The organism is Cedecea neteri, from assembly GCF_000758305.1.
GTDB lineage: Bacteria > Pseudomonadota > Gammaproteobacteria > Enterobacterales > Enterobacteriaceae > Cedecea > Cedecea neteri_C.
The window spans coordinates 1320629-1549350 of record NZ_CP009458.1; the positions used below are offsets into that span (position 1 = coordinate 1320629).

Sequence of the window (228722 nt, forward strand, 5' to 3'; positions counted from 1 at the left end):
TTATCCTGATTGCCGGCGGGACTGGGTTCTCTTACGTTCGTTCTATTCTGCTGACGGCGCTGGCGCGTAACCCAGAGCGTGAAATTGCAATCTATTGGGGCGGCCGTGAAGAGAAGCATCTTTACGACCTGTCCGAGCTGGAAGGGCTGACTCTGCAGCATCCTAATCTTCGTGTTGAAGCCGTGGTGGAGCAGCCGGAAGAAGGCTGGCGTGGCCGAAGCGGGACTGTGCTTACCGCCGTTATGCAGGATCACGCTTCCCTGAGCGGGCACGATATCTATATCGCAGGCCGGTTCGAAATGGCAAAAATTGCCCGTGACCTGTTCTGTAACGAGCGCGGGGCGCTGGTTGAGCACATGTTCGGCGACGCTTTCTCCTTTATTTAAGGCCGTTCGCCGTCAGAATAAGCCACCGCATCGTCGGTGGTTTTTTTTTATCTTTCAGAAATAAAAAACCCGCCCCTGACAGGCGGGAAACACGGCAACTAAACTCAGTTTCGTTTTTTATTAAACGCGTTCAAATACGGTCGCGATGCCCTGACCCAGGCCAATACACATGGTTGCCAGGCCAAACTGCGCGTCGCGACGCTCCATCAGGTTGATAAGCGTGGTGCTGATACGCGAGCCGGAGCAGCCCAGCGGGTGGCCCAGCGCAATAGCTCCGCCGTTCAGGTTGATCTTCTCGTCGATCTTATCCATCAGCCCCAGATCTTTAATACACGGCAGGATCTGGGCGGCAAACGCTTCGTTCATCTCAAACAGGTCAATATCCTGCGCGGTCAGACCTGCTTTTTTCAGCGCCAGTTGGGATGCAGGCACTGGGCCGTAGCCCATAATGGACGGGTCGCAGCCGACGACGGCCATAGAGCGAACGCGAGCGCGGATTTTCAGGCCCAGCTCTTTGGCGCGAGTTTCGCTCATCAGCAGCATCGCAGATGCGCCATCGGACAGTGCCGAAGATGTGCCTGCAGTGACGGTGCCGTTGACCGGATCAAAAGCGGGCTTCAGCGCCGCCAGACCTTCAACCGTGGTTTCCGGGCGGATCACTTCATCGTAGTCGTAACGCTTCAGAACGCCGTCGGCATCGTGACCGCTGGTCGGCATAATTTCAGCTTTGAAGTGCCCGGCTTCTGTAGCGGCCCAGGCACGCTGATGGGAACGCGCGGCAAACTGATCCTGCATTTCACGGCTGATACCGTGCAGGCGGGAGAGCATTTCAGCCGTCAGGCCCATCATACCCGCGGCTTTTGCCACGTTGCGGCTAAGGCCTGGGTGGAAATCAATCCCGTGAGTCATTGGTACGTGGCCCATGTGTTCCACGCCGCCGATCAGGCAAGCATGCGCGTCACCAGTTTGAATCATGCGTGCTGCATCGTGCAGCGCCTGCATGGAGGAACCGCACAGGCGGTTCACCGTGGTAGCAGGCACCGAATGAGGGATTTCCGCCAGAAGCGATGCGTTACGGGCAATATTGAAACCCTGCTCAAGCGTCTGCTGGACGCAGCCCCAGTAAATGTCGTCCAATGCTGCGGCTTCGAGCGCCGGGTTACGGGACAGAATGCTGCGCATCAGGTGCGCCGACAGATCCTCAGCGCGAACGTTGCGGAACGCACCGCCTTTAGAGCGGCCCATCGGCGTACGGATGGCATCAACAATAACAACCTTTTCCATATTCACTCCTCAGGCGCTTTTCAAATCACTGGCCGGGCGGGCTGGCTCGACCGGGGGATAGTACGGCTCGTTGCGTGATGCTTTGGCCTTGAGGCCTTCAGGCACGACGTACAGCGGGCCGAGGTTTTGGTACTGCTGCGCCATATCGAAATACTTCGCGCTGCCCAACGTGTCCAGCCAGCGGAACGCGCCGCCATGGAATGGAGGGAAACCGAGGCCGTAAACCAGTGCCATATCGGCTTCTGCCGGGCTGGCGATCACGCCTTCTTCAAGGCAGCGAACCACTTCGTTGACCATTGGGATCATCATGCGAGCGATAATTTCTTCGTCGCTGAAGCTGCGCTTAGGCTGGCTCACGTCTGCCAGCAGGCTATCAACAGCTTCGTCCTGCTCTTTGCGCGGTTTGCCTTTGCTGTCTTCTTTAAAGCGGTAGAAACCCTGCTGGGTTTTCTGGCCGTAACGTCCGGCATCAAACAGAACGTCGATCGCGTCGCGGTAATCTTTACTCATACGCTGCGGGAAACCTGCGGCCATGACCGCCTGTGCGTGATGGGCGGTATCAATCCCGACCACGTCCAGCAGGTAAGCCGGGCCCATTGGCCAGCCGAACTGTTTTTCCATCACTTTATCGATCTGACGGAAATCCGCGCCGTCGCGCAGCAGCTGGCTAAAGCCTGCAAAGTAAGGGAACAGCACGCGGTTGACGAAGAAGCCCGGGCAGTCATTGACCACGATAGGGGTTTTACCCATTTTGCTTGCCCATGCCACCACTTTGGCGAGGGTCGCGTCTGAGGTTTTTTCTCCGCGGATGACTTCAACCAGCGGCATGCGGTGCACCGGGTTGAAGAAATGCATCCCACAGAAGTTTTCCGGGCGTTTCAGCACGCTAGCCAGTTCGCTAATCGGGATAGTTGAAGTGTTGGAAGCCAGCACGGCATCAGGGCGAACTTTATCTTCGGTTTCCGCCAGTACCGCTTTTTTCACTTTCGGGTTTTCAACGACGGCTTCAACGACAACGTCTACACGATCGAACCCGGCGTATTCCAGCGTTGGCTGAATGGTCGAAATCACCTGAGCCAGCTTCATGCCGTCAATTTTGCCGCGCTCGAGCTGTTTGTTCAGCAGCTTGCTGGCTTCATTAATGCCCAGCGCCAGTGACTTCTCGTTAATGTCTTTCATTAAGACCGGCACGCCTTTCCAGGCTGACTGATAAGCAATGCCGCCACCCATAATTCCCGCGCCTAGTACGGCCGCATGTTTAGGCGTTTCGATATCTTTGGTGAGTTTTTTCGCTTTAGCTTTAACGAACTGATCGTTCAGGAAGATGCCAACCAGCGCGCGGGCTTCGTTGGAGCGGGCCAGCGGCACAAAGCTTTGGGTTTCGAGCTTCAGGGCTTCATCGCGGCCAAGGCCGGCGGCGGCTTCAATGGTTTTTACCGCGGTCATTGGCGCGGGGTAATGCTTCCCGGCGATCTGCGCCACCATGCCTTTAGCAATGGTGAAGCTCATACCGGCTTCGATTTTGCTTAAGCGTAGCGGCTGCAGTTTCGGGGCGCGCTTAGCCTGCCAGTCCAGATCGCCTTTGATCGCCTGACGCAGAATTGCCAACGCACCGTCGCGCAGTTTTTCGGTTTTTACCACGCCATCAACCAGGCCAAGTTTTTGCGCTTCTGCAGCGCTAACATCTTTGCCCGCAGTGATAATTTCCAGCGCGCTATCGGCACCTAATAAACGCGGCAGGCGAACGGAGCCGCCAAAGCCCGGCATGATGCCTAACTTAGTTTCCGGCAGGCCAATGCGGGCATCCGGCGTTGCCAGGCGATAATCGGTTGCCAGCACGCATTCGCATCCGCCGCCCAGCGCATAGCCATTCACTGCGGCGATGGTTGGGACGGGCAGATCTTCCAGGCGGTTAAACACGCTGTTGGCAAATTGCAGCCAGTGGGTCAGCTGTTCGGCAGGGACCAGGAACAGCGACAGGAATTCGGTAATGTCGGCGCCAACGATGAAGGCGGACTTGCTGGAGCTCAGCAGCAGGCCTTTGAGGTTCGGCTGTTTTTCAAGCACGGCCAGCGCTTCGCCGAGGCTGGCGACGGTCGCTGTATCCAGCTTGTTGACGGAGCCGGGGGCATCAAAAACCAGTTCGGCGATGCCGTCTTCCAGCCAGTCGAGATGTAGGGTTTCACCTTGGTAGAGCATGTCAGTCTCCTGAATCCAGCAATGGGATCTGGTCGTACCAGATGAAGCGGAGTGTGGAATTGATGTTAATGAAATGCAAATTTCTCTTTAAATATTTGCAAACTCGATCACAGGCGGCGGAAATAACTCGGTGGTTTGTCCGGTATGCTAAGATGCGATGCGAACAGAGACAAAAACAGAAGGATAAATTATGGAATCACTGGCCGCGCTGTATAAAGATCATGTGGCAACGCTACAGGAGCGTACCCGCAACGTTCTGGCGCGTTTTAACCTTGATGCATTACTTATTCACTCCGGGGAGCTGTTCAATGTCTTCCTCGATGACCATGCCTATCCATTTAAAGTAAACCCGCAGTTCAAGGCTTGGGTGCCGGTGACCCAGGTGCCTAACTGCTGGCTGCTGGTGGACGGTGTGAATAAGCCGAAGCTGTGGTTCTATCTGCCGGTGGATTACTGGCACAACGTGGAGCCGCTGCCGGAATCCTTCTGGACTGATGATATTGACGTGATTGCGCTGCCAAAAGCCGACGGTATCGGCAGCCAACTACCTGCCGCACGCGGCAATATTGGCTACATTGGCCCGGTGCCAGAGCGTGCATTGCAACTGGATATCACGCCAGCCAATATCAACCCGAAAGGGGTTATCGATTATCTGCATTATTATCGCGCTTATAAAACGGACTACGAACTGTCCTGCATGCGCGAAGCACAGAAAACGGCAGTCGTCGGCCACCGCGCTGCGCACGAAGCCTTCTTGTCCGGTATGAGCGAGTTCGATATTAACATCGCTTACCTGACGGCGACCGGCCACCGCGATACCGATGTACCGTATGGCAATATCGTGGCGCTTAATGAGCATGCTTCGGTGCTGCACTACACTAAGCTGGATCACCGCGTACCTGCCGAAATTCGCAGCTTCCTGCTGGACGCTGGCGCAGAATATAACGGTTATGCCGCCGACCTGACGCGAACCTGGACGACCCAAAGCGACAGCGATTTTGCTCATCTGATTAAAGACGTGAACGAAGAGCAGCTGGCGCTTATCGACACCATGAAGTCCGGCGTGCGCTATACCGACTACCACATCCAGTTCCATCAGCGCCTGGCTAAGCTGCTGCGTCGCCACAAGCTGGTAAACGACATCAGTGAAGAGGCAATGCTGGAAGCCGGGATCACTACCCCGTTCATGCCACACGGCATCGGGCATCCGTTAGGCCTGCAGGTTCACGACGTAGCCGGGTTTATGCAGGACGATACAGGGACGCACCTGGCGGCACCTTCGCAGCATCCTTACCTGCGCTGCACCCGCGTACTGGAACCTCGCATGGTGCTGACCATCGAACCAGGTCTGTACTTCATCGAATCGCTGCTGGCACCGTGGCGTGAAGGGCAGTACAGCAAACACTTCGACTGGAAGCGCATTGAAGCCCTGAAGCCGTTTGGTGGCATCCGTATTGAAGATAACGTCGTTATCTATGAAAACAGCATCGAAAACATGACGCGTAACCTGAAGCTCGCGTAATGGAAAGCTGGCCAATCCCCGCTGAGCCTGTCACGGTCAGCGAGGAGATCAAAAAAAGCCGCTTTATTACCCTTGTCGCCCATACGGACGGGGTAATAGCGGCGAAAGCGTTTGTTGAGAAAGTCCGGGCTGAACACCCGGACGCCCGTCACCACTGCTGGGCGTGGGTTGCTGGCGCGCCGGATGACTCGCAGCAGCTCGGTTTCTCGGATGACGGCGAGCCTGCCGGCACTGCAGGAAAACCGATGTTAGCCCAACTGATGGGGAAAGGGATTGGTGAAATCACTGCGGTAGTGGTGCGTTACTACGGTGGGGTGAAGCTGGGTACTGGTGGTCTGGTGAAAGCCTATGGCGGCGGTGTCCAACTGGCGTTAAACCAGCTTTCTACAGTGCTCAAAGTGCCGTTAACCGAATATACTTTGCAGTGCGACTATTCGCAGCTGGCGGGTTTGGAAGCGCTGCTCAAGCAAAGCGATGGTTTTATTGTGGAAAGCGACTTCCAGGCCATCGTTGCTCTGCGAGTCGCATTGCCGCAAACCCAGTTGGTTGCCTTCAGCGCCAGGCTGAGTGACTTTAGCCGTGGTGCGTTGCATTTATTGCCGTTTGAACAATAATCCCACCTCGTTATTTATAGATATTTAAGGAAGCGGCTGAAATGCATTTTCGCGCCATTACCCGAATCGTTGGCCTGTTGGTTATCCTCTTTTCCGGAACCATGATCCTCCCCGGCTTAGTGGCTCTAATCTATCGCGATGGTGCCGGCCGCGCCTTTACCCAAACCTTTTTCGTTGCGCTGGCGATAGGCTCTTTACTGTGGTGGCCGAATCGCCGCGAGAAAAGGGATCTCAAACCGAAGGAAGGCTTCCTGATCGTTGTCCTGTTCTGGACCGTGCTGGGCAGCGTGGGTGCGCTGCCGTTTGTTTTTGCCGAGCGGCCGAATCTGACGGTAACCGATGCTTTTTTTGAATCTTTTTCCGGCCTGACAACAACCGGTGCGACAACGCTGGTGGGGCTGGACTCTTTACCTCATGCGATTCTTTTCTATCGGCAAATGCTGCAATGGTTTGGCGGGATGGGGATCATCGTCCTGGCGGTGGCCATCTTGCCTATTCTTGGCGTTGGGGGGTTGCAGTTATACCGGGCAGAGATGCCGGGGCCGCTAAAAGATAACAAAATGCGCCCGCGTATTGCTGAAACAGCAAAGACGCTGTGGCTGATTTATGTCCTGCTGACGATTGCCTGTGCGCTGGCGCTTTGGTTCGCGGGGATGCCTGCGTTTGACGCTATCGGGCATAGCTTCTCTACTATTGCGATTGGCGGATTCTCGACGCACGATGCGAGCGTGGGCTACTTCAATAGCCCAACCATCAATACCATTATTGCTATCTTCCTGCTGATCTCTGGCTGCAACTACAGCCTGCACTTCTCGCTGCTGAGCGGGCGTAGCCTCAAGGTGTACTGGCGCGACCCGGAATTTCGGATGTTTATCGGCGTGCAGCTCTCGCTGGTTTTGGTCTGTACGCTGGTGCTTTGGTTCCATAATACCTACCAGTCAGCCTGGCAGACGCTGAACCAGGCTTTCTTCCAGGTTGTGTCGATGGCGACCACTGCAGGCTTTACCACGGACAGCATTGCTCGCTGGCCACTATTCTTGCCGGTTTTACTGCTCTGCTCTGCCTTTATCGGCGGCTGCGCCGGATCTACCGGTGGTGGCCTGAAAGTGATTCGTATCCTGCTGCTGTTTAAACAAGGCAACCGCGAGCTGAAACGCCTGGTGCACCCGAATGCCGTGTACAGCATCAAGCTTGGGAACCGGGCCTTGCCGGAACGAATCCTTGAAGCCGTGTGGGGATTCTTCTCTGCTTATGCTCTGGTGTTTATCGTCAGTATGCTGGCTATCATCGCGACCGGTGTCGATGACTTCTCGGCATTTGCCTCCGTGGCGGCAACGCTGAATAACCTCGGCCCTGGCCTTGGCGTGGTGGCGGATAACTTTGCCAGCATGAATCCTGTGGCCAAATGGATCCTGATCGTGAATATGCTGTTTGGTCGCCTTGAAGTGTTTACCCTGTTAGTCCTGTTCACGCCTACTTTCTGGCGTGAGTAATCGGAGCCTGTGTGAAAACCTTAATTCTGTTTTCGACCCGAGATGGTCAAACTCGTGAGATTGCTTCTTATATCTCTTCTGAACTGAAAGAGCTGGGCGTGGAGAGCGATGTGGTCAATCTTCATCGCTGCGAGGAAATCTCCTGGGCTAATTACGACCGGGTGATCATTGGTGCTTCTATTCGCTACGGACATTTCCATGCCTCTGTTGAGGCGTTCGTGAAAAAGTATCAGCTGCAGCTGAAGGAGCGCGCGAGTGCATTTTTCGCGGTCAACCTCGTTGCCCGTAAACCAGAGAAGCGCTCGCCGCAGACAAACCCTTATACCCGCAAGTTTTTGCTGAACTCGGTTTGGCAGCCTGATCATTGTGCCGTGTTTGCCGGTGCATTACGTTACCCGCGTTATGGCTGGCTGGACCGCTTCATGATCCGCTTAATTATGAAAATGACCGACGGTGAAACGGATACAAGTAAAGAAGTGGTTTATACCGATTGGCCGCAGGTAGCCCGATTCGCCCGTGAAATTGCACAGTTAAGCACCAAATAGCGTTGTAAATAAGCGGGTTGGCGAAAAAGAATGCGGTCAGAAAGTTTTTTTAAATAAACGCTTGTCACCGCCGAAGAACTCCCTATAATGCGCCTCCACTGACACGGAACAACGGCTTGCAAAGCGGCGTGTCAGGCGGAGTGAAGCGAAAAATAAATGCTTGACTACGCAGCGGGAAAGCGTAATATGCACAGCCCGCGCTACTGAGAAAGTAGCACTGCTCTTTAACAATTTATCAGACAATCTGTGTGGGCACTCGCAGGATTGATATCTCAGCATCTTCGGATGCAAACAAATATCAAGTCTTGAAGAGTGACTACTGATTTTATAAACAGTTTTAATTCTTTGAGCATCAAACACTTTTAAATTGAAGAGTTTGATCATGGCTCAGATTGAACGCTGGCGGCAGGCCTAACACATGCAAGTCGAGCGGTAGCACGGGGAGCTTGCTCCTGGGTGACGAGCGGCGGACGGGTGAGTAATGTCTGGGGATCTGCCTGATGGAGGGGGATAACTACTGGAAACGGTAGCTAATACCGCATAACGTCGCAAGACCAAAGAGGGGGACCTTCGGGCCTCTTGCCATCAGATGAACCCAGATGGGATTAGCTAGTAGGTGGGGTAATGGCTCACCTAGGCGACGATCCCTAGCTGGTCTGAGAGGATGACCAGCCACACTGGAACTGAGACACGGTCCAGACTCCTACGGGAGGCAGCAGTGGGGAATATTGCACAATGGGCGCAAGCCTGATGCAGCCATGCCGCGTGTATGAAGAAGGCCTTCGGGTTGTAAAGTACTTTCAGCGAGGAGGAAGGCGTTAAGGTTAATAACCTTGGTGATTGACGTTACTCGCAGAAGAAGCACCGGCTAACTCCGTGCCAGCAGCCGCGGTAATACGGAGGGTGCAAGCGTTAATCGGAATTACTGGGCGTAAAGCGCACGCAGGCGGTTTGTTAAGTCGGATGTGAAATCCCCGGGCTCAACCTGGGAACTGCATTCGAAACTGGCAAGCTTGAGTCTTGTAGAGGGGGGTAGAATTCCAGGTGTAGCGGTGAAATGCGTAGAGATCTGGAGGAATACCGGTGGCGAAGGCGGCCCCCTGGACAAAGACTGACGCTCAGGTGCGAAAGCGTGGGGAGCAAACAGGATTAGATACCCTGGTAGTCCACGCCGTAAACGATGTCGACTTGGAGGTTGTGCCCTTGAGGCGTGGCTTCCGGAGCTAACGCGTTAAGTCGACCGCCTGGGGAGTACGGCCGCAAGGTTAAAACTCAAATGAATTGACGGGGGCCCGCACAAGCGGTGGAGCATGTGGTTTAATTCGATGCAACGCGAAGAACCTTACCTACTCTTGACATCCAGAGAACTTTCCAGAGATGGATTGGTGCCTTCGGGAACTCTGAGACAGGTGCTGCATGGCTGTCGTCAGCTCGTGTTGTGAAATGTTGGGTTAAGTCCCGCAACGAGCGCAACCCTTATCCTTTGTTGCCAGCGGTTCGGCCGGGAACTCAAAGGAGACTGCCAGTGATAAACTGGAGGAAGGTGGGGATGACGTCAAGTCATCATGGCCCTTACGAGTAGGGCTACACACGTGCTACAATGGCGCATACAAAGAGAAGCGACCTCGCGAGAGCAAGCGGACCTCATAAAGTGCGTCGTAGTCCGGATTGGAGTCTGCAACTCGACTCCATGAAGTCGGAATCGCTAGTAATCGTAGATCAGAATGCTACGGTGAATACGTTCCCGGGCCTTGTACACACCGCCCGTCACACCATGGGAGTGGGTTGCAAAAGAAGTAGGTAGCTTAACCTTCGGGAGGGCGCTTACCACTTTGTGATTCATGACTGGGGTGAAGTCGTAACAAGGTAACCGTAGGGGAACCTGCGGTTGGATCACCTCCTTACCTAATAGATACAACCCGCGTAGTGCTCACACAGATTGTCTGATAGAAAACGAGCAGTAAAACCTTATAGGCTTGTAGCTCAGGTGGTTAGAGCGCACCCCTGATAAGGGTGAGGTCGGTGGTTCAAGTCCACTCAGGCCTACCAAATTCTCCGCTATCCTGCGTTACAGCACCACTCACATACAAAAGTATGCTTCGTGGCGCTGCGCCTTGATTAGCAAAGAATTCATGGTAATTCAAAGGTTTTACGAAATCGATGGGGCTATAGCTCAGCTGGGAGAGCGCCTGCCTTGCACGCAGGAGGTCAGCGGTTCGATCCCGCTTAGCTCCACCATCATTTCATGCACCAACAATACTTCAGAGTGTACCGGTGACGGTGTGCTGCGAAGTATTTGCTCTTTAACAATCCGGAACAAGCTGAAAATTGAAACGACATGTCGTCTCGTTCTTCCGTAATAAAGAATGAGGTTAAGACATGTTCGAGTCTCTCAAATTTTCATAATCTGAAGTGAAACATCTTCGGGTTGTGAGGTTAAGCGACTAAGCGTACACGGTGGATGCCCTGGCAGTCAGAGGCGATGAAGGACGTGCTAATCTGCGATAAGCGTCGGTAAGGTGATATGAACCGTTATAGCCGGCGATTTCCGAATGGGGAAACCCAGTGTGATCCGTCACACTATCATTACGTGAATACATAGCGTAATGAAGCGAACCGGGGGAACTGAAACATCTAAGTACCCCGAGGAAAAGAAATCAACCGAGATTCCCCCAGTAGCGGCGAGCGAACGGGGAGCAGCCCAGAACCTGAATCAGTTTGTGTGTTAGTGGAAGCGTCTGGAAAGTCGCAGGGTACAGGGTGATACTCCCGTACACTAAAATGCACAGGCTGTGAGTTCGAAGAGTAGGGCGGGACACGTGGTATCCTGTCTGAATATGGGGGGACCATCCTCCAAGGCTAAATACTCCTGACTGACCGATAGTGAACCAGTACCGTGAGGGAAAGGCGAAAAGAACCCCGGCGAGGGGAGTGAAAAAGAACCTGAAACCGTGTACGTACAAGCAGTGGGAGCCTCTTTATGGGGTGACTGCGTACCTTTTGTATAATGGGTCAGCGACTTATATTCTGTAGCAAGGTTAACCGTATAGGGGAGCCGCAGGGAAACCGAGTCTTAACTGGGCGTTAAGTTGCAGGGTATAGACCCGAAACCCGGTGATCTAGCCATGGGCAGGTTGAAGGTTGGGTAACACTAACTGGAGGACCGAACCGACTAATGTTGAAAAATTAGCGGATGACTTGTGGCTGGGGGTGAAAGGCCAATCAAACCGGGAGATAGCTGGTTCTCCCCGAAAGCTATTTAGGTAGCGCCTCGTGAACTCATCTTCGGGGGTAGAGCACTGTTTCGGCTAGGGGGCCATCCCGGCTTACCAACCCGATGCAAACTACGAATACCGAAGAATGTTATCACGGGAGACACACGGCGGGTGCTAACGTCCGTCGTGAAGAGGGAAACAACCCAGACCGCCAGCTAAGGTCCCAAAGTCATGGTTAAGTGGGAAACGATGTGGGAAGGCACAGACAGCCAGGATGTTGGCTTAGAAGCAGCCATCATTTAAAGAAAGCGTAATAGCTCACTGGTCGAGTCGGCCTGCGCGGAAGATGTAACGGGGCTAAACCATGCACCGAAGCTGCGGCAGCGACACTATGTGTTGTTGGGTAGGGGAGCGTTCTGTAAGCCGTTGAAGGTGAACTGTGAGGTTTGCTGGAGGTATCAGAAGTGCGAATGCTGACATAAGTAACGATAAAGCGGGTGAAAAGCCCGCTCGCCGGAAGACCAAGGGTTCCTGTCCAACGTTAATCGGGGCAGGGTGAGTCGACCCCTAAGGCGAGGCCGAAAGGCGTAGTCGATGGGAAACAGGTTAATATTCCTGTACTCGGTGTTACTGCGAAGGGGGGACGGAGAAGGCTATGTTAGCCGGGCGACGGTTGTCCCGGTTTAAGCATGTAGGCGGAGAGTTTAGGTAAATCCGGACTCTTATTAACGCTGAGGTGTGATGACGAGGCACTACGGTGCTGAAGTAACAAATGCCCTGCTTCCAGGAAAAGCCTCTAAGCATCAGGTAACATTGAATCGTACCCCAAACCGACACAGGTGGTCAGGTAGAGAATACCAAGGCGCTTGAGAGAACTCGGGTGAAGGAACTAGGCAAAATGGTGCCGTAACTTCGGGAGAAGGCACGCTGTCGTTAGGTGAAACCCCTCGCGGGTGGAGCTGAAGGCAGTCGAAGATACCAGCTGGCTGCAACTGTTTATTAAAAACACAGCACTGTGCAAACACGAAAGTGGACGTATACGGTGTGACGCCTGCCCGGTGCCGGAAGGTTAATTGATGGGGTTATCCGCAAGGAGAAGCTCTTGATCGAAGCCCCGGTAAACGGCGGCCGTAACTATAACGGTCCTAAGGTAGCGAAATTCCTTGTCGGGTAAGTTCCGACCTGCACGAATGGCGTAATGATGGCCAGGCTGTCTCCACCCGAGACTCAGTGAAATTGAAATCGCTGTGAAGATGCAGTGTACCCGCGGCAAGACGGAAAGACCCCGTGAACCTTTACTATAGCTTGACACTGAACATTGAGCCTTGATGTGTAGGATAGGTGGGAGGCTTTGAAGCGTGGACGCCAGTCTGCGTGGAGCCAACCTTGAAATACCACCCTTTAATGTTTGATGTTCTAACGTAGACCCGTGATCCGGGTTGCGGACAGTGTCTGGTGGGTAGTTTGACTGGGGCGGTCTCCTCCTAAAGCGTAACGGAGGAGCACGAAGGTTAGCTAATCACGGTCGGACATCGTGAGGTTAGTGCAAAGGCATAAGCTAGCTTGACTGCGAGAGTGACGGCTCGAGCAGGTGCGAAAGCAGGTCTTAGTGATCCGGTGGTTCTGAATGGAAGGGCCATCGCTCAACGGATAAAAGGTACTCCGGGGATAACAGGCTGATACCGCCCAAGAGTTCATATCGACGGCGGTGTTTGGCACCTCGATGTCGGCTCATCACATCCTGGGGCTGAAGTAGGTCCCAAGGGTATGGCTGTTCGCCATTTAAAGTGGTACGCGAGCTGGGTTTAGAACGTCGTGAGACAGTTCGGTCCCTATCTGCCGTGGGCGCTGGAGAATTGAGGGGGGCTGCTCCTAGTACGAGAGGACCGGAGTGGACGCATCACTGGTGTTCGGGTTGTCATGCCAATGGCATTGCCCGGTAGCTAAATGCGGAAGAGATAAGCGCTGAAAGCATCTAAGCGCGAAACTTGCCCCGAGATGAGTTCTCCCTGACTCCTTGAGAGTCCTGAAGGAACGTTGAAGACTACGACGTTGATAGGCTGGGTGTGTAAGCGTAGCGATACGTTGAGCTAACCAGTACTAATGATCCGTGAGGCTTAACCTTACAACACCGAAGGTGTTTTTAGAGAGACAAAATCGTCTGGAACGATTTTGAACAGCCGGAGGCTGGCCCCGAAGGGGTGAGTATCAGGATGATACGAATAATTTTCAGCTTAGTTCAGGATTATATTGATGGTCGCAAAAGCGACGGTCAATAAACAGAATTTGCCTGGCGGCCGTAGCGCGGTGGTCCCACCTGACCCCATGCCGAACTCAGAAGTGAAACGCCGTAGCGCCGATGGTAGTGTGGGGTCTCCCCATGCGAGAGTAGGGAACTGCCAGGCATCAAATAAAACAGAAAACCTCAGCCTGATGGCTGGGGTTTTTTGTTTTCTGGTTTCTGCCACTTTCAACTCTCAGAGAGCAGGATAAAATCGTCAGGAACGATTTTGCACAGCCGGAGACTGCCCGCAGGGTGACGGGCAGGACAGCCCGGCATACAACTGCCAGGCATCAAATAAAAGCAAAAGGCTCAGTCGAAAGACTGGGCCTTTTGCTATGTGCGTACTACTGAGACAGGCAAGCCATTCCCAACAGGATCGGGTAAACTACTCGGGTTATTACTCCGGAAAATGGCTGACATGAACTCCTCTCTTAAACCCTTCAATACCTTCGGTATTCAAGCAACAGCGGCACATATTGTCATCGCTGAATCTGTACAACAGCTTACTGAAGCATGGGCGGAATCGTCGCAGGCTAATCAGCCAGTACTTATCCTGGGGGAAGGCAGTAACATCCTTTTCCTGCAGGACTTTGAAGGGACGGTGATTGTTAATCGCATTAAAGGAATTCAGGTGATTGAAACCGATGATGCGTGGTTACTGCATGTTGGTGCCGGTGAAAATTGGCATTCTCTCGTGGAATACACTCTCCAGAAAGGTATGCCGGGTCTGGAAAACCTTGCTCTGATCCCCGGCTGTGCTGGCTCATCGCCTATTCAAAATATCGGTGCATATGGTGTTGAAATTAAACAGGTATGTGATTATGTCGATTGCGTTGAGCTAAGCAGTGGTCAGGCAATACGCCTAACAAATGAAGAATGCCGTTTTGGCTACCGGGACAGCATCTTTAAACATGACTACCAGGATCGTTTTGCCATTGTCGCAGTAGGTTATCGCTTGCCTAAAATGTGGAGGCCAATTCTCAGCTATGGTGACCTGGCTAAACTGGATCCTGCAACCGTTACACCCCAGCAGGTTTTTGAAAGTGTCTGCAATATGAGGACATCGAAACTACCCGACCCAAAAGTGAATGGTAATGCTGGTAGTTTCTTCAAAAATCCCGTTATTAGCGCGAAACAGGCGGAAAAACTCATTGCCTGCGGCACTAACGTCCCACATTACCCTCAGCCAGATGGCAGCGTTAAACTTGCTGCAGGTTGGTTGATCGATCAATGCCAGCTCAAGGGCTATCGCATCGGTGGAGCTGCGGTTCATCGGCAACAGGCTTTGGTCATCATTAATGAAGAAAATGCCAGCAGCGCAGATATTGTTGCCCTTGCACACTACGTACGCCAGCAGGTAGGTGAAAAGTTTGATGTCTGGCTTGAGCCAGAGGTTCGTTTTATGGGCGGCAAAGGTGAAGTCAGCGCCGTGGAGACTATCGCGTGAAAGACAATCGGGTACCGTTAACGTTAATAAATATTCTGGCAGACGGTGAGTTTCATTCAGGTGAGCAACTGGGTGAGCAGTTAGGCATGAGCCGCGCGGCTATTAATAAGCACGTACAGACTCTGCGAGACTGGGGTATTGATGTATTCACTGTGCCGGGTAAAGGATATAGTTTGCCGGAGCCTATCCAATTACTGGATGAAGGCTTTATTAAGTCACAAATAGAGAACGGGAGCGTGGCTGTACTCCCGGTGATTGATTCTACCAACCAGTACTTGCTTGACCGTCTCAATACCCTTCAGTCTGGCGATGCATGTATAGCCGAATACCAACAGGCTGGGCGCGGCAGACGGGGCCGCCAGTGGTTCTCTCCCTTTGGGGCAAATCTCTATTTGTCGATGTACTGGCGTCTGGAGCAGGGGCCAGCTGCGGCAATTGGACTCAGCCTGGTTATTGGCATTGTTATGGCGGAAGTATTACAGCGTCTTGGTGCTGAAGACGTCAGGGTAAAATGGCCAAACGACCTCTATCTGAACGACCGTAAGCTCGCTGGTATTCTGGTTGAACTCACCGGAAAAACAGGGGATGCCGCGCAAATTGTTATCGGTGCTGGGATCAATCTTGCGATGCGTAATGTTGCTACGGATGTGATTAATCAGGGATGGATCAATCTCCAGGAAGCTGGTATTCGCATTGATCGAAATACACTGGCGGTCACTCTGATTCAAGAGCTACGGACGGCATTGCAACTCTTTGAGCAGGAAAGTTTATTACCGTTCCTTCCTCGTTGGGAAAAACTGGATAACTTTATCAATCGGCCGGTAAAACTCATTATTGGTGAACGAGAGGTTCATGGAATATCTCGCGGTATTAATGAACAAGGTGGATTGTTGCTAGAGCAGAATGGGGTAATAAAAGCTTGGGTTGGTGGCGAGATATCGCTGCGCGGAGCAAATTAAAGTGAGGGGGGATCCCCCTCACTTTATTATTTTCTCAGTTTGACACAATCAACGGCATGATTAGCACTCTTTGTCATAATCAAGCTCGCACGATCGCGAGTTGGTAATATATTTTGTTTTAAATTCAATAAATTAATTTCACTCCATAGCTGCGTTGCAATATTTATAGCTTCATCTTTAGAAAGCTTTGCATAGCTATGGAAATAAGAGTTTGGATCGGTAAATGCACCTTCACGGAATTTTAAGAAACGGTTTATATACCAATTCTGTAATAGCTCTTCCGGCGCATCGACATATATAGAAAAATCGACGAAGTCAGAAACAAATACATGGTGCGGATCGTGAGGATAATCCATCCCGCTTTGCAGGACGTTTAACCCTTCCAGAATCAAGATATCCGGCTGGGCAACTGTCTTATCGCCGTCAGGGATCACGTCATACACCAAATGCGAGTATACCGGTGCTGTCACATTGGTTGCGCCAGATTTGATATCAGAGACAAACTTCACCAGACGATGCATATCATAGGATTGCGGGAACCCTTTCTTCTTCATCAAATTGCGCTCTTTGAGCACTTTGTTTGGATGAAGGAAGCCGTCGGTGGTAATCAGTTCAACCTGACGATGCTCTGGCCAACGACTGAGTAGCGCCTGCAACACGCGTGCTGTAGTGCTTTTCCCTACCGCAACGCTACCCGCAATGCTGATAATATAGGGAATACGTTGGCCATTGGTGCCAAGAAACTGCTCAAGTACAGCCTGGCGGCGCAGGTTTGAACTGATATAGAAGTTGAGCAGTCGAGACAGAGGCAGGTAAATCTCTGCCACCTCTTCCAGGGAGAGGTCTTCGTTAATGCCTTTTAACCGGGCGATTTCCCCTTCGGTTAACGTCATGGGAACAGAGTCACGCAATGCTGCCCATTGGCTCCGGTCAAATTGTAGATAAGGGGTTGTTGCCAACATTTGCTCTTTATTACTCATAAGCATGCTTCTGCCTGTAATTCAGGACAAAATTTACGCGCTACATTTCAGAACGTAAGAGACTCAGCGTTCTGTATCAAAAGTATGCAGCGTATTTAACTTTTCAACAGTGGGCAGGAGGGTAACACCTGAATGAAGAGAACGATAAGAAAAAATCACTAACAGTGATGTATTACGGCGGGTACATCACGTTGCGCTTTAGTGAAAGAAGAGGGCCAGGAGCCATTTTAGACGTGTAGTCTTATTTCCTGGGATTATTATTTGCCATTCAGGCATTGCCAGACACCTGACTCGAGAAAAAACGAATGTCGGAAACGATGGAAATTTGCTCTTAATTGGTGCTTTAGCCACCATATTTTCGAGATCTAGCGCAAAATGTGAGCGGTAGTGCATTTTATGCGATTTTTTTGTTGCATGAGCGGCGCTCTCTTCCTAGAATGCGCGCTACTTGATGCCGGCTTAGCTCAGTAGGTAGAGCAACTGACTTGTAATCAGTAGGTCACCAGTTCGATTCCGGTAGCCGGCACCATCAAGTACCCCAGGTGGGGTTCCCGAGCGGCCAAAGGGAGCAGACTGTAAATCTGCCGTCATCGACTTCGAAGGTTCGAATCCTTCCCCCACCACCATATTCGGCAACGCACTGCGAAGCCCGAGACGATAGACAAGCAGTTTGTCGGCTCGAATACTGAGAGGCCTTCTCTCATATTCAGTACAGAAAGATTCAGGTAGCCGAGTTCCAGGATGCGGGCATCGTATAATGGCTATTACCTCAGCCTTCCAAGCTGATGATGTGGGTTCGATTCCCACTGCCCGCTCCAACAAGATGTGCTGATATAGCTCAGTTGGTAGAGCGCACCCTTGGTAAGGGTGAGGTCGGCAGTTCGAATCTGCCTATCAGCACCACTTCTTTATCTCCTCCCTGTTTCTCTTCTGTTAATGCATTCAGCTAATTCAGGCATATGCCTGGTTGATGTGGTGATATCACCGATTTATCCGTGTCTTAGAGGGACAATCGATGTCTAAAGAAAAGTTTGAACGTACAAAACCGCACGTTAACGTCGGTACTATCGGCCACGTTGACCATGGTAAAACAACGCTGACCGCTGCAATCACTACCGTTCTGGCTAAAACCTACGGTGGTTCTGCTCGTGCATTCGACCAGATCGATAACGCACCAGAAGAAAAAGCTCGTGGTATCACCATCAACACTTCCCACGTTGAGTACGACACCCCGACTCGTCACTACGCGCACGTTGACTGCCCAGGGCACGCCGACTACGTGAAAAACATGATCACCGGTGCTGCTCAGATGGACGGCGCTATCCTGGTTGTTGCTGCGACTGACGGCCCTATGCCTCAGACCCGTGAGCACATCCTGCTGGGTCGTCAGGTTGGCGTTCCTTACATCATCGTGTTCCTGAACAAATGCGACATGGTTGATGATGAAGAGCTGCTGGAGCTGGTTGAAATGGAAGTTCGTGAACTTCTGTCTCAGTACGACTTCCCAGGCGATGACACTCCAATCATCCGTGGTTCTGCTCTGAAAGCGCTGGAAGGCGAAGCTGAGTGGGAAGCTAAAATCGTTGAACTGGCTGGCTTCCTGGATTCTTACATCCCAGAACCAGTACGTGCAATCGACCTGCCGTTCCTGCTGCCAATCGAAGACGTATTCTCCATCTCCGGTCGTGGTACCGTTGTTACCGGTCGTGTAGAGCGCGGTATCGTTAAAGTTGGTGAAGAAGTTGAAATCGTTGGTATCAAAGATACTGCGAAATCTACCTGTACCGGCGTTGAAATGTTCCGCAAACTGCTGGACGAAGGCCGTGCTGGTGAGAACGTAGGTGTTCTGCTGCGTGGTATCAAACGTGAAGAAATCGAACGTGGTCAGGTACTGGCTAAGCCAGGCTCTATCAAGCCACACACCAAGTTCGAATCTGAAGTGTACATCCTGTCCAAAGACGAAGGCGGCCGTCATACTCCGTTCTTCAAAGGCTACCGTCCACAGTTCTACTTCCGTACAACTGACGTGACCGGTACCATCGAACTGCCAGAAGGCGTAGAGATGGTAATGCCAGGCGACAACATCAAAATGGTTGTTACCCTGATCCACCCAATCGCGATGGACGACGGTCTGCGTTTCGCAATCCGTGAAGGTGGCCGTACCGTTGGTGCTGGTGTTGTTGCTAAAGTTATCGCTTAATCGCTGATAACATTTGACGCAATGCACAAGAAGAGGGCATCATTTGATGCCCTTTTTGTACGCTTTCGAACCAGAACCTGGCTCATCAGTGATTTTTTACCGATAATCATTGCTGAGACAGGCTCTGAAGATGGCGTTTATGCCGGGTAGTGTCTGAAAAGAGCGATTCGGTTTGGTTGCCTCGCCTGCGCGGGGCAAAAATGTTTGTCTGATTTATTGTGACAGGTTGGTTTATGAGTGCGAATACCGAAGCTCAAGGGAGCGGGCGTGGCCTCGAAGCGATGAAGTGGCTGGCAGTAGTCGTTTTGCTGCTCGTGGCAATCGTGGGCAACTACATTTATCGTGATATCACTCTGCCGCTCCGTGCACTGGCTGTGGTCATTCTGATTGCAGCGGCAGGTGGTGTTGCACTGCTGACGGTTAAAGGCAAAGCGACCGTAGCCTTTGCTCGCGAAGCGAGAACTGAAGTACGCAAGGTGATTTGGCCTACTCGCCAGGAAACTCTGCACACCACTTTAATCGTGGCCGCGGTTACCGCTGTGATGTCACTGATTCTGTGGGGGCTGGATGGTATTCTGGTCCGCCTGGTATCTTTTATTACTGGCCTGAGGTTCTGAGATGTCTGAAGCCCCTAAAAAGCGTTGGTACGTCGTTCAGGCGTTTTCCGGTTTTGAAGGTCGTGTAGCTACGTCGCTGCGCGAACACATCAAACTCCACAATATGGAAGAGCTGTTCGGCGAAGTTATGGTTCCAACCGAAGAGGTTGTTGAAATCCGTGGCGGCCAACGTCGTAAAAGCGAACGTAAATTCTTCCCTGGCTATGTTCTGGTCCAGATGGTGATGAACGACGCAAGCTGGCACCTGGTACGTAGCGTTCCGCGTGTAATGGGTTTCATCGGCGGGACTTCCGATCGTCCAGCGCCAATCAGCGATAAAGAAGTTGATGCGATCATGAACCGCCTGCAGCAGGTTGGTGATAAGCCGCGTCCGAAAACGTTGTTTGAACCAGGTGAAATGGTCCGTGTTAGCGATGGTCCGTTTGCTGATTTCAATGGTGTCGTGGAAGAAGTGGATTACGAGAAGAGCCGTCTGAAGGTTTCCGTTTCTATCTTTGGCCGTGCAACACCGGTTGAACTGGATTTTGCTCAGGTGGAAAAAGCCTGATAATTTGATCGTTTAAGCAGCGATTATTCATTGCACAGGGCGCGAAATTGGCATACAATTTCGCGCCTTTTGTTTTTATGTGTCCAATACACATAAGACGTTTATTCACGGGGAGCCTTCTTGAGGCGCTATTACCCAATCAGAGGATTTTAGAATGGCTAAGAAAGTACAAGCCTACGTCAAGCTGCAGGTTGCAGCTGGTATGGCGAACCCAAGTCCACCAGTTGGTCCAGCTCTGGGTCAGCAGGGTGTGAACATCATGGAATTCTGTAAAGCGTTCAACGCAAAAACTGAATCCCTGGAAAAAGGTCTGCCAATTCCGGTTGTTATTACCGTTTACGCTGACCGTTCTTTCACTTTCGTTACCAAAACCCCTCCAGCAGCAGTTCTGCTGAAGAAAGCGGCTGGTATCAAGTCTGGTTCCGGTAAGCCGAACAAAGACAAAGTGGGTAAAGTTTCCCGCGCTCAGCTGCAGGAAATCGCGCAGACCAAAGCTGCCGACATGACTGGTTCCGACATTGAAGCGATGACTCGCTCCATTGAAGGTACTGCACGTTCCATGGGCCTGGTAGTGGAGGACTAAGAAATGGCTAAACTGACCAAGCGCATGTCCGTGATCCGTGACAAAGTTGATGCTACCAAACAGTACGACATCAACGAAGCTATCGCTCTGCTGAAAGAACTGGCTACCGCTAAGTTCGTTGAAAGCGTTGACGTTGCAGTTAACCTGGGCATCGATGCTCGTAAATCTGACCAGAACGTTCGTGGTGCAACTGTACTGCCACACGGTACTGGCCGTTCCGTTCGCGTAGCCGTATTTGCTCAGGGTCCTAACGCTGAAGCAGCTAAAGCTGCTGGCGCAGAGCTGGTAGGTATGGAAGATCTGGCTGACCAGATCAAGAAAGGCGAAATGAACTTCGACGTTGTTATCGCATCTCCAGATGCAATGCGCGTTGTTGGCCAGCTGGGCCAGGTTCTGGGCCCACGCGGCCTGATGCCAAACCCGAAAGTTGGTACCGTAACGCCTAACGTTGCTGAAGCAGTTAAAAATGCTAAAGCAGGTCAGGTTCGTTACCGTAACGACAAAAACGGCATCATCCACACGACCATCGGTAAAGTGGACTTTGACGCTGACAAACTGAAAGAAAACCTGGAATCTCTGCTGGTTGCGCTGAAAAAAGCAAAACCATCTCAGGCTAAAGGCGTGTACATCAAGAAAGTTAGCATCTCCACCACTATGGGTGCAGGTGTTGCGGTAGACCAGGCTGGTCTGAACGCAGCGGCGAACTAATAATCGCCTTTACGCGGGCGAAAGATTAGTCTAATATCTTACGCCCGTTGTTCTGTTTATGCAGAACACAAAGAATTTTCGGTTGGAGCCTGGCCTTATCCAGGCCTCCGTCCAAGACCGCAGGTGTTTCGCAAGAAACTTAATTCCCTGCGTAGACGGTGACAGAACCTGAAGAATATTTTAGATAGTCTTTAGCTTGTTTCTGCTCACCGTATGTAGACGCGTTTTTCCATTGTGGTTAAGCGCGAAGTGAGTTCCGGGACTTCTGTCCCGGCTAAAACCCAGGAGCAAAAGCTAATGGCTTTAAATCTTCAAGACAAACAAGCGATTGTTGCTGAAGTCAGCGAAGTAGCCAAAGGCGCGCTGTCTGCAGTAGTTGCGGATTCCCGTGGCGTTACTGTTGACAAAATGACCGAACTGCGTAAAGCAGGTCGCGAAGCCGGCGTTTACATGCGTGTTGTTCGTAACACCTTGCTGCGCCGTGTTGTTGAAGGTACTCAGTTCGAGTGCCTGAAAGACGCGTTCGTTGGTCCGACCCTGATTGCATACTCTATGGAACACCCGGGCGCTGCTGCTCGTCTGTTCAAAGAGTTCGCTAAAGCGAATGCAAAATTTGAGGTCAAAGCCGCTGCCTTTGAAGGTGAGCTGATCCCGGCGTCCCAAATCGACCGCCTGGCAACTCTGCCGACCTACGAAGAAGCAATTGCACGCCTGATGGCAACCATGAAAGAAGCTTCGGCTGGCAAACTGGTTCGTACTCTGGCTGCTGTACGCGATGCAAAAGAAGCTGCTTAATCGCAGTTTTCTTTATCAAGTATTCGCTTACGTATAAACTTATTCTGATATTCAGGAACAATTTAAATGTCTATCACTAAAGATCAAATCATTGAAGCAGTATCCGCTATGTCCGTAATGGACGTTGTAGAACTGATCTCTGCAATGGAAGAAAAATTCGGTGTTTCTGCTGCTGCTGCTGTAGCTGTTGCTGCTGGCCCAGCTGAAGCTGCTGAAGAGAAAACTGAGTTCGACGTTATTCTGAAAGCTGCTGGCGCTAACAAAGTTGCCGTAATCAAAGCAGTTCGTGGCGCAACTGGCCTGGGTCTGAAAGAAGCTAAAGACCTGGTTGAGTCTGCACCAGCTGCGCTGAAAGAAGGCGTGAGCAAAGACGACGCTGAAGCTCTGAAAAAATCTCTGGAAGAAGCTGGCGCTGAAGTTGAAGTTAAATAAGCCAACCCTTCCGGTTGCAGCCTAAGTAATTAGGCTGATGGCTGGTGACTTTTTAGTCACCAGCCTTTTTGCGCTGTAGGGTACCAGTAGCGTTTCACACTGTTTGACTGCTGGTTTCCATTCAATGCATGTCTCTATCGACGCCTTAATATACTGCGACTTTCTACGCCGGGAGTTCCGGGGTAAAGCGCAATGAAATGGTTTAAGAGTGATAGAAACAGGTATTGCGGGAAGTGTTCCACTTTCCGGTCCACAAAATAGTGTTGCATAAACTGCCCCTTTCGACGGGCAGATGGGTCGACTTGTCAGCGAGCTGAGGAACCCTAATGGTTTACTCCTATACCGAGAAAAAACGTATTCGTAAGGATTTTGGAAAGCGTCCACAAGTACTGGACATTCCTTATCTCCTTTCTATCCAGCTTGACTCGTTCCAGAAGTTTATCGAGCAAGATCCCGAAGGACAGTACGGCCTGGAAGCAGCTTTCCGCTCCGTATTCCCGATTGCAAGCTACAGCGGCAACTCCGAGCTGCAGTATGTGAGCTATCGCCTGGGCGAACCTGTATTTGACGTTAAAGAATGTCAAATCCGTGGCGTGACGTATTCTGCTCCGCTGCGTGTGAAACTGCGTCTGGTGATCTACGAGCGCGAAGCGCCGGAAGGCACCGTTAAAGACATCAAAGAACAAGAAGTGTACATGGGCGAGATTCCGCTCATGACCGACAACGGGACCTTCGTTATCAACGGTACTGAGCGCGTTATCGTTTCTCAGCTTCACCGTAGCCCGGGTGTGTTCTTCGACAGTGACAAAGGTAAGACCCACTCTTCAGGGAAGGTGCTGTATAACGCACGTATCATCCCTTACCGTGGTTCCTGGCTGGACTTCGAATTCGACCCGAAAGACAACCTGTTCGTGCGTATTGACCGTCGCCGCAAACTGCCTGCGACTATCATCCTGCGCGCACTGAACTACACCACTGAGCAGATCCTTGACCTGTTCTTTGAGAAAGTTAATTTCGAAATCCGTGACAACAAGCTGCAGATGGAGCTGGTACCGGAGCGCCTGCGTGGCGAAACCGCATCCTTCGACATCGAAGCTGACGGCAAAGTGTACGTTGAAAAAGGCCGCCGTATCACCGCGCGCCACATTCGCCAACTGGAAAAAGACGATATCAAACATATCGAAGTTCCTGTTGAGTACATTGCTGGTAAAGTTGCGGCTAAAGACTACGTTGATGCTTCTACCGGCGAACTGATTTGCCCGGCGAACATGGAACTGTCTTTGGACCTGCTGGCCAAACTGAGCCAGTCAGGCCACAAGCGTATCGAAACGCTGTTCACCAACGACCTGGATCACGGCCCGTACATTTCTGAAACTGTACGCGTCGACCCAACCAACGACCGCCTGAGCGCGCTGGTTGAGATCTACCGCATGATGCGCCCTGGTGAGCCACCAACACGCGAAGCAGCTGAAAGCCTGTTTGAGAATCTGTTCTTCTCCGAAGACCGCTATGATCTGTCCGCGGTCGGTCGTATGAAGTTCAACCGTTCTCTGCTGCGTGAAGAGATTGAAGGTTCCGGTATCCTGAGCAATGACGACATCATCGAAGTGATGAAGAAGCTCATCGATATCCGTAACGGCAAAGGTGAAGTGGATGACATCGACCACCTCGGCAACCGTCGTATCCGTTCCGTAGGCGAAATGGCGGAAAACCAATTCCGCGTTGGCCTGGTACGTGTTGAGCGTGCGGTGAAAGAGCGTCTGTCTCTGGGCGATCTGGATACCCTGATGCCTCAGGATATGATCAACGCCAAGCCAATCTCTGCGGCAGTGAAAGAGTTCTTCGGTTCCAGCCAGCTGTCTCAGTTCATGGACCAGAACAACCCGCTGTCTGAGATTACGCACAAACGTCGTATCTCCGCGTTGGGCCCAGGCGGTCTGACCCGTGAGCGTGCGGGCTTCGAAGTACGTGACGTACACCCAACCCACTACGGTCGTGTGTGTCCAATCGAAACCCCTGAAGGTCCAAACATCGGTCTGATCAACTCCCTGTCCGTGTACGCGCAGACTAACGAATACGGCTTCCTTGAGACTCCGTATCGTCGCGTTGTTGACGGCGTTGTGACTGACGAAATTCATTACCTGTCTGCTATCGAAGAAGGTAACTACGTTATCGCTCAGGCGAACACCAACCTGAACGAAGAAGGCCGTTTCGTAGACGACCTCGTTACCTGCCGTAGCAAAGGCGAATCCAGCTTGTTCAGCAACGACCAGGTTGACTACATGGACGTTTCCACCCAGCAGGTGGTTTCCGTCGGTGCGTCCCTGATCCCGTTCCTGGAACACGATGACGCCAACCGTGCCTTGATGGGTGCGAACATGCAACGTCAGGCGGTTCCAACTCTGCGCGCTGATAAGCCGCTGGTTGGTACCGGTATGGAGCGTGCTGTAGCCGTTGACTCCGGTGTTACTGCCGTAGCAAAACGTGGCGGTACCGTTCAGTACGTTGATGCATCCCGTATCGTTATCAAAGTTAACGAAGACGAGATGTACCCGGGCGAAGCGGGTATCGACATCTACAACCTGACTAAGTACACCCGTTCTAACCAGAACACCTGCATCAACCAGATGCCGTGTGTGTCCCTGGGTGAGCCAATTGAACGTGGCGACGTGCTGGCTGATGGCCCGTCTACCGACCTCGGTGAACTGGCGCTTGGTCAGAACATGCGCGTAGCGTTCATGCCTTGGAACGGTTACAACTTCGAAGACTCCATCCTCGTTTCCGAGCGTGTTGTTCAGGAAGATCGTTTCACCACCATCCACATTCAGGAACTGGCTTGTGTGTCTCGTGACACCAAACTGGGGCCAGAAGAGATCACCGCTGACATCCCTAACGTGGGTGAAGCTGCGCTCTCCAAACTGGATGAATCCGGTATCGTGTACATCGGTGCTGAAGTGACCGGCGGTGATATTCTGGTTGGTAAGGTAACGCCGAAAGGTGAAACCCAGCTGACCCCAGAAGAAAAACTGCTGCGCGCAATCTTCGGTGAGAAAGCGTCTGACGTTAAAGACTCTTCCCTGCGCGTACCAAACGGCGTTTCCGGTACCGTCATCGACGTTCAGGTCTTCACCCGCGATGGTGTGGAAAAAGACAAACGTGCGCTGGAAATCGAAGAGATGCAGCTGAAGCAGGCTAAGAAAGACCTGTCTGAAGAACTGCAGATCCTCGAAGCGGGTCTGTTCAGCCGTATCTATGCCGTGCTGGTTTCCGGTGGCGTTGAAGCTGACAAGCTCGACAAACTGCCACGTGACCGCTGGCTGGAACTGGGCCTGACCGACGAAGAGAAGCAAAACCAGCTGGAACAGCTGGCAGAGCAGTACGACGAGCTGAAGCACGAGTTTGAGAAGAAACTCGAAGCTAAGCGCCGCAAAATCACTCAGGGCGATGACCTGGCACCTGGCGTGCTGAAAATCGTGAAAGTGTATCTGGCCGTTAAACGTCAGATTCAGCCTGGTGACAAGATGGCAGGTCGTCACGGGAACAAAGGTGTTATCTCCAAGATCAACCCGATCGAAGATATGCCATACGATGAAAACGGCACGCCGGTAGACATCGTACTGAACCCGCTGGGCGTACCATCTCGTATGAACATCGGTCAGATCCTGGAAACCCACCTGGGTATGGCTGCGAAAGGCATCGGCGAGAAGATCAACGCCATGCTGAAACAGCAGCAAGAAGTCGCGAAACTGCGCGAATTCATCCAGCGTGCCTACGATCTGGGTACTGACGTACGTCAGAAAGTCGACCTGAACACCTTCAGCGATGATGAAGTTCTGCGTCTGGCTGAAAACCTACGTAAAGGTATGCCTATCGCAACGCCGGTCTTCGACGGTGCGAAAGAAGCCGAAATTAAAGAGCTGCTGCAACTCGGCGGTCTGCCATCTTCTGGCCAGATCACCCTGTTCGACGGCCGTACCGGTGAGCAGTTTGAGCGTCAGGTAACTGTAGGTTACATGTACATGCTGAAACTGAACCACCTGGTCGACGATAAGATGCACGCGCGTTCTACCGGTTCTTACAGCCTGGTTACTCAGCAGCCGCTGGGTGGTAAGGCTCAGTTCGGTGGTCAGCGCTTCGGTGAGATGGAAGTGTGGGCGCTTGAAGCATATGGCGCTGCATATACCCTGCAGGAAATGCTAACCGTTAAGTCTGATGACGTGAACGGCCGTACCAAGATGTATAAGAACATCGTGGATGGCAACCATCAGATGGAACCGGGCATGCCGGAATCCTTCAACGTTCTGTTGAAAGAGATCCGTTCGCTGGGTATCAACATCGAGCTGGAAGACGAGTAATCGTTGCTCAAAAGGTCCAGGGTGCCCGGCTAACGCCGGGCATCACAGAGTGCTAACTCCGACGGGAGCAAATCCGTGAAAGACTTATTAAAGTTTCTGAAAGCGCAAACTAAAACCGAAGAGTTTGATGCGATCAAAATTGCTCTGGCATCGCCAGACATGATCCGTTCATGGTCTTTCGGTGAAGTTAAAAAGCCGGAAACCATCAACTACCGTACGTTCAAACCTGAGCGTGACGGTCTGTTCTGCGCCCGTATTTTTGGGCCAGTGAAAGACTATGAGTGCCTGTGCGGTAAGTACAAGCGCCTGAAGCACCGTGGTGTCATTTGTGAGAAGTGTGGCGTAGAAGTTACCCAGACTAAAGTTCGTCGTGAGCGTATGGGCCACATCGAACTGGCTTCTCCAACTGCCCACATTTGGTTCCTGAAGTCTCTGCCATCTCGTATCGGCCTGCTGCTGGATATGCCGCTGCGTGATATCGAGCGCGTGCTGTACTTTGAATCTTATGTTGTTATCGAAGGCGGGATGACCAACCTCGAGCGCCGTCAGATCCTGACTGAAGAGCAGTATCTGGATGCGCTGGAAGAGTTCGGTGACGAATTCGATGCGAAGATGGGTGCGGAAGCTATTCAGGCCCTGCTGAAGAGCATGGATCTGGAGCAAGAGTGTGAAACTCTGCGCGAAGAGCTGAACGAAACCAACTCCGAAACCAAACGTAAAAAGCTGACCAAGCGTATCAAGCTGCTGGAAGCGTTCGTTCAGTCTGGTAACAAACCAGAGTGGATGATCCTGACCGTTCTGCCGGTTCTGCCGCCAGATCTGCGTCCGCTGGTACCGCTGGATGGTGGTCGTTTCGCAACCTCAGATCTGAACGATCTGTACCGTCGCGTTATCAACCGTAACAACCGTCTGAAACGTCTGCTTGATCTGGCGGCTCCTGACATCATCGTACGTAACGAAAAACGTATGCTGCAGGAAGCGGTAGATGCCCTGCTGGATAACGGCCGTCGCGGCCGCGCCATCACCGGCTCTAACAAACGTCCTCTGAAATCTTTGGCCGACATGATCAAAGGTAAGCAGGGTCGTTTCCGTCAGAACCTGTTGGGTAAACGTGTTGACTACTCCGGTCGTTCTGTAATCACCGTAGGTCCATACCTGCGTCTGCATCAGTGCGGTCTGCCGAAGAAAATGGCACTGGAGCTGTTCAAACCGTTCATCTACGGCAAGCTGGAACTGCGTGGCCTCGCGACCACCATCAAAGCTGCTAAGAAAATGGTTGAGCGTGAAGAAGCTGTCGTTTGGGATATCCTGGACGAAGTTATCCGCGAACACCCGGTACTGCTGAACCGTGCACCAACCCTGCACCGTTTGGGTATCCAGGCATTTGAACCTGTTCTGATCGAAGGTAAAGCTATCCAGCTGCACCCGCTGGTTTGTGCGGCATATAACGCCGACTTCGATGGTGACCAGATGGCAGTACACGTTCCACTGACGCTTGAAGCTCAGCTGGAAGCGCGTGCGCTGATGATGTCTACCAACAACATCCTGTCCCCAGCGAACGGCGAGCCAATCATCGTTCCTTCTCAGGACGTTGTATTGGGTCTGTACTACATGACCCGTGACTGTGTTAACGCCAAAGGCGAAGGCATGGTGCTGACTGGCCCTAAAGAAGCTGAGCGTATTTATCGCGCTGGCCTGGCCTCTCTGCATGCGCGCGTTAAAGTGCGTATCACCGAATACGAAAAAGATGCTCAGGGCACATTCGTTGCGAAAACCAGCCTGATCGACACCACCATTGGTCGTGCGATTCTGTGGATGATCGTACCGAAAGGTCTGCCTTTCTCCATCGTCAACCAGGCGCTGGGTAAAAAGGCTATCTCTAAGATGCTGAACACCTGTTACCGTATTCTGGGCCTGAAACCGACCGTTATTTTTGCGGACCAGACGATGTACACCGGCTTTGCTTACGCAGCGCGTTCAGGTGCATCCGTTGGTATTGATGACATGGTCATCCCGGAGAAAAAATACGAGATCATCAGCGAAGCGGAAGCTGAAGTTGCTGAGATCCAGGAACAGTTCCAGTCCGGTCTGGTTACCGCTGGCGAACGCTATAACAAAGTTATCGATATCTGGGCTGCGGCGAACGATCGTGTATCCAAAGCGATGATGGATAACCTGCAAACCGAAACCGTGATTAACCGTGACGGCGTCGAAGAACAGCAGGTTTCCTTCAACAGCATCTACATGATGGCCGACTCCGGTGCGCGTGGTTCTGCGGCACAGATTCGTCAGCTGGCTGGTATGCGTGGTCTGATGGCTAAGCCGGATGGCTCCATCATCGAAACGCCAATCACCGCGAACTTCCGTGAAGGTCTGAACGTACTCCAGTACTTCATCTCCACTCACGGTGCTCGTAAAGGTCTGGCGGATACCGCATTGAAAACAGCGAACTCCGGTTACCTGACTCGTCGTCTGGTAGACGTTGCCCAGGATCTGGTCGTTACTGAAGACGACTGTGGCACCCTGGAAGGCATCACCATGACGCCAGTTATCGAAGGTGGCGACGTTAAAGAGCCGCTGCGCGATCGCGTACTGGGTCGTGTGACTGCTGAAGATATTCTGAAGCCTGGTACTGCGGATATCCTGGTTCCACGCAACACGCTGCTGCACGAACAGTGGTGTGACCTGCTGGAAGCTAACTCTGTTGACAGCGTAAAAGTCCGTTCCGTAGTAGGTTGCGAAACTGACTTTGGCGTGTGTGCTCACTGCTACGGTCGCGACCTGGCACGTGGTCACATCATCAACAAAGGTGAAGCTATCGGGGTTATCGCGGCACAGTCCATCGGTGAACCTGGTACACAGCTGACGATGCGTACGTTCCACATCGGTGGTGCGGCATCTCGTTCTGCTGCTGAATCCAGCATTCAGGTTAAGAACAAAGGTAGCATCAAACTCAGCAACGCTAAGTCGGTTGTGAATTCCAGCGGTAAACTGGTTATCACTTCTCGTAACACCGAGTTGAAGCTGATCGACGAATTCGGTCGTACCAAAGAGAGCTATAAAGTGCCTTACGGTGCTGTGATGGCGAAAGGTGATGGCGAGCAGGTTGCCGGCGGTGAAACCGTAGCAAACTGGGATCCACACACCATGCCGGTTATCTCGGAAGTGAGTGGTTTCATTCGCTTTACCGATATGATCGACGGCCAGACCATTACTCGTCAGACCGACGAGTTGACCGGTCTGTCCTCTCTGGTCGTTCTGGACTCTGCTGAGCGTACTGCGGGTGGTAAAGACCTGCGTCCTGCTCTGAAAATCGTTGATGCTAAAGGCAACGACGTTCTGATCCCAGGCACTGATATGCCGGCTCAGTACTTCCTGCCTGGTAAAGCGATTGTTCAGCTGGAAGATGGTATTCAGATCAGCTCCGGTGACGCTCTGGCGCGTATTCCACAGGAATCCAGCGGTACCAAGGATATTACCGGTGGTCTGCCACGCGTTGCTGACCTGTTCGAAGCCCGTCGTCCGAAAGAGCCGGCAATCCTGGCTGAAATCAGCGGTGTCATTTCCTTCGGTAAAGAAACCAAAGGGAAACGTCGTCTGGTTATCACCCCGGTAGACGGTAGCGAGCCGTACGAAGAGATGATTCCGAAATGGCGTCAGCTTAACGTGTTCGAAGGCGAGCGTGTTGAACGTGGTGACGTTGTTTCCGATGGTCCAGAGTCTCCGCATGACATCCTGCGTCTGCGTGGCGTGTACGCTGTAACTCGTTACATCACTAACGAAGTACAGGACGTTTACCGTCTGCAAGGCGTTAAGATTAACGATAAACACATCGAAGTTATCGTTCGTCAGATGCTGCGTAAAGCCACCATCGTTAACGCAGGCAGCTCCGACTTCCTGGAAGGCGAGCAGGCTGAATACTCCCGCATTAAGATCGCTAACCGCGAACTGGATGCGAACGGCAAGATCAACGTGACCTTTGCACGCGATCTGCTGGGTATCACCAAAGCCTCTCTGGCAACCGAGTCCTTCATCTCCGCGGCATCGTTCCAGGAGACCACTCGAGTGCTGACCGAAGCAGCCGTTGCGGGTAAACGCGACGAACTGCGCGGCCTGAAAGAGAACGTTATCGTGGGTCGTCTGATCCCGGCCGGTACCGGTTATGCGTACCACCAGGATCGTATGCGTCGCCGTGCAGCGGGTGAAATCCCTGCGGCACCTCAGGTGACTGCTGAAGACGCTTCTGCCAGCCTGGCAGAGCTGCTGAACGCAGGCCTGGGCGGTAACGACGAGTAATCGTGCGATACGCCTGAAATAAAAAACCCGCTTCGGCGGGTTTTTTTATGCCTGCAACCGGTGAAAAACAGGTCCTCGATCGTGTTTCAGGACGATTCGCCCCGTGGAGACAAGCAGAATGCCGCTCTGTTTACTTCACCGGAGAATCACAATGTCACGGATCTTTTTCCTTTTTAGTTTGTTCTGCATGTTTAGCCAAACGGCTTATGGTGAAACCGCTTTTCGCCAGCGCCTACTGGATGAACAGGGTGCCCGGCCTCTTGAAATGGCCGTTTGGTATCCGACCCGGCAGACGGGTAATCCAGAGCTTGTTGGCGATAACGTTGTATCTATGGGGACTCACGCGTTACTGAACGCCACCCCGGACAATGAAGTGCACCCGTTGTTGCTGCTCTCCCATGGGTATGGCGGTAGCTGGCGCAATCTGAACTGGCTGGCAAGTCTGATGGCCGCTCAGGGCTATATTGTTGCGGCGGTGAATCACCCCGGGACAACATTTGGCAATAAAAATGAGGCCGAAGCGCAACGGCTTTGGCAGCGTCCCCAGGATCTCCGGCGAGTATTGGATGCATTGATGACCTCGCCAGACATTGCCGGGAAGATCGATCCGCAGCGCATCGCGGCCGTAGGGCATTCATTAGGCGGTTGGACAGTGATAGAACTGGCTGGTGGGCGGTTTGACGCTGATCGGTTCTTGCAGGATTGTAAACTGCATTCAGTATTGTCTGGCTGTAAACTGCTGCACACCTTAGGGATAGACCGGCAGGAATCAGCGATGCCATTGTCGAAAGACGCTCGCGATCCGCGTATAAAAGCCATTGTCTCGCTCGATCTTGGCCTGGCCCGAGGTTTTTCACCCGCCAGCCTGGCGCAAATAGCAATCCCCGTTTTGGTCATGTCTGCCCAGTCAGACAGCGAAGAGTTACCTGCCAGTCTCGAGTCGGCTTATCTGGCACGTTATATTCCTCAAAAACAGCGCCGCGATGTTAGCGTCCCGGGGGCGACGCACTTCAGCTTTATGCAATTATGTAAGCCAGGAGCTACCGAACTTATTGAGCAAGCAAACCCGGGCGAAGGCATTGTCTGCCAGGATGGTGGCTCCGTCAGTAGAGCTGCCATCCATGCTTCTCTTGGTCGTGAGATCGGCGAATTTGTTAATCAGGCACTGGATTTTCACCCGCTAAACGCCGGAAGTCCGTCGGGGTTGACCCACTAAGGCGGGCAAATTCTTTATTGAAGTGAGATTTTGTTGAGAAACCTGAGTCCAGCATGATTTGGGTCACGGGGATACGGGTATTTCGCAACAGCGCCTGAGCGTGCCTGACGCGAAACCCGTTGACCCACTGAGAGACATTACAGCCGCAGATCTGATTTACGGCCCGTGAAAGCTGCCGTGGCGCTACCCCGGATGCTTTTCCGATGAGGCTGAGCGTAATGTCGGGATCAAGAAACAGATTATCTTCTAAAAGGGTTTTCTCAATATGATGATATAGCGCCGCCAGCGCCTCGTCATTGTGCTCCGGTACGGCGTCTTTCTGAGCGCTAAGCACCTTTGGTGGTGGGGCAATTTGGCTCTTAAATACAACAGCCATGCCGATAAACGGCAGTAGCAGCGTCTGGGATAGCGCCACCAATATCGGAGCCTGCACGCCTTCAAAAAAATGAAAATCTACCGCTATTGCGAAATCAATTCCGCCGGAAAAACAAAGAAAACAACCTGCGAAAAAAGCCATTGATGCTGTGATGTTAGCGTCGCTTAATCGGCTAAAAATAAAGGTATCAACGCCCTGGTGGGATATTTTGATCAAGGCAGAGCCATATCCGATGAACAAGAACATCAACGCGATATCCGTCATCGCTGGCGCCGCGAGATTCACGATCAGCGCTGAAACAGGAGCAAGCCAGTAGGCTGCGTGTTTTGGCCCACCGCGCTGCCTGGGCAGGCTGGCGAAGCAGTACCAGGCCAGTGGCGGAAGTGCAATTGCGGCCAGAGACTGGAGCTGGCGCAGAATGACGGCATCAAACGTCCACCGTAGCGCCGACATCAGGAGCAGGATTGCACATCCCGAAAGGAATATCGCTGCATTACGGTATTCCGCATGCCTGGAAAACAGGATCTTCAACAGTAGAAGAAGGAGAACAGTTAACGTGTAAAAAGGCAGTGGGATGGCGGGCATAGTAATCTCTGTCGATGCAGCTCAAGGCTTTATGCAGTGTTATGCCACAAAACAAGGCGAAAGGCAGATCTCGACTTTTAGCAGTAGACGTAGATGAAAAACAAAATGCCCGCAATGCGGACATTTTGTCTGGTGGGGCTGAGCGAACTTATTTCACCAGCGGCAGGCGGCGGTAAAGCTCAATCATATCGGTGGCCAGATCCTGAATGACCATCGCGTTCATCAGGTGATCCTGAGAGTGAACGGTAATCAGGTTTACCGGCAGTTTGCCGGAGCCTTCATCCAGGCCAATCAGCTGGGTCTGGATTTTATGAGCGTGTTTAACGAATTCGTGTGACTCTTCCATTGCCTTCTCGGCACCTTCAAAATCACCTTTACGTGCCAGCTGCAGAGCAGTCAGGGCCTGGCTACGTGCGCTGCCGGCGTTGACCAGCAGTTCCATAATAATTGATTCTAAATCTTCCACATCTTACTCCATCATTTTCAGGGCTTTATCAAGCACCACGTCGCCCTTCATCAAACCGTAATCCATCATGTCGATAACGGCGACTTTTTTACCCAGAGGATCGGCAAGGGCCTGAAGTTTGGCCTGCTCATATTTCACCTGCGGACCAAGCAGAACGATGTCGGCGCGTTCGATGTTCTCTTTAAACTCTGCTACGGGCACAGCCTTGATTGAGACTTCGATGCCTTTCTTTTGTGCGGCATCAACCATACGTTGAACCAGAATGCTGGTCGACATACCGGCAGCACAACACAACACGATATTTTTCATAGTTCGCTCTCAATGTCCGAAGGATACAGAGATATTTATCCGGCAGAGGGGGCGGCAACAACTGCTTTAACCCGATTGTGTGTCAGGTATCACAAAAGAAACCACAGAAAACTGAAACCGGTTACATTTTTGCTTTTTCTCGAAGAATCAAGACGGCAGTTGTGAAGGCGGAGCGGCATGAGGAAGCGTTTGCTGCCGCTCCGGTCAGTCATCTGCGCTGACCGGAGGACAGTATTTGAACGGCTGGGAGGTGACAATGACCGATCGATGTTCTTACGGGAAACGTCGAGACTTATCCTTCCGCTTGCCGTGTGTTACATCAGGGTTGCGCGTTCCTTCCCAAAAAGTGATCCCAGTCCTTCCAGACAGGCTGCAAACCTGACTGACGGAGCACGGCAGCCACTTCCTGCGGCGTTCGCCCATCGTGAGGCGCAAACTGCTCAAGTTCCGGGTGATTATCGGCATAGCCGCCGGGCTGCGTTTTCGAAAAGGCGCTGACGTTATTAATCGCCAGTGGGATCACGTGGTCGCGGAACCACGGTGATTCTCTGGTTGAAAGCGACAGTTCCACGTCCGGCGCAAGCAGGCGGAATGCACAGATCACCTGTACCAGCTGCTGTTCAGTCATGATTGAGGCTGGTTCTACGCCGCCGGTACACGGGCGCAGGCGTGGGAAGGAGATAGAATAGCGGCTTTGCCAGTAACGCTGCTGTAGCCAGAGCAGATGTTCAGCCACCATAAAACAGTCGGTGCGCCAGCTGTCCGACAGCCCAATCAGCGCGCCAAGGCCGATTTTATCGATGCCTGCGCGGCCCAGCCTGTCGGGTGTTTCCAGCCGCCAGAAGAAATCCTGCTTGTTGCCTTTCAGATGGTGCTGGGCGTAGGTCGTCGGGTGATAGGTTTCCTGGTACACCATCACGCCATCAAGCCCGAGGGTTTTGAGTTCGGCATACTCATGCTCGTCCAGCGGCTGGACTTCCATGTGCAGCGAACTAAAGCGGCTGCGGATCGCCGGCAGATGCTGGCGGAAATAATCCATGCCGACTTTGGTCTGGTGTTCTCCGGTCACCAGCAAAAGATGTTCGAACCCCAGCTTCCGGATTGCCTCGCATTCGCGCTCAATTTCCGCTTCATCCAGCGTTTTGCGTTTCAGCTTATTACTCATGGAAAAACCGCAATAGGTGCAGTCGTTGGCGCACAGGTTAGAGAGATAGAGCGGCACGTAAAAACTGACGGTGTTGCCGAAGCGCTGGCGCGTAAGCTGCTGCGCCCGCTGGGCAAGAGGCTCGAGGTAGCGGCTGGCGGCGGGGGAGAGCAAAGCCATCAAGTCCTCGCGCGTCAGACGGGGCGAGTGAATTGCCCGTTCGACGTCCGCCGCCGTCTTACCGTTAATGCTCAGCGTAATATCGTCCCAGTCCAGCTGCCGCCAGCGGTCGGTAAAGGTTTCCGCCATCAGGCATTCTCCTCGCTAAACTGCAGGAAACTGGTCAGCGGGCTGGAGGCCTGCGCCTGCTGGTGGCGATAGCCTAACCCGGCCTGTGCCGCAAGGGTTCCAGCTTCCACGGCCAGACGGAACGCCTGAGCCATTTGCACCGGATCACGGGCGACCGCTATGGCGGTATTGACCAGCACGGCAGAAGCCCCCATTTCTAACGCTTCAGCTGCATGGCTTGGTGCGCCGATCCCGGCATCTACCACAACCGGCACACGGGATTGCTCAATGATGATTTCCAGCAGAGCGCGGGTTTGCAAACCCTGATTTGAACCGATGGGCGCGCCGAGCGGCATCACGGCCGCACAGCCAGCTTCCTCGAGGCGTTTGCAGAGCACGGGGTCGGCGCCGCAGTAAGGCAGCACCACAAATCCTTGTTTGACCAGCGTTTCGGCGGCCTTCAGCGTTTCAATCGGGTCAGGAAGTAAATAGCGGGCATCAGGATGAATTTCCAGCTTAACCCAGTTTGTTCCCAGCGCTTCGCGGGCAAGCTGGGCCGCAAAAATCGCTTCTTCTGCCGTTTTTGCCCCGGAAGTATTGGGCAACAGATGCACGCCCGCCTGCTGCAGCGGCAGAAGAATGTCATCACTATGACCACGTAAATCCACGCGTTTCATTGCCATGGTGACAAGCTGTGAGCCAGAAGTACGAATCGCGTCGATCATCATCTGGCTGGAGGAGAATTTTCCGGTGCCGGTGAACAGGCGAGAGGAAAAGGTTTTATCGGCAATCTGTAACATGTCAGCCCCCGGCAATTGCCTGAAACAGCAGAATGGTATCGCCCTCGCACAGCAGATGATTGCTCCACTGGTCGCGCGGGATAATGGTTTGATTAACGGCGAGCGCCGCGCCAGTTTTGCCCTGATCAAGCTGGGCCAGAAGGGCTGCGAGCGTCAGGCCAGCCGTACATTCCAGAGGTTCATCGTTAAACTGAATGCGCATCGTGGCCTCCGCAGACCGGGCAGGTGGCTGATTTTTGCATCGCCAGCGTGCGCCAGCTGTGCTGCCGGGCGTCAAACAGACGCAGCTCGCCAGTAGCCGGTGCCATACCGGTCAGCAATTTAATGGCTTCCAGCGCCTGAAGGGTACCCATCACGCCCACGACCGGGCCGATGACGCCGGAGGTGCGGCAGTTGCGTTCGGGTTCACTCTCGTCAGGCCAGACGCAGCGGTAGCAGCCATGCTCCCAGGGCGGCGTCAGGACCATCATCTGGCCGCCAAAACCGACGGCGCTGGCGGTGATAAGAGGTGTATTCGAGGCTACGCAGGCGGTGTTGACCGCCTGGCGGGTTGCCATATTATCGCTGCAGTCCAGCACCACGTCGGCCTCGCGCACGGCTTCTGTCAGAGAAGTACCCGTCAGCCTCTCTGCCAGAGGAACAATTTTTACGCCTGGGTTCAGGCGTTGCAGATGCTGGTGGGCTGCGGAGGATTTCGGGTGCTCAATATCTTCTGAAGTGAACAGGATCTGGCGCTGGAGATTGCTGATATGCACCCTGTCATCGTCCGCGACGATAAGCTTGCCTACACCAGCGGCGGCGAGATACAGCGCGGCGGGTGAACCTAAGCCGCCCAGACCGACGACCAACGCCGTGCTGGACAGCAGTTTTTCCTGCCCTTCAATCGCCACGTCTTCCAGCAGCAGCTGGCGGCTATAGCGCATAAAATCCGCATCATTCATCGCCGGTTCCTGCCAGTTCGAGTAGCTTCGCCGTGGCGATACGCCAGTCGGGAGCCTGCGTAATGGCGCTGACGACGGCGACGCTGCCCACGCCGGTAGCTAACACGGCAGGCACACGATCGATGCTTATCCCGCCGATGGCGACGGTGGAATAATCACCCAGCGTCTGGATATGTTCTGCCAGCTTATTCAGCCCCTGCGGGGAGGAGGGCATTTGCTTGGTTTGGGTAGGGAAGACATGGCCCAGCGCAATGTAGGACGGGTTCGCGCTTAAGGCGCGATCCATTTCCATGTTGTCGTGGGTTGAAAGCCCCAGCCGAAGCCCGGCTTCGCTTATCGCCGCCAGATTGGCGACATCCATATCTTCCTGGCCGAGATGTACGCCATAAGCACCGTGTTTGATGGCCAGTCGCCAGTAGTCGTTGATGAACAGGCGAGCGTTGTAGCGTTCGCCCAGCGCAATGGCGGCGATAACGTCAGCTTCAACGTCTGCATCGCGTTTATCTTTAATGCGGAGCTGGATGGTTTTGACGCCCGCCCCGAGGAGGCGTTCGATCCACTCCACGCTGTCGACGACTGGATAAAGGCCCAGCCTGCGTGACGTGGCTGGGAAAATGAGTCTGGACATTATGCTTCCTCTTGTCTGAGATAAATTTCACCGCCCCGGGCGCGGAAGTGCTGAGACATATCTTCCATGCCAGCATCTCTCGCCTGTTTTGAGGCGTAGTCGCGCACTTCCTGGGTGATCTTCATAGAGCAAAACTTCGGGCCGCACATGGAACAGAAATGCGCGACTTTGCCGGATTCCTGCGGCAGGGTTTCATCGTGGTAAGCGCGGGCGGTGAAGGGGTCGAGCGCCAGGTTGAACTGATCTTCCCAGCGGAATTCAAAGCGTGCTTTGGACATCGCGTTGTCGCGTATTTGCGCGCCCGGATGCCCTTTGGCCAGGTCCGCGGCGTGAGCGGCAATCTTGTAAGTGATCAGCCCCTGCTTAACGTCCTCTTTGTTCGGCAGGCCGAGGTGCTCTTTCGGCGTGACGTAGCAAAGCATCGCACAACCAAACCAGCCAATCATGGCGGCGCCAATGCCGGAGGTGAAGTGGTCATAGCCCGGCGCGATATCGGTCGTGAGCGGACCAAGGGTGTAGAAAGGTGCTTCGTGACAATGCTCCAGTTCTTCGGTCATGTTGCGGCGAATCATCTGCATCGGCACATGCCCCGGGCCTTCAATCATCACCTGGACATCGTACTCCCAGGCAATTTTGGTCAACTCGCCCAGCGTATGCAGTTCGGCAAACTGAGCTTCGTCGTTGGCATCCTGGATGGAGCCCGGACGTAAGCCATCGCCCAGAGAAAGGGAAACGTCATAGGCGGCGCAGATTTCGCAGATTTCACGGAAGTGCTGATACAGGAAGTTTTCCTGATGATGGGACAGGCACCACTTTGCCATAATTGATCCACCGCGCGACACAATTCCGGTCAGGCGCTTCGCGGTCATCGGAACATAGCGAAGCAGCACTCCAGCGTGAATGGTGAAGTAATCCACGCCTTGCTCTGCCTGCTCCAGCAGCGTGTCGCGGAACATCTCCCAGCTCAGGTCTTCGGCGATACCGTTCGCCTTCTCCAGTGCCTGGTAGATTGGCACCGTGCCGATGGGCACCGGGCTATTACGCAGGATCCATTCCCGCGTTTCGTGAATATAGCGGCCGGTTGAAAGGTCCATCACCGTGTCTGCCCCCCAGCGTGTTGCCCAGACTAGCTTCTCCACCTCCTCTTCAATAGAAGACGTGACCGCCGAGTTGCCGATATTGGCATTGACCTTCACCAGGAAATTGCGACCGATAATCATCGGCTCTGATTCCGGGTGGTTGATATTGGCGGGAATAATCGCTCGCCCGGCGGCGACTTCATCGCGGACAAACTCCGGCGTGATGTTTTCCGGCAGGCGGGCCCCAAACCCTTCGCCGGGATGCTGGTGGCGCAGGACGGCATCACGAATACGCTCGCGCCCCATATTTTCGCGAATGGCGATGAATTCCATCTCCGGGGTGACAAGGCCTTTGCGGGCGTAATGCAACTGGGTGACGCATTGTCCGGCTATTGCCCGGCGAGGTTTGGACTGAGTTTCAAAGCGCAATTCGTCCAGGCCGTCGTCGGCAAGACGCGCTTTTGTGTAAGCGGAGCTGCGTTCATCCAGTGCTTCGCTGTCACGCCGGTCGGCAATCCATGCGCTGCGTAGGGGAGATATCCCGTGTAACACGTTTATTGAGATGTCCGGATCGCCATAAGGACCGGAGGTATCGTAGACGGGAACTGCATCGTTCGGCTGATATTGCGGGGCATCTTTGCTCCCGCCAGTGAGCGTTGGGCTGAGCTGGATTTCGCGCATCGGGATGCGGATATCTTCGCGTGACCCGGTCAGATAGATGCGTCTGGAGTTAGGGAAGGCGGTACCTTCAAGCGTATTGATAAAGTGTTGGGCGGCGGCGCGTTGTTCACGGCGGCCAGGTTTGTTTTCAGATGCAGACATAGCTCATTCCAGGTTTAGTCAGGATATGGCTTGTCAGGACAACGGAAGGAGTAATGGATATGGGCCGCCCGAAAACGGGTGTACCCAAAGACAGAATTACTCTTGTTCCCTTCGCAGGTTCTAACCTGATCAGGTTCCGCGGATCCCGAATTAACGGTCTCAGCCGGTGCTTAACGCACTCGGCACTCCGACAAGAATGATCCCACCTTGCGGTGGGAAAGTTGTAAATTACTCGTTAATAGCTAACAACTCAAGCCGGACTTGCCAGCCCGGCAGGATCGCTGGCGCTGCCGTCGAGGTTGTTATCAATAGCCAGGAGGACTAGTTTATCTTCAAGGGTGAAGCGGGACCCCAGGCACTCGCCAATCTCCGACAGCGCCTGCTGAAACTCGACCCAGCTGTCGCGGTCGATGGCGTTTTCCAGGTGGGAGTCGTAGAGGTCCATGATTTGCTGGGTGTTGGCTTCCAGTTGAGGGTAGAGCTGAGCTGCGCTTAGCAGCGGGCTACTGCCTTCCAGGTTGCTGATGATTCGCTCGTAGATACTGAAATGACCGGAAGAGAGGTAATCCACCAGGCCGTGGCAAAAATTGTCTAACGCTTTTTCGTCGAGCGCGGTGTGCGATTCCTTGTTAGGCTTGATCCCGACCATGTTGTAATAGGCGACCAACAGGTGCTTACGGGCCTGCAGCCAATGGTCAACTAACTCATTACTACCACCAACGCGCTCAGTCAGATTGGCTAACTGGTTCAGCATGATTGAGACTCCGTGAGTTAAAAGATTGAACGCAAACTAACCCAAAAAAGTAAAAACTAATTGTTTATATCAGTGAACACGGGGATGTGCACCAGGTTATGGAACGTGTTATTCAAAACTTAGATCATGGTTGGTGGATAGTCAGCCATGAGCAAAAAATATGGTTGCCGCAGGGTGACTTACCTCACGGCAGCGCGGAAGAATTTCAGCTCGTAGGCACCCGTGCTCTGGATATTGGTGAGTGGGAAGGTGAGCCCGTCTGGCTGATTCGTGAAAACCGCCGCTCGGACATGGGCTCGCTGCGCCAGCTTCTGGATCGCGATGTGGGCCTGTTCCAACTGGCCGGGCGAGGCGTTCAGCTGGCCGAGTTTTATCGCTCGCATAAGTATTGCGGTTACTGCGGCCATGAAATGCACTTCAGCAAAAGCGAATGGGCAATGCTCTGTGGGCACTGCCGGGAACGGTATTACCCGCAAATTGCCCCCTGCATTATTGTCGCTATCCGTAAGGACGATCATATCCTGCTGGCTCAGCACACGCGGCATCGCAACGGCGTTTACACCGTCCTGGCCGGATTTGTCGAGGTCGGCGAAACGCTGGAGCAGGCGGTAGCGCGCGAAGTCATGGAAGAGAGCAGTATTCAGGTGAAAAACCTGCGCTACGTGACTTCCCAGCCTTGGCCGTTCCCGCAGTCGCTAATGACCGCCTTTATGGCGGATTACCACAGCGGCGAAATCAAAATTGACCCGAAAGAACTGCTGGATGCGGGCTGGTATCGCTATGACCAACTGCCGCTATTGCCGCCGCCGGGCACCGTGGCACGCCGCTTAATTGAAGATACCGTCGCCCTGTGTCGCGCGGACTATGAATGATAGACTGCGGCGATACAGCTAAAGGAAAGGTAAAAATGACTGAACTGAAGAACGATCGTTACCTGCGCGCCCTGCAGCGCTTGCCGGTAGATGTCACCCCGGTGTGGATGATGCGCCAGGCAGGGCGTTATTTGCCGGAATATAAGGCGACGCGCGCTCAGGCAGGTGACTTTATGTCGCTGTGCAAAAATGCTGAGCTGGCCTGCGAAGTCACCCTGCAACCGCTGCGCCGTTATGCGCTTGATGCGGCGATCCTCTTCTCGGACATTCTGACCATCCCGGACGCGATGGGGCTTGGGTTGTATTTTGAAGCCGGTGAAGGCCCACGCTTTAGCTCCCCGATTCAAAGCCTGGCCGATGTTCAAAAGCTGCCGATTCCCGATCCGGAAGGCGAGCTGGCATACGTGATGAACGCGGTGCGCACGATTCGTCGTGAACTGAAGGGCGAAGTGCCGCTGATTGGCTTCTCCGGCAGCCCGTGGACGCTGGCCACTTATATGGTGGAAGGCGGTAGCAGCAAAGCCTTCACCGTGATTAAGAAAATGATGTTTGCCGACCCGAAAGCGCTGCACCTGTTGCTGGACAAGTTGGCGCAGAGCGTGACGCTGTACCTGAATGCGCAAATCCGCGCGGGCGCGCAGTCGGTGATGATCTTTGACACCTGGGGCGGCGTGCTGAGCGGACGTGATTACAAAGAATTCTCGCTCTATTACATGCACAAAATCGTCGATGGCCTGCTGCGTGAAAACGATGGCCGCCGTGTGCCGGTGACGTTGTTCACCAAAGGCGGCGGGCAGTGGCTTGAAGCGATGGCGGAAACCGGGTGTGATGCACTGGGCCTCGACTGGACAACGGATATTGCAGATGCACGTCGCCGCGTAGGTCATAAAGTCGCGCTGCAGGGGAATATGGACCCTTCCATGCTCTACGCTCAGCCGGCACGCATCGAAGAAGAAGTTGCCACCATTCTGGCAGGTTTCGGGCAGGGGGAAGGGCACGTCTTTAACCTTGGGCATGGTATTCACCAGGATGTTCCGCCAGAGCATGCAGGCGTCTTTGTGGAAGCCGTGCATCGCCTGTCTGCGCAATATCACCGCGCTTAAGGTAGCAAGAGATGGATCTCACCGTACTGCGAGAGCAACAGCTGGATCTGGCCTCAAAAGTGATCCGCGAAGATCGCCTTGAGCAGGATCCACCGCGGTTGATCGCCGGGGCCGATGTGGGGTTTGAACAAGGCGGAGACGTCACCCGCGCGGCCATCGTTTTGTTGAGCTATCCGTCTCTTGAGTTGGTTGAATATCAGGTGGCAAGAATTGCCACCACCATGCCTTATATCCCCGGTTTTTTATCCTTCCGCGAATATCCCGCGTTGCTTGAGGCGTGGGGGATGCTTTCACAGAAGCCCGATCTGGTGTTTGTGGACGGACACGGCATCTCGCATCCCCGTCGTTTAGGGGTTGCCAGCCATTTTGGGCTGCTGGTGGATGTGCCGACGATTGGCGTGGCGAAAAAGCGGTTGTGCGGGAAGTTTGAACCGTTGGGGGAAGAACCCGCCGCTCGTGCGCCGTTGATGGACAAAGGCGAGCAACTGGCGTGGGTCTGGCGCAGTAAAAAACGCTGTAATCCTTTGTTTATTTCTACCGGGCACCGCGTAAGCCTCGACGGCGCATTAACATGGGTCGAGCGCTGCATGGCCGGTTACCGTCTTCCGGAGCCAACCCGTTGGGCCGATGCCGTTGCCTCCGGGCGCCCGGCTTTTAAGCGCCTGCAAGCAATCGGCAGGTGATTCAGGTAAACTGCCGCTAATTTTCCGTCTTTGAGACACCGTCATGTTACAGAACCCTATTCATTTACGCCTGGAGAAGCTGGAAAGCTGGCAGCACGTCACTTTTATGGCTTCTTTGTGCGAGCGTATGTACCCGAACTACGCCATGTTTTGCCAGCAAACCGGCTTTGGCGATCCCCAGCTTTATCGCAAGATCCTTGACCTGGTTTGGGAAACCCAAACGGTGAAAGACGCCAAAGTGAACTTTGATAGTCAGTTAGAGAAACTTGAAGAGGCAATTCCTGCGGCTGACGACTATGATATTTACGGTGTCTATCCGGCGATTGACGCGTGCGTGGCGTTGAGTGAGCTTATTCACTCCCGTCTCTCGGGTGAAACGCTGGAGCACGCAATCGAAGTCAGTAAATGTTCAATCACTTCGGTGGCGATGCTGGAAATGACTCAGGCCGGTCGCGAAATGACCGACGAGGAGTTGAGAGCAAACCCGGCGGTAGAAGAAGAATGGGACATTCAGTGGGAGATTTTCCGGCTGCTGGCGGACTGCGAAGAACGCGATATTGAGCTCATTAAAGGGCTTCGTGCTGACCTCCGTGAGGCCGGCATCAGTAATATCGGTATAAATTTGCAGCAGTAAGACAGTAAAACGTGACATACAGTCTGATTTGTCCTCCCTGGAGGCTTCCAATTAACCCCCCGTCTGGTCTACATTTGTGGGGCGAATAAAAGTGGCTATCGGTGCGTGTATGCAGGAGAGTGCTTTTTAGGCATTTCCGTCGCACTCGATGCTTAGCAAGCGATAAACACATTGTAAGGATAACTTATGAACAAGACTCAACTGATTGATGTAATTGCTGACAAGGCTGACCTGTCTAAAGCACAGGCTAAAGCTGCTCTGGAATCCACTCTGGCTGCAATTACTGAGTCTCTGAAAGAAGGTGATGCTGTACAACTGGTTGGTTTCGGTACCTTCAAAGTGAACCACCGTGCTGAGCGCACTGGCCGCAACCCGCAGACCGGTAAAGAAATCAAAATTGCTGCTGCTAACGTGCCGGCATTTGTTTCTGGTAAAGCACTGAAAGACGCGGTTAAGTAAGTTAACGCGTGTCAGTGAACAGTTTTAACAGAGGGGCGTTTACGCCCCTTTTGTCCGTCTGGCGTCCACTACTGGCGCTGGCGGGTGTACTGGCGCTCACGGCATGCAGCAGTAACAAACTCCCTCCTTTTACCGCTACCGGCTATGTTGCCGATCAGGGCGTGGTGCGCATCTGGCGAAAAGACAACGCCGATGAATCCACCCATATCCTTACCGCGTTTAGCCCGTGGCAGCACGGCGCCACTACCACCGGTGAATACCGCTGGCAGGGTGACAAACTGACCTTTATCGAACTCAATATTCAGGGCAAGCAGCCGGAGCATGTCAAAGTCCGCTTTGACGACCACGGCGACCTGAGCTTTATGCAGCGGGAAGTGAATAGCCAGAAGCAGCAGCTTTCTAACGATCAGGTGGCTTTGTACCAGTTCAACGCCAATCGTATTCGTGAGACCAGCGAAGCGCTGCGCATCGGCCACGTTGTGCTGCGCCAGGGGCGCTGGCACCAGAACGGCACGGTAACGACCTGCGAAGGCGAAACATTATCGCCAAAGCTTGATAGCGCCTCCCTGAGCCATATAGCACGCCGTCAGAGCCACTCCTCCCTTGACGTCAGCATTGCCTGGCTGGAAGCCCCGGAAGGTTCACAGCTGCTGCTGGTGGCGAACCAGAACTTCTGCAGCTGGCAGCCTAAGCCTGGCGATTTCTAGGCGTAAAAAAACCGCCACGCGGGCGGTTTAGTGTGTACTTTCTGGATTACTTCGTGTTTTCACGCGCAATGGCGCGATAGCCGATATCCGAGCGGCTGAAACTGCCATCCCAGTGAATATCTTTTTTCAGCTCCAGCGCGCGCTGTTGCGCTTTTGCTACCGTTTCGCCCAACGCAGTCACGCATAATACGCGCCCGCCGTTGGTGAGCACGCGGTCATCTTCGCTGAGCTTAGTCCCGGCGTGGAACACCTTGCCGTCGGCCACTTCTTCCAGCGGCAGACCGTGGATAACGTCGCCGTTGCGATAATCGGCCGGATAACCGCCTGCTGCCAGTACGATGCCCAGAGCTGGACGCTCATCCCATTTAGAATCTTTCTCATCCAGCTTGCCGTCGCAGGCGGCGAGGCAAAGCTCAACCAGATCTGACTGCAAGCGCAGCATGATGGGCTGAGTTTCCGGGTCACCAAAGCGGCAGTTGAACTCAATCACCTTCGGATTGCCCTGCTTGTCGATCATCAACCCGGCATACAGGAAGCCTGTGTAGGTATTCCCTTCGGCAGCCATACCGCGCACGGTCGGCCAAATCACGCGTTCCATGGTGCGTTGATGGACTTCATCAGTCACAACCGGCGCGGGAGAGTATGCGCCCATGCCGCCGGTGTTCGGGCCAGTATCGCCGTCGCCAACGCGTTTATGATCCTGGCTGGTGGCCATCGGCAGAACGTGCTCGCCATCTACCATCACAATAAAGCTGGCTTCTTCGCCATCGAGGAACTCTTCAATAACAATGCGGTGGCCCGCATCGCCAAACGCGTTCCCGGCCAGCATGTCATTGACGGCAGCTTCCGCTTCTTCCAGCGTCATCGCCACAATAACGCCTTTACCCGCAGCCAGGCCGTCGGCCTTAATCACAATAGGTGCGCCTTTCTCGCGCAGGTAAGCCAGCGCAGGCTCAACTTCGGTAAAGTTCTGGTATTCCGCCGTCGGGATGTTGTGGCGAGCCAGGAAGTCTTTGGTAAAAGCCTTCGAGCCTTCCAGCTGTGCCGCCCCTTCGGTAGGCCCGAAGATTTTCAGGCCAGCGGCGCGGAATGCATCCACCACGCCAATCACCAGCGGCGCTTCCGGGCCGACGATGGTTAAGTCGATGTTTTCGTTCTGCGCAAAGCTAAGCAAAGCTGGAATATCTGTCGCGCTAATAGCAACGTTCTGCAGCGCAGGTTCCAGTGCGGTGCCCGCGTTACCTGGCGCAACAAATACAGTACGTACTAAAGGAGACTGAGCCGCTTTCCAGGCCAGCGCATGCTCGCGCCCGCCGTTGCCAATAACTAAAACTTTCATCTATAAACGCTCCGGTAATTAATGGCGGAAGTGGCGCATGCCGGTGAAGATCATTGCGATCCCATGCTCGTCGGCGGCGGCAATGACTTCATCATCACGAATTGACCCGCCCGGCTGGATAACGCAGCTCACGCCAGCTTCGGCTGCGGCATCAATGCCATCGCGGAACGGGAAGAAAGCATCAGAAGCCATAGCCGAACCTTTCACTTCCAGGCCTTCATCGCTGGCTTTGATACCGGCAATTTTGGCTGAGTAGACGCGGCTCATCTGGCCTGCGCCTATGCCGATGGTCATATTGTCACGGGCATAAACGATGGCATTGGATTTAACGAACTTCGCCACTTTCCAGCAGAACAGTGCATCATGCAGTTCTTGCTCGGTCGGCTGACGTTTAGTGACTACGCGCAGATCGCCTGCGGTCACCATACCTAAATCACGATCCTGAACCAGCAGGCCGCCATTGACGCGTTTGAAATCGAGGCCAGCTGTGCGTTTCTGCCACTGGCCGCAAACCAGGACGCGAACGTTCTGTTTAGCCGCGGTGATCTTCAGCGCTTCTTCGCTAGCTGAAGGGGCGATAATGACCTCGACGAACTGGCGAGAAATAATGGCCTGTGCGGTTTCTGCGTCCAGCTCACGGTTGAAAGCGATGATGCCGCCGAAGGCCGAGGTTGGATCAGTTTTATAAGCCTGGTTGTAGGCTTCGAGTACGGAACCACTGACGGCCACGCCGCAAGGGTTAGCGTGTTTAACGATAACGCAGGCCGGTTCGTCGAACTCTTTCACACATTCCAGTGCCGCATCGGTATCCGCGATGTTGTTATAGGAGAGCGCTTTGCCCTGAACCTGGGTCGCGGTTGCCACGGATGCTTCTTTAATTTCTTCTTCTATATAGAAGGCGGCCTGCTGATGGCTGTTTTCGCCATAGCGCATATCCTGCTTCTTAATGAAGTTCAGGTTCAGCGTGCGTGGGAAGCGCCCGGCAGGATCTTTACTTTCGCCGTGATAGGCCGGGACCAGGCTACCGAAGTAGTTAGCGATCATGCCGTCGTAGGCCGCAGTGTGCTCGAAAGCTTTGATCGCCAGATCGAAGCGAGTTTCCAGCGTCAGGGATCCTTCGTTCGCGTCCAGCTCGGCAACGATCGCCTGGTAGTCGCTGCTCTTTACTACGATCGCCACATCTTTATGGTTCTTGGCCGCGGAGCGAACCATGGTTGGGCCGCCGATGTCGATATTCTCAACCGCATCTTCTAAAGAGCAGCCTTCGCGGGCAACGGTCTGGGCAAACGGATAAAGGTTAACGACGACCATATCAATAGGAGAGATGGCGTGCTCCGCCATGATGGCATCGTCCTGACCGCGACGGCCAAGAATGCCGCCGTGAACTTTCGGGTGCAGCGTTTTGACGCGTCCGTCCATCATCTCCGGGAAACCGGTGTAGTCGGAGACTTCGGTTACCGGCAGGTTTGCTTCTGCCAGCAGGCGGGCGGTTCCGCCGGTGGACAGCAGCTCCACTCCACGTTGGGAGAGGGCCTGAGCGAATTCGACGATACCGGCTTTGTCAGAAACACTGAGCAGTGCGCGGCGTACAGGACGACGTTGTGACATGGTTTTATCCCTTGGCTTTGGTTCGCATATAGAAGAGCGTTAGCTGAATTTTAGTCTTCACCTTAGTTCTGGCGGTGCAGAAAAGGGAAATTAAGGAAAAGAAGAGACGAAAACTCAGCTAACGCCCCCATCGGGGGTGTCCATTTTATCGCGGTGCATTGTAGCGAAAACGTTTGCGTCACGCTCGCGAATTTTAAGTTCAAATCCGGATTGTGGATAAGTCTGTGTGCAAAAGGGTATAAGGCGGGGTTTTGCTGTGGAATGCAGCAGTCAGTCATTTTTCTGTCATTTTAGTATTGCAGCGCCGGGAGAACTCCCTATAATGCGCCTCCATCGACACGGAACATGTGAACAACATCACAGAGTAACGGCGGCGATGAGAGTGAAAAATCCTGAAATTAAGGGTTGACTCTGAAAGAGGAAAGCGTATTATACGCCACCTCGAGTTAGCAAGCGAAAGCGACTGACTCACTGCTCTTTAACAATTTATCAGACAATCTGTGTGGGCACTCGCAGGATTGATATCTCAGCATCTTCGGATGCAAACAAATATCAAGTCTTGAAGAGTGACTACTGATTTTATAAACAGTTTTAATTCTTTGAGCATCAAACACTTTTAAATTGAAGAGTTTGATCATGGCTCAGATTGAACGCTGGCGGCAGGCCTAACACATGCAAGTCGAGCGGTAGCACGGGGAGCTTGCTCCTGGGTGACGAGCGGCGGACGGGTGAGTAATGTCTGGGGATCTGCCTGATGGAGGGGGATAACTACTGGAAACGGTAGCTAATACCGCATAACGTCGCAAGACCAAAGAGGGGGACCTTCGGGCCTCTTGCCATCAGATGAACCCAGATGGGATTAGCTAGTAGGTGAGGTAATGGCTCACCTAGGCGACGATCCCTAGCTGGTCTGAGAGGATGACCAGCCACACTGGAACTGAGACACGGTCCAGACTCCTACGGGAGGCAGCAGTGGGGAATATTGCACAATGGGCGCAAGCCTGATGCAGCCATGCCGCGTGTATGAAGAAGGCCTTCGGGTTGTAAAGTACTTTCAGCGAGGAGGAAGGCGTTAAGGTTAATAACCTTAGCGATTGACGTTACTCGCAGAAGAAGCACCGGCTAACTCCGTGCCAGCAGCCGCGGTAATACGGAGGGTGCAAGCGTTAATCGGAATTACTGGGCGTAAAGCGCACGCAGGCGGTTTGTTAAGTCGGATGTGAAATCCCCGGGCTCAACCTGGGAACTGCATTCGAAACTGGCAAGCTTGAGTCTTGTAGAGGGGGGTAGAATTCCAGGTGTAGCGGTGAAATGCGTAGAGATCTGGAGGAATACCGGTGGCGAAGGCGGCCCCCTGGACAAAGACTGACGCTCAGGTGCGAAAGCGTGGGGAGCAAACAGGATTAGATACCCTGGTAGTCCACGCCGTAAACGATGTCGACTTGGAGGTTGTGCCCTTGAGGCGTGGCTTCCGGAGCTAACGCGTTAAGTCGACCGCCTGGGGAGTACGGCCGCAAGGTTAAAACTCAAATGAATTGACGGGGGCCCGCACAAGCGGTGGAGCATGTGGTTTAATTCGATGCAACGCGAAGAACCTTACCTACTCTTGACATCCAGAGAACTTTCCAGAGATGGATTGGTGCCTTCGGGAACTCTGAGACAGGTGCTGCATGGCTGTCGTCAGCTCGTGTTGTGAAATGTTGGGTTAAGTCCCGCAACGAGCGCAACCCTTATCCTTTGTTGCCAGCGGTTCGGCCGGGAACTCAAAGGAGACTGCCAGTGATAAACTGGAGGAAGGTGGGGATGACGTCAAGTCATCATGGCCCTTACGAGTAGGGCTACACACGTGCTACAATGGCGCATACAAAGAGAAGCGACCTCGCGAGAGCAAGCGGACCTCATAAAGTGCGTCGTAGTCCGGATTGGAGTCTGCAACTCGACTCCATGAAGTCGGAATCGCTAGTAATCGTAGATCAGAATGCTACGGTGAATACGTTCCCGGGCCTTGTACACACCGCCCGTCACACCATGGGAGTGGGTTGCAAAAGAAGTAGGTAGCTTAACCTTCGGGAGGGCGCTTACCACTTTGTGATTCATGACTGGGGTGAAGTCGTAACAAGGTAACCGTAGGGGAACCTGCGGTTGGATCACCTCCTTACCTAATAGATACAACCCGCGTAGTGCTCACACAGATTGTCTGATAGATGTAGAGAAGCAAGGCGTCTTGCGATTGAGACTTCAGTGTCCCCTTCGTCTAGAGGCCCAGGACACCGCCCTTTCACGGCGGTAACAGGGGTTCGAATCCCCTAGGGGACGCCACTTGCTGGTATGTAAGTGAAAGTTGCGTGCCGATATATCTCAAAGCTGACTTGAAAGAGTCATGTTTGAGATATTTGCTCTTTAACAATCCGGAACAAGCTGAAAATTGAAACGACATGTCGTCTTATTCTTCCGTAATAAAGAATGAGGTTAAGACATGTTCGAGTCTCTCAAATTTTCATAATCTGAAGCGAAACATCTTCGGGTTGTGAGGTTAAGCGACTAAGCGTACACGGTGGATGCCCTGGCAGTCAGAGGCGATGAAGGACGTGCTAATCTGCGATAAGCGTCGGTAAGGTGATATGAACCGTTATAGCCGGCGATTTCCGAATGGGGAAACCCAGTGTGTTTCGACACACTATCATTACGTGAATACATAGCGTAATGAAGCGAACCGGGGGAACTGAAACATCTAAGTACCCCGAGGAAAAGAAATCAACCGAGATTCCCCCAGTAGCGGCGAGCGAACGGGGAGCAGCCCAGAACCTGAATCAGTTTGTGTGTTAGTGGAAGCGTCTGGAAAGTCGCAGGGTACAGGGTGATACTCCCGTACACTAAAATGCACAGGCTGTGAGTTCGAAGAGTAGGGCGGGACACGTGGTATCCTGTCTGAATATGGGGGGACCATCCTCCAAGGCTAAATACTCCTGACTGACCGATAGTGAACCAGTACCGTGAGGGAAAGGCGAAAAGAACCCCGGCGAGGGGAGTGAAAAAGAACCTGAAACCGTGTACGTACAAGCAGTGGGAGCCTCTTTATGGGGTGACTGCGTACCTTTTGTATAATGGGTCAGCGACTTATATTCTGTAGCAAGGTTAACCGTATAGGGGAGCCGCAGGGAAACCGAGTCTTAACTGGGCGTTAAGTTGCAGGGTATAGACCCGAAACCCGGTGATCTAGCCATGGGCAGGTTGAAGGTTGGGTAACACTAACTGGAGGACCGAACCGACTAATGTTGAAAAATTAGCGGATGACTTGTGGCTGGGGGTGAAAGGCCAATCAAACCGGGAGATAGCTGGTTCTCCCCGAAAGCTATTTAGGTAGCGCCTCGTGAACTCATCTTCGGGGGTAGAGCACTGTTTCGGCTAGGGGGCCATCCCGGCTTACCAACCCGATGCAAACTACGAATACCGAAGAATGTTATCACGGGAGACACACGGCGGGTGCTAACGTCCGTCGTGAAGAGGGAAACAACCCAGACCGCCAGCTAAGGTCCCAAAGTCATGGTTAAGTGGGAAACGATGTGGGAAGGCACAGACAGCCAGGATGTTGGCTTAGAAGCAGCCATCATTTAAAGAAAGCGTAATAGCTCACTGGTCGAGTCGGCCTGCGCGGAAGATGTAACGGGGCTAAACCATGCACCGAAGCTGCGGCAGCGACACTATGTGTTGTTGGGTAGGGGAGCGTTCTGTAAGCCGTTGAAGGTGAACTGTGAGGTTTGCTGGAGGTATCAGAAGTGCGAATGCTGACATAAGTAACGATAAAGCGGGTGAAAAGCCCGCTCGCCGGAAGACCAAGGGTTCCTGTCCAACGTTAATCGGGGCAGGGTGAGTCGACCCCTAAGGCGAGGCCGAAAGGCGTAGTCGATGGGAAACAGGTTAATATTCCTGTACTCGGTGTTACTGCGAAGGGGGGACGGAGAAGGCTATGTTAGCCGGGCGACGGTTGTCCCGGTTTAAGCATGTAGGCGGAGAGTTTAGGTAAATCCGGACTCTTATTAACGCTGAGGTGTGATGACGAGGCACTACGGTGCTGAAGTAACAAATGCCCTGCTTCCAGGAAAAGCCTCTAAGCATCAGGTAACATTGAATCGTACCCCAAACCGACACAGGTGGTCAGGTAGAGAATACCAAGGCGCTTGAGAGAACTCGGGTGAAGGAACTAGGCAAAATGGTGCCGTAACTTCGGGAGAAGGCACGCTGTCGTTAGGTGAAACCCCTCGCGGGTGGAGCTGAAGGCAGTCGAAGATACCAGCTGGCTGCAACTGTTTATTAAAAACACAGCACTGTGCAAACACGAAAGTGGACGTATACGGTGTGACGCCTGCCCGGTGCCGGAAGGTTAATTGATGGGGTTATCCGCAAGGAGAAGCTCTTGATCGAAGCCCCGGTAAACGGCGGCCGTAACTATAACGGTCCTAAGGTAGCGAAATTCCTTGTCGGGTAAGTTCCGACCTGCACGAATGGCGTAATGATGGCCAGGCTGTCTCCACCCGAGACTCAGTGAAATTGAAATCGCTGTGAAGATGCAGTGTACCCGCGGCAAGACGGAAAGACCCCGTGAACCTTTACTATAGCTTGACACTGAACATTGAGCCTTGATGTGTAGGATAGGTGGGAGGCTTTGAAGCGTGGACGCCAGTCTGCGTGGAGCCAACCTTGAAATACCACCCTTTAATGTTTGATGTTCTAACGTAGACCCGTGATCCGGGTTGCGGACAGTGTCTGGTGGGTAGTTTGACTGGGGCGGTCTCCTCCTAAAGCGTAACGGAGGAGCACGAAGGTTAGCTAATCACGGTCGGACATCGTGAGGTTAGTGCAAAGGCATAAGCTAGCTTGACTGCGAGAGTGACGGCTCGAGCAGGTGCGAAAGCAGGTCTTAGTGATCCGGTGGTTCTGAATGGAAGGGCCATCGCTCAACGGATAAAAGGTACTCCGGGGATAACAGGCTGATACCGCCCAAGAGTTCATATCGACGGCGGTGTTTGGCACCTCGATGTCGGCTCATCACATCCTGGGGCTGAAGTAGGTCCCAAGGGTATGGCTGTTCGCCATTTAAAGTGGTACGCGAGCTGGGTTTAGAACGTCGTGAGACAGTTCGGTCCCTATCTGCCGTGGGCGCTGGAGAATTGAGGGGGGCTGCTCCTAGTACGAGAGGACCGGAGTGGACGCATCACTGGTGTTCGGGTTGTCATGCCAATGGCATTGCCCGGTAGCTAAATGCGGAAGAGATAAGCGCTGAAAGCATCTAAGCGCGAAACTTGCCCCGAGATGAGTTCTCCCTGACTCCTTGAGAGTCCTGAAGGAACGTTGAAGACTACGACGTTGATAGGCTGGGTGTGTAAGCGTAGCGATACGTTGAGCTAACCAGTACTAATGATCCGTGAGGCTTAACCTTACAACACCGAAGGTGTTTTAGAGAGAAGTAAATTTTCAGCTTAGTTCAGGATTTAGTTGATGGTTATATAAAAATATAACGGTCAATAAACAGAATTTGCCTGGCGGCCGTAGCGCGGTGGTCCCACCTGACCCCATGCCGAACTCAGAAGTGAAACGCCGTAGCGCCGATGGTAGTGTGGGGTCTCCCCATGCGAGAGTAGGGAACTGCCAGGCATCAAATAAAACAGAAAACCTCAGCCTGATGGCTGGGGTTTTTTGTTTTCTGGTTTCTGCCACTTTCAACTCTCAGAGAGCAGGACAAAATCGTCAGGAACGATTTTGCACAGCCGGAGGCTGCCCGCAGGGTGACGGGCAGGACGGCCCGGCATACAACTGCCAGGCATCAAATAAAAGCAAAAGGCTCAGTCGAAAGACTGGGCCTTTTGCTTTTGTACGCTTCATATTTTACCTTCCTTAAACAGACATATTCACTACGCCCTTGCCTTCAATCCAGCGTAAATATCTACTCTGCATCATCACTCTTAAATGAAACATTTTCACCTTTTCGCTTCTGACTCGACATTGATCCATAAACTCGGTATCGTCAGGTGTCTGGATGTCTAAACGTTTAAACGTATGCTTTGAGGATATAAGGTTATGCCGATTCGGGTGCAGGACGAGCTACCAGCCGTCAATTTCCTGCGTGAAGAAAACGTCTTTGTGATGACGACATCGCGCGCCAGCAATCAGGAAATACGTCCGTTAAAGGTACTGATCCTGAATCTGATGCCAAAGAAAATTGAGACGGAAAACCAGTTCCTGCGGTTGCTTTCCAACTCTCCACTGCAGGTGGATATCCAGCTGCTGCGCATCGACAGTCGCGAATCTCGCCATACACCTGGCGAGCACCTCAATAACTTTTATTGTAATTTTGACGACATTAAACACGACAACTATGACGGATTGATCGTCACCGGTGCGCCTCTCGGACTGGTTGAATTTAATGATGTTGCTTACTGGCCGCAAATCCAGCAGGTACTGGAATGGGCCAAAGATCATGTTACCTCGACGCTGTTTGTCTGTTGGGCAGTCCAGGCCGCGCTGAATATTTTGTACGGTATTCCTAAGCAAACACGGGATGAAAAACTTTCTGGTGTCTACGAGCACCATGTTACTCAGCCCCATGCCTTGCTAACTCGCGGGTTTGATGATTCATTCCTGGCGCCTCACTCTCGCTATGCTGATTTTCCTGCGCAGCTGATCCGGGATTACACCGATCTGGAGATCTTTGCCGAAACTGAACAGGGCGATGCCTATCTGTTTGGCAGCAGGGATAAGCGTATCGCGTTCGTGACCGGCCACCCGGAATATGATGCGCTGACGCTGTCCGGCGAGTACTTCCGCGATGTCGATGCGGGGCTTCAGCCCGAGGTACCTTATAACTACTTCCCGGGCGACGATCCGGCGAAAAAACCTCACGCGACCTGGCGTAGCCATGGCAATTTGCTGTTCACCAACTGGCTGAACTACTACGTCTACCAGATTACGCCATTCGACCTTCGCCACATGAACCCGACGCTCGATTAAGCGTTTCAGCTTCCCATTCCAGGCGCCTTCGGCGCCTTTTTTCTTTTCTGAAAACCACTTCCCTCCTTGATTAAACTTTAATCCCATAAATATCAATACGATAAATCAATTTAAAATTAAAAATGGAAATTGTTTTTGATTTTAAAAATTCATGAAGTAGTCTTAATTCTGTTGCATGAAAACTGCACAGCCGTGCGCGATTCACTTTTGGCCGTCTCGACGGGATAAGACGAAGGAGTAACCGAATGACACAACAGACAGTTAGCGAAGAGCTGGCCTTTAGCCAGCCGTTTGGCGAGCAAGAAAAGCAGATCCTCACCCCGGAAGCCGTAGAATTCCTCGGCGAGCTGGCGAGTCGCTTTACCCCACAGCGCAACAAGCTGCTGGCATCCCGCATTGCTGAACAGCAGGCCATCGACGGCGGAAAGCTTCCTGATTTCAATTCGGAAACCGATTCCATTCGTAAAAGTGACTGGCAGATTCGTGGTATTCCGCAGGATCTGCTCGACCGCAGGGTAGAAATTACCGGGCCGGTTGAACGCAAAATGGTGATCAACGCCCTGAATGCTAACGTAAAAGTCTTTATGGCCGACTTCGAAGATTCTCTGGCACCAAGCTGGAGCAAAGTCATCGACGGGCAAATCAACCTGCGCGACGCGATTAACGGCACCATTAGCTGGACAAACGAAGCGGGAAAAATCTATCAGCTGAAGCCAGACCCGGCGGTACTGGTTTGCCGCGTGCGCGGCCTGCATCTGCCTGAAAAACACGTGACCTGGCGTGGGGAAGCGATCCCTGGCAGCCTGTTCGACTTCGGGCTCTATTTCTTCCACAACGTGGATACCCTGCTGGCTAAAGGCAGTGGCCCTTATTTCTATCTGCCCAAAACTCAGTCATGGCAGGAAGCGGCCTGGTGGAGCGAAGTCTTCAGCTTTACGGAAGATCGCTTCGATCTGCCACGCGGCACCATTAAAGCAACTTTACTGATCGAAACACTGCCTGCTGTCTTCCAGATGGACGAGATCCTGCATGCTTTGAAAGATCACATAGTGGGCCTGAACTGTGGCCGTTGGGACTACATCTTCAGCTACATCAAAACCCTGAAAAACCACCCGGATCGCGTCCTGCCGGACAGGCAATCCGTGACGATGGATAAGCCTTTCCTGAACGCCTACTCGCGCCTGCTGATCAAGACCTGCCATCGTCGCGGTGCCTTTGCGATGGGCGGCATGGCGGCCTTTATCCCGAGCAAAGACAGCGCGCGTAATGAATGGGTACTCAACAAAGTCAAAGCGGACAAAGAGATGGAGGCCAACAACGGCCATGATGGTACCTGGATTGCGCATCCGGGCCTGGCGGACACGGTTGTTGAGGTCTTTGGCAAAGCGCTGGGTGAGCGCCAGAACCAGCTGGACATCAGCCGCAGCGAAGATGCACCCATTACTGCGGCACAGTTGCTTGAACCTTGCCCTGGTGAACGCACTGAAGAAGGTATGCGCGCTAACATCCGCGTTGCGGTGCAGTACATCGAGGCGTGGATCTCCGGCAACGGCTGCGTGCCTATCTACGGGCTGATGGAAGATGCCGCGACCGCTGAAATTTCCCGTACTTCTATCTGGCAATGGATCCACCACCAAAAGACGCTAAGCAACGGCCAGACCGTGACGAAAGCGCTGTTCCGCCAGATGCTTGCCGAAGAGATGTTGGTGATTCAGGACGAGCTGGGCGACCAGCGTTTTAGCCAGGGACGCTTCGATGAAGCTGCACGGCTGATGGAACAAATTACCACCTCAGAAGAGTTAATCGACTTCCTGACGCTGCCGGGCTATCGCCTGCTTGCCTGAACCTAACCCTATAAAAATGGAGCATCTGAAATGAAAACCTCTCGTAGCCAACAGATTCAACAAGTACAACAAGAATGGACACAGCCGCGTTGGGAAGGCATCAAGCGTACCTATAGCGCAGAAGACGTCGTGAAACTGCGCGGTTCACTGACCCCGGAATGTACTTTGGCACAGCACGGGGCGGCTAAACTCTGGCGCCTGCTGCACGGTGAGTCGAAAAAAGGCTACGTAAACAGTCTGGGGGCGTTAACCGGAGGCCAGGCTCTACAGCAGGCTAAAGCCGGCATCGAAGCCATTTACCTCTCCGGCTGGCAGGTTGCGGCGGACGCGAACCTGGCGTCCAGCATGTACCCGGATCAGTCACTTTACCCGGCGAACTCTGTCCCTGCTGTTGTCGATCGGATCAACAACAGTTTCCAGCGTGCGGATCAGATCCAGTGGGCATCCAATATTGAACCAGGCGATCCGCGCCACATTGACTACTTCCTGCCTATCGTTGCCGATGCAGAAGCTGGTTTTGGCGGCGTGCTGAACGCCTTCGAACTGATGAAGTCGATGATTCAGGCCGGTGCCGCTGCGGTGCACTTTGAAGACCAGCTTGCCTCGGTGAAGAAATGCGGCCATATGGGCGGTAAAGTTCTGGTCCCCACTCAGGAAGCTATCCAGAAGCTGACCGCTGCTCGCCTGGCGGCTGATGTGATGGGGGTTCCAACGCTGCTGATCGCCCGTACCGATGCTGATGCCGCAGATCTGATCACCTCCGACTGCGACGAATACGACCGTGAATTCATCACCGGTGAGCGCACGCAGGAAGGTTTCTATCGTACCCGCGCTGGCATTGAGCAGGCTATCAGCCGTGGCCTGGCCTACGCGCCTTATGCCGACCTGGTCTGGTGTGAAACCTCTAAACCTGATCTGGACCAGGCCCGTCGCTTCGCGGAAGCCATCCACGCACGCTTCCCTGGCAAACTGCTGGCCTACAACTGCTCGCCGTCCTTTAACTGGAAGAAAAACCTCGATGACAAAACTATCGCGTCCTTCCAGCAAGAACTGTCGGACATGGGCTACAAATACCAGTTCATCACCCTGGCGGGGATCCACAGCATGTGGTTCAACATGTTCGACCTGGCGCACTCTTATGCGCAGGGCGAGGGGATGCGCCACTACGTTGAGAAGGTACAGCAGCCTGAGTTTGCCGCCGCTTCGGAAGGCTACACCTTCGTTTCTCACCAACAGGAAGTGGGGACCGGCTACTTTGACCGTGTAACCACCGTCATTCAGGGCGGGGCTTCTTCCGTCACGGCGCTGACAGGTTCGACTGAAGAAGAGCAGTTCTGAAGAAACTTTATTTTCCCCCTCTCCTTTGGGAGAGGGCCGGGGTGAGGGGAGAAATAAATGTCACACAGGCTGGAGCTGTTAATTGCCCACACCATCCTGCAGGGGTTCGACGCGCAATACGGTCGATTTCTGGAGGTCACCGCGGGTGCCCAGCAGCGCTTTGAACAGGCTGACTGGCACGCCGTTCAGCAGGCGATGAAAAGCCGTATCAACCTGTACGATCACCACGTAGGTCTCGTCGTAGAACAGCTTCGCTGCATCACTGGCGGGCAAAATACCGACGCGGCCTTTCTCCTGCGCGTGAAAGAGCAATACACCCGCTTGCTGCCGGATTATCCACGTTTTGAAATTGCCGAAAGCTTTTTTAATTCTGTCTATTGTCGACTCTTCGACCACCGCTCGCTTACTCCCGAGCGGCTTTTTATCTTCAGCTCACAGGCTGGTAAGCAGCTTCGGCCGCTGCCTCGCCCACTGGCAAAAACATTTCTCCCGGAGCAGGGTTGGACGACGTTGCTCACGACCTTGCTCTCCGATCTCCCGCTTCGCCTGCCGTGGCAGGATATTGCGCGAGATGTGGGTTTTATCCTCGCCCATCTGCACGAAACCTTCGGCGCAGAAACATTGCGGACGGCCACGCTGGAAGTGGCTAATGAACTGTTTTACCGCAATAAAGCCGCCTGGCTGGTTGGCAAACTGGTTCTGCCGGGAGGAAAAATTCCCTTTTTATTGCCGATCCATCGCACCGATGATGGCCGGTTAATGGTAGACACCTGCCTGACCAGTTCCCCCGAAGCCAGCATCGTTTTTGGCTTTGCGCGTTCTTATTTCATGGTGTATGCCCCTTTCCCCGCAGCGCTTGTTGAGTGGCTGCGCGAGATTTTACCAGGAAAAACCACCGCCGAGCTGTACATGGCGATTGGCTGCCAGAAGCACGGCAAAACCGAAAGCTATCGCGAATATCTGACCTACATTCACGGCACGCATGAGCAGTTTATTGAGGCACCCGGCATACGCGGCATGGTGATGCTTGTGTTCACGCTGCCGGGCTTTGATCGCGTGTTTAAAGTGATAAAAGACAAGTTCGCGCCGCAGAAAGAAGTCACCGCCGAAAGAGTCCGTGCCTGCTACCAACTGGTAAAAGAGCATGACCGCGTGGGGCGCATGGCGGATACGCAGGAGTTTGAAAACTTCGTGCTGGATAAGCGGCAGATAAGTTCCGATCTCATGGCGCTGCTGCAGGAAGAAGTTCCTGAAAAACTGACCGATCTTGGCGACCGCATTGCTATCAGCCATCTCTACATTGAGCGGCGAATGGTGCCGCTTAACCTGTGGCTGGAGCAGGTAGAAGGCCAGCAGCTACGGGATGCGGTGGAAGAGTACGGCAACGCCATTCGTCAGTTGGCGGCAGCCAACATCTTCCCTGGCGACATGCTGTTTAAAAACTTTGGCGTGACGCGCCACGGGCGGGTGGTGTTCTACGATTACGATGAAATTTGCTACATGACCGAGGTAAATTTCCGGGATATTCCGCCGCCGCGTTACCCGGAAGATGAACTCTCTTCGGAGCCGTGGTACAGCATCTCGCCGGGAGATGTCTTCCCGGAAGAGTTCCGGCACTATCTTTGCGCGGACAAACGCATTCGCCCGCTATTCGATGAAATGCACGCCGACCTGTTCCGCGCCGACTTTTGGCGTGCTTTGCAAACCCGCATCCGCGATGGCTATGTCGAAGATGTTTATGCTTATCGCCGCCGCCAGCGCTTTAGCCAGCGGTTTGGGGAAGTGAAGCGAGCGGGCTAGCGCCCGCCGCCGTAAGCCAGAGTAATTTCCTTCGCCGCTTTGATCACCAGCGCACCCAGCTCCGTTACTCGGTCATCGGTGATGCGTGAAATCGGGCCAGAAATGGAGATCGCCGCAAACGCTTCATGATGTTCATCGTAGATGCACGAGGCTACGCAACGCAGCCCCAGCGCATGTTCTTCATCGTCAAACGAATAACCACGCTTGCGGGTTTGCGCTAAATCTTCTTTCAAATGCAGCGGCGAAGTCAGCGTTGCCGGCGTGTAACTGTGCAGGCCTTTGCGGTGCAGCAGGCCGGCCAGTTCGTCGTCGTTAAGCTGGGCCAGAAACGCCTTGCCCGCACCGGACGCGTGCATCGGCAGCTTGCCGCCAATGGGCGCCGACATACGCATCAGCTGCGTGCACTGAACCTGGTCGATAATAATCGCTTGGTGATCGCTCTTGTCGAGCACCGCGAGGTTGACGGTTTCACCGGAGGCTTCCATCAGTTTGCGCAGAATCGGGTGCACAATGGCCAGCAGATTGCGGCTTTGCAGGAAGCTGCTGCCGACGACAAATGCGTGCGCGCCAATCGTCCAGTGGCCAAGATCGCCCACCTGATGCACAAAGCCTAACTGCTGCATCGTGGTGAGCAGGCGGTGGGTGGTGGAATTGGGCAAACCAGCCTGCTGGGCAAGCTCGGTGAGCGCCACACTACCGTGAGATTCGGCGATCCACTCCAGCAGCTTAAGGCCGCGGGTCAGGGACTGCACTTGCCCGGTAGCAGCCGGAGCCGCAGCGGCTGCGGCGCGGGGTTTCTTACCTCGTTTAGCGGGGACTGTAGCAACCATACCGGACTCCTTTTTCGTATCGTGGAAATCATTTTCGTTTTATTTGGCGAATTTGCAACCGCTACTCAGACTGATCGGAGGAGTGATGCTGAACATCTCTCATGTTCCCGACATGCGGCTTTTACGACCCTATAGATTGTGCAAGTATGGGATGGCATATCCGTCAGGCAGGGAAAACAGGTGGGAGTGAGCGTGAGCAACAATGTAGAGAAGCTGAAGCAACAACTGAGTGAACGCATTTTGGTGCTGGACGGCGGTATGGGGACCATGATCCAAAGCTACCGTCTTGATGAGAGTGATTTCCGCGGCGAGCGTTTTGCCGACTGGCCGTGTGACCTCAAAGGCAACAATGACCTGCTGGTGCTCAGCAAACCGGAAATTATCGCCGCGATTCACTATGCCTACTTTGAAGCTGGCGCCGACATCGTCGAAACTAACACCTTTAACTCCACCACCATTGCGATGGCGGATTACCAAATGGAGTCGCTATCGGCGGAAATTAACTACGAAGCCGCTAAGCTGGCGCGTGTCTGTGCTGACGAATGGACGGCCCGCACGCCGGAAAAACCGCGTTACGTCGCCGGTGTGCTTGGCCCAACCAACCGCACGGCGTCGATTTCCCCGGATGTGAACGACCCGGCCTTCCGCAACATCACCTTTGATCAGCTGGTTGCCGCTTACCGCGAATCGACCAGGGCGCTGGTGGAAGGCGGGGCCGACTTGATCATGATCGAAACAGTGTTCGACACCCTGAACGCCAAAGCCGCCATCTTCGCCGTAAAAGCGGAATTTGAAGCGCTCGGCGTTGACCTGCCGATCATGATTTCCGGCACTATTACCGATGCGTCAGGCCGTACGCTTTCCGGTCAGACGACGGAAGCTTTCTATAACTCCCTACGCCACGCCGATGCGCTCTCTTTCGGCCTGAACTGTGCGCTGGGGCCGGACGAACTCCGCCAGTACGTGGCTGAACTGTCGCGCATTGCTGAGTGCTACGTGACGGCTCACCCTAATGCTGGTCTGCCAAACGCTTTTGGCGAATACGACCTTGATGCGGAAGTGATGGCGCAGCAGATTGGGGAATGGGCGCAGGCCGGGTTCCTGAACATTGTCGGCGGCTGTTGCGGGACAACGCCTGCGCATATCGCCGCAATGAGCAAAGTGGTAGCCGGCGTCGCGCCGCGTAAACTTCCCGATCTGCCGGTTGCCTGTCGGCTTGCCGGGCTTGAGCCATTGAACATCGGCGCGGACAGCCTGTTTGTTAACGTCGGCGAACGCACCAACGTCACCGGCTCGGCAAAATTCAAACGTCTGATCAAAGAAGAAAAATATAACGAAGCGCTGGAAGTGGCGCTGCAGCAGGTCGCCAGCGGCGCGCAAATCATCGACATCAACATGGATGAAGGGATGCTGGATGCCGAGGCGGCGATGGTACGTTTCCTGAACCTGATTGCCGGTGAACCGGATATCGCCCGGGTGCCGATCATGATCGACTCCTCGAAATGGGACGTGATCGAAAAAGGGCTGAAGTGCATTCAGGGCAAAGGCATCGTTAACTCGATTTCCATGAAAGAAGGCATTGAGCCGTTTATCCACCATGCGAAGCTGGTACGCCGCTACGGCGCGGCGATGGTGGTGATGGCGTTTGATGAGGTCGGCCAGGCCGATACGCGCGAGCGTAAAATCGAGATTTGCCGCCGGGCCTATAAAATTCTTACCGAAGAGGTGGGTTTCCCGCCGGAAGATATCATTTTTGACCCGAATATCTTCGCGGTGGCGACCGGCATCGAAGAACACAACAATTACGCCCAGGATTTCATCGGCGCCTGCGAAGACATTAAGCGCGAGCTGCCCCATGCGATGATCTCTGGTGGCGTGTCTAACGTCTCCTTCTCCTTCCGCGGCAACGATCCGGTGCGCGAAGCCATTCACGCGGTGTTCCTTTACTACGCGATTCGCAACGGCATGGACATGGGGATCGTCAACGCCGGGCAACTGGCGATATACGACGATCTTCCCGCTGAACTGCGGGATGCCGTCGAAGACGTCATTCTCAACCGCCGCGACGACAGTACCGAGCGTCTGCTGGAGCTGGCTGAAAAATATCGCGGCAGTAAAAGCGATGACGGCGCCAATGCTCAACTGGCGGAATGGCGTAGCTGGGACGTGGCGAAGCGTCTGGAATATTCGCTGGTGAAAGGCATCACCGAGTTTATTGAAGCGGATACCGAAGAAGCCCGTCAGCAGTCGGCTCGCCCCATTGAAGTGATTGAAGGCCCGCTGATGGCCGGAATGAACGTGGTGGGTGATTTGTTCGGCGAAGGGAAAATGTTCCTGCCGCAGGTGGTGAAGTCTGCCCGCGTGATGAAGCAGGCGGTGGCATACCTTGAGCCGTACATCGAAGCCAGCAAGGAACAGGGCAGCAGCAACGGTAAAATCGTGCTGGCCACCGTCAAGGGCGACGTGCATGACATCGGCAAGAACATCGTCGGCGTGGTGCTGCAATGTAACAACTACGAGATTATCGATCTTGGCGTGATGGTGCCCGGTGAGAAAATTTTGAAAACCGCCCGTGAAGTCGGGGCCGATATCATCGGCCTGTCAGGGCTTATCACCCCATCGCTGGACGAAATGGTCAATGTGGCCAAAGAGATGGAGCGGCAGGGTTTTACGCTGCCGCTGCTGATCGGTGGGGCGACCACGTCAAAAGCCCACACGGCGGTGAAAATAGAGCAGAACTACAGCGGGCCAACCGTCTACGTGCAGAATGCGTCACGTACCGTTGGCGTGGTTTCTGCTCTACTTTCAGAAACCCAGCGCGATGAGTTTGTCGCCCGCACTCGCAAAGAGTACGAAGTTGTTCGTACGCAGCACGCGCGTAAAAAACCGCGCACGCCGCCGGTTACGCTGGAAGTCGCGCGGGATAACGATCTGCCTTTCGACTGGGAAAGCTATACGCCTCCGGTTCCGCATCGGCTGGGCGTGCAGGAAGTGACCGCCAGTATTGAAACGCTGCGAAACTATATCGACTGGACACCGTTCTTCATGACCTGGTCGCTGGCCGGTAAATACCCCCGCATTCTGGAAGATGAGGTTGTTGGCGATGAGGCAAAACGCCTGTTTAAAGACGCTAACGAGATGCTGGATATGCTCCATCGGACGAAAACAATGACGCCGCGCGGCGTGGTCGGCCTGTTCCCGGCGAATCGCGTGGGGGACGACGTGGAAATTTATGCCGATGAAACACGATCTCAGGTTAAAGGCTTCAGTCGCCATCTGCGCCAGCAAACGGAAAAGAACGGCTTCCCGAACTACTGCATTGCCGATTTTGTTGCGCCTAAACACAGCGGTAAAGCCGACTACATCGGCGCTTTTGCGGTCACCGGCGGTATTGAAGAAGATGCACTGGCTGATGCCTACGATGCGCAGCACGATGATTACAATAAAATTATGGTGAAAGCGGTTGCCGACCGCCTGGCCGAAGCTTTTGCAGAATATCTGCACGAGCGCGTGCGTAAAGTCTACTGGGGCTATGCGGCCACGGAAAACCTCAGCAACGAGGAACTGATTCGTGAGAATTATCAGGGAATTCGCCCGGCACCGGGCTACCCGGCCTGCCCGGAGCACACGGAAAAAGCGGCCATCTGGGCGCTGCTGGACGTCGAAAACGTGATTGGCATGAAGCTCACAGAGTCTTACGCCATGTGGCCCGGCGCATCTGTTTCCGGCTGGTACTTCAGCCACCCGGACAGCAAGTACTTCGCCGTCGCGCAAATTCAGCGTGATCAGGTCGAAGACTATGCTCGCCGTAAAGGTATGCCGGTCAGCGAGGTTGAACGCTGGCTTGCGCCGAACCTCGGGTACGACGCCGACTAACTCACAAACCTGTTATCTTTCCTTACAACTTACAAGGCGCTCTGGGGGCGCCTTGTCTCTTTATTGAAGTTAAACCCTTATACTGAAGGATGGTGGCTATTTTTGCTTCGGGAACCCTAAAAACGATAAGGAGAACAAGAATCCGTGCTGACGTTGTTACACCTGCTGTCTGCCGTTTCGCTGCTGGTCTGGGGCACGCATATTGTGCGCACTGGTATCATGCGCGTTTACGGTGCCAACCTGCGCAGTGTGCTTAGCCACAGCGTAGAAAAGAAACCGCTCGCCTTCTGCGCCGGGATAGGCGTGACCGCGCTGGTGCAGAGCAGTAATGCCACCACCATGTTGGTGACCTCGTTTGTTGCCCAGGATTTGGTGGCGCTCGCTCCTGCGCTGGTGATTGTGCTGGGGGCTGATGTCGGTACAGCGCTAATGGCGCGTATCCTGACTTTCGATCTCTCATGGCTTTCGCCACTGCTGATTTTCATCGGTGTTATCTTCTTTCTCAGCCGCAAGCAGACCCGCGCCGGGCAGCTTGGCCGCGTGGGGATTGGCCTGGGCCTTATTCTGCTGGCGCTTGAGCTGATTGTAGGGGCCGTTACGCCGATTACCCAGGCGAACGGCGTCCAGGTGATCTTTGCTTCCCTGACCGGCGACATCATGCTCGACGCGCTGATTGGCGCGATGTTTGCCATTATCAGCTACTCGAGTCTGGCCGCCGTCCTGCTGACGGCCACGCTGACCTCCACCGGCGTGATCTCGTTTGATGTGGCGCTGTGCCTGGTCATCGGGGCTAACCTCGGCTCCGGCCTGCTGGCAATGATCAACAACAGCGCTGCCAATGCTGCCGCGCGTCGCGTGGCGTTGGGCAGTCTGCTGTTCAAGCTGGTGGGCAGTCTGCTGGTGTTGCCGTTTGTGCATGTCCTGGCCCGGTTGATGCACCACCTGCCGCTGCCGGAATCTGAACTGGTTATCTACTTCCACGTGTTCTACAACCTGATTCGTTGCCTGGTGATGGTGCCGTTTGCCGAACCCATGGCGCGCTTCTGCCGCCGGGTGATCAGCGAAGCGCCGGAAGTCGATGCCCGGATGAAGCCGAAGCACCTCGATCCTACGGCGCTGGATACTCCCGCATTGGGGTTATCTAACGCTGCGCGTGAAACCCTGAGAATGGGCGACGTGCTTGAGCAGATGCTGGAAACCTGGAGCAAGGTGATGCACGGCGAGCCGCGCCAGGAAAAAGAGCTGCGTAAGCTGGCTGATGACGTGGACGTGCTGTATACCGCCATCAAACTCTATCTCGCGCAGATGCCGAAGGAAGATTTGGCGGAAATGGAATCGCGCCGCTGGGCTGAAATCATTGAAATGTCGCTTAACCTGGAGCAGGCGGCGGACATCATCGAACGTATGGGCAGCGAAGTGGCGGATAAATCCCTCGCCGCGCGCCGGGCCTTCTCGCCGGATGGCCTGACCGAGCTGGATAACCTGCTCCAGCAGCTGATCAGCAACCTGCAGCTGAGCCTGTCGGTGTTCTTTTCGAGTGACCTGGGCAGCGCCCGCCGGCTGCGCCGGAACAAACACCGCTTCCGTATCATGAACCGCCGTTACTCTCATGCCCACGTTGATCGCCTGCACCAGCAGAACGTGCAGAGTATCGAGACCAGTTCGTTGCACCTTGGGCTGCTGGGAGACATGAAGCGCCTGAACTCGTTGTTCTGCTCCGTCGCCTACAGCGTGCTGGACCAGCCGGACGATGACGACGAACGGGATGAATATTGAAAGCGACTCGCAACTCGATTTCAAGATTCACGATGAAGCTTCCAGAGATGCTGGTTAATGTGAGAAAGGCTGTTCGCAACGCCCTGCGGGTAAGGTATAGTCCTGGGTTTTCGGAGGAGCCATGCTGACTAATTCATCTATTCGTCTTAACAAATACATCAGCGAGAGCGGGATCTGCTCACGCCGTGATGCCGATCGCTACATCGAACAGGGCAACGTTTTTATTAACGGCAAACGCGCCAAAATTGGCGATCAGGTTTTTGCCGGCGACAGCGTGAAGGTGAATGGTCAGCTCATCGAACCCCGCAACGAAGAAGATCTGGTGCTCATTGCACTGAATAAGCCGGTGGGGATTGTAAGCACCACGGAAGACGGTGAGAAAGACAACATCGTTGACTATGTGAACCACAGCAAGCGCGTGTTCCCTATTGGTCGCCTGGATAAAGATTCTCAGGGGCTGATTTTCCTCACCAACCACGGCGACCTGGTGAACAAAATCCTGCGTGCCGGGAACGACCATGAAAAAGAGTACGTGGTCACGGTGAACAAGCCGGTTACCGACGAGTTTATTCGCGGTATGGGGGCGGGCGTGCCGATTCTGGGCACCGTCACCAAGAAATGCAAAGTTAAAAAAGAAGCGCCGTTTGCGTTTCGCATCACCCTGGTGCAGGGGCTGAACCGCCAGATCCGCCGCATGTGTGAACACTTTGGCTATGAAGTGACGAAGCTGGAGCGCACGCGCATCATGAACGTTAATCTCACCGGGATCCCGCTGGGGGAATGGCGCGACCTGACGGATGATGAACTGATTGAACTGTTTAAGCTGATTGAGGATTCCTCCTCAGAGGCGAAACCGGCTAAAAAAGCGAAGCCAAAAGCGGCCGGCCCGGCGGCGAAAAAACCGTTGGTAAGCGGCCCGAAAAGCTCAGCAAAAACGCCCGCTGAGCTTGCCTCGCGTAAACGCTTTGCTTCCCCAGGCCGGAAGAAGAAGGGCCGTTAAACTAGCGCTTACCTCGCGTGTGATTATTGGCCGACCATGAATAAGTCGTCGTCGTATCCGGCTTTAAGGCATTTTGTTTCTTCAGCTGGCGAGCTTTCTTGGCCGCCAGCGCACGTTCCGCCATCAGCTTGTCGATGTACTCTTTTTTTACCTGATTAGTCTCTGAGTTGGTCAACGTACGACCGTGGGCAATGCGGGCGCGATCCAGCAGCGTTTTTAGCTCACGCTGTTCGCTTTCCGTCATGTCTTGCTGTGTCAGTCTGGCTGTAGCCATCGTTGCAATCTCCCAGGAAAGGACCTTCAGTGTAAAGCAAACCCACCGCGCCGACGAGACAAAAAAGCCTGCATCAGCAGGCTTTTAGCGATTATTTTTTGTCGTCTGGCTTCGGCGTTATCGCCTTGCCAGACCAATACCCGGCCAGCAGAGAGCCGGAGAGATTGTGCCAGACGGAGAACAATGCGCCAGGCAGTGCCGCGAGCGGGGAGAAGTAGATTTTGCCCAGCGTGGCCGCAAGACCAGAGTTCTGCATTCCCACTTCGATGGCCAGCGTCCGGCAGGTCGACTCGTCAAACCCAAACAGCCGCCCTCCCCAGTAACCGCCGAGCAGGCCAATAGTGTTATGCAGAATCACCGCGACAATCACCATCAGACCCACGGAAGCTATGTGTGACGCCGAACCTGCCACAACTGCGCTAATGATGGCGAGAATACAAAGCATAGAAAACGCAGGCAGCCACGGCTCCACGCGCTTCACCAGGCGCGGGAACAGGTGATGCACAATCAGGCCAAGGCCAATCGGGATGATGACGATTTGCAGAATGCTCACCAGCATGCCCATCACATCGACTTTAATGTCGGCGTCGACGTAGAGACGGGTCAGCAGCGGCGTGGCAAATACGCCGACCAGCGTGGAAACCGATGAGATAGTCACGGAGAGCGCAACATCGCCTTTGGCCAAGTAAATCATGACGTTGGACGCCGTGCCGCTGGCTACGCTGCCGACCAGCACCATCCCGGCTGACAGATCGGGTGGCATATGGAACAACATCGCCAGTAGCCACGCCGCCAGCGGCATCACCAGGTAATGCAGAAAAATGCCTGCAGCTACCGGGGCCGGGCGCGACAGCACGCGTTTAAAGTCTTCAAGTCGCAGATGCACGCCCATGCCAAACATAATGAGCATCAGCAGCGTGCTGACCCACGGGCCAATTGGGGTAAAGGTTGAGGGGGTATAATACGCAGCGACGGAGAGCAGCAGCGCCCAGAGCGGGAACAGCCGGGTTAGGGTAGCAACCATATGATTTTCCTTGCGAATGCTTCGTCGCCAGTCAAGCCACTCTGCGGCGGTGGCCTCTGAACGAATCGGCGTTTGTGTTGTGTTGGCTTATTATTGCGGGCCAGGATCGAGCCTGGCCCTGATTATTGTTTATCGCGGCAAGGAAGATTATTCAAACAAATTATGAGCTTTAGCCTCCGTGGGCGCTGTCCCAGCTCAGGTTAAAACGTGCCAGATATTTACGCAGGCGGTCAGCATCATTCGGGTTAGCCTTTTTCAGCCGCGAGACGGCAAAAAGTTCGCGCCCGGCCTCGGAAAGTGACTGGGTGCGGCGGCAAACCTCCAGCACGGTTTCCAGCTGACGTTGATCGAATAAATCTATGTCTGGATTAGGCGCCATATCAGGAGAGGTGATTTGCCAGCTTTCCTTAAGCTGCACGATCTCCTCCTTAACGGCCTCCAGCGTTATCCGTCCTTGTTCCGCCAGGGTTGCCATGCGTGATACGGAGGAGCTCAGCTCACGGAAGTTTCCGCGCCATTGTGCCTGTGCAGAACAGGCAAAATTCAGATAATGGTCCCTGGCCTCTTTATCAAAACGAACTTGCGCTTGGGCTTCGGAAGAGAAGCGCTGTAGTTCGTACTCTACGTTGGGTGGAATGTCTTCCCGCCGCTGCGCCAGGCCCGGCAGAGCAAAGCTCCACATGTTAATCCTGGCATAGAGATCTTCGCGAAAGCGTCCCTCTGTGACCCACTGGCGCATATCCCGGTGGGTGCCGGCGATTAGCTGAAAATCGCTCTGTACCTCTTTATCGGAACCAAACGGGAAAAACGTTTTTTCTTCAATCGCTTTCAGTAGCATGGCCTGTTCGTCCAACCCTAGCTCAGCGATTTCATCCAAAAATAGCACGCCGCCATCGGCCTCACGTAAGAGGCCCGTTCGTGCCGTAAGCGCGCCCGTAAACGCCCCTTTTACATGCCCGAATAACGTGGACATTGCGTTATCGCCTCGCAGCGTGGCGCAGTTTACCGCGACCAACTTGCCGGCAACCTGATGGCGAGCTTGCTTGAGTTGGTAAATGCGTTTTGCCAGGAAAGATTTACCCGCCCCGGTTGGGCCAGTCAGCAGCACGGGGGCCGTGGAACGGAGCGCAACTCGCTCAATGCGATCGATCAACTGGTTAAACGTGGTATTCCGCGTGTCGATGCCCGCTTTCAGGAAAGAAATCGACTGTTGCTGCTCCCGCTGAAAGCGGCTGGTTAAGGTGGTATAGCGGCTTAAATCGAGATCGATAACCGAGTAGGTACCTGCGGGGGAGCCTTCTTCTGGGGTGCCTTTCCGGGCCGGGCCGGTTTGCAGCAGGCTGGCGGGGAGGTAGCGCGCCTCCGTCAGGAGAAACCAGCAAATTTGTGCGACATGTGTCCCGGTGGTGATGTGCACCAAATACTCTTCGTTAGCGGTATCGAAATCGTAACGGGTGGCAAAATCAAGGAAGGCGGCATACACCTCTTCAAAGTCCCAGGGATCTTTGATAATGACCTGATGCCGGCGGACGTCTGTATCAGGCGAAACGCGAGCGATATCGTCCGATAACTGCTCCGCCATGCCAGAGTCTTTCGGCTGATACAGCAGCTCGAGCCGATCAACGGGGAAGTCCGGCTGCTGGCACAGGCCAACCGTTGGCCGCCATTTATGGAAGCGATTTGCCCGCTTGCCGCGTTTATCCAGCACCGTGCCCAGTACGCCAATCACCACACGCCGTTTTTTCATTTTTATCCTAAAAGATAAACATCGATATTAAAGGATAAAAAAGATGGCTGATCCCAGCAAGGAATGAATGAAGGTTTATTTTTAAAAAGCTTATAAATTAATAAGTTAACTAATTTATTTGTCTTTTTTATTTTCTGGCACGCTTCTGGCAATAACGTAAGTGTGTTGAGCGCAAAAGGGGATTAACCCCCAGCGGCACACCAGGAACGGTACAGACTGTTTTTCGGGTGTGTTCCGTAAGCGTGCAAGCACAGACAAGGGTTCAATTCCCAATTCATTCTCCCAATGAAACTGGTTGTTAACGAAGAAAGTGACAAAGGAGCCTTGAGCGGTCAGCAAGCTCCGAAGAGGGCTGCCGGTAATGGCGCTGGGCCACAGGCAAAAAGGAATTCCCCTGCGGTCTCGCTCCCTTACCCGCGCCTGATTTTTAAGGAACAGGAAAACAATGAAAAAAATAACGATACGAAAAGGTCAACTGGGGTTGTTGATGAGACAGGGCGATTACTATCAGGTCCTGGAAGCAGGCGAACACCGTCTGCCGTGGTTTAACCAACCTGAAGTGTTGGTGGTGAATCTGGACGGGAGCGAAGTCCCCGAGGCGCTAGCGCTGTATTTGCGTCGTTTTCAGCCCGACTGGGTTGAGCGCTACTGCCTGACTGCGGATTTAGCCGAGGGTGAAATTGGCGCTCTGTCAGTAAATGGCATTTTGCAGGAAATTTTGCCGCCTTCAACGCAGCGTTTGTTCTGGCAGGCGGGGGATGCATTGACGCTGGCACGTATCGATACCCAAAACGTGCAGGTACCAGACGAAGTCATGAATGCAGTCCTGCAGCCACGTCGAAACGGCGCGGTGAAAGGGCGAGACGCCATCCTGGTGGTTTCTGTGCCTGCCTGGCACGTTGGCGTATTGAAAATTGATGGTGAAACTCAGACGCTGTTGCCGCCGGGCATGACCGCATGGTGGAAAATAAATCATTTAGTGGAAGCTGAAGTGGTGGATACCCGCCTGCAGGCTCTGGAGGTCGGCGGGCAGGAGATCCTCACCAAAGATAAGGTAAACCTGCGTTTAAACATGGCCGCAAACTGGCGCTATAGCGATGTGTTGCAGGCCTTCGGCCAGTTAACGAAACCGGTGGAGCATTTGTACCGTGAGCTGCAATTTGCGCTGCGAGAAGCGGTAGGAACACGAACGCTGGATGAGCTGCTGGAGGATAAGCAGATTATTGATGAAGTTGTCAGCGCTCAAGTGAAAAACCGCATAGCTCCGTTCGGTATTGAAATCGCTTCATTGGGCGTAAAAGACATTGTGCTACCGGGTGAAATGAAAACCATTTTGTCCCGGCTGGTTGAAGCCGAAAAATCGGCGCAGGCCAATGTGATCCGTCGGCGTGAAGAGACGGCGGCCACACGTTCGCTGCTGAATACCGCAAAGGTGATGGAAAACAACCCTGTAGCGTTACGCCTTAAGGAACTGGAAACGCTCGAAAGAGTCGCGGAGCGCATTGATAAAATTTCCGTTTTTGGCGGTCTGGATCAGGTTCTACATGGGTTGGTTAATCTCAAAGGATAAGAAAATGCAGCATAACGAATTTCAACTGTTGGCGGCGGAAAACAGCGCGCCGATAAAAATGTGGACTCATGGCGTATCGGTTGAACCGGAAGCCCGCGAGCAATTGCTGAACACAGCGAAGATGCCGTTTATTTTTAAACATCTGGCGGTTATGCCGGATGTGCATCTCGGCAAAGGATCAACTATCGGCAGCGTAATTCCCACCAAAGGCGCGATTATACCGGCGGCGGTTGGGGTCGATATTGGTTGTGGAATGATTGCCGTGCGTACCTCGCTGGCGGCGGGCGATCTGCCGGATAACCTCCGCGGATTGCGCAGTGCAATAGAACAGGCGGTGCCTCATGGCCGAACCAACACGCGCTCTCGCCGTGATAAAGGCGCGTGGAGCACACCGCCTGAAGAGGTAAATGGACATTGGTCGCAGCTGGCACCGCGATTCAAGCGTCTGACGGACAAATACCCAAAGCTGCTGAAAACCAATAACCATCAGCATCTGGGAACGCTGGGCACCGGTAACCACTTTATTGAAATTTGTCTGGATGAGCAGCAGCGAGTGTGGGTGATGCTGCACAGCGGATCGCGCGGTGTGGGAAATGCCATTGGCAATCTTTTTATCGCCCTGGCGCAGAAGGATATGCAGCAGCACATGGCCAATCTGCCGGACAAAAACCTGGCTTACTTTCGGGCGGGAAGCCAGCACTACGATGATTACATCGAAGCGGTGGAGTGGGCGCAGGATTTTGCCCGCCATAATCGTGAAGTCATGATGTCTCGCGTGCTGACCGCGCTGTCGCGTATTGTGAGCAAACCCTTTATGACGCAGCAGGAAGCGGTGAATTGCCACCATAATTATGTGCAGCAGGAAACACATTTCGGTGAGGAAGTGCTGGTCACCCGTAAGGGGGCGGTTTCGGCGCAGAAAGGCCAGATGGGCATTATTCCCGGTTCTATGGGGGCAAAAAGCTTTATTGTGCGCGGGCTGGGTAATGCGCAGAGTTTTTGCTCTTGTAGCCACGGTGCCGGGCGCGCCATGAGCCGAACGGCGGCTAAAAATCGCTTTACCGTTGAGGATCAGATACGCGCCACCGCCCATGTTGAGTGCCGTAAAGACAGCGAAGTGATTGATGAAATCCCGATGGCTTATAAAGACATTGATGCCGTCATGGCGGCGCAGTCTTCGCTGGTGGAAATTGTTCATACGCTCCGGCAGGTTGTCTGTGTAAAAGGATAAAAAAATGACTTACAACGGAGTCGATGCCGCAATGCGCGAGCGGGTGCGGCATCAGTTAGAAGAAGTAGAACGGCGCTTTGGCGTACGGGTGCTCTATGCCTGCGAATCCGGCAGCCGGGCCTGGGGTTTTGCTTCCCCAGACAGCGATTATGACGTGCGGTTTTTATACGTTCATGCCCCTGAATGGTATCTGCGGGTTGAGGCGGGCAGGGATGTGATTGAATTACCAATAGATGACGAACTGGATGTTTGTGGTTGGGAATGGCGCAAAACGCTAGGTCTGCTGAAAGGCGCGAACCCTACGCTGATTGAGTGGCTGGACTCGCCGATAGTCTATCAGCAGGATGAGGCTGTTATCGCCGGACTAAAAGCGCAGGTTCCAGGCTGGTTTTCACCCCTGCGGGCTCGCTGGCACTATTACTCCATGGCGCGTAAAAACTTTCGCGGCTACCTACAGGGCGATGAAGTGCGGCTGAAAAAGTACTTCTACGTGCTACGCCCGCTGCTTGCAGTGCGTTGGGTAGAAGAAGGAAAAGGCGTCCCGCCGATGCGTTTTGCTGAACTGTTGGCCGGAAGCAACCTTGATGCTTCTCTACGCCAGGAAGTGGACGAACTGCTGGAGATCAAACAGCGTGTCGGTGAGGCGAAGTTCGGATCACGTCGGCCGCTATTGCATGAGTTTATTGTGTCTGAGCTGGCTCGAGGTGAAACCCCGCCCACGCTACCGGACAGCCGGGAGGGCGATAGCAAAGAACTTGACAGGCTGTTGATGAAAACCGTTTTGAGTGCATAAAAAAGGCCCGGTACATGCGATGTTACCGGGCCTTTTCTTCTCTGTTAGTTATTCAAACAGGTTGCGGTGCAGCTTCTGTACCACCTGCTCTGCATCGTCGCCAGGCACCAGGAAGCACAGGTTGTAGCTGGATGCGCCGTAGCAAATCATGCGGATGTTGAACGGATCTAGCACGCCGAACACTTCTTTGCCTACGCCACAGGCCTGGGACAGCTTATTGCCGATGATAGCCACCAGCGCCAGGTTCTCTTCGACTTCCACACGACACAGAGATGAAAGCTCGGTGAGCAGTGCTGTGGTCAGCAGGCTGTCGCCGGTGGAGGTAGAGCCGGTGGTGTCCATGGTCAGCGCCACGCTCACTTCGGAGGTGGTTATCAAGTCCACGGAAATATTATGGCGAGCCAGAATGCTGAACACTTCCGCCAGGAAACCGCGGGAATGAAGCATGTGCAGGCTGTGCAGCGTCAGCAGCGTTTGCTTGCGACGGACCGCAAGGGCGCGGAAGAGCGGTGGGTTTTCCGTTTTTTTGCAGACCAAAGTTCCGCCAGCCGCAGGATCTTTGCTGGAGCCAACGAACACCGGAATGTCGCAGCGCACGGCAGGCAACAGCGTCGCCGGGTGCAGGACTTTCGCGCCAAAGGTCGCCATTTCAGCGGCTTCTTCAAAGGCGATGCGGTCAATGCGTTTTGCCGCAGGCACCATGCGCGGATCGGTGGTGTAGATGCCCGGCACGTCGGTCCAGATATCCACGCGCGCGGCATTCAGCGCTTCGCCGAGCAGTGCAGCGGTATAGTCGCTGCCGCCGCGGCCAAGCGTAGTCGTCCTGCCTTTTTCTTCGCTACCGATAAAGCCCTGAGTGATCACCAGAGATTCCGCGAGGCGCGGCAGCATCTGCTGGCTTGCCAGTTCCGCCAGCGCGGCGATATCCGGTTCGGCACGGCCAAAGCGGTCGTTGGTGCGCATGACTTTACGAATATCGAACCACTGCGCTTCCACCTGGCGTTCACGCAGGATTTCCACGAACAGTAGGGTGGACATTAGTTCGCCGTGGCTGACCAGCTCATCGGTCAGCGCGGTGGAGGTCGCCAGAGAGGCTGCTTCTGCAAGGGTCGTGATATTTTCAAGCAGGCGATCGATCTCTTCGCGGATAACGTCCGGGTTCGCCAGACGCTCAACGATGTTGTACTGAATTTTGCGGATGGCATCGAGCTTGACGAAGCGCTCGGTTGCTTCGAGGCCTTCAGCCAGAGCAACCAGCAGATTAGTCACGCCAGCGGAGGCGGAAAGCACAACCACGCGGACGTGGCTATCGGCCAGCACCACATCGGCGCTGCGGTTCATCGCGTCGAAATCGGCGACGCTGGTCCCACCAAATTTGGCGACTACGGTTTGAGACATAACTACCTCGTGTCAGGGGCCATTCAACTGGCAAAAAAGTATTCAGCCTTGGCACAAGGGAAGAGCGGTAAACGGGTGGGCGCAGAGCAGGAGAACTACGATATCACCCAGAAGTGCTCCACCTTGGCTATCCGGCCTTTTGGACCGGATATGAAACGCTCGACTGCGAACGTTTCTGGTGACAACCCAGAGGATTCAGCCCCTGCAGCCGACAATAAGCGTGACCAGCCGCTTCATCATCTCGGCGTTGCTCCCCCTCACGTATCGTCCTTGTTACTGGTTCCTCGGATACGATTTTCTGGGCAACGCGCCTCTTCTGGCCTGCGCACGCGCAGGTAGCGCCTAATAAATAAAGCTTCGGCGAAGGCATGTCAACTGCGGGGTTATGCGGATTTTTCATGTTAAATCGGTAATCAGGAATTTAACTTATAAGAGGGTATTTTTGCCGCTTTTTAGGGGGTTACGGGAAACCCTCTCTTAATGGCATAAAATCAATCACAATTTTTGCCTGCAGGCGCTACAATCGACCGAAGTCACAATTCTCAAATCAGAAGAGTATTGCTATGAAAAACATCAACCCGAAGCAGACCTCTGCCTGGCAGGCACTCCAAAAACACTACGATGAGATGAAAGACGTTACGCTTTCCGACCTGTTCGCGAAAGATAACGACCGCTTCAGCAAGTTCTCCGCGACCTTCGATGACCTGATGCTGGTGGACTTCTCCAAAAACCGCATCACTACCGAAACCCTCGAAAAACTGCAGGCTCTGGCGAAAGAGACCGATCTGCAGAGCGCGATCAAATCCATGTTCGCCGGCGAGAAAATCAACCGCACCGAAGACCGCGCCGTGCTGCACGTTGCGCTGCGTAACCGCAGCAACACGCCTATCGTGGTCGATGGCAAAGACGTGATGCCGGAAGTGAACGCGGTGCTTGAGAAGATGAAAGCCTTCTCTGAAAGCATCATCAGCGGCAGCTGGAAAGGCTACACCGGCAAAGCCATCACCGACGTGGTTAACATCGGTATCGGCGGCTCTGACCTCGGCCCATTCATGGTTACCGAAGCGCTGCGTCCATACAAAAACCACCTCAACATGCACTTTGTGTCTAACGTTGACGGTACCCACATTGCCGAAGTGCTGAAGAACGTTAACCCGGAAACCACGCTGTTCCTGGTGGCGTCTAAAACCTTCACCACTCAGGAAACGATGACCAACGCCCACAGCGCGCGTGACTGGTTCCTGCGCGCCGCTGGCGATGAAAAACACGTCGCGAAACACTTCGCTGCGCTGTCCACTAACGGTAAAGCCGTTGGTGAGTTTGGTATCGACACTGCAAACATGTTCGAATTCTGGGACTGGGTTGGCGGCCGCTACTCTCTGTGGTCAGCCATTGGCCTGTCCATCATTCTGTCCGTGGGCTTCGACAACTTTGTTGAGTTGCTGTCCGGCGCGCATGCGATGGACAAACACTTCTCCACCACCCCTGCCGAGCAAAACCTGCCGGTACTGCTGGCGCTGATCGGCATCTGGTACAACAATTTCTTCGGCGCTGAAACTGAAGCGATTCTGCCATACGACCAGTACATGCATCGCTTTGCGGCCTACTTCCAGCAGGGCAACATGGAGTCCAACGGTAAGTATGTTGACCGCAACGGCAATGCCGTGGACTACCAGACTGGCCCAATTATCTGGGGCGAGCCGGGCACCAACGGGCAGCACGCGTTCTACCAGCTGATTCACCAGGGGACCAAAATGGTGCCGTGCGATTTCATCGCGCCGGCCATCAGCCATAACCCACTGTCCGATCACCATCCAAAACTGCTGTCTAACTTCTTCGCACAGACCGAAGCGCTGGCGTTCGGGAAATCCCGTGAAGTGGTTGAGCAGGAATACCGTGACCAGGGTAAAGATCCGGCCACGCTGGACCACGTTGTGCCGTTCAAAGTGTTCGAAGGCAACCGCCCAACCAACTCCATCCTGCTGCGCGAAATCACTCCGTTCAGCCTGGGTGCGCTGATTGCACTCTACGAGCACAAAATCTTCACCCAGGGCGCGATCCTGAACATCTTCACCTTCGACCAGTGGGGCGTGGAGTTGGGCAAACAGCTGGCTAACCGCATCCTGCCAGAGCTGGGCGACGACAAACAAATCGCCAGCCACGACAGCTCTACCAACGGCCTGATTAACCGCTATAAAGCATGGCGTGATTAATTAAACCGCATGATTTAAATATGCCAGCCTTGTGCTGGCATATTTTTTATAAGAGTTATCCCCTTGCCGTCATAATTCTCGATATTGTCACCCTGAGGTTAATCCGAAAAGTGGTTTTTCCGCCGCTTTGTCAGATCTTTAATTTAAGATTATATTGAATCAAGTTCTCTCAATATTCTTTATAATTGATTGTTTTTATTTGGTTTAAGTTTATTTAAATATAACTTCAGCTTTGATTTTTACTCTTTTTCTTAAAATTCACTCCTTATTTCCTGCGGGCTAATTCATCACATTGTGTTGTGTATACTCGATCGCGCCTGAAACCTTTTCAGGTAAATCTCCATTCATTCAATGAAGGGAAATTGTAATGAGAAAAACCCTTTATGGCGCTTTAGCCATATTTACGCTGGCAGCCGCCGGCGCGGCGAATGCTGACCCTGTAGCTGTGGGTGATGCGGCCGGCGCGCAGGCGACGTCTGTGTCTGCAGGCAGTTCTGCTGCAACCAGCGCCAGCACTGTTGGGTCAGCGGTCGGTGTGGCATTAGCCGCCACCGGTGGCGGCGACGGTTCTAACACCGGGACCACCACAACCACGACGACCAGCACCACCACCCGTTAACGTTTGGGTGTTTTTAACCATAACCACACTTCGGTGTGGTTATTTTAAACCGGGGAATCACCGTGCAGCGACTCGCAATACTCTTTGTCTGTCTGTTACTCCAGGCGTGCTCAGCGACCACCAGAGGGCTTGGCACCTCGCTTTGGAACAGTATTGCCGGAGGCGGAGGCGTACAGCTTACCGACGATGAAATTGCCGAGATGCGCTACGCGAGCCAATACATGAGCATCAACAACGGCCCGCAGCTGTTTGTGGTACTCGCTTATAACGAAGACGGCCAGCAGAAGTGGGTGACGCAGGACCGGTCGGTCATCGTCACGCAAAACGGCCGCATTGTGAAAACCTCCGGGCTACGGGACAACCTCACGGAAGTCACCAATCTGGCCAGCGACCCGCTGGCGAACGTGAAACAGATTCAGGATGGCGCGAGCTGGACCCGGCAGATGGCCTGGACTGAACACCAGCAGGTTCGCTACGCCACCGCAACGTCCACCTTTGAATTTGACGGTACCGACACGGTGAAACTCGGCAGTAGCGTGACCAAAGTGCGCGTGCTGGAAGAAGAGGTGACTGCGCTCGGGAAAAGCTGGACGAACCGCTATTGGATCGACGATGAAGGCCAAATCCGCAAATCAAAACAGTATCTTGGCCCTGGCTACTGGCCTATTACCACGCTTCTAGTGAAGGCGGCAAAACAATGAAAAAACTCCCCTTTACGTTGATGACTCTGCTTTTCGCCAGTGCCTTTTCCCATGCAGAAAGTACCGTGACGGTTTATGCCCAACCGCAAACGCAGCCGCGGGTGATTACCGATGCCGCACGGCTGGCGGACTTAGTGACTAACCCTGCATTAAGCCGCACCTGGTGGCCGGCGGCGGTGATTAGCACCCGGCAGGCAAGCGCTGCAGAAGAGCAAAAACACCAGCAGCTTCTGGCGCGCCTGGCTGAAGTGGCCGCAGACGAAGGTGGAGACGATGGGGCTGCCATCAACGGGCTGCGTCAGCAGCTCAGCGCCATGCACGTAACCGGGCGGCAGTTTGTCAATCTGGACCCCGATTGGGTTCGCCTTCGCCCACAGGCAAACGTACCGCTTCAGGGGGAGTACAGCCTGTGGACCGGGCCGCAGCCCACAACCATCACCCTGGTGGGATTAGTCAGCTCGCCTGGCGTGAAGCCTTTTACCCCCGGGCGCAGCGTGGATGACTATCTGGACGACGTCAGCCTGTTGAGCGGGGCTGAAAGGAGCTATGCCTGGGTGATTTACCCGGACGGCAAAATCGAAAAAGCGCCGGTCGCGTACTGGAATAAGCGCCATAGAGAACCGTCGCCAGGCAGCGTCATCTTTGTGGGTTTCTCCGACCACCTTTTCAGCTCCACCTTTGATGAGCTGAACCAGCAGATTCTTAATACCCTGACCCATCGGATACCGGATTAATGAAAAAACGTTACCTGTATAGTCTGATTGCGCTGGCGGTGACATCCGCCTGCCGCGCCGAAACGTATCCGGCACCCGTTGGCCCTTCTCAGGCGGATTTTGGCGGCGCGGGTTTGCTGCAAACGCCGACGGCACGTATGGCGCCTGAGGGCGAATTTAATCTCAACTACCGCGACAACGATCAGTACCGCTTTTACTCCGCCTCCATGCAGCTTTTCCCCTGGATGGAGGCCACGCTGCGCTATACCGACGTGCGCACACGTCACTACAGTAGCGTGAAGGCTTTCTCGGGTGACCAGACCTATAAAGACAAAGCGTTTGACGTGAAATTCCGTCTGTGGGAAGAGGGTTACTGGCTGCCTCAGGTCTCCGCCGGTATTCGTGATCTGGGCGGCACCGGGCTGTTTGACGGTGAATATGTGGTGGCGAGCAAAGCCTGGGGGCCGTTCGATTTCAGTCTCGGCATGGGCTGGGGATATTTAGGTACCAGCGGCAACATCAAAAACCCGCTCTGCGAATACAGCGACAAGTACTGCCACCGGGATAACAGTTACCAAATGGCGGGCTCCTTCAACTTTAGCGGCATGTTCCACGGCCCGACATCGCTGTTTGGCGGCGTGGAATACCAGACGCCGTGGCAGCCACTCAGGCTAAAAGTTGAGTATGAAGGCAACAACTACAGCCATGAGTTTGCAGGGAAAATAGACCAGCGCAGCAGCGTTAACGTCGGCGCTATCTACCGGGTGACCGACTGGGCCGACGTGAACATGAGCTACGAGCGCGGCAACACCTTTATGTTTGGCGTGACGCTCCGCACCAACTTCAACGACCTCAAGCCGGGGTACAACGATTCCCGTCGCCCAGAGTATCAGCCACATCCTCAGGACGAAATTCTGCAGCACAACGTGGTGGCTAACCAGCTGACCGACCTGAAATACAATGCTGGACTGATCAACCCGAATATTCAGGTCAAAGGTGACACGCTTTACGTCACGGGCGAGCAGGTGAAATACCGAAATTCCCGCGAAGGTATTGAACGTGCCAACCGCATCGTGATGAATGATCTGCCGGATAATATTCGCACCATCCGCATTACCGAAAGCCGGATTAATATGCCGCAGGTCACCACGGAAACGGACGTCGCCAGCTTGCGTCGACATCTCGAGGGTGAACCGCTGGGGCAAGAAACGACGCTGGTACAAAAACGCGTTGAGCCCGTGGTGCCAGAAAGCACCGAGCAGGGATATTACATCGAGAAGTCGCGCTTCAACTACTCGCTCGATCCGATTCTTAACCAGTCCATCGGTGGCCCGGAAAGCTTCTACATGTACCAGGTCGGGGTGATGGGGAACGTGGATTACTGGCTGACGGACCACCTGTTAACCAGCGGCAGCCTGTTTGCTAACGTCGCCAATAACTACGACAAATTTAACTACACCAACCCGCCAACGGATTCCACGCTGCCGCGCGTGCGTACCCACGTTCGCGAATATGTAGAAAACGATATTTACATCAACAACCTGCAGGCTAACTACTTCCAGTACTTCGGGCATGGGATCTACGGCCAGGTTTACGCGGGCTACCTGGAAACCATGTATGGCGGCGCGGGGGCGGAGCTGCTTTACCGCCCGGTGGACAGCAACTGGGCGATCGGCGTCAACGGCAACTACGTCAAACAGCGTGACTGGCGCAGTTCGCAGGACATGATGAAATTTACCGACTACAGCGCGAAGACCGGGCATATCACCGGCTACTGGACGCCACCGTTTGCTCAGGATGTGCTGGTTAAGCTCAGCATCGGCCAGTATCTGGCGCAGGATAAAGGCGGCACGCTGGAGATCTCCAAACACTTTGACAGCGGGATCGTGGTAGGCACCTACGCCACCATCACCAATGTGTCGAAGAAAGAGTACGGCGAAGGGGACTTCACCAAAGGTTTCTACATCAATGTGCCGCTGGATATCTTCTCGGCTTACCCGACCCGCAGCCGGGCACAGGTAACCTGGACACCGCTGACGCGTGACGGCGGGCAGATGCTGGGCCGTAAGTTTGACCTGTACGGGGTGACCAGCGACCGCAGCGAAAATTTCCGTTAGTGAAAGTAAGTAAATAAACTAGATCAAGATCACATTCTGGACGTATAACAGCCTCTCAAGACCACAATAATAATGAGGGGCCGTTATGCCTGCGACACCGCGTTTTGCCTGGATTTCTACCGTCATGCAGACGGTGCTCAATCTGGGTTTATTAGCCCTGGGGGTGATCCTGATTATCTTCCTGGGCAAAGAGACCGTTCATCTCGCCACCGTGCTGTTCACGCCGGGGGATGACGCCAGCTCGTACCTGTTTATCGAAGGGCTGGTGGTCTATTTCCTCTATTTCGAATTTATCGCGCTGATTGTGAAGTACTTTCAGTCGGGCTATCACTTCCCGCTGCGCTACTTCGTGTACATCGGTATCACCGCGATTGTGCGCCTGATTATCATCGATCATAAATCGCCGCTGGACGTGCTGATCTACTCGGCAGCGATTCTGGTGCTGGTGATTACGCTTTGGCTGTGTAATAGCCAACGCCTGAAGCGGGAATAAAAAAGGGCGGCCCTGGGGCCGCCTGAATAAAGTGCTAAGGTCAAAGTGAGGGTTGCAGTGGTATGGCATAAAGATGAAGCAAATGACTTTCAGGGATAAACGTTAACCTTTCACCCCGCCAGCGGTCAGGCCGCTCACCAGCCAGCGCTGGGCCAGCAGGAACACAACGGTAATCGGTATCGCGGAGAGCACCGCCGCCGCGGCAAAATCACCCCACAGGTAGTTCTGCGGGTTAAGGTATTGCTGCATCCCCACGGCCAGCGTGTAGCTGTCCACGTCGCGCAGCAACAGCGAAGCCACAGGCACCTCGGTAATCGCGGCAATAAACGACAGAATAAAGACCACCGCCAGAATGGGCACCGACAGCGGCAGCAGCACCAGACGGAATGCCTGCCACGGCGTCGCGCCATCCAGCGCAGCGGCCTCTTCCAGCGAGCCATCAATCGTTTCGAAGTAGCCCTTAATCGTCCAGACGTGCAGCGCAATCCCGCCTAAATAAGCAAAGATCACCCCGCCGTGGGTGTTCAGGCCGATAAACGGAATGTACTGGCCCAGGCGATCAAACAAGGCATATAGCGCCACCAGGGAAAGCACCGCCGGGAACATCTGGAAAATCAGCATCCCTTTCAGCAGAGTGGCTTTGCCGGGGAAACGCATACGGGCAAAAGCGTAGGCGCAGGTGGTGGAAAGGGCGACGATACCTATCGCCGTGATCCCGGCAATTTTTATCGAGTTCCACAGCCAGAGCAGCACCGGGAACGGCGGTGGCGTGACGCGACCATCCGCGTGCTCAACGCTAAAGCCCAGCGCCAGCTTCCAGTGTTCCCAGGAAACCTGGTCCGGGATCAGGCTCCCGGTGGCAAAGTTACCCGGACGCAGCGAGATGGCGATGACCATCAGCAGCGGGAACATGATTGCCGCGATAAACAGCAGCAGCAGAAAGTGCGTGAGGAACAGACGCAGCTTTTGAGATTTGGGTTGTACCATGGCCATCGTCGTCTCCTTAATCGAACTTCATGCGGGTGGCTTTCAGGTTCACAATCGCAAGGGCGCCCACCAGCAGGAAGATAAGCGTTGCGATAGCCGCCGCCAGACCGAAGTCCTGGCCGCCGCCGCCTTCAAAGGCGATGCGATAGGTGTAGCTCACCAGCAGGTCGGTATAACCCGCTGGCGTGGTCGTCCCGAGCCTGTCCGGGCCGCCGTTGGTCAGCAACTGAATCAGAACGAAGTTGTTAAAGTTAAAGGCGAAGCTGGCAATCATTAGCGGCGTGAGCGGCTTAATCAGCAGCGGCAGCGTGATTTTAAAGAAGTTCTGGAACGGACCCGCTCCGTCCATCGCTGATGCTTCGTAAAGGTCGTCAGGAATGGCTTTCAGCAGCCCCATGCACAGGATCATCATGTAGGGATAGCCCAGCCAGGTATTGACGATGATGATCATCGAGCGAGCGGTGGTTGGGTCGCTGAACCAGGCGGGCTTAATGCCGAACAGTGCGCTCAGCATCATATTGATTTCGCCGAAGCTTTGGTTGAATAAGCCTTTGAAAATCAAAATGGAAATAAACGAAGGCACGGCATAGGGCAGGATCAGCAGCAGGCGATACACCGCTTTACCCTTCAACGATTCCCACTGCACCACGCAGGCCAGCACCATCCCCACCGCGACGGTAAGAATCACCGTCAGCACGGAGAAAATCACCGTCCAGACGAAAATAGCCAGGAAGGGCTTTTGGATCCCGTCATCGTGGAAAACGCGCAGGAAATTTTTCCAGCCGATGGTGACGGTATAGCCCGGGCTTAGCTGTTCTCCAGCCCAGCTGCCGTCGGCGTTTACCGACTCGTAATAACCGATATGGTCGTTCGGGGCGTATTTTACATTGGTCTGGTTATTGGTCAGCTCGCCGTTTTCCGCCAGCGTGTAGAGCGGGCGAGTGCCAGAGAACTGGCGCAGGGAGCTCATCACCACCTTGCTTTCATCCGGCAGCACGGCGGTTATCTGGCTCAGAGCCTGGCGGTTTTGGGTGATGACGCGCAGGTTGCCGCGCTCGCCTTCCGGCAGCGTATCAGCCTCTTTCAGCTGAATTTTTTGCGCGCCGCCAAAGGTAAATTTGTCCGAGATATAATTTTTCCCGCTTTCCCCGTCGGTGAGCGCTAACGTCCATTCATTGCCGTTTGGATAAAGGCTAAAGTTGAAGGTTTTGCCCGCCTGGTACTGGCGGTCCATCAGCACCTGCTGCGCGCGTTCAAATGTCAGTTGGTTGGTGCTGCTGTAGTTGGTAAAGGCGATAGCGATGGTACAGATCAGCGGGAAGAGGACAAACAGCCCCATACCTGCCATGCCGGGATAGACGTAGCGCCAGGCGTAGGCCTTGCGGTTAGCAAAAATATAGAGGCCAAGTGAGCTTAAAATCAGCGTCATGATGGCGAACAGGTACTCCCCCTGGGCGTACATTAAAACCACAAGATAGCCAACCAGCAGGCCCAATGCCCCGATGACTGACCATTTCAGTCCCTCGCTTTGCCACCAGCGGCTCTTTTTAACTGCATCCATGGGGTGTTCCTCTACAGCGTGTTATTTCCCCTCACCCTAACCCTCTCCCCAAGGGGGAGAGGGGACAGAAAGGGCCAGTTTTCTCACTCCGGCAGGAGAGCAGGACTCAATCCGAACTCCCTCTCCCTTGTGGGAGGGGGCCGGGTTCTATCCGAATTCCCTCTCCCTTGTGGGAGGGGGCCGGGTTCAATCCGAATTCCCTCTCCCTTGTGGGAGGGGGCCGGGTTCAATCCGAATTCCCTCTCCCTTGTGGGAGGGGGCCGGGTTCAATCCGAATTCGCCCTATCCCTTGTGGGCAGAGGGCCGGACTCAATCTGAATTCCCCCTCTCCCCTATGGGGAGAGGGCCGGGGTGAGGGGCAAGGTTTACTTAGTGATACGTCCCTGAGCATCCTTCAGCGCAGCATCAACGGTCTGACGGCCGCTAACGGCGTTGATGACCGCCGTGCGCACGGCATACCAGAAAGCAGACATCTGAGGAATATTCGGCATAATCTCGCCCTTCTGGGCGTTATTCATGGTGGCGGCAATACGCGGATCCTTCGCCAGTTGTTCCTGGAACGATTTCAGCGCCACGGCACCGAGCGGTTTGTCCTTGTTCACATCCGCCAGACCCTGATCGGTCAACAGGTAGTTCTCAAGGAACTCTTTCGCCAGTTCTTTATTTGGGCTGGCGGCGTTAATACCGGCACTCAGCACACCTACGAATGGTTTAGACGGCTTGCCTTTAAAGGTCGGCAGCAGCGTCACGCCGTAGTTGATTTTGCTCTTGTCGATATTTGACCAGGCCCACGGCCCGTTAATCGTCATCGCCGTTTCGCCCTTGTTGAATGCGGCTTCAGCGATGGAATAGTCGGTGTCGGCATTCATCTGCTTGTTCTTGATCATATCAACCAGGAAGCCGAGACCCGCTTTTGCCCCTGCGCTGTCCACGCCCACGTCTTTCACATCATATTTGCCGTTTTCGAACTTGAAGGCATACCCGCCATCTGCCGCAATCAGCGGCCAGGTGAAGTACGGTTCCTGCAGGTTGAACATCAGCGCGCTCTTGCCTTTCGCTTTCAGTTCTTTATCCAGGGCGGGGATCTCCTCCCAGGTTTTCGGCGGGTTTGGGACCAGGTCTTTGTTATAAATCAGCGACAGCGCTTCTACCGCAATTGGGTAAGCGATGAACTTGCCGTTGTAGCGAACGGCATCCCAGGTGAACGGATAGAGCTTGTCCTGGAAAGCTTTATCTGGGGTGATTTCGGCTAACAGGCCGGATTGCGCATAGCCGCCAAAGCGGTCATGAGCCCAGAAGATAATGTCCGGGCCATCGCCGGTTGCCGCCACCTGTGGGAATTTTTCTTCAAGTTTATCAGGATGTTCAATGGTGACTTTAATACCGGTATCTTTCTCAAACTTCTTACCGACTTCGGCCAGGCCGTTGTAGCCCTTATCGCCGTTAATCCAGATGACCAGTTTGCCTTCTTCGATTTTTGCCAGTGCAGAGGCGGAAAGCATCATCGTCGTCAGGGCTGACAGAGCGAGGATACGGGCGCCGGTTTTAATTTTCATGTTCCCATCCTTTGAGTGGTGGTGTGCGCTTTATAGGGTAGTGCAGATTAACGTTGTTAAGTCTGCGGAGATGACAAGCGCTTCTCATCCTCCTTTGCTCTACGCCCCTGAGTGGTTATCTGTGATCTGCTTTGCATAACTGGCCGTTATGTGTCCTGGCGCACATAAAAACGCACTGAAAATTGAAGCCGCGATCACGAAAATCCCTTGTGCCACCTGCAACCGGTTGCAGATGCCCCTGCCTCATCCTCCCGCCTCCTCCCCCATAAAAAAGCGTTAGGGTGGAGGATTTACCAAATGTCGCTTTCCCTCATAGTCGGACACATCTTGAAGCACCTGTCCGACGGCAGGCGGCAGTAATGAGGGAGTGGTAATGGCGAGCGTGCAGCTACGGAACGTAACAAAAGCCTGGGGTGACGTGGTGGTGTCGAAAGACATCAATCTCGACATCAATGAAGGAGAATTCGTGGTTTTTGTCGGGCCATCAGGCTGCGGTAAATCAACGCTGCTGAGAATGATCGCGGGGCTTGAAACTATCACCAGCGGTGAACTGCTGATTGGTGAAAAGCGCATGAACGATATCCCTCCCGCTGAGCGTGGCGTGGGGATGGTGTTTCAGTCTTACGCCCTCTATCCCCACCTGTCTGTCGCGGAAAACATGTCCTTCGGCCTGAAGCTTGCCGGGGCAAAAAAAGACGATATCAACCAGCGCGTGAATCAGGTTTCTGAAACCCTGCAGCTCGCGCATCTGCTGGACCGCCGCCCGAAGGCGCTGTCCGGTGGGCAACGCCAGCGTGTGGCGATTGGTCGAACGCTGGTCGCGGAGCCTCGAGTCTTCCTGCTGGATGAGCCGCTTTCAAATCTTGATGCGGCGCTGCGCGTGCAGATGCGTATCGAGATATCCCGTCTGCACAAGCGTCTGGGCCGCACGATGATTTACGTCACCCATGACCAGATTGAGGCGATGACCCTGGCCGACAAAATCGTCGTGCTGGATGCTGGCCGCGTCGCGCAGGTTGGGAAGCCGCTCGAGCTGTATCACTACCCGGCTGACCGCTTTGTCGCGGGCTTCATCGGGTCGCCAAAAATGAACTTCCTGCCGGTAAAAGTGACCGCGACGGCCATTGACCAGGTGCAGGTGGAATTGCCTAACCGTCAGCATGTCTGGCTGCCGGTGGAAAGCCGCAATGTTCAGGTGGGGGCCAATATGTCACTTGGCATTCGCCCGGAACACCTGCTGCCGAGCGACATTGCTGACGTCACCCTTGAAGGGGAAGTGCAGGTCGTTGAGCAGTTGGGACATGAGACTCAGATTCACATCCAAATCCCCGCCATTCGTCAAAACCTGGTTTACCGCCAGAACGACGTGGTGTTGGTAAAAGAGGGTGCCACATTCGCTATTGGCCTGCCGCCAGAGCGCTGCCATCTGTTCCGAGAAGATGGCACCGCATGTCGTCGGTTGCATCAAGAGCCCGGCGTTTAAGCATTCCCATAAAAAATAAAAGCAATGATCTCAGGAGATAGAATGATGATTACTCTGCGCAAACTCCCACTGGCGGTCGCCGTCATTGCAGGCATCGTGTCTGCACAGGCTGGCGCCGTTGATTTCAAGGGCTACGCACGTTCTGGTATTGGCTGGACAGGCAGCGGCGGTCAGCAGCAGTGTTTTAAAGCGACAGGTGCTGGCTCTAAATACCGTCTGGGTAACGAATGTGAAACTTATGCTGAAATTGAGTTAGGTCAGCAAGTTTGGCAGGAAGGTGAGAAGAGCTTCTACGTTGACACCATGATTGGTTACGCCACTAACCAACTGAACGATGACGAGGACACCAACGGTGGCCCACGTGTGCGTCAGATGAACGTGGTAGGTAAAAACCTGATTGATGCGCTGCCAGGCGCGAATATTTGGGCAGGTAAGCGTTATTACAAACGCCATGACGTGCACATGATCGACTTCTACTACTGGGACGTTTCTGGCCCAGGTGCTGGCCTGGAAGACATTAACCTGGGCTTCGGTAAACTCTCCCTGGCCGCAACCCGTAACGGTGAAGCCGGTGGTTCAGAGGCCTTCATCAACGGTACGACCAAAAAACAAGATCTGGCGAACGATATCTTTGATATTCGTTTAGGGCAGATGGAAGTGAACCCTGGCGGTTCTCTGGAAGTGGGCTTTGATTACGGCCGCGCCAATACCAGCAAGCACTATGATTTTGGCGTGCAGGATGCGACCAAAAATGGTTGGTTGGGTACCGTGGAACATACTCAGACCTTCCTCGGCACCAGCCTGAACAAATTTGTGGTGCAGTACGGCACCAACGCGATGGCACAAACCAACGGTACCGGGCGCCCGAATACCTTCCAAAACAACGACGGCAAAATGCTGCGCGTGATTGACCACGGTGCTATCGACTTCAACGATACCTGGGGCCTGATGTACGTGGGTATGTACCAGGATATCAACCGCGATGATAAAAACGGTACCCAGTGGTGGACCGTGGGCGTTCGTCCTATGTACAAATGGACGCCAATCATGAGCACCCTGCTGGAAGTCGGCTATGACAACGTGAAGTCTCAGCTGACCGACAAGAGCAACAACCAGTATAAAATTACCCTGGCACAGCAGTGGCAGGCGGGTAACAGCATCTGGTCTCGCCCGGCTATCCGCGTCTTCGCAACCTACGCTAAGTGGGATGAGAAGTGGGGTTATTCTTCCAGCGATGCCTCCGATTCTAACTACGTAGCGGGCACACCATCCGGCATTGCTTTCGCCGATACCAGCGCTCGTACTTTCAGCCGCGGCAACGACAGCGAAGTCACCTTCGGTGCTCAGATGGAAGTCTGGTGGTAAGTTAATCCCCCGCGCGGGTGCTTAGCGCCCGCCGGTTTCACATGCCTGACCCGTCTCTTTTTTGCCTGAAGGAGACGGGTTCGCTTCGAGGATAAAACAATGAAAAAACATCTTCTCGCGCTTTGCCTGCTTCCCGTACTGGGCTTATCGTCTGTGCCGGCTTCCTTTGCCGCCAACACGGCAATTAACCCACAAAATGTCTCAACCGCACCGTCTATTCCAGCGGACAAACTACAAAGCTTACCGTGGATTCCGTTGATGCCGCCTGTTAGCCAGGACGTTGTGCTGACCGCTTCTTCGGCCAGCCTTAACGTCGGGGAACTCACCGGGAGTGTTGCGGCGTTCGTGCTGCCAGCCGATCAGGGCTCACTGGAAATCACGCTGACCAGCCTGGTAAAAGACCTGAGCGTTTATGCGCCAAATGTCCTTATTCTCGACGGGCAGATGCAGCCATCTGCTTTCTTCCCGAGCAGTTACTTCCAGTACCAGAAACCGGGCATGACCTCCGGTAACCGTCTGGAAAACGTCATGAAGCTGACCCCGATGATGGGGCAGAAACAGATCTACATGCTGGTGTACACCACGAAACACGATCTGACGGAAACGACCCGCATGATCAACCCGGCGAAGCTTTATGCTGAAGGGGCAAGCAACGCTATTCCTGATGTGGCCGATCCGATCGCTAGCCACAGTGGGCAAGGTAACCTGACGGTTAAGCTGAAAACCGAACAAAACAGCGGCAACATCATGATCGGTAAGATCTTTGGTGGGTCCGATGCCAAACCTGTTGTGGTCGGTAATGTAGCGCCGCCGACGGCCTACTCTGCACCAGCTGCCGCACCGGCACCAGCACCAGTGGCTGCGCCAGCTCCGGCACCTGCCGCGAAGAGCGAACCTATGCTCAATGATACGGAAAGCTATTTTAACCGCGCCATTAAACAGGCGGTGGATAAAGGCGACATCGATAAAGCCCTGAAACTGCTGAATGAAGCCGAGCGTCTGGGTTCCACCTCCGCCCGTAAAACTTTTATCAGCAGTGTAAAAGGCAAGGGGTAACCATTTCCCCACGTTGCTGATGCTTGAAGTATTGGTGCGCTCAGGCGCACCTTTTTTTTCCGTAGCCCAAAAGCTTTAAGTTGCTGTTGCTCAATTGTTGCGGTATTTGCCGAGTGTGTTGCCATTGTCTGCCCGCACAGAGATGTTCTGCGTTACAATGCCATCAGGTTATGTATCGGAGAGCATCCCCATGTCCGACGCGCTGTCGCCGTTGCGCGCCCTGAATTTCTACACGGAGGTCCCGCAAGGACTTAGCTCCGCTTATCTCGACTGGCTGTTGCTGGAAGATTCGATGACGAAACGCTTCGAACAGCACTGCCAAAAAGTCACCGTCCGCATCGTGCGCGAAGGTTTTGTCCCTGCTGGCAATGATTTACCCGAAGCCGATTTATTACCTGCCTCTGAGCGTTACTGGCTGCGGGAAATCATCCTCTGCGGAGATGACGAACCCTGGCTGCTGGGCCGCACAGTGGTGCCTGAAAGCACGCTTGATGGCCCTGAACTGGCGCTGCAAAAGCTTGGCGATACGCCGCTCGGGCGCTACCTTTTCAGTTCATCAACCCTGACGCGTGACTACATTGAGGTTGGCCGCAGCGCCGAACTGTGGGGACGCCGTTCCCGACTGAGACTTTCCGGTAAGCCTTTGTTGCTGACCGAACTGTTCCTGCCGGCGTCTCCGCTGTATGAAGAGGAAAAATAATGGAGTGGAGTCTTAAGCAGGGAAAACTGCTGGCTTATCACCGGTTGATGCGTACCGATAAGCCCATTGGCGCTTTGTTGCTGCTGTGGCCCACGCTGTGGGCGTTGTGGGTGGCAACGCCGGGCTTACCTTCACTGCTGAATCTGGTTGTTTTTATCGCCGGCGTCTGGCTGATGCGCGCCGCGGGCTGCGTGGTGAACGATTATGCCGACCGCAAATTTGACGGACACGTAAAGCGTACCGCGCAGCGCCCTTTGCCTAGCGGTGCAGTTACTGAGAAAGAAGCGAAGATCCTGTTTGCGGTGCTGGTGGGCCTGGCTTTCCTGCTGGTGCTGACGCTCAATACCATGACGATATTGCTGTCCGTGGCCGGGCTGGCGCTGGCGTGGGTGTATCCGTTTATGAAGCGCTACACCCATCTGCCTCAGGTGGTACTGGGTGCGGCTTTTGGCTGGTCCATTCCGATGGCATTTGCCGCCGCCAGCGAATCGGTGCCGTTAAGCTGCTGGCTGATGTTCCTCGCCAATATTTGCTGGACCGTGGCGTACGACACGCAGTATGCGATGGTCGACCGCGACGACGACCTGAAGATCGGCATTAAGTCGACTGCGATTCTCTTTGGCCGCAACGATAAGCTGATTATCGGCCTGCTGCAAATCGCCACTATGCTGTTGATGGGCGTTGTGGGCTGGCTAAACGGGCTGGGTGGTACGTTCTACTGGTCAATTTTGCTGGCGGGCGGGCTGTTTGTGCATCAGCAGAAGTTGATCACTAAACGCGAGCGTGAAGGCTGCTTTAAAGCGTTTATGAACAATAACTATGTCGGACTGGTGCTGTTCCTGGGCCTGGCACTGAGTTACCTGCATTTCTGAGTCAGTCTTCAGGCAATAAAAAAGGCGGGTTAATCACCCGCCTTTTTCGTTTCCGCAGAATTAAGAAACCGCGTCCTGGGACGCTGAGCTCTCAATCGTCAGGCGTACATCCGAGGTCACAAGATCGGCCAGCATCTGGTAAACCTTGATGGTTTCGCTTGCGTCCGCATCACCGGTATCGCTGATATAGCCTTCATCGCGCAGGGTAAGCACCAGCGAGGTAAAGACTGCTTTATCAAAGAACTCCGGCGCATTAATGCCGTGCAGAACGGACAGGCGCTGTGCCACCGTGCGGCTTTCGCGCTCCAGCGTCCCGCGGTTGATCGACGGGTTGGCGCTCAACTGCCAGAAAGTGATGGCATAACGCTGGACTGTCTCGCGCACGCCCGCCGCCAGAAGCTGCAGAATGCGTGAACGGTTAGGGTTGATCTGCACTTCGTCACCGACCACCATCACCAGGCCCTGACGTTCCATCTCGGCGATCAGCGCATCAATTTCTCTGCCCAGTTCGCTCTTTTCCCAACGCAGGAATAGCTCGGCTTTCAGCATCGGGTAAACGACTTCTATCTGACGCAGCAGCTCTGCGCGTGAGATGTGGCGATGCTGAGTGATGATAGACGCCATTAGCGACGGCAACACCAGCATGTGCATGATGTTGTTACGGTAATAGGTCATCAACACGGCCTGCTCGCGCGGCAGAATGATGATGTCACCGATGGTGTCTTTCTCCACCTCGAACTTGTTCATCTGCAGTGCGTGGTCGATCAGCGCATTGGCGGAAACCGTTGGTGCGGTGGCATCCGGGGAATATGGCACGTTACGCAGCAGGTTGAGGTAGCAGTCGAGCTGTTCGGTGAGCTGTTCACGGGTCAGCGAGCGCTGGCGTGAAGCAAGCAACGCGGTACAGCACAGGTTCATGGCGTTAGCGGCCCCTGCGTTGTTGATGCGCACCATCAGATCGGCGGCGATATCGTTCACCGTTGGCGTCAGCCAGGCCGGGCGAATTGCTTCTATCGGATCGATAGAGTCCTTCCATTCCGGCACATGCTGGTTCAGGTAGGTCATCAGCGGCAGCGGTTCACCGAAGTTAACGTAACCCTGGCCGAGGTTGCGCAGCTTACTCAGGCCGCGCACCATCTGCATGAAGCTCTCTTTTTCTTTGGTCGCACCGCGCAGCTCTTTCGCGTAGGTTCCCACTTCCATGACATGCTCGTAGCCGATGTAGATCGGCACCAGAGTAATCGGGCGGGTGCCGCCGCGCAGCATTGCCTGAATGGTCATCGACAGCGTGCCGGTCTTAGGATCCAGCAAGCGGCCGGTACGGGAGCGACCACCCTCGACAAAGTACTCAACGGAATAGCCGCGGCTGAACAGCTCGCCCAGGTATTCGCGGAATACCGTGGAGTAGAGCTTGTTGCCCTTGAAGGTACGACGAATAAAGAACGCGCCCAGGCGGCGGAAAATCGGGCCGGCTGGCCAGAAGTTCAGGTTGATCCCGGCGGCAATGTGCGGCGGAACCAGCCCCTGGTGATAAAGCACGTAGGAAAGCAGCAGATAATCCATGTGGCTGCGGTGGCAGGGCACATAGACGATTTCGTGGCCGTCGTGGGCAAGCTGGCGCACGCGCTCGGCGTTATGCACGTTAATGCCCTGATAGAGGCGGTTCCAGGTTAAGCCTAAAACGCGGTCAGTCAGACGCACGGCTTCGTAGGAGAAGTTCGCGGCAATCTCTTCCATCAATGCGACGGCGTTTTGCTGTGCTTTTTCGTGGGAGATCTTCTTGCTGCGGGCTTCATCTTCTACCGCGCGGGCAATCGCTTTTGACGCCAGCAGCTTGTTGAAGAGATCCTGGCGAACCGGCAGGCGCGGGCCAACGGCGGCCAGACGCTGGCGGGCAAAGTGAGTGCGCGCCACGCGAGCCAGTTTTTGGGCGATAATCTTGTCCGTGCCGTGTTCGGTTGCCATACGGCGAAGCGAAACGGGCGGTGAGAAACGCACGAAGCTATCGCGACCCAGCCAGGAAACCGCAAAGAATTTCTGGACGCCGTTCAGCGTACGTAAAGGAGGATTGATTTCCCCTTTTTCACGCCCTGGCGAGCGGCCGAACATCACGGAAACCGGCACCATCTGCACATCGAGATCGGGATTGCTGCGGTGCAGATCCAGATAATCGTGGAACAGTTTTACCGACTCTTCTTTTGGCGTGTAATAGGTGAAGACGCGCGGCCCGCCGTGGATAAACACGTAGCGCGGCAGCAGTACGCCGTCAATTTCCAGAGGTTCCAGCGGGTCGGGCAGATCGTGATCCAGACATTGGGCACGCAGCGTCAGTAAGTCTGCCTTAGAATTGTAGGGCAGGACGTACATGATGGGGCGTGAAGGGTCCAGACCGAGTTCGGTTTGTGGATCCGCCGGAATAGACTTGCTCTTTACCAGAACGCTTAATGGTAAATTCAGTAATTTGTAGTAAATTCTTGGCCAGCCTGACATAAATGATGTAAAGCCTCAGGTTAATAATGCAAATGCGCCGCAAGGATATCAGAAACTCTGGGGAATTTCTGTGGCGCTGCGATTTAGACTCAATGAGCATTGACGCTCAATCTTTAAAAAGGTTTCCTTGAATGGCGAATAATACCACCGGCATCACCCGCATTATTAAGGCTGCAGGCTACTCGTGGAAGGGGCTCCGTGCGGCCTGGATCAACGAAGCTGCCTTTCGTCAGGAGGGCGTGGCTGCGGTTATCGCTATCGCCATCGCTTGCTGGCTGGATGTGGACCCCATCACGCGTATTTTACTGATTGGCTCGGTGGTTTTGGTGATGATTGTCGAAATCCTCAACAGCGCCATTGAAGCACTGGTTGACCGTGTTGGCACCGAGTACCACGAGCTTTCAGGGCGAGCCAAAGATATGGGTTCAGCCGCCGTATTGATAGCGATTATCCTTGCGGTTGCGACCTGGGCCACCTTGCTTTGGTCACATTTGCGATAGCCCTTCCAGAATAGTTTAAGTCGCTGGTTTTTTGCTTAATTTGTGGTTTCAAAATCGCCCGGGGCTGTATATACTCACAGCATGACTGTATAAACACCCAGGGGGCGGAATGAAAGCACTAACTACCAGGCAGCAAGAGGTGTTTGATCTCATTCGGGATCATATCAACCAGACCGGCATGCCACCTACGCGCGCCGAAATTGCACAACGTCTGGGGTTCCGTTCTCCAAACGCCGCGGAAGAGCATCTAAAAGCGCTGGCACGTAAAGGTGCCATTGAGATTGTTTCTGGCGCATCACGCGGCATTCGTCTGCTGGTTGAAGAAGAAAATGGCCTGCCGCTGGTGGGCCGCGTTGCAGCCGGTGAGCCGCTGTTGGCGCAGCAGCACATCGAAGGCCACTACCAGGTTGACCCTTCTCTGTTCAAACCGAATGCCGATTTCCTGCTGCGCGTCAGCGGCATGTCGATGAAAGATATCGGCATCATGGACGGTGATTTATTAGCGGTACACAAAACTCAGGACGTACGTAATGGCCAGGTCGTTGTCGCGCGTATCGACGATGAAGTGACCGTAAAACGCCTGAAAAAGCAGGGCAACACCGTGCACCTGCTGCCGGAAAACAGCGAATTCCAGCCTATTGTGGTCGATCTTCGCGAGCAGAGTTTTAGCATTGAAGGCCTGGCCGTCGGGGTTATCCGCAACGGTGAATGGCTGTAACACCTCTTCCGGTGGTGCGGTAACGCTACCGTGCCACCTGCTTTAAACACCTCTCTATTTTCCCCTGGATCATTTCCATGCGATTCTTTTCGTCAACGGATGGTGCGCTGTGGCGGCTTGCGCTGCCGATGATTTTTTCCAACATTACCGTGCCGTTACTGGGCCTGGTCGATACCGCGGTCATTGGCCATCTTGATAGCCCAACCTATCTCGGCGGGGTCGCTATCGGTGCCACGGCGACCAGTTTCCTCTTTATGCTGCTGCTTTTTCTGCGCATGAGCACCACCGGGTTAACGGCACAGGCGTTTGGCGCGAACGATCCGCAGCGGCTGGCGCGCGCGCTGGTTCAGCCCCTGATGCTGGCGCTGATAGCCGGGCTGGCTATCGTGGTCCTGCGTTATCCACTGATCAACCTTGCGCTGCACGTTGTTGGCGGCAATGACGAGGTGCTGTATCAGGCAAGGCGCTTCCTCGAAATCCGCTGGCTGAGCGCTCCCGCATCTCTGGCTAACCTCGTGCTGTTAGGCTGGCTGCTGGGCGTTCAGTATGCGCGAGCGCCGGTCATTCTGTTGGTCGTCGGCAACCTGATTAATATCGTGCTCGATCTCTGGCTGGTGATGGGGCTGCACATGAACGTGCAGGGGGCGGCGCTGGCCACGGCGGTGTCTGAATATGCCACGTTTATCATCGGCCTGGTGATGGTGAGCAAAGTGATGAAGCTGCGGGGCATCAGTTGGGCTCGTCTTAAAACGGCCTGGCAGGGTGATTTGCGTAAGCTGCTGGCGCTTAATCGCGACATCATGCTGCGTTCGCTGCTGCTGCAAATCTGCTTTGCTTCCATCACCATTTTTGGTGCGCGTCTCGGTAGCGAAATTGTCGCCGTTAACGCCGTACTGATGACGCTGCTGACCTTCACCGCCTATGCGCTCGATGGCTTTGCTTACGCCGTGGAGGCCCATTCAGGGCAGGCTTACGGGGCGCGTAACCGTGGGCAGTTGCTCGAGGTTTGGGGGGCTGCGTGCAGGCAGGCGGGGCTGGTTGCGATAGCGTTTGCCGCTATTTATGCCTTTGCCGGGGAGCAAATTGTCGCCCTGCTTACCTCCCTGCCGGAGCTTCGTGTTCTGGCAAATCATTACCTTGCCTGGCAGGTGATTTTGCCGGTAGTGGGCGTTTGGTGCTACCTGCTGGACGGTATGTTCATTGGTGCGACACGGGGTGCCGAAATGCGAAATAGTATGGCGGTTGCGGCATTGGGTTTTGGCGTGACGATGCTTACGCTGCCTTTGTGGGGCAACCACGCCCTGTGGCTGTCGCTGGCAGTGTTTTTAGCCTTGCGCGGCCTGTCGCTTGGCGTCATCTGGCGACGCCACTGGCGCAATAACACCTGGTTCGCTGCATCGGGCAGCCATTGATCGCGCTGCCTGACGCTCGTTAACTCATCTTCTATCGTGCTGATTTCTCGTTTTTAAGGCGAGGAATCAGCATGTCATCGCTTTTAATAATGGTTAAAGATTCTGAGTTTTAAATTTAACTCAGAATCCTTGTCTACAATTACCTTTACATCCAGCAGACAGTGGGTGTGTTCCAGAAAGTCAGCATCCTGCAGCCCGGATGCACAAACCTAAACCGAACGATGAGGAGATGACGATGAATAAGGACGAAATCGGCGGTAACTGGAAGCAGTTCAAAGGTACGATCAAAGAGAAATGGGGTAAGCTGACCGATGACGATATGACCGTCATCGAAGGGAAGCGTGACCAGCTGGTGGGTAAAATCCAGGAACGCTACGGCTACGCCAAAGACCAGGCAGAGAAAGAAGTGAAGGACTGGGAGTCCGGGAGCAAATACCGCTGGTAACCTGGCGGCCCCTCAAATGTGCTACTCAGTAAGACCAATCCTGCCCGGGTACAAGGACGTACCACTCCCTCTTAACGCTTTTTCTTTGGCTGCACTGAATGATCGTGATTGCAGGCGTCGTGGTGGCTACAGGCTTCCACTTCCGAGCAATCCGCACACAATCCGTGAGCTTCAATCACATTATGGCGCAGGGTAAATCCCATTTTGGATGCCAGTTTCTGCATAATATCTTCCACACCCTGAGCCGCTTGCTCTTTTACCGCTCCGCATCTGTCGCAGATAAACATGGCGGAAGAGTGGGTTGGGTGATCGATAAAATTACACAGTACGTAACTGTTGTTGGATTCCACACGGTGAACAAAACCTTGCTCTAGCAGAAAATCCAGCGCGCGATAAACCGTTGGAGGCTTAGCCTGTGGCTCGCTAACGCGCAGGAGATCCAGCAGGTCGTAGGCGCTGATGGCGCCGGTTTGCTCGGCCATAAGGCGCAAAACCTCGAGACGCTGCGGCGTCAGGCGTACATTGCGTTGCAGGCAGAGCTTTTCAGCCTGAGCTAACACGTTTTGCGAAGTTGTGGTATCCATCAGCCTCTCCCGGTCATTGACGCAATACTTTACCATAATGCGGATAAAACGCCGAATCCTGGTACATACTGACCCTATCTACCCAGGAGGAAGTGATGCAAAAACCTGATTGTATTCGTCACTGGCGCGAGCTTGAAGGCGAGGATGACGCAACGTATCCTGACAGCACGGAGCTGTTCTCCATTGGTGCTCCTTTGGCCCGTAATTTCGGTTTAACCCGCCTTGGTATTCACCATGAGCGTATCCCCCCTGGCCGCAGAACCTCTTATCCCCACGCGGAAAGCAGCGAAGAAGAGTTTGCTTATGTGCTCGAGGGGCACCCGGAAGTGTGGATCAATGGTCATCTTTGGGCGCTTGAACCGGGCGACAGCGTGGGATTTCCGGCCGGAACCGGCATTTGCCATACCTTTATTAATAATACCGAACAGGATGTGCGGTTATTAGTCGTAGGCGAAGCCAATAAAGCCGAAAATAAAATTTATTACCCGCTAAATCAGTCTTACGCCATGCAGCGCAAGGATCGCTGGATAGATCATCCGCCTCAATTCTTTGGCCCGCATAACGGTCTGCCTTCACGAAAGCCGAAGGGTAAACTATAAATTAATTAGCAAGGAAACAATAAGACGTTAACCCTAAGGATATATCTGGGATCCTGATGGTTCAAATATCCATCGTTTTATCGCGCTATTCACAGCAATAGTCTGCCTCTGTTCAGTCATAACTGTCAGGGGCGAATTACTTCATCTGACAATCAGACAGGCGTGCTGTGAATGAATAAAATAAAATCTTCGGTGGCGACACTCGCCGCAACCTTCTTTATTGCCCATCAGGCAGGGGCGGCAGGGACCTGGTCCGAAGCGCGAAACGATGCGATGGGGGGCACCGGCGTGGCTTCGGCTAATTATGGCAGTGGCGTGTTAATCAACCCGGCGCTATTAGCCCGGTCCAAACCAGACGACAATATTACCGTTATTTTACCGTCTATTGGGGCGCAAATAACGGATAAAGACAACCTCCAGGATCGCATCGACGATATCAGCGATAAAGTTGATAACTATAAACAGGCCATTGGGTCGTTAACGCCACGAGATATTCTTTTAAATCCGAACGGGACGTTAAATCAGTTTCGGAGCGCCGCCGGGGATTTAGCCGGTGAGCTTGAAGATTTACGAGGCGAAACGGCGAATGCCAAAGCCGCCGCAGGAATTGCGGTCAGTATTCCCAATGACACTCTCTCCGTAGCATTCGTTACCAAAGCTTACGCACGAGCGAAAGTCAGTTCCGATATAGACCAGAATGATATCAATTACCTACGCAGTATCCAGAATTCCAGCGCTGTGGCGGGAAGCGTGGCGATTGATGCTGCGTTGAACGGCTCCGACCAAATCACTCGTAACCTGAATTCTACCGCTTCCGGCCGCGCGGCCATTGTGTCTGATTATGGTATTGCTCTGGCCCACAAGTTTGACGTAGGTGGTGTCCCGGTTTCCGTTGGCGTTACGCCAAAGCTGCAGAAAACCTGGCTGTATAATTACACGACATCCATTTATGACTACCGTAGCGGCGACTGGAAGAACAGCCAGTACCGCAACGATGACACTGGATTCAACCTTGACGCCGGCGTGGCGGCCGATTTTGGCGAGAACTGGACCGTTGGTCTGAGCGGCCAAAACCTGGTGTCCCGTGATATCGACACGAAAGACATTCGCATCACTAATGGGCGTACCGGCGAAGTACGAAACTACAAAGATACTTATCAAATCAGCCCGCTGGTGACCGCCGGCGTGGCCTGGCATAACGAGCTGGTGACCCTGAGCGCGGACGGCGATCTGACCGAAACCAAAGGCTTTAAAAGCGAAGCCAATTCCCAGTACGTGGGTGTCGGTGCTGAGGTGAGGCCGCTTTCCTGGCTGGCGCTGCGTGCTGGCTACCGTGCTGATGTGAAAAGCAATGACAGCAACGTCTTTACCGGTGGGGTAGGGTTCGCGGCGGGCAAACACGTCAATATCGATTTGATGGGCCTGTACGGTGAAGACCAAACCTGGGGTGCAGGGGCGCAGCTGAGCGTGGCCTTCTGATACTGAATGCCGGGGCAGCCTGATGCCCCGGCGCTGCTTTATGCTATAGTAGCGACCCTTTTTTAATCGTAGCCTGCGTAAACGTATGTCCTCACAAAGCAACCAGACTCCTTTCCAGCCGCACCGTTTCTCCATTGCGCCGATGCTCGACTGGACCGATCGCCACTGCCGCTATTTCCTGCGCCAGCTGTCCCGCCACACGCTGCTGTACACCGAAATGGTGACCACCGGGGCGATCATCCACGGTAAAGGGGACTATCTGGCCTATAGCGAAGAAGAACATCCGATTGCGCTGCAACTTGGCGGCAGCGACCCACAGGCGCTGGCACACTGCGCGAAACTCGCCGAAGCGCGCGGCTACGATGAAATTAACCTGAACGTAGGCTGCCCTTCTGACCGGGTTCAGAACGGGCGCTTCGGTGCTTGCCTGATGGGTGAAGCGCAGCTGGTCGCCGACTGTATTAAAGCGATGCGTGATGTGGTTTCTATCCCGGTGACGGTAAAAACCCGTATCGGTATCGACGACCAGGACAGCTACGAATTCCTCTGCGATTTTATTGGCACGGTGGCAGGCAAGGGCGAATGCGAGATGTTTATCATCCACGCGCGTAAAGCCTGGCTCTCTGGCCTGAGCCCAAAAGAAAACCGTGAAATTCCACCGCTGGATTACCCGCGCGTTTACCAGCTCAAGCGTGATTTCCCGCAACTGACCATGGCGATTAATGGCGGGGTTAAGACGCTGGAAGAAGCGAAAACGCACCTCCAGCACCTGGATGGCGTGATGGTCGGGCGTGAGGCTTACCAAAACCCTGGCTTGCTGACAACGGTTGACCGCGAAATTTTCGGGGCAGATGTTGCGGACAGCGATCCCGTTGCCGTGGTGCGAGCGATGTATCCGTACATTGAGCGCGAACTGGCAAACGGCACCTACCTGGGCCATGTGACTCGCCATATGCTCGGCCTGTTCCAGGGAATACCGGGCGCGCGTCAGTGGCGCCGTTACTTAAGCGAGAACGCGCATAAAGCCGGGGCTGGCATTGAAGTGGTTGAACACGCGCTGTCTTTGGTTGCCGATAAACGCCAGCTTTAGCCTTTAAACTATCGGGAGAATTCAGGTATTGCGGGGCCGATCACAAGCCTGAACTTAATCCCGGCGGCGTCATTTCTTTTACTTATTAAATCTGCGACTATCCTTTCGCAGTAACAAGAATTCATCGCGCTGTACCCTACATACGGCTCGAACAAAAAAGAAAGGGCTTCCTCCGGGAAGCCCTAATTCTTTCTGGATTTTGAAAGGGTTATGGAATCAACAGGCTTGACCCCTGCGTGGCACGGCTTTCCAGCGTCTGGTGTGCAAGCACCGCATCCTTCAGCGCAAACTTCTGGTTTTCCGCGACATCCACCTTAATCGCGCCGCTGGCGATCAGCGAAAACAGCTCGTGGCAGGCTTCATCGAACTCTGCGCGGGTGGTGAGATAGCCGTTCAGAGAAGGGCGGGTCACGTACAGCGATCCCTTCTGGTTCAGAATGCCCAGGTTCACGCCGGTCACCGGCCCGGAAGAGTTACCAAAGCTCACCAGCAGCCCACGGCGCTGCAGACAATCCAGCGACGCTTCCCAGGTCTCTTTCCCGACGGAATCATAAACCACCGCCACTTTCTTGCCGCCGGTCAGCTCTTTGACGCGCTCGGAGATATTTTCGTGCTGATAGTTGATGGTTTGCCACGCCCCGGCCTGCAAAGCACGATCGGCCTTTTGTGCCGAACCGACAGTACCAATCAATTTTGCGCCCAGCGCCTTTGCCCACTGGCAGGCGATCAGGCCCACGCCACCTGCCGCCGCGTGGAACAGAAAGGTTTCATTGGCTTTAATTTCGTAGGTTTTCCGCAGGAGATAAAACACGGTCAGGCCTTTCAGGAAAGACGCTGCAGCCTGTTCGAAAGAGATAACATCCGGGATTTTAGCGACCTTGTCGGCTGGCGCATTATGGACGCTGCTGTAGGCCCCCAGGCCAGACTGCGCGTAAACCACTCGATCGCCAACCTTCAGATGAGTGACTTTGCTGCCGACCTTGCTGACAACGCCCGCGGCTTCGGTCCCCAGCCCGCTCGGGAGCGCCGGAGGCGGATAAAGCCCGCTGCGGATATAGGTATCAATGTAATTAATACCTATCGCTTTATTCTCAACCTGAACTTCGTTCTCCGCCGGATCTTTCGGCGTAAACTCAACGGCTTTCAGTACTTCTGGCCCGCCGTGTTGGCTAAATTCGATGCGCGTTGCCATGGAAACTCCTTGTGTCGAAGAGTGACAAGAATGGTTATACTTCCCGGTCTCTCACTATGAATTTGGTAGCTCCCTCACTATGGCAGGAAATAAACCCTTCAACAAACCGAACGAACCCCGCGACCGTCAGGTAGAAGGGCTGAAAATGCCGCCGCACTCGCTTGAGGCGGAGCAGTCGGTGTTGGGCGGTTTAATGCTGGATAACGAACGCTGGGACAACGTCGCCGAGCGCGTGGTCGCCAACGACTTCTTCAGCCGTCCGCACCGCATGATCTTCACCGAAATGCAGCGCCTGCTCGAAATGAGCAAACCCATCGACCTGATTACGCTTTCCGAATCCCTGGAGCTCCAGGGCCAGCTCGAGAGCGTCGGCGGTTTTGCTTATCTCGCTGAACTTTCTAAAAACACGCCAAGTGCGGCAAACATCAGCGCCTATGCCGATATCGTGCGCGAACGTGCTGTTGTGCGCGAAATGATTGCGGTCGCCAATGAAATTGCCGATGCCGGCTATGATCCGCAGGGGCGTACCAGTGAAGACCTGCTGGATCTGGCAGAATCACGCGTTTTCCAGATTGCCGAAAACCGCGCCAATAAAGACGAAGGCCCGAAAAGCATCGACCAGATTCTGGAAGCCACCGTGTCGCGTATCGAGTCCTTGTATCAGACGCCGCACGACGGCGTCACGGGTGTGGATACCGGCTACCAGGATCTGAACAAGAAAACCGCGGGTCTCCAGCGCTCTGACCTGATTATCGTGGCAGCCCGTCCGTCGATGGGGAAAACCACCTTTGCGATGAACCTCTGCGAAAACGCCGCCATGCTGCAGGACAAACCGGTGCTGATCTTCAGCCTCGAGATGCCCGGCGAGCAGATCATGATGCGTATGCTGGCGTCGCTGTCGCGCGTGGACCAGACCCGAATCCGTACCGGCCAGCTGGATGACGAGGACTGGGCGCGAATCTCGAGCACCATGGGCATTCTGCTCGAGAAGCGCAACATGTACATCGATGACTCTTCCGGCCTGACGCCAACCGAAGTGCGCTCCCGTGCTCGCCGTATCTACCGTGAGCATGAAGGCCTGAGCATGATCATGATCGACTACCTGCAGCTGATGCGCGTGCCGTCGCTGTCCGACAACCGTACGCTGGAAATCGCCGAGATTTCCCGCTCGCTCAAGGCGCTGGCAAAAGAACTTCAGGTGCCGGTGGTGGCGCTGTCGCAGCTTAACCGCTCCCTGGAACAGCGTGCCGACAAGCGCCCGGTCAACTCCGACCTGCGTGAGTCCGGCTCCATCGAGCAGGATGCCGACTTGATCATGTTTATCTACCGCGACGAGGTTTACCACGAAAACAGCGACCTGAAAGGTATCGCGGAAATCATCATCGGTAAGCAGCGTAACGGCCCCATCGGTACTGTGCGCCTGACCTTTAACGGCCAGTGGTCGCGCTTCGATAACTACGCCGGGCCGCAGTACGACGAAGAATAAAAATCCTCGTCATCCTTCAAGCCACTTTGCCGGGGCTCGAAAGATTCAGGGGATAGGTTTTTATTACTTTTTAAGCAAGGAACGAACATGCAAGCGGCAACCGTCGTCATTAACCGCCGCGCTCTGCGACACAACCTGCAACGCCTGCGCGAACTGGCTCCGAACAGTCGTCTGGTGGCAGTCGTGAAAGCAAACGCCTATGGGCATGGTCTGCTGGAGACCGCCCGCACCTTAGAAAACGCCGATGCTTTCGGCGTGGCCCGGCTCGAAGAAGCCCTGCGCCTGCGAGAGGGCGGCATCACTAAACCCGTTCTGCTGCTGGAAGGGTTTTTCAATGCTGAAGACTTGCCGGTGATTGCCGCCCAGAACTTCCAGACGGCAATCCACAGCATTCAACAGCTGGAAGCGCTGGAGCAGGCCGATCTCAGCCAGCCCATTACCGTCTGGATGAAGCTCGACACCGGGATGCATCGTCTCGGCGTACGCCCGGAAGAAGCAGAAGCCTTCTATCAGCGTCTGGCCGCCTGCAAAAACGTTAGCCAGCCGGTGAACGTGGTGAGCCACTTTGCCCGTGCTGATGAGCCGGAGTCCGATGCCACTCCGCGTCAGCTCGACATATTCAATTCTTTCACTGCAGGCAAGCCGGGGCAGCGTTCTATCGCTGCCTCGGGCGGCATTCTGTTGTGGCCCGACTCGCATATGGACTGGGTTCGCCCCGGTATTATCCTGTACGGCGTTTCGCCGCTGGAACAAAAGCCGTGGGGCGAAGACTTTGGCTTCCAGCCGGTGATGTCTTTAACCTCAAGCCTGATCGCGGTTCGTGACCATAAAGCCGGGGAACCGGTCGGCTACGGCGGAACCTGGACTGCCGAGCGTGACACCTGCCTTGGCGTGGTGGCCATGGGCTACGGCGATGGTTACCCGCGCAGCGCGCCGTCCGGCACGCCGGTATTGGTTAATGGCCGCGAAGTGCCTATCGTGGGACGCGTTGCCATGGACATGATCTGTGTCGATTTAGGGCCGAACGCCGCCGATAAACCGGGCGATGGCGCGGTGCTGTGGGGCGAAGGTTTGCCAGTCGAACGCATCGCCGAATATTCGAATGTAAGTGCTTACGAACTTATCACTCGCCTGACTTCAAGGGTCACAATGAAGTATCTGGACTGAGTGTCCTCGCCTGGTTTACAGTGGAAATCCGCGAACTGTAAACCAGGAGAACCTCACCGTGTTTCAAAAAGTTGACGCCTATGCTGGCGACCCGATCCTTTCCCTCATGGAACGCTTTAAAGTCGATCCGCGCAGCGACAAGGTTAACCTCAGCATTGGCCTCTATTACAATGAAGACGGGGTGATCCCGCAGTTACAGGCCGTGGCAGAAGCAGAAGCTCGCCTGAACGCACAGCCTCACGGCGCCTCTCTCTACTTACCAATGGAAGGCCTGAACGGCTACCGCAGCGCTATTGCGCCGCTGCTGTTTGGCGCCAATCATCCAGCGTTGCTGGAAGGCCGCATTGCTACCGTGCAAACGCTCGGGGGTTCCGGTGCCTTAAAAATCGGCGCTGATTTCCTGAAAACCTATTTCCCTGATTCACAGGTGTGGGTCAGCGATCCTACCTGGGAAAACCATGTCGCCATCTTTGAAGGCGCGGGTTTCACCGTGAATACTTACCCGTGGTTCGACAGCGAAACCAACGGCGTGCGCTTTGAGGCGCTGCTGGAAAAACTGAATACGCTGCCTGAACTTAGCGTCGTGCTGCTGCACCCTTGCTGTCACAACCCAACCGGCTCCGACCTCACTGACGGCCAGTGGGATGCCGTCACGGAAATTCTTAAAGCACGCAATCTGATCCCGTTCCTCGACATCGCCTATCAGGGCTTTGGTGCAGGGATGGAACAGGATGCCTATGCCATCCGCGCCATAGCCTCCTCCGGGCAGCCGATGCTGGTCAGCAACTCTTTCTCTAAAATCTTCTCCCTGTACGGTGAGCGCGTAGGTGGGCTTTCCGTGGTTTGCGAAGACAGCGATGCTGCAGGGCGCGTACTGGGCCAGCTCAAAGCTACCGTGCGCCGCAACTACTCCAGCCCGCCGAACTTTGGGGCACAGGTTGTGGCGACCGTCCTGAATGACGAGAAGCTGAAAGCGAGCTGGATTGCCGAAGTGGAAACCATGCGCGTGCGTATTCTGGAAATGCGCCAGGTGTTGGTGGAAGTGCTGACCAAAGCCGTGTCGGGGCGTAACTTTGACTACCTGGTGAAGCAGCGCGGCATGTTTAGTTACACCGGGTTAAGTGCGGCTCAGGCCGACCGCCTGCGTGATGAGTTTGGTATTTACCTGCTTGCCAGCGGTCGTATCTGTGTTGCCGGGCTTAACCACAGCAACGTCCAGCGCGTGGCGCAGGCGTTCGCCGCAGTAATGTAAGTGCTTGCTAACTTAATTTAGTTGCCGCATGTTTCCTTTTTCCTCTCCCGTTTGGGAGAGGAAATTCCGCCTCTGTTCTGTGACCCTGCCTGTTTTCTCTGACATAAAACTGAAAAAAATCTTTGTCGATCGGTCCCCGGCAGGTATGGTCGGAAGGCTGTATGGCAAGGCTGCTCATTTTAACAACGATTAAAAACAGAAAATTAAAGGGAAAACAATGCGTAAGATCGCTCTGGCACTCAGTGCCGTCTGCCTGCTGGCAGGCTTCAATCATGCCGCTTTGGCAACCGAATCCGCACCCGCTCCGCTGAATCCTGGCGTCACCGTGGCACAGCTGGCGCAGCAGGTGCCAATCCACTGGGTTTCCGTGGCACAAATTGAAAACAGTCTGCTTGGCCGGGCGCCTATCGCCGTTGGGTTTGATATCGACGATACCGTGCTGTTTTCCAGCCCGGGCTTTTATCGCGGGCAAAAAGAGTTTTCTCCAGGCAAGCAGGACTACCTGAAAAACCCGGCATTCTGGGAAAAGATGAACAACGGCTGGGATGACTTCAGCATGCCGAAAGAGGTGGCAAAAAGCCTGATCACCATGCACCTCAAGCGCGGCGACAGCGTGTACTTTGTCACCGGGCGCAGCCAGACCAAAACTGAAACCGTCACCAAAACCCTGCAAAGTGATTTCCTGATCCCGGAGCCGAGCGTCAATCCGGTGATCTTTGCCGGCGATAAAGAAGGCCAGAACACCAAAACGCAGTGGTTGAAAGAGAAGAAAATCAAAATCTTCTACGGCGACTCAGACAACGACATCACCGCAGCCCAGGACGTCGGCGCGCGCGGGATCCGTATTCTGCGAGCTTCAAACTCGAGCTACCAGCCGCTGCCGAAAGCAGGCTCGTTTGGCGAAGAAGTTATCGTCAACTCCGAGTACTGATCCCGGTCAGAAAAGCGGCAGCTAACGTAAGTTGGTTGCCGTTTTTTTAATCAATTCCCTCGTCTGTTATGCGCTTTTGGCGCACACTTAATGCTGCCGCGAATGCTTCCGGTAAACGTTCAGGACGAGGAAATGAAGATGACCCATTCGGATCTTTTAGAATACTGCATGAAAAAACCCGGCGCAGAGCAGAGCGTGCACAGCGACTGGAAGGCCACGCAAATCAAAGTCGGCGATGTGCTATTTGCCATGGTGCATGCGGAGAACCAGCGTCCGGCTGTCTCCCTCAAAGCCACGCCCGATCTGGCAGAGCTTCTGCGCCAGCAGCATCAGGACGTCTTCCCCAGCGCCCATTTGAATAAGGCGCACTGGAGCACGCTTTACCTGGACGGATCGCTGCCCGGTTCGCAAATTTACTATCTGGTGGATGCTTCGTATCAGCAGGCGGTGACATTGCTGCCTGAGCAGGTCAGGCAGCAATTGTCGGTTTGACTATTTCAGCAGTGGCTTGAGGAAACGCGCGGTATGAGAGGCTTCGCAGGTGGCGACGGTTTCCGGCGTGCCGGAGACCAGAATCTCGCCGCCGCCGCTGCCGCCTTCCGGCCCTAAGTCCACAATCCAGTCTGCGGTTTTAATCACGTCGAGGTTGTGTTCAATCACCACAATGGTATTGCCCTGATCCCTGAGCTGATGCAGCACTTCCAGCAGCTGCTGGATATCTGCAAAGTGCAGGCCGGTGGTCGGCTCATCGAGGATATACAGCGTCTGGCCGGTACCGCGTTTGGACAGCTCACGCGCCAGCTTAACGCGCTGTGCTTCACCGCCTGACAGCGTGGTTGCCGACTGGCCTAGCCGAATATAGGACAGACCTACGTCGATCAGTGTTTGCAGCTTACGCGCCAGCGCCGGAACGGCATCGAAGAATTCGCGGGCATCTTCAATGGTCATATCCAGCACTTCGTGAATGCTTTTACCTTTGTACTTAATCTCCAGCGTTTCACGGTTATAGCGTTTGCCTTTGCACTGGTCGCACGGCACGTAGATATCCGGCAGGAAGTGCATTTCGACTTTGATTACACCGTCGCCCTGGCAGGCTTCGCAGCGCCCGCCGCGAACGTTGAAGCTAAAGCGCCCCGGCGTATAACCGCGCGAACGTGCTTCCGGTACGCCAGCAAACAGCTCGCGCACGGGGGTGAACACCCCGGTGTAGGTTGCCGGGTTAGAGCGTGGCGTACGGCCAATCGGGCTTTGGTCGATGTCGATGACCTTATCGAAATGCTCCAGGCCCTGAACTTCGCGGTACGGTGCCGGTTCGACTATCGTCGCCCCGTTCAGCTGGCGCTGGGCAATCGGGAACAGCGTGTCGTTAATCAGCGTCGACTTGCCGGAGCCGGACACCCCGGTAATACAGGTAAACAGCCCCACCGGCAGCGTCAGCGTGACGTCCTTCAGGTTGTTCCCCTTCGCGCCGGAGAGCTTGAGCACTTTTGACGGATCGGCGGCTACGCGCTGTTTCGGCACCGCAATTTCGCGTTTGCCGCTCAGGAACTGCCCAGTCAGGGACTCCGGCACCGCGATAATGTCTTTCATGGTGCCTTCTGCAACCACCTGGCCGCCGTGCACGCCCGCGCCTGGACCAATGTCGATAATATGGTCGGCGGCGCGAATAGCGTCTTCGTCGTGCTCAACCACAATCACCGTGTTGCCGAGGTTGCGCAGGTGAATCAGTGTTTCCAGCAGGCGCTCGTTATCGCGCTGATGCAGGCCGATGGACGGCTCATCCAGCACGTACATTACGCCAACCAGCCCGGCGCCAATCTGGCTTGCCAGACGAATACGCTGGGCTTCACCGCCGGACAGCGTTTCTGCCGAGCGGGAGAGGGAAAGGTAATTCAGGCCGACGTTCACCAGGAACTTCAGGCGATCGCCGATCTCTTTCAGTACTTTTTCCGCAATTTGCGCACGCTGGCCGCTGAGCTTCATGTTCTGGAAGAATTCCATCGCATGGCCGATGCTCATGTCAGAAATTGTTGGCAGCGCGGTGTTTTCTACAAACACATGGCGCGCTTCACGGCGCAGACGCGTACCTTCACAGCTGGTGCAAGGCCGGTTGCTGATGAATTTCGCCAGCTCTTCGCGCACGGCGGAAGATTCGGTTTCTTTGTAGCGGCGCTCCATGTTGTGCAGCACGCCTTCGAACGGATGGCGGCGTACGGAGGTGTCCCCGCGGTCGTTCATGTACTTGAATTCGATAGTTTCTTTGCCCGAGCCGTGCAGGACGACTTTCTTCACCGCGTCGGTCAGCTCATTCCAAGGGGCTTCCACGTCGAACTTATAGTGATCGGCCAACGAGCGCAGCATGGTGAAGTAGTAGAAATTACGGCGATCCCAGCCGCGGATGGCGCCGCCGGCCAGCGACAGCTCGCCGTTTTGTACCACGCGATCGGGATCGAAATATTGCTGTACGCCCAGGCCGTCGCAGGTCGGGCAGGCACCGGCCGGGTTGTTAAAGGAGAACAGGCGCGGTTCCAGTTCGCGCATGCTGTAGCCGCAAACCGGGCAGGCGAAGTTGGCGGAAAACAGCAGCTCTTCCGCTTTTTCATCGTCCATGTCGGCGACAACCGCAGACCCGCCGGACAGCTCCAGCGCGGTTTCAAACGACTCGGCCAGGCGCTGGGCGATGTCTTCACGCACTTTAAAGCGGTCGACGACCACTTCAATAGTGTGCTTCTTCTGTAGCTCTAATTTTGGCGGATCGGACAGGTCACAGACTTCGCCGTCGATACGTGCGCGGATATAGCCCTGGCTGGCCAGGTTTTCCAGCGTTTTGGCGTGCTCGCCTTTACGGTCTTTAATGATCGGCGCGAGCAGCATCAGGCGCTTGCCCTCCGGCTGCGCGAGCACGTTATCCACCATCTGGCTGACGGTTTGTGCCGCGAGCGGGATGTCGTGATCCGGGCAGCGCGGTTCGCCTACGCGGGCGTAAAGCAGACGCAGGTAGTCATGGATTTCCGTAATGGTTCCGACGGTGGAACGCGGGTTATGGGATGTGGATTTCTGTTCAATAGAAATCGCAGGGGACAACCCTTCGATATGGTCGACATCCGGCTTCTCCATCAGCGACAGGAACTGACGCGCGTAGGCCGAAAGGGACTCAACGTAGCGGCGCTGCCCTTCTGCGTACAGGGTGTCGAATGCCAGCGAGGATTTGCCTGAACCCGAAAGCCCGGTGACAACAATCAGTTTGTCGCGCGGGATGACGAGGTTGATATTTTTGAGATTGTGGGTGCGGGCGCCCCGAACTTCGATCTTATCCATTCACCTTTCCCGGAATAATGACTGCATGCGCCTGGTATGTATAGAGGTACAACCGACGGCCAGAAACGGCTAATTATGACACAATAAAACCTGAATGAATATCCAGTGTTTTAATGAAACGAGCTATACTTAGCCGACATTCTGGAATGTCCCTCGCAGCTATAAACATTGTGGGTGGCATAGTGTAGAATCCCCGGTTTAGACTATTTAAAAACGTTTCAGGAGACACGAACATGGCCAGCAGAGGCGTAAACAAGGTGATTCTCGTTGGGAATCTGGGTCAGGACCCGGAAGTACGCTATATGCCAAATGGGGGCGCTGTCGCCAACATTACACTGGCCACGTCAGAGTCCTGGCGTGATAAGCAAACCGGCGAAACCAAAGAAAAAACCGAGTGGCACCGCGTTGTGCTGTTCGGAAAACTGGCCGAAGTTGCCGGTGAATACCTGCGTAAAGGCTCTCAGGTTTACATCGAAGGCGCACTGCAAACCCGTAAATGGACTGACCAGGCTGGCGTAGAAAAATACACTACCGAAGTCGTGGTTAACGTGGGCGGCACCATGCAGATGCTCGGCGGCCGTCAGGGCGGCGGCGCACCGGCTGGCGGCAACGGCGGCCAGCAGCAGGGCGGTTGGGGTCAGCCTCAGCAGCCTCAGGGTGGCAACCAGTTCAGCGGCGGCGCGCAGTCTCGCCCGCAGCAGCAGAGCGCACCAGCGCCATCTAACGAACCGCCAATGGATTTCGACGACGATATCCCGTTCTGATCCCATCAGGGTATAAACCTGTACGTGACGAACAAACAAAACCCTGCCCCGCAGGGTTTTTTTCTATGAAGGCGGGATGACATCTGCCGGGCGGGCGGCCCTCGGATAAGGAAGATACCGTGGCATTTTTAGGTTTTGTGAGTGAGCGAGAGTCTCAGAGTTGGGCCGATGCCACGTCCTGGCTGCCTTCGTTTAGCTTTTATGAAAAGCATCTCTCCCCGCCCATTGAGGGTACGCCTGAAGCCATTATTCAGGCCGTCCTGGCGCTGAATATGGAAGACGATCCGGTGATCCGCCGGCTACTCCGTTTACGGCAACTTCCTCGCCGCCTGCGCCGGGCCTTGTTTAAGTCAGAAAGCGCTGAACCGGCCGACTCATTCGGGTTTGGCTCTTTCACTCTGCTTCATCAAAGCAGCCACGAAGTCTCTTTCGGTTTGGCCGGGCGTTTCTGGCGGCCGTTGCTTGACGTCGAGTCTCTGAAAGATGCCGGAGCTTTCCAGCGTTTTGCTGATTTACGCGCGGCTAAACTGGTTCTGCGCTTTGATGTCCGGCCAGAGAATGATGGCACGGCGGTATTACGCACCGAAACCTTCGTCTATTGCCCAACGCAGCGCGTGAAAGCCCTGTTCGCGCTCTATTGGATGCTCATTCGCCCGGCCAGCGGCTGGATCAGGCGGCGCGCGCTACTCGGCATCCAGCGAAAGCTGGCGACAGACTCTCAACACAGGTCAGGCAATGACAGACAAAATTGATGGCGTTCTGCGCCCCGGGCACATTATCCCGTTCCCTGATTCCATCAGCGATGAGGCGCAGGCCGCTCTGCGTCGCCAGGTTGATGAGCATGGCGTGCCTCACAATGCGCGCTTTGCGATGCCATCCCACACCGATGGCGAAGCCTGGAAGCAGATTCAAGCCACTTCGGCGGCCTGGTATGCGGCAGCGATGAAGCCCCGGCCAGCGAGCGGCGAGTCGGAACCACAAACGCTGCACATTGAGCAGGCTACGGTGCATATTGCCACTCCAGACGCGCTGGCTTCGGAACATCACGTTCTGGTGGATCTCCACGGCGGGGCGTTTACCTTTGGCGGTGGCGAAGCCTGCAAGGCCAGTGCCAGCACCCAGGCTGGGCAGTATGGACTCCGTTGCTACAGCATCGATTACCGAATGCCGCCTGAGCATCCTTATCCGGCCGCGCTGGATGATTGCCTGGCCACATACCGTTACCTGCTGGAGCGCTATGCCCCGGAAAATATCGTGATTGCCGGGCGTTCGGCGGGCGGTAATCTGGCCGCTGCGATGGTGCTGCGGGCGCGCGATGAAGGGTTGCCGTTGCCGGGCGCGTTAGTGCTGTTGTCCCCGGAGGCAGACCTGACCGAGTCCGGCGACAGTTTCCAGGTGAACCAGCTTGTGGACGTGGTGCTACCGGGGTCGTTGAGGGAAAACAACCTGCTTTATGCCGCAGGCGCTGAGTTAACGCATCCTTACCTTTCGCCGCTGTTTGGCGATTTTACCCGTGGTTTCCCGGCAACATTGATTCAAAGCGGTACGCGGGATTTATTCCTGTCGAATGCGGTGAGGCTGCATCGGGCGTTGAGAAAGGCGAACGTCGAAGCCGAGCTGCACGTCTTTGAGGCGATGCCGCACGGTGGATTTATGGGGGCGCCTGAAGACAAAGAGCTGGTTGAAGAAGTGGCGAAATTTATTCGTCGACAGCTCAGGCTGGAGAACTCAAAGCAATAAAAAAGCCGGTGGCGAAGGATCGCAACCGGCTTTTATTCATTACGCTAACATTACGCGTTCAGCAGCGGCTCTGCAGTTTTCTCCACCAGCGCCAGCAGGACTTTGACATCCTCCAGGGTGACGGTTGGGTTCAGCAGGGTCAGCTTCAGGCAGGTCACGCCGTTATGCTCTGTCACGCCAACGTTCGCGCGGCCAGATTCCAGCAGCGCATCGCCGATTTTCTGGTTCAGCAGCGCGATTTCCGCATCGCTGCGGCCAGCCAGGCTTGCAGGACGGAAGCGGAACAGCACGCTTGCCAGCTGAGGCTGCATCACCAGCTCCAGAGCAGCGTGGTCAGCCACATAGGCCGCCACATTCTTCGCCATGGTCACGCCGTGATCGATGATTTCAGCGTACTGCTTCTGGCCCAGCGCTTCCAGGCCCATCCACAGCTTCAGAGCGTCAAAGCGGCGGGTGGTCTGCAGCGACTTGGACACCAGGTTCGGTACGCCTTGCTCTTCGTCGAACTCGGAGTTCAGGTAGGCCGCCTGGTAGCGCATCAGCTCGTAGTGGCGAGCATCTTTCAGCAGGAACGCGCCGCAGCTGATGGTCTGGAAGAACTGCTTGTGGAAGTCCAGGGTAACGGAATCCACCAGCTCCAGGCCGTTCAGGTAGTCGCGATACTTCTCGGAGAGCAGCAGCGCGCCGCCCCAGGCTGCATCAACGTGGACCCAAATCTGGTGCTCTGCGGCCAGCTTCGCGATGTCGCTCAGCGGGTCGATAGCGCCTGCATCGGTCGTACCGGCAGTGGCGACGATAGCCATGATCTGCTCGCCGTTCGCTTTCGCCTGGGCGATTTTAGCCGCCAGGTCGGTAACGTCCATGCGGGCAAACTCATCGGTTTTCACCAGCGTGACTGACTGATAGCCCATGCCCATCAGCGCCATGTTTTTCTGCACGGAGAAGTGGGCATTTTCAGAGCACAGCACTCTGATTTTGCGGATATCACCGGTCAGGCCGTCCTGCTGGACAGAGTGGCCCTGACGCGCAAAGTAAGCGTCACGCGCCAGCATCAGGCCCATCAGGTTGCTCTGAGTCCCGCCGCTGGTGAACACGCCCGCATCGCCAGGCTGGTAACCGACCTGAGCGCGCAGCCATTCGATCAGCTTCATCTCAATGATGGTCGCCGACGGGCTTTGGTCCCAGGAGTCCATGCTCTGGTTGGTGGCGTTGATCAGCACTTCTGCGGCCTGGCTAACCACCAGGCTTGGGCAGTGCAGGTGCGCCACGCACTGCGGGTGATGCACCAGCAGGCTGTCTTTTAAGAAATACTCAATCGCGCGTTCAATCGCGACCTGGTTGCCCAGGCCCTGTGGATTGAAGTCGAGCTGAATACGTTCTTTCAGCTCGGCGACGGTTTTGCCCTGGTACATCTGGGGCTGCTGCAGCCATTCCACTACGGCCTGGCTGGTCTGGGCGATCGCCTGCTGGTATTCCTCAATGCTCTGGGCAGAGGAGGCCAGAATCGGGTTAGATCGGGACATATTTATTACTCCAGTCAGACAGCTTTTGCGCCAGCGGCTAACAAGGCTTTTTCAAATTTACTCAGGAAGATTTCCAGCTCGTCGTCGCTGATCAGCAGGGACGGCAGCAGGCGCAGCACACAGCCGTTACGGCCACCGCGCTCCAGAATCAGGCCCGCTTCGAAGCATTTTTTCTGGATCAGGGCAGACAGCGCGCCGTCGGCCGGGTAGCAACCCATGTGATCCTGTGCTTCTTCTGGCTTCACGATCTCAATGCCGAGCATCAGGCCCAGGCCGCGAACGTGGCCGATAGCCGGGTAGCGTTTCTGCAGATCGTACAGTTTGCCTTTCAGCCATTCGCCCTGAGCGGCAACTTTGTCAGCGACTTTGTTGTCTTTCAGGTACTTCAGGGTGGTCAGGCCGGTCGCCATCGCCAGCTGGTTGCCGCGGAAGGTGCCGGTGTGGTGACCTGGTTCCCAGGCATCGATCTCTTTTCTCAGGCCCAGTACGGCCAGCGGCAGACCGCCGCCAACGGCTTTGGACATCACGATGATGTCTGGCTCAATGCCAGCGTGTTCGTAGGCGAACAGTTTGCCGGTACGGGCAAAGCCAGCCTGAACTTCATCGATGATCAGCACGATGCCATGCTCTTTGGTCACTTTGCGGATGCGCTGCAGCCACTCGGCAGGAGCCGGGTTCACGCCGCCTTCGCCCTGAACGGCTTCGAGGATCACGGCCGCAGGTTTGCGCACGCCGCTTTCAACGTCGTTGATCAGGTTGTCGAAGTAATAGGTCAGCGCTTTCACGCCCGCGTCGCCGCCAATGCCCAGCGGGCAGCGGTATTCGTGCGGGTATGGCAGGAACTGTACTTCCGGCATCAGGCCGTTGATGGCCGCTTTCGGAGACAGGTTGCCGGTCACGGACAGCGCGCCGTGGGTCATCCCGTGGTAGCCGCCGGAGAAGCTGATTACGCCGCTGCGGCCGGTGTGTTTCTTAGCCAGCTTGATAGCGGCTTCTACTGCGTCCGCGCCGGATGGGCCGCAGAACTGCAGGCAGTACTCTTTACCCTGGCTCGGCAGTAAAGAGAGCAGGTATTCTGAGAACTCGTCTTTTAACGGCGTAGTCAGATCCAAAGTATGTAACGGCAAGCCGCTGGTAATGACGTTTTGGATGCTTTGCAGGATGTCAGGGTGGTTGTGGCCAAGCGCCAACGTGCCCGCACCGGCCAGACAGTCAAGGTAACGGTTACCTTCAACGTCGATGATCCAGGCGCCCTGGGCTTTGGCTATAGCGAACGGTAATTTGCGCGGGTAACTTCTGACATTCGATTCGAATTCAGCCTGTCGTGCCAAATAGGTTTCGTTGGTAGCGTTTGCAGATTTTGCATCTAAAGTATCAATACGGACTTTATCCGTCATCATATCTCTCCTACAACCGTCGGCATGAGCGCAGCGGCTGAATTAAGTAAACAATACTCGTCATGCTTCAAGTTGAAACTCGAATTATCCAGAGTATAGGTATGGGTTAGGGTGCATAAAACGCCGCCAATATATGGCTTTTTACCCCCCCACTCAATCATTTATTTTTTCCGATTTTTTTAATTTAAAATCAATGGATTGAAGACTCTTTTGCCGGGTATCCAGACATCCGATCTCTCAACTATTGGCAATGGCAGGAAAAAAAGCCCCCTGAAAGGCCTAAATTTGCGTATTAAAACGGTCTGGACAGACCAGATTCTGGGGGTTAGAAATAATTAACAACAAAAAATTACCCTGGGACATTGATTGGCAACAGGGGTTGCATTTTTTACCCGCAAACCTGGCGCTGGTTCAGCTTCCGCGGCAAAAAACGCCCACCTGTTTTTCAATAATGTCTGCCAGGTAATCCCGAATCGGGTTAGGTTCAGATGACGCTCGTGGCAGACAAATGCCTAATGAAGGGAGAGCGGGAAGCGTCTGGATCACCGGGAGATCGGCAGGTTTTCCTACCTGCGTTCTTGGCGTCACGCCTAATCCGGCTCGTGCCGCTGCCCACAGGCCGTTCAGACTGCTGCTGGTAAAGGCTATCCGCCAGGGGATCCCTGCACAATCCAGGGCCTCAATGGCGTGACGGCGTAAAATGCAGGGGGCATCAAAAACCACTAAAGGCAGCGGCTGCCCATTGGCGAGGCATGTCTCTACCTGCTCGGGGATGCCCATCCAGTGCAGCGGGATTTTGCCTATCTCATTCTCCACGAAATCCGATGGCGTTTGCCAGAGTAAGGCCAAATCCAGCTGGGAATGATTGAGGGCGGATTCCAGCTCTGCGTTTCGTGCTATACGTGCTTCAAGAATGACGGCGGGGTGGGCGCGACAAAATGACCCAAGAACGTCGGTTAACAGGCCTTCACCAAAATCCTCCTGAAACCCTACCCGTAAGAGCCCACTCAGCGGCGTGTCGGCCACCGCAGCCATTGCGGCATCATTCAGCTCCAGCAGGCGTTTCGCATAACTCAACACAATTTCGCCCGTCGGCGTCAGCGCCAGGCCCCGGCCTGATTTTTTGACGACCGGCGTTCCGACCTGCTCTTCCAGTTTCTTCAACTGGGCGCTGACCGCTGAGGTTGATCGCCCCAGCCGGTCAGCTGCCCGGGCAAAGCTGCCGAGTGCCATGCCGGTAACAAAAGTGCGGAGAACGTCGAGATCTAAATTCGTCATGATTATTGTCCTGAAAATCAGGATTGTTGGTTAAAAAATATCTGATTTTTAGAATGATACTCAATGAGTATGCTCAGGTTGTCAACAACAGCCAGGAGGCTTCATGGGCGAAACATCACACGACATTCAGCGGGTTTTGAGCCGGGCGCCAAAGCTCGCCAGTATGAGCAACGACTTGTTATTCCTGGATATCTGGGAAAGACCGGAACTGAATAAACGCGATCGCAGCCTGATCACCGTGGCGGCGCTGCTGGCGCTGTACAGACTTGAACAGCTACCGATTCATCTCGATTTAGCGCGCCAAAATGGCGTCAGCGATGAGGAGTTAAGCGAGCTGATTACCCATCTGGCTTTTTATGCGGGCTGGCCTGCCGCCCACAGTGCGCTAAAGGTGCTGGATAAGCTGATCGTCGAATGTAATCAGGAGGAGCAATAAATGCCGGTACTTCATGTCACCTTATTAAAAGGAAAAACGGAGGCCTGGCTGGCGGCGGTTTCATCCAGCATACAGCGGGCGCTGGTGGAGGCATTTGAGGTGCCGGAGACGGATTTGTTTCAGGTTTTTAGCGAGCAAGATAAATCGGCGCTGCGGTTTGATCGTCACTATATGGCGGGACCCCGCAGCGATGACTGGCTTCTGATTGAAATAACGGCCGGTAAGCCGCGGAGTATTGAGACGAAGCAACGTTTTTACCGGGTCATTACCGAGCAACTTGCCGAGTCACCGGGCATTCATCCCAACGACGTTATGGTCGTCATTCGACATAATAATGCTGAGGACTGGTCGTTTGGTGGGGGCAAGGCGAGTTTGCTCCCGGAGTAAGATCTACCCCTTAAAATCGCTGGGCGCGGGGGAGTCATCGCTGTATATTTTTATACACAACGATCATAAGGACTCCCGCCGTGAACCTATTTACCCGCCGCCTGACGCTGGGCGCACTATTAGTACTTTCCCCGCTCGCCGCGCTGGCGAACCGCACGCTCACCGACCAGCTTGGCCGCCAGGTCACGATCCCCGACGAGGTTGATCGTGTCGTGGTACTTCAGCATCAAACGCTCAACCTGCTGGTGCAAATGAACGCCACCGACAAAGTGGTCGGCATTCTGGCGAACTGGAAGCAGCAGCTTGGCAGCGGCTACGCGCGCCTGGCGCCGGAGCTTGAGCACAAAGCTCAACTGGGCGATTTAACCAGCGTGGACACCGAAAAGCTGGTGGCGCTGCACCCTCAGGTGGTGTTCGTCACCAACTATGCGCCGCAGGAGATGATCGACAGCATTAGCAGACTTGGCATCCCGGTTATCGCGATCTCGCTGCGCCACGACGCATCGGGCGAGCAGGGCAAGCTGAACCCGTCGATGCAGGACGAAGAGCAAGCCTACAATCTCGGCCTGAAAGAAGGCATCGAACTGATTGGCGAAGTCGTCAATAAAGAGAAGCAGGCCAAAGCGCTGATCGACGCCACTTTTGCCGAGCGCAAGCTGGTCAGCGATCGCCTGAAAGACATTCCGGCAAGCCAGCGGGTGCGGGCTTATATGGCCAACCCTGACCTGACCACCTACGGTTCCGGAAAATATACCGGCCTGATGATGGCCCATGCGGGCGCGCTGAACGTGGCGGCGTCGACCGTGAAAGGCTTCAAGCAGGTATCGATGGAGCAGGTGATCGCCTGGGATCCGCAGGTGATCTTCGTGCAGGATCGTTACCCCAAAGTGGTGGATGAGATCGTCAGCAAACCTGAATGGCAGCCGATCGGCGCGGTGAAAAACCATCAGGTCTGGCTGATGCCGGAATACGCCAAAGCCTGGGGCTACCCGATGCCGGAAGCGATGGCGATTGGCGAGCTGTGGATGGCGAAAAAATTGTATCCCGCCAGATTCAAAGACATCGACATGAAGAAAGTGGCCGACAGCTGGTATCAGCGTTTTTATCGCACCCACTATGAAGGCGTAGAGTAATGACCTTACAGATCCTGGCGGCCGGAAGCCTGAGGCGGGTCTGGCAACCGCTTATGGCCCAGTTTGAGCAGGAAACTGGCCTGCTGACAGAAACGCAGTTTGGGCCTGCGGGTCTGCTAAGGGCGCGTATAGAAGCCGGTGAAAACTGTTCGCTGTTTGCGTCGGCAAACATGGCGCATCCGCACATGCTGCTGGAGCAGGGCAAAGTGCGGGCGGTTCAGCGGTTTGCCGGGAATGCCCTTTGCCTGACGGCGGCGGCGTACTGCGTTGAGGAGCAAAGTACCTGGCTAACGCTATTGAGCAATCCAGCCTTACGCATTGGCACCTCCACGCCGGGCAGCGATCCGTCCGGGGATTATACCTGGCAGTTCTTTGCCAGATTTGAAGCTGAATTTGGCATCGCCCTGCAGCCGCGAGCCTTAGCTCTGGTTGGCGGGCCAGACACGCAGGCCGTGCCCGACGGCAGGCTTGCGGCGCAGTGGCTTATTGCCAGCGGCCAGGCCGATCTGATGATTGGCTACCGAAGCTATTCCGCAGCACTGAAAGCTCACCGTGAACTGCGGGTGTTCGAGATCCCGGCGCCCTACAATATTCAGGCCGATTATGGGCTGGCGGTGTGCGACGAACGGGCAGAGCCGCTGCGGGCTTTCCTGGTCTCGGATGCTGCGCGGCAAATACTGCGCGATTACGGTTTTGTCGTCTGAAAGTAAAAACCGCCGATGAAGGCGGTTTTTTTGAATGCTTCTCAGCCTGTTAAGGCATCATCGTCGGCCATTCGGGCGGCATTCTGGCGATGATCTCGACCAGCCCCGTTTTAAACGACGCCCAGATAATCGGGAAGTCGCCGAGCGTCAGACCCAATAAACCCATGGCAAACCAGCAGGATGCCGCAATTCCCAGCCCGCTGCTGATTATGGCTAAAGCCCGGTAATCCGAGCGGCGAAACTGAATATTCAGGCTGCTTGCCAAAAACATCAAAACCGCGCTAAGCAGCGGCCAGCGTATGAGCATCACGCCGGTGGTGATTGTTGCCATGAACCTTGTTCCTCAAAATCTGCAATTTATTTTTCTGTTGCACTGATAATGTGAAGTCTATCACTTTTGTGCGTTTAATCACCAGTATTGTGATGGTTTTTTGCACGGATTTGAGGCCGGGTTGGCGGGGTTTTTTAGGGAAACCGGGACGTGGATGGCGTGAACATTTTGTTTATCTGACGTTTACCACAATTTCGTTTAAATAATCATTCCCTGCTGCCTTAACCCCAGAAAAACTCATATTAACGCGGTGGGTTAAATCTTAAGCTAAACGGCATTCCGGTTTCTCTTATCTCATTGTTGCGCAAATTAATTTCCGCAGAGTTAACGGCTGAAGGCTATTGCTAAAGCGGGCTTTATGATGCAACGTAATCGGCGGTCATCAGGTTGTTCTAATAAAGTATAAAAACAGGCGCATAAAAGCAGAGACGTGTGAGCATCATGGTGAAACGGATTTATCTTAAGGCGTTGCGTACCTCAGGTTTTGTCCTGATCGTTTGCCTGCCGATAATGTTGGCAATTTATTTTGCCCATGTTCGCGCCATGAGTGATACCCAGCAGCACCTGCACTCTTTTGGCAAACTGGTGATGGAAAAAACGGAAATCGTCATCAGCCACGTCAATGAAGCGCGCAGCGAGGCGGAACGTTTTTCTGGAGAAATATGCAGTCCCCGACACATGGCAAATATGCTGGATATTGTGCGCGGTAAACTTTTTGTCGCCGATTTAATTTACGTCAGCGGCGATAAGCTGCTGTGTTCGACCAGCTACAAGCCGTTAAAACCTCTGCCAGCGCCGCTCCCTTCTTATACCCGTAAACCGGACGTCGCCATTTATTATTATCTGGATACGCCGTTTTATGCCGGGCATAAAATGACCTACATGCAGCGTGGGCATTATATGGCGGTGATTAATCCGCTCACCTGGTCAGAAGTTTTATCCGAAGATGACTCGCTGATTTATGGCGTCTACGACACCGTTACCCGCAGCTTTTTCTCTTTAAGTCCGGGGGCCGACAGCGACCTGCTACACCATTTCATTCTGCGTAAAGAGAAAGCGTTTACCGAAGACAATCGTTTTTATGCTGTTGACCAGTCGGCTAAAAGACCGATTGCGGTGATTGTTTCCACGTCAGAAACCCTGTTTAACCGCCAATGGTATCACCAGCTGACGTTGACGCTTCCGTTAGGCGTTATTTGCAGCCTGCTGATATTAATTATGTGGTCCAGAACCCGCCAGCAGTTAAATTCCCCGCGGCGGATGCTTTTGAGAGCGTTGACCAGAAAACAACTCAAACTTCACTACCAGCCGATTATTGATATTCAGAACGGTTATTGCGTAGGTGCGGAAGCACTGCTGCGGTGGGTGAATTTTAACGGGCAAACCATCAGCCCAGGAACGTTTATTCCGCTGGCAGAATCTGAAGGCCTGATTCACAAAATATCGGACTATGTAGTTGATGCCGTATTTAAAGATTTTGGTGAGTTTCTTGCCGACCATCCTGGGCTTTATATTTCGATTAATCTTTCGGCATCTGACTTTCACTCTTCACGCTTAATCACCGTACTTTCAGAACGGATTAAAACCTACAACATTCGTCCGGGGCAGATAAAAATCGAAGTGACCGAGCGAGGGTTTATTGACGTTGAAAAAACCAGGCCGTTTATCCAGGAGTTCCGCAACGCAGGCTTTAAAGTTGCCATCGATGACTTTGGCACCGGGTATTCGAATCTGCACAACCTGCAGTATCTGAACGTCGATATTTTAAAAATCGACAAAAGCTTTATTGATTCCCTCGCCAGCGAGCGGGCCAGCCATTTGCTGGTGGAACACATCATTGAAATTGCCCACAGCCTGAATTTAACGACGATTGCCGAAGGAGTTGAAACCGAAGCACAGGTGGCGTGGCTGGTGGATCACGGCGTGGAGTATTGCCAGGGCTGGTATTTTGCGAAGGCGCTGCCTCCGCAAGAGTTTATCGCCTGGCTCTATACGCCAGGCGGGATCCCCGTTCGCAAGGCTTCAGTGGCTCGCGATCCACTGCTTTAAAGGAACGACCCATTCCGGGTTAGGGCGGAAAAATGCCCCGTGCTGCTGGCCGGTAGCAATTTTTATCTCTTTATAATGAGTAATCCCCGGACTGTGGTTCACAATCGTCTGGCAGGAACCCACTTCATCCGAGGCTTCATAAATGGAGAGCACGTTCCCGTACAGGCGATTGCGGGCGTCATCCTGAATGGAATGTGTACATCCCGCCAGAATGGCAACGTTGAGTGCCTTATTCTGCAGTTTGCTTGCCGCCAGAATGGTAATTTCGCCGCCGCGTGAGAAACCGACAAGCGTAATATTCTTAGCCGGGACGCCTTTTGCAATCAGCGTGTTCACGTCTTGCTTTAGCTTTTCGGCATATTGATCTGGCTGAGTATCTTTGGCTCTGTGATAAGCAATCAGGTTGTAGCCATCATCGCTGAGTTTCTCTTTCACCGCCGGGAAATCGTAAACGCCCCAGTGCGGCTTATTTGGATTACTCGGCCGATCAACATTTCCCTCTAACACTTTCCCGTGCGTATAAAAAACGTATTTCTGCTTCGGGTTAACGCTGTCCGGGAACGCGGTATAAATGGTTGCCGCCTGAGCGGCCATTGAGGCAAGTCCGATGGCCAAAATGGCGAAACTTAACTTTCTCACTCCAACTCCTGTTGGTTTTCTTAGGCCTGATGGCGGTAATCCGTTGGCGTACGGTCAAACTCACGGCGGAACACGCGGGAGAAGGTTTGCTGCGAAACATACCCGTAGTCCATCGCGATATCAAAAATAGGGCGCTGGGTGGTGCGCAGCGCCGTGGCAGCCATCAGCAGGCGGCGCTGGCGGATATAGTCACCCAGCGTTTGGTGCATGACGGTGCGGAACATACGCTGCAAATACCACTTTGAATAACCTGATTTTTTCGCCACCACGTCGATGTTCAGCGGCTGGTCAATATGTTCATCAATCCATTCAGTCAACGTATAAATGATGTCCTGGTGAGCCATGAGTCGTCCTCATTTCCGGGTTAGCTAGTTTCATTGCCAGGGAGTATAATTCCTCAAGTTAACTTGAGGTAAAGAGCATTATGGAAAAGAAATTACCCCGAATAAAAACGCTGTTAACGCCCGGTGAAGTGGCGAAGCGCAGCGGCGTGGCCGTCTCCGCGCTTCACTTTTACGAAAGCAAAGGTCTGATCAAAAGTACGAGAAATGCAGGTAATCAGCGGCGTTATCAGCGCGATGTGCTGCGAACGGTGGCGATAATAAAAATTGCGCAGCGCATTGGCATTCCGCTGAGCACCGTCGGAGATGCGTTTGGCGTGTTGCCCGACGGCCATTCGATCAACAAAAACGACTGGAAGAAACTGTCGTCGCAATGGCGCGAAGAGCTGAACCACCGCATTGCCACGTTGACCGCATTGCGTGACGAACTGAATGGCTGCATTGGCTGTGGCTGTTTATCGGGGGCGGAATGCCCGCTGCGTAACCCAGGAGACAAGCTGGGCGAGCAGGGTACCGGTGCACGATTGTTGGAGGACTAGCGTTAGCTTCCACACATAAAACTAAAGCGCCACAAGGGCGCTCAAGACTGCTAACAAAGAGGGAAAAAGCGTGGTTTTTCCCTCTTTGTTGTTATTAGCCGAAAATCAACGAATTGATTTTCCAGGTTTATTAATGACGTTCTCTGTAACCTCATTGCTCAACAGGAATCATCCGTTGCCACATAAAACTAAAGCGCCACAAGGGCGCTTTAGTTTTTTTCCGGTCTTTGTCTTTCGCTCTATCCCGTTCTGACAGGAGGGTTTCCCCCGACGTCGGCACCCCTCGATAACGCTTACACATACCTACGTACACACTTCACTGACTTTGGAGGTTCCGGTCTGCACCGACAATTTAAGTGTAGGTCTGCCCCTTCACTTTGCAAGGTCAATTGTTCTTTTTTTGTTCATTTTTTTGACATGTGATACGTGTACGGCTTTCCTATAGTTATTCCATTTGGCTAAACAGAGGGTTACCTCATGCTCACGGTGCATCACCTCAATAACTCCCGTTCCCAGCGTGTACTTTGGATGCTGGAAGAACTGGCTCAGCCGTATCAGATTGTGCGTTATCAGCGGGAACCCACCATGCTTGCCCCGGAAGCACTAAAAAAAATCCATCCGCTGGGTAAATCCCCGGTGGTGGAAGATAACGGCCATATTCTGGCGGAATCAGGTGCCATTCTTGAGTACCTGCAGGAAACCTACGACAGTGAAAACCGCCTGAAGCCGCAGGAGATTAACGACAAAATCCAGTATCGCTTTTGGCTGCATTACGCCGAAGGGTCGCTGATGCCGCTGCTGTTAATGAAGCTGGTGTTTGGCAGCCTCGGTAAAGCACCTGTGCCCTGGCCGCTGCGCCCGGTGGGCAAGGCGCTGGGGCAGGGCGTGCAGAAAGCCTGGTTGAATAAGCAACTCAGCACCCATGCCCGTTTTATCGAGGATCACCTGAGCCAGCACCCGTGGTTCGCCGGGCAGCAGTTTAGCGCGGCAGATATTCAGATGAGTTTCCCGGTGGCCGCGCTGCTGGCGAGAGGGGAAGTCAACGACATGCCGCACACCCAGGCGTGGATGAAAAACGTGCAAACGCGCCCCGCCTGGCTGCGAGCGTTAAATCAAGGCGGCCCTTTTGAGATCCCAGGGGCGTGATCGCCGCAGAAGCAAAGCGAGAGAAAATTAGCCCAACTTTTTGCGTTTTTGTTGCGAAATTGCGCATTGACGATAACGTTTGCGCACCGTAAGGCGATTAATTCATCAGCTGAGCATATTTTCCTCGAAAATCGCAAAAGTTAAGTTGAAAATCCCGCCATGAAGGCTGGATAATCGTTTGCCTTAATTCTGTAACACCGATTTGTCCGTGTGGAGTTAAACGATTGCTTTTTTGTGACACCCCTTTGTCACAATCGTAGCGCAGGGAGACAACGTTTAACTGGCAGCGGGTTGTCCACCACCCGGGCAAACGTCATTCTAAAAATCTCAGGGGATTTTTCACTATGTCTACACCTTCTCCGCGCGCCGGCGGTTCGCTCGACGCCTGGTTCAAAATCTCTGCACGCGGCAGCACCGTGCGTCAGGAAGTTGTCGCCGGTCTGACAACCTTCCTTGCTATGGTTTACTCCGTGATCGTTGTGCCAGGAATGCTCGGCAAAGCCGGGTTCCCACCGGCAGCGGTCTTTGTGGCTACCTGCCTGGTGGCGGGCGTGGGCTCCATCGTGATGGGCCTGTGGGCGAACCTGCCGCTGGCCATCGGCTGCGCTATCTCGCTGACCGCTTTCACCGCCTTTAGCCTGGTGCTCGGCCAGCACATCAGCGTGCCGGTCGCCCTTGGCGCGGTATTCCTGATGGGCGTTCTGTTCACCATTATCTCTGCCACCGGCATTCGTAGCTGGATTTTGCGCAATCTGCCGATGGGCGTGGCGCACGGCACCGGGATTGGTATCGGCCTGTTCCTGCTGCTGATTGCCGCGAACGGCGTCGGCCTGGTGATTAAAAACCCGCTGGACGGGCTGCCGGTTGCGCTGGGGCATTTCGCCAGCTTCCCGGTGATCATGTCGCTGATTGGCCTGGCGGTGATCATTGGTCTGGAAAAACTGAAGGTGCCGGGCGGCATTCTGCTGACCATTATCGGCGTGTCCATCGTCGGCCTGATCTTCGACCCGAACGTGCATTTCTCCGGCGTTTTCGCCATGCCGTCGCTGAGCGATGACAAAGGCAACTCGCTGATTGGCAGCCTGGATATCATGGGCGCACTGAACCCGATCATTCTGCCAAGCGTGCTGGCGCTGGTGATGACTGCTGTGTTTGACGCCACTGGCACTATCCGCGCGGTAGCCGGTCAGGCGAACCTGCTGGACAAAGACGGCCAGATTATCGACGGCGGCAAAGCGCTGACCACCGATTCCCTGAGCAGCGTGTTCTCCGGTCTGGTGGGCGCAGCCCCGGCAGCGGTTTACATCGAATCTGCAGCGGGCACCGCAGCAGGCGGCAAAACCGGCCTGACAGCCATCACCGTTGGCGTGCTGTTCCTGCTGATCCTGTTCCTGTCGCCGCTCTCTTACCTGGTACCGGCATATGCCACGGCACCTGCACTGATGTATGTTGGCCTGCTGATGCTGAGCAACGTCGCCAAAATCGACTTTGCGGACTTCGTGGATGCGATGGCCGGGCTGATTACCGCGGTATTCATCGTGCTGACCTGCAACATCGTGACCGGCATCATGATCGGCTTTGCTTCTCTGGTGATTGGCCGCGTAGTGTCCGGCGAATGGCGTAAGCTGAACATCGGCACCGTGGTGATTGCCGTTGCGCTGGTGGCGTTCTACGCTGGCGGCTGGGCTATCTGATTTTCAATTCGTGCGGGTTGCGCTCTGTAACCCGCCGCTTTCACCCACTTCGGGCATTTCCGGTTCCAATGTGATGCAAAAAGTTGTTTTATTATAAAAACAACCGCTAAGAGTGACGCTTCAAATCACACATCACGTTCAGGGAAAACATGGAAATTTTCTTCACAATCTTGATTATGACCCTCGTGGTCTCCCTCTCTGGGGTGGTAACACGTATGTTGCCGTTTCAGATCCCACTGCCGTTAATGCAAATTGCCATCGGGGCGCTGCTTGCCTGGCCGCACTTTGGCTTACACGTTGAATTCGACCCTGAGCTGTTCCTGGTGCTGTTCATTCCGCCGCTGCTGTTTGCCGACGGTTGGAAAACGCCCACCCACGAATTTCTCCATCATGGCCGGGAAATTATTGGCCTGGCGCTGGTGCTGGTGCTGGTCACCGTGGTCGGCATCGGCTTCCTGATTTACTTCCTGGTGCCTGGTATTCCGCTGGTGCCTGCTTTTGCGCTCGCCGCCGTGCTGTCACCGACGGATGCCGTGGCGCTGTCCGGGATAGTTGGCGAAGGGCGGATCCCGAAGAAGATCATGGGGATATTGCAGGGTGAAGCGTTGATGAACGATGCCTCCGGCCTGGTGTCCCTGAAGCTTGCGGTGGCGGTCGCCGTTGGGGCGATGGCCTTTAGCGTCGGCGGCGCTTCGCTTGAGTTCTTCAAAGTGGCCGTGGGCGGCCTGCTGGCGGGGATTGCGGTCAGCTGGCTGTACGGCAAATCGCTGCGCCTGATGAGCCGCTGGAGCGGGGACGAACCCGCCACACAAATCCTGCTGCTTCTTCTGTTGCCGTTCGCCTCTTACCTGATTGCTGAACACATCGGGGTTTCCGGCATTCTGGCGGCGGTAGCCGCAGGGATGACCATTACCCGTTCCGGCGTGTTGCGTAGCGCCCCGCTGACCATGCGCCTGCGCGCGAACAGCGTCTGGGCGATGCTGGAGTTTGTGTTCAACGGCATGGTCTTCCTGCTGTTGGGCCTGCAGTTGCCGGGTATTCTCGAAACCTCTGTTGCGGCGGCCAATGCCGATCCTAACGTGGAACTGTGGATGCTGTTCCTCGACGTGGCGATGATTTATTTCGCCCTGATTGCGGTGCGCTTCCTGTGGCTGTGGTCGATGAAACGCCTCAGCCTGCGCTTTTTGAAAAAGCGCCCTCTGGAATTTGGCTCCTTCACCACCCGCGAACTGGGCATTGCTTCTTTCGCTGGCGTGCGCGGGGCCATCACCCTGGCCGGTGTGCTTTCCATTCCGCTGTTGCTGAACGACGGCACGCCTTTCCCGGCGCGCTATGAGCTGATTTTCCTCTCCGCAGGCGTGATCCTGTTCTCGCTGTTTGCCGGGGTCATCATGCTGCCGATTCTGCTGCGAAACGTTGAGGTTGGGGATAAGTCTCTGTCGCGCAAAGAGGAGCGGCTGGCCCGGTCCGCCACGGCTGAAGTGGCGATTGTCGCTATCCAGAAAATGGAAGAGCGCCTGGCCGCGGACAGCGAAGAGAATATCGACGACCAGCTGTTGAAAGAGGTGAGTTCGCGGGTTATCGGAAATTTACGTCGCCGTGCAGACGGGCGAAATGACGTTGAAAGCAGCGAGCTGGAAGAGAATCTTGAGCGCCGCTTCCGCCTGACGGCACTGCGTTCCGAGCGCGCTGAGCTATACCATCTGCGCGCCACCCAGCAAATCAGCAACGAGACCCTGCAAAAACTCCTGCACGATCTCGACCTGCTGGAAGCGCTGCTGATCGAGAAAGAGTAATCCCGCTAGTTCTGGCCGGTTTCCACTGCCGGCCAGAACTCTCTGCAGCAATCAATCCACGCCTGTGCGCTCTGCGAAATATAAACCCCTTCACGCCAAATCATCCCTAACTGCCAGCTCAGATTGCTGTTCAGCGGCAGCCACATCAGCGTGGTGTGGTCAAGCTTGCGGCAAATTGGCTCCGGCAGCACGGCAATTCCCACACCGCCCTGAACCATCGCCGCAAGGAAATCCCACTGCCCGCTGCGCACCGCAATGCGCGGGGTAAAACCGTTGTCGGCAAACAGCTGCATAAGCTGACGGCTAAGAGAGAAATCTTCGTTGTAGATAAGCAGCGGGTGCTCGGCCAGCTCGGCCGGGTCAACGCTGGTGCGGCCAATCCACGGGCCTGAACGAGGCACCAATACACACAGTGGATGGCGGAACAGCGGCATTACCGTCAGCGCGCCTTCATCTTCTACGGGGATAGCCGTCACCGCCAAATCGAGATCGCCATTAAGCACCGCCTGCTGCACCGTCAGGCCGCCGAACTCGGAAATCTTAAACTCCACGCCGGGGTAGCGGTGCTGATACACACCGATTGGGCCGGTCATCAGCGTGCCGACCATGGGCGGAATGCCGAGGCGCAGCACGCCGTTGGTGAGCTGCTTGATGTCGCTCAGTTCGGCCTCAAGCTGGCGAAACTCGGCGAGGATGGCCAGCCCGCGCTGAAACACCACCTGGCCGGTGTCGGTCAGCAGCAGACGGCGGCCGTCGCGGATCAGCAGCGTGCAGTTCAGCTCATCCTCGAGGTTGCGCAGCATTTTGCTGATGGTGGGCTGCGTGACGAACATCTTCTCCGCCGCCCGGGTGAAGCTCTGCTGGCGGACGACTTCAACGAAATAACGCAGCGTTCTGATGTCCATAACTATTCCTGTTGACTATACCTGCAATGATTTTAATTCATTTCAGTAGCGATGAACCGCTCTCTATAATCGGGGCTGGTATTTTTTCTGGAGCACCGATCATGGCTTTGGCGTTAGGCCGTTTTACGCCTGCTGTAATGCATAGCCTGCGTGTCCCCGTGCAGGTTGCCCTGTACGCCGGACTTTTTGTTTTTGCCGAACAGTTGGTGACGTGGGGGCATCTGCCGCTGCCCGCGAACCTGGTGGGGATGTTGCTCCTGCTGGCGCTGATTATTTGCCGCATTGTGCCGCTGAAATGGGTCAGGGAAGGGTCGAAATGGTTGCTGGCCGAGATGCTGCTGTTCTTCGTTCCGGCGGTTGTGGCGGTGGTGAACTACTCGCAGCTGCTGATGGTGGAAGGCTGGCGCATTTTTGCCGTGATTGCGGTCAGTACCGTGCTGGTGCTTGGCAGCACGGCCTTTGTGGTGGAAAAAGTCTATCGTTTTGAACTGGCTCGCGAAGCTCGCAGGCAGTCCCGTCATGACTAACTTCCAGCTCAGCGTGCTGTGCCTTGTGGTCACGCTGGTTTTCTACTTCGCCAATAAACGCCTGTATCGCCGTTTTCGCAAACTGCCGCTGATGCCGCTGGTCTTTACGCCGGTGCTACTGGTGGGGATGCTTGTCTTCGGCCATATCTCCTACAGCAACTACATGGGGGAGGCGCACTGGCTGCTGTGGTTGCTTGGGCCTGCCACCATTGCTTTTGCGGTGCCGGTTTATGACAACCTCCGGGTGATAAAACGCCACTGGATGTCGCTTTCTGCGGGCGTGCTGACGGCCATGATAGTGGCGGTGACCAGCTCGATTTGGCTGGCCCGTTTATTTACCCTGCCGGACGGCATTCAGCGTAGCCTTGCCGTGCGCTCGATTACCACGCCTTTTGCTCTGGCGGCCGCGAAGCCCATCGGCGGCGAGCCGGAACTGGTGGCGCTGTTTGTGGTGATCACCGGCGTGTTCGGTATGGCGGTAGGGGACGTGCTGTTTCTGCGCCTGTCGATCAGGGAAGGGATAGCCAAAGGCGCGGGGTTCGGTGCGGCTTCTCACGGCGCGGGTACCGCTCGCTCTTATGAGCTTGGGCCGCAGGAAGGGGTGATTGCCAGCCTGGTGATGATGCTGTCCGGCGTGGTGACGGTTTTGGTCGCACCGCTGGTCAGCTGGTTGATGTTTTAACCTACCGGGGCCGCAATAGCCCCGGTAAGTACTTACTAACTAATGAGCCCGTCCCTGATCGATGCCGATACCGGTTTGAGAGCGAATAAACTGCGCGCGGAACTTCTCCCGCTCCAGCTTACCTTCCGGCGTATTATCGGTAATCGAGAACAGCCAGATGCCGACAAACGCAATCAGAATAGAGAACAGCGCCGGGTACTCGTACGGGAAGACCGCTTTTTCGTGGCCGAGGATCTGCACCCAGATAGTCGGGCCCAGAATCATCAGCACTACCGCCGTCAGCAGGCCGAGCCAGCCGCCAATCATTGCACCGCGCGTGGTCAGCTTCGACCAGTACATCGACAGCAGGATAATCGGGAAGTTACAGCTCGCGGCAATGGAGAATGCCAGCCCCACCATGAAAGCAATGTTCTGTTTTTCAAACAGAATGCCCAGCAGGATAGCCACCACTCCCAGCACCAGAACGGTGATTTTCGACACTTTCAGCTCATCGCGTTCGGATGCGCCTTTGCGGAAGACGTTGGCGTAAAGGTCGTGAGACACCGCTGAGGCGCCCGCCAGCGTTAACCCGGCCACAACCGCGAGGATGGTGGCGAAGGCAACCGCAGAGATAAAGCCGAGGAACAGGTTCCCACCCACTGCGTCGGCGAGGTGAACCGCCGCCATATTGTTGCCACCAATCAGCGCGCCCGCCGCGTCTTTAAACGCCGGGTTAGCACCTACTAACATGATGGCGCCAAAACCGATGATAAAGGTCAGGATGTAGAAGTAACCCATGAAGCCGGTGGCGTAAAACACGCTTTTACGAGCTTCGCGGGCGTCGCTCACGGTGAAGAAGCGCATCAGAATATGCGGCAAACCAGCGGTGCCGAACATCAGGCCGAGGCCCAGAGACAGCGCAGAAATAGGGTCTTTCACCAGCCCGCCAGGGCTCATGATCGCCGCGCCTTTAGGGTGCACCGCCATTGCCTCATTGAACAGATTATTGAAGCTGAAACCGACGTGCTTCATTACCATAAACGCCATGAAACTTGCGCCGAACAGCAGCAGCACGGCCTTGATGATTTGTACCCAGGTCGTCGCCAGCATGCCGCCAAACAGCACGTACATCACCATCAGCACGCCTACCAGCACCACGGCGACGTGGTAGTTCAGGCCGAACAGCAGCTCGATGAGCTTCCCGGCGCCAACCATCTGGGCAATCAGGTAAAGGGCAACGACGACCAGCGATCCACAGGCAGACAGCGTGCGGATTGGCCCCTGCTTGAGGCGATACGACGCCACATCGGCAAAGGTATAGCGGCCCAGGTTACGCAGGCGCTCGGCGATCAGGAACAGAATAATCGGCCAGCCGACCAGGAAGCCCAGGGAGTAAATCAGGCCGTCATAACCTGAGGTGTACACCAGCGCGGAAATCCCGAGGAACGAGGCCGCCGACATAAAGTCACCGGCAATCGCCAGGCCATTCTGGAAACCGGTAATGTTGCCGCCCGCGGTGTAATAGTCGCTGCGGGAGCGAACGCGCTTGGACGCCCAGTAAGTGATATACAGCGTCAGAGCGACGAAAATCAGGAACATGATAATCGCCTGCCAGTTCGTTGGCTGGCGCTGCACGTCGCCGGTTATGGCATCGGCGGCAAAGGCACCGGCCGGCAGCAGAGCGGCAAAGACCGCAAGAAAACGTTTCATTTAACCCCCACTTCACGCAGCACTTCGTTATTCAGGCGGTCAAATTCGCCGTTAGCACGCCAGACATAAACCCCGGTGAGCAGGAAGGAAATAACGATCACGCCGATGCCGATAGGGATGCCCCGCGTGACGCTGGTGCCGTCATGCAACGGGGTGCCAAGCCACGCGGGTGCGAAGGCAATCAGCAAAATAAAACCAACGTAAATCACTAACATAATCAGTGACAGAAGGGCGGCAAACCGTTGCCTTTTGGAAACCAACTCCCTGAAATGCGCACTGCTTTCTATCCGCTGATAAATGGTGTCATTCATCACAGAATCTCCAGAGGTTTTTGTAGGGTAGGTATTTGTAGTTATTCCCTCTCCCTGAACGGGAGAGGGGGAGAACAAGGTTACGAAGGTATGGATAAAGCCTGTTTTTCTTCCAGCAGTTTTTCTACTACGCCCGGGTCGGCGAGGGTGGAGGTATCGCCCAGGTTGCTGGTGTCACCGGAGGCAATCTTGCGCAGGATGCGGCGCATGATCTTGCCGGAGCGGGTTTTCGGCAGCGAATCGGTCCAGTGCAGCACGTCCGGCGTGGCAAGCGGGCCTATCTCTTTGCGTACCCAGTTGCGCACTTCGGCGTACAGCTCCGGCGTCGGCTCTTCGCCGTGGTTCAGGGTCACGTAGGCGTAAATCGCCTGGCCTTTAATGTTGTGCGGAATCCCCACCACCGCGGCTTCGGCAATCTTCGGATGGGACACCAGCGCCGATTCAATCTCGGCGGTCCCCAGGCGATGGCCGGACACGTTCAGCACGTCATCCACGCGGCCGGTGATCCAGTAATAACCGTCTTCGTCACGGCGCGCGCCGTCGCCGCTGAAGTACATGTTTTTGAAGGTGGAGAAGTAAGTCTGCTCGAAGCGCTCGTGGTCCCCGAACAGCGTACGCGCCTGGCCTGGCCAGGAGTCGGTAATGGTCAGGTTGCCTTCGGTAGCACCCAGCTGCGGATTGCCTTCGTTATCGACCAGCGCAGGCTGAACGCCAAAGAACGGCTGAGTCGCGGAGCCCGCTTTCAGCTCGGTTGCACCCGGCAGCGGGGTGATCATAAAACCACCGGTTTCCGTCTGCCACCAGGTGTCCATCACCGGGCATTTCTCATTGCCGATGTGCTTCCAGTACCACTCCCAGGCTTCCGGGTTGATGGGCTCGCCCACGGAACCAAGAATGCGCAGCGAAGAGCGGTCGGTGCCTTCGGTGGCTTTATCCCCTTCGGCCATCAGCGCGCGAATGGCGGTTGGCGCGGTGTAGAGAATATTCACCTTATGCTTGTCGACCACCTGCGCCATGCGGTTTGGTTTCGGCCAGTTAGGCACACCCTCAAACATCAGCGTGATCGCGCCGCAGGCCAGCGGGCCGTAAAGCAGGTAGCTGTGCCCGGTCACCCAGCCCACGTCGGCGGTACACCAGTAAACATCGCCCGGATGGTAGTCGAAGACATATTTAAAGGTGGTCGCGGCATACACCAGATAGCCGCCGGTGGTGTGCAGCACGCCTTTTGGCTTGCCGGTGGAGCCAGAGGTATAGAGGATGAACAGCGGATCTTCAGCGTTCATTTCCACCGGCTGGTGCTGGTCGCTGGCTTTCTCTGTCAGCTCGTGCCACCACAGGTCACGGTTCTGATGCCAGTCGATTTTGCCGCCGGTGCGCTTCAGGACGATAACGTGCTCAACGGTTTTCACATTTGGGTTTTTAAGCGCGTCATCCACGTTCTTTTTCAGCGGAATTGAGCGCCCGGCGCGCACGCCTTCATCGGCGGTGATCACCAGGCGAGAGCTGGAGTCGATGATGCGTCCGGCTACGGCTTCCGGCGAGAAGCCGCCAAAGATCACGGAATGTACGGCGCCAATGCGCGCGCAGGCCAGCATGGCAACGGCGGCTTCCGGCACCATCGGCATATAAATCGCGACAACATCGCCTTTCTTAATGCCCAGTTCGACCAAAGTGTTGGCAAAACGGCAGACATCGCGATGCAGCTCGCGGTAAGTGATGTTTTTGCTCTGGGTCGCGTCGTCGCCTTCCCAGATGATAGCGGTTTGATCGCCCCGTTCTTTCAGGTGCCGGTCGAGGCAGTTTGCCGCTAAATTAAGCGTCCCGTCCTCATACCACTTGATAGAGATGTTTCCCGGCGCAAAAGAGGTGTTTTTCACCTTTTGATACGGTTTGATCCAGTCGAGAATTTTCCCTTGTTCGCCCCAAAACGCATCCGGGTCTTGTATCGACTGTTGATACATGGCCTGGTACTGCTCCGGGTTTATCAGGCAACGGTCCGCAATGTTTGCGGGAATAGCGTGTTTGTGTACTTGGCTCATGGCTTTTTTTCTCCTTTAGGATGTTAATAATATGTCACACAAACGTTAATAGTAGGGGTATTGGCAGCTTTGTTTACTTTTTGGGCGGCAGATCACGCATTAAAATAATCGCGCAAAAATTGTTCAAACAGATGAATCATAAGAATTAATTACCTTTGGTACTTATTTCCAAAAACAAATAATGAAATTTTTTCCATAACAATAAGTTATATTCATATTCCCCCGAAAAATCCTGTTTATCTATGCAATGTAAGTGCATAACCCTAAAAATGAAGGGTTGCGCAGCAGGCTATCGGGATGGTACTGATACGGCGCTTTAAAAAACCCCGCTTAACACCTGATGTTTGTCATACCCCCTTTCAGTTTGTGACCTTCTCCTGAGTCAACAGCATGGGAATGGCGTTTTTTTGAGGAACTGTCGTCGTTATGAAAAACTTTAAAATGAGCCTGGCCTGGCAAATCTTGCTGGCGCTGGTGCTGGGCATTATCCTGGGAAGTTTTCTACATTATCAAAGTGATAGCCGTGAATGGCTGGTCGCTAACCTGCTGTCACCGGCGGGCGATATCTTTATTCACCTGATCAAAATGATCGTTGTGCCGATTGTGATTTCCACCCTGGTGGTCGGGATTGCGGGCGTCGGCGACGCCAAACAGCTTGGCCGCATCGGCGCTAAAACCATCATTTATTTCGAAGTGATCACGACGGTTGCCATCATTCTGGGCATTACGCTCGCGAATGTTTTCCAGCCGGGCCACGGCATAGATATGTCGCAGCTTGCTACCGTGGATATTTCGAAATACCAACATACGGCGCAGGACGTACAAAGCCATGCTCACGGCCTGATGGGTACTATTCTGTCGCTCGTGCCTACCAACATCGTGGCATCAATGGCGAAGGGCGAGATGCTGCCGATCATCTTCTTCTCGGTGCTGTTTGGCCTGGGGCTGTCGTCGCTGCCCGCGACTCATCGCGAGCCGCTGGTGACCGTTTTCCGCTCCATCTCTGAAACCATGTTCAAGGTGACGCACATGGTGATGCGCTATGCGCCGGTGGGCGTTTTCGCGTTGATTTCCGTGACCGTGGCTAACTTTGGCTTTGCCTCGCTCTGGCCGCTGCTGAAGTTGGTGGTGCTGGTATACGTGGCGATTGCCTTCTTTGCGCTGGTGGTGCTGGGCGCGGTGGCGCGCCTGTGCGGGCTGAAAATCACCATCCTGATGCGCATTCTGAAAGACGAACTGATTCTGGCGTTTTCTACCGCCAGCTCCGAGAGCGTGCTGCCGCGTATCATCGAGAAGATGGAAGCCTATGGCGCACCGGCGTCGATTACCAGCTTCGTGGTGCCAACCGGCTACTCGTTTAACCTGGACGGCTCCACGCTTTATCAGAGCATCGCGGCGATCTTTATTGCTCAGCTGTATGGCATTGAGCTGTCGCTGTGGCAGGAAATCATTCTGGTGCTGACGTTGATGGTGACCTCAAAAGGGATTGCCGGCGTGCCGGGCGTCTCCTTCGTGGTACTGCTGGCGACGCTTGGCAGCGTCGGTATTCCGCTGGAAGGGCTGGCGTTTATTGCCGGGGTTGACCGTATTCTGGATATGGCGCGTACCGCGCTGAACGTGGTCGGCAACGCGCTGGCGGTGCTGGTTATCGCCAAGTGGGAGCATAAGTTCGACCATAAAAAAGCCCAGGCCTATGAGCGTGAGCTTTTTGGGAAGTTTGACAGTAAGGCGAGTAGTTAAGTAAAGCCCCTCACCCCGGCCCTCTCCCCACAGGGGAGAGGGAGGAAAATTCCTCAAAGGGGTGAATGAGAATACATTTTCTTTATCCCCTCTCCCCTTTGGGGAGAGGGTTAGGGTGAGGGGATGTCTTACCCCATCGCGCTTTCGCGCAGCCGGGCCTTCAGCTTGTTGTACTCATCAATCACATACTGCTCGGCGGCCTGCTGATCGGCGATCGGCTCGACGCGCACGGCGCAGTACTTGTACTCCGGCGTTTTGGTAATCGGGCTCAGGTTCTCCGTCACCAGCTCATTACAGGCACCAATCCACCACTGATAGGTCATGTACACCGCGCCTTTATTCGGACGTTCGCTGACCGCTGCCCGGGTAATAACCCGGCCTTTGCGCGAATTCACCCAAATCAATGCTTCATCTTCAATGCCCAGCCGGGCGGCATCTTCGACGTGGATTTGTGCATAACCCGGCTCATCGGCCAGCGCTGCCAGGGCTGCACAGTTCCCGGTCATTGAACGACAGGAGTAGTGGCCAACTTCACGCACTGTCGAAAGCACCATCGGGTACTCGTCGGTGACGCGATCGATAGGCGGTGCCCAGTCGCAGGTGAAGAACTGCCCCAGCCCGTTAGGGCGTTCGAACTTGCTTTCATACAAGTAAGAAGTGCCCTGATCCGCGTCGGACGTGTCCCGGCAAGGCCACTGGATATAGCCCAGCTCGCCCATCTTCTCGTAGGTTGCCCCGTAGAAGTCCGGGCACAGGTGGCGCAGCTCGTCCCAGATTTCCTGGGTGTTGCTGTAGCGCATCGGGTAGCCCATACGGGTGGAGATTTCGCTGATAATCTGCCAGTCCGTTTTGAGATCCCACTTCGGCTCAACCGCTTTAAAGAAGCGCTGGAAGCCACGGTCGGCGGCGGTGAAGACGCCTTCATGCTCGCCCCAGGAGGTGGACGGTAAAATAACGTCTGCCTCGGCGGCGGTTTTGGTCATGAAGATGTCCTGCACAATCACCAGCTCAAGCCCGGCAAACGCTTTGCGCACGGCGGAAAGCTCGGCGTCGGTCTGGAGCGGATCTTCCCCCATAATATAGGCCGCACGGACTTCCCCGTGCTCGACGCGGTGAGGCAGTTCGCTGATGCGGTAGCCGTTAGCCTCCGGCAGAGCGTCAACGCCCCAGGCTGCCGCAAATTTGCTGCGGGTTTCCGCGTCACGAACGTACTGATTGCCGGGGAACATATCCGGCAGCGCGCCCATATCGCAGGCACCCTGCACGTTGTTCTGGCCGCGAACCGGGTTCACACCCACGTTAGGCTTGCCGAGGTTGCCGGTCATCAGCGCCAGGCTGGTGAGCGAGCGCACGGTTTCCACGCCCTGGTAGAACTGGGTCACGCCCATGCCCCACAGGATGGTGGCCGTTTTGGCTTTGGCATACATACGCGCGGCCGCACGGATTTCCCCGGCGCTGACGCCAGTGATTTCTTCTACGGATTCCGGCGTATAGCCTTCAACAATTTTGCGATACTCCTCGAAGCCCTCGGTACGAGAAGCGACGAAAGCGTGGTCGTAAAGATTCTCTTCAATAATGACGTGGCCAATCGCATTCAGCAGCGCGATGTTTGAGCCGTTGCGTAACCTTAAATGCATGTCGGCAATGCGCGCGGTTTCAATTTTGCGCGGATCGACAACAATAATCTGTGCCCCTTTCTGCTTCGCCTTAATCACGCGATTAGCCACGATAGGGTGTGAATCTGCCGGGTTGTACCCGAACACAAAGACTAAATCAGTATCCTCAATCTCGACGATGGAGTTACTCATCGCGCCATTCCCGACCGACTGGTGCAGACCTGCAACCGATGGGCCGTGTCAGACACGTGCGCAGCAATCGACGTTATTGGTTCCAATAACGGCGCGCGCAAATTTTTGCATTACATAGTTGGTTTCGTTGCCGGTCCCGCGTGAGGAGCCGGTGGTTTGAATGGCGTTCGGGCCATACTTGGCTTTGATCTCGCTCAGGCGTGAGCTGACGTAATCCAGCGCTTCGTCCCAGGATACGGCTTCCAGCTTGCCGCCGCGCTCGCGGCGAATCATCGGAGTTTTCAGGCGCGGGGTAAGGATTTTGGTGTCAGTGATAAAATCCCAACCGTAATACCCCTTCAGGCACAGGTCGCCCTGGTTGGTTTTACCCTGTGCGCCTTCCGCCTTGACGATTTTGCCGTTATCCACCACCAGGTTTATCTTGCAACCCGAGGCGCAATAGGGGCAAACCGTGACGACTTTTTTCATCATGTTGCTCCAGTCAATGCTGTCATTTAAGTGCGGCGATAAATGCAAACCGCCTTGCTGCGCCACTCAATGCATTATCTATGCCACATAGAGTGAGTGGGTATTGGCGCGGGTTTGGCGGGTATCCGGCGAATGGGCTGACGAAAGACCGGGGATTTCGTCATAAATGACGTGTCGAACTGACGGCCATTTGTGACAGTGATAGAAAATTCCGCACGGATTTGTGTTCTTTCTGCGGCGCGCAATCAACAATCGCTCACACTAAAAAGAACCTCCTCCCCTCCGGAGACAATAATGAAACCTGCAATCCTGGTGGTGGATGACGACAAGGCCATTTGCGACGTGCTGCGCGATGTGCTCAGTGAACACGTTTTTGATGTGTTGGTATGCCACAGCGGGAATGAAGCGCTGCAAATTGTGGCGTCAGAGCCTTCTGTGGCGCTGATTTTGCTGGACATGATGCTGCCGGATACCAACGGCCTGCTGGTGCTTCAGCAGGTGCAGAAACTGCGTCCCGCTTTACCGGTGGTGATGCTGACCGGCATGGGTAGCGAGTCCGATGTAGTGGTGGGGCTGGAAATGGGCGCCGATGACTACATCGCCAAACCGTTCAACGGTCGCGTGGTCGTCGCGCGGGTGAAGGCGGTGCTGAGGCGCAGCGGAGCGCTGGCCGTAGAAAGCAGCCCGACCAAAACCAGCGGGCTGCAGTTTAACGGCTGGCGGCTGGACACCGATCGCTGCCAGTTGATGAATGCTCAACAGCAGCAGGTTGATCTCACTCAGGGCGAATATGGCCTGCTGCTTTCCCTGGTGCAGAACGCCAGGAAAGTGCTGTCGCGAGAAAAGCTGCTCGAGCTAACCCACAGCGAAAGCCTCGAAGTGTTCGACCGCACCATCGACGTATTAATCATGCGGCTGCGCCGAAAAATCGAGGTCAATCCGCACCAGCCCACGCTGATTCGCACCATCCGCGGCGTGGGTTACGTCTTCGCCGCCGACATCACCCACGGCGAAAATAATGCGGTTTAGCGGTTATTTGCCTGCGGAAAAATAGCGGGCGGGTGAAGTGCCAAAGGCATTTTTGAACATATGAATAAAATTGCCCGGCGACGCATAGCCAAGTAATTCTGAAACCTCCGACACCGACATCCCCAGCGCCAGCTTATCCAGCCCGTGGGTCAGCCGAACCTGCCTGCGCCACTGGGCAAAATTCAGGCCGGTTTCCGCCACAAAAAGGCGACGCAGAGTGCGGGGCGAAAGCGCCCCGAATGCCGCCCACGCTTCAAAAGTCCGCTCATCGCCGGGGTTGGCGAGCAGCGCAGAAGCCACTTTTTTCAGCCGGTTGTCCGTCGGCATCGGTAAATGCAGCGCTTCATGCGGCGCACGACAAATCTCGTCGTAAATAACGGCGGCCATGCGCTGCTGTTCCGGCTCGGGTTCCGCCTGCTTATCCCATTGGCAGGCGCGACGGGCGAGCGCGTGAAGCACCTCTGAAACGGCAATCACGCAGGGCTTTTCCGGCAAACCCGAGCAGCTTTCGGGCGCAATCAGCAGCGTCCAGCCTTTGACGGCTCCGCTGATGCTGACTTTGTGGGTGACGCCCGGCGGCAGCCAGCTGGCGCGATGAGGAGGCAAAAACCAGGCTCCGTCGGCGGTGTGAACGTGCAGTAACCCAGACTCAACGCAAAAAACCTGGCCGCGCAGATGCTGATGCCAGGCCACCTCACGCGTGCCGAGCAGATATTCACTTTCAGGTGCGACGCTGCCTTCAAGCGCAATCAGCGCCGGGCCGCTAAGCCATTCGCTGTAGTCGGGGGCTGGTGACTGAGGAGTATTTTTTATCATGGCCGGTTTTCACTATTTATCGTCCGTATAACGTTATCCTTGCGCGGTCGAGCCGTGCAACTCTTTTGTGGAACCAGAACAAACCACAAAGGAAGGCTCATGAGTACTTCAAGCGTTGCAATTATTGGTGCGGGACTGGGCGGGCTGGCGCTGGCTCAGGGCCTGAAAAGTCGCGGCATTAGCGTCACCGTTTACGAGGCAGATCCGGCAGCCGACAGCCGTATTCAGGGCTACCGAATTCGGATCGATGCCCAGGGGCAGCGGGCGCTGGCGGAGGTGTTGCCTCCTGCGCTTTATCAGCTTTTCCGGCAAACGGCCTCGGTAGCCAGCACGGAAGGGCGTTTTCTGGATCGTACCGGGCAAGAGGCCAATGGCCGCCAGCCTGAAGGCTGGCATCAGGCCGAACAAAACCCCGATCTCGAGCCAGACTTAAGCATTCACCGCCAGACGCTGCGGGAAATCCTGATGTGCGGCCTCGAGAGGTCTCTGCGCTACGGCCACGCTTTAGAGGGTTACCATCAGGAAAGTGAAGGCCGGGTAGGGCTAAGGTTTGCTCATGCGGCCGAGGCAAGCTGCCAGCTTCTGGTCGGCGCGGACGGCGTTAATTCACGGGTCAGGGCACAGCTTGCCCCTGATGCCGTGCCGATGGATTCTGGCTATCTCTGCCTTTATGGCAAAAGCGCTTTAACGGCAGAAAAAGCCGAGTACGAAGGCACTAACGTGGTGTTTTGTGACGGGTTCAGCGCCATTGTGGATGAAATGCGTTTTCGGCCAGACTTTACGGCGCTTGCGGCAAAGGCAGGGTTTGGTGGCAGCCTCACGCAGACCGAGGATTATCTTTACTGGGCGCTAATCGGCTCTGGTTCGCGGTTAGGTGTTCCCTTAGGCAGTCTGTCTCTTCCCCCGATGCTGCAAAAACTTATTCAACGGACTTTGCCTGAACATATTGCGACCTTGCCGGTTCGCTACGGCAATCCGGCCATTGCCTGGCTGCCTGGAAACGTCACGCTGCTGGGTGACGCCGTCCACGCCATGAGTCCGGCTGGCGGCATTGGCGCTAATACGGCGCTGAGAGATGCCGCCGATCTTGCCGCGATACTTCTCGGCAAAGGCCTGTCCGGCATGGCTGATTATGAAAGCCTGGTGCTTGCCAGGGGGAAAGCGGCCGTGGCAGATTCCGCCGTGGCGGCCGCGAAGCTTTCCGGCTAGATAAACTGCCGGTATTCATGGCACAAAAGCAGCGCCGGGGCAGCATCTTCGGTAAGGGTACTGAAGCGCTCAAGCGGTTTTAAAAAGCGGTTGTCGTGGTCGTCATCGTTAACCATCGACACTTCACCGACCAGCACGTCGCCATAGCCCGGCTCACCCCAAAAGCTGTGGTACATCTCCGGCACCAGGCTGATGCTTTCGCCGGGCGATAAGCGCAGCTGGCTGCCCGCCGCGTGCGTCTGGCGGCAGCCGTCAATCACCACTGTGATGTCTGTTTCGTCAGGCTGTTCGAAGGGATCGGACTGCCACAGTTCGACAATCAAGTTCCCGCCGCCGCGGTTGATGATGTCTTCCTGCTTGCTCCAGTGAAAATGCATCGGCGTCATCTGGTTATCACGCACATGCATGACTTTCTCGGCGTAGGATTTGGCGTAGGGAGCGCCTTCCGGGGAACCATTGCGCAGGGTAAATAGCGTCAGGCCCATTGTCAGGAAGTCGCCGCCGCCGAAGTCGGTGATGTCCCACCCGAGTTTCAGATCGAAGACCTCTTGCCAGCTGCGGGGGTTAACCTGCAGCCATTTTTGCGGTGGGAAGCTGGCGAACGGTGGTAGTTGTACACCGTGGCGGGCAAAAAACTGCCGGGTTTCATTCAGGTATTGATTGACCTCGGAGCGTTTCATCTGGCCTTCCTTTGATGTGGACCCTCACCCTAACCCTCTCCCTGGAAGGGAGAGGGGACTGACGGCGTGCTGACTCGGCCGGAGAGGTTAAACCCTCACCCTAACCCTCTCCCTGGAAGGGAGAGGGGACTGACGGCGTTCTGACTCGACCGAAGAGGATAAAACCTCACTCTAATCCTCTTCCTTCGGGGAGAGGGGACTTACGATTTTCTCCCTCTCCCCTTTGGGGAGAGGGCCGGGGTGAGGGGCAAATTACTTCACCGTCCACCCTTTGTAGCTGCCGATATTGCTCTTATCGATCATCGTCACCGGGATCAGCACCGGGCCTTTCGGCGCGGGTTTGCCCTGCAAAATGTCATAGCCAATCTCAACCGCTTTCGCCGCCATCACCTGCGGATCCTGGGCCGGGGTCGCCACAAACAGCGAGCTGCCGCCGCGCTTCAGGGCTTCTTCCCCATCCGGGCTGCCGTCCACGCCGACAATAAAGAACTCGTTACGTTGAGCCTGTTTTGCCGCCAGATCGGCCCCGATCGCCGTTGGGTCGTTGATCGCAAACACGCCGTCGATCTTCGGATTCGCCGCCAGCAGCGAGGTCATCACTTCCAGGCCACCTTCACGGCTGCCCTTAGCATTCTGGTTAGACGAAAGGATCTTAATATCCGGGTGTTTTTTGAATTCGGTTTCGCAGCCTTCGACGCGGTTCTGCACGGCGGAAACCGGCGGCCCGTTGATGATCACCACGTTGCCTTTGTCTTTCAGGCGATCCGAAATGTACTTACAGGCCATTTGCCCGGCCTGAGTGTTATCGGAAGTGATCGTGGCATCGGCGCCGTCTGCCGCAACGTCCACCGCCACAACAACGATCCCGGCGTCTTTCGCGCGTTTTACCGCCGGGCCGATCCCTTTAGAATCCGCGGCGTTAAGGATGATCATGTCCACCTTCGCGGCGATAAAGTTGTCGATCTGCGCCACCTGCTGGCCAAGATCGTAGCCGCTGGAGACCAGCGTCACTTTCACGTTATCACCGGCGAGCTTGCGGGCTTCCAGCTCGGCACCTTTGGTGATCTGCACGAAGAACGGGTTGGCGAGGTCGCCCACCGTCACGCCGATCGACTTTAACTCTTTCGCCTGGGCAAACGGCGCGCCTGCGATCATTGCACCAGCCAGTAACGCAGTAACTATAGGTTTCAAACGCATGCTGTTTTCCTCACTCGTAGGGTAGGGTTTTGTTGTTATGCACTTTGATTGTGACGGGTACGGTATTTGTCGATCAGCACCGCTATGATGATCACCGCCCCTTTGATCACCAATTGCCAGAAATAGGAGACGCCCATCAGCGTCATGCCGTTGTTGAGCGTGGCGATAATCAGCGCCCCCACCAGCGTGCCGGTGATGGTGCCAATTCCTCCCACGAAACTGGTTCCGCCGAGGATAACGGCGGCAATCGCATCCAGCTCGTAGCCCACGCCGAGGTTACCGTTGGCGCTGTAAAGCCGTGACGCACTCATGATGCCGCCCAGGCCGGAAAGCAGCCCGCTCATGCCGTACACGAACAGCAGCACCATCCACACTTTGATACCGGTCAGGCGTGCCGCCTGCATGTTGCCACCCACCGCGTAGATATGAACACCCAGCGTGGTGCGGCGCAGAATGAACCAACACACCGCAATCACCAGCAGGGCGATAACCACCAGCCACGGCACCGGGCCGAGATAGGCGTTACCAATCCACTCGAAGTTGATGTTGGAGTTAATCACTGTGGTGCCGTCGGCCAGCAGATACGCTGCGCCTCGCAGCGCGGTATAGGTGCCGAGCGTGACGATAAACGGCGGCAGCCCAGCCCAGGCGACCAGCATGCCGTTAAACAGCCCCAGCCCGGTGCCCATCAGCAGCGCCGCCGGAATCGACAGGCCTTCCCAGCCGGGCATCAGCGACACCACCATCGCCGTGACGGCGGTGGTACCGAGGATGGAGCCAACGGACAGGTCGATACCGCCGGTCAGAATAATGAAGGTCATTCCCGCCGCCAGCACGATGTTGATGGACGACTGGCGGGCGATATTGAGCAGGTTAGACTCGGTGAAGAAGTTAGGGGCGACAAAGCCAAAGACGGCGATGATCAGTACCAGAATCGGCAGAATACCGACGGTTTGCATCAAATCGCCGAACAGGGCTTTTTTGAGCGAGGCGGATTTTGCCACCGGTTGCGTGCCTGAGTTAGTCATGGTGCACCTCTTTCTTATGGGCCTCGGTCACGCCGGTAGCCAGGGTCATAATATTTTCTTGCGTAATGTTGTGGCGCAGCAGCTCGCCGGCAATGCTGCCTTCGCGCATGACGTACACCCGGTCGCTCATGCCCACCACTTCGGGCAGCTCGCTGGAAATCATTAAAATGGCCACGCCCTGGCGGGCCAGCTGGTTCATGATGCGGTAAATCTCGCTTTTTGCGCCCACGTCCACGCCGCGCGTTGGCTCGTCGAGGATCAGGATGCGCGGGCCAATGGCAACCCAGCGGGAAATCAGCAGTTTTTGCTGGTTGCCGCCGGACAGGCCCCCGGCGCGAACCTGTGCGTGAGGGACGCGAATATTCAGCAGGCTGATGGCGTCGTCGGAAATGGTCTGGGCTTTTTTGCGGTCGAGCATGCCGAAGTGGGCGTCACGCTCAAGCGTGGCCATGGTGATGTTGTCCTGCGCGGCCAGCTCAAGGAACAGCCCCTGCTCTTTGCGGTTTTCGGTCAGGAAGCCAATGCCGTGCTGAATCGCCTCGCGGGGGGAGTGCAGCGTCACAAGCTGGCCGTCGATCTCAATCGAGCCGCCCGTAGGTTTGCGCACGCCGAAGATCAGCTGTGCCAGTTCTGAACGTCCCGCGCCAACCAATCCGGCCAGGCCGACTATCTCCCCGGAACGAACATGCAGGCTGACGGGCTGTACTTTGCCGTTGTCCGTCAGGTGATGGACATTCAGGCGAGGGCTGCCCAATGGGATATCCCGCTCTTTGTTAAACAGGTCGCTGAGGGGGCGGCCCACCATCATTTTGACCAGCTCGCTGGCGTTCAGGTTTTCGCGCGTCAGGCTGCCGACGTACTGGCCGTCGCGCAGCACGCTGACCCGGTCAGACAGCTCATAGATCTCCGCCATGCGGTGGCTGATGTAGATAATCGCCATGCCTTCATCGCGCAGGCGGAAAATCAGCTCAAACAGGCGATGCGTTTCGCGAGAGGAGAGGGCGGCGGTGGGTTCATCCATCACCAGAATACGGCTGTTGCGCTGGAGCGCACGGGCAATCTCAACCTGCTGCTGCTCGGCAATGGTGAGCTTCATCACGAGGTCGGTGGCTTTAAACTGCGCCCCGAGGCGGTCAATCACCGCCTGCGCCTGCTGCACCATCTCTTTACGCTGCACCAGGCCGCCGCGCGCCAGCTCGCTGCCAAGGAAAATGTTCTCCGCCACGGTAAGGTTTGGCGCGAGCTGCATCTCCTGGTAAATCAGCGTGATGCCAGCGTTGAGGGCATCTTTCGGGCCTTTGATGGCGTAGGGTTCACCGTCAATCAGCACTTCGCCGCTGGTGGCGATGTAAGCCCCGGCGAGGATCTTCATCAGGGTACTTTTGCCCGCGCCGTTCTCGCCCATTAGCGCATGGATTTCACCGGGGAAGACCGTTAAATCGACGCCTTTTAGCGCATAAAATTTGCCAAACGACTTGGCAATATTGCGCATTTCCAGAATGGGAACTCTGCTCATGGTGCGGCGCCTGTGGTGGTTATTTATAGGGCCAGTCAACCACGCGCCGGTAAATGCAAAATGTCAGCCGCCGTTCATATTTGTCATAGAGTTGAATAGTTAACCTGGATCACATTCCCGGCGTGGAAATATTTATCAAAATCCGTGCAATGCTTAACTGGAGTGAATGTGTGACCCTCACCCCGGCCCTCTCCCTGAAAGGGAGAGGGGGAAAGGCGGCGCGCTATTCGTTGTCCTCTATTTTCCCTCTCCCCTCTGGGGAGAGGGTCAGGGTGAGGGGAAAAAACAACCACGGAGCCTCTATGACCCAGCCTCGCCCGTCCTTCTTCGCCAGCGCCCGTGGCCGCCTGCTGTTCTTCAACCTGCTGGTGGTGGCGGTCACGCTGATGGTCTGCGGCGTGGCGGTGCTCGGTTTTGAACATGCCAGCCGCCTGCAGGAACAGGTGCAGGGGCAAACGCTGCTCGACATGTCCGGCAGCATGGAGCTGGCGCGCGACACCTCCAACGTGGCGACGGCGGCGGTCAGGCTTTCTCAGGTTGTCGGCGCGCTGGAATACCAAAGCGAAGCGGAAAGCCTGAAGCAGACCCAGCTTTCGCTGCAAAACTCGCTTTCTCATCTGGCTACCGCGCCGCTGGCCAGGCGCGAACCACAGTTGGTCAGCCGGATCATCGCCCGCAGCAACGAGCTGGAAAGCAGCGTCACCAACATGCTGGTGATGGGGCACCGCCGCCACTTGCAGCGCAACCTGCTGCTGAGCGCCCTGTACCAGAACCAGAGCTATCTTGAGCACCTGCAGGAGGTTAACGCGCGCGAAGGGCTGAACGTGCCGGATGCCGCGCTGCTCAAAGAGATGGATCGCCTGATCCTGGTGGCGATTCAGTCTTCTTCGCCGAGGCCAGCGGTACGCCAGCTTAGCGAAGTGATGCAGCTCTTGCCCGCACAAGCGCCATCGCCGCTGGCGGACAGCATTTTGCAGCAGTTCAGAAGCGGCCTGCAGCAGCTGCCGCCGCTCTCTGCCCAGCTTGAGGAAAGCGATCTGGGCATCGCCTGGCACATGTACCACATCAAAGCGCTGGTGGCTTTTCTGAATCAGGACATCAACCTGTACGTGCAAAAAGTCGGGGAAGAGTCCCGGCAGCGCAGCCAGCAAAGCCACCGGGATTTGCAGTCCATCATCGCCTTTATCGGCCTGTTCGCCCTGCTGGCGCTGGTGATCACCGGCTTCGCCGGGCTGTATATCTACCGCAACCTCGGCTCTAACTTAACGGCCATTTCCCAGGCGATGACGCGGCTGGCGAAGGGCGAAAAAGAGGTCAGCGTGCCTGCGCAGCAGCGGCGTGATGAGCTGGGCGAGCTGGCCAGGGCGTTTAACGTCTTTGCCCGCAATACCGCGTCGCTGGAGCACACTTCGCGCCTGCTGAAAGAGAAAAGTACCTTGCTGGAAACCACCTTCCACGCCATGCGCGACGGCTTTGCGCTGTTCGACAGCGACGGTTTCCTGGTGGTGTGGAACCAGCAGTACCCGCTGCTGCTGGGGCTGGACCCACAGCGCCTGCAGCGTGGCCAGCACTACCTCGGGCTACTCAAACAGGTCACGCCGCTGCAGGAACACATGCTCGGCAATCTTTCCCGGCCTTTGCCGAAGCCGCAGGAACTGAGGCTGGCGGACGGGCGTACCATCGAGCTGCGCTTTAGCCCGGTGCCGGGGCGGGGCATGGTGAACGTGGTGCTGGAACGCAGCGAGCGCAAGGCGCTGGAAGAGGCGCTGGTGCACAGTCAAAAAATGAAGGCGGTGGGGCAACTCACCGGCGGCCTGGCGCACGATTTTAATAACCTGCTGGCGGTGATTATCGGCAGCCTGGAGCTGACCGCGACAGACTCACCGGACGCCGTGCGCATTCAGCGTGCGCTGAAGGCCGCCGAACGGGGCGCTCAGCTTACCCAGCGGCTGCTTGCCTTTTCCCGTAAGCAGCCGCTGCATCCGCGTGCGGTGGCGATGAAAAGCCTGCTGGAAAACCTCGATCCGCTGATGCGCCACTCTTTGCCCGCCCACCTTACGCTTAGCGTAGAAGCCCAGCAGCCCGCCTGGCCTGCGTGGATCGACGTTAACCAGCTGGAGAACGCGATCATCAATCTGGTGATGAACGCCAGGGACGCCATGGAAGGCCGCAGCGGTGAAATCAAAATCCGCACCTGGAACCAGCGCGTGGTGCGCGGCGAAGGGCGCAAACAGGATATGGTGGTGATTGAAGTGGCCGACACCGGCCACGGCATGACGGATGAAGTGAAGGCGCAGGTGTTTGAGCCGTTCTTCACCACCAAACAGACCGGCAGCGGCAGCGGGCTGGGGCTGTCGATGGTGTATGGCTTTGTGCGCCAGTCCGGCGGGCGGGTGCAAATAGAAAGCGAGCCAGGCAAAGGGACTCGGGTCATACTGCAACTGCCTCGTGCATCTGCGGAGGTGCAACCGGAGGCCTTGCCGCTGGCCGGTGAACAGGCCGACATTGCCGACCAGCTTGTGCTGGTGCTGGAAGACGAACCGGACGTACGCCAGACGCTGTGCGAGCAGCTGCATGAGCTGGGTTATCTGACGCTGGAAGCCAGCGACAGCCAGCAGGCGCTGGAGCTAATGACGGAGGTGCCGGACATTGGCCTCGTGATCAGCGACCTGATGCTGCCCGGCGAGTTAAGCGGCGCGGATGTGCTGCAGCAGGCTCGCCGCCACCATCCTCAGCTGGATTTGTTGCTGATCAGCGGGCAAGACCTTCGCCGCAGCGAACAGCACTTGCCCGATGTGGAGCTGCTGCGCAAGCCGTTTACCCGAGCGCAGCTTGCTGAGGCGCTACGTAAAGCGCGGGCAAGAAACAGGCGCGGGCCAGCGTAGCCGCACCCTGAGCGCCGTTGAAGGCCGAGGACGACGCGTCGATAAAGCGCACAGCATCATGCGGCAAAGGGCGGCGCAGATAGCGTTTCGTCTGCGCCACCAGTGCCTCACGCGGGAAATCGACCATGTCCATCACCCCGCCGCCGAGGATCACCGCATCCGGGTCGAAGAGGTTGATGCTGGTGGCGATGGCGCGCGCCGCATGGTCGAGCAGGGCAACGACAAACGGCTCCTGGGCGGCAAAGGTAAACAGCTCGCCAATTTCGTACGTTTTCGGGCTGGCGTCGTACCAGCGTTTCAGGGCAATCCCCGAGCACACCGTCTCCAGGCAGCCTGCATTGCCGCAGCCGCAGGTCAGGTGCATATCGCCCTGCGGAATATGGCCCAGTTCCCCGGCAACCCCGTTGGCGCCGGTCCAGGGGGCGCCGTTCAGCCAGACGGCAAAGCCCATGCCGGTGCCGAGATAAGCCCCCAGCACCTGCTGATGCTGCAGGCCGTTTTGCGCGACGTCGAAAGAGAGCTGCAGGTTTACATCCCGAGAAAACTCGACCGGGCAGCCGATCGCATCCTCCAGCTTGCCCGCCAGCTCGTTCAGTTCCAGCGCGGAAAGCGGCAAATTCGGCGTGGAGATGATCGTGCGCTTGTCTTTGCCCACCAGCGCCGGGAACCCCATCACCATGCCGCGACAGCGGGCGTGAAAGTGATCCAGTCGATCGTTTAACAGGTGGGCGATCCCGCAGACTACGCCACCCACGATAATCTCTGCCGTGCGCTGTTTTTCACAGTGCAGCACCGTGCCGGACTCGTCCTGCAAACACAGGCGGATATGGGTGGCGCCCATATCCACTCCGGCCACCACGTTAAGCGGTTTTGGCATGGGGCATAACCTCGTCTTTGGCCGCCAGGATCTGCTCGCTCATCACCTGCCAGGCCTCGTCGATATCCCGGGCGTGGTTAAACAGCCCGGAAGTGCCGACGATAAACACATCTGCCCCGGCGGCCATGAGTCGTTCATAGGTTGCCGCGTTGCAGGAACCGTCAATTTCAATCTCGTAGCTCAGCCCTTCGCGCTCACGCCAGGCTTTCAGCTCGGCCACTTTGTCCAGCATTTCTGGGATAAACGGCTGGCCGGCAAACCCTGGGTCAACGGTCATCACCGTCACCTTGTCTGCCTTATGAATGTAGTACTTCATCGCCTCAACCGGCGTTTCCGGGTTCAAAATCAGGCCAACTTTCATGCCGTGGCGGCGGATCTCTTCGATGAGGCGGAAGGCCTGGCCGTTAATGGTTTCCGGGTGCAGGGTGATAATGTCCGCCCCGGCCTGCGCCAGCGGGACGATGTAATCCTGCGGGCGGGTGACCATTAAGTGGCAGTCCAGCGGCTTGCTGGCAAGCTTCCTGACCTGGCCGACGAAGAACGGGGACAGCGTCAGGTTCGGCACAAAGTGACCGTCCATAATGTCGATATGGAAGTAGTCCGCGTGCAGGTCGATAAACTCAATCTGTTCCTGGAATTTTGCCAGATCCATGCACATCAAAGAGGGGGAAATTTTCATTACAAGCTCCTGTAAATCTATGGATTTCTGACAGCGGGTGCGGCCAACGCATCTGCCGTTCTTATTTACTGATTAACCGATCCAGGGCCACCGCAGCGATGATAAGCCCGCCCATTACCACCAGCTGGTAATAGGTTTGTACCTGGAGAATATTGAGCCCGTTGTTGATGGTGCCGATGATCAGGCCGCCAATCACCACCGAGAAAATCCGGCCCTTGCCGCCGAAGAAGCTGGTGCCGCCGATGATGGCGCTGGCGATGGCGTAGGTTTCAAACCCCATGCCCGCCAGCGGCTCTGCCGCCCCAAGACGCGCGGTTGAAACCACGCCAGCCAGCCCGGCGCAGATGCCGGAGATGATGAACACCACCAGCATGTGGAACTTCACGTCGATGCCGGAATAGAACGCCGAGTTCTTATTGCCGCCGAGGGCGTAAATATTGCGGCCGAGACGCGTGCGGGTGGTCAGGAACCACAGTATCCCGGCGACAATCAGCGAGAAGATCACCGGCACCGGGATACCGAGCGGCGTGGCGGCGAAGAAGTTCACGAAGTCGAACGAGAAGCCGTACACCGAGTTGGCGTCAGAGATAACCAGCGTGATGCCACGGAAGATGGCGTTGGTACCGAGGGTGATGATGAACGGATGCAGCCCCGTCCAGTTCACCAGGCAGCCGTTAATCGCCCCGAGCAGCCCGCCGACAATCACGCCGCCAATCAGCGCCGCAAGGAACGGATCAACGCCCGCCAGCATCAGTTTGGCGGTGACCATGCCGGAAAGCGCCAGAATCGCGCCCACAGACAGGTCGATCCCCGCCACCAGAATGGCGAAGAACTCCCCCATACCGATAAGCACTGTCACCGAGCTTTGCACAAAGATGGCGCTGATGTTGCTGGCCGTCAGGAAGTACTCAGCGGAGAGCGTGCCGAAGATGGCGACGATAATCGCGAGGATGAAGAAGGTGCCGTATTTGTCCCAAAACTGGGCGAAATTGAACGGTTTTTTCTCGCTTTCTTCGCGTTTCATTCTTGTGGTAATGCCCATGCCATAATCTCCTCTTCGCTGATATCGTCGCGATTGGTCAGGATTTGCGTCAGTCGCCCTTCGCAGAACACGGCAATGCGGTCGCAGACGGCGATAATTTCGGGAAGCTCAGACGACACCATCAGGATGACTTTTCCGTCATCCGCCAGCTGGCGCATCACTTTGTAGATTTCGGCCTTCGCGCCGACGTCGATGCCGCGGGTAGGCTCATCGAAAATGATCACTTCCGGATTGCAGCACAGCCATTTAGAAATCAGCACCTTCTGCTGATTGCCGCCGGAAAGTTCGGTAATGTTTTGGTCGACGCTGTGGCACTTCAGCGCCAGCAGCTGGCGCTGGGCTTCGGCAGTCTGGCGCTCCTCAGCCTCGTTAAACAGGCCCATCGCGCCTTTGTAACCGCCGCGCTTGAGGCTCTGGCTGACGGCCATGTTCTGGGCGATGGAGAAGTTGGCGAAGAAGCCGTTATCGCGGCGGCTTTCGGTGATGTAGCCCATGCCTTTTTTCAGCGCGTCCATCGGCGAGCTGGGCGAGATGTTTTTCCCGTTAAGCAGAATGTCCCCGGCTGATCGTTTGTCCACGCCAAACAGGCAGTCCATCAGCTCGGTGCGCCCGGAGCCGACGAGGCCGGAAAAACCCAGGATCTCGCCCCGGTTGACGCTGAACGAAATGTCTTTCACTTTTTTGCGGTCGCGGCTGCTGACGTTCTTCACCTCAAACACCACGTCAGGCTCGACGTTCCCGGCGCTCTCTTTCATTGCGCTAAAGCGGTTTTGCAGCTCGCGACCGACCATCAGGCGCACAATGTCGTCGTTGGAGACGTCGCTGACCAGGCCGCTGCAGACGCTGCTGCCGTCCTTCATGACCGTGTAGCGGTCGCAGATGCGGCGGATTTCGGCGAGCTTGTGGGAGATGTACACCATCGCCGTGCCTTCTTTCCGCAGCTGATTCATGATGAGAAAAAGATAATCCACTTCTTTATTGGTTAAAGAAGAGGTGGGTTCATCCATAATAATGACTTTGGCGTCCAGCATTAATGTTTTGGCAATTTCTAACATTTGCTTGTGACTGATGGATAAATTACCCACCTTTTCATCGAGATCCACTTTTAAGCCGACACGCAAAAGCATCATCGCGGCGCGAATACGCATCTCTTTCCAGTCAACAATATTAATCCCGAAGACTTTTTTAGTGGTATGGCGGCCAATATAAAGATTTTCTAAAACCGTTAATTCATCAATGACGCTGAGTTCTTGATAAATAATCCCAATGCCGAGCTGTGCCGCTAATTTATGATCAAGCTTTTCATAATTAACGTTATTAATCGTAATGGTGCCTTTGGTCGGTTCGTGAATACCCGACAGGACTTTCATTAGGGTTGATTTACCTGCACCATTTTCCCCGAGCAGCGCATGAATTTCGCCGGGAAATATTGTTAAATCAACCGATTTTAATGCGTGAACCGGACCAAAGGATTTGCCGATCCCCGCCATTGCAATGTATGGCGTGACCATGACGAGCCTCAATCATTTTTAGCGAAGGTTTCCCCTCACCCTAACCCTCTCCCCACAGGGGAGAGGGGACGGTACCGAGCTGATGTTGATGTTCTCTCTCGTCCCGAAAGGGAGAGGGAATAACTGCTGCCACTGCTTTTCTTTTAGTACTCTTTTTGCACCTTTGCCCGCGAGAGATGACTACTCCTTCTTTCACCCTCTCCCTGCGGACGAGGGCTACTCCTTTTTTCTCCCTCTCCCTGTGGGAGAGGGCCGGGGTGAGGGCATCAGGCGACTCAGGTTTAAAACTATTTCGTCACCAGTACCGAATCCACCAGGCTAAACTGCGGGGCCTTATCCAGCGCAATCACCTTGCCCGTTTTCGCCGCATCTACCAGCAGCTTCAGGCCTGTCGCACCGATATCCGCCGGGTTCTGCGCTACGGTGGCGGTCATCTGCCCGTCAGCCACCATCTTACGGGCTTCCGGGATACCGTCGGTGCCAACCACCAGAATTTTCCCGGTCTTCCCGGCGTTAGCCACCGCCTGAGCGGCACCCATCGCCATGGTGTCGTTCGCGCAGTAGAAGGCTTTCAGATTTGGATTTCGCTGCAGCACGTTGGTGGCCACATCGAGTGCCTTGATGCGGTCCCAGTCGGCGGGCTGGCTGGCAACCAGTTTAATCTGGCTGGCTTTCTTAAAGGCATCGCTGGCGCCTACGCGACGGGCTTCGCCGGAGGCGTTACCTGCTTTACCTTCGATGATGGCCACGTCGCCGCCTGCGGCACTGAGCTTATCGATGATGAAGCCTGCGCCTTTCGCGCCGACCGCCACATTATCGGTGGTAACAAAGGCTTCGACGTTGCCGCCGGCTTTTTTCAGGTTATCCATATCGATTTTTTCATCGAGGTTGACCAGGTAAATGCCTTTTTTCCAGGCATTCGCCACCGGCACCACGAGGTTGACCGAGGAGAGCGGCGCAAAAGCGATGCCTTTGTATTTCTTATTAGTTAAATCTTCAAAAAGCTGTAATTGCGACTGGAAATCCCCTTCCGAAGGCGAAGCAAAAATATCAACACTAACGCCCAGCGTTTTAGCTTCATCTTCAATGCCTTTTTTCATATCCACCCAATAAGGGTTGGATAATGTTTTTAATACCACCGCATAATCGGCAGCCGCAAAAGCGCTGGTGGATAACATCAGGCCCATAGCAGCGCCGCTGAATATTTTCAGATATTTATTCATAATAATATTCTCAGTGTAGGGTACAGTCAGATCCCGCTGAGGCGGGATCTCTTTTTTACTTCAGCGCGCCTGGGGAAAAGAAATCCACAATTGCACCGGTTTTTTGCATATTTAATGTTGCCTGTTCAATATTTTGCTGTGCGACTGAAACAAAAAACGCATCGAGTAATGTTAATTGTAATATACGCGCCGAAGCGTTACGGCCCAATAAAGGCGTCTCGGGCGCCGGTGAACAAATAATAAAATCAGCGAGCCGGGCAATCGGCGAATGATAGCTATGGGTAATACAAATTATTTTTGCGCCGTTCTTTTTCGCCAGCTCCACCGCCGCTTTTAAATCACCTGTGCGCCCTGAATGGGACACAACCAGCACTACATCGCCTTCTTTTAGCAGCGAGGCCGACATCATCATGATGTGGGCATCCTGGTATGCCTGGCAGCGCACGCCGATGCGCAAAAACTTATGCTGGATGTCGTTACAAATGGCGTTTGAGCCGCCCACGCCGTACAAATCCCGCTGTTTTGCCTTCGCGAAGTAGCGCGCCGCACGGTGGATCTCATCCACGTTGACGATCGACTGCCCTTCCATAATGGTCCGCAGGGTGATGTTAAACACCTTGTTGACCACATCCTGCGGCGCTTCGTCGAAGGCAAGCTCGGTCGGCAGCACCTGCTCTGACTCGGAAAAGTAGGTGACCAGCGCGCTGCGCAGGTTGCGGAAGCCGCTGAACCCCAGCAGCTTCGAGACTTTAACGATCATCGCTTCCGACACCGCAAGGGCTTCGGCAACGTCTTTAATGGCCGGGGCATCGCTCAGATTGCCGGGCTTCAACAACCAGTCGACGATGCGGCTTTCGTTGTCCGTCATCCCCTCCTGCTTCATGCGCAGCCAGGGGGCAAGGCCGATGCCGAACGGCGGCTGTGAATCAATATCTGACTGACTCATCCTGTTCTCTCGTGTCCGTAGAGTGAAGACGCCACTATAACACCACAGCGTGTGCAGAAAATATGCTGCATACTTCACAAAAATAATTAATTCATAAAGTTTTACTTTTTGTGAAGTTAGGCGATCGCTTAATTTTATTTATTTATATGAATTATAACGAATTAATTTAAATTCTCTCGTTAATGGAAGTCGTTTTATGACACGAGAATGACAAGTCTGTGCATTGTGTTGTGAAGAGAATCGGTGTAGAAATGGCCACGAACCCGGCAATTTTGCCGATTAATTGGGCAGTGAACCGGTCTTAAATCACGAAAATTGTCGGGTTCGTAAAGTAACGGCAACGGTGAGGATAAAATGAAAAAAATTGCATTTGGCTGTGACCACGTAGGCTTCCTGCTGAAGGCGGAGATTGTGGAGCATCTTCAGGAGAAGGGCATTGAGGTGCTGGACAAGGGGACCTGGTCTGGCGAGCGCACGGATTACCCGCTCTACGCCAGCGCGGTGGCAGAAGCCGTGGTGAACGGCGAAGCTGAGGGAGGCATTTTAATTTGCGGTACCGGCGTGGGGATTTCGATCACCGCCAATAAATTTCCTGGTATTCGGGCGGTGGTCTGCAGCGAACCTTATTCCGCGCTGCTTTCCCGCCAGCACAACAATACCAACGTGTTGGCTTTCGGCTCCCGCGTGGTGGGGCTGGATTTGGCCAAAATGATCGTCGATGCATGGCTAAGCGGGCAGTTTGAAGGCGGACGCCATCAGGCGCGAGTCGAGGCCATTGGCGCGCTGGAATCGCCGAGAATTTGAGATTCCTCCGCTACTGCGCGTGAGGCCGGCTGACTACGCTGAGGTCAGTCCATCCCGGAGACTGACCGATGAAATCTTATGCCGCCGCGCTGCTGCTCGGCACGCTTTACCTGGCCTCGCCGTTCGCGCAGGCCGACGTGATTGATGACGCGATTGGCAATATCCAGCAGGCCTTTAGCGATGCCTACAAGCCGGGTGGCGACCGCGTTTATCATGATGACAATGACGATCCGGCGGATCAGCGCCGGCTTAGCCGTCAGGACGACGCCCGTTACCGCCAGCTGGAAGACAGGCGTCGTAGTCTTGATGAGCGCCAGAACCAGCTCGACCGCGAGCGCCAGCAGTTGGATGACGAAGAGAGCCGCCTGCAGGACGACGACGATCGTTAGTCCAGCACGATCTCCATGCCGTCAAAACCCGCTTCAAACCCTTCAGGCAATACGTTGTGCATCAGCCATTCATCAAACTGGTGGCTGATGTGGGTCAGCACGACTCGCGGACTGCCAATCTGCTCGTTCAGTGCGATCACTGTGGTTAGGTCGCAATGATTTTTTGGCGTGTCAGGCCGGGGTTCACGGCTGCAATCTATCACCACCACTTCCGGGCGGTTGGCGGCCAGAAACTTCAGGGTTTTGTCCGGCAGCCCCGCCGTATCACTTAGCCAGGCCAGTCGGCTGTACGCCGTTTCAAACAGATAGCCAAACGTCAGCTTTGAGTGCAGGAGCGGCAGTGGCGTGACGCGCAGCGCCTGGAGGGTGAAGGCGACAAACGGCTCGACGGTATGGCTAAAGTCCAGCAGGCCGGGGTGCTTGAACAGATCGTCGCAGCCCTGCTCATCCGGCGGGCCGTAAACCGGGATTTTCTCGCCCACTCCCCAGCGTAGCGGAAAGAGGCCCTGGACATGATCCATATGGTAGTGGGTGAGTAAAAACTGCTGAAAATCCCCCGGCTGCCAGCTGTCCATCAGGTCGGGCAGTCCCGCGTCTATCAGCGTAATCGCATCGTTATACTTGAGCACCGCGCTGCACGGGCGTCGGCGGTGGACCGGGTTGGTTCGCGCCCGTGAACAGGCGGCGCAGCGGCAGCCCCAGGCCGGGACAAGCTGCGCCCCGCCGGTGCCGCTAAGCGTTAGCGTGAGCGTCATCAGGTGTCTCCACCGGTTTGGTAAAGCGGATATGGGTGGCGCGGTAGCCTTCACGCTCGTAAAAACGATGGGCGTCTTTGCGGCTGGTGCTGGTCGAAAGCTCCGTCAGCTCTGCATCGGCTTTACGCGCTTTTTCTTCTGCCCAGGCGAGCAGCTGTTTACCGACGCCGTGGCCGCGTGCTTCTTCCAGCACCACCAGTTCCTGGATCTCGCCGATGCGGCGGGCGTGATGCAGATGGTATTGCAGGTGGAGGCTAATCATCCCCACGGCTTTGTTCCCTAACCACGCCAGTTGATAAAAGATATTTGGGTCACGCAGATTCTCCGTGAAGCAGGCGTTAAAGCCAGGGCGGTCGGCCTGAGCCTGTTTCAGCTCGCAAATCATGCGGTAAACGGTGTCGCTGTCTTCGATAGCGGCAGCTTTTAACTTAACAACATCAGACATGGCGGGGCTCCTTGCGGTGAAGAGGGATAACGTTCGAGCGGTGCTGGGCTAACAGCCGCATAAACAATGCGGCAGACTGTATCAGACTCCCGTCGTTGTTGAGTATCAGGCAATCGCCTCCCTCTGGCGAGTAAAGCGCGGCCCGCTGCAGCCGCTGCTCGATTTGCTCTGCGTTTTCCCGCCCGCGCTGTTCCAGCCGCTGGCGCAGCACGTCCGGGGAAACCTGCAGGCAGATGGGCACCAGCCCATCACCATAACGTTCCCGCGCCTGCTTCAGGTGCTGGCGCGAGCCGTTCACCACCACGTCAAATCCGGCTTCGAGCCATATATCCATTTCCACGCCGACACCGTAGGAGTGCTCGTGCGCCTGCCAGCTCAGAGCAAACAACCCCAGTTGCTGGCGCTGCTCAAACTCGTTTGCGCTCAGCGCAATGTGGTTCTCGCAGCCTGCGTCGGCGGCGCGGGTAATGTACCGGTGCGCCACCAACAGCCTGGCGTGCTCCTGCTGGCGCAGGGCGCTCAGCAGGCTGTCTTTGCCGGAGCCGGACGGGCCCATCAGCCAGATTAGTTTACTCATCAGAACACCCGAATTCCCTGGCGCCAGACGTGATCGACATGGATATGGTCGCCGTGCATGTGTGCCAGCACCAAATCCGCTCGTTTACCTTCCGCCAGCGTTCCCCGGTCGGTCAGGTTCAGCGCCCGTGCCGGGTTGCGAGTCACCAGGTGAATCGCCTGCGCCAGCGTAAAGCTGTTGCTGTCGTCGTGCGCCACGCGGAAAGCCGCATCCAGCAGGCTCGCCGGGTAATAATCTGAGGAAAGGATATCCAGCAGACCGGCCTGAGCAAGGTGGCTGGCCGCCACGTTGCCGGAGTGAGAGCCGCCGCGCACGATGTTTGGCGCGCCCATCAGCACGCTCATGCCGTGGCGGCGAGAAGCTTCGGCGGCTTCTTCCGTGGTCGGGAATTCGGCGATCACGCTGCCGATTTCATGGGACTCCACCACATGGGCGGTCGTCGCATCGTCATGGCTGGCGAGGGCGATATTGCGGTCGCGGCAGCGGGCGGCAATGGCCTGGCGGTTTGGCTGCGACCAGCGGGCCGCCAGCGTCAGCTGCTCTTCTTCAAAGCGGTCCATCTGCTCGTTGGTGAGATGGTATTTGCCCTGATAGTAGTCGCGGTATTTGGACAGTTCCGCGTACTGGCGCTGGCCCGGCGAGTGGTCCATCAGCGAAACGAGGGAGACCAGTTCGCGGTCAACCAGCTTGTCGAACAGCGGCAGCGTGGTGTGATGCGGCAGCTCGCAGCGCAGGTGCAGGCGGTGTTCGGCGCGGTTAAGGCCACGCTTTTGCGTATCCTCCACGGCGTTGATCATTTTTTCGAGGTTTTCCAGGCGGTCGCCGCCGTCACGCACGTCGCCGATGGCAACGGCATCCAGCACGGTGGTGATGCCGCTTGCCACCATCAGCGCGTCGTGGCTGCTCATGGCGGAGTGCGCCGGCCAGTCAACCTTTGGCCGTGGGGTAAAGAATTTATCCAGGTTGTCGGTGTGCAGCTCAATCAGCCCCGGCAGCAGCCAGCCGCCGCCGCCGTCGTGTGCGCCCGGCAGCTGGCTTTGGGTCTCGGCAAAGTTGCGAATCACACCGTCGGCCACTTCCAGTGAGCCACTGACCACTTCTTCTTCCAGCACCAGGCGAACATTATTGATAATCATGTTGGGGCTCCATCGCGGACATCGTATGCAGGCGGTCGGCCACCTGTTCACGTACAGCTTCATCGTGGAAGATGCCGACAATGGCCGCTCCACGCGCTTTTGCTTCCTGAATCAAAGCCACCACGGCGGCGCTGTTTTTGGCGTCCAGCGAGGCGGTAGGCTCATCAAGCAGTAAAATGGGGTAATCAACAATAAAGCCGCGGGCGATGTTCACGCGCTGCTGCTCGCCGCCGGAGAAAGTCGACGGGGCCAGATGCCACAGGCGCTCCGGCACGTTGAGCCGGGTCAGCAGGCTGGCGGCTTTTGCCTCGCACTCTTCGCGTGACACGCCCAAATCCAGCAGCGGCTGCATGACGACTTCGAGCGCGGAAATACGCGGGATAACGCGCAGGAACTGGCTCACCCAGCCGATGGTCTGGCGACGCACCGCCAGCACTTCGCGCGCCGGGGCCTGCACGATGTCGATCCACTCGTCGGCGTGCTTGACCCAGATGTGCCCTTCATCCGGCAAATAGTTGGCGTAGAGCGAGCGCAGAAGGGTGGATTTTCCGCTGCCGGAGTGGCCGTGCAGCACCACGCATTCACCGCCTTTAACTTCCAGCGAGGCGTTGGCCAGCACCGGCAGGCGAATGCCGTGCTGATGGTGCAGGACAAAGGTTTTGCTCAGGTTTTCAACCCGTATTCTGGTCATAGCGAGTACCTAATTCTGAAGGACGGAGGACACCAAAAGCTGGGTATACGGGTGATGCGGGTCGTCCAGCACGCGGTCGGTCAGTCCACTTTCCACCACTTTGCCCTGTTTCATCACCAGCAGGCGGTCGGCCAGCAGGCGAGCCACGCCCAGATCGTGGGTCACAATCACCACGGCCAGGTTCAGCTCTACCACCAGACCGCGCAGCAGATCGAGCAGGCGTGCCTGCACGGAAACATCCAGCCCGCCGGTCGGTTCATCCATAAACACCAGTTTCGGATGGGTGACCAGGTTGCGGGCGATTTGCAGGCGCTGCTGCATCCCGCCGGAAAACGTGGTCGGCAGGTCGTCAATGCGGGCCGACGGAATCTCCACTTCTTCCAGCCAACGCTGGGCGGTGGCACGAATATCGCCGTAGTGGCGCGCCCCGGTGGCCATCAGGCGCTCGCCGATGTTGCCCCCGGCAGAAACGTGGCGGCGCAGGCCGTCCATCGGATGCTGGTGAACCACGCCCCATTCGGTGCGCAGCAGGCGGCGGCGTTCGCCTTCCGACATGTCGTACAGCGAGCGGTCGAGGTAAATCACTTCCCCTTCCTGCGGCGCAAGGCGGGCGGAAATGGCTTTCAGCAGCGTCGTTTTGCCGGAGCCGGACTCGCCCACAATGCCCAGCACTTCCCCGGGCCAGAGGTCAAATGACACGTCCATAAAGCCTTTGCCGGGCGCATAGAGGTGGGTGAGGTTATTCACCGAAAGTAACGGGCTGGTCATGACTGAGAGGCCTCACTGTTCTGGCGGCAGTAGTCGGTATCGGAGCAGACGAACATGCGGTTGCCCGCGTCGTCGAGCACCACTTCATCAAGGTAGCTGTGGCGTGACCCACAAATCGCGCACGGCTCTTCCCATTCCTGAACCTGGAAGGGATGGTCGTCGAAGTCGAGACTCTCTACGCGGGTAAACGGCGGCACGGCGTAAATGCGTTTTTCGCGTCCGGCGCCGAACAGCTGCAGCGCAGGGGACATGTGCATTTTTGGGTTATCGAATTTCGGGATCGGCGACGGGTCCATCACGTAGCGATCGTTCACCTTCACCGGGTAGGCGTAGGTGGTGGAGATATGGCCGAAGCGGGCGATATCTTCGTACAGCTTCACCTGCATCACGCCGTACTCTTCCAGCGCGTGCATAGTGCGGGTTTCCGTTTCGCGCGGTTCGATAAAGCGCAGCGGTTCAGGGATCGGCACCTGATAAATCAGGATCTGATCTTCCACCAGCGGCGTTTCCGGGATGCGGTGGCGGGTCTGCACCAGCGTCGCGTCTTCGGTGCGTTCGGTGGTGTTCACGCCGGTCACCCGCTTGAAGAAGTTGCGGATCGAGACTGCGTTGGTGGTGTCGTCCGCGCCCTGGTCAATCACCTTCAGCACGTCAGACTCGCCAATCAGGCTGGCGGTCAACTGAATGCCGCCGGTGCCCCAGCCGTAAGGCATCGGCATTTCGCGCCCGCCAAACGGCACCTGGTAACCTGGAATCGCCACCGCTTTTAGCATTGCGCGGCGGATCATGCGTTTGGTTTGCTCGTCCAGATAGGCAAAGTTATAGCCGCTCAGGTTAGCCATTGGCTCGCTCCTTTATCAGGCGGTTAAGCAGCTCCAGTTCGGCCTGGAAATCCACGTAATGAGGCAGTTTGAGGTGGGACACAAAGCCTGCCGCTTCCACGTTATCCGCGTGGGATAACACGAACTCTTCGTCCTGCGCCGGGCCAGCGACGTTTTCGTCGTAGTCGGGCGCCTGCAGCGCACGGTCAACCAGCGCCATCGCCATGGTTTTGCGCTCGCTCATGCCAAACGCCAGGCCATAGCCGCGGGTGAAGTGCGGCGGTTCGTCTGCCGGGGCCACAAAGCCGTTCACCATTTCGCATTCGGTCATCAGCAGTTCACCGATGTTCACCGCAAAACCCAGCTCTTCCGGCACAATTTCGATGTCTACGTAGCCGCTACGGATCTCGGCGGCAAACGGGTGGTTGCGTCCGTAACCACGCTGGGTGGAGTAGGCGAGGGCCAGCAGGTAGCCTTCGTCGCCGCGGACCAGTTGTTGCAGACGCGAAGAGCGTGAGCACGGGTAAACCGGCGGGTTGCGGGTGATGTCGTCCGGCTGCGCGCCGTCGTCTTCTTCGACTTTGGCCAGACCCTGTTTCGCCAGCATGCTGAACACATGCGGGGCCGGAGCGCTTTGCTCGTCGGCCGGTTCGGCGTCAGGGACTTCGCCGTTAGCCAGCAGCGTGAAGTCCAGCAGGCGGTGCGTGTAGTCGTAGGTTGGGCCCAGCAACTGGCCGCCAGGAACGTCTTTATAAACGGCGGAAATACGGCGCTCGAGGCGCATTTCGGCGGTGTTCAGCGGCTCGCTCACGGCAAGACGAGGCAGCGTGGTGCGGTAAGCACGCAGCAGGAAAATCGCCTCGATCATGTCGCCGCTGGCTTGCTTGATGGCCAGCGCGGCGAGTTCCCGGTCGGCGATACCGCCTTCCGTCATCACGCGGTCAACGGCCAGGCCGAGCTGCTGCTCAATCTGCGCGACGCTAAGCTCTTTCAGCGTCTCATCGCCGCGTCGGTTGCGTTCCTGCAGGGCGTGGGCGGCGGAGATTGCCTTCTCGCCCCCTTTGACTGCGACGTACATCAGCACACCTCCACGTGGGTGGTCCGTGGGATAGCCAGCAGGCGATCGCCACAGGTCAAAATCAGGTCAATGCCCAGCGGGAACGGGTGCGGGCGTTCGGTCAGTTCGTGCAGGACGCATTCCGGCAGCTGCGGGGCGATCATGCGTTCTTCGTTGATGCCCGCGCCGGTCAGACGAAGCATGCGGCCGCCGCTCAGGCTGGACACCTGAAGAATCAGCGTCGCGCTGGTATCGGGGGCGATGTCGCAGCCCTGAGCCAGCAGGTTCAGCTGTTCGGAAGAGATAGCGTCGCTGGCGACGGCGAACTGCGCGTGGTCAGGCTGTTCGCACAGCGGCGCATTGGTATGAAAACGAATGTTCTGCGCGGCAATATCGTTGCCCAACGTGGCGTCGATCCACACCGGCGTGTCGTTATCGGCCAGCGTTAGCAGTACGCTGGTGGTCGCTACGTTCAGCGGTAGCCAGCCCTGCTGGAGCGAGGTCAGCGCAACAATCACGCCCGGCTCGCTCATCGCTTTGAGCAGGCGACGAAAACTCTGCTGGGCATCCTGCACCGGAAGGGTAAAAGCGGTCATTAAAGTCATGCGTTGTCTCCGCGTACCAGCGTGAAGAAGTCCACGCGGCTGCTGTTAACTTCCGCACGGCGAGCGGCAAGGCGTTGTTCGCGGTTGGCCGCCAGCGGTGCGATTAAGGTTTCTTGTAGCGTGTGAAAATGCGCGGTTTCCTGCATCAGGGCGTCGATCACTGCACAACATTCGGCGTGCTGTTTGTCGCGGCCAAGCAGGTAGCTGTAGCCGTAGGTGCCGCTCGCCAGTTTGACTACCGAGCGGGTCAGCGTGGCGTCGCCGGTGAAAAAGCGTTGGCCGGTGCCGCCCATGCGGGCCTGCACCTGAACCAGGCCGATTTCTGGCGCGCGAATGAGTGTGTAATCCGCCTGAATGTTCAGGCTGTTCCAGCGCTCAAGAAGCTCCTGCGGTTGGCTGTGTGACAGCACCGCCATCCACTCGCGGCGCTGTTCGGTGTTGAAATGGCTGGTGTCCATTTAGTGCTCCATGGTGAATTCAATCATGTCGGCACGGGTCAGGCTGACGGAGTACTCCGTCGGCCTGGCCTCGCCTTCACGGTGGTTAAGGGTGCGAACACAGAGCAGCGGCGCCATGTTGGGGATTTCCAGCAGGCGGCTCTCTTTGGCCTGGGAACGACGAGCGCTGATGCGGGTTTGGGCGCGGGTCAGGGCAATGCCTAACTCGGCCTGGAGGAAATCGTGTAGCGATCCCTGGCTGAAGGTTTGCAGTGCTGGCCACCAGGACTGCTCGGCGAAGTAGTGGTCGATGATGCACACCGCGATACCGTTCACCCGGCGCAGGGTGCGCAGGTGAATAACGTTGTCTCCCTCGGCCAGCCCCAGCGCATCCGCCACGTCCTGAGAGGCCGGGCGAATCACCGCCAGCAGGCGTTCGCTGGTGGGATGGCTGCCCTGATCCAGCAGGTTCTGGCTAAAACGCGCCTGAGCGTTCAGCGGGTAATCAAACGGACGCATCAGTACCAGCACGCCGACGCCTTGGCGGCGCTGCACCCAGCCTTTGTTGACCAGTTCGTCAATGGCACGGCGCAGCGTATGGCGGTTGACTTCGTAGTAGGCGGCCAGCTGTGTTTCGGCAGGCAGATAGTCGCCGCAGCGGTAGTTGTTGCGCAGCTCCTGCTCGAGCCGGGCGGCTATCTCCTGATAGCGGGTTGGGTAACTGGTCGGATGTCTGGACAAGTGCATAACAGTCAAAGCCTCTCAAATCAGATAAAGCGAATGCGCACGCACGGCTGCTGGGCTGTGCATGGGTTTTGCTTGATGAGGTGAAGAGTCGTTTGCATCACGGGCCTCCTTCAAAAGTTGCCTCATGGTGCCGGGGGAAAGTGACGGTTTTGTTAATGATTGGTTTCTGTACGATGAAGAGTTGAAGTTTGCGGTCAGCACACAACCCTGTTTTTCGAGGAATCAGAGAGTTGCTTTGTGTTCGCTAAAAAACGGGGAGAGGGCGGGGAGTACAAGGGTAAGGGCAGGACAATCACCCGTAGGCAATTTTTACCCGTTGTGCTTGTCATTGATTGATGAATATATTCTATATCCAGATGTTGTTTCTCTTTTAAATATATTCCCTTATTACTGAAATAATAGGGTTAGATTCGGAGTAATTAATTTGGCACCTATGCCGATCGCGTCCTGGTATGTTGACTATTTTTGTCAGGAATAAATTCTTTTAAAAGGAATAGTGAAATAGTATCAAAAAAATGAATATATAAGCTGCATTGATTTTCTTGAGTTTTTAATCGCTAATAAAAATAAAGGGCCCGGATTAGCAGGCCCCAAAAGAATAATTGAATATGCAGCTTTATCTTTCGACGTTGACCATCCACGGAATGCCGAACTTATCCGTCAGTGAACCATAGCCTTTTGCCCAGAAGGTTTCGCCCCACGGCATGGTTACGGTGCCGCCCGCAGCCAGTCCGTCAAACCAGCGTTTACCCTCTTCTAAATGAGCGCTTACCAGGCAGAGCGAAAAACCAGTGTGTTGGGGTTTTTCTCCGCTCATGCTGGCGTCGGTCATCATCAGAGCGCCGCCAGTCACCCGCAAACAGGCATGCATGATGCTGTCGTCGGCATACTCGGTCTCGCCGCTGCAACCTTCTGTATTCTTCGCCTCTTTGGGCATTTCACCGAAGGTGATTTTGTATGTCAGCTCAGCGCCTAAAACCTGCTGATAAAAGGCGATCGCCTCCGCGCAGCGGCCGTTTAATGAGATGTAGGGTCCTAAAAACATAACCGAATCCTCTGTAAGGAGAGTACAGAAGAAGTGTAGGTTGTGCGGGAGAGGTAAGCCAGGCGGGGCAGGCAGCAGAGCCGCCTGCCGGGGGATATCAGTTCTTTTTCACAAACTCGGACTTCAGCTTCATTGGGCCAAAACCGTCGATTTTACAGTCGATATTGTGATCGCCCTCTACCAGGCGAATGTTCTTCACTTTGGTGCCGATCTTTAACATCGAAGAGCTGCCTTTGACCTTCAAATCTTTCACCACGGTGACGCTGTCGCCGTCGACCAGCAGGTTGCCGTTGGCATCTTTTACTACCAGCGCGGCGTCTTCTTCGCTCGCCGCGGCCGGGTTCCATTCATGAGCGCACTCCGGGCAAATCAGCATGCCGTTGTCTTCGTAGGTGTATTCGGAATTGCACTTCGGGCAATGAGGGAGTTGCATTATCTGATCCTCAAGGTGAGATAAAGTAATGAAAAATAGCGATTTGGCCGTAAAAATATGCTGAATCGCGAAAAAGTGCTGAGATTATACATCAAATCCCTACATTTGCAGGGATTATTGCCGTAAACCTATGCCCGGCGGGCTTTCTGGCCGCCATAAAGTGCAAAAAACCTTTCATTCAAAGAAATAAGCACCAAATTTAACTTAAAGTTCAGGCTTTAATTGCCGTTAAATAAGGCTAATTTAACTTAGTTTCACTTCGCTTCGAGCAAGTCTGCCAGCATGGGCTGCTGCGCTATACCTGTTTGAAAAAATAAAAAAAAGCGTATTGCGCTGACACCTCCTGTCACTTGACAGGGGTATGGTTGGGCCTATGGATGTACCGATACAGAGGCAGGAACCGATGAGAATGAAAGGCGCGAAAGTAAAAGTTGCAGATCGACTGGCCGAAATCGTCTTAAGTCTTTATCAGGGGGAAACCCTTTCCGCTGATATTATCCGCCAGCGTTTTGATGTAGATATGCGAACTGCGTATCGTGATTTGAACCGGCTTGGTGCTATTCTGGAGGACGTCGGCGAGGGGAAAAAGCGTCTCTCTTCGCATTTAAAAGGACAGTTTAACGTAAACGACCTGTTACGCATTACTAAACGCGTAGGGCTTGCTGCGTTTTATCCGTGGTACGACATAAAGAGCCATAATCAATATATTACGCTACGCGCTATTCCAGATTTATTGGTTGTAGGGTATGAATATGAAAATAGCCCACAGCGTAAAGCTATTTTTTATCCATTATTTGACGATCGGGATGATCCTGGTGGGGAAAGGGTAAAAACGGAAGTGCTGTTACAGGTTTCCGCGCAGGCGGCTGAACATTTTAAACAGCGCAAGCTATTACCTTTTCAAAAAACCGTCAGAGAGCTTGATAACGGAGAGTTACTTCTGGCGAGTCATATTGCTTCGCCAGAACAATTGTTTCCGCTGGTGCAGTATTGGATACCGCATCTCACCATTATTTCTCCGCAGGTCTGGCAGAGCGACTTAAAAGCCAGGATCGCGGCATGGTGTAATGTTAATTAATAAATTATTTCCCTCACGTAATTATAAAAACCGGTATTGCCATGATTACAACTAAACGGTGGCGGTCATAAAACCGGGTAATTTGAGTTAAGGAAAGATTTTTTATGCACACACAAACTATTTTTGAATTGAGTCAGGAAGCCGAGCGGCTTTTGCAATTAGCGTTGCAAAACCTTAACGCTTTAAAAGTCGCTCCGCTGGCTTTGCAAAATGAACAAAATAGCGCTTTAGCGAACCCTGTGGCGACGGTACATCCATTGAAATTTAGCCCACGCGGCATCGAACTGCAGAAAGATATGCTGCAAAACGAAAGGCGTAAAATAACCCAACATGAAATGGTTCTGGCGATTGTCGGCACCATGAAGGCGGGGAAGTCGACCACCATTAATGCCATTGTCGGTACGGAGGTTCTGCCAAACCGCAACCGGCCCATGACGGCGTTGCCGACGCTGATCCGCCACACGCCGGGCCAGCGCGAGCCGGTGCTGCATTTTCCCTATGTGCAGCCGATAGAAAGCCTGATGGGGGAGTTGCAGGAGAAACTGCTGATCACCAGCCGGGAAGCGCTGGCGCGCAAGCTGGAAGTGGACCGGGATATGGAGGCGCTCATCGCCCGGATCGCCAACGGCAAAGGCTTTGAGCGCCACTACCTTGGCGCGCAGCCTATTTTCCACTGCCTGAAGAGCCTGAACGATCTGGTGCGTCTGTGCCGGGTGCTGGATGTGGCTTTCCCCTTCAAAGCCTATGCCGCTATTGAGCATGTGCCGGTCATTGAGGTGGAATTTGTGCATCTGGCCGGCCTCAAAAATGGCCACGGCCAGCTGACGCTGCTGGACACGCCTGGACCGAACGAAGCGGGGCAGCCGCACCTGCAAAAGATGCTGAAAGAGCAGCTGGCGCAGGCTTCCGCCGTGCTGGCGGTGATGGACTATACGCAGCTCAAGTCCATCTCCGACGAAGAAGTCCGCGAGGCGGTGCTCGGCGTCAGTAAATCGGTGCCGCTGTATGCGCTGGTGAACAAGTTCGATCAGAAGGATCGCAACGGCGACGATGCCGCTCAGGTGAAGGCGATGATCGCCGGGACGCTGATGAAGGACAGCATCGCGCCGGAAAACGTGTTCCCGGTGTCGAGTATGTGGGGCTACCTTGCTAACCGCGCCCGCTATGAGCTGGCCACGCATGGCCGTTTACCCGATCCCGAAGAGCAGCGCTGGGTGCAGGATTTTGCGGAAGCGGCATTAGGTCGGCGCTGGCGCAGCGCGGATTTGGCCGATATTGAGCACCTGCGCCACGCGGCGGATTTGCTGTGGGAAGACTCTATGTTTGAGTCACCGATTGAGACCATCCTGCATACTGCGCACGCTAACGCTTCTCTGTACACGCTGCGCGCGGCGTGCCACAAGCTGCTGGATTATGCCGAGGGTGCTGAGCGTTACCTGAGTTTCCGTTGCCAGGGGTTGCAGGTGGCTAACGACAGTTTGCAGGAGAATATTCGGCAACTGGAGCAGGATATTCAGCTGCTGCTGCAGACTCAGCAGTCGGTGAGCGCGGTGATTCAGCAGCAAGTCAGCGAGGCCCTCGCCGGCATAGGCGATTTTGTGCAGCGCTTTGAAACTCAGATTCATAGCGACCTGAAAACCTATTTCCGGGAAGGGCGGCTGGGCGCAGAGAAGCTGCATCCGCTATACCTTCATACCTTAACGCGGAACGTGGATTTTTCGCCGGGCAGCGACAAGCTGATGGGCGAAGATGAAGCGACGGCCCGCACCCTGTTACACAAGGTTCGCGCGTCCAGCGAAAGCATTTTATTTGCCGCCCAGCAAACGCTTAGCGGGGAGCTTGGGGCGCTGCTCAGTAACCTTGAGGCGAGCCTGAGCTATACGCTGCAGTCGGCGTTGAAACCTATTGAGCAGCGGGTGAGCGACGGCCTGAAAGTGGCGGGGTTCCGTGCCCAAATCAGCCTGCCTGCGTTCCAGGCCAGCCAGCTTAATTTTAATACCCACTCGGCGTTCACCAACGTTATCGAAAACCAGGAAGTGGCTATGTCGGCAATGCAGCCGCAAAACGGGATGCGGGGCGTGCTGGCGCGCTGGCTAAACGGCGTGGACTGGGGCTGGGAAGATTACGCGGCCACCCATAGCCGCTACGTGATTGACCTGGAGAAGTTACAGCAAAAACTGCATGACCATGTGTCGACGTTCCTGGGCCAGATAAACCAGGCCATTACCGCGCAGGTGGATATTTCCGTCACGGCCGGGATGGCGACGTTTTTCGCTGATTTTGCCAGCGTATTGGATGCTATTCACAGCAATTTACGCCAGAGTCTTTCCGCGAAGCAGCAGAACGACAGCGTGCTGTTTTCTCTCCAGAGCAAGCTGGAACAGAGTGTCAGAACGGCACGTTACATTCACGAGGATACCCGCCTGTTGCGCGATGATATCCAGACGCTTTTCTCAGCGGAGCAATGATGAGCAGTGTATTAATCGAAGGGCCAATAAGAACCCTCAGCTGTCTTAGCGAAAAATTTGTCGTCGATTTTGCCATGGGGATTGATGTCGCCCGCCAGCCGTGGGGCAGCCCGCAAAGTCAGGCGTTTTATGAGCAGCTTTTGGCGCTGTTCGTCGTGGTGGCCCGGCGGCAGGCCGGGATAGCCGGAATACCGCCGCAGGACGAGCTTGACGCGTCGTTGATAAGCCTCGGCCAGCTGTCGGCAGACCTGGCCAAAAGCTACTTAGCCAACAGCCAGATAAGCGAGAGGATTGCCCAGCTAGAGCCGGTTTCTGCCCGCACGGCGCACCACTCAGCAGCGGCTCGTGAGCGGCTTCAGGCCCTGCGCGAGCACTTTTCTCAGCGGCTAACCCGGCTGGAAGAGGAGTTTCAGCACAGCGATCTTGTTCGCCAGGGCATGGTTCACAGCGAGCAGATTTTTTCCCGCTGGCGCAGCGGGCACTATTTTTCGTTCTCTCCGGCGGCGCGTTGCTACGTCGCGCTGGAAGAGCTGCGCTGGGGGACCTTTGGCGATGCTGTTCGTCTGGGGACGGCGGAACAGGCGGAGGCGTTGATTGAGCATGTGCGCAGTCTCGCCATCAGCCGCCTGGCGGAGGAAGTGAATGCTTCCCCTCGCACCCGGCACTATTTCCATGACTGGCTGGCGACGCCAACGTCACCGGGTTTGCTGGAGCATAAAGACGCTTTAACCTGGCTTGGCGACGGCTGCGACATCGAACGTCAGCCGATCTGTTACTCGGTCACCCAGAGCTGGCAGGGCGTGGCGCTGGGGATGCCGCGTATTTGTTCGGCCATGCGCCTCGGCAGCGCGCTGGTCGACGAAGTTTTTGGCTAACTGATTTAGCGTTCTCAGGGAAGAGATAGCTCCATCTCACCGGCATTCTCCCTCATCCATTCGGCGAGTGAATCCAGCGTTGGGCGCAGAGACTTACCGAGCGCGGTGATCTGATATTCCACGCGCGGCGGGACTTCCGCAAAAACTTGCCTCACCACCAGGCCGCGAGCTTCAAATTGACGAAGCTGGCGGGTGAGCTCTTTCTGCGTAATAGGGCTGACCGCCCGCTGCAGGTCGCTAAACCGCACCGGATCGTTGAGCAGGATCAGGCGGTACAGAATCGGAATGGCCCATTTGCCTGAAATAAGGTTCACAAAATTCACCATCGGGCAGTCGCTGCCCGCCGGTGGCAGGATTGAAAAATTTTTTGTCATGCTGGCTCCCGGTACACGCTAATGCGCCCTTTGTGGTTCGTTAGTATCCATTTGGTGCCTACTATCCAAAGGATACTATAGCGGAAATAATGCCCTCACCAACCCTTTATTAGGACACGACGATGGGCAGACTTGACGGCAAATACGCCTTGATAACCGGCGGCACCAGCGGCATTGGGCTTGAAACGGCGCGGCAGTTTATTGCCGAGGGCGCAACGGTGGCGATCACCGGGCGTAGCGAACAGGGGCTACAGGCAGCCAAAGAGGTTTTGGGCAATGTGCACCTGATTAAAAGCGATGCGGGCGATATCGCCGGGCAGCGTGCGGTGGCGGCAGAGTTGAAGCAGCTCTGGCCAAGGCTGGATGTGCTCTACATCAATGCGGGGGATGTGACGCATCACTCGCTGGAAGACTGGGACGAACAGGCGTATGACCGGCTGATGAACATCAATCTCAAGGGCCCGTTCTTCCTGATTCAGGCGCTGCTCCCGCAGCTGGCTAACCCTTCTTCGGTGATTGTGTGCGGCTCGGTCAGCGCGCGTATCGGTCTGCCGCAGACCAACGCCTACGCCGCGAGCAAAGCAGGGATCCTTTCTCTGGCTCGTACGCTTTCCGGGGAGCTGCACCCGCGTGGGATTAGGGTGAACGGCCTGAGCCCAGGCCCGACGGAAACCCCGGCGCTGGGCAAACTGGGCAATGGCGTAGCCGCCGACACACTGCGGGAAGCGATCCGCGATCTTGTGCCGATTGGGCGTCTCGGCACGGTGCTGGAACTGGCAAAAGCCGCCGTGTTCCTGGCGTCTGACGAATCCGCCTTTGTGGTAGGCACGGACCTTTTGGTCGACGGTGGTGTGGGGAGTTTGTAGTTTTTTACCCTCACCCTAACCCTCTCCCTGGAAGGGAGAGGGGATAAAAAAGCTGCTTTTCCATGTGGCTGTGGGGAGAGGGAATAGCCTACGTTCTCTGGCGCTTGTTTTCCCGCTCTCTCTGGAAGGGAGAGGGGATAAACAAAGCTGCCGTTCCCATGTGGCTGTGGAGAGGGAATAAACCTTGTTCTCTGGTACTTCTTTTCCCCCTCTCCCTCTGGGAGAGGGCCGGGGTGAGGGGATGGCGCACGATTAAGATGAATTTCTGCCTGTGACCGCTGCACCATTCTCATCAATAAAACCGCGCTAAAAGACGAACGCCACCAGAAAAGTAACATTCTTATCAGTCTGTTTATTATCACTTTTAATGTATTTCCTGGCGTTCATTAGTCAAAAGTACCAGCCGCTAAAAGCAAATCTGTGCCGCCCCTCACTTGTGGCTTTTTTCACCGCTACCCAGAATATATTTGGCCGCATATCGCGGACACTGCATTGATTCTCTGAGGGAAAAGTGATGAAAAAAATCTTCTTATGCTGTGCTGCGGGGATGTCCACCAGCATGTTAGTGGAAAGAATGAAGCAGTCCGCGCAAAGCCGTGATGTGGCGGTGGAAATTACCGCCGTGCCGGTGTCCGATTTCGACCAGATTATCGATGAGGCCGACGTTATCCTCCTCGGGCCGCAGGTGAAATTTCAGCTGCAAAACCTCAGCGCGGCGGCGGCACCTCACGGCGTTCCGGTGGCGGCCATCGACATGATGCATTACGGCTCGATGCAGGGTGACAAGGTACTGGATCACGCGCTGTCGCTGCTGAAAACTGCTAAATAGGGGGCTGTATGAAATACCGCTTTCCTGAAAAATTTTGGTGGGGTACGGCGACCAGCGCCACGCAGTCGGAGGGGCGAGTTGAGGGCGATGGCAAAGGCGATAATATCTGGGATTTCGCCTCGCATGAGTTTAATGGCCGTTTTTACAACGGCATCACCTCCGACGAAACCTCTACGTTTTATCAGCGCTGGCGGGAAGACATTCAGCTGGCGAAAAACATTGGTCTGAATTCATTCCGCACGTCGATCTCCTGGTCCCGCCTGATCCCCGACGGCGACGGAGAAGTTAATCCTCAGGCCGTGCAGTTTTATAACGATGTGATTGACGAGCTGATCCGCCAGGGCATTGAGCCTTTTATCAATCTCTACCATTTTGATATGCCGATGGCATTGCAGGCAAAAGGCGGGTTTGAAAACCGAGAAGTGGTGGATGCTTTCGCTCGTTACGCGGGAATTTGCTACCGCCTGTTCGGCGATCGGGTGCGCTACTGGTTTACCTTCAATGAGCCGCTTATTCCCGCCGAAGCGGGCTATCTGCATCCTCGCCATTACCCTTACGTGACGGATTTCCGTCGTGCGGCTCAGGTGCTGCACCACATTGTTATCGCCCACTGCAAAGCGGTTGCCGCCTGGCGCGAGCTGAATCTTGAGGGGCAGATTGGCATCATCATGGATGTCATTCCCGTCTACCCGCGCAGCGACAGCCCGGAAGATTTGCGGGCAGCAGAAATGGCCGACCTGTTCTACACGCGCAGCATAAACGAACCGATGCTGCTTGGGCGCTACCCTGCCGAGCTGGTGGCGCTGCTGAAAGAATACGATGTGCTGCCAAAAATATTGCCAGGTGACTGCGAGCTGATTGCCGCGACCCACGTCGATTTACTGGGCATCAACTATTATCGCCCGCGCCGGGTCAAAGCGCGTGAGACGCTGCTTGAGGAGCCACACGGTTTTGTGCCGGAGCGCTTTTTTGAAGAGTACGTGATGCCGGGGCGGCGGATGAATACCTCGCGCGGGATCGAGATTTACCCGCCTGCGCTGTACGACATCGCCATGCTGGTGAAAGAGCGTTACGGCAACCTGCCGTGGTTCGTCTCCGAGAACGGCATCGGCATTATGGACGAAGAGCATTTCATGGTGGACGGCGAAGTGCAGGACGATTACCGCATCGAGTTTCTTCAGGAACATTTGGCCTGGCTGCACAAAGCGATGGCGGAGGGCAGCCAGTGTCTGGGCTACCAGATGTGGACCTTCATCGACTGCTGGTCGTGGCAGAATGCCTATAAAAACCGCTACGGCTTCTATCGGCTGGATTTAGCCACCCAGCAGCGTTCGCTGAAAAAGTCCGGGCGCTGGTTCAGTGCCGTGATTGAGCACAATGGTTTTGAGGAGGCTGACCATGTCGGGCTTCGATAAGTTAGCTGAAAAGCTGATGCCGGTGGCGAACGCGATTGGCAACCAGCGGCATATGCAGGCGATTCGTAACGGGCTGATTTCGATTCTGCCGCTGACCATCGTCGGCTCTTTCTTCGTGATTTTGCTGAACATCCCGATTAAGGGCTACATGGATTTTATTGCGCCGTGGCGCGATATGCTGGATGTGCCGTTCCGCTTTACCGTCGGGCTGATGTCGCTGTACGCCGCGTTTACCATTGGTTCGTTCCTCGGCAAAAGCTACAAGCTGAATGACATTACCAGCGGCCTGCTGGCGATGCTGGCGACGCTGCTGATGATTGTGCCGGTGAACATCAAGCAGGGCGTGACCGTGGCGGGCGAAGCGGTGGCGGGGCGCTACATCCCCATCACTTCGCTGAGTTCTCAGGGGCTGTTTGGCGCGATTATCTCTTCGCTGATTGCCATTGAGATTTACCGCTTTATCAAAGTCCGCAACATCGAAATCAAAATGCCCGCGGGCGTGCCGCCGGTGGTCGCCAGCTCGTTTTCGGCGCTGTTCCCGACGCTTGCCGTGGTGCTGGTGTTCTGGATCCCTCGCCATTTTCTGAACATCGATATCAACGCCATCATCAGCTACATCATTATGCCGCTGAAGGGCTTTATGACCGGCACCAACCTGTTTGGCGGGATTGTGACCCAGTTCTTTATCGACGTGTTCTGGGTGCTGGGGATCCACGGCCATGCCGTGATGGGGCCGCTGATCCGCCCGCTGTGGGATCAGGCCATTGTGCAGAATATGGAGCTGTTCCAGTCCGGCGTGAGCGCCTATGAGCTGCCGAACATTTTCACCGAGCAGTTCTTCCAGTGGTATGCGCAGATGGGCGGCACCGGGTCAACGCTTGCGCTGGTGGTGCTGTTTATTCGCTCCCGCGTTATCTACCTGAAGCAACTGGGCAAGCTGTCGTTTATCCCTGGGCTGTTTAACATCAATGAGCCAATGATTTTCGGTGCGCCGATCGTGATGAATCCGATCCTCGCGATCCCGTTTATTCTGGCACCGATGGTGAATACCGTGGTGGTGTATTTGTTCACCATTAGCGGGCTGATCCCTCGGATGATGGTGAAGCCGCCGTTTACCGTTCCGGCGCCGCTCGGGGCGCTGATCACCACCAACTGGAACCTGATTGCCTGTGGGCTGGTGTTTATCTGCTTCTTTATTTCGCTGGCGATCTATTACCCGTTCTTTAAGGTGTATGAGAAGAAGATGCTGGAAACCGAGCTTCAGCAGAAGGAAGAAGAGGAGAGGGCTAAGGCGCTGGCTGAGGCTAAGTAAATTTTCTGTGGCCCCTCAGCCCCTCACCCCGGCCTTCTCCCCAGAGAGGAGAGGGGGAATTCAAAACTGAGTGGTTTGTTACCCCTTCTTCCCAGACGGGTGAGGGGGAAGCAGGCAACTGAGAGCCTTTTTTATCCCCTCTCCCTTCCAGGGAGAGGGTTAGGGTGAGGGTAACAACCTAGAACGCCGTCTCTAACTCATCCAGCACGTTATATTCGTCGTCCACCAGCAGCAGCGCCTTCCACTTATCAAACGTCAGGCACGGGTGAGAAGTGCTGAACACCAGAATATCCCCAACCTGCACGTCCGCGCCTGGCTTGAGTTTCAACATCGCATGCTGATCCATAATCCCGGTGGCTTCGATGGTTTCCGACGGCGAAGCCAGCGGCTTGCCCTGGCGATAGTGGGCTATCGGCTGCGGCAGGCCGGCATCAAACGCGCTGTCGCGCTTGCCAAAATTCACAATCGCCCGGTCGCTTTCCGGCACTGATTGCACCATTGCCGCCAGTTCCAGGGCGGAAACCAGGTCGCCGCCGAGATCGCAGGCGATCCGATCGCGCGCCATCAACTGATCCTGGGCTTCCTGATAAATACCGCCGTCGTGGGTGATGTAGCAGCCGGGGCGGATCGCAATCCGGCAGTTGGCCGGTTTTTCTGCGGCGAGCCAGATATTGCACACCACGTCGTACCATACTGAACCTGCGCCAGTGAGCAGGAATTCTCCATCAACATAGCGTTCCATCTGGCAGGCTAACGCGGCCGCCTCTTGCAGCAGCGCTTCTATTTTCGGCTGCGGATTTTCACCGTGCAGCACGCCTTCGTACAGCTCCAGGCCGCGTAAATTCAGGCCGGGTAATTCTGCCACCAATTTCGCCAGCGCCAGCGCTTGTTCTGTACTGCGGCAGCCGCAGCGGCCTCCGGGTACGCCAAGCTCAATCAGCACGTCGAGGGTTTGCCCCTGTTGGCTAAAAAAGTCTGACAGGGTACGGGCGTTTGCTTCGCTGTCCACGCAGCAGATGTAGTCGACGGCGGTATGTTTATGCTTCAACTGCGACACCAGCGTGATGTTCGCTTTGCCCACCAGTTGGTTAACCATCAGCACACGCTCAATGCCCGCGGACATCGCGATGCTCGCTTGCCATGCGCTGCCGACGCCGATGGCCCACGCGCCCGCTTTTTGCTGCTGCTGGAAGATCCACGGTGTCATGGTGGTTTTTCCGTGTGGCGCCAGCGAAACGCCGCGTGCATCGGCATAGGCCTGCATCCACCGGATGTTGTTTTTCAAAGCAGATTTTTTGATCAGCGCGGCGGGCAGACAGACGTCTTCGTTGAGGACATTGGCAGGGGAATGCATGAGGGCGGACTTATGGGGTACGAGGTTAATTTCCTGGTATTTCATAACGTATTTCCTCCGGGATCATTCTTTCTTTCAGATTAAGTATCAATTTTAACTTGATGTTATTTATATAAATTATTAAGTGATCTTAAATTTTATGAATAAAAGTATCATTGATTTGCAAGGGTTTTGTTTAGTTTTTCACTGTTTTTAAGGCTTGTAAATGGTTAACTTGCACGCAGATTATGACTGGCGTGAGGCGCAGATGAAGTTCGATTATCTCTTCAGGAATGTCACCGTGATTGACGGCTCCGGCGGCGCGGAATACCTGGCTGATGTGGCGGTGCAGGGTGACCGAATCGCAGAGATTGCCCCGGGGATTTCCGGCGAGGCCGTGCATGAGATCGACGGTAGCGGGCGGGTATTAGCGCCGGGGTTTATTGATGTTCATACGCATGACGACATTAACGTGATTCGTTTTCCTGAATATCTGCCGAAGATTAGCCAGGGCATTACCACGGTGATCGTTGGCAACTGCGGCATCAGCGCGGCGGGGGCGACCATCAACGCTCTTGTGCCTGATCCGATGAATCTGCTGGGCGAGGCGCACCAGTTTGTTTATCCCACCGTCGAAGCGTACGCCCATGCCGTGGAGCAGGCTCGCCCGGCCATTAACGTGGGCACGCTGATTGGCCATACCGCGCTGCGCAATAACCAGATGGATGATTTGTTCCGCCCGGCGACGGAAGCGGAGATTCTCGCCATGCGCGGCCAGCTAAAGCAAGCGCTGCAGCAGGGGGCACTGGGGCTGAGCACCGGCCTGGCCTATGCCAGCGCGTTCCAGTCCACCACCGAAGAAGTGATGGCGTTGGCGGAAGAGCTGGCGGCGGAGAAGGGGATTTACACCACCCATTTGCGCTCCGAGTTTGAGCCGATTCTGGAGGCGCTGGATGAGGCTTTCCGCATTGGTCGCCACGGGAACGTGCCGGTTGTGGTGTCGCACCACAAATGCGCCGGGGCGAAAAACTGGGGCCGCACGGTTGAAACGCTGAAACTGTTCGATAAGGTGCGCGAGCAGCAGGATGTCTCCTGCGACTGCTACCCGTATTCCGCCAGCTCTTCAACGCTGGACATGAAACAGATCACCGACGAGTTCGAGATCGTGATTACCTGGTCTGAACCGCACCCGGAGGTCGCCGGGCGGTCGCTGAAGCAAATTGCTGACGACTGGTCGATGTCACTTCACGAAGCGGGAAAATTACTGATGCCCGCGGGCGCGATTTACTACAACATGGACGAGCAGGACGTACGGCGCGTGCTGCGCTATCCGGCGACAATGGTGGGATCAGACGGGCTGCCGAACGACCCGATGCCGCATCCTCGTCTCTGGGGTGCGTTTCCCCGTGTGCTGGGGCACTACAGCCGTGATGAGAAGCTTTTCCCGCTGACGCAGGCGGTGCATAAGATGACGGGGATGTCGGCGACGCGTTTTCAGTTGCCCGATCGCGGCCTGGTGAAGCGCGGTTATTATGCTGACCTGGTGTTGTTCGACCCGCTGACAGTGCGCGACGTCGCAAGCTTTAGTAACCCGAAGCAGCCTGCGGCGGGTATTGAAGCGGTGATGGTGAACGGCGTGATGAGCTACGGGCTCGAGCAGAAGGTGACTGGTCGTGCGGGGCGGTTCTTGCGTCGCCAGAAGTGAGTATAAATTTAGCCCCTCACCCCGGCCCTCTCCCCAGAGGGGAGATCGGGTTCTGGACTGGACGTTTGTCCCCTCTCCCTTTCAGGGAGAGGGTTAGGGTGAGGGTAAACCGATCAACAAGGAGCAATGATGAGCATTAAACGTTATGGCGTGGGCGGCAGCACAGGTACCGGCGGGCAGCCCCTGCCTTTTGCCAAAGCTGTCGAAGCGGCCGGGTGGCTGTATGTGTCCGGCCAGACGCCGATGAAAGACGGCGAAGTGGTTGAAGGCGGGATTGTCGACCAGTCGCGGCTGGCGATTCAAAACTGCGTGGATATCATGACCGAAGCGGGCTACACCCTCGCTGACGTGGTACACGTGAAGGTCTATCTGACTGATGCCCGCTACTTCCAGTCCTTCAATAAAGTGTTCCGGGAATTCTTCGGCGACCACCCGCCGGCCCGTGTGTGCTGCGTGGCGGACCTGGTGGTGGACTGTAAAGTTGAAGTGGACGTGACCTGCTACCGCGCCGACCGGGCTTAATCGCCGAGCGGCTGCCTGTCTGCCCCGCCGCGATGGCTGTCCAGCGCCAGCTTGATGCGGCGCAGTCGGTCCTTCGCCTGGCTTTTGTTGGCCATCGCCAGTTCGGTGGCCAGCACATCAATCATCGCCAGCATGGCGTAACGCGAAGTGCTCGGCTTAAAAATGTAGTCGTTCTCACGAATAATCAGCGGTAATACGATGTCCGCCTGCTCGGCGAGCGGTGTTCCCTGCGGGGTAATGGCGATGATCTTTGCGCCGTACTGGCGGGCAATGGCCGCGCTCTCCACCACTTCCGGCGTGTAACCTCCCAACGATAGCGCCACCACCACATCGTTGGAGGCGACTGACGCCGCCATCATTCTCGCCAGCAGGCCATCGCTCTGACTGACGACCGGTAGCCCAAGGCGAAACAGGCGGAACTGTAACTCCTGCGCGCAAATGGTTGATCCGCCGCCCATGCCCAGCGCCAGGATTTGCCGTGCATTGCTCAGCCAGGTTACGGCCTTGTTGAGTGACTCCGGGTTCAGCGCGCGGCGATTGATATCCAGCACGTTGATGATGGTTTCGTAGATCCCCTGCACGCCTTCCAGGTCCGGCACATCGAGAATAAAGCGCTGCCCCACCGCCAGCGATTGGGCGAGTTTGACCTTCAGTTCTCGTACGTCCTTACAGCCGATGGCGCGGGCAAAGCGGGTTATCGATGCCTGGCTGGTTTGCGTCTGGCGCGCCATTTCCGAAATGGGCAGCGCCGCGGCAGTTTGCACATCGTCCAGAATAAACTGCGCGATGCGCTTTTCGGTAGCGGTCAGCTCAACGAAGCGGTCGGTGATGCAGGAGATAATATCGATGGTGTAGCTCATGGCGCGACCCTGGTACTTGTGCAAAAAAGAGAAGGTACTTTGTACCATAAAACCGTTGCCAGGGTCGCTTCATGCGGATTCAGAATGGCTCACTAATCGCTTCCATACGCCGTTGCTTGATCGTCGCCCGGATAAATGCCGCGATGAAGACTAAGGCAGAAAGCACAACGATGGTCGGCGCGGGGGCGCTGTCGATAAAGAAGGAAAGATAGACGCCAAGAAATGACGTCACGATGGCCTGCCCAAGCGCGACCAGCATCATGCCTTTAAAGGTGCGGGTCAGCAGCGAAGCGATAGCGCCAGGTGCGATAAGCAGGGAAATCGCAAGGATAATCCCCACCGCCTTCAGCGCCGCGACGATGGTCAGCGAGACCAGGCAGAGCAGGCCGTAGTTCAGCAGCTTCACGTTCAGGCCGGAGACCTGGGCCTGAATCGGGTCGAAGGCATGCAGCAGCAAGTCCCGCCATTTTAGCCCTACAACAATCACTGTTAGCAGCACGATAGCACCCGTTTGCAGAATATCACTGCCGCTCACGCCCAGCATATCGCCGAACAGAATGTGGTCGAGATGGATATCTGGCTTCAGGTAGACGTAGAGCACGAGGCCCGCGCCAAACATGCCGGAGAAAACGATGCCCATCACCGTGTCGCGCTTGATGCGGCTATTGTCCTGCAGATAACCGGTGGCAAAGGCGCAAAACAGCCCGGCCACGAACGCGCCGAGGCCCAGCGGCAGGCCGACCATCCAGGCGATCACCACGCCGGGGAAGACCGCGTGGCTCATAGCATCGCCCATCAGCGCCCAGCCTTTTAGCACCAGGAAGCAGGAGAGCAGCGCACACGGAATGGCGACCAGTGTGGTCATGGTCAGGGCGTTGATCATAAAGCCAAACTGGAAGGGAGAAAGCAGAGTATCTATCAGGCTCATGGCGTTTGCTCCAGGCTCAGGCGCGCGCGCCGACGGTTAGCCAGCAGGCCGTGTTTGGGGGCAAACACGAAGGTCAGCAGGAAAATAAGCGTTTGCAGCACCACGATAATGCCGCCGGTGGCACCGTCGAGGAAATAGCTTATCCAGGTGCCGAATGCGCTGGTAAAAGTCCCTAATGTGACGGAAATAATCAGTAATTTTGGGAAACGATCCGTCAGCAGATAAGCCGTTGCACCCGGCGTGACCACCATGCAAATCACCAGAAACGCGCCAACAGTTTGCAGCGCCGCCACGGTGGTGGCCGACAGCAGGGTGAAGAACAATCCTTTGAGCCACAGCGGGTTAAGACCAATGGAACGCGCGTGGTTTTCGTCGAAGAAGGTCACCATCAGGTCTTTCCACTTCAACAGCAGAATCGCCAGCGAGACAAAGCCGATAATCGCCAGCTGCACGATATCCGACGGGGCGATGGCGAGAATATTGCCGAGCACGATGGTCTGGATGTTTACCGACGTCGGGTTGAGCGAAACCATAAACAGCCCGAGGCCAAAGAATGAGGAAAAGATAAGGCCAATGATGGTGTCTTCGCGCAGGCGTGTGCGCTGGTTTAAAAACAGCATGGTGCCTGCGGCGAGGCCGCCGGAGAAAAATGCGCCGATGGAAAACGGCAGACCAAGCATATAGGCCCCAGCGACGCCGGGCACGATGGAGTGGGAAAGGGCATCGCCGATCAGCGACCAGCCTTTCAGCATCAGGTAGCAGGAGAGGAACGCGCACACGCCGCCGACCAGGGCTGATACCCAGATGGCGTTAAACATGTAGCCATAGCTAAACGGTTCGAGCAGGACGGACATTAAGGCTCCCCTTTTAACGCCGCGCCGTGGATAAACGGCCTTTCGTCGTCGGTGAGGACGCTGGTTTCTTTCCCTGTTAAGGTGACGTGGCGCAGCACGCCGCTGAACGCCAGCTCCAGGTTGGCCTGGGTAAAGGTGACGTCGGTCGGGCCGCAGGCCAGCACGGTACCTTTCACCAGCACGGTATAGTCGCAATAGTCGGTGACGGCGCCGAGGTTGTGGGTTGAGACCAGCATCGTGCGGCCTTCGTCCCGCAGCTCGCGCAGCAGGGCGATGATCTGCTCTTCCGTTTTCACATCCACGCCGGTAAACGGTTCGTCCAGCAGAATAACCTGGCCGTCCTGGGCAATCGCCCGGGCGAGAAACACGCGTTTTTTCTGGCCGCCGGACAGTTCGCCGATTTGGCGCTTGCGGAAATCACTCATGCCGACGCGGGCAAGGGCGTTGTCTACCGCCAGTTTGTCAGCTTTGCCGGGAATTCGCAGCATCCCCATATGGCCAAAGCGGCCCATCATTACCACGTCTTCCACCAGCACCGGGAACGTCCAGTCCACATCCTCGGACTGCGGCACATAGGCCACCAGATTGTGGCGCAGTGCTTTTTTCGTGGGCATATCCAGAATCGAGATGCTGCCGTTGGCCAGGCGCACAAAGCCCATGATCGCTTTAAACAGCGTTGATTTCCCGGAACCGTTGACGCCCACCAGCGCCGCAATGGTGCCGGTCGGGATTTCAAAGCTGGCCGCCCGCAGCGCGGTGTGGCCATTGCGATAGGTGACGCTGGCGTCCTGAACGACTATGCCGGGACGACGACTCATTTTTTCAGCCCTGCATTGATGCCGTTCACGATGGTGCTGGTGGTGACGCGCAGCAGGTCAAGGTAGGTGGGTACCGGGCCGTCTGCGGCACTCAAAGAATCGACATAAAGCACGCCGCCATAATGTGCGCCAGACTCCCGCGCTGCCTGGCGAGCAGGTTTGTCGGAGATGGTGCTTTCGCTGAAGATCGTCGGGATCTGGTATTTTCGAATGCTGTCGATCACTTTGCGCACCTGCTGCGGGGTGCCCTGCTGGTCGGCGTTGATCGGCCACAGGTAGAGTTCCTTCAGGCCAAAGTCGTTGGCCAGGTAGGAAAAAGCGCCTTCGCTGGTGACCAGCCAGCGTTTATCCGCCGGAATTTTTGCCAGTTCGTTGCGAAGCGGCTCGATGGTCTGCTGAATTTTCTGTTTGTAGGCTTCGGCGTTTCGGGTATAGGTCGCCGCGTTGCCAGGATCGTATTTAACGAACGCATCCCGGATGTTATCGACGTAGATCAGCGCATTTTGTGGGGACATCCATGCGTGAGGGTTAGGTTTGCCGTTATAAGGGCCTTCGGTAATGCCCGTGGGCTGAATGCCGGTGGTGACGACAACTTCGGGCACGCCTTTCAGATGTTGATAAAACTTCGCGAACCAGAGTTCCAGATTCAGTCCGTTGGTCAGAATTAGCTGAGCACCCTGCGCCCGACGAATGTCCCCCGGCGTCGGCTGATATTCGTGAATTTCCGCGCCAGGCTTGGTGATGGACTCCACGTCGGCCGCGTCGCCGGCCACGTTCTGCGCCATATCGGCGATGATAGTAAAGGTGGTGATCGCCTTAAATTTGGCCTGCGCCTGAGCGGCACCCAATAGCATCGCCAGCGCGGCGGCGGCAGCGACAATACTTTGCGTTAACTTCAGTTTCCCGGGCATCGTCTTCCCTCACGAGTGATTATAGATTCAGCGTTTATAGCAAGTGCTATAAAACATAGCTGTTGCTATAATTAAATGCAAACTATTATCATTTGTGTGATTTAAACGTGGGGGAACTCATTCAGGTTGTTTCTTTACTACAAAGTTCTCGGTCTATGCCGGATTGGCTAAGGTCCGTTCACTGCTACCCCTGTTTTATATACAGACACCGTATCTGTGAACGGCTCGGGGGAGTCACCGTCACTCCCCCGAGACCCCGGACTCCCGGCGAAATAAATCGACCGCTGAAGCGGCAGACCTCCGTTTTATCTCCCAGTCCTGGGTCGGTTGAGATGCGTTCCCGACGCTCTCAGCCTCCGGCCGTTCCCGACGGCCGGACCCTGGCCAGTCGGAGAGAAAACGGAGGCGATTTAAGCCGGAACCGTGCCTCGCTTTAAACCTACAGCCACGCAGAACGTCACAGTCGCTTTAGGTCTTGCAGCCATGCCCTTGTCCCCGGCTCTCATCGCCCCCGGTTATGACCCAACTCAGGTGGGGTTGAGCTGTCGGGAACAGCGAAAGAGAGCGATCGTCGGGAACGAATCGCGAACGACCCCGAATGTTTGGGTGATAGTCGGTGGGTTTACCGCTTCAGCGGCGATGAGCTCGCCGGGCGCCAGGGTTGTCAGGGAGATGGCGTTATCTCCCTGACACGTTCACCGTGCTCTGAACATGCAGGGAAAACAGATCTATGGGTGAACGGAATAACTACGATATGAAATAGATCCTCTCCCTTCCTGAGAGAGGATTGTCGTGAAAGCTTACAACCCTAATGCATCAAAATCTGAAGCATCGTGGCGCTCGGCCAGCTGCACATCGCCCCAGGTGCGGTTCACGATGCGGCCACGCTTCACCGCCGGGCGGTTAGCCACTTCATCGGCCCAGCGGCCAAAGTGTTTGTAGGAGGCTATGTCGAGGAACTCGGCGGATTCGTACAGGCCGCCTTTGGCCAGCGCACCGTACCAGGTAAAGATGGCAATATCGGCGATCGTGTATTCATCTCCGGCGATAAAGCGATGTTTCTCCAGCTGTTTATCGAGCACATCCAACTGACGCTTGGTTTCCATTGCGAAGCGGTTGATGGCGTACTCAATTTTGACCGGCGCATAGTGGTAGAAGTGCCCGAAGCCGCCGCCCAAGTAAGGGGCGGAACCCTGCAGCCAGAACAGCCAGTTCAGCGTTTCGGTGCGCCCGGCGATGTCTTTCGGCAGGAAGTGGCCGAATTTTTCTGCGAGGTAAAGCAGGATGTTGCCGGACTCAAATACGCGCAGCGGCGGCGTGACGGAGTGGTCAAACAGCGCCGGGATCTTGGAGTTCGGGTTTACTTCCACAAAACCGCTGGAGAACTGATCGCCTTCACCGATGCGAATCAGGTGCGCGTCGTATTCTGCCCCGCTGATGCCCAGCGCCAGTAGCTCTTCGAGCAGAATCGTGACTTTCTGCCCGTTCGGCGTGCCGAGGGAGTAAAGCTGCAGCGGGTGTTTGCCGACTGGCAGCGTTTTTTCGTGGGTTGGGCCGGAAATCGGGCGGTTGATGCTGGAGAACTGACCGGCTTCGGTCTTGTTCCAGGTCCAGACTTTTGGGGGCTGGTAGTTGTGTTCGGACATCGCGTGATCTGCCTTCTTCTCAGGTTAGTTATCTGACGAAACTATCTTGAAGTGTAGCAAGAGGGAAGAGCCTGCCGGGCTATACCGCCAGAAAAGCGAAAGCCCGGCGCGGCGTTACAGGCTACGCCGATACGCTAAAGAGATTTAAATTTATCTCGGCCTGAACCTTAGTCACGATGTTGATGACTGACTGAGCAAAACTGCCTTCTCCTCGTTCGACCAGGAGGGACCATGCGTCTGGATCCAAGCCCCAGTTACGTGGCACATGCATGCTTTCGTCGGTATAGGTCCACCATGGCCACCATCCTTCTTTTTGGGTGTGAGCTTCCAGCTCAGGGTATATATCATTCATCGCTTCAGAAATAAGAGGGAAATAGAGGCGCTGGTTCTTTTTGGACATGATATCTGAACTGCTTATTCCCCAACAGAAACCGCAATAGTTTGGTTTCTCAAATTGCCAGCACAGGGTGAAATCATCTTCCCCTGAAAAGTAAAAATGAAAATCAGCTTCCTTGCTTCCCGTAAGAAGTTGGTTATTATAATCAAGGGTAATGCCTTTAGGTTGAAGTTCTTTTTTTAAATAAGATAGGAAGTCAATCCAAAGTTGTTCTTTTACTTTTCTCATGCTTTGAGCGATAAGAAATGCCGCATTAAGATTCTGTGGAGAGGCTATTACGTTCTCTGTTAGTTCTTTTTCAAAATCCACGTTTGTCTCTCCATTTATATCTTCACGGGTAAATTGTATTAGTGCATCAACAAAACAGCGAACCTGTGGTGCTTTAATATGTGGAGCGCAGGCAGCAAGCCATTCTGCTAACTGATAAAAAGTGAATTGTATAATGTTTCTTCTGAGATCCTGGGATGTTTCAGGGCGAAGTGTGAAGTCATTGATCTCATTGTTACAAAGATAAACCATTAACCAACCGCTGTTTTTTTTCTTGGCTTCATTTGCTAGCCAGTTTGAATAATCATAGAGCTGGTCTATTTGGTCGGCAGCCCAGGGTTTGTTTTCTACGCCTATAAGAATCTCTTTGCTGGCGATGTATATGTCTATTCTTCTTTGGTTTAGTATAGTGTATTCAGTAAAAACCTGAGTTGATTTATTAATGGATATACTTTCAGTGAGTCCTATTGAATTATAGAAATTCGAAAGAAAGAGATCCCCCTGAGCATGATCTTCCTGAGGATCCAGAAGATAGGCAAGGCAGCGGGATAATGTGTTTTCATTTATGTTAAAAAATTGAAATAATTTGAAGTCCGGCGCTACCTGACTGGCATATCGAATTTTTGCCTGCCGATAGCCCTCGTGAAGCATTGCCGTGCTGTTCAGCAGCTTTTGAATATTTTTCTGCACAAGAGACATTTCCATTGCAAATAATAAAGTTAGAACGGAATGATAATAATGTTTTATTGTTAAAAGATCACCCCGCCAAAAAGAGGCGAGGCGAGATAAATAAGAAGCATCAGGCCGGTTTTAGCCCTGGTTCAACGAGACCATAGACCTGGTGATTCAGGTGAACGGATTTTGCCAGTTCTGCGACGTGCGCGGCGACATCGGCCCGCATCACCATGCCGTGTATTTCGGGAGCCTGGCTTAGCACAGCTTTACCGGTTGGCTCGCCGTGAAGCAGGCCGCCGGGGCGCACAATAGCAAAGTCCAGCGTGCTAGTTTGCAGCCAGCTTTCGGCGAGAGATTTTTCCCGCACTGCCTGGCCGAAGCCCGCTTTTGCGCGATCGGACAAGTAAGCCCAGCTTTCCCCACAGCCTAAAGAGGTGACCAGCACCATGCGTGAGATCCCGGCTTTTTCGGCGCAGTCGATAACCGTGCGGTGTGCCTGGTAATCCTGTGAACCGCCCATCGTCGAAATGACCGTGGCGTCCTTGCCCGCCAGGCGACAGGCTTCTGCGACAGCGTCTGCATTACAGGCGTCACCGATAATCACCTGAGCACCCGCCTCGCGCAGTTTTGCGGCGGACTCTTCATTACGCACCAGCGCAACAACGGGGCGGTTCTCCGCCAGCGCCAGTTTCGCGGTTAGCGCGCCCACGCCTTTGCCTCCGGCCCCAAAAATTAACCATGGCGTCATGCAATATTTCCCTTAAGTTTCTCTGCCAGCGCACGAAAAGCCGTTAGCTGGTCTGCCAGTAATTGGCGGTGATCGTCGCGCCCGATGAAGATTTTCAGCATCGCGCTGCCCGCCTGATTGAAGAACAGAATTGAGGCGGTGTCCATCCCCATAAACTTGCGTTCCACCAAAGCGATATGGGCGCAGTTGGCCGCTTTGATATGCCCCGTCATGCCTTTTTTGCCGCGCAGGTTGAAGTAGCCGTGGCGGTGGAAGCCCGAAGGCAGTTCGCCGGAGAATTCAATAATCAGGTCAGTAGTGTGTACCAGCGTGGTGACGCTGCCCCATTCGACAACGGTATCCCAGACGGTGTCGAACAGCTCGCCGCTAACCAGCGCCTGAGCGGGGAGCTGGGAGACAACATCCAGTAGGGTGACATTATATTGTGCGGCAATAGATTCCAGCGTGCCGTCCGGCTGGGTTTTTAAGTAATCGGCGAGGGAAACGGAAGTCATAGCGTTGCTCCTTGTGGTTTTTTGTCCGTTGTTATTGGGGTATTGAGGGCGGCAACCAGCGTCTGCAGCGACTGGAAGATATTGCTGGCCCAGAAGCGGCCTTCGTCGGTCAGACGCAGACAGGTTGAGTCATCCCGGGTCAGGCCGGATTCGTGCCATTGGGTCAGCAGCGGCTGGAGCAGATGCGCATCGGCGGTTAGCTCGTCGAGCGACACGCGGGCGGTTTCAATCCCGGCCTGGAGGTGATGCCGCCAGCGGTAGCCTGGATCAGTGGTGCGGGTCATCATCATCAGCGGTTTTTTTCCGGCGGCGACGGCGGTGTGCCAGGTTTCCAGATTGCGTTCAACCATCCAGGAGTAGCCGTTAACCGAGCCGCCCGCGCCGGAGCCAAAGGCCAGGCAGTCAGCCCCTTGTTTAATCAGCAGGTTATAAAGGTTGCGTTCCCGCGTGGTGCGCGCCCAGTGGCTGTTGCTGATACAGCGCCAGCCTGCGCTGTCCATAAAGTCGCAGCCTTGTAGGTACAAATCTCTGCGTTCGGCCGGGGAAGGCAGCGTAACGCGCCCGTTTTCCACTGCTTTACCCAACGGCGTTTGAGGCAGCAAATTCAGGGCATACAGATCGACCCCGTCGAGGCCGATGTCCCGCGCGATAGCCAGGTCTTCGGCCCACAGCTTTTGATCCTGCCCCGGCAGGCCAAACAGCAGATCGCAGACTACGGCGGCACGATCGCGTTTGCAGAGGTTTTCCATAAAGCGTCGGGCGGTGGGGCCGTCGGAGGTGCGCGCCATTTTTTTGCGGATTTTACTGTTAAACGACTGAATGCCGATGGAGAAGCGGCTGGCACCGGCGTCGAGGCAGGCGTCTATACGCTCATCGTCAAAATTCAGCACCCGACCTTCAATGGTGATTTCGCAGTCCGGGGCCAGCGGCAGGCTGCGGCGCAGGGCGTGAATAATCCGTGCTAAATCTTTGGCTGACAGCGCCGAAGGCGTGCCGCCGCCAAAGTAGATGGCGTGAATGGGGGCCGACTGGTGCAGCGGGCTGCTGGCCTCCAGCTCGATTTCCCTGAGCAGCGCGTCGGTGTAGCGTTCGCAGTGGTCCGCCTCATAGCGATTCTGGTAAAAACCGCAGAAGGTACAGTGCGTTGCGCAGAAGGGAATATGGAGATAAACCAGCCTTTTGCCAGGAGGCGTTGGGCTGGCAATCACCTGCTGCCAGGTGTGCTCCAGCTGGTCTTTGGCGATGGGCATTGCGCCGCGCCAGGGCATGGTGGCGTGCCTGTCTTTAAAGGGTTGCCCGCCGGGGAGCGCAAAGTGCGCCTGGAGATCCAATTTCATGTCACTAAACCCATAAATGAAAATGATTTTGATTATCGTTATCTTTTTTGGGTTAAGTGAAGTGCAAAGTGAGCTTTAGAAGAGAAAAGCGAGTGGCCTTTGATTTAGGTCAACCCTGGCTGAAGCCGCGCGCTTTTCATCAAAAAAGCTAAGAAATCCATTGGATGAAGATCCGATAAGGACAGCCTCCTGAGCGGAGGCTGTTTAGATATTGGGCAGGAATAATCCGGCCTGTTTTTTGGCGCAGCTATCGACTTTGGTTAGCGGGAGATTGATTCCGGAAGGGGCGAAAGGCCTTCCACAGTTCGCCTGCAAAGATCTCTGGTTGTTCGAACGCCGCGAAATGGCCGCCTTTTTCGACTGCGTTCCAGTAGAACAAATTACTCCAGGCCGCCTCGGCCCAGGCACGCGGGGGCGTAAAGGTTTCTGCAGGGAAAAGGCTGGCTCCCATTGGGACGCTGATCTTTTCTACGCCGGAGCGCGCGGCAGAGAAGAAGTCTGCACCGCGGATCGTGCTGCCAACGCCTTCCCAATAGAGCCGGGCGCTGGAAACACCAGTGCCGGTAAACCAGTAAAGGGAAATGTCATCCAACATCTTTTCCCGGCTGAGTGCATCTTCAGGTTTGCCGAGGTTGTCGGTCCATTCTTTGAACTTTTCGTACATCCAGACGGCGAGCGCGACAGGTGAGTCACTTAATGCGTAGCCGATGGTTTGCGGGCGAGTGTTCATCAGGTTGGCGTAGCCTGCTTTATTCGACACGAATAATTCAATGGCCGCCAGCGCTTTGCTTTCTTCCTCCGTCGGTTGTTCCGGGAGAATGGCCGGTACGACCATAGGGAGGTTTACATGAGCCGCCAGTAGGCCTGCCGGTGCCTGACCGGCCAGCGCGGTAGTGATTGCGGCCCCCCAGTCTCCACCCTGTGCGACCCAGTGCTTATACCCCAGTCGTTCAGTCATCAGGACGGCCCATGCTCGCGCAATGCGCCCCGGGTTCCAGCCAGTTTCCGCTGGTTTGTCAGAAAATCCGTAACCTGGAATAGCTGGTATCACGACATGGAAAGCGTCATCCTCCATACCGCCAAAGCGGGTTGGATCGGTTAAGCGATCAATGACCTCAAGAAACTCAATGACCGAGCCAGGCCAGCCGTGCGTGAGCAGGATCGGCGTGGCGTTTTTGTGGGGGGAACGGGCATGAATGAAGTAGATCCCCACCCCGTCGATTTTTGTCCTGAATTGTGGGTAGCTGTTTAACCGGGCTTCAAGTTTGCGCCAGTCGTAGTGGTGCAGCCAGTCGTGAATCAACGACTTTGCCGCATTGAGCGGTACGCCTTGCGACCAGTCTTCTACGGTTTCCTTTTCAGGCCAACGGACACCGCTGAGGCGGTAGTGCAGGTCTTCAATGGCGCTCTCCGGGATATGCAGGTGAAAGGGAGTGACGGCTTCCGTCGCCGCTGGCAACGTGAAGGGTTCTGCTGAATGAATAATACGGGACATGCTTAACTCCAGGAGTGAGCCCGCCATGTGAGGCGGGAAGGTAAACGACAAATCACTATTTGTAGCGACCGTTACAAAATATCCTGGGGTGAACGTTGGCGTCAATAAAGTTGTAGCAATTGCTACAATTGCTATACTGCGGCCTATGACGAGAAAAATTAACTTTGACTATGAGCAGGCGCTCGATCGTGCCACGGCGCTTTTCTGGCAGCGGGGCTACGCTGAGACTGGCCTGCGCGATCTTCTGAAAGCGATGGAGATTGGCGAAGGGTCGTTTTACAACACGCTAAAAAGCAAAAAAAACCTCTATTTGCTGTGCGTCGATCGCTATGAAGAGCAGATTGTCCAGCGCCGTATGGACGCGTTGCGTAGTGCATCTACGGCGGCGGAAGGGGTTCGAGCGTTTTTTACTGAGGTGCTAAATACGCTGGATGACCCACAAACGTCTTCGCCGCTTTGTATGGTTGCCGCTATGGTCAGCGATGAGGTGCTGTCTCAACCGGAGTTAGCCGAGCGAGCAAAAAACGGACTGGCGAAGGTGCAGGACGCCATTTGTCTGCGTCTCAGCGAAGATAAGATGCACGGTACCTTGCCTGAGAGCTTTGATCCGCAGGAAACGGCGGCCATTATCACCACCTGGCTGCAGGGCTTGTGGCGGATGGCGTTGATGGATTATCAGCGACCCGTCTTTGCGCGACGGATCGCCACTTTTCTGAGCGCGTTGGGTTTATAGCCCTTCCGCTCTTTTAGGCGTGAGTGATGGAGATCGAGCGAATATTGAGATACGCCTCTACGGCTTCCGGACCGCCTTCAGTGCCATAACCCGAGTCTTTTACGCCGCCAAACGGCAGTTCTGCTGATGGCGTCATCGGCTGGTTCACCCACAGCATGCCGGTTTCGATACGCTGTGAAAGCTGGTGGATGGTTTTGGCCGAACGCGAAAAAGCATAGGCAGCCAGTCCGTAATCCAGGCGGTTTGCCTCGCTGATGGCGTCTTCCAGGCTTGTAAAGCCGCGAATTAACGCGACCGGCCCAAAAGGCTCTTCGTTAAAAATACGCGCGTCGAGAGGCACATCATCAAGCACCGTTGGCGCGTAAAAGTTGCCCTGCTGACCAATTCGTTTACCACCAGCCAACAGTTTTGCGCCTTTGGCGATCGCCTCTTCAATCAGCGTCTCGATAGCCGTTACGCGGCGTGCATTAGCGAGTGGTCCTATCTGGGTTGCATCATCCAGGCCGTTACCGGGCCGTAATTCTTCTGCCCAGCGAACCAGCCCGGCGGTGAAAGCTGCCCGAACGTTTTCATGCACCAGGAAGCGGGTAGGAGAGATACAGGTCTGTCCGGCATTGCGGAACTTCGCCGTGCCCAACGCCCGAATAGCCAGCTCAATGTCGGCATCTTCAGCAATGATAACGGGCGCATGGCCGCCCAGTTCCATTGTGACACGTTTCATATACTGCCCTGCCAGGCTGGCCAGCTGCTTCCCTACCGGGGTCGAACCGGTAAACGTGACTTTGCGTACAGCCGGATGCGGGATGAGGTAGCCGGAGATTTCTGCCGGGTCGCCGTAAACCAGATTGGTAACGCCCGCAGGTACGCCAGCGTCCGCAAGTGCACGGAACAGTTCCGCCGGGCTTGCCGGGGTTTCTTCCGGAGCTTTGACGATGATGGAGCAACCTGCAGCCAGAGCCGCGGCAAGCTTCAGAACGACCTGGTTCAGCGGGAAGTTCCAGGGGGTAAAGGCGGCCACAACGCCTACCGGATCTTTAACGACTAGCTGTTGGACGGCGGCATCTCTGGAAGGAACAATGCGCCCGTAGACACGCACGCCTTCATCAGCAAACCATTCGATGATCTCTGCTGCAGCATGGGCTTCAAAGCGGGATTCAGACAGTGGCTTTCCTTGTTCCTGAGTGATGAGTGACGCAATGGCGTCGGCTCGCTCACGAATCAGCTGCGCAGCACGGCGCAGAATCACGCCGCGCTCAATGGCCGGAATATTGCGCCAGGTCTCAAACCCTTGCTGAGCCGAAGCTACTGCATCATCCAGATCCTGCTGGGTGGCGTGAGCCAGCTGGCCTAGTTGCTGGCCGTTTGCCGGGTTAAGCACGGGCTGTGTTTTTCCATTGGCGGCATCACGCCACTGGCCATGAATAAACAGTCGGGTCGTTGTAGGGTATTGCATGCGGTTTTCCTCATTTTGAAGAGCTATACGGCTAGCTCGATGGCGAGAATTACAGCACCGCAAGAAAGGAGCAGGTAGATGGGGGCAGGGAATAGTGCTTATTCCCTGTGGGAATGGAAGAGGGTCAGGGCTTCTCTGGAGAAGGCTTGCCGAAAACGCGTGCTTCAACGAAAGAGATAAAAGCTTTGGACTTAGCGCTTGCCGCCCGGCCCGCCGGTGAGACGGCCCAGAGATCGATCGGTGGCAACGTCCAGTCGGTTAACACGGCTTGAATTTCACCTGAGGCAAGTTCGCGGCGGAACATCCATTCAGACATGATAGACAGCCCGATCCCGGATAATACCGCTTCCCGAACGGCTTCCATGCCGGTCGTGCGTAACCGCCCATGAACCGTGACGGGAACGCGCTGCTTACCTTGACGAAACTCCCAGCCAGAGCCACCCCCACGCAGATCGTAAATGACTGCATTGTGGTTAAGTAAATCCTGTGGTACCTGCGGACGGCCGGTACGGGAGAAATACGCTGGCGTGCCCATCACCAGGCGTGGGTTTTGCCCCAGTCGCCTTGCGGTGAGGGAGGAGTCAGCCTGAGCCCCCATGCGTAGAGCGACGTCTATGCCTCCTTCGACTAGATCGATGTTACGATCTTCAAGGAACATATCGACATCCAGTGCCGGATGCTCGGCCAGGAAATCGGCAAGGTGCGGCATGATATGCAGCCGAACAAACGTCACCGGTCCGCTAACCCGAAGCCGACCGGTCAGCGTTGCGCTTAACCCGCGTGTGGAGGTGACGGCCTCATCTGCAGCGCTGAGTGTGCGCCTGGCATGTTCGTAAAAGTTACTGCCCGCTTCCGTAGGGGTAAGTCCATGGGTTGACCGTAATAACAGCCTTACGCCAAGCTGACGTTCTAGCTGAGCAATGGTTTTTGATATTGCAGGCTGACCAATGCGCAATCGTCTGGCTGCGGCAGAAAAAGAGCCTGTATCAATGACCTGAACGTAGGTTTCCATAGCTGAAAGTAGATGCATGACTATTCCCCTAAAGAATGACCACGAGCAGCTTACCTTTGATGGGCGATGGCTGGCTACGATTACCTTATATAAAGCCGTTGACCTCAACGGGTGGCCTGACGTTTCAGGCAATAAAGACTAAAAACCCAGCCTGGGCTGGGTTCGCAAGACTCAGCCAGGCAGGCCTTCCACAATAGCGATCATCGCTTCTGCGACGTTGGCCCTTTCCTGACGAGCGCGCTGGTATTCCGGTGAGTGGTAGCAGGCCAGCGCCGTTTCCATGTCGGCGAACTCAATGACGACATGCCGGGAGAAAGCCGCATCACCCTCTACAACTTCCGCTTTGCCGCCTCGCGCCAAAAAGCGGGCGTTGTATCGCGTAAAAGCCGCGGGGGATAAATCGATATAGTTTTGATACTGCTTAGGGTCGTGAACGGTGACGTGGGCAATCCAGTATGCGGCCATGCTTTGCTCCTGTAGGGGGAAGTCTGTTTGTCAGCCAATCTAGCATAGCGGTGAACGGCCGTGTTGCCGGAAAGAGGCGGCATGATGTGGTAGCTAATCGCTGAATTTGACTTTGTACATTTCATTACACGCCGATACCAATCACTCACTGAAGAGTTTGTTCCACACGCCTATAGTTCATTTCAACGGCCCCGCAGTGGGGTAAACACGAAAACAAATTCGAGGATGTCGAAATGAAAAAAGTATTAGCTCTGGTTGTTGCCGCTGCTATGGGTCTGTCTTCTGCCGCTTTCGCTGCTGACACTACCGCTACTGCACCTGCTGCTGCGCCGGCAACCACCGCCGCTGCTCCTGCTGCTAAAGCTCCAGCTGCAAAAGTAACGCATCATAAGAAACACAAAAAAGCTGCCGCTCAGAAAGCTCAGGCCGCTAAAAAGAAACACAAAAAAGCCGCTAAGCCAGCCACCGAGCAGAAAGCTCAGGCTGCTAAAAAGCACCACAAAAAAGCAGTAAAACCAGCTGCACAGAAAGCTCAGGCTGCTAAAAAGCACCACAAAAAAGCAGTAAAACCAGCTGCACAGAAGGCTCAGGCTGCTAAAAAGCATCACAAAAAAGCAGTAAAACCTGTTGCCCAGAAAGCGCAGGCTGCTAAGAAACACGTGAAAAAACATCACAAAGCTGCTGCAAAACCAGCCGTTAAGCCAGCAGCATAAGTTCAACGGGGCTACCCGTTAGCTTGAAGCGTTAACACAAACACCCGGCTTGCCGGGTGTTTCTTTCTGGAGTTCAGATAATGTTGCGACGCTACAGTTTCGAATTAATCCTCACCGCGCTGCTGACCTGCGGCCTGATCACGCTGAATTTTTGGCTTCAGTAGATTTTGTTCTTCCTGGGTTCTAAAGAGCCACCAGTCCCTGCTTTCCTCAAAAATACAGGCCAGAACCTCGTTTAGAAATTAGTGCAGATTAGCGCTGTAGTTTTTATTTGGCTCTGGAAAAGTGGTTGGGAGAGGGCGATGTTGATGCAGTCGAATAATCATTCAATTCGATGAAGAGTTCACTTCCCCAAAAGCAAAAAACCAGCCCGTAGGCTGGTTCTTCTAAATAGTGGTGCCCGGACTCGGAATCGAACCAAGGACACGGGGATTTTCAATCCCCTGCTCTACCGACTGAGCTATCCGGGCAACGGGCCGCATTAAACCGTAAAGGCCGCCAGGCGTCAACGGCTTTGTCATAAAAATTACCTAAAACTATGCTGATTGCCTGCTTTTCAGTCAAAGGCAGCAAATTCAGGTTAATGCCCCGCCGGTGCGGCACAGCGCAAAGCGCAGAATATCTTCCGCAAGGGTTCTGGCCGTGTCGATATCAGCCTGGCTGCGCTTCACTAATAGCTTGCTCAGGCAGCCTTCCAGCACCAGCTCCATTTGGTGTGCGACCATCGTCGGGTCGTCCACTTCCATTTGCGTCAGCAGCTCGTGGGTGTACTCCCAGGCCGCTTTCTTCTGCTGGTCCGCTAGCTGGTGAATCGGGTGCGCGGCATCTGGATAGAAGGTACAGGCGGCAATAAACAGGCAGCCAGGATAGCGCTGGTTGCTCACGCATTCGGTCAGGGCGTGGTAGCGCTTAAGCAGCTTTTGCTCCGGCGTTAATTCTTCGTCCAGCATCAGCTGGCGCCGCCAGACATCCACCTGCGCACTTAAATAGCGCAGGGCGTCGTACAGCAGGGCTTCGCTGTCGGGCCAGAACTGGCGAACCTCAGCGATCGGGTAATCGGCTTCTTTCGCCACCATCTCCAGCGTCGTGCTGGCAATGCCTTCACGTTCAAGGACATGCAGGGCGTGCTCTAAAACTTCTTCGCGTTGCACGGTCTTCTCCTTACGTTTCCCAACGGATCAAGTGTTGTTTACTGGCTGCGATTGCGCAAATGCTCGCTGAACGTGGTGGCGTCCATAAAGCCCGTTACGCGGTCTGCCGGTTGTTCAACGCCGTTAGCATCAAAGAATAAAATGGTTGGCAGGCCAAGCACCTGTAAATGCTTCAGCAGAGCTTTGTCGTCGGCATTGTTTGCCGTGACATCGGCCTGGAGTAAAACGGCGCCAGACAGCGCTTTTTGTACCTGCGGATCGCTAAAGGTGTATTTCTCAAACTCTTTACACGCCACGCACCAGTCGGCATACAAATCGAGCATCACTGGTTTGCCTTTCGCCCCGGCTAGCGCCGCATCGAGCTGCTCAACGTTGGCTATTTTGTTAAAGCTGAGGTGAGGGAGAGCCTCAGCGGATGCGGGAGAGCCAAAAGTCCAGTCCTGCAGTGGGCGAGCGGCGACCAGCGCGGCACCCAGCAGGAGGATTTGCAGCACGCGTAGCCAGGGCATCTTCGCCGCCAGACTGGTGATAAATGCCCAACCAAAGAAGGCGACGCCCAGCAGACTCCAAAGCCTCAGCCCCCAGGTGTCGCCCAGCACTCGTTCCAGCAGGAAGACCGGCAACGCCAGAATCACAAAGCCAAAGGCGGTTTTGACGCTTTCCATCCAAGGCCCGCTTTTCGGCAGCAGGCGATTACCGAAGACGGTGATCAGGATTAGCGGCAGGCCCATGCCCAGCGCGTAAAGGTAAAGCGTGCCGCCGCCGAGCCACATATTTCCGCTTTGCGCGATGTACAGCAGGATGGCGCTAAGCGGTGCGGTGGTGCACGGTGAGCAGATAAGTCCGGCCAGCGCGCCCATGGCAAAGACGCCCCCCGCCGAGCCGCCCTGCTGGCGATTGCTCATCAGCGCCAGGCGCGTTTGCAGCGATGATGGCAGCTGCAGCGTGAACAGACCGAACATCGAGGCGGCGAGCAGGATAAAGAGCGCCGACAGGCCAATCAGCACGTACGGATGTTGTAGCGCCGCCTGGAACTGAAGCCCCGCGGCGGCAACGACCAGGCCGAGTGCGGTGTAGGTCAGCGCCATACCCTGGACGTAAACGAAAGCCAGCAGCAGCGCCCGGGCGGTGGACAGGCGTTGTTTACCGCCCAAAACGATGCCGGAGATGAGCGGGTACATCGGCAGTACGCAGGGCGTGAAGGCGATGCCGATGCCGATCAGGAAGGCCCACAGCGCGGAGAAGGGGAGCGATGCGGGGGCGGAGTTGTCTGCACCCCTCACCCCGACCCTCTCCCCGGAAGGGGAGAGGGAGGAAGACACGCTGGCCTCATCCTTTGAAGAGGATAAGGAGGAAGAAACTGCAGAGTCGGATTGAGCCAGAGGCGCGACCGCACTCAGCGGCACAACGCGTGTTTCCGGCGGATAACAGAACCCGGCTTCGGCACAGCCCTGGTAGGTGACGCTGACGGACGAGCCTTTATCGGCGGAGTTAACCGTAATCGGCAGATTCAGCTGCTGGGTGAAGATCTCGGTTTTGCCGTAGAACTCATCCTCATGCGAGGTGCCTTTGGGAATAGTCAGGGGCGCAATGTCCGCGCTGGTTGGCACCACTTTTATCTGCTGGCGGTAGAGGTAATAGCCGGGTTTTATCTGCCAGTTGAGCGTCAGCTTGTGCTCAGCCTGCTGGAAGTCAAAGGCAAAGGCCTGATCAACCGGAACAAATTGGGTTTTATTTTGGGCGTCAAACAGCCCGGCGAAGACCTGCGAACTGAAAAGCAGCAGGACTAGCGTAATGATGCGTAAAGCCATGAGAGATATTCACTGTTTCCGTGTGCAACTGGCAGAACCAGTAGTTCAGGCGTTTGATAAGGGTGGTGGGTTTTCAGGCAGGCAAGCAGCGCCTCCTGGTGTTCCACGTCGCTCTTGAGCAGCATTTGGACTTCGTACTCCTGCTCCAGCTTTCCTTCCCAGTAATAGAGCGACGTCGCGCCCGGGAGCAGCGTCACGCAGGCGGCAAGTTTTTCCGCCAGCACTTTCGCGGCCAGATCCTGCGCGCTGGCTTCATCCGGGGCGGTACAGAGTACAACGACAGCCTGGGTCATCGACATCGCAAACCTCATTATGGGAGGAAACGGCATCGACTATAGCACGGGGAGGAGAAGACGGGCCGAATAACAGCCCGCCTTTGAAGAGATTTACAGCATTATGCTGCCGAACACGAAGCCGAAGCAGACCGCCAGCACCACGCCCATTGTGCCGGGAATAAAGAACGGATGGTTAAAGACAAATTTGCCGATGCGGGTTGTGCCGGTATCGTCCATCTGCACCGCGGCGACCAGCGTTGGATAGGTTGGCAGAATAAACAGGCCGGAGACGGCGGCGAAAGAAGCCACGGCGGTTAATGGCGAGACGCTGAGCGCCAGCGCCATCGGCATCAGCGCTTTGGCCGTAGCTGCCTGGGAGTAAAGCAGCGCGGAGGCAAAGAAGAAAATTACTGCCAGCAGCCAAGGGTGGCCCTGAATCACGCTGCCTGCAGTCTCTTTGATCCAGTCAATGTTTGCGGAAACGAAGGTATCGCCCAGCCAGGCCACGCCCAGAATACAAATACAGGCGCTCATCCCGGCTTTGAAGGTGCTGGAGCTAAGAATACTTTCGGTTTCCACACCACAAATCACGGTGGTCAGGGTGGCGACCGACAGCATAATAATCAGGATCGCATTGGTGGTATTCATCAGCGGCGTAGCGACAAGGCCAAGGCTTGGGCTGTTGACGATGGCATAGATAACCACGCCCACCACGCCAAGCAGGAAGAGGAATACGGAGGTTTTGGCGCGAGGCTTAAGCTCGATTTGCTTGTCGCCACGCAGCTCAATCAGGCCTTCTTCCAGGCGTTTGAGGTAAACCGGATCGTTGGACAGCTTTGAGTCGAACAGAATCGAAACCAGGAATGACATCACCAGCACAGCCAGCAGCGTTGAGGGGATTACAACGGACAGCAGCTGAATGTAGCTGACGCCGTGGCCTTCCATCACTGATGACATGTAAACCACTGCGGCGGAAATAGGCGACGCGGTAATGGCTATCTGGGCTGAAACCACCGCCGTTGAGAGCGGACGGCAGGGCTTGATGCCTTGTTCTTTGGCAACTTCGGCAATCACCGGCAGCGTGGCTAGAGAGATGTTGCCGGTGCCGGCGAAAATGGTCAAAAACCAGGTCACAATGGGCGCAAGAATAGTGATGTATTTAGGATTTTTGCGTAGCAGTTTCTCGGTTTGGTGAACGAGGTAATCCAGACCCCCGGCGATTTGCATCGCCGAGATAGCCGCAATGACCGCCATAATGATGGAAATAACGTCGAAGGGGATGCTGCCAGGCTTTACGCCTATCGCCGCGAGAATCAAAACCCCCAATCCACCGGCGTACCCAATGCCTATCCCGCCAAGCCTTGCCCCCAGAAAAATCGCTGCTAACACGATGATGAGCTCGATGACTATCATGGTCGCTTCCTTGATGTTTTAATGAGATGAAAATGAAATGTTGTGTTTTCGTATACCGTTAAAATGAAAAAGGCACGTCCGACTGGACGTGCCTTTTGGCGTTTAGGTAGATGAATTATTGTTCGCTTTCATCGGTATAGCGCTTAGCTTTGTAGACCGGGTGCATCAGGTTGTGGACGGAGAAGATATCGTCCAGCTCGGCTTCGGTCAGCAGGCCGCGCTCCAGCACGACCTCGCGCACGCTCTTGCCGGTTTCCGCACAGATTTTGCCGACGATGTCGCCGTTGTGGTGACCAATGAACGGGTTCAGATAAGTCACGATGCCGATGGAGTTGTACACGTAGCTCTCACACACTTCTTTATTCGCGGTGATGCCGTTAATGCATTTTTCCAGCAGGTTGTAGCAGGCGTTGGTCAGAATATGAATGGATTCGAACATCGCCTGGCCAATCACCGGCTCCATCACGTTCAGCTGCAGCTGACCCGCTTCGGATGCCATGGTTACCGTGGTGTCGTTGCCGATGACTTTGAAGCAAACCTGGTTCACCACTTCCGGGACAACCGGGTTCACTTTGGCCGGCATGATAGAAGAACCCGCCTGCAGTTCTGGCAGGTTGATTTCGTTCAGGCCAGCGCGCGGGCCGGAAGAGAGCAGGCGCAGGTCGTTACAGATTTTGGACATTTTCACAGCGAGGCGCTTCAGGGAGCTGTGCACCATCACGTATGCGCCGCAGTCGGAGGTCGCTTCAATCAAGTCTTCTGCCGGTACACAAGCCAGGCCGCTGACTTCCGCCAGTTTCTGTACGGCCAGCTGTTGGTAACCATCTGGCGTGTTGAGGCGGGTACCGATGGCGGTGGCGCCAAGGTTCACTTCCAGCAGCAGTTCAGCGGTGCGCAGCAGGTTTTTGGTCTCTTCAGTCAGCAGCACGTTGAACGCGTGGAATTCCTGGCCGAGGGTCATTGGCACGGCGTCCTGAAGCTGGGTGCGGCCCATTTTCAGGATCTCAGAAAACTCAACCGCTTTACGCTGGAAGCCTTCACCCAGTTGGTTGATGGCATCGATCAGTTTTACGATGGAGGCGTACACCGCGATGCGGAAGCCGGTTGGGTAGGCGTCGTTAGTCGACTGGCATTTGTTGACGTGGTCGTTCGGGTTCAGGAACTGGTATTCACCTTTCTGGTGGCCCATCAGTTCCAGACCAATGTTGGCGAGGACTTCGTTGGTGTTCATGTTGACGGAAGTACCGGCGCCACCCTGGTAGACGTCTACCGGGAACTGATCCATGCATTTGCCGTTGTTCAGGACTTCATCACAGGCCTGAATGATGGTGTTCGCGATGCTCTTAGGAATGGTTTGCAGTTCCTTGTTCGCCATTGCCGCCGCTTTTTTCACCATCACCATACCGCGTACAAATTCAGGTATGTCACTGATTTTACTGTTGCTAATGTAGAAGTTTTCAATCGCTCTCAGAGTATGAACGCCGTAGTAGGCATCCGCTGGCACTTCCCTGGTACCCAACAAATCTTCTTCGATACGAATGTTATTTAACATGTGAACCTTCTTAGTAAAGCTGCAGATAAATGCACTGTTTTATTCACACACACGATATGTGGTTGTGAGCTTAATAGGCCGACGATTATGTCCATATTCGACCGCGTTAACGTGATGATATGCTGATGATAGCGAAAAGCAGTAACCTGGATCACTTATTAAAAGCCGCCACGCATAACAATTATTAATATGTGATATAGGTCAATAGTTGAAAATTTCCAGAAAAAATTCACGCAATAAACATTGATCTTTGTCTACAGCGTCGCCATCTCCCCCCTACGCGTAATTGCTAATCTATTTTTCGCGAGACCATTAACGGGCTCGCCCGATGACAGGAGCGTATAGTGCGCTGGATCCCGCTTATTGCCGTTTTCCTCTATGTTTACATCGAAATTTCGCTGTTCATACAGGTGGCACATGTTCTGGGGGTCTTTATGACCCTGATTCTGGTCATTTTCACTTCGGTGATTGGCCTCTCTCTGGTGCGTAACCAGGGTTTTAAAAACTTGATGCTGATGCAGCAGAAGATGGCGGCCGGCGAAAGCCCTGCGGCGGAGATGATCAAAAGCGTCTCGCTGATCATGGCCGGTATTTTGCTGCTGCTGCCGGGCTTCTTTACCGACTTCCTCGGCCTGCTGCTGCTGTTACCGCCGGTGCAAAAGCATCTGACGCTGAAGCTGATGCCGCATTTGCGCTTCTCCCGTATGCCTGGCGGCGGTTTTAGCGCCGGTAGCGAAGGGGGCAATACGTTTGACGGCGAGTTTCAGCGTAAAGACGACGCGCCAAAGCGCCTCGACGACCAGCACCGGGACGATCGTTAAATTTTAGTTTTTTTTGTTTTCCCCCCTTGAAGGGGGGAAAGCGCATCCCCATTAATCAGGTCACCAGCCGATTACCCCTGTGGGACGGCGTTACCTAACTATCTGATACTGACTTTCTCAAAGGAGAGCTATCAATGAGCATTCGTCCATTACATGATCGTGTCATCGTCAAGCGTAAAGAAGTTGAATCCAAATCTGCGGGCGGCATCGTTCTGACTGGCTCCGCAGCGGGCAAATCAACTCGTGGCGAGATCATCGCTGTCGGTAAAGGCCGCATCCTGGAAAACGGTAGCGTGCAGCCGCTGGACGTGAAAGTGGGTGACATCGTTATCTTCAACGATGGCTACGGCGTGAAGTCCGAGAAAATCGACAACGAAGAAGTGCTGATCATGTCCGAAAGCGACATCCTGGCAATTGTTGAAGCGTAATTTGACGCACGAACCTGAACGAATTTGAGGAACAGAATAAATGGCAGCTAAAGACGTAAAATTCGGTAACGACGCTCGTGTAAAAATGCTGCGCGGCGTTAACGTACTGGCAGATGCAGTGAAAGTTACCCTCGGTCCTAAAGGCCGTAACGTGGTTCTGGATAAATCTTTCGGTGCACCGACCATCACCAAAGATGGCGTTTCCGTAGCGCGTGAAATCGAGCTGGAAGACAAGTTCGAAAACATGGGCGCACAGATGGTGAAAGAAGTTGCCTCTAAAGCGAACGACGCTGCAGGCGACGGCACCACCACCGCAACCGTACTGGCTCAGGCTATCATCACCGAAGGTCTGAAAGCTGTGGCTGCGGGCATGAACCCAATGGACCTGAAACGCGGTATCGATAAAGCCGTTGTTGCCGCTGTTGAAGAGCTGAAAGCGCTGTCCGTGCCGTGCTCTGACTCTAAAGCGATTGCTCAGGTGGGTACTATCTCCGCTAACTCCGACGAAACCGTAGGTAAACTGATCGCTGAAGCGATGGATAAAGTCGGTAAAGAAGGCGTGATCACCGTTGAAGACGGTACCGGTCTGGAAGACGAACTGGACGTGGTTGAAGGTATGCAGTTCGACCGCGGTTACCTGTCCCCGTACTTCATCAACAAGCCAGAAACTGGCGCTGTTGAGCTGGAAAGCCCGTTCATCCTGCTGGCTGACAAAAAAATCTCCAACATCCGCGAAATGCTGCCAGTGCTGGAAGCCGTTGCGAAAGCAGGCAAACCACTGGTTATCATCGCTGAAGATGTTGAAGGCGAAGCACTGGCTACCCTGGTGGTTAACACCATGCGTGGCATCGTGAAAGTGGCTGCGGTTAAAGCACCAGGCTTCGGCGACCGTCGTAAAGCTATGCTGCAGGACATCGCTACTCTGACCGGCGGTACCGTTATCTCTGAAGAGATCGGTATGGAGCTGGAAAAAGCGACCCTGGAAGACCTTGGCCAGGCTAAACGTGTTGTGATCAACAAAGACACCACCACCATCATCGATGGCGTGGGTGAAGAAGCCGCTATTCAGGGCCGCGTTGGTCAGATTCGTAAGCAGATCGAAGAAGCTACTTCTGACTACGACCGTGAAAAACTGCAGGAGCGCGTAGCGAAACTGGCAGGCGGCGTAGCGGTAATCAAAGTCGGTGCTGCTACCGAAGTTGAAATGAAAGAGAAAAAAGCTCGCGTCGACGATGCCCTGCACGCTACCCGTGCTGCGGTTGAAGAAGGCGTGGTTGCCGGTGGTGGTGTAGCGCTGGTTCGCGTTGCCACTAAACTGGCTGGCCTGACCGCTCAGAACGAAGACCAGAACGTGGGTATCAAAGTTGCGCTGCGCGCGATGGAAGCTCCTCTGCGTCAGATCGTTTCTAACGCCGGTGAAGAGCCATCTGTTGTTACCAACGCGGTGAAAGCGGGCGAAGGTAACTACGGTTACAACGCTGCTACCGAAGAATACGGCAACATGATCGATTTCGGTATCCTGGACCCAACCAAAGTTACCCGTTCTGCTCTGCAGTACGCGGCTTCCGTTGCGGGCCTGATGATCACTACCGAGTGCATGGTTACCGACCTGCCTAAAGGCGATGCACCTGACTTAGGCGCTGCTGGCGGCATGGGCGGCATGGGTGGCATGGGCGGCATGATGTAATTCGCCTTAGCACCTTGTGTTAAAGAAACCCTCAGTCAGAAATGTCTGGGGGTTTTTTCTTTTGTTCACACTCTGGTATAAGTGCTTACCGGGCAATAACGGCTCAATACCTTGATTACGGGGAATAACATGCGCATGAAAGTCTCATCAGGAGTGGTTGTGGCAGCGCTGCTGCTGGCAGGATGTAGCACGGGCAATCAGCTTAGCTCTGGCGGCCAGAGCGTTCGTTTTGTTGAAGACAAACCAGGTAACGAATGCCGCTTATTAGGCACCGCGACCGGGGAACAGAGCAACTGGCTGTCTGGCCAGCACGGTGATGAAGGCGGTTCTATGCGCGGCGCGGCAAACGCACTGCGTAACAATGCGGCCGAGATGGGCGGCAACGTGCTGTACGGCGTAAGTAGCCCAACCCAGACGCTGCTCTCGAGCTTTGCGCCAACGGCTAGCCAAATGACCGGCCAGGTTTATAAGTGCCCGAACTGATTCGGTAAGTATTACCCTCACCCCGGCCCTCTCCCTCAGGGAGAGGGAGAAAAACGGAAGAAGGCCAGAGGGTTCCCTCTCACTGGTAAGGGATAAAGTTGTGGGGCTTCTTCTACAGTTGCAGGCTGCACTGAACGGTTCCCTCTCCTGGGGGAGAGGGTTAGGGTGAGGGCGTTACGCTCTCACTTTTGCCGTAGCTGCAAATCCAGCGGCGTCTTACTTGGCTCTCCGCCTATCTCTCTCGCCAGCTTCGGCACCATATAGCCAGAAACCAGCGTCAGCAGCTCACGCATAATCGCCCGGGCCTCTTCGTCTTCCACCATAAAGTGTGCCGCGCCCTGCACTCGGTCGAGCACATGCAGGTAATACGGCATCACGCCCGCATCAAATAGTGCATTACTTAGGTCAGCCAGAGTTTGCGCGCTGTCGTTCACGCCGCGCAGCAACACGCTTTGATTCAGCAGCGTGACGCCCGCCTGGCGTAGTTTTGCCATCGCCGAGCGGAAATCGTCGCCAATTTCCTGGGCGTGGTTAATATGATTAACCAGCAGCACCTGAAGTGATGAGCGTGCGATTCTTGCCGCCAGCACATCGGTAATACGCGCCGGGATAACTATCGGCAGACGGCTGTGAATGCGCAGGCGTTTGATATGAGGAATGGCCTCTAGCTCGCTCATCAGCCAGTCCAGCTCGTGATCTTTGGCCATCAGCGGGTCGCCGCCGGAGAAAATAATTTCGTCCAGCTCAGGATGTTCGCTGATATACGCCAGCGCCGTTTGCCAGTTGCGTTTGTTGCCCTGGTTGTCGGCATACGGGAAGTGGCGGCGGAAACAGTAGCGGCAGTTTACGGCGCAGCCGCCTTTTACCAGCAGCAAGGCGCGGTTGCGGTACTTATGCAGCAGCCCAGGGACGACGCTGTGTTGCTCTTCCAGCGGATCGGTGGTGAAACCGGGTGCGGCAACGAACTCCTGCTTTGCCGTCAAAACCTGGCGCAGCAGAGGGTCGTTAGGGTTGCCTTTTTCCATCCGCGCGACGAAAGCGCGAGGGACGCGCAGAGCAAAAAGACGCCTTGCTTCACGCCCGGCGAGCAGTTCTTCATCGTCGGCTACATTTAAAATGTGCAGCAGTTCATCAGGATCGGTTATAACATCGGCAAGTTGCGCTAACCAATCTTCTCTGTGAGGGGGATTTAGGGTTACAATGTGTGCCATTTTTTTGGCTAAGCTACCAGTTAACAAATTCAGAGGGCCTTATGGCGACTTATTCTAGCAACGATTTCCGTGCCGGTCTTAAAATCATGATGGATGGCGAACCGTACGCGGTTGAAGCCAGCGAATTCGTAAAACCGGGCAAAGGCCAGGCATTCGCGCGCGTTAAGCTGCGTCGTCTGCTGACCGGTACCCGCGTTGAGAAAACCTTCAAGTCTACCGACTCTGCAGAAGGCGCTGACGTTGTCGATATGAACCTGACTTACCTGTACAACGACGGTGAGTTCTACCACTTCATGAACAACCAAACCTTCGAGCAGCTGGCTGCGGACGAAAAAGCCGTTGGCGAAAACGCTAAATGGCTGCTGGACCAGGCTGAGTGCATCGTGACCCTGTGGAACGGCCAGCCAATCTCCGTTACCCCACCGAACTTCGTTGAGCTGGAAATCGTTGAAACCGATCCAGGTCTGAAAGGCGACACTGCAGGGACCGGCGGCAAGCCAGCAACCCTGAGCACCGGCGCTGTGGTTAAAGTTCCGTTGTTCGTTCAGATCGGCGAAGTCATCAAAGTTGACACCCGTTCTGGTGAATACGTTTCTCGCGTGAAGTAATAATTCTCGTGGAGGTTCGCGGCGCGGTGCCTGAGGCTCGCGCCGCTGCTTTATCAGGGCAGGGAAGATGAACCGTTTGCTGAAACAAATTCTTTTTATCTCGCTGCTGGCCGCTGCGCTGTCGGGTTGTAATACCACGCGTGGGTTTGGCGAAGACTTGCAGCATCTCGGCGGCGCCATTGAGCGCGTAGCCAATAAATAATCCCCTCCAGTTATCCTAAATCGCCTCGCTTCTCCTTCGTTGTTCATTTTTTTAGCTATGCTTAACGAGCTATACACAAACAACATATAGGTATAAGGAAAAGCTCATGATTAAGAAAACTATTGCTGCGTTTTTCTCTCTCGTCGTTCTTTCATCCTTGTTGACCGCCTGTAACACGACCCGCGGCGTGGGCGAGGATATTCAAAGCGGCGGTAAAGCTATTTCTGGTGCGGCAACAAAAGCGCAGGAATAATAATTTTCGGTACGGCGATTGTGCCGTACCGTTATTCTAAAATGGCTTCCGGAATGTTTAAAAAAAGCGATAATCGATTGTCGGCTCCCAGCTTTAATCTAATATTGCGCTTGTAGGTGTAAACTGTTTTTACGCTTATTCCCATCACTCTGGCAATATATTCATTGTTCGCCTCTTCCTTCCAGAGTTTTAGTATTCTCTCTTCGCGTAAGGTCAATAATGGCGTAATATGTCGTTTCACTTCACGGAATGGCGGGCGAGTTGCAATAGTCTGCTGAATCAGAGTCGTTAATGCCGATAATGATACTGACTTATCCCAAATATCGGTAGTGCCTTGCGTCGCGCAGTATTCGGCAATGGTGGGGTGTTGCCCGCTTTGCAGCAACAGCAGGCGTGTCGTATCGCCACAGGCGGAATAAATAGCCGAAAGCTGTTGGATATTATGCAATGCGGTTGAGAAACTGTTGAAGTCGGCGATCACCATATTCGGCTGCCATTTAATAATTTTTTCCCGGGCGAGAAGTAAACTGTCTGTCTCTAAAATACTCACTGCCGTAGCCAGATTATTTTTCTGATTGAGCAAGTGCGTCAGTCCCTGACGGCTGAAGTAACACCTATCAACCAATAATATTTTATACATTTTCACGCTTCACGTTAATCATTACTGCGGCGTTTGCAGGCTGGCAAACCACGTTTTATCATATGAACAAATTTGCCAAAATGAATCACGGAAATGCGCGCGAATTCGCTGTCAATTCCAGGCTTAGCAAGGCCCGGCGAGTGAAACGATTATTTCATCGCGCGGCATTTGGATACGGATTTTCAGGCAACCGTTTGAGTGCTAAAATCATCTTCTCACCTAAGCCTTACGGGACGACCCGCAAGCGCATCTCACACCGGGGACGGCCCCATTTTTACTGGAGCTGTTATGGCCTGGATCGTACTGTTGATTGCTGGATTACTGGAAGTTGTTTGGGCAGTAGGACTGAAATATACCCACGGTTTTAGCCGCCTGTGGCCTAGCGTTATTACCATCGTCGCGATGGTTGTCAGTATGGCCTTGCTCGCCTGGGCGATGAAAACGCTACCTACAGGAACAGCCTATGCGGTGTGGACCGGGATCGGTGCCGTCGGTGCGGCGATTACCGGCATTCTATTGCTGGGAGAGTCGGCTAACCCGATGCGTCTGGCTAGCCTGGCTCTGATTGTGGTCGGGATCATTGGCCTGAAACTTTCCACGCATTAACTGCCCGGTTGTTTCACCCAAATCAGTTTATCCACCGCAAAGCCCTGGCGGGCGGCGATAGCCAATAGCTGTTGTTTGAGGTCGCGGCTGATGGTTGGCGTGCGGGACAGGATCCACAGATAGCTGAGGTCCGGCCCGCACACCAGCGCATGGCGGTAGTCTTTATCCAGCGCAATCACGTTATAGCCGCCGTAGAACGGGCCAAAGAAAGAGACTTTTAGCGCGGCAACGCTCGGGTCTCCGGTGAAGTAAGCCTTCCCTTCGGCCTGCTGCCACATCTGCCTGTCAGGATTAAACCCGCGGTTTATCACGCGCAGGCCGCCGTCATCCATAAAACTGTAGGTGGCCGTGACCTGATTCAGGCCGCTTTCAAAGCTGTGGTCCATCCGGGCAATTTCATACCAGGTGCCGATGAAACGTTTTGCCTCGAAGTTTTGCACGACCGTGACGCTGGGGGGAGGAGTTGGGGCACTACAGGAGACAACGAATAATGCGACCGCAAGCGCGGTGACAGCAGGCCAAATGCGCATAGCAGATTCCTTCCAGGGTTTTTTAGCTAAGTGTAGATGGCGACAGGAAATAAAGTGTGAGCGAAGCCGGAAATAATACGGCCTGTGCTCAACAGGCCGTGGTCATTTTTATTGCAGGGCTTCAAGAATGGCGTAAGCGGCTTTTACTCGCTCGGTATTCGGGTAGCTTTTGTTGGCCAGCATCACGATGCCCAGCTGTTTTTCTGGAATAAAAGCTACGTAGCTTCCAAAGCCGCCTGTCGACCCGGTTTTATGTACCCATGAGGCTTTAACCGCAGGTGCGGGAGGATCAATCAACGTTGCCGGGTGCGGCGCAAGGGCAACTTTATTGTCGCTGCCGTCAATAACCGTTTTCCCCTTCACCGGCCAGTTCAGCATTTCCCAGCCAAGCCCTTGATACATGCTGCCCACGCGCCAGTACCGGGACTGCGCAAGCTGAATACCCTGTGCTAGCGTTTTGTCTTCCAGGCGATTAGGGGCCATGTTGGCCTGCACCCAATGAGCCATATCTTCGATGCTGGATTTCACGCCGTAGGCTTCCGCATCTAACATGCCCGGCGAGACGCGCACGGCTTTCCCGTCCCGGTAACCCCAGGCGTAGTGGCTTTCTTCCGTGGCAGGTACGTTAATCCAGGTGTGTTGAAGATTCAGCGGCTCAAAGACGCGTTTTAACATTGCCTGTTCAAAGCCCATGCCTGACGATTTCACCATCAAGGCACCAAACAGTCCGATGCTTGCGTTGGCGTAGAGGCGCTGTGTGCCCGGCGCCCACTGCGGCTGCCAGTTCTGGTAAAATTTCAGCAGGGCATCGCTGTTGGTCACCTCGTCGGGCACCTGCAGCGGCAGGCCGCCGGCAGTATAGGTGGCAAGCTGCAGCAGGGTGATTCCTTTCCACTGCTTGCCGTTCAGCTCAGGCCAGTATTTTTGCGCCGGGTCGTTAAGGTTGATTTCGCCACGTGCCAAAGCATCACCGCCCAGCACGCCAGTAAAGGTTTTACTGACCGAGCCCAGTTCAAACAACGTTTGCTGCGTTACCGGCAGGTTGCGCTGTAGATCGGCTTTTCCCCAGGTGAAATACAGCGGGTAGCCTTTATAGATAACCGCCACCGCCATGCCCGGGATTGCCTGCTCTTTCATTAGCGGGGCAACGGTGCGATTCACGAGCTTTTCAATCTGCAGTGCGGTCAGTTCTTTTTGAGCGGCAAAGCTGGAGCATGAGGCTGTAAGCAGCAGCGTCAGGCAGAGGGATTTTTTCATAATGGATAACCTTCCTTAGAGAGATGATAGCAGTCCGGGCCCGTCAGACGAGGCAAGTTTGTTGGATTTGACTCCTGGTGACAAACGATTAAATTTGGCATTAGGTTTAAGATTTTCTAACAGGTAACGTGATGACCCGCAGCTATATCCCGCTGAACTCCCTGCGTGCTTTTGAAGCCGCCGCCAGGCATCTTAGCTTTACTCATGCCGCCATCGAGCTGAATGTCACCCACTCTGCCATCAGTCAGCAGGTAAAGGCGCTGGAAGAACACCTGCATTGCCAGCTGTTTGTGCGCGTTTCTCGCGGATTGATGTTGACCACGGAAGGTGAAAATCTGTTACCTGTGCTGAACGATTCCTTTGACCGTATCGCAGGTGTGCTGGACCGTTTTTCCGGCACTCAGGCGAGAGAAAAACTTAAGCTAGGCGTGGTAGGTACTTTCGCAACAGGCTTTCTGCTGCCGCGCCTTGAAGCTTTCCGTCGGCGCTATCCACATATCGACCTTCAGCTTTCGACGCACAACAACCGGGTGGATCCGGCTGCGGAAGGGCTGGATTATACGGTGCGATTTGGGAGTGGGGCCTGGCACGGAACGGATGCGATATACCTGTGTGATGCCCCGCTGTCACCGCTTTGTTCTCCGGCGCTGGCTGCTGAACTCCAGCGCCCGCAGGACGTGCTGAACCACACCCTCCTGCGTTCTTATCGGCGAGACGAATGGGCGGCATGGCTACAGGCGGCGGGAGAGGTTCCACCGTCGCCAACGCATCTGGTGATGGTGTTTGATTCTTCGGTCACTATGCTCGAAGCCGCACAGGCTGGGGCAGGCATTGCCATTGCCCCGGTCAATATGTTTACTCACTTGCTGAATAGCGAGCGGATTGTGCGCCCGTTTGAGACGGAAATCAGTCTCGGCAGTTACTGGCTGACAAAGCTCCAGTCCAGGCCGGAAACGCCCGCCATGAGAGACTTCTCCGGTTGGTTAGCCGGAGAGTGTGAGAACGCGTAGGACCTGATTGCCCGAACCTGGATGGGTTATTTTACCAACCCAAACAGGTCGTTAAGCGCTTCACTCATGGTAGGGTGCGTGAAAATTTGGTCGCGCAGCGTGGTGTAGGGCAGCCCGGCATCCATGACGGTTTTAATCAGGTTAATGATCTCATGAGAGCCAGGGCAGAGCAGCGATGCGCCGAGGATCTCCTGCGTTGATGTGTCCACGATAGCTTTGAGCATGCCGCGTGTGTCGCCCATGACTCGAGCCCTTGGAATTGCCGCTACGGGAAGCGTAACGACCTGAACGGGTTTACCGCTAGCCAGAGCTTGTTCTTCAGTCATGCCGATGCGAGACAGCGGGGGCGTCATAAACACGGAATAGGGTACATTTTTTCTGTCCCCAGTATGGCGTTTACCTTCGCCCAACAGGCTGTCACGCACGATACGGAAGTCATCGAGCGAGATATAGGTAAACTGTAGCCCGCCGGTCACATCCCCCATTGCCCAGATGTTGTCTGCCGAGGTTCGCAGATATTTATTCACTACGATGGCTCCACGGGCATCGACATCAACCCCGGCGTTTTTCAGGTTCAGGCTATCCGTAGCGGGTTTTCGCCCTGAGGCAACAAGCAGCGCGTCGACCTTGTGGAGGCTATCACTCGTATGCAAATGCACGGTGTTGTCGCGAGATTCAACGCGCTGAACCTGGGCGTTGAGGACCAATTCCACGCCTTGTTGTTGAAGTATATTGGCGATGGCTTCGGCTACGTCACGGTCTTCACGCGGCAAGAAATCAGCAGCGGCTTCGAAAATGGTGACCTTGCTGCCGAAACCGACAAACATTGAGGCAAACTCAACCCCGATGTAGCCGCCGCCCAAAATACCGAGGTGCGTTGGGAGTGCGGTCAGATTAAGCAATCCGGTGCTGTCATACACCCCTGGCGTAGTCGTCAGGCCGTCAATCGGCGGCAAAACGGACTGTGCTCCGGTATTGATAAATATTTTTTCACCGCGCAGTTCAATAGCTTCACCGTTTTGCTTCACGCGCACCGTGTGCTGGTCAACAAACTCGGCGTGGCCGTCGATAACGTCCACATTGTCCAGGTCGGCCAGCAAGTGGTAGTTTTTGTCGCGCAGGAAACTGATGACCGAAGATTTACGTGCAATAGCTGTCGTAAAGTCCTGATGCCGTTCTGCGTCGTGAACCAGCGTTTTGGTTGGGATACAGCCAATGTTGATGCAGGTGCCGCCGTACATGGCGGAGGATTGTTCGATAATAGCGACTTTCCAGTTTTGTTTTGCCAGGGTTGCCGCCAGGGTTTTACCTGCTTTACCAAAGCCAATGATGATTGCCTGATAGGCTTGCATAGGAGTTCTCCGTCAATGAGTCAGCCGTCGTGTTGATGGTTTTGATTCTGTTCCAATGGCAGTCGCGTGGTTTCTTCAGGTATCTTTAAATCCTGTCTTATCGTCTGATTTGTTGGAGTGATTGATGGATCCTCTCAGCCAGTTGATGGCATTCAGCGCCCCACAGGGGTCGATTGATAAAAATTGCCTGCTAAGCGCGGGCTGGAGCCTGCCTCATGCGGCGGGATCGCTGGCGACCGTTCGCTGGCACACCGTTACACAAGGGGCAGCATGGCTGGAGCTGCCTTCCGGTGAAAAGCTGACGCTGCTGCCCGGGCAGGTGGCTGTATTGACGCAAAACTCTGCGCACCGGCTGCGGCAGAAAGGGCAGGAAGAGACCTGGATCGTTTGTGGGAGCCTGTATTTATCTTCGGCTTCCCGCCATTTTTTGACGGCGCTTCCGGAGGCCCTGGTGATGACTCCCGAACAAGGTAGCCCCGAGCATACATGGCTGCTGGCGGCGGTTTCGCTACTGCAACAGGAAGCGGAAATGCCACAGCCTGGTATGGCGGCGATATGTAGCCAGCAATGTGCCACGATAATTGCCCTGGGCTTGCGGCAATGGCTACGGGAAAATGCTCAGGACAAAAGCCAGTTGAATTTGCTGCTGCATCCGAGACTTGGAATGGCGGTACAAAGCATGCTGAATGCACCGCAAACGCCCTGGACCGTTGCCTCGCTGGCTGAACAAGTGCACATGTCTCGTGCCAGTTTCGCACTGCTCTTTCGCGAGGTGAGCGGCACCACACCGCTGGCGGTTCTGACCCGTATAAGGCTGCAAACTGCCGCTCAGCAGCTCTCGCGTGAAGCAAGCTCGGTTATCACCATTGCGGATGCCGTAGGCTACGCCAGCGAATCGTCATTCCATAAGGCTTTTATGCGTGAGTTTGGCTGTTCGCCTGGGGAATACAGAAAGCGGGTGAAGGCGTTGGCGATGGAATAAAAAAGGCCCGCGCGAAAGCGAGCCTTTTGGTGCGCTGAATGGCTAGAGCGTCAGCAGGCCAATAATGGTCACCACCGTCAGAATAGCGGCCAGGCCGTAGAACACCCATTTCCCGGCTGGCACGTGGATCTTCAGGTCGTGCATCGCATGGTGGATACGGTGCAGGCCACACCACAGCGGCAGCACAATCATCAGCAGCAGGAACAGACGGCCAATCCAGCTGTGGGCGAAGGCATAAACGCGGTCAAAGCTCAGCGCATCGCCCGGGAACAGGCCGAGCGGCAGCATGATACCGACCAGTAGTACGATAACCGGCGCAAAAATTGCGCCCCACATGCCGCCTGCGCCAAACAGGCCCCAGAATACCGGCTCGTCGGAACGTTTTGGATTTTGGTTAATCACCTCAGCCTCCTTACCAGAACAGTGCTACAAGCAGCACAACGACAGTCACCAGTGCAGTGACAACCCACAGTCCCTTGATGACCGGCTCCGGCCCCATTTTCTCGCCTTTAACGATGACGTTCGCGGCCTTTGGCGCCAGCTCAAACCAGGTTTTGGTGTGCAGCACGGCGGCGGCAAGCGTAATGAGATTGAGGATGATCACCACCGGGTTTTGCAGAAAACCTACAAAGCCAGCCCAGCCTTCTACGCCGTGTTTCAGCGAGAAAAGGCCATAAATCAGTACGATGCTGAACCAGACTGTCGGAACCGAAGTGCCTTCACGCAGCATATAAAAACGGTAGAAGCCGAGTTGCCGCCACCAGGTCGGCGCCATGGGACGGACATAAGGCTTACGTTTCGTGGTCATGGTGCACTCCTTAGCGTGGTTTCAGGGTGGCAATCAAAAAGTCTTTCGAGCTTTCGACTTTGCCCTGCTGGATGGCCGCGGCCGGATCGACGTGTTTTGGACAAACTTCGGAGCAGTAGCCAACAAAGGTGCAGCTCCACACGCCGTTTTGCCCGTTGAGCTGCGGCATACGCTGTTTCTTGCCGTGGTCACGGCTGTCCAGGTTGTAACGATGAGCGAGGGTAATCGCCGCCGGGCCGATAAACTCAGGGTTCAGGCCAAACTGTGGGCAGGCGGCATAGCACAGCCCGCAGTTGATGCAGCCGGAGAACTGATGGTATTTCGCCATCTGTGCGGGCGTCTGCTTGTTTGGGCCCTGATCCGGCGTGCGTGGGTTGCCGATGATATAAGGCTTAATCGACTCCAGGCTTTCGATGAAGTGGGTCATGTCGACCACCAAATCGCGCTCGATCGGGAAGTTTGCCAGCGCTTCAACTTTGATGCCGTTGGTGTATTCGCGCAGGAAGGTTTTACAGGCCAGCTTCGGTACTTTGTTGACCATCATGCCGCAGGAGCCGCAAATCGCCATGCGGCACGACCAGCGGTAGCTGAGGTCCGGCGCGAGGTTATCTTTGATATAACCCAGCCCGTCCAGCAGCGAGGTTTGCTCGTCAAACGGCACCTCGTAGATTGCGCTATGTGGCTGGCTGTCCGTTTCCGGGTTGTAGCGCACAATCTCAATCTTCAGGGTTTGCATCTCAGCCATTTGCCTTCTCCTTTTTCTCAGCGTCTTCCGCTTCTGCGCCGTACACGCGTTTTGCTGGCGGCAGCGTGGTGATCTTCACATCGCTATAGTCGAGGCGAGTGGTGCCGTCGGCGTCGCGGAAGGCCAGAGTATGTTTAAGGAAGTTGACGTCATCACGCTCGGTATAGCCTTCGTCCAGGCGCTGGTGGGCGCCGCGCGATTCTTTACGTGCGAGGGCGGAGTGCGCCATGCATTCGGCAACGTTCAGGCCGTGGCCCAGTTCAATGGTGTACAGCAGATCGGTATTGAAGACGCTTGAGGTGTCGGTAATGCGCACGCGTTTGAAGCGTTCCTGGAGCTCCGCCAGCTTGTCGACGGTTTTCTGCATTAACTCCGTGGTGCGGTAAATCCCGCAGCCTTCCTCCATGGACAGTCCCATCTCGTCGCGGATTTTCGACCAGTTTTCGTTGCCTTCCTGGTTCACCAACTGCTTCAGGCGGCCTTCAACATCGGTGGCCTGAGCGTTCAGCGCGGCATCGTTAGCCGGTTGCGCTTGTGCGGCGCGTTCCATTGCCTGCTCGCCCGCCAGGCGGCCAAAGACCACCAGTTCTGCCAGCGAGTTAGAGCCCAGACGGTTGGCACCGTGCAGGCCAACGGAGGAACATTCGCCCACCGCGAAAAGCCCTTTGATGCGGGTTTCGCACTGGGTATCAGTCTCGATACCGCCCATGGTGTAGTGCGCCGTTGGGCGAACCGGGATCGGCTCTTTGACCGGGTCAACGCCCACGTAGGCTTTGGCCAGTTCGCAGATAAACGGCAGACGCTCAAGCAGCTTTTTCTCGCCGAGATGGCGCAGGTCGAGGTACACCACATCGCCGCGCGGAGTGGAAATAGTGTTGCCTTTGCGCCACTCGTGCCAGAAAGCCTGAGACACTTTATCGCGTGGACCGAGTTCCATGTATTTGTTCTTCGGCTCGCCGAGCGGAGTTTCCGGCCCCATGCCGTAATCCTGCAGGTAGCGATAGCCGTTTTTGTTCACCAGAATGCCGCCTTCACCACGGCAGCCTTCGGTCATCAGGATGCCGGAACCCGGCAGCCCGGTTGGATGGTATTGCACAAACTCCATGTCGCGCAGCGGCACGCCGTGGCTCAGCGCCATGCCCATGCCGTCCCCGGTGACGATGCCGCCGTTGGTATTGTAGCGATAAACGCGTCCGGCACCGCCGGTGGCCATCACTACCGCATTGGCGCGGATTTGCACCAGCTCGCCTTCCATCATATTCATGGCAACGACGCCGCGTGCCTGGCCGTCATCGACCAGGATGTCGAGCACGAAATGTTCGTCGAAGCGTTGAATTTGCGGGAACTGAAGGGAAGTCTGGAAAAGCGTGTGGAGCATATGGAAGCCGGTTTTGTCGGCGGCGAACCAGGTCCGTTCGATCTTCATTCCGCCGAAGCGCCTGACGTTGACGCTACCGTCCGGACGGCGGCTCCACGGGCAGCCCCACTGCTCAAGCTGGGTCATTTCGGTGGGGCAATGGTGAACGAAGTAGTCAACCACATCCTGCTCACACAGCCAGTCGCCTCCGGCAACGGTGTCGTGAAAATGGTAGTCGAAGCTGTCGTGATCCTGCGCGACGGCTGCGGAACCCCCTTCGGCGGCAACCGTGTGGCTGCGCATTGGGTAGACTTTGGAAATCAGAGCGATTTTTGCCTGTGGATTAGCCTGGGCCGCCGCAATGGCTGCTCGTAGGCCTGCTCCGCCGGCGCCTATAATGGCGAGATCGGCTTGAAAGGTTTGCACGACATTCCTCCAGATTTTAGTAATTCGCAAAGCTATACGACCAAAGGGTATTCACTGCCCGAAAGGCGGTGGCTGCGAAAGGTGTATCCCTGCTCCTTTTTAGGTAGAGGAAGTATAACCGGAGGGATTTTAGGGAAATTTGATTTGTTCGATTTTTTTACTGTTCTACGGGACGATTAATTACCGCTGTTAATGAATTACGTCACAAAAATGAATGTTTAAATGGTGTAGTGCGAAGAAAAAATAGCGAAAAATAGTCGTCTGTTTTTCGGTTGTTGCCGCCCCGGCTTGAAGCACAGAATCTTTCCATTCTATAAAGGCAGGGGATAAAAATGAGCTTCAGTCAGATGCATTATCAGAGCACGCCATTGGTGCTGGCTAACGTTTGGGATGTCACCAGCGCTCAGGCGGCACAGACGGCGGGTTATCAGGCGTTGGGCACCTCAAGCGCGGCAATCGCCGATATGCTGGGCTACAAGGATGGAGAAGAAATACCATTTTCCGTACTCCAGGCCCTGGTGGGCCGCATACGTGAGTGCGTCAATTTGCCGCTTTCCGTTGATATGGAAGCCGGGTATGGGGAAGACACCGAAACGGTGGTGCGCCAGGCCATTCAACTGGCAGCACTGGGCGTCGTCGGCATTAACCTTGAAGACAGCAAAGTTGAGCAGGGAGCGCGTCGTTTACTGGATGCAAAACAGTTCGCAGCCCGCCTGAGCTCGATAAAGTCAGGATTAGACGCCGCGAAAACACCGCTCTTTATCAATGCCAGAACCGATGGCTTTTTGCTCGGCGAACCGGATGCGCTGAATCAAACGCTCGCCCGCGGCAGGCTATATCAGCAGGCGGGGGCTGACGGCTTCTTTGTGCCCTGCGCGACCGTGCCGGAAGATATTCAGGCGATTGCCAGCGCAGTTGATCTGCCGCTTAATATTATGTGTATGCCGGGTTTGCCCGACTTTAATCAACTGGCGGCGCTTGGGGTGAAACGCATTTCGATGGGGAATTTTGTGCACGCTGCGCTGAACCGCAAGTTACAGCAGCTGTTGTTTAGCCTTCGGCAACAGGGTGCATTTGACGAGATCTTTGCTGATGAAAATCCTTGATATCGAGCAGTGCGATGCCTGGTACGAGGCGCTGGTGGCGCGTTCTTCCGAGCATGTTGGCGTTTTTTTTGTGGGCGTGAAAACCACCGGCGTGTTCTGCATTTCCAACTGCCGCGCCCGTAAACCTAAGCGGGGTAACGTTGAGTTTTATAACGACTTCAAATCCGCGCTTCACGCGGGCTTTCGTCCCTGCAAAATTTGTCGCCCCACCGAAAACGCCTTCTCTGCGCCGCCCATAGTCGAGCAGGCCATTGCCCTGTTCAGGGCGAGTAGTGAGAACCGGGTCAGCGATGGCGAGCTGCGGCAGCACAACATCAGTCCCGAGCGTCTCCGCCGCTGGTTTGTGCAACATCACGGGATGACTTTTCAGGCCTGGCAGAGAATGCTGCGAGTGAATATGGCATTGCAGGAGCTCAGGCGAGGGAAAAGCGCGACGGATGCCGCGTTTAACAGCGGCTACGATTCACTGAGTGGGTTTGGCTACACCTGCAAAAAACTCACTGGCGATGCCCCCAGCCGGGCGACAGACATCATCGTTATTCACCGTTTTACCACCCCCATCGGGCCGATGTTTGTGTGTGCCACCGAGCAGGGCGTATGCCTGCTGGAGTTTGTTGACCGACGCGCACTGGAGCGGGAATTCGACGATCTGCAGTCGCGGCTCAACGCCCGCATCATCGTCGGGGAAAATAATCATACGCGGCAGACGGAGAAAGAGATCGAGGAATACTTTGCCGGAAAGAGACAACAGTTCACCCTTGCCCTGCATACGCCGGGCAGCGCGTTTCAGCAAAAAGTCTGGCAGCAGCTCGATACCGTGCCTTATGGGGAAACGTCCCACTATCAGGCGCTGGCGATAAAAATGGAGAACCCGGATGCCGTGCGCGCGGTGGCCGGAGCCAACGGTGCGAACCGGGTAGCTATTGTCATTCCGTGCCACAGAATCATCGGTAAAAACGGCGCTATGACGGGATACGGTGGTGGCATTGCGCGGAAAAAATGGCTGCTGGAGCATGAGAAAAAATTTGCGCAACGCGGGCCATAAAACGCTCAGAATAAAATTCTCTGCGCAAAATTTGTCTCCTTTCTGTGATGCGGGTAGACTTCTCGGCCTTGCATAAATACGGAGACTTTCTCATGAGCGAAACGGCCACCTGGCAGCCGAGCGCATCCATCCCCAATTTGTTAAAACGCGCCGCCATTATGGCGGAGATTCGGCGCTTCTTCGCCGACCGAGGCGTTCTGGAGGTGGAAACACCCTGCATGAGCCAGGCGACGGTTACCGATATTCATCTGGTGCCGTTTGAAACCCGTTTCGTCGGCCCAGGCCATTCTCAGGGCATGAATTTGTACCTGATGACCAGCCCGGAGTACCACATGAAACGCCTGCTGGCGGCGGGTTGTGGTCCGGTGTTCCAGCTGTGCCGCAGTTTCCGTAATGAAGAGATGGGGCGTCACCACAACCCGGAATTCACCATGCTGGAGTGGTATCGTCCGCACTACGACATGTACCGCCTGATGAATGAGGTGGACGATCTCCTGCAGCAGGTGCTGGAATGCGGTGCAGCAGAAAGTCTGTCTTACCAGCAGGCTTTCCAGCGTCATCTGGATATTGATCCGCTGTCTGCGGACAAAGCGCAGCTGCGTGAAGCGGCGGCGAAGCTCGACCTGAGCAACATCGCCGACACAGAAGAAGACCGGGACACGCTGTTGCAGCTGCTGTTTGCTATGGGCGTAGAGCCGCAGATTGGTAAAGACAAACCGACCTTTGTGTACCACTTCCCGGCAAGCCAGGCTTCTCTGGCGCAGATCAGCACCGAAGATCACCGCGTGGCGGAGCGTTTTGAGGTGTATTTCAAAGGCATCGAACTGGCGAACGGCTTCCATGAGCTGACCGACGCCCGTGAACAGCAGCAGCGTTTCGAGCAGGATAACCGCAAACGCGCGGCGCTTGGCCTGCCGCAGCAGCCGGTGGACATGAACCTGCTGGCGGCGCTGGAAGCCGGCATGCCGGACAGTTCCGGCGTGGCGTTGGGCGTTGATCGCCTGATTATGCTGGCGCTGGGGGCGGAAAGCCTCGCCGAGGTCTTAGCCTTTACGGTGGACCGCGCTTAACGCCCGAAGACTTAACGTTAGAAGAAAATTGGCCCCAAAAGGGGCCATTTTTTTAGCCCTTAGTCACGGGCATCTTCAAGACTTCATCCGTGGTTTTAATCTCTGCAAACACGTCAGCTACCCCCGCCAGCGCCGCTTCCTGCAGCACTTTATGATCGACAACTTTGTTATCCCAGGTCGCGAGGTCACGCGTGGCCGTGGCATCTTCAGGAATAATCACCTGATAACCCAGCGGAACCGCGTCGCGAGCGGTCGAAGAGACGCACATATGGGTCATCAGGCCGGTCACGACCAGTTGCTTGATCCCTTTCGCTTTTAGCTGGCTGTCGAGCGTGGTGCCCACAAATGAACTTGGCGTTTCTTTGGTAATAACATAGTCAGCTTTGGTCGGCTGCAGATCTTTATGGAATTCTGCAAAGCGGCTGCCTTTGGCAAACAGCGGGCCGTTCGCCGGGCCGAGGTGCTGCACGAAGTAAACCGGCATCCCTTCTTTGTGGGCAAAGCTCACAAGGCGTTTGGTGTTATCCAGCGCTTTTTTACCGTCCGGGATGGGCATCTTGCCGCTGAAATATTCGTTCTGGAAATCAATGACGATGAGTGCCGTGGTTTTGGCATCCAGCGTGCGGGTTTTCTCTGCGCCGCTCATGGTACGGATAGTTGGGGCCTGCTCGGCGGTTTTGGTTTCAGCCTGCAGGCTCAGGCTGGCGGCGGCCATTGACAGGGCTAAAGTGCTACTGGCAATTAATTTTCTCATTTTGCTCTTCCTTGGGTATGTTACTGAGGAGGCGCGCTCTGCGCCGTGGACGAGATAAAGTTTGCCGCGCTAGCCGGATTGAAAATAGCTACCGTGATACCCAAAACCGTGCGTATTGCGCCAAATTGTCGGAGGCAGGATGTCAGCGATTAAAATAGGGATTGTCGTGTTTCCTGACATCATTCCTTTTCACCTCTCGGTGCCCTGTGCGGTGTTTGAAAAAGCCGTCGATGAGGCAGGCCTGCCTTATTATGAGCTGGCCGTGTGCGCGACGCAGCCGGGGCCGCTAAAAACCAACGCAGGGTTTACCATTACCGCCGAACACAGCCTGGTGGCGCTGGATGAGATGGATATGGTGATTGTGCCGAGCTGGAGCGATCCCGCCGTCGCACCGCCTGCTGAACTGCAGGCTGCCCTGAAAAGTGCCCACACGCGTGGCGCAAAAGTGGTGGGTTTGTGCATGGGGGCGTTTGTGCTGGCGGCCTGCGGGCTGCTTGATGGCCGCCCGGCGACAACCCACTGGAACTGGATGCAGGCTTTCAGCCAGCTTTACCCCTTGGTCGCCCTGGACCGAAACGTGCTTTATGTCGATGAAGGCGACGTGGTGACCTCGGCTGGAACGGCGGCCAGCATTGATTGCTGCCTGCATTTGGTCCGGCAGCAGTGCGGTGCCGAAGTGGCTAACCACGTTGCTCGCCTGCTGGTGGTGCCTCCGCAGCGGCAGGGCGGGCAGGCGCAGTTTATCGAGCAGCCGGTGTATAACACCCACGGCGGGGATCGCTTTATGCAGACGCTCGGCTGGGCAACGCAAAATCTACAGGAGGCCATTTCGGTTGATGTCCTGACAAGCCGAGCCTGTATGAGCCGCCGGACGTTTACCCGTCGCTTCCAGCAAACGACCGGCACAACGGTGACGCAATGGCTGCTTAATCAACGCCTGGCGCTGGCACAGCGCTTTCTGGAAAAAACGGATCAGCCGGTGGAACAGGTGGCAATGGCGTCCGGTTTTAGCTCCGCGCTTTCGCTGCGGAGGCATTTTCAGCAGCAATTTAAAACGTCGCCTTCTTTGTACCGCAAGGCGTTTCAGATCAAAGGCAAGTAGCCCGCCGCCAGGTTATTTCTCCGCCTGCATTTGGTAAACTGCGCGCCATGCTAACGATAAAACGAATTACCGACCGCAGCTCCCCGTATTTTGACCGCGTGGACGAGCTGTATGAAAGCGCCTTTCCGCGCCATGAGAAACGCCAGCCCGCCGCAAAAATTAGCGCACTAGCCAACCCAAACTACAGCCTGCAGGCCTGGTTCGACGGCGAGCAGTTTGTCGGCATGATCGGCGCGTGGGATTTTGGTGACTATGCCTATATTGAGCACCTCGCCGTGAACGGCCAGCTGCGTGCACAGGGCTACGGCAAGCGAATGCTGAGCCAGTTTTTGCAGCTCTACCCGCAAACTATCCTCGAAATCGATCCGCTCACCACCGAGATCGCCCATAAGCGGCTACGTTTCTACCAGAGCCTCGGTTTCTGCGAAAACGACTATGTACATCACCATCCGACTTACCATGCGGACATCCCCGATCATCAACTGATTGTGCTGAGTTATCCGCAGCCCATTGGTGAGGCGCGGTATCAGCGATTTTTTGACGATCTCTGTCGCGTCGTGATGGAACGCCCGCTTTAACCTAAACGTTTTAAAGTACCCGGCAGGCAGAAGCCGCCGGGCACTAATCTATTTTTTTTACCAGGACTAGATGGATGGATATCACCACGCTTTTTCTTTACGTCATCGCCGTTAGCGCGGTCATGGTGACGCCCGGCCCGTCAATGCTTTTAGCGCTCAATAACGGGGCAACTTACGGGATGCGTATTGCGGGCTACGGTTTTCTCGGTGCCGTACTGGCTGACCTGCTGCTGATTGGCGCGGTCGGCTGTGGCCTGGGGGCGTTGTTACAGGCATCCGAGCAGCTGTTTGCGGTAGTGAAGTGGGGCGGGGCACTTTACCTGGTCTATCTGGCTTACGTGCTGTGGCGCGCACCTGCTAAGGCGCTAAGCGTGAGCGCTTCGGCGGCGGTGGCTACGGGCAAAACGGCGTTTCTGCGATCGCTGATGGTCGGTTTATCCAACCCCAAAGGGCTGCTGTTCTTCTCGGCCTTTTTGCCACAGTTCATCCGCCCGCAGGAGCCGGTGGCGATGCAGTACATGATTCTGGCGCTGGTCAGCGCGATTATCGACTGCATTATGATGACGATTTACGCCTGGGGTGGCCGCCACGCGATGCGTAAGTTCTCGGCCAACGTGATGCGCTGGGTGAACCGCAGCTGTGCGGGGATGCTTGCCGTGCTGGCGGTGGGCGTGGCGCTATATCGACGCAGTAATTTGACCTGAAAAAGGTCAGAGGAAATTGAGCGCTGGCCGGGGAAAACAGGCCAGCGCTAGCGTCTTAGCTTTCCTGCTCTTCGGCGAGTTCGCGAAGGTAAGAGAAGATCTGACGGTAGGACTTAGGCGGCTTATTGGCCGCTTTTTCTTTTTGCGCGTTACGGATCAACACGCGCAACTGCTGGCGGTCCGCCTGCGGATAAAGTCTCAGGACTTCGCTCATCGCGTCATCGCCTTCTTCAACCAGGCGGTCGCGCAGGGCTTCCAGCTTGTGGAACAGCGAAACCTGCTGGTTGTGGCGGTTTTTCAGCTTGTCGAGCGCCTGACGGATTGGGTCCATATCGCGGGAACGCATCATCTTGCCGATCAGCTGCACCTGGCGGCGGCGGCCTTCTTTCTTGATGCGCTGCGCCAGCTCAATGGCGGCACGTAAATCATCGTCGAGCGGGATTTTTTCCAGGGCATTTTTGCCCAGTTCCATCAGCTCAACGCCCAGGCGTTTTAGCTCTTCGGCGTCGCGCTTAATCTCACTTTTACTGACCCAGATAATTTCATCATCTTCGTCTTCATTTTCATCATCGGGCACGTCGTCGAGCCAGTCTTCGGGCTGCTTGGTCATATTAGGCTCCTTAAAAAGTTGACGCGGATATTACCAGCAATGGGCCTGCACTGCGAAATTGTTCTGATCCTGTTAGACTTGAACGACTCACCTTACATTATGGCAGTAGCGATGAAAGTAAACACGCAAGTAGCACAACAACGTCAGGTTCTGGAGCAGGCGGTTTCACAGGCGCTGGAGCTGGCAAAGGGCAAGTCAGACGGCGCGGAAGTGGCGGTCAGTAAAACCACCGGTATCAGCGTCAGCACCCGCTACGGTGAGGTGGAGAACGTCGAATTTAATAGCGATGGTGCGCTGGGCATCACCGTTTATCACCAAAACCGCAAAGGCAGCGCTTCGTCCACAGATCTGAGTCCGGACGCCATTGCCCGTACCGTGCAGGCCGCGTTGGATATTGCGCGCTATACCTCGCCGGACCCTTACGCTGGCGTGGCGGATAAAGAACTGCTGGCCTTTGATGCACCCGATCTGGATCTTTTCCACCCAACGGAAATTGACCCGGAGCGCGCCATTGAGCTTGCCGCGAGAGCGGAAAACGCGTCCCTGAACGTGGACAAACGCATTACCAATACCGAAGGCGGCAGCTTTAACAGCCATTACGGCATCAAAGTTTTCGGCAACAGCCACGGTATGCTGCAGAGCTACTGCTCCACTCGTCATTCCTTGTCGAGCTGCGTAATTGCCGAAGAAAACGGTGATATGGAGCGGGATTATGCTTACACCATCGGTCGCGCGATGGAAGACCTGAAATCACCTGAATGGGTCGGGGCCGACTGCGCGCGTCGCACGTTATCTCGTCTGTCTCCACGTAAGCTGTCCACCATGAAAGCGCCGGTGATTTTCGCTAATGAAGTGGCGACCGGGCTGTTTGGTCACCTGGTCGGCGCGATTGCGGGCGGCGCGGTGTACCGCAAATCAACTTTCCTGCTGGATTCCCTGGGCAAGCAAATCCTGCCGGACTGGCTGACCATTGAAGAGCATCCGCACCTGCTGAAAGGCCTGGCTTCCACGCCATTCGACAGCGAAGGCGTGCGCACCGAACGCCGCGATATCATCAAGGACGGCGTGCTGCAGCAGTGGCTGCTGACCAACTATTCCGCGCGCAAGCTTGGGCTGAAAAGCACCGGTCACGCGGGCGGCATCCACAACTGGCGCATTGCTGGCCAGGGGCTGGGCTTTGAGGAAATGCTGAAACAGATGGGCACCGGTCTGGTCGTAACCGAGCTGATGGGGCAGGGCGTGAGCGGCATTACCGGCGACTATTCTCGCGGCGCGGCGGGCTTCTGGGTTGAGAACGGCGAGATCCAGTATCCGGTGAGCGAAATCACCATCGCCGGCAACCTGAAAGACATGTGGCGCGAGATAGTTACTATTGGCAACGATATAGAAACACGTAGCAACATTCAGTGTGGTTCAGTCTTACTTCCGGAGATGAAGATAGCCGGTCAGTAAAGCAATGTGGCGCGTCCTGCCGCGCCCGTTTCTCATATAAAAAAGATAAAGGAAAGGTGAGTAAATGCGTAAGCAACTGATTGCAATGTTAGCCGTATCATCCGTGTTACTGTCCGGCGCTGCGTTTGCCAAAGATGTTGGCGACGACATGGACATTATCGCGAAAAACTACAAGACCGTGCTGAGCACCAAAGACGCCGCCGAGCTGAAAACTTCACTGGGTAATATGCGTGAAGCGGCTCTGGATGCGCAGAAAGGCACCCCGCCTAAGCTGGAAAATGAAGCGGCCGACAGCGCCAACATGAAAGAGTACCGCCACGGGTTTGATATCCTCGTGGGCCAGATTGACGGTGCACTGAAATTGGCCAACGAAGGCAAAGTGACAGAAGCTCAGGCTGCTGCCGCTGACTTCAAAACCACTCGCGATACCTACCACAAGAAGTTTCGCTAAGATTTAAGAACGGGCGGGTTATTCCCGCCCGTTTTCTTTACCGCAGTGCTCCCACATCGTGCTCCAGCGCAGCAATATCGTTATTGCTCAACAGGGGCCGAATCGCCTGAAAGTGCTCGTCGCTTAGCTGATAAATTCGCAGCTTTAGCAGCCGCTCAATCACCTCAGGTTCGAAACGTAGGGCGATTGGTTTGGCCGGGTTACCGCCGACAACGCTATAAGGTGCGACGTCTTTCGTCACCACGCTGCCAGCGGCAATAATCGCGCCTTCACCGATGGTCACGCCGGGCATTATCATCGCCCTCATACCTATCCAGCATCCATCCCCGAGCGTGGTGTCGCCTTTGGCGCGGTAGGCGTCTTTGATGGTCTCGATAAAGGGGTAAAGGGAAAACCAGTCGCCTCGGTGCGTGTGGTTGCCGCCCATCAGGATCACCGCCTCGGCGGCGATACAGACGTAATCCCCTATCCACAGCTGGTCAAGTTTGCCAATGGATTCCCACTCCCGGCTCACCGCATCACCTTGCAGGTAGCGCACCACGCTTCGCTCAAAACCGCTATCCCAGCAGTCGCTGTAATAACTGTGCTGGCCTTTGATATGAATATTGGGGTTGGTCACCGTTTCGTGCAGGTACTCGACCTGAGACCAGTGCTTTTCAGTCTTTGACATGTTTTTTCTCACAGCAAAAGTGTGCCCACGGAACAAAGTTCCGTTTCAAATTGCAGACGGAAATGTGTGAGCGCGCTAAGCGATGCGCGGCTGTTTTAGCAGAGGATTGTTGAGTATGGCGACGAGCTGCATGACGTTAAAACCTGTATTTAAGACTCGCCAATTTTAACATCGGGGGCGGCAGAGTACACTTTTTTCCCCTTCGTCCGTGTAGCGCACCCCGGCTCTCTTCGCCTTCTACCTCGATCACAAAACGGTAAATCCATTATTACTCTAAGGCTAATGATTGGTTCCTGAGCTTAATTGATAGCCAACCCGGCGTGGCGCACACTTTTAACCAGACTAAAGCCAATCAAAATGATTCGCTGAATCAGGAGGTTAATAATGAGTGCTAGCCAAACGCCTGCCCGCGTCTGGAACACACGCCGCACCGAGAAGCAACGGCGGATGGCGTCCAGCAACGTACAGGGCAAGGTGATCCCGACCGGGGACCTCGTCGGCGTAATGGAAAAGCTGATTGCGCCAGGCGACCGGGTGGTGCTGGAAGGGAACAACCAGAAACAGGCTGATTTCCTCTCCCGTATGCTGGCGGAAGTCAGCCCACAAAAAGTGCACGATCTGCATATGATCATGCCAAGCGTAGGCCGCAGCGAACACCTTGATATTTTTGAAAAAGGTATCGCCCGCAAGCTTGACTTCTCTTTCTCCGGCACCCAAAGCCTGCGTATTTCTCAACTGCTGGAAGACGGGCAGTTAGAAATTGGCTCGATTCACACCTACATCGAGCTTTATGCTCGCTTGTACGTCGATCTTGCGCCTAACGTCGCGCTTATCGCCGGTTATAAAGCCGACCGCAAAGGCAACTTGTACACCGGGCCGAGTACTGAAGATACGCCCGCATTGGTTGAAGCAGCCGCCTTCCATGACGGCATTGTTATCGCCCAGGTTAATGAACTGGTAGACGACGACTGTGACCTGCCGCGCGTGGACATTCCCGGTTCGTGGATTGACTATGTGGTGGTTGCCGACAAACCCTTCTTTATCGAACCGCTGTTTACCCGCGACCCGCGCCTGATCAAGCAGGAACACATCCTGATGGCGATGATGGCTATCAAAGGCATTTACGCTGAGCATCAGGTGCAGTCGTTGAACCACGGGATCGGCTTCAACACCGCCGCCATCGAGCTACTGCTGCCCACCTACGGCGAACAGCTCGGCCTGAAAGGTAAAATCTGCAAGCACTGGACCCTGAACCCGCACCCGACGCTGATCCCGGCGATTGAAAGCGGCTGGGTTGAGAGCGTGCACTGCTTCGGCGGTGAGCTGGGGATGGAAGAGTACATCCGCGCTCGCCCGGATATTTTCTTTACCGGCGCAGACGGCTCCATGCGCTCTAACCGCGCCATGTGTCAGTTGGCAGGGCAATACGCGGTGGATATGTTTATCGGTTCCACTCTGCAGGTTGATGGCCTGGCTAACTCTTCTACCGTGACGCGTGGCCGCCTGTCGGGCTTCGGCGGCGCGCCAAACATGGGCCATGATCCGCATGGTCGTCGCCATGCCACACCGGCCTGGCTGAACATGATCACCGAACCTGACCCGATGCAGCGCGGCAAAAAGCTGGTGGTGCAGATGGTCGAAACCTTCCAGGCGGGCGTGAAACCGACCTTCGTAGAAACTCTGGACGCCGTTGAGGTGGCTAAAACCTCCGGTATGCCGCTGGCGCCAGTGATGATTTACGGCGACGACGTCACCCACGTCCTGACCGAGGAAGGGATTGCATATCTTTACCGTGCGGAGAGCCTGGAAGAGCGCCGGGCGATGGTGGCGGCAGTTGCCGGTATCACCGACATCGGCCTGGGCGTTGACGCTAAGCGCGTCGCGGCGCTTCGCCAGAGCGGCAAAGTGGCCTACCCGGAAGACATGGGGATCCGCCGTAGCGAGGCGACCCGTTCCCTGCTGGCGGCAAGCAGCGTGGCCGATCTGGTCGAATGGTCCGGCGGTCTCTACAACCCGCCAGCGAAATTCCGGAGCTGGTAATGAAATTACATCCACAGAAAGGCGTTGAGGCCGGTGCGGGCTGGCTGGCAAGGGCGGCGACCCAAAGCCTGATTGAAGAAGCCCGCCTGAGCCCGAAACCCGGTCTGGTGGACAGCCGGGGGAATGGCGCCCATCACGACCTCAGCCTGGCGCTGATGGAGCGATCGGCCCACAGCCTGACCCCGACATTTCATGCTCTGGCATTACAAAGCTGGGAACGTCCGGCCGACATTGCTCTGCGCCAGCTGGTCGGGCGCCTGGGGCGCGAAGGGGAGCAGCAGATGATGGCGGCGACCTGTGGGGTGAATACCCACCGGGGCGCAATCTGGGCGCTCGGCCTGCTGGTTTCCGCCGCCGCTATGCACGGTATGGCAGGCAGCAGCGCGGAGATTACCGCTACGGCGGCACGGCTGGCTGCGCTTCCTGATGAGGCTGCACCCAAGAGCTTTAGCAAAGGGTTGAGAGCCACAAGACGCTATCGCCTGCCGGGCGCACGAGAAGAAGCTCAGCAGGGTTTTCCTCACGTTATGCGTCTCGCGCTGCCTCAGCTCCGCCGCAGTCGCCAGTCCGGAGCAACCGAAGGCGAGGCTCGCATTGATGCTCTGATGGCGATTATGACTTCGTTGTCAGATACCTGCGTTCTCTCGCGTGCCGGA

Annotated in this window: 202 protein-coding genes, 8 tRNA genes, 6 rRNA genes and 2 riboswitches (2 of these 218 running past the window's edge); of the genes, 120 read left to right on the plus strand and 96 right to left on the minus strand. The window is 55.2% G+C overall.

The annotated features are described in order from the left end of the window. Positions 1-386, plus strand: the 3' portion of a protein-coding gene (fre, locus tag LH23_RS06190) for an NAD(P)H-flavin reductase (protein WP_039289248.1). 316 nt of this gene lie to the left of the window's left edge; only the last 386 of its 702 coding nucleotides appear in the window; its start codon lies beyond the left edge, outside the window; the stop codon is at positions 384-386. A 120-nt stretch (positions 387-506) separates the two neighbouring features. Here fre and fadA read toward each other — a convergent pair whose 3' ends face one another. Next, entirely contained in the window at positions 507-1670 is a 1164-nt protein-coding gene (gene fadA / locus LH23_RS06195; RefSeq protein WP_039289249.1) for an acetyl-CoA C-acyltransferase FadA, read from the minus strand. A 9-nt stretch (positions 1671-1679) separates the two neighbouring features. Further along, on the minus strand, positions 1680-3869 hold the full coding sequence (fadB, locus tag LH23_RS06200; protein WP_039289250.1) for a fatty acid oxidation complex subunit alpha FadB: 2190 nt from the start codon (positions 3867-3869) through the stop codon (positions 1680-1682). 190 nt (positions 3870-4059) lie between these two features. Here fadB and pepQ point away from each other — a divergent pair, with 190 nt between their 5' ends. The 11 genes from pepQ to birA all read left to right on the plus strand — a co-directional run bounded on the left by pepQ (position 4060) and on the right by birA (position 15948). Beyond that, complete coding sequence (gene pepQ, locus LH23_RS06205) at positions 4060-5391, plus strand: Xaa-Pro dipeptidase (protein ID WP_039289251.1); 1332 nt, start codon at positions 4060-4062, stop codon at positions 5389-5391. After that, positions 5391-6005, plus strand: a complete 615-nt coding sequence (locus LH23_RS06210; protein ID WP_039289252.1) for an IMPACT family protein — start codon at positions 5391-5393, stop codon at positions 6003-6005. Before pepQ ends, LH23_RS06210 begins: the two co-directional genes overlap by 1 nt. A gap of 41 nt (positions 6006-6046) precedes the next feature. Beyond that, the gene (gene trkH / locus LH23_RS06215) at positions 6047-7498 is read left to right on the plus strand and encodes a Trk system potassium transporter TrkH (RefSeq protein WP_008455438.1); all 1452 of its coding nucleotides are present in this window, start codon (positions 6047-6049) and stop codon (positions 7496-7498) included. Positions 7499-7509: 11 nt separating this feature from the next. Then, positions 7510-8043 (plus strand): menaquinone-dependent protoporphyrinogen IX dehydrogenase, encoded by a 534-nt coding sequence (gene hemG / locus LH23_RS06220; RefSeq protein WP_039289253.1) that lies wholly within the window; start codon positions 7510-7512, stop codon positions 8041-8043. Positions 8044-8407: 364 nt separating this feature from the next. Then, positions 8408-9947, plus strand: a 16S ribosomal RNA gene (locus LH23_RS06225). A gap of 68 nt (positions 9948-10015) precedes the next feature. Next, a tRNA-Ile gene (locus tag LH23_RS06230) sits at positions 10016-10092 on the plus strand. Between the two features lie 113 nt (positions 10093-10205). Continuing rightward, positions 10206-10281 (plus strand) — tRNA-Ala (locus tag LH23_RS06235). A 196-nt stretch (positions 10282-10477) separates the two neighbouring features. Beyond that, positions 10478-13383 (plus strand): 23S ribosomal RNA (locus LH23_RS06240). A gap of 164 nt (positions 13384-13547) precedes the next feature. Further along, positions 13548-13663 (plus strand): 5S ribosomal RNA (gene rrf / locus LH23_RS06245). The 16S, 23S and 5S rRNA genes sit together here with 2 tRNA genes alongside, the layout of an rRNA operon. 297 nt (positions 13664-13960) lie before the next feature. Next, positions 13961-14989, plus strand: coding sequence for a UDP-N-acetylmuramate dehydrogenase (murB, locus tag LH23_RS06250; protein WP_039296418.1), 1029 nt, complete (start codon positions 13961-13963; stop codon positions 14987-14989). Next, complete coding sequence (gene birA, locus LH23_RS06255; RefSeq protein ID WP_039289254.1) at positions 14986-15948, plus strand: bifunctional biotin--[acetyl-CoA-carboxylase] ligase/biotin operon repressor BirA; 963 nt, start codon at positions 14986-14988, stop codon at positions 15946-15948. Before murB ends, birA begins: the two co-directional genes overlap by 4 nt. 26 nt (positions 15949-15974) lie before the next feature. Here birA and coaA read toward each other — a convergent pair whose 3' ends face one another. Beyond that, on the minus strand, positions 15975-16928 hold the full coding sequence (coaA, locus tag LH23_RS06260; RefSeq protein ID WP_039296421.1) for a type I pantothenate kinase: 954 nt from the start codon (positions 16926-16928) through the stop codon (positions 15975-15977). Positions 16929-17381: 453 nt separating this feature from the next. Between coaA and LH23_RS06265 the strand changes: the two genes are divergently transcribed. The 14 genes from LH23_RS06265 to LH23_RS06330 all read left to right on the plus strand — a co-directional run bounded on the left by LH23_RS06265 (position 17382) and on the right by LH23_RS06330 (position 32677). Continuing rightward, a tRNA-Thr gene (locus LH23_RS06265) sits at positions 17382-17457 on the plus strand. 12 nt (positions 17458-17469) lie between these two features. Continuing rightward, a tRNA-Tyr gene (locus LH23_RS06270) sits at positions 17470-17554 on the plus strand. A 117-nt stretch (positions 17555-17671) separates the two neighbouring features. Beyond that, positions 17672-17746, plus strand: a tRNA-Gly gene (locus LH23_RS06275). Positions 17747-17755: 9 nt separating this feature from the next. Continuing rightward, positions 17756-17831, plus strand: a tRNA-Thr gene (locus LH23_RS06280). 112 nt (positions 17832-17943) lie between these two features. After that, on the plus strand, positions 17944-19128 hold the full coding sequence (gene tuf, locus LH23_RS06285; protein ID WP_038476797.1) for an elongation factor Tu: 1185 nt from the start codon (positions 17944-17946) through the stop codon (positions 19126-19128). Positions 19129-19361: 233 nt separating this feature from the next. Next, complete coding sequence (gene secE, locus LH23_RS06290; protein WP_008460146.1) at positions 19362-19745, plus strand: preprotein translocase subunit SecE; 384 nt, start codon at positions 19362-19364, stop codon at positions 19743-19745. Position 19746: 1 nt separating this feature from the next. Further along, positions 19747-20292, plus strand: a complete 546-nt coding sequence (gene nusG, locus LH23_RS06295) for a transcription termination/antitermination protein NusG (RefSeq protein ID WP_002438628.1) — start codon at positions 19747-19749, stop codon at positions 20290-20292. A gap of 154 nt (positions 20293-20446) precedes the next feature. Then, complete coding sequence (gene rplK / locus LH23_RS06300) at positions 20447-20875, plus strand: 50S ribosomal protein L11 (protein WP_008460147.1); 429 nt, start codon at positions 20447-20449, stop codon at positions 20873-20875. A 3-nt stretch (positions 20876-20878) separates the two neighbouring features. Then, the gene (rplA, locus tag LH23_RS06305; protein ID WP_039289255.1) at positions 20879-21583 is read left to right on the plus strand and encodes a 50S ribosomal protein L1; all 705 of its coding nucleotides are present in this window, start codon (positions 20879-20881) and stop codon (positions 21581-21583) included. Between the two features lie 297 nt (positions 21584-21880). Beyond that, positions 21881-22378, plus strand: a complete 498-nt coding sequence (gene rplJ / locus LH23_RS06310; protein WP_002438625.1) for a 50S ribosomal protein L10 — start codon at positions 21881-21883, stop codon at positions 22376-22378. Between the two features lie 66 nt (positions 22379-22444). Continuing rightward, a complete protein-coding gene (gene rplL / locus LH23_RS06315) occupies positions 22445-22810 on the plus strand; it encodes a 50S ribosomal protein L7/L12 (protein WP_000028882.1) in 366 nt (121 codons plus the stop codon). A 326-nt stretch (positions 22811-23136) separates the two neighbouring features. Continuing rightward, entirely contained in the window at positions 23137-27165 is a 4029-nt protein-coding gene (rpoB, locus tag LH23_RS06320) for a DNA-directed RNA polymerase subunit beta (protein ID WP_039289256.1), read from the plus strand. A gap of 75 nt (positions 27166-27240) precedes the next feature. Then, positions 27241-31461 carry a DNA-directed RNA polymerase subunit beta' gene (gene rpoC / locus LH23_RS06325; protein ID WP_039289257.1) on the plus strand — a complete coding sequence of 1407 codons (4221 nt, stop codon included), beginning with the start codon at positions 27241-27243 and terminating at the stop codon, positions 31459-31461. A gap of 151 nt (positions 31462-31612) precedes the next feature. Beyond that, positions 31613-32677 (plus strand): alpha/beta hydrolase family protein, encoded by a 1065-nt coding sequence (locus LH23_RS06330; RefSeq protein WP_052050134.1) that lies wholly within the window; start codon positions 31613-31615, stop codon positions 32675-32677. On the opposite strand, the gene LH23_RS06335 is transcribed toward LH23_RS06330, so the two are convergent. The 10 genes from LH23_RS06335 to LH23_RS06380 all read right to left on the minus strand — a co-directional run bounded on the left by LH23_RS06335 (position 32616) and on the right by LH23_RS06380 (position 40869). After that, positions 32616-33638 carry a helix-turn-helix domain-containing protein gene (locus tag LH23_RS06335; RefSeq protein WP_039289258.1) on the minus strand — a complete coding sequence of 341 codons (1023 nt, stop codon included), beginning with the start codon at positions 33636-33638 and terminating at the stop codon, positions 32616-32618. The two genes, LH23_RS06330 and LH23_RS06335, sit on opposite strands and share 62 nt — an antisense overlap. A gap of 148 nt (positions 33639-33786) precedes the next feature. Beyond that, positions 33787-34104, minus strand: coding sequence for a PTS lactose/cellobiose transporter subunit IIA (locus tag LH23_RS06340; RefSeq protein WP_008460153.1), 318 nt, complete (start codon positions 34102-34104; stop codon positions 33787-33789). Positions 34105-34107: 3 nt separating this feature from the next. Continuing rightward, a complete protein-coding gene (locus tag LH23_RS06345; protein WP_008460154.1) occupies positions 34108-34413 on the minus strand; it encodes a PTS sugar transporter subunit IIB in 306 nt (101 codons plus the stop codon). 319 nt (positions 34414-34732) lie between these two features. Next, entirely contained in the window at positions 34733-35866 is a 1134-nt protein-coding gene (gene thiH, locus LH23_RS06350) for a 2-iminoacetate synthase ThiH (RefSeq protein ID WP_039289259.1), read from the minus strand. Continuing rightward, positions 35866-36645 (minus strand): thiazole synthase, encoded by a 780-nt coding sequence (gene thiG, locus LH23_RS06355; RefSeq protein ID WP_039289260.1) that lies wholly within the window; start codon positions 36643-36645, stop codon positions 35866-35868. The genes thiH and thiG overlap by 1 nt, the downstream gene beginning before the upstream one ends. 1 nt (position 36646) lies before the next feature. After that, positions 36647-36847 carry a sulfur carrier protein ThiS gene (gene thiS, locus LH23_RS06360; RefSeq protein WP_039289261.1) on the minus strand — a complete coding sequence of 67 codons (201 nt, stop codon included), beginning with the start codon at positions 36845-36847 and terminating at the stop codon, positions 36647-36649. Next, positions 36831-37586: a HesA/MoeB/ThiF family protein gene (locus tag LH23_RS06365; RefSeq protein ID WP_039289262.1), complete on the minus strand. Its 756-nt coding sequence runs from the start codon at positions 37584-37586 to the stop codon at positions 36831-36833. The genes thiS and LH23_RS06365 overlap by 17 nt, the downstream gene beginning before the upstream one ends. Further along, positions 37579-38214 carry a thiamine phosphate synthase gene (gene thiE, locus LH23_RS06370; protein ID WP_039289263.1) on the minus strand — a complete coding sequence of 212 codons (636 nt, stop codon included), beginning with the start codon at positions 38212-38214 and terminating at the stop codon, positions 37579-37581. The genes LH23_RS06365 and thiE overlap by 8 nt, the downstream gene beginning before the upstream one ends. After that, a complete protein-coding gene (gene thiC, locus LH23_RS06375; protein WP_039289265.1) occupies positions 38214-40115 on the minus strand; it encodes a phosphomethylpyrimidine synthase ThiC in 1902 nt (633 codons plus the stop codon). The genes thiE and thiC overlap by 1 nt, the downstream gene beginning before the upstream one ends. 89 nt (positions 40116-40204) lie before the next feature. Beyond that, positions 40205-40315, minus strand: a riboswitch (TPP riboswitch). Positions 40316-40365: 50 nt separating this feature from the next. After that, positions 40366-40869: an Rsd/AlgQ family anti-sigma factor gene (locus LH23_RS06380; RefSeq protein ID WP_039289266.1), complete on the minus strand. Its 504-nt coding sequence runs from the start codon at positions 40867-40869 to the stop codon at positions 40366-40368. A 98-nt stretch (positions 40870-40967) separates the two neighbouring features. Between LH23_RS06380 and nudC the strand changes: the two genes are divergently transcribed. The 6 genes from nudC to LH23_RS06410 all read left to right on the plus strand — a co-directional run bounded on the left by nudC (position 40968) and on the right by LH23_RS06410 (position 45327). Further along, positions 40968-41741, plus strand: a complete 774-nt coding sequence (gene nudC / locus LH23_RS06385) for an NAD(+) diphosphatase (protein ID WP_039289268.1) — start codon at positions 40968-40970, stop codon at positions 41739-41741. A gap of 35 nt (positions 41742-41776) precedes the next feature. Continuing rightward, the gene (gene hemE / locus LH23_RS06390) at positions 41777-42844 is read left to right on the plus strand and encodes a uroporphyrinogen decarboxylase (RefSeq protein WP_039289270.1); all 1068 of its coding nucleotides are present in this window, start codon (positions 41777-41779) and stop codon (positions 42842-42844) included. 11 nt (positions 42845-42855) lie between these two features. Beyond that, entirely contained in the window at positions 42856-43527 is a 672-nt protein-coding gene (nfi, locus tag LH23_RS06395) for a deoxyribonuclease V (RefSeq protein WP_039289272.1), read from the plus strand. Between the two features lie 43 nt (positions 43528-43570). After that, positions 43571-44161: a YjaG family protein gene (locus LH23_RS06400; RefSeq protein WP_008460165.1), complete on the plus strand. Its 591-nt coding sequence runs from the start codon at positions 43571-43573 to the stop codon at positions 44159-44161. Between the two features lie 186 nt (positions 44162-44347). Further along, complete coding sequence (gene hupA / locus LH23_RS06405) at positions 44348-44620, plus strand: nucleoid-associated protein HU-alpha (protein WP_002884342.1); 273 nt, start codon at positions 44348-44350, stop codon at positions 44618-44620. A 14-nt stretch (positions 44621-44634) separates the two neighbouring features. Further along, positions 44635-45327, plus strand: coding sequence for a DUF1481 domain-containing protein (locus tag LH23_RS06410; protein ID WP_039289275.1), 693 nt, complete (start codon positions 44635-44637; stop codon positions 45325-45327). Between the two features lie 46 nt (positions 45328-45373). On the opposite strand, the gene purD is transcribed toward LH23_RS06410, so the two are convergent. Both purD and purH read right to left on the minus strand, forming a co-directional pair. After that, entirely contained in the window at positions 45374-46666 is a 1293-nt protein-coding gene (gene purD, locus LH23_RS06415) for a phosphoribosylamine--glycine ligase (protein WP_039289277.1), read from the minus strand. Between the two features lie 18 nt (positions 46667-46684). Then, a complete protein-coding gene (purH, locus tag LH23_RS06420; RefSeq protein WP_039289279.1) occupies positions 46685-48274 on the minus strand; it encodes a bifunctional phosphoribosylaminoimidazolecarboxamide formyltransferase/IMP cyclohydrolase in 1590 nt (529 codons plus the stop codon). A gap of 618 nt (positions 48275-48892) precedes the next feature. Between purH and LH23_RS06425 the strand changes: the two genes are divergently transcribed. The 8 genes from LH23_RS06425 (at position 48893) to aceK (ending at position 60261) form a co-directional block, all read left to right on the plus strand. Next, positions 48893-50432: ribosomal RNA gene (locus LH23_RS06425) — 16S ribosomal RNA — on the plus strand. 85 nt (positions 50433-50517) lie between these two features. Next, positions 50518-50593 (plus strand) — tRNA-Glu (locus tag LH23_RS06430). 212 nt (positions 50594-50805) lie between these two features. Then, positions 50806-53711, plus strand: a 23S ribosomal RNA gene (locus LH23_RS06435). Positions 53712-53810: 99 nt separating this feature from the next. Then, positions 53811-53926: ribosomal RNA gene (gene rrf / locus LH23_RS06440) — 5S ribosomal RNA — on the plus strand. Between the two features lie 423 nt (positions 53927-54349). After that, entirely contained in the window at positions 54350-55279 is a 930-nt protein-coding gene (gene metA / locus LH23_RS06445) for a homoserine O-acetyltransferase MetA (protein ID WP_039289281.1), read from the plus strand. Between the two features lie 245 nt (positions 55280-55524). Next, positions 55525-57123, plus strand: a complete 1599-nt coding sequence (aceB, locus tag LH23_RS06450; RefSeq protein ID WP_039289283.1) for a malate synthase A — start codon at positions 55525-55527, stop codon at positions 57121-57123. A 30-nt stretch (positions 57124-57153) separates the two neighbouring features. Then, positions 57154-58461 (plus strand): isocitrate lyase, encoded by a 1308-nt coding sequence (gene aceA, locus LH23_RS06455; protein ID WP_039289285.1) that lies wholly within the window; start codon positions 57154-57156, stop codon positions 58459-58461. Between the two features lie 57 nt (positions 58462-58518). Next, the gene (gene aceK, locus LH23_RS06460; RefSeq protein ID WP_039289287.1) at positions 58519-60261 is read left to right on the plus strand and encodes a bifunctional isocitrate dehydrogenase kinase/phosphatase; all 1743 of its coding nucleotides are present in this window, start codon (positions 58519-58521) and stop codon (positions 60259-60261) included. Here the strand turns inward: aceK and iclR are convergent. Then, positions 60258-61091: a glyoxylate bypass operon transcriptional repressor IclR gene (gene iclR / locus LH23_RS06465; RefSeq protein WP_039289289.1), complete on the minus strand. Its 834-nt coding sequence runs from the start codon at positions 61089-61091 to the stop codon at positions 60258-60260. The genes aceK and iclR overlap by 4 nt on opposite strands. Before the next feature lie 192 nt (positions 61092-61283). Here iclR and metH point away from each other — a divergent pair, with 192 nt between their 5' ends. The 3 genes from metH to rluF all read left to right on the plus strand — a co-directional run bounded on the left by metH (position 61284) and on the right by rluF (position 67743). Next, a complete protein-coding gene (gene metH, locus LH23_RS06470; protein ID WP_039296426.1) occupies positions 61284-64967 on the plus strand; it encodes a methionine synthase in 3684 nt (1227 codons plus the stop codon). Positions 64968-65111: 144 nt separating this feature from the next. Then, positions 65112-66743, plus strand: a complete 1632-nt coding sequence (locus tag LH23_RS06475; protein ID WP_008455880.1) for a Na/Pi cotransporter family protein — start codon at positions 65112-65114, stop codon at positions 66741-66743. A gap of 121 nt (positions 66744-66864) precedes the next feature. After that, complete coding sequence (rluF, locus tag LH23_RS06480; protein ID WP_039289292.1) at positions 66865-67743, plus strand: 23S rRNA pseudouridine(2604) synthase RluF; 879 nt, start codon at positions 66865-66867, stop codon at positions 67741-67743. Between the two features lies 1 nt (position 67744). Here rluF and LH23_RS06485 read toward each other — a convergent pair whose 3' ends face one another. The 3 genes from LH23_RS06485 to rtcR all read right to left on the minus strand — a co-directional run bounded on the left by LH23_RS06485 (position 67745) and on the right by rtcR (position 70788). Continuing rightward, a complete protein-coding gene (locus LH23_RS06485) occupies positions 67745-68017 on the minus strand; it encodes a DUF3811 domain-containing protein (protein WP_008455871.1) in 273 nt (90 codons plus the stop codon). Positions 68018-68108: 91 nt separating this feature from the next. Next, the gene (panS, locus tag LH23_RS06490; RefSeq protein WP_039289294.1) at positions 68109-69041 is read right to left on the minus strand and encodes a ketopantoate/pantoate/pantothenate transporter PanS; all 933 of its coding nucleotides are present in this window, start codon (positions 69039-69041) and stop codon (positions 68109-68111) included. Positions 69042-69210: 169 nt separating this feature from the next. Then, entirely contained in the window at positions 69211-70788 is a 1578-nt protein-coding gene (gene rtcR / locus LH23_RS06495; RefSeq protein WP_039289295.1) for an RNA repair transcriptional activator RtcR, read from the minus strand. Between the two features lie 445 nt (positions 70789-71233). On the opposite strand from rtcR, the gene LH23_RS06500 reads away from it, so the two are divergent. From LH23_RS06500 to LH23_RS06510, 3 genes are read left to right on the plus strand one after another with little or no spacing between them, the layout of a single operon-like run. Next, on the plus strand, positions 71234-72358 hold the full coding sequence (locus tag LH23_RS06500) for a slipin family protein (protein ID WP_039289297.1): 1125 nt from the start codon (positions 71234-71236) through the stop codon (positions 72356-72358). A gap of 4 nt (positions 72359-72362) precedes the next feature. Then, a complete protein-coding gene (locus tag LH23_RS06505) occupies positions 72363-73589 on the plus strand; it encodes an RtcB family protein (protein ID WP_039289298.1) in 1227 nt (408 codons plus the stop codon). A gap of 4 nt (positions 73590-73593) precedes the next feature. Beyond that, on the plus strand, positions 73594-74382 hold the full coding sequence (locus LH23_RS06510) for a nucleotidyltransferase domain-containing protein (protein ID WP_039289300.1): 789 nt from the start codon (positions 73594-73596) through the stop codon (positions 74380-74382). 48 nt (positions 74383-74430) lie between these two features. Here the strand turns inward: LH23_RS06510 and lysC are convergent, their stop codons facing one another. Beyond that, positions 74431-75780 carry a lysine-sensitive aspartokinase 3 gene (lysC, locus tag LH23_RS06515; RefSeq protein ID WP_008455866.1) on the minus strand — a complete coding sequence of 450 codons (1350 nt, stop codon included), beginning with the start codon at positions 75778-75780 and terminating at the stop codon, positions 74431-74433. Between the two features lie 103 nt (positions 75781-75883). Further along, a riboswitch (Lysine riboswitch) is annotated at positions 75884-76104 on the minus strand. A gap of 239 nt (positions 76105-76343) precedes the next feature. Here lysC and pgi point away from each other — a divergent pair. From pgi to psiE, 6 genes are all read left to right on the plus strand, one after another. Next, positions 76344-77993 carry a glucose-6-phosphate isomerase gene (gene pgi / locus LH23_RS06520; protein ID WP_039289302.1) on the plus strand — a complete coding sequence of 550 codons (1650 nt, stop codon included), beginning with the start codon at positions 76344-76346 and terminating at the stop codon, positions 77991-77993. A 367-nt stretch (positions 77994-78360) separates the two neighbouring features. After that, positions 78361-78612, plus strand: coding sequence for an exopolysaccharide production protein YjbE (yjbE, locus tag LH23_RS06525; RefSeq protein WP_008455862.1), 252 nt, complete (start codon positions 78361-78363; stop codon positions 78610-78612). A 62-nt stretch (positions 78613-78674) separates the two neighbouring features. Continuing rightward, the gene (locus tag LH23_RS06530; RefSeq protein ID WP_039289304.1) at positions 78675-79313 is read left to right on the plus strand and encodes a YjbF family lipoprotein; all 639 of its coding nucleotides are present in this window, start codon (positions 78675-78677) and stop codon (positions 79311-79313) included. Then, on the plus strand, positions 79310-80047 hold the full coding sequence (locus LH23_RS06535) for a capsule biosynthesis GfcC family protein (RefSeq protein WP_039289306.1): 738 nt from the start codon (positions 79310-79312) through the stop codon (positions 80045-80047). The genes LH23_RS06530 and LH23_RS06535 overlap by 4 nt, the downstream gene beginning before the upstream one ends. After that, positions 80047-82143: a YjbH domain-containing protein gene (locus LH23_RS06540; protein ID WP_039289308.1), complete on the plus strand. Its 2097-nt coding sequence runs from the start codon at positions 80047-80049 to the stop codon at positions 82141-82143. The genes LH23_RS06535 and LH23_RS06540 overlap by 1 nt, the downstream gene beginning before the upstream one ends. A gap of 85 nt (positions 82144-82228) precedes the next feature. Next, positions 82229-82636: a phosphate-starvation-inducible protein PsiE gene (gene psiE, locus LH23_RS06545; RefSeq protein ID WP_039289309.1), complete on the plus strand. Its 408-nt coding sequence runs from the start codon at positions 82229-82231 to the stop codon at positions 82634-82636. A 102-nt stretch (positions 82637-82738) separates the two neighbouring features. On the opposite strand, the gene malG is transcribed toward psiE, so the two are convergent. The 3 genes from malG to malE form a co-directional block, all read right to left on the minus strand. Then, positions 82739-83629, minus strand: coding sequence for a maltose ABC transporter permease MalG (gene malG, locus LH23_RS06550; RefSeq protein WP_039289311.1), 891 nt, complete (start codon positions 83627-83629; stop codon positions 82739-82741). A gap of 10 nt (positions 83630-83639) precedes the next feature. Then, positions 83640-85184, minus strand: coding sequence for a maltose ABC transporter permease MalF (gene malF / locus LH23_RS06555; protein WP_039289313.1), 1545 nt, complete (start codon positions 85182-85184; stop codon positions 83640-83642). 365 nt (positions 85185-85549) lie between these two features. After that, positions 85550-86740: a maltose/maltodextrin ABC transporter substrate-binding protein MalE gene (gene malE / locus LH23_RS06560; RefSeq protein ID WP_039289315.1), complete on the minus strand. Its 1191-nt coding sequence runs from the start codon at positions 86738-86740 to the stop codon at positions 85550-85552. A gap of 373 nt (positions 86741-87113) precedes the next feature. Between malE and malK the strand changes: the two genes are divergently transcribed. The 5 genes from malK (at position 87114) to ubiA (ending at position 92216) form a co-directional block, all read left to right on the plus strand. Next, complete coding sequence (gene malK, locus LH23_RS06565; protein ID WP_039289316.1) at positions 87114-88223, plus strand: maltose/maltodextrin ABC transporter ATP-binding protein MalK; 1110 nt, start codon at positions 87114-87116, stop codon at positions 88221-88223. Positions 88224-88247: 24 nt separating this feature from the next. Further along, complete coding sequence (locus LH23_RS06570) at positions 88248-89588, plus strand: maltoporin (protein ID WP_269320220.1); 1341 nt, start codon at positions 88248-88250, stop codon at positions 89586-89588. A gap of 99 nt (positions 89589-89687) precedes the next feature. Then, complete coding sequence (gene malM / locus LH23_RS06575) at positions 89688-90644, plus strand: maltose operon protein MalM (protein WP_039289321.1); 957 nt, start codon at positions 89688-89690, stop codon at positions 90642-90644. Positions 90645-90834: 190 nt separating this feature from the next. Beyond that, the gene (ubiC, locus tag LH23_RS06580; RefSeq protein ID WP_039289323.1) at positions 90835-91344 is read left to right on the plus strand and encodes a chorismate lyase; all 510 of its coding nucleotides are present in this window, start codon (positions 90835-90837) and stop codon (positions 91342-91344) included. Beyond that, complete coding sequence (gene ubiA, locus LH23_RS06585) at positions 91344-92216, plus strand: 4-hydroxybenzoate octaprenyltransferase (protein WP_039289324.1); 873 nt, start codon at positions 91344-91346, stop codon at positions 92214-92216. Before ubiC ends, ubiA begins: the two co-directional genes overlap by 1 nt. Positions 92217-92276: 60 nt before the next feature. Here ubiA and plsB read toward each other — a convergent pair whose 3' ends face one another. Next, complete coding sequence (plsB, locus tag LH23_RS06590) at positions 92277-94706, minus strand: glycerol-3-phosphate 1-O-acyltransferase PlsB (protein WP_039289325.1); 2430 nt, start codon at positions 94704-94706, stop codon at positions 92277-92279. Positions 94707-94837: 131 nt separating this feature from the next. Here plsB and LH23_RS06595 point away from each other — a divergent pair, with 131 nt between their 5' ends. The 4 genes from LH23_RS06595 to LH23_RS06610 all read left to right on the plus strand — a co-directional run bounded on the left by LH23_RS06595 (position 94838) and on the right by LH23_RS06610 (position 97781). Continuing rightward, complete coding sequence (locus tag LH23_RS06595) at positions 94838-95206, plus strand: diacylglycerol kinase (RefSeq protein WP_039289327.1); 369 nt, start codon at positions 94838-94840, stop codon at positions 95204-95206. Between the two features lie 109 nt (positions 95207-95315). Next, positions 95316-95924 (plus strand): transcriptional repressor LexA, encoded by a 609-nt coding sequence (gene lexA / locus LH23_RS06600; RefSeq protein WP_039289328.1) that lies wholly within the window; start codon positions 95316-95318, stop codon positions 95922-95924. 77 nt (positions 95925-96001) lie between these two features. Then, entirely contained in the window at positions 96002-97336 is a 1335-nt protein-coding gene (gene dinF, locus LH23_RS06605; RefSeq protein ID WP_039289330.1) for an MATE family efflux transporter DinF, read from the plus strand. A 235-nt stretch (positions 97337-97571) separates the two neighbouring features. Further along, the gene (locus LH23_RS06610) at positions 97572-97781 is read left to right on the plus strand and encodes a CsbD family protein (RefSeq protein WP_039289331.1); all 210 of its coding nucleotides are present in this window, start codon (positions 97572-97574) and stop codon (positions 97779-97781) included. A gap of 71 nt (positions 97782-97852) precedes the next feature. Here the strand turns inward: LH23_RS06610 and zur are convergent, their stop codons facing one another. Next, positions 97853-98365 (minus strand): zinc uptake transcriptional repressor Zur, encoded by a 513-nt coding sequence (gene zur, locus LH23_RS06615; protein WP_039289334.1) that lies wholly within the window; start codon positions 98363-98365, stop codon positions 97853-97855. Positions 98366-98460: 95 nt separating this feature from the next. On the opposite strand from zur, the gene LH23_RS06620 reads away from it, so the two are divergent. From LH23_RS06620 to dusA, 3 genes are all read left to right on the plus strand, one after another. Continuing rightward, positions 98461-98964 (plus strand): cupin domain-containing protein, encoded by a 504-nt coding sequence (locus LH23_RS06620; RefSeq protein ID WP_039289335.1) that lies wholly within the window; start codon positions 98461-98463, stop codon positions 98962-98964. 171 nt (positions 98965-99135) lie between these two features. Next, a complete protein-coding gene (locus LH23_RS06625) occupies positions 99136-100443 on the plus strand; it encodes a conjugal transfer protein TraF (protein WP_039289337.1) in 1308 nt (435 codons plus the stop codon). An 85-nt stretch (positions 100444-100528) separates the two neighbouring features. Continuing rightward, the gene (dusA, locus tag LH23_RS06630; protein WP_039289339.1) at positions 100529-101533 is read left to right on the plus strand and encodes a tRNA dihydrouridine(20/20a) synthase DusA; all 1005 of its coding nucleotides are present in this window, start codon (positions 100529-100531) and stop codon (positions 101531-101533) included. Between the two features lie 208 nt (positions 101534-101741). Here dusA and LH23_RS06635 read toward each other — a convergent pair whose 3' ends face one another. Next, positions 101742-102725 carry a quinone oxidoreductase gene (locus LH23_RS06635; protein ID WP_039289340.1) on the minus strand — a complete coding sequence of 328 codons (984 nt, stop codon included), beginning with the start codon at positions 102723-102725 and terminating at the stop codon, positions 101742-101744. 79 nt (positions 102726-102804) lie between these two features. Here LH23_RS06635 and dnaB point away from each other — a divergent pair, with 79 nt between their 5' ends. The 5 genes from dnaB to LH23_RS06660 all read left to right on the plus strand — a co-directional run bounded on the left by dnaB (position 102805) and on the right by LH23_RS06660 (position 108053). Next, positions 102805-104211 carry a replicative DNA helicase gene (gene dnaB / locus LH23_RS06640; protein WP_039289342.1) on the plus strand — a complete coding sequence of 469 codons (1407 nt, stop codon included), beginning with the start codon at positions 102805-102807 and terminating at the stop codon, positions 104209-104211. 87 nt (positions 104212-104298) lie between these two features. Then, positions 104299-105378 (plus strand): alanine racemase, encoded by a 1080-nt coding sequence (gene alr, locus LH23_RS06645; protein WP_039289345.1) that lies wholly within the window; start codon positions 104299-104301, stop codon positions 105376-105378. Between the two features lie 58 nt (positions 105379-105436). Next, positions 105437-106630: an amino acid aminotransferase gene (locus LH23_RS06650; protein WP_039289346.1), complete on the plus strand. Its 1194-nt coding sequence runs from the start codon at positions 105437-105439 to the stop codon at positions 106628-106630. A gap of 217 nt (positions 106631-106847) precedes the next feature. Further along, positions 106848-107561: an acid phosphatase AphA gene (aphA, locus tag LH23_RS06655; RefSeq protein WP_039289349.1), complete on the plus strand. Its 714-nt coding sequence runs from the start codon at positions 106848-106850 to the stop codon at positions 107559-107561. Between the two features lie 138 nt (positions 107562-107699). After that, positions 107700-108053 carry an MmcQ/YjbR family DNA-binding protein gene (locus tag LH23_RS06660; protein WP_039289351.1) on the plus strand — a complete coding sequence of 118 codons (354 nt, stop codon included), beginning with the start codon at positions 107700-107702 and terminating at the stop codon, positions 108051-108053. Here LH23_RS06660 and uvrA read toward each other — a convergent pair whose 3' ends face one another. Beyond that, a complete protein-coding gene (gene uvrA, locus LH23_RS06665) occupies positions 108054-110879 on the minus strand; it encodes an excinuclease ABC subunit UvrA (RefSeq protein WP_039289353.1) in 2826 nt (941 codons plus the stop codon). Between the two features lie 233 nt (positions 110880-111112). On the opposite strand from uvrA, the gene ssb1 reads away from it, so the two are divergent. The 3 genes from ssb1 (at position 111113) to LH23_RS06680 (ending at position 113383) form a co-directional block, all read left to right on the plus strand. Then, entirely contained in the window at positions 111113-111643 is a 531-nt protein-coding gene (ssb1, locus tag LH23_RS06670) for a single-stranded DNA-binding protein SSB1 (protein WP_008455813.1), read from the plus strand. Positions 111644-111762: 119 nt separating this feature from the next. Next, entirely contained in the window at positions 111763-112395 is a 633-nt protein-coding gene (locus LH23_RS06675) for a hypothetical protein (protein ID WP_039289355.1), read from the plus strand. Continuing rightward, a complete protein-coding gene (locus LH23_RS06680) occupies positions 112379-113383 on the plus strand; it encodes an alpha/beta hydrolase (protein ID WP_039289358.1) in 1005 nt (334 codons plus the stop codon). Before LH23_RS06675 ends, LH23_RS06680 begins: the two co-directional genes overlap by 17 nt. 50 nt (positions 113384-113433) lie before the next feature. Here LH23_RS06680 and LH23_RS06685 read toward each other — a convergent pair whose 3' ends face one another. The 3 genes from LH23_RS06685 to LH23_RS06695 form a co-directional block, all read right to left on the minus strand. After that, the gene (locus LH23_RS06685) at positions 113434-114906 is read right to left on the minus strand and encodes a pyridoxal phosphate-dependent decarboxylase family protein (protein ID WP_039289360.1); all 1473 of its coding nucleotides are present in this window, start codon (positions 114904-114906) and stop codon (positions 113434-113436) included. A gap of 14 nt (positions 114907-114920) precedes the next feature. Continuing rightward, entirely contained in the window at positions 114921-116306 is a 1386-nt protein-coding gene (locus LH23_RS06690; RefSeq protein ID WP_008455804.1) for a diaminobutyrate--2-oxoglutarate transaminase, read from the minus strand. A 408-nt stretch (positions 116307-116714) separates the two neighbouring features. Continuing rightward, positions 116715-117581: a LysR substrate-binding domain-containing protein gene (locus LH23_RS06695; RefSeq protein ID WP_039289362.1), complete on the minus strand. Its 867-nt coding sequence runs from the start codon at positions 117579-117581 to the stop codon at positions 116715-116717. Between the two features lie 103 nt (positions 117582-117684). Here LH23_RS06695 and LH23_RS06700 point away from each other — a divergent pair, with 103 nt between their 5' ends. From LH23_RS06700 to modA, 4 genes are all read left to right on the plus strand, one after another. Beyond that, positions 117685-118017 (plus strand): carboxymuconolactone decarboxylase family protein, encoded by a 333-nt coding sequence (locus LH23_RS06700; protein ID WP_052050138.1) that lies wholly within the window; start codon positions 117685-117687, stop codon positions 118015-118017. Further along, positions 118018-118404 (plus strand): tautomerase family protein, encoded by a 387-nt coding sequence (locus LH23_RS06705; protein ID WP_039289364.1) that lies wholly within the window; start codon positions 118018-118020, stop codon positions 118402-118404. It abuts the gene before it with no gap. A gap of 80 nt (positions 118405-118484) precedes the next feature. After that, the gene (locus LH23_RS06710) at positions 118485-119537 is read left to right on the plus strand and encodes an ABC transporter substrate-binding protein (RefSeq protein WP_039289365.1); all 1053 of its coding nucleotides are present in this window, start codon (positions 118485-118487) and stop codon (positions 119535-119537) included. Next, a complete protein-coding gene (modA, locus tag LH23_RS06715) occupies positions 119537-120241 on the plus strand; it encodes a molybdate ABC transporter substrate-binding protein (protein WP_039289367.1) in 705 nt (234 codons plus the stop codon). Before LH23_RS06710 ends, modA begins: the two co-directional genes overlap by 1 nt. Positions 120242-120290: 49 nt before the next feature. Here modA and LH23_RS06720 read toward each other — a convergent pair whose 3' ends face one another. Next, positions 120291-120572, minus strand: coding sequence for a YjcB family protein (locus LH23_RS06720; RefSeq protein ID WP_008455794.1), 282 nt, complete (start codon positions 120570-120572; stop codon positions 120291-120293). A gap of 441 nt (positions 120573-121013) precedes the next feature. Here LH23_RS06720 and LH23_RS06725 point away from each other — a divergent pair, with 441 nt between their 5' ends. Further along, positions 121014-122621 (plus strand): EAL domain-containing protein, encoded by a 1608-nt coding sequence (locus LH23_RS06725; RefSeq protein ID WP_039289368.1) that lies wholly within the window; start codon positions 121014-121016, stop codon positions 122619-122621. Here the strand turns inward: LH23_RS06725 and LH23_RS06730 are convergent. Together LH23_RS06730 and soxS are read right to left on the minus strand one after the other, a co-directional pair. Next, a complete protein-coding gene (locus tag LH23_RS06730; RefSeq protein ID WP_039289370.1) occupies positions 122595-123260 on the minus strand; it encodes an alpha/beta hydrolase in 666 nt (221 codons plus the stop codon). The two genes, LH23_RS06725 and LH23_RS06730, sit on opposite strands and share 27 nt — an antisense overlap. 20 nt (positions 123261-123280) lie before the next feature. Continuing rightward, positions 123281-123604 (minus strand): superoxide response transcriptional regulator SoxS, encoded by a 324-nt coding sequence (soxS, locus tag LH23_RS06735; RefSeq protein ID WP_038476622.1) that lies wholly within the window; start codon positions 123602-123604, stop codon positions 123281-123283. 80 nt (positions 123605-123684) lie between these two features. On the opposite strand from soxS, the gene soxR reads away from it, so the two are divergent. The 4 genes from soxR to LH23_RS06755 all read left to right on the plus strand — a co-directional run bounded on the left by soxR (position 123685) and on the right by LH23_RS06755 (position 128776). Next, positions 123685-124140: a redox-sensitive transcriptional activator SoxR gene (soxR, locus tag LH23_RS06740; RefSeq protein WP_039289371.1), complete on the plus strand. Its 456-nt coding sequence runs from the start codon at positions 123685-123687 to the stop codon at positions 124138-124140. A gap of 477 nt (positions 124141-124617) precedes the next feature. After that, positions 124618-125286, plus strand: a complete 669-nt coding sequence (locus LH23_RS06745) for a glutathione S-transferase family protein (protein ID WP_039289373.1) — start codon at positions 124618-124620, stop codon at positions 125284-125286. Between the two features lie 344 nt (positions 125287-125630). Continuing rightward, on the plus strand, positions 125631-126980 hold the full coding sequence (ghxP, locus tag LH23_RS06750; protein WP_039289375.1) for a guanine/hypoxanthine transporter GhxP: 1350 nt from the start codon (positions 125631-125633) through the stop codon (positions 126978-126980). A gap of 149 nt (positions 126981-127129) precedes the next feature. After that, positions 127130-128776 carry a Na+/H+ antiporter gene (locus LH23_RS06755; RefSeq protein ID WP_039289377.1) on the plus strand — a complete coding sequence of 549 codons (1647 nt, stop codon included), beginning with the start codon at positions 127130-127132 and terminating at the stop codon, positions 128774-128776. Positions 128777-128781: 5 nt separating this feature from the next. On the opposite strand, the gene LH23_RS06760 is transcribed toward LH23_RS06755, so the two are convergent. Further along, positions 128782-129681, minus strand: coding sequence for a LysR family transcriptional regulator (locus tag LH23_RS06760; protein ID WP_039289380.1), 900 nt, complete (start codon positions 129679-129681; stop codon positions 128782-128784). 101 nt (positions 129682-129782) lie between these two features. On the opposite strand from LH23_RS06760, the gene LH23_RS06765 reads away from it, so the two are divergent. After that, positions 129783-130208, plus strand: a complete 426-nt coding sequence (locus LH23_RS06765; RefSeq protein WP_039289381.1) for a CidA/LrgA family protein — start codon at positions 129783-129785, stop codon at positions 130206-130208. Beyond that, positions 130201-130890 (plus strand): LrgB family protein, encoded by a 690-nt coding sequence (locus tag LH23_RS06770; RefSeq protein WP_039289383.1) that lies wholly within the window; start codon positions 130201-130203, stop codon positions 130888-130890. The genes LH23_RS06765 and LH23_RS06770 overlap by 8 nt, the downstream gene beginning before the upstream one ends. 39 nt (positions 130891-130929) lie before the next feature. Here the strand turns inward: LH23_RS06770 and actP are convergent, their stop codons facing one another. The 3 genes from actP to acs form a co-directional block, all read right to left on the minus strand. Beyond that, entirely contained in the window at positions 130930-132579 is a 1650-nt protein-coding gene (actP, locus tag LH23_RS06775; protein WP_039289385.1) for a cation/acetate symporter ActP, read from the minus strand. After that, positions 132576-132890, minus strand: coding sequence for a DUF485 domain-containing protein (locus tag LH23_RS06780; protein WP_039289387.1), 315 nt, complete (start codon positions 132888-132890; stop codon positions 132576-132578). The genes actP and LH23_RS06780 overlap by 4 nt, the downstream gene beginning before the upstream one ends. Positions 132891-132970: 80 nt before the next feature. Then, positions 132971-134929, minus strand: coding sequence for an acetate--CoA ligase (gene acs / locus LH23_RS06785; protein WP_039289388.1), 1959 nt, complete (start codon positions 134927-134929; stop codon positions 132971-132973). Positions 134930-135355: 426 nt separating this feature from the next. On the opposite strand from acs, the gene gltP reads away from it, so the two are divergent. After that, complete coding sequence (gltP, locus tag LH23_RS06790; RefSeq protein WP_008455769.1) at positions 135356-136669, plus strand: glutamate/aspartate:proton symporter GltP; 1314 nt, start codon at positions 135356-135358, stop codon at positions 136667-136669. A gap of 128 nt (positions 136670-136797) precedes the next feature. On the opposite strand, the gene fdhF is transcribed toward gltP, so the two are convergent. Continuing rightward, positions 136798-138945 (minus strand): formate dehydrogenase subunit alpha, encoded by a 2148-nt coding sequence (fdhF, locus tag LH23_RS06795; protein WP_081946055.1) that lies wholly within the window; start codon positions 138943-138945, stop codon positions 136798-136800. A gap of 294 nt (positions 138946-139239) precedes the next feature. Here fdhF and LH23_RS06805 point away from each other — a divergent pair, with 294 nt between their 5' ends. Continuing rightward, on the plus strand, positions 139240-139974 hold the full coding sequence (locus LH23_RS06805) for a response regulator (protein ID WP_039289395.1): 735 nt from the start codon (positions 139240-139242) through the stop codon (positions 139972-139974). A gap of 3 nt (positions 139975-139977) precedes the next feature. Here the strand turns inward: LH23_RS06805 and LH23_RS06810 are convergent, their stop codons facing one another. Next, a complete protein-coding gene (locus LH23_RS06810; RefSeq protein ID WP_039289397.1) occupies positions 139978-140790 on the minus strand; it encodes an AraC family transcriptional regulator in 813 nt (270 codons plus the stop codon). A gap of 99 nt (positions 140791-140889) precedes the next feature. Here LH23_RS06810 and LH23_RS24355 point away from each other — a divergent pair, with 99 nt between their 5' ends. Then, positions 140890-141999 (plus strand): FAD-dependent oxidoreductase, encoded by a 1110-nt coding sequence (locus tag LH23_RS24355; RefSeq protein ID WP_039289400.1) that lies wholly within the window; start codon positions 140890-140892, stop codon positions 141997-141999. On the opposite strand, the gene LH23_RS06820 is transcribed toward LH23_RS24355, so the two are convergent. The 4 genes from LH23_RS06820 to LH23_RS06835 form a co-directional block, all read right to left on the minus strand. Continuing rightward, a complete protein-coding gene (locus tag LH23_RS06820) occupies positions 141996-142679 on the minus strand; it encodes a D-lyxose/D-mannose family sugar isomerase (RefSeq protein WP_039289401.1) in 684 nt (227 codons plus the stop codon). The genes LH23_RS24355 and LH23_RS06820 overlap by 4 nt on opposite strands. A gap of 252 nt (positions 142680-142931) precedes the next feature. Then, positions 142932-143876 carry an ABC transporter substrate-binding protein gene (locus tag LH23_RS06825; RefSeq protein ID WP_008455755.1) on the minus strand — a complete coding sequence of 315 codons (945 nt, stop codon included), beginning with the start codon at positions 143874-143876 and terminating at the stop codon, positions 142932-142934. Between the two features lie 35 nt (positions 143877-143911). Then, positions 143912-144904 carry an ABC transporter permease subunit gene (locus tag LH23_RS06830; RefSeq protein ID WP_008455753.1) on the minus strand — a complete coding sequence of 331 codons (993 nt, stop codon included), beginning with the start codon at positions 144902-144904 and terminating at the stop codon, positions 143912-143914. Next, the gene (locus LH23_RS06835) at positions 144897-146420 is read right to left on the minus strand and encodes a sugar ABC transporter ATP-binding protein (protein WP_039289404.1); all 1524 of its coding nucleotides are present in this window, start codon (positions 146418-146420) and stop codon (positions 144897-144899) included. Before LH23_RS06835 ends, LH23_RS06830 begins: the two co-directional genes overlap by 8 nt. 302 nt (positions 146421-146722) lie before the next feature. On the opposite strand from LH23_RS06835, the gene LH23_RS06840 reads away from it, so the two are divergent. Next, entirely contained in the window at positions 146723-149305 is a 2583-nt protein-coding gene (locus tag LH23_RS06840; RefSeq protein ID WP_039289405.1) for an ATP-binding protein, read from the plus strand. Here the strand turns inward: LH23_RS06840 and alsK are convergent. From alsK to LH23_RS06870, 6 genes are all read right to left on the minus strand, one after another. Then, complete coding sequence (gene alsK, locus LH23_RS06845) at positions 149238-150182, minus strand: allose kinase (RefSeq protein ID WP_039289407.1); 945 nt, start codon at positions 150180-150182, stop codon at positions 149238-149240. The genes LH23_RS06840 and alsK overlap by 68 nt on opposite strands. Further along, positions 150166-150861 (minus strand): D-allulose 6-phosphate 3-epimerase, encoded by a 696-nt coding sequence (gene alsE / locus LH23_RS06850; RefSeq protein WP_039289409.1) that lies wholly within the window; start codon positions 150859-150861, stop codon positions 150166-150168. The genes alsK and alsE overlap by 17 nt, the downstream gene beginning before the upstream one ends. A 61-nt stretch (positions 150862-150922) precedes the next feature. Then, on the minus strand, positions 150923-151903 hold the full coding sequence (gene alsC, locus LH23_RS06855) for a D-allose ABC transporter permease (protein ID WP_038476559.1): 981 nt from the start codon (positions 151901-151903) through the stop codon (positions 150923-150925). After that, positions 151882-153414, minus strand: coding sequence for a D-allose ABC transporter ATP-binding protein AlsA (alsA, locus tag LH23_RS06860; protein ID WP_039289412.1), 1533 nt, complete (start codon positions 153412-153414; stop codon positions 151882-151884). The genes alsC and alsA overlap by 22 nt, the downstream gene beginning before the upstream one ends. Positions 153415-153701: 287 nt before the next feature. After that, positions 153702-154637 carry a D-allose transporter substrate-binding protein gene (gene alsB / locus LH23_RS06865; protein ID WP_039289414.1) on the minus strand — a complete coding sequence of 312 codons (936 nt, stop codon included), beginning with the start codon at positions 154635-154637 and terminating at the stop codon, positions 153702-153704. Positions 154638-154692: 55 nt separating this feature from the next. Beyond that, positions 154693-155583, minus strand: coding sequence for a MurR/RpiR family transcriptional regulator (locus tag LH23_RS06870; protein WP_008455739.1), 891 nt, complete (start codon positions 155581-155583; stop codon positions 154693-154695). Positions 155584-155937: 354 nt separating this feature from the next. Here LH23_RS06870 and rpiB point away from each other — a divergent pair, with 354 nt between their 5' ends. Together rpiB and yjdP are read left to right on the plus strand one after the other, a co-directional pair. Beyond that, entirely contained in the window at positions 155938-156387 is a 450-nt protein-coding gene (rpiB, locus tag LH23_RS06875) for a bifunctional allose-6-phosphate isomerase/ribose-5-phosphate isomerase RpiB (protein ID WP_039289417.1), read from the plus strand. Between the two features lie 68 nt (positions 156388-156455). Continuing rightward, positions 156456-156776 (plus strand): DDRRRQL repeat protein YjdP, encoded by a 321-nt coding sequence (yjdP, locus tag LH23_RS06880; RefSeq protein WP_039289419.1) that lies wholly within the window; start codon positions 156456-156458, stop codon positions 156774-156776. Here yjdP and phnP read toward each other — a convergent pair. From phnP to LH23_RS06945, 13 genes are all read right to left on the minus strand, one after another. Continuing rightward, the gene (gene phnP, locus LH23_RS06885) at positions 156773-157531 is read right to left on the minus strand and encodes a phosphonate metabolism protein PhnP (RefSeq protein WP_039289421.1); all 759 of its coding nucleotides are present in this window, start codon (positions 157529-157531) and stop codon (positions 156773-156775) included. The two genes, yjdP and phnP, sit on opposite strands and share 4 nt — an antisense overlap. Continuing rightward, positions 157509-157976: an aminoalkylphosphonate N-acetyltransferase gene (phnO, locus tag LH23_RS06890; RefSeq protein ID WP_039289423.1), complete on the minus strand. Its 468-nt coding sequence runs from the start codon at positions 157974-157976 to the stop codon at positions 157509-157511. The genes phnP and phnO overlap by 23 nt, the downstream gene beginning before the upstream one ends. Beyond that, positions 157969-158556 carry a ribose 1,5-bisphosphokinase gene (phnN, locus tag LH23_RS06895; RefSeq protein WP_231560186.1) on the minus strand — a complete coding sequence of 196 codons (588 nt, stop codon included), beginning with the start codon at positions 158554-158556 and terminating at the stop codon, positions 157969-157971. Before phnN ends, phnO begins: the two co-directional genes overlap by 8 nt. Continuing rightward, positions 158553-159689: an alpha-D-ribose 1-methylphosphonate 5-triphosphate diphosphatase gene (gene phnM / locus LH23_RS06900; RefSeq protein WP_039289427.1), complete on the minus strand. Its 1137-nt coding sequence runs from the start codon at positions 159687-159689 to the stop codon at positions 158553-158555. The genes phnN and phnM overlap by 4 nt, the downstream gene beginning before the upstream one ends. Further along, a complete protein-coding gene (gene phnL, locus LH23_RS06905) occupies positions 159676-160380 on the minus strand; it encodes a phosphonate C-P lyase system protein PhnL (protein ID WP_039289429.1) in 705 nt (234 codons plus the stop codon). The genes phnM and phnL overlap by 14 nt, the downstream gene beginning before the upstream one ends. A 9-nt stretch (positions 160381-160389) precedes the next feature. Next, positions 160390-161148, minus strand: coding sequence for a phosphonate C-P lyase system protein PhnK (gene phnK / locus LH23_RS06910; protein WP_008455724.1), 759 nt, complete (start codon positions 161146-161148; stop codon positions 160390-160392). Then, positions 161145-161990, minus strand: a complete 846-nt coding sequence (locus tag LH23_RS06915; RefSeq protein WP_008455722.1) for an alpha-D-ribose 1-methylphosphonate 5-phosphate C-P-lyase PhnJ — start codon at positions 161988-161990, stop codon at positions 161145-161147. Before LH23_RS06915 ends, phnK begins: the two co-directional genes overlap by 4 nt. Beyond that, positions 161983-163047 carry a carbon-phosphorus lyase complex subunit PhnI gene (locus tag LH23_RS06920; protein WP_039289432.1) on the minus strand — a complete coding sequence of 355 codons (1065 nt, stop codon included), beginning with the start codon at positions 163045-163047 and terminating at the stop codon, positions 161983-161985. The genes LH23_RS06915 and LH23_RS06920 overlap by 8 nt, the downstream gene beginning before the upstream one ends. Continuing rightward, positions 163047-163631 (minus strand): phosphonate C-P lyase system protein PhnH, encoded by a 585-nt coding sequence (gene phnH, locus LH23_RS06925; RefSeq protein ID WP_008455719.1) that lies wholly within the window; start codon positions 163629-163631, stop codon positions 163047-163049. Before phnH ends, LH23_RS06920 begins: the two co-directional genes overlap by 1 nt. Next, on the minus strand, positions 163628-164089 hold the full coding sequence (phnG, locus tag LH23_RS06930) for a phosphonate C-P lyase system protein PhnG (protein WP_039289433.1): 462 nt from the start codon (positions 164087-164089) through the stop codon (positions 163628-163630). The genes phnH and phnG overlap by 4 nt, the downstream gene beginning before the upstream one ends. Further along, positions 164090-164815, minus strand: a complete 726-nt coding sequence (phnF, locus tag LH23_RS06935) for a phosphonate metabolism transcriptional regulator PhnF (RefSeq protein ID WP_039289435.1) — start codon at positions 164813-164815, stop codon at positions 164090-164092. A gap of 616 nt (positions 164816-165431) precedes the next feature. Beyond that, positions 165432-165860 carry a VOC family metalloprotein YjdN gene (gene yjdN, locus LH23_RS06940; protein ID WP_039289437.1) on the minus strand — a complete coding sequence of 143 codons (429 nt, stop codon included), beginning with the start codon at positions 165858-165860 and terminating at the stop codon, positions 165432-165434. A gap of 97 nt (positions 165861-165957) precedes the next feature. After that, positions 165958-166293: a zinc ribbon domain-containing protein YjdM gene (locus tag LH23_RS06945; protein ID WP_039289439.1), complete on the minus strand. Its 336-nt coding sequence runs from the start codon at positions 166291-166293 to the stop codon at positions 165958-165960. A gap of 409 nt (positions 166294-166702) precedes the next feature. Here LH23_RS06945 and LH23_RS06950 point away from each other — a divergent pair, with 409 nt between their 5' ends. The 3 genes from LH23_RS06950 (at position 166703) to LH23_RS06960 (ending at position 170714) form a co-directional block, all read left to right on the plus strand. Continuing rightward, entirely contained in the window at positions 166703-167371 is a 669-nt protein-coding gene (locus LH23_RS06950; RefSeq protein ID WP_008455708.1) for a WYL domain-containing protein, read from the plus strand. A 104-nt stretch (positions 167372-167475) separates the two neighbouring features. Then, positions 167476-169839 (plus strand): clamp-binding protein CrfC, encoded by a 2364-nt coding sequence (gene crfC, locus LH23_RS06955; RefSeq protein ID WP_039289440.1) that lies wholly within the window; start codon positions 167476-167478, stop codon positions 169837-169839. Next, positions 169836-170714, plus strand: coding sequence for a YjcZ-like family protein (locus tag LH23_RS06960; RefSeq protein ID WP_231560173.1), 879 nt, complete (start codon positions 169836-169838; stop codon positions 170712-170714). The genes crfC and LH23_RS06960 overlap by 4 nt, the downstream gene beginning before the upstream one ends. A 14-nt stretch (positions 170715-170728) precedes the next feature. Here the strand turns inward: LH23_RS06960 and LH23_RS06965 are convergent, their stop codons facing one another. Then, the gene (locus tag LH23_RS06965; protein ID WP_081946056.1) at positions 170729-171088 is read right to left on the minus strand and encodes a winged helix-turn-helix transcriptional regulator; all 360 of its coding nucleotides are present in this window, start codon (positions 171086-171088) and stop codon (positions 170729-170731) included. A 122-nt stretch (positions 171089-171210) separates the two neighbouring features. Here LH23_RS06965 and LH23_RS06970 point away from each other — a divergent pair, with 122 nt between their 5' ends. From LH23_RS06970 to LH23_RS06990, 4 genes are all read left to right on the plus strand, one after another. Beyond that, positions 171211-171954 carry an SDR family oxidoreductase gene (locus LH23_RS06970; protein WP_039289443.1) on the plus strand — a complete coding sequence of 248 codons (744 nt, stop codon included), beginning with the start codon at positions 171211-171213 and terminating at the stop codon, positions 171952-171954. 514 nt (positions 171955-172468) lie between these two features. Beyond that, positions 172469-172783: a PTS sugar transporter subunit IIB gene (locus tag LH23_RS06980; RefSeq protein WP_039289446.1), complete on the plus strand. Its 315-nt coding sequence runs from the start codon at positions 172469-172471 to the stop codon at positions 172781-172783. An 8-nt stretch (positions 172784-172791) separates the two neighbouring features. Beyond that, complete coding sequence (locus LH23_RS06985) at positions 172792-174198, plus strand: glycoside hydrolase family 1 protein (protein WP_039289448.1); 1407 nt, start codon at positions 172792-172794, stop codon at positions 174196-174198. Next, positions 174182-175510 (plus strand): PTS sugar transporter subunit IIC, encoded by a 1329-nt coding sequence (locus LH23_RS06990; protein WP_039289450.1) that lies wholly within the window; start codon positions 174182-174184, stop codon positions 175508-175510. Before LH23_RS06985 ends, LH23_RS06990 begins: the two co-directional genes overlap by 17 nt. A 178-nt stretch (positions 175511-175688) precedes the next feature. On the opposite strand, the gene LH23_RS06995 is transcribed toward LH23_RS06990, so the two are convergent. Continuing rightward, positions 175689-176909 carry an amino acid deaminase gene (locus tag LH23_RS06995; protein ID WP_039289453.1) on the minus strand — a complete coding sequence of 407 codons (1221 nt, stop codon included), beginning with the start codon at positions 176907-176909 and terminating at the stop codon, positions 175689-175691. Between the two features lie 202 nt (positions 176910-177111). Between LH23_RS06995 and LH23_RS07000 the strand changes: the two genes are divergently transcribed. Beyond that, the gene (locus LH23_RS07000; protein ID WP_039296431.1) at positions 177112-178548 is read left to right on the plus strand and encodes an N-acyl-D-amino-acid deacylase family protein; all 1437 of its coding nucleotides are present in this window, start codon (positions 177112-177114) and stop codon (positions 178546-178548) included. Between the two features lie 129 nt (positions 178549-178677). Beyond that, positions 178678-179070: a RidA family protein gene (locus LH23_RS07005; RefSeq protein WP_039289455.1), complete on the plus strand. Its 393-nt coding sequence runs from the start codon at positions 178678-178680 to the stop codon at positions 179068-179070. Here LH23_RS07005 and LH23_RS07010 read toward each other — a convergent pair. The 11 genes from LH23_RS07010 to LH23_RS07060 all read right to left on the minus strand — a co-directional run bounded on the left by LH23_RS07010 (position 179067) and on the right by LH23_RS07060 (position 190500). Next, positions 179067-179930, minus strand: coding sequence for a MurR/RpiR family transcriptional regulator (locus LH23_RS07010; protein WP_008453334.1), 864 nt, complete (start codon positions 179928-179930; stop codon positions 179067-179069). The genes LH23_RS07005 and LH23_RS07010 overlap by 4 nt on opposite strands. A 79-nt stretch (positions 179931-180009) precedes the next feature. Continuing rightward, entirely contained in the window at positions 180010-180858 is an 849-nt protein-coding gene (locus LH23_RS07015; protein WP_039289459.1) for a metal ABC transporter permease, read from the minus strand. Further along, positions 180855-181712, minus strand: coding sequence for an iron/manganese ABC transporter permease subunit SitC (gene sitC, locus LH23_RS07020; RefSeq protein ID WP_008453328.1), 858 nt, complete (start codon positions 181710-181712; stop codon positions 180855-180857). Before sitC ends, LH23_RS07015 begins: the two co-directional genes overlap by 4 nt. Then, a complete protein-coding gene (locus tag LH23_RS07025) occupies positions 181712-182530 on the minus strand; it encodes a manganese/iron ABC transporter ATP-binding protein (protein ID WP_039289462.1) in 819 nt (272 codons plus the stop codon). Before LH23_RS07025 ends, sitC begins: the two co-directional genes overlap by 1 nt. Next, entirely contained in the window at positions 182527-183441 is a 915-nt protein-coding gene (locus LH23_RS07030; protein WP_039289464.1) for a metal ABC transporter substrate-binding protein, read from the minus strand. The genes LH23_RS07025 and LH23_RS07030 overlap by 4 nt, the downstream gene beginning before the upstream one ends. Positions 183442-184241: 800 nt before the next feature. Next, positions 184242-185087 (minus strand): glutathione-dependent disulfide-bond oxidoreductase, encoded by an 846-nt coding sequence (gene yghU, locus LH23_RS07035; RefSeq protein ID WP_039289466.1) that lies wholly within the window; start codon positions 185085-185087, stop codon positions 184242-184244. 121 nt (positions 185088-185208) lie between these two features. Beyond that, positions 185209-186441 (minus strand): PD-(D/E)XK nuclease family protein, encoded by a 1233-nt coding sequence (locus tag LH23_RS07040; protein WP_197062506.1) that lies wholly within the window; start codon positions 186439-186441, stop codon positions 185209-185211. 109 nt (positions 186442-186550) lie between these two features. Continuing rightward, positions 186551-187174, minus strand: a complete 624-nt coding sequence (locus LH23_RS07045) for an SDR family oxidoreductase (RefSeq protein ID WP_039289470.1) — start codon at positions 187172-187174, stop codon at positions 186551-186553. Continuing rightward, on the minus strand, positions 187171-187668 hold the full coding sequence (gene hutX, locus LH23_RS07050; RefSeq protein ID WP_039289472.1) for a heme utilization cystosolic carrier protein HutX: 498 nt from the start codon (positions 187666-187668) through the stop codon (positions 187171-187173). Before hutX ends, LH23_RS07045 begins: the two co-directional genes overlap by 4 nt. Further along, positions 187665-189005 (minus strand): heme anaerobic degradation radical SAM methyltransferase ChuW/HutW, encoded by a 1341-nt coding sequence (gene hutW / locus LH23_RS07055; protein ID WP_039289474.1) that lies wholly within the window; start codon positions 189003-189005, stop codon positions 187665-187667. The genes hutX and hutW overlap by 4 nt, the downstream gene beginning before the upstream one ends. Before the next feature lie 247 nt (positions 189006-189252). After that, positions 189253-190500, minus strand: coding sequence for an epoxide hydrolase family protein (locus LH23_RS07060; RefSeq protein ID WP_052050140.1), 1248 nt, complete (start codon positions 190498-190500; stop codon positions 189253-189255). Positions 190501-190645: 145 nt separating this feature from the next. On the opposite strand from LH23_RS07060, the gene LH23_RS07065 reads away from it, so the two are divergent. Beyond that, complete coding sequence (locus tag LH23_RS07065) at positions 190646-191233, plus strand: TetR/AcrR family transcriptional regulator (RefSeq protein WP_039289476.1); 588 nt, start codon at positions 190646-190648, stop codon at positions 191231-191233. Positions 191234-191246: 13 nt separating this feature from the next. Here LH23_RS07065 and LH23_RS07070 read toward each other — a convergent pair whose 3' ends face one another. The 3 genes from LH23_RS07070 to LH23_RS07080 all read right to left on the minus strand — a co-directional run bounded on the left by LH23_RS07070 (position 191247) and on the right by LH23_RS07080 (position 194163). Beyond that, complete coding sequence (locus LH23_RS07070) at positions 191247-192686, minus strand: NAD-dependent succinate-semialdehyde dehydrogenase (protein ID WP_039289480.1); 1440 nt, start codon at positions 192684-192686, stop codon at positions 191247-191249. Positions 192687-192810: 124 nt separating this feature from the next. Further along, entirely contained in the window at positions 192811-193716 is a 906-nt protein-coding gene (locus tag LH23_RS07075; RefSeq protein ID WP_039289483.1) for a LysR family transcriptional regulator, read from the minus strand. Between the two features lie 153 nt (positions 193717-193869). After that, the gene (locus LH23_RS07080; protein WP_039289486.1) at positions 193870-194163 is read right to left on the minus strand and encodes a DUF1330 domain-containing protein; all 294 of its coding nucleotides are present in this window, start codon (positions 194161-194163) and stop codon (positions 193870-193872) included. A gap of 233 nt (positions 194164-194396) precedes the next feature. Here LH23_RS07080 and asr point away from each other — a divergent pair, with 233 nt between their 5' ends. Beyond that, on the plus strand, positions 194397-194876 hold the full coding sequence (asr, locus tag LH23_RS23340; RefSeq protein ID WP_071842699.1) for an acid resistance repetitive basic protein Asr: 480 nt from the start codon (positions 194397-194399) through the stop codon (positions 194874-194876). 394 nt (positions 194877-195270) lie between these two features. Here the strand turns inward: asr and LH23_RS07090 are convergent. The 6 genes from LH23_RS07090 to aspA all read right to left on the minus strand — a co-directional run bounded on the left by LH23_RS07090 (position 195271) and on the right by aspA (position 201078). Then, positions 195271-195346, minus strand: a tRNA-Phe gene (locus LH23_RS07090). Between the two features lie 105 nt (positions 195347-195451). Further along, positions 195452-196027, minus strand: a complete 576-nt coding sequence (locus tag LH23_RS07095; RefSeq protein ID WP_039289493.1) for a transcriptional regulator — start codon at positions 196025-196027, stop codon at positions 195452-195454. Positions 196028-196065: 38 nt separating this feature from the next. Continuing rightward, positions 196066-197838, minus strand: a complete 1773-nt coding sequence (locus LH23_RS07100; protein ID WP_039289496.1) for a protein-disulfide reductase DsbD — start codon at positions 197836-197838, stop codon at positions 196066-196068. Then, positions 197814-198137, minus strand: a complete 324-nt coding sequence (gene cutA, locus LH23_RS07105) for a divalent cation tolerance protein CutA (RefSeq protein WP_039289498.1) — start codon at positions 198135-198137, stop codon at positions 197814-197816. Before cutA ends, LH23_RS07100 begins: the two co-directional genes overlap by 25 nt. 87 nt (positions 198138-198224) lie before the next feature. Next, positions 198225-199526, minus strand: coding sequence for an anaerobic C4-dicarboxylate transporter (locus LH23_RS07110; protein ID WP_039289500.1), 1302 nt, complete (start codon positions 199524-199526; stop codon positions 198225-198227). A 115-nt stretch (positions 199527-199641) separates the two neighbouring features. Beyond that, positions 199642-201078 (minus strand): aspartate ammonia-lyase, encoded by a 1437-nt coding sequence (aspA, locus tag LH23_RS07115; protein ID WP_008453774.1) that lies wholly within the window; start codon positions 201076-201078, stop codon positions 199642-199644. Between the two features lie 344 nt (positions 201079-201422). On the opposite strand from aspA, the gene LH23_RS07120 reads away from it, so the two are divergent. From LH23_RS07120 to LH23_RS07135, 4 genes are all read left to right on the plus strand, one after another. Continuing rightward, complete coding sequence (locus LH23_RS07120) at positions 201423-201899, plus strand: FxsA family protein (protein ID WP_008453773.1); 477 nt, start codon at positions 201423-201425, stop codon at positions 201897-201899. Positions 201900-202033: 134 nt separating this feature from the next. Further along, positions 202034-202327 (plus strand): co-chaperone GroES, encoded by a 294-nt coding sequence (locus tag LH23_RS07125; RefSeq protein ID WP_008453772.1) that lies wholly within the window; start codon positions 202034-202036, stop codon positions 202325-202327. 40 nt (positions 202328-202367) lie between these two features. Next, positions 202368-204014, plus strand: coding sequence for a chaperonin GroEL (gene groL / locus LH23_RS07130; protein ID WP_039289507.1), 1647 nt, complete (start codon positions 202368-202370; stop codon positions 204012-204014). Between the two features lie 129 nt (positions 204015-204143). Next, a complete protein-coding gene (locus LH23_RS07135) occupies positions 204144-204497 on the plus strand; it encodes a DUF4156 domain-containing protein (RefSeq protein ID WP_039289510.1) in 354 nt (117 codons plus the stop codon). 182 nt (positions 204498-204679) lie between these two features. On the opposite strand, the gene epmB is transcribed toward LH23_RS07135, so the two are convergent. Next, positions 204680-205708, minus strand: a complete 1029-nt coding sequence (gene epmB, locus LH23_RS07140; protein WP_039289513.1) for an EF-P beta-lysylation protein EpmB — start codon at positions 205706-205708, stop codon at positions 204680-204682. Between the two features lie 41 nt (positions 205709-205749). Here epmB and efp point away from each other — a divergent pair, with 41 nt between their 5' ends. The 3 genes from efp to ecnB all read left to right on the plus strand — a co-directional run bounded on the left by efp (position 205750) and on the right by ecnB (position 206771). Further along, positions 205750-206316 (plus strand): elongation factor P, encoded by a 567-nt coding sequence (gene efp / locus LH23_RS07145; protein WP_008453764.1) that lies wholly within the window; start codon positions 205750-205752, stop codon positions 206314-206316. A gap of 67 nt (positions 206317-206383) precedes the next feature. After that, positions 206384-206518, plus strand: a complete 135-nt coding sequence (locus LH23_RS07150; protein WP_039289517.1) for an entericidin A/B family lipoprotein — start codon at positions 206384-206386, stop codon at positions 206516-206518. A gap of 106 nt (positions 206519-206624) precedes the next feature. After that, positions 206625-206771, plus strand: coding sequence for a lipoprotein toxin entericidin B (ecnB, locus tag LH23_RS07155; protein WP_008453759.1), 147 nt, complete (start codon positions 206625-206627; stop codon positions 206769-206771). A gap of 31 nt (positions 206772-206802) precedes the next feature. Here ecnB and LH23_RS07160 read toward each other — a convergent pair whose 3' ends face one another. Then, positions 206803-207411 carry a LuxR C-terminal-related transcriptional regulator gene (locus LH23_RS07160; protein ID WP_039289520.1) on the minus strand — a complete coding sequence of 203 codons (609 nt, stop codon included), beginning with the start codon at positions 207409-207411 and terminating at the stop codon, positions 206803-206805. A 288-nt stretch (positions 207412-207699) separates the two neighbouring features. Between LH23_RS07160 and sugE the strand changes: the two genes are divergently transcribed. Then, positions 207700-208017, plus strand: a complete 318-nt coding sequence (gene sugE / locus LH23_RS07165; protein WP_008453755.1) for a quaternary ammonium compound efflux SMR transporter SugE — start codon at positions 207700-207702, stop codon at positions 208015-208017. Here sugE and LH23_RS07170 read toward each other — a convergent pair. Continuing rightward, positions 208014-208547 (minus strand): lipocalin family protein, encoded by a 534-nt coding sequence (locus LH23_RS07170; RefSeq protein WP_039289523.1) that lies wholly within the window; start codon positions 208545-208547, stop codon positions 208014-208016. The genes sugE and LH23_RS07170 overlap by 4 nt on opposite strands. 108 nt (positions 208548-208655) lie before the next feature. After that, on the minus strand, positions 208656-209807 hold the full coding sequence (ampC, locus tag LH23_RS07175; protein ID WP_081946060.1) for a CMY2/MIR/ACT/EC family class C beta-lactamase: 1152 nt from the start codon (positions 209805-209807) through the stop codon (positions 208656-208658). 128 nt (positions 209808-209935) lie between these two features. On the opposite strand from ampC, the gene ampR reads away from it, so the two are divergent. Continuing rightward, positions 209936-210814, plus strand: a complete 879-nt coding sequence (gene ampR / locus LH23_RS07180) for a LysR family transcriptional regulator AmpR (protein WP_039289528.1) — start codon at positions 209936-209938, stop codon at positions 210812-210814. A 26-nt stretch (positions 210815-210840) separates the two neighbouring features. Here the strand turns inward: ampR and rclA are convergent, their stop codons facing one another. After that, positions 210841-212166, minus strand: a complete 1326-nt coding sequence (gene rclA, locus LH23_RS07185) for a reactive chlorine resistance oxidoreductase RclA (RefSeq protein ID WP_039289530.1) — start codon at positions 212164-212166, stop codon at positions 210841-210843. Positions 212167-212290: 124 nt separating this feature from the next. On the opposite strand from rclA, the gene rclR reads away from it, so the two are divergent. After that, a complete protein-coding gene (rclR, locus tag LH23_RS07190; RefSeq protein WP_039289532.1) occupies positions 212291-213148 on the plus strand; it encodes a reactive chlorine-specific transcriptional regulator RclR in 858 nt (285 codons plus the stop codon). Positions 213149-213190: 42 nt separating this feature from the next. Here the strand turns inward: rclR and frdD are convergent, their stop codons facing one another. From frdD to frdA, 4 genes are read right to left on the minus strand one after another with little or no spacing between them, the layout of a single operon-like run. Then, positions 213191-213550: a fumarate reductase subunit FrdD gene (frdD, locus tag LH23_RS07195; RefSeq protein WP_008453743.1), complete on the minus strand. Its 360-nt coding sequence runs from the start codon at positions 213548-213550 to the stop codon at positions 213191-213193. A 10-nt stretch (positions 213551-213560) separates the two neighbouring features. Further along, complete coding sequence (frdC, locus tag LH23_RS07200) at positions 213561-213956, minus strand: fumarate reductase subunit FrdC (RefSeq protein WP_039289535.1); 396 nt, start codon at positions 213954-213956, stop codon at positions 213561-213563. 10 nt (positions 213957-213966) lie between these two features. After that, positions 213967-214701, minus strand: a complete 735-nt coding sequence (locus tag LH23_RS07205) for a succinate dehydrogenase/fumarate reductase iron-sulfur subunit (protein WP_039289538.1) — start codon at positions 214699-214701, stop codon at positions 213967-213969. After that, positions 214694-216484 (minus strand): fumarate reductase (quinol) flavoprotein subunit, encoded by a 1791-nt coding sequence (frdA, locus tag LH23_RS07210; RefSeq protein WP_039289541.1) that lies wholly within the window; start codon positions 216482-216484, stop codon positions 214694-214696. The genes LH23_RS07205 and frdA overlap by 8 nt, the downstream gene beginning before the upstream one ends. 332 nt (positions 216485-216816) lie before the next feature. Here frdA and LH23_RS07215 point away from each other — a divergent pair, with 332 nt between their 5' ends. From LH23_RS07215 to epmA, 3 genes are all read left to right on the plus strand, one after another. After that, positions 216817-217590, plus strand: coding sequence for an isocitrate lyase/PEP mutase family protein (locus LH23_RS07215; RefSeq protein ID WP_039289544.1), 774 nt, complete (start codon positions 216817-216819; stop codon positions 217588-217590). Then, positions 217577-218635, plus strand: coding sequence for a bifunctional transcriptional activator/DNA repair enzyme AdaA (locus LH23_RS07220; protein WP_039289548.1), 1059 nt, complete (start codon positions 217577-217579; stop codon positions 218633-218635). Before LH23_RS07215 ends, LH23_RS07220 begins: the two co-directional genes overlap by 14 nt. Before the next feature lie 92 nt (positions 218636-218727). Next, entirely contained in the window at positions 218728-219705 is a 978-nt protein-coding gene (gene epmA, locus LH23_RS07225; protein WP_039289552.1) for an elongation factor P--(R)-beta-lysine ligase, read from the plus strand. Positions 219706-219757: 52 nt separating this feature from the next. Here epmA and LH23_RS07230 read toward each other — a convergent pair whose 3' ends face one another. Then, positions 219758-220459: a cysteine hydrolase family protein gene (locus LH23_RS07230; RefSeq protein ID WP_039289554.1), complete on the minus strand. Its 702-nt coding sequence runs from the start codon at positions 220457-220459 to the stop codon at positions 219758-219760. 139 nt (positions 220460-220598) lie between these two features. Here LH23_RS07230 and LH23_RS07235 point away from each other — a divergent pair, with 139 nt between their 5' ends. The 3 genes from LH23_RS07235 (at position 220599) to LH23_RS07245 (ending at position 222843) form a co-directional block, all read left to right on the plus strand. Then, positions 220599-221561, plus strand: a complete 963-nt coding sequence (locus LH23_RS07235) for a GlxA family transcriptional regulator (protein ID WP_052050143.1) — start codon at positions 220599-220601, stop codon at positions 221559-221561. 47 nt (positions 221562-221608) lie between these two features. Then, positions 221609-222139, plus strand: a complete 531-nt coding sequence (locus LH23_RS07240; protein ID WP_039289556.1) for a GNAT family N-acetyltransferase — start codon at positions 221609-221611, stop codon at positions 222137-222139. Positions 222140-222213: 74 nt separating this feature from the next. Then, positions 222214-222843, plus strand: a complete 630-nt coding sequence (locus LH23_RS07245; protein WP_008453726.1) for a LysE family translocator — start codon at positions 222214-222216, stop codon at positions 222841-222843. A gap of 55 nt (positions 222844-222898) precedes the next feature. Here LH23_RS07245 and yjgA read toward each other — a convergent pair whose 3' ends face one another. Continuing rightward, positions 222899-223453 carry a ribosome biogenesis factor YjgA gene (gene yjgA, locus LH23_RS07250; protein ID WP_008453724.1) on the minus strand — a complete coding sequence of 185 codons (555 nt, stop codon included), beginning with the start codon at positions 223451-223453 and terminating at the stop codon, positions 222899-222901. 99 nt (positions 223454-223552) lie between these two features. On the opposite strand from yjgA, the gene pmbA reads away from it, so the two are divergent. Both pmbA and cybC read left to right on the plus strand, forming a co-directional pair. Then, complete coding sequence (gene pmbA / locus LH23_RS07255; protein ID WP_039296438.1) at positions 223553-224905, plus strand: metalloprotease PmbA; 1353 nt, start codon at positions 223553-223555, stop codon at positions 224903-224905. A gap of 64 nt (positions 224906-224969) precedes the next feature. Beyond that, positions 224970-225356 (plus strand): cytochrome b562, encoded by a 387-nt coding sequence (gene cybC / locus LH23_RS07260; RefSeq protein WP_008453720.1) that lies wholly within the window; start codon positions 224970-224972, stop codon positions 225354-225356. Positions 225357-225393: 37 nt separating this feature from the next. On the opposite strand, the gene LH23_RS07265 is transcribed toward cybC, so the two are convergent. After that, positions 225394-226026, minus strand: coding sequence for a CatB-related O-acetyltransferase (locus LH23_RS07265; RefSeq protein ID WP_039289560.1), 633 nt, complete (start codon positions 226024-226026; stop codon positions 225394-225396). A 384-nt stretch (positions 226027-226410) separates the two neighbouring features. Between LH23_RS07265 and mdcA the strand changes: the two genes are divergently transcribed. Together mdcA and LH23_RS07275 are read left to right on the plus strand one after the other, a co-directional pair. Further along, complete coding sequence (mdcA, locus tag LH23_RS07270) at positions 226411-228066, plus strand: malonate decarboxylase subunit alpha (protein WP_039289563.1); 1656 nt, start codon at positions 226411-226413, stop codon at positions 228064-228066. After that, positions 228066-228722, plus strand: partial view of a triphosphoribosyl-dephospho-CoA synthase gene (locus LH23_RS07275; protein ID WP_039289565.1) — the 5' portion only. The gene runs 213 nt beyond the window's last position; the window shows 657 of its 870 coding nt (coding positions 1-657); the start codon lies at positions 228066-228068; the stop codon falls past the right edge of the window. Before mdcA ends, LH23_RS07275 begins: the two co-directional genes overlap by 1 nt.

Excerpts from the sequence above, each read along its gene's own strand:
- LH23_RS06805 (WP_039289395.1), top strand. The coding sequence starts at position 139,240 with ATGAAACCTGCAATCCTGGTGGTGGATGACGACAAGGCCATTTGCGAC.
- LH23_RS07080 (WP_039289486.1), bottom strand. The coding sequence starts at position 194,163 with ATGGCCGCATACTGGATTGCCCACGTCACCGTTCACGACCCTAAGCAG.
- aspA (WP_008453774.1), bottom strand. The coding sequence starts at position 201,078 with ATGTTAAATAACATTCGTATCGAAGAAGATTTGTTGGGTACCAGGGAA.
- LH23_RS07075 (WP_039289483.1), bottom strand. The coding sequence starts at position 193,716 with ATGCATCTACTTTCAGCTATGGAAACCTACGTTCAGGTCATTGATACA.
- fadA (WP_039289249.1), bottom strand. The coding sequence starts at position 1,670 with ATGGAAAAGGTTGTTATTGTTGATGCCATCCGTACGCCGATGGGCCGC.
- LH23_RS07245 (WP_008453726.1), top strand. The coding sequence starts at position 222,214 with ATGGATATCACCACGCTTTTTCTTTACGTCATCGCCGTTAGCGCGGTC.
- yjgA (WP_008453724.1), bottom strand. The coding sequence starts at position 223,453 with ATGACCAAGCAGCCCGAAGACTGGCTCGACGACGTGCCCGATGATGAA.
- alsB (WP_039289414.1), bottom strand. The coding sequence starts at position 154,637 with ATGAATAAATATCTGAAAATATTCAGCGGCGCTGCTATGGGCCTGATG.
- nusG (WP_002438628.1), top strand. The coding sequence starts at position 19,747 with ATGTCTGAAGCCCCTAAAAAGCGTTGGTACGTCGTTCAGGCGTTTTCC.
- LH23_RS06535 (WP_039289306.1), top strand. The coding sequence starts at position 79,310 with ATGAAAAAACTCCCCTTTACGTTGATGACTCTGCTTTTCGCCAGTGCC.
- nudC (WP_039289268.1), top strand. The coding sequence starts at position 40,968 with ATGGAACGTGTTATTCAAAACTTAGATCATGGTTGGTGGATAGTCAGC.
- LH23_RS06945 (WP_039289439.1), bottom strand. The coding sequence starts at position 166,293 with ATGCAACTCCCTCATTGCCCGAAGTGCAATTCCGAATACACCTACGAA.
- gltP (WP_008455769.1), top strand. The coding sequence starts at position 135,356 with ATGAAAAACTTTAAAATGAGCCTGGCCTGGCAAATCTTGCTGGCGCTG.
- LH23_RS07125 (WP_008453772.1), top strand. The coding sequence starts at position 202,034 with ATGAGCATTCGTCCATTACATGATCGTGTCATCGTCAAGCGTAAAGAA.
- phnL (WP_039289429.1), bottom strand. The coding sequence starts at position 160,380 with ATGACCAGAATACGGGTTGAAAACCTGAGCAAAACCTTTGTCCTGCAC.
- tuf (WP_038476797.1), top strand. The coding sequence starts at position 17,944 with ATGTCTAAAGAAAAGTTTGAACGTACAAAACCGCACGTTAACGTCGGT.
- LH23_RS07070 (WP_039289480.1), bottom strand. The coding sequence starts at position 192,686 with ATGCAATACCCTACAACGACCCGACTGTTTATTCATGGCCAGTGGCGT.
- LH23_RS07235 (WP_052050143.1), top strand. The coding sequence starts at position 220,599 with ATGTCAGCGATTAAAATAGGGATTGTCGTGTTTCCTGACATCATTCCT.
- LH23_RS06400 (WP_008460165.1), top strand. The coding sequence starts at position 43,571 with ATGTTACAGAACCCTATTCATTTACGCCTGGAGAAGCTGGAAAGCTGG.
- LH23_RS06980 (WP_039289446.1), top strand. The coding sequence starts at position 172,469 with ATGAAAAAAATCTTCTTATGCTGTGCTGCGGGGATGTCCACCAGCATG.
- phnP (WP_039289421.1), bottom strand. The coding sequence starts at position 157,531 with ATGACGCTCACGCTAACGCTTAGCGGCACCGGCGGGGCGCAGCTTGTC.
- LH23_RS06595 (WP_039289327.1), top strand. The coding sequence starts at position 94,838 with ATGGCGAATAATACCACCGGCATCACCCGCATTATTAAGGCTGCAGGC.
- malF (WP_039289313.1), bottom strand. The coding sequence starts at position 85,184 with ATGGATGCAGTTAAAAAGAGCCGCTGGTGGCAAAGCGAGGGACTGAAA.
- LH23_RS06780 (WP_039289387.1), bottom strand. The coding sequence starts at position 132,890 with ATGAATGACACCATTTATCAGCGGATAGAAAGCAGTGCGCATTTCAGG.
- LH23_RS07230 (WP_039289554.1), bottom strand. The coding sequence starts at position 220,459 with ATGAGAAAATTAATTGCCAGTAGCACTTTAGCCCTGTCAATGGCCGCC.
- malK (WP_039289316.1), top strand. The coding sequence starts at position 87,114 with ATGGCGAGCGTGCAGCTACGGAACGTAACAAAAGCCTGGGGTGACGTG.
- alsE (WP_039289409.1), bottom strand. The coding sequence starts at position 150,861 with ATGAAAATTTCCCCCTCTTTGATGTGCATGGATCTGGCAAAATTCCAG.
- LH23_RS07030 (WP_039289464.1), bottom strand. The coding sequence starts at position 183,441 with ATGCCCGGGAAACTGAAGTTAACGCAAAGTATTGTCGCTGCCGCCGCC.
- psiE (WP_039289309.1), top strand. The coding sequence starts at position 82,229 with ATGCCTGCGACACCGCGTTTTGCCTGGATTTCTACCGTCATGCAGACG.
- LH23_RS07005 (WP_039289455.1), top strand. The coding sequence starts at position 178,678 with ATGAGCATTAAACGTTATGGCGTGGGCGGCAGCACAGGTACCGGCGGG.
- trkH (WP_008455438.1), top strand. The coding sequence starts at position 6,047 with ATGCATTTTCGCGCCATTACCCGAATCGTTGGCCTGTTGGTTATCCTC.
- ubiC (WP_039289323.1), top strand. The coding sequence starts at position 90,835 with ATGTCCGACGCGCTGTCGCCGTTGCGCGCCCTGAATTTCTACACGGAG.
- LH23_RS06695 (WP_039289362.1), bottom strand. The coding sequence starts at position 117,581 with ATGACGAATTTAGATCTCGACGTTCTCCGCACTTTTGTTACCGGCATG.
- phnK (WP_008455724.1), bottom strand. The coding sequence starts at position 161,148 with ATGACCAGCCCGTTACTTTCGGTGAATAACCTCACCCACCTCTATGCG.
- groL (WP_039289507.1), top strand. The coding sequence starts at position 202,368 with ATGGCAGCTAAAGACGTAAAATTCGGTAACGACGCTCGTGTAAAAATG.
- LH23_RS06700 (WP_052050138.1), top strand. The coding sequence starts at position 117,685 with ATGGGCGAAACATCACACGACATTCAGCGGGTTTTGAGCCGGGCGCCA.
- LH23_RS07010 (WP_008453334.1), bottom strand. The coding sequence starts at position 179,930 with ATGAGCTACACCATCGATATTATCTCCTGCATCACCGACCGCTTCGTT.
- LH23_RS06485 (WP_008455871.1), bottom strand. The coding sequence starts at position 68,017 with ATGGCTACAGCCAGACTGACACAGCAAGACATGACGGAAAGCGAACAG.
- sitC (WP_008453328.1), bottom strand. The coding sequence starts at position 181,712 with ATGTCCGTCCTGCTCGAACCGTTTAGCTATGGCTACATGTTTAACGCC.
- thiC (WP_039289265.1), bottom strand. The coding sequence starts at position 40,115 with ATGTCTGCATCTGAAAACAAACCTGGCCGCCGTGAACAACGCGCCGCC.
- LH23_RS06380 (WP_039289266.1), bottom strand. The coding sequence starts at position 40,869 with ATGCTGAACCAGTTAGCCAATCTGACTGAGCGCGTTGGTGGTAGTAAT.
- epmA (WP_039289552.1), top strand. The coding sequence starts at position 218,728 with ATGAGCGAAACGGCCACCTGGCAGCCGAGCGCATCCATCCCCAATTTG.
- hutW (WP_039289474.1), bottom strand. The coding sequence starts at position 189,005 with ATGAAATTGGATCTCCAGGCGCACTTTGCGCTCCCCGGCGGGCAACCC.
- rpiB (WP_039289417.1), top strand. The coding sequence starts at position 155,938 with ATGAAAAAAATTGCATTTGGCTGTGACCACGTAGGCTTCCTGCTGAAG.
- LH23_RS06570 (WP_269320220.1), top strand. The coding sequence starts at position 88,248 with ATGATCTCAGGAGATAGAATGATGATTACTCTGCGCAAACTCCCACTG.
- ampR (WP_039289528.1), top strand. The coding sequence starts at position 209,936 with ATGACCCGCAGCTATATCCCGCTGAACTCCCTGCGTGCTTTTGAAGCC.
- nfi (WP_039289272.1), top strand. The coding sequence starts at position 42,856 with ATGGATCTCACCGTACTGCGAGAGCAACAGCTGGATCTGGCCTCAAAA.
- cutA (WP_039289498.1), bottom strand. The coding sequence starts at position 198,137 with ATGTCGATGACCCAGGCTGTCGTTGTACTCTGTACCGCCCCGGATGAA.
- LH23_RS07060 (WP_052050140.1), bottom strand. The coding sequence starts at position 190,500 with ATGTCCCGTATTATTCATTCAGCAGAACCCTTCACGTTGCCAGCGGCG.
- LH23_RS06990 (WP_039289450.1), top strand. The coding sequence starts at position 174,182 with ATGTCGGGCTTCGATAAGTTAGCTGAAAAGCTGATGCCGGTGGCGAAC.
- LH23_RS06705 (WP_039289364.1), top strand. The coding sequence starts at position 118,018 with ATGCCGGTACTTCATGTCACCTTATTAAAAGGAAAAACGGAGGCCTGG.
- LH23_RS06685 (WP_039289360.1), bottom strand. The coding sequence starts at position 114,906 with ATGTCCCGATCTAACCCGATTCTGGCCTCCTCTGCCCAGAGCATTGAG.
- LH23_RS07045 (WP_039289470.1), bottom strand. The coding sequence starts at position 187,174 with ATGACGCCATGGTTAATTTTTGGGGCCGGAGGCAAAGGCGTGGGCGCG.
- LH23_RS07015 (WP_039289459.1), bottom strand. The coding sequence starts at position 180,858 with ATGAGCCTGATAGATACTCTGCTTTCTCCCTTCCAGTTTGGCTTTATG.
- yghU (WP_039289466.1), bottom strand. The coding sequence starts at position 185,087 with ATGTCCGAACACAACTACCAGCCCCCAAAAGTCTGGACCTGGAACAAG.
- zur (WP_039289334.1), bottom strand. The coding sequence starts at position 98,365 with ATGGATACCACAACTTCGCAAAACGTGTTAGCTCAGGCTGAAAAGCTC.
- phnG (WP_039289433.1), bottom strand. The coding sequence starts at position 164,089 with ATGGACACCAGCCATTTCAACACCGAACAGCGCCGCGAGTGGATGGCG.
- LH23_RS07135 (WP_039289510.1), top strand. The coding sequence starts at position 204,144 with ATGCGCATGAAAGTCTCATCAGGAGTGGTTGTGGCAGCGCTGCTGCTG.
- cybC (WP_008453720.1), top strand. The coding sequence starts at position 224,970 with ATGCGTAAGCAACTGATTGCAATGTTAGCCGTATCATCCGTGTTACTG.
- rplK (WP_008460147.1), top strand. The coding sequence starts at position 20,447 with ATGGCTAAGAAAGTACAAGCCTACGTCAAGCTGCAGGTTGCAGCTGGT.
- thiS (WP_039289261.1), bottom strand. The coding sequence starts at position 36,847 with ATGCGCATTCAGTTTAACGATGAACCTCTGGAATGTACGGCTGGCCTG.
- metA (WP_039289281.1), top strand. The coding sequence starts at position 54,350 with ATGCCGATTCGGGTGCAGGACGAGCTACCAGCCGTCAATTTCCTGCGT.
- purH (WP_039289279.1), bottom strand. The coding sequence starts at position 48,274 with ATGTCACAACGTCGTCCTGTACGCCGCGCACTGCTCAGTGTTTCTGAC.
- malE (WP_039289315.1), bottom strand. The coding sequence starts at position 86,740 with ATGAAAATTAAAACCGGCGCCCGTATCCTCGCTCTGTCAGCCCTGACG.
- LH23_RS07220 (WP_039289548.1), top strand. The coding sequence starts at position 217,577 with ATGAAAATCCTTGATATCGAGCAGTGCGATGCCTGGTACGAGGCGCTG.
- iclR (WP_039289289.1), bottom strand. The coding sequence starts at position 61,091 with ATGGTTGCTACAGTCCCCGCTAAACGAGGTAAGAAACCCCGCGCCGCA.
- LH23_RS06970 (WP_039289443.1), top strand. The coding sequence starts at position 171,211 with ATGGGCAGACTTGACGGCAAATACGCCTTGATAACCGGCGGCACCAGC.
- LH23_RS07240 (WP_039289556.1), top strand. The coding sequence starts at position 221,609 with ATGCTAACGATAAAACGAATTACCGACCGCAGCTCCCCGTATTTTGAC.
- aceA (WP_039289285.1), top strand. The coding sequence starts at position 57,154 with ATGAAAACCTCTCGTAGCCAACAGATTCAACAAGTACAACAAGAATGG.
- rplA (WP_039289255.1), top strand. The coding sequence starts at position 20,879 with ATGGCTAAACTGACCAAGCGCATGTCCGTGATCCGTGACAAAGTTGAT.
- dinF (WP_039289330.1), top strand. The coding sequence starts at position 96,002 with ATGCGATTCTTTTCGTCAACGGATGGTGCGCTGTGGCGGCTTGCGCTG.
- LH23_RS06965 (WP_081946056.1), bottom strand. The coding sequence starts at position 171,088 with ATGACAAAAAATTTTTCAATCCTGCCACCGGCGGGCAGCGACTGCCCG.
- aceB (WP_039289283.1), top strand. The coding sequence starts at position 55,525 with ATGACACAACAGACAGTTAGCGAAGAGCTGGCCTTTAGCCAGCCGTTT.
- yjdN (WP_039289437.1), bottom strand. The coding sequence starts at position 165,860 with ATGTTTTTAGGACCCTACATCTCATTAAACGGCCGCTGCGCGGAGGCG.
- LH23_RS06760 (WP_039289380.1), bottom strand. The coding sequence starts at position 129,681 with ATGGACATCAGAACGCTGCGTTATTTCGTTGAAGTCGTCCGCCAGCAG.
- LH23_RS06540 (WP_039289308.1), top strand. The coding sequence starts at position 80,047 with ATGAAAAAACGTTACCTGTATAGTCTGATTGCGCTGGCGGTGACATCC.
- alsA (WP_039289412.1), bottom strand. The coding sequence starts at position 153,414 with ATGGTCACGCCATACATTGCAATGGCGGGGATCGGCAAATCCTTTGGT.
- LH23_RS06365 (WP_039289262.1), bottom strand. The coding sequence starts at position 37,586 with ATGAATGATGCGGATTTTATGCGCTATAGCCGCCAGCTGCTGCTGGAA.
- LH23_RS07025 (WP_039289462.1), bottom strand. The coding sequence starts at position 182,530 with ATGAGTCGTCGTCCCGGCATAGTCGTTCAGGACGCCAGCGTCACCTAT.
- LH23_RS06335 (WP_039289258.1), bottom strand. The coding sequence starts at position 33,638 with ATGCCCGCCATCCCACTGCCTTTTTACACGTTAACTGTTCTCCTTCTT.
- soxR (WP_039289371.1), top strand. The coding sequence starts at position 123,685 with ATGGAAAAGAAATTACCCCGAATAAAAACGCTGTTAACGCCCGGTGAA.
- sugE (WP_008453755.1), top strand. The coding sequence starts at position 207,700 with ATGGCCTGGATCGTACTGTTGATTGCTGGATTACTGGAAGTTGTTTGG.
- yjdP (WP_039289419.1), top strand. The coding sequence starts at position 156,456 with ATGAAATCTTATGCCGCCGCGCTGCTGCTCGGCACGCTTTACCTGGCC.
- ssb1 (WP_008455813.1), top strand. The coding sequence starts at position 111,113 with ATGGCCAGCAGAGGCGTAAACAAGGTGATTCTCGTTGGGAATCTGGGT.
- LH23_RS07215 (WP_039289544.1), top strand. The coding sequence starts at position 216,817 with ATGAGCTTCAGTCAGATGCATTATCAGAGCACGCCATTGGTGCTGGCT.
- plsB (WP_039289325.1), bottom strand. The coding sequence starts at position 94,706 with ATGTCAGGCTGGCCAAGAATTTACTACAAATTACTGAATTTACCATTA.
- thiG (WP_039289260.1), bottom strand. The coding sequence starts at position 36,645 with ATGTTACAGATTGCCGATAAAACCTTTTCCTCTCGCCTGTTCACCGGC.
- phnO (WP_039289423.1), bottom strand. The coding sequence starts at position 157,976 with ATGTCTGATGTTGTTAAGTTAAAAGCTGCCGCTATCGAAGACAGCGAC.
- alsK (WP_039289407.1), bottom strand. The coding sequence starts at position 150,182 with ATGCCAAAACCGCTTAACGTGGTGGCCGGAGTGGATATGGGCGCCACC.
- LH23_RS06660 (WP_039289351.1), top strand. The coding sequence starts at position 107,700 with ATGACCCATTCGGATCTTTTAGAATACTGCATGAAAAAACCCGGCGCA.
- LH23_RS07265 (WP_039289560.1), bottom strand. The coding sequence starts at position 226,026 with ATGTCAAAGACTGAAAAGCACTGGTCTCAGGTCGAGTACCTGCACGAA.
- LH23_RS07150 (WP_039289517.1), top strand. The coding sequence starts at position 206,384 with ATGAACCGTTTGCTGAAACAAATTCTTTTTATCTCGCTGCTGGCCGCT.
- ecnB (WP_008453759.1), top strand. The coding sequence starts at position 206,625 with ATGATTAAGAAAACTATTGCTGCGTTTTTCTCTCTCGTCGTTCTTTCA.
- phnM (WP_039289427.1), bottom strand. The coding sequence starts at position 159,689 with ATGATTATCAATAATGTTCGCCTGGTGCTGGAAGAAGAAGTGGTCAGT.
- LH23_RS06745 (WP_039289373.1), top strand. The coding sequence starts at position 124,618 with ATGCTCACGGTGCATCACCTCAATAACTCCCGTTCCCAGCGTGTACTT.
- secE (WP_008460146.1), top strand. The coding sequence starts at position 19,362 with ATGAGTGCGAATACCGAAGCTCAAGGGAGCGGGCGTGGCCTCGAAGCG.
- rclA (WP_039289530.1), bottom strand. The coding sequence starts at position 212,166 with ATGCAAGCCTATCAGGCAATCATCATTGGCTTTGGTAAAGCAGGTAAA.
- rluF (WP_039289292.1), top strand. The coding sequence starts at position 66,865 with ATGCTGACTAATTCATCTATTCGTCTTAACAAATACATCAGCGAGAGC.
- LH23_RS07170 (WP_039289523.1), bottom strand. The coding sequence starts at position 208,547 with ATGCGCATTTGGCCTGCTGTCACCGCGCTTGCGGTCGCATTATTCGTT.
- LH23_RS06820 (WP_039289401.1), bottom strand. The coding sequence starts at position 142,679 with ATGAAACGCTCCGAGGTCAATCAATACCTGAATGAAACCCGGCAGTTT.
- hupA (WP_002884342.1), top strand. The coding sequence starts at position 44,348 with ATGAACAAGACTCAACTGATTGATGTAATTGCTGACAAGGCTGACCTG.
- LH23_RS06920 (WP_039289432.1), bottom strand. The coding sequence starts at position 163,047 with ATGTACGTCGCAGTCAAAGGGGGCGAGAAGGCAATCTCCGCCGCCCAC.
- rpoB (WP_039289256.1), top strand. The coding sequence starts at position 23,137 with ATGGTTTACTCCTATACCGAGAAAAAACGTATTCGTAAGGATTTTGGA.
- malM (WP_039289321.1), top strand. The coding sequence starts at position 89,688 with ATGAAAAAACATCTTCTCGCGCTTTGCCTGCTTCCCGTACTGGGCTTA.
- LH23_RS06500 (WP_039289297.1), top strand. The coding sequence starts at position 71,234 with ATGAAAAAAATAACGATACGAAAAGGTCAACTGGGGTTGTTGATGAGA.
- uvrA (WP_039289353.1), bottom strand. The coding sequence starts at position 110,879 with ATGGATAAGATCGAAGTTCGGGGCGCCCGCACCCACAATCTCAAAAAT.
- pgi (WP_039289302.1), top strand. The coding sequence starts at position 76,344 with ATGAAAAACATCAACCCGAAGCAGACCTCTGCCTGGCAGGCACTCCAA.
- LH23_RS07205 (WP_039289538.1), bottom strand. The coding sequence starts at position 214,701 with ATGGCTGAGATGCAAACCCTGAAGATTGAGATTGTGCGCTACAACCCG.
- LH23_RS06830 (WP_008455753.1), bottom strand. The coding sequence starts at position 144,904 with ATGACTAACTCAGGCACGCAACCGGTGGCAAAATCCGCCTCGCTCAAA.
- alr (WP_039289345.1), top strand. The coding sequence starts at position 104,299 with ATGCAAGCGGCAACCGTCGTCATTAACCGCCGCGCTCTGCGACACAAC.
- LH23_RS06995 (WP_039289453.1), bottom strand. The coding sequence starts at position 176,909 with ATGAAATACCAGGAAATTAACCTCGTACCCCATAAGTCCGCCCTCATG.
- dnaB (WP_039289342.1), top strand. The coding sequence starts at position 102,805 with ATGGCAGGAAATAAACCCTTCAACAAACCGAACGAACCCCGCGACCGT.
- LH23_RS06625 (WP_039289337.1), top strand. The coding sequence starts at position 99,136 with ATGAATAAAATAAAATCTTCGGTGGCGACACTCGCCGCAACCTTCTTT.
- LH23_RS06915 (WP_008455722.1), bottom strand. The coding sequence starts at position 161,990 with ATGGCTAACCTGAGCGGCTATAACTTTGCCTATCTGGACGAGCAAACC.
- LH23_RS06635 (WP_039289340.1), bottom strand. The coding sequence starts at position 102,725 with ATGGCAACGCGCATCGAATTTAGCCAACACGGCGGGCCAGAAGTACTG.
- modA (WP_039289367.1), top strand. The coding sequence starts at position 119,537 with ATGACCTTACAGATCCTGGCGGCCGGAAGCCTGAGGCGGGTCTGGCAA.
- LH23_RS06840 (WP_039289405.1), top strand. The coding sequence starts at position 146,723 with ATGACCCAGCCTCGCCCGTCCTTCTTCGCCAGCGCCCGTGGCCGCCTG.
- LH23_RS06835 (WP_039289404.1), bottom strand. The coding sequence starts at position 146,420 with ATGAGCAGAGTTCCCATTCTGGAAATGCGCAATATTGCCAAGTCGTTT.
- LH23_RS07100 (WP_039289496.1), bottom strand. The coding sequence starts at position 197,838 with ATGGCTTTACGCATCATTACGCTAGTCCTGCTGCTTTTCAGTTCGCAG.
- pmbA (WP_039296438.1), top strand. The coding sequence starts at position 223,553 with ATGGCAGTAGCGATGAAAGTAAACACGCAAGTAGCACAACAACGTCAG.
- rtcR (WP_039289295.1), bottom strand. The coding sequence starts at position 70,788 with ATGAAAAAACGGCGTGTGGTGATTGGCGTACTGGGCACGGTGCTGGAT.
- acs (WP_039289388.1), bottom strand. The coding sequence starts at position 134,929 with ATGAGCCAAGTACACAAACACGCTATTCCCGCAAACATTGCGGACCGT.
- LH23_RS06950 (WP_008455708.1), top strand. The coding sequence starts at position 166,703 with ATGAAAGGCGCGAAAGTAAAAGTTGCAGATCGACTGGCCGAAATCGTC.
- rclR (WP_039289532.1), top strand. The coding sequence starts at position 212,291 with ATGGATCCTCTCAGCCAGTTGATGGCATTCAGCGCCCCACAGGGGTCG.
- mdcA (WP_039289563.1), top strand. The coding sequence starts at position 226,411 with ATGAGTGCTAGCCAAACGCCTGCCCGCGTCTGGAACACACGCCGCACC.
- LH23_RS07000 (WP_039296431.1), top strand. The coding sequence starts at position 177,112 with ATGAAGTTCGATTATCTCTTCAGGAATGTCACCGTGATTGACGGCTCC.
- LH23_RS06690 (WP_008455804.1), bottom strand. The coding sequence starts at position 116,306 with ATGATGACGGATAAAGTCCGTATTGATACTTTAGATGCAAAATCTGCA.
- yjbE (WP_008455862.1), top strand. The coding sequence starts at position 78,361 with ATGAGAAAAACCCTTTATGGCGCTTTAGCCATATTTACGCTGGCAGCC.
- phnH (WP_008455719.1), bottom strand. The coding sequence starts at position 163,631 with ATGACTTTAATGACCGCTTTTACCCTTCCGGTGCAGGATGCCCAGCAG.
- LH23_RS06810 (WP_039289397.1), bottom strand. The coding sequence starts at position 140,790 with ATGATAAAAAATACTCCTCAGTCACCAGCCCCCGACTACAGCGAATGG.
- panS (WP_039289294.1), bottom strand. The coding sequence starts at position 69,041 with ATGGTTGCTACCCTAACCCGGCTGTTCCCGCTCTGGGCGCTGCTGCTC.
- dusA (WP_039289339.1), top strand. The coding sequence starts at position 100,529 with ATGTCCTCACAAAGCAACCAGACTCCTTTCCAGCCGCACCGTTTCTCC.
- LH23_RS06680 (WP_039289358.1), top strand. The coding sequence starts at position 112,379 with ATGACAGACAAAATTGATGGCGTTCTGCGCCCCGGGCACATTATCCCG.
- hutX (WP_039289472.1), bottom strand. The coding sequence starts at position 187,668 with ATGACTTCCGTTTCCCTCGCCGATTACTTAAAAACCCAGCCGGACGGC.
- aceK (WP_039289287.1), top strand. The coding sequence starts at position 58,519 with ATGTCACACAGGCTGGAGCTGTTAATTGCCCACACCATCCTGCAGGGG.
- soxS (WP_038476622.1), bottom strand. The coding sequence starts at position 123,604 with ATGGCTCACCAGGACATCATTTATACGTTGACTGAATGGATTGATGAA.
- lexA (WP_039289328.1), top strand. The coding sequence starts at position 95,316 with ATGAAAGCACTAACTACCAGGCAGCAAGAGGTGTTTGATCTCATTCGG.
- actP (WP_039289385.1), bottom strand. The coding sequence starts at position 132,579 with ATGAAACGTTTTCTTGCGGTCTTTGCCGCTCTGCTGCCGGCCGGTGCC.
- lysC (WP_008455866.1), bottom strand. The coding sequence starts at position 75,780 with ATGTCTCAAACCGTAGTCGCCAAATTTGGTGGGACCAGCGTCGCCGAT.
- coaA (WP_039296421.1), bottom strand. The coding sequence starts at position 16,928 with ATGAGTAATAAAGAGCAAATGTTGGCAACAACCCCTTATCTACAATTT.
- LH23_RS06720 (WP_008455794.1), bottom strand. The coding sequence starts at position 120,572 with ATGGCAACAATCACCACCGGCGTGATGCTCATACGCTGGCCGCTGCTT.
- asr (WP_071842699.1), top strand. The coding sequence starts at position 194,397 with ATGAAAAAAGTATTAGCTCTGGTTGTTGCCGCTGCTATGGGTCTGTCT.
- alsC (WP_038476559.1), bottom strand. The coding sequence starts at position 151,903 with ATGGGCATTACCACAAGAATGAAACGCGAAGAAAGCGAGAAAAAACCG.
- LH23_RS06210 (WP_039289252.1), top strand. The coding sequence starts at position 5,391 with ATGGAAAGCTGGCCAATCCCCGCTGAGCCTGTCACGGTCAGCGAGGAG.
- pepQ (WP_039289251.1), top strand. The coding sequence starts at position 4,060 with ATGGAATCACTGGCCGCGCTGTATAAAGATCATGTGGCAACGCTACAG.
- ghxP (WP_039289375.1), top strand. The coding sequence starts at position 125,631 with ATGTCTACACCTTCTCCGCGCGCCGGCGGTTCGCTCGACGCCTGGTTC.
- LH23_RS06985 (WP_039289448.1), top strand. The coding sequence starts at position 172,792 with ATGAAATACCGCTTTCCTGAAAAATTTTGGTGGGGTACGGCGACCAGC.
- murB (WP_039296418.1), top strand. The coding sequence starts at position 13,961 with ATGAACTCCTCTCTTAAACCCTTCAATACCTTCGGTATTCAAGCAACA.
- fadB (WP_039289250.1), bottom strand. The coding sequence starts at position 3,869 with ATGCTCTACCAAGGTGAAACCCTACATCTCGACTGGCTGGAAGACGGC.
- LH23_RS07110 (WP_039289500.1), bottom strand. The coding sequence starts at position 199,526 with ATGATAGTCATCGAGCTCATCATCGTGTTAGCAGCGATTTTTCTGGGG.
- LH23_RS06765 (WP_039289381.1), top strand. The coding sequence starts at position 129,783 with ATGGCTTTGGCGTTAGGCCGTTTTACGCCTGCTGTAATGCATAGCCTG.
- LH23_RS06825 (WP_008455755.1), bottom strand. The coding sequence starts at position 143,876 with ATGCGTTTGAAACCTATAGTTACTGCGTTACTGGCTGGTGCAATGATC.
- LH23_RS06755 (WP_039289377.1), top strand. The coding sequence starts at position 127,130 with ATGGAAATTTTCTTCACAATCTTGATTATGACCCTCGTGGTCTCCCTC.
- rplL (WP_000028882.1), top strand. The coding sequence starts at position 22,445 with ATGTCTATCACTAAAGATCAAATCATTGAAGCAGTATCCGCTATGTCC.
- frdC (WP_039289535.1), bottom strand. The coding sequence starts at position 213,956 with ATGACCACGAAACGTAAGCCTTATGTCCGTCCCATGGCGCCGACCTGG.
- efp (WP_008453764.1), top strand. The coding sequence starts at position 205,750 with ATGGCGACTTATTCTAGCAACGATTTCCGTGCCGGTCTTAAAATCATG.
- hemE (WP_039289270.1), top strand. The coding sequence starts at position 41,777 with ATGACTGAACTGAAGAACGATCGTTACCTGCGCGCCCTGCAGCGCTTG.
- LH23_RS06870 (WP_008455739.1), bottom strand. The coding sequence starts at position 155,583 with ATGAGTCAGTCAGATATTGATTCACAGCCGCCGTTCGGCATCGGCCTT.
- LH23_RS06610 (WP_039289331.1), top strand. The coding sequence starts at position 97,572 with ATGAATAAGGACGAAATCGGCGGTAACTGGAAGCAGTTCAAAGGTACG.
- ubiA (WP_039289324.1), top strand. The coding sequence starts at position 91,344 with ATGGAGTGGAGTCTTAAGCAGGGAAAACTGCTGGCTTATCACCGGTTG.
- rplJ (WP_002438625.1), top strand. The coding sequence starts at position 21,881 with ATGGCTTTAAATCTTCAAGACAAACAAGCGATTGTTGCTGAAGTCAGC.
- LH23_RS06620 (WP_039289335.1), top strand. The coding sequence starts at position 98,461 with ATGCAAAAACCTGATTGTATTCGTCACTGGCGCGAGCTTGAAGGCGAG.
- LH23_RS06770 (WP_039289383.1), top strand. The coding sequence starts at position 130,201 with ATGACTAACTTCCAGCTCAGCGTGCTGTGCCTTGTGGTCACGCTGGTT.
- aphA (WP_039289349.1), top strand. The coding sequence starts at position 106,848 with ATGCGTAAGATCGCTCTGGCACTCAGTGCCGTCTGCCTGCTGGCAGGC.
- LH23_RS07065 (WP_039289476.1), top strand. The coding sequence starts at position 190,646 with ATGACGAGAAAAATTAACTTTGACTATGAGCAGGCGCTCGATCGTGCC.
- LH23_RS24355 (WP_039289400.1), top strand. The coding sequence starts at position 140,890 with ATGAGTACTTCAAGCGTTGCAATTATTGGTGCGGGACTGGGCGGGCTG.
- phnF (WP_039289435.1), bottom strand. The coding sequence starts at position 164,815 with ATGCACTTGTCCAGACATCCGACCAGTTACCCAACCCGCTATCAGGAG.
- thiE (WP_039289263.1), bottom strand. The coding sequence starts at position 38,214 with ATGTCCAGACTCATTTTCCCAGCCACGTCACGCAGGCTGGGCCTTTAT.
- LH23_RS06725 (WP_039289368.1), top strand. The coding sequence starts at position 121,014 with ATGGTGAAACGGATTTATCTTAAGGCGTTGCGTACCTCAGGTTTTGTC.
- crfC (WP_039289440.1), top strand. The coding sequence starts at position 167,476 with ATGCACACACAAACTATTTTTGAATTGAGTCAGGAAGCCGAGCGGCTT.
- epmB (WP_039289513.1), bottom strand. The coding sequence starts at position 205,708 with ATGGCACACATTGTAACCCTAAATCCCCCTCACAGAGAAGATTGGTTA.
- LH23_RS06505 (WP_039289298.1), top strand. The coding sequence starts at position 72,363 with ATGCAGCATAACGAATTTCAACTGTTGGCGGCGGAAAACAGCGCGCCG.
- LH23_RS06330 (WP_052050134.1), top strand. The coding sequence starts at position 31,613 with ATGTCACGGATCTTTTTCCTTTTTAGTTTGTTCTGCATGTTTAGCCAA.
- LH23_RS06510 (WP_039289300.1), top strand. The coding sequence starts at position 73,594 with ATGACTTACAACGGAGTCGATGCCGCAATGCGCGAGCGGGTGCGGCAT.
- LH23_RS06960 (WP_231560173.1), top strand. The coding sequence starts at position 169,836 with ATGATGAGCAGTGTATTAATCGAAGGGCCAATAAGAACCCTCAGCTGT.
- LH23_RS06345 (WP_008460154.1), bottom strand. The coding sequence starts at position 34,413 with ATGAAAAATATCGTGTTGTGTTGTGCTGCCGGTATGTCGACCAGCATT.
- purD (WP_039289277.1), bottom strand. The coding sequence starts at position 46,666 with ATGAAAGTTTTAGTTATTGGCAACGGCGGGCGCGAGCATGCGCTGGCC.
- LH23_RS07160 (WP_039289520.1), bottom strand. The coding sequence starts at position 207,411 with ATGTATAAAATATTATTGGTTGATAGGTGTTACTTCAGCCGTCAGGGA.
- thiH (WP_039289259.1), bottom strand. The coding sequence starts at position 35,866 with ATGGCGGAAACCTTTACCGACCGCTGGCGGCAGCTGGACTGGGACGAT.
- malG (WP_039289311.1), bottom strand. The coding sequence starts at position 83,629 with ATGGCCATGGTACAACCCAAATCTCAAAAGCTGCGTCTGTTCCTCACG.